Source organism: Micromonospora sp. NPDC050980, from assembly GCF_040653835.1.
Lineage (GTDB): Bacteria > Actinomycetota > Actinomycetes > Mycobacteriales > Micromonosporaceae > Micromonospora.
In genome coordinates this window covers 112,225-338,526 of sequence record NZ_JBFAGS010000001.1, presented here as the reverse complement: position 1 = coordinate 338,526, position 226,302 = coordinate 112,225, and the positions used below count along the sequence as shown (strand labels likewise).

Below are 226,302 nucleotides of genomic sequence, written 5' to 3'. Positions count from 1 at the left end.
AAGATGAAGCTCGCCGGGATGGGCCTGGGGCTGAAGGACTCGGCTCCGAACTTCGACCCGGCGCACGTCGTGGACGCCTTCGGCGAGGCCGACTACGACACCGACGACTACCGCGAGACCGAGCAGCTCTAGTCCGCGCTGCCGCCACACCTGAGGAGCACCAAGCATGCCCACGCCCACCAAGGGCCCCCGCCTCGGCGGCAGCCCCGCGCACGAGCGGCTGATGCTGGCCAACCTGGCCACCGCGCTGTTCCAGCACGGCAAGATCCAGACCACCGAGACGAAGGCCCGGCGGCTCCGTCCGCTGGCCGAGCAGCTCATCACCAAGGCCAAGCGGGGCGACCTCGCCTCGCGCCGGCGGGTGCTGGGCGTCGTCAAGGACAAGGACGTGGTCTACTCCCTGTTCGACCAGATCGCGCCCCGGTACGCCAACCGCAACGGTGGCTACACCCGGATCGTGAAGACCGGTCCGCGCAAGGGTGACGCCGCTCCGATGGCGATCATCGAGCTGGTGGAGGAGCTTGCCGTCGCCGAGCCGAAGGCGAACCGGAAGACCGCCGCCCGCAAGGCCGCCCAGCAGGACAAGGTCGAGGCGCTGGCCCCGGCCGAGGAGGCCCCGAAGGCGACCGCCGGTGACCAGGACGCGGAGGCTCCGGTCTCCGCCTCCGGCGACACCGCCGCCGCCCGTGAGGACAGCGACGAGGCCACCGAGAACGACAAGGCCTGATCACACAGGCAGCATCGTCGGGCCCGGCATCCCCTCGCGGGGTGCCGGGCCCGACGCCGTCGACGGGAGGTACGAGGTGGACGACGAGCGGACCCGGCTACGGCTGGACGTCTCGTACGACGGCACCGACTTCTCCGGATGGGCCCCCCAGCCCACCCGGCGCACGGTGGCCGGGGTGCTCATGCAGGCTCTGGACCTGGTCCTCGGTGCGGGCACGGTCACCGGCCTGACCGTGGCCGGTCGTACCGACGCCGGGGTGCACGCCACCGGGCAGGTCTGCCACCTCGACCTGCCGACCGCTGTGTGGCGCGGGCACGAGGGGCGGCTGCTGCGTCGGCTGGCCCGGCTGCTGCCGGCGGACGCCCGGATACGCGCGATGACCGAGGTCCCGGCCGACTTCGACGCCCGGTTCTCGGCCACGTTCCGCCGCTACGAGTACCGGGTCACCGACGCGCCCTGGGGCGCCGAGCCGCTGCGCCGGCGGGACACCCTGGCCTGGCCGAAGCCGCTGGATCTGGCGGCGTTGAACGAGGCCGCGGCGGGTCTGGTCGGCGAGCACGACTTCGCCGCGTACTGCCGGCGCAAGGAGAACGCCACCACGCTGCGCGAGGTGACCCGGCTGGACTGGCGGCGCGACGCGGACGGGATCCTGGTCGCCACCGTGCAGGCCGACGCGTTCTGCCAGAACATGGTGCGCAGCCTGGTCGGCGCGATGCTGGTGGCCGGCGACGGTCGACGGCCGGTGGGCTGGCCGGCCGGGTTGCTGACCCGGCGGGAGCGGTCCAGTGAGGTGACCGTCGCACCCGCGCACGGACTCGCCCTGGTCGAGGTCGGCTACCCGGCCGACCCGGCCGGTTACGCCCGCCGCGCCGAGTTGACCCGCCGGCTGCGGGTGCCGGTCGCCGAGGGCTGAGCGGGCGCGCGCCGGTCGTGGCTCTGGCGCCTGCGCGGTTCCCGGCCCGTGACGTGGAACGGCCCGCCCTCCGGCGTCGTCGGGGGCGGGCCGTCGTCGCGCGGCTCAGTCGTCGGTGCCCTGCTGGCCGGCGCTGTCGTCGGTCGGGCCGTCGGTGGGTTGTCCGGCCGTCCCGCCGGCGGCCCGGTGGTCCAGCACCCCCCGGTTCAGGTGCAGCTCGACCAGGTCGTACATGATCTCGCGGGCGCGTGCGTCGTCGGTCGGGATGCGTTCCCCGTCCGCCCGGGTGACCAGGCAGAAGGCGAGGTAGTGCCCGCGTACCTGCCAGCCCACCCGGGCGGCGGCTTTCTCCACCGTCTCGGTGTCGTCGCCCGCGGGCATGCCCCGGAACCGCCCCTGCCGGTCGTCCAGTAGCGGTCGGATCCGGTCGCGTACCCGTTGGACGCTCGCCACGTCGGTCAGGTTGAACAGGCCGGCGGTGAGCAGGTGGTCGCCGTCGGGGGAGCGGAGCGTGCCCCGGACGACCTGGTTGCAGCCGAGCCGGACCAGCAGGTCGGCGATCTCCCCGGTGGCCGCGACGGCGCAGTTGGCACTCGCCTGGGTCTTCAGCACCCGGTAGGCGGGTTTTCCGTCGGTGATCACCAGTTGCTTGCCGGGGAAGACTTCCTTGACGGTGAGGGGTGCCTGGTCGGTGTCCCGGGAGTCCAGGTCGGAGCGGCCCGGCGGGTCCGCCTGCGGCGCGGTCGCCTGTGCTGTCGGTTCGCTGGCAGGGGGATTGGCGGCCCGCTCGTCGAGCAGCGCCGCGACCGCGAGGCCGGTGAGGGACAGCAGGAGCAGCACGGCGGCACCCCCGATCAGCGTCTGCCAGACCCGGCCGCCGCCGCGACGGTCGCCGTGCCGGGCGCGGGGCAGCTCGGACACGTCGGTGGCGCGGAAGGTCGGGCTGGCCGGGATCGGCACGGTGGGCCGGGTCGTCGCGTCGGGCGGCGGCGTGGGCGTCGCGGCGGGCACCGGCTGTGGTACCGGCGGCAGCGGCTGTGGCACGGGGTTGGGCTCCCCGGGCGGTGCGGGTCGACCCGGCGTCGGTGCGGGGGCGGGCGGCGCGGGGGCCGGTGCGCGGGCGTCGTCGAGGGCCGGCCGGGTGACCCGGGCCGGCGGCAGCGACGGCGTGGGGAAGCGGGAGGGCGACGGACCTGCCGGAGGCGGCGTCGCGGCCGGCCCGGGCTCCGGGTACTCCAGGAAGGCGTCCTCATCGGACTCGTACCGGTACACCATGTGGGATAGAGTAAGACCGATTGTCCCTTTCGGGGGCAATATCGGGAAATTCCGGCGGAGTGGCGTCCGCCGTCGGCCGCCGTACCGTCGCCCGGCCCGCCAAGCGCCGGTGCGAGAATGCCGGCGTGACCGGCGACCACTACTTCACCGCTGAACCCGCGACCCCGGCCCGTCCGCGCGAGGTCGAGTTCACCGTCGCCGGGCGCGACTACGCCCTCGCCTCCGCGAGCGGCGTGTTCTCCGCCGACCGGCTCGACCCCGGCACCGCGGTGCTGCTGCGCAAGGCCGACCTGCCGGGCGCCGACGTCGCCGGTCCGCTGCTCGACATCGGCTGCGGCTTCGGCCCGATCACCTGCGTGCTGGCCACCGTCGCGCCCGCCGCCACCGTCTGGGCGGTCGACGTCAACGAACGGGCCCGCGCCCTCACCACCGCCAACGCCGCCCGGATCGGCGCCGCCGACCGGGTCCGGGCCGTCGCACCGGACGACCTGCCGGCGGGCGTCACGTTCGCCCAGATCTGGTCGAACCCGCCGATCCACATCGGCAAGGCCGAGCTGCACGAGCTGCTGCTGCGCTGGCTGCCCCGGCTCACCCCGGACGGCGTGGCCTGGCTCGTCGTCGCCCGCCACCTCGGCGGCGACTCGCTGCACCGCTGGCTCGTCGAGCAGGGTTGGCAGGTCGAGCGACACGCCAGCCAGAAGGGCTACCGGGTGCTGCGGGTCACCCGGTAAACCGGTGTCGTCCGCGCCACCCGCTCGGGCAGGATGCCGGCGTGGGATACGTGGACGTGGCAGGGCTCGGGCACATCCTCCCGGACGGGCGGGAACTGTTCGGCGAGGTGTCGTTCCGGGTCGGTGAGGGCGCCAAGGTCGCGCTCGTCGGCCCCAACGGCGCCGGCAAGACGACAGTGCTCCGGATGGTCGCCGGCGACCTGCCGGTGCGCACCGGCGCGATCGCCCGCTCCGGCGGCCTGGGCGTGATGCGGCAGTTCATCGGCATGATCGGCGACGAGTCGACGCTCGCCGACCTGGCGCTGTCGCTCGCCCCGCCGGCGTTGCGCGCCGCCGGGCGTCGGCTCGTCGAAACCGAGGCGGCGATGCGGACCGCCGAGATCCGCGGCAAGTACAGCTCCGCCGCCGGCAAGGCCCAGCTCGCGTACGCGGACGCGCTGGCCGCCTGGGGCGAGAGCGGCGGGTACGACGCCGAGGTGCTCTTCGACACCGTCGCCACCATCGTGCTGGACCTGCCGTGGGACACCGCCCGGGACCGGCCGGTGCGCACCCTCTCCGGCGGCCAGCAGAAGCGCTTCGCGTTGGAACTGCTGCTCCGCGGCCCGGACGAGGTGCTGCTGCTCGACGAGCCGGACAACTTCCTCGACGTGCCCGGCAAGCGCTGGCTGGAGGCGCGGCTGCGCGAGTCCGGCAAGTCGGTGCTCTACGTCTCGCACGACCGGGAGCTGCTGGCCCAGACCGCCGACCGGGTGGTGGCCGTGGAAGGCGGCAGCGCGTGGGTGCACCCGGGCGGCTTCGCGAGCTGGCACGAGGCGCGGGTGGCCCGGCACGCCCGCCTCGACGAGCTGCGCCGGCGCTGGGACGAGGAACACCAGAAGCTGCGCGAGCTGATGCTGATGTACAAGCAGAAGGCCGCGTACAACGACGGGCTGGCCTCCCGCTACCAGGCCGCGCAGACCCGGCTGCGCAAGTTCGAGGAGGCCGGGCCGCCGCCCGTACCCCCGAAGGACCAGGACATCCGGATGCGCCTGACCGGCGGGCGGACCGGCAAGCGCGCGGTGATCGCCGAGCAGCTCGAGCTGGACGGCCTGACCTACCCCTTCGACCTGGAGATCTGGTACGGCGACCGGGTCGCGGTGCTCGGCGCGAACGGCACCGGCAAATCCCACTTCCTGCGCCTGCTGGCGCGCGGCGGCACCGACCCGGAACCGGGCAACACCCCGGTCGACGGCGTCGCCGCGCTCACCCCGGTCGCGCACGCCGGTGTGGTCCGGCTCGGCGCCCGGGTCCGGCCCGGGCACTTCTCGCAGACCCACGACCGGCCGGAGCTGACGGAGCGGACGCTCGTCGAGATCCTGTGGCGGGGCGACGAGCACCGGGCCGGCATGGACCGGCACGCGGCCATGGGGGTGCTGTCCCGCTACGAGCTGGCCGGCCAGGGCGACCAGCGGTTCGGCACGCTCTCCGGCGGCCAGCAGGCGCGCTTCCTGGTGCTGCTGCTGGAGCTGTCCGGGGCCACGCTGCTGCTGCTCGACGAACCGACCGACAACCTCGACCTGGCCTCCGCCGAGGCGCTTGAAGCCGGCCTGGGGGCGTTCGACGGCACGGTGATCGCGGTCACCCACGACCGGTGGTTCACCCGCACCTTCGACCGGTTCGTTCTGTTCCGGAGTGACGGGGAGGTGGTGGAGACGCCGCAGCCGGTGTGGGACGTCGGGTGATCGACGAGGAGGTGGCCACATGGGGCTCTGCGCGTCGGCGGGGTAATGGTGGACTGGATCCACCGGGACGTGGACCGGGTGCACCGGGTCTGGGCGGAGTGCCGGGCCGGCCGCTACACCGTGACGGTGCAGGCCGGGCACCCGCTCGGGTGCTACTTGCACGCGTACGCCGGGGAGGAGGCGCTCGGCTGAGCCGCCGGTGGTGGTTGCCCGGCGCTCGCCCGGTGGCGGCACGGCGGCGGGCATAGGGTGGATCTCGTGAGTGAGATGACCTATCGCCGGCTGGGCGACTCCGGGCTCGTGGTGTCCGTGGTCGGCATCGGCTGCAACAACTTCGGCCGCAAACTCGACAGCGACGGCACCCGCGCGGTGGTGGACGCCGCGCTGGACGCCGGGATCAACTTCTTCGACACCGCCGACATCTACGGCGAACCCCAGGGCGGCTCCGAGGAACTGCTCGGTCAGGCGCTCAAGGGCCGCCGCGAGGACGTGGTGGTCGCCACGAAGTTCGGCATGGACATGAACGGCGCGAACGGGCCGGACCACGGTGCCCGGGGCGCCCGGCGCTACATCGCCCGCGCCGTCGAGGCGTCGCTGCGCCGGCTCGACACCGACCACATCGACCTCTACCAGATGCACGAGCCCGACCCCGGCACCCCGATCGACGAGACGCTCGCCGCGCTCGACGACCTGGTGACCGCCGGCAAGGTGCGCTACCTCGGCAACTCCAACTTCGCCGGCTGGCAGATCGCCGACGCCGACTGGACAGCGTCGTCGCAGGGCCGCACCCGGTTCATCTCCGCGCAGAACCACTACTCGCTGCTGGAACGCGGCGTGGAGGACGAGGTGATCCCCGCCTGCGAGCGGTTCGGCCTCGGCATGCTGCCGTTCTTCCCGCTCGCCAACGGGCTGCTCACCGGCAAGTACAAGCGCGGGCAGCAGCCACCGGCGGGCAGCCGGCTCGCCGGCGGCGGCCGGTACGCCGAGCGGCTGGCCGCGGCGCGCTGGGACACCATCGAAGCGATCGAGGCGTACGCGGCCGAGCGCGGGGTGACCCTGCTCCAGGTGGCCATCGGCGGACTCGCCGCCCGGCCCGCGGTGACCTCGGTGATCGCCGGGGCGACCACGCCCGAGCAGGTACGCGCCAACGCCGAGGCCGGCACCTGGCAGCCCACCGACGAGGACCAGGACGCCCTCGACGCCATCCTCTAGCCGCCCCCGCCGCCCGCCTACGCCCTCTGCCGGTTGCCCGGCCGCGCGTTGCCGCGCGCGGTGCGCTGCTACGCGCTCAGGTGGGCGTGGACGTTGGTTGCGTCACTCGCGTGCCGCGCGTTGGCGGGTGCTGTGCGTCGCCGTGTGCCGCGCTGCTCGCCTTCGTCGTGCCGTGCCTCGCGCTGCTCGCCGTGGTGCTGCTCGCCCTCGCCCTCGCCTGACCGCCCTCAGGCCCATCCGCACCCGAGACACCCATACCGTTCCACCCGCAGACAGCACTCGCGACGAGTGGAACGCTGTGGGTGTCAAAAGGGCGGTGAGACACCCACAGCGTTCCACTCCACGTCGATGGCGTCGATGAGTGGAACGGTATGGGTGTCTGCGGGCGGGTTTGACACCCGTGGCGTTCCAGGGGGCACCTGGGCGCGGCGGCACGCCCGGTCCGTCGCATCCGGGGCGTGCAGCGCGCGCCTGAGCGGTGTGCCGGCCTGAGCGGCGTGCCGGCCTGAGCGGTGTGCCGGCCTGAGCGGCGTGCCCGCCTCAGCGCGGAGTGCCAGCCTGAGCGGCGTGCGCGCCTCAGCGCGGCGTGCCGGCCTGAGCGGTGTGCCGGCCTGAGCGGTGTGCCCGGCTCAGCGCGGCGGGTGCGCGTGAGCGGCACGCGCGTCAGCGGGGCGGAGCAGGACGAGGCGTGCGTCAGCGTGACCGGTATGCGTCAGCGCGTCGGGGTGGCGGCGTGGCGTTCCGCGAGGGCCTGGCGGACCAACGCGACCGTCGCCTCCGGATGGCGCAGCACGTCGGCGGCGGTGAACCGGAGGACGATCCAGCCGGCCGAGCGGAGCGCGTTGAGCCGGGCCACGTCCCGCCGGAAGTGTGCCCGCTCCCGATGGTGGTCTCCGTCGTACTCGACCGCGATGCGCAGCGCCGGCCAGGCCAGGTCGACCCGGGCCACGAAGCGCCCGCCGTGGCGCACCTCGTGCTGGGCGGTCAGCGGGCCGAGACCGGCGTCGAGGAGGAGCAGTCGGAGCCTCGTCTCCATCGGGGACTCGCTCAGTGGCTCGGCGAGCGCCAGCACCTCGCGTATCAGGGGCGAGCCCGGCCAGCGGGCGCGTGCCGCGGCGTAGTCGCGCAGGGCGGGCAGCTCCACCACCCGGCGGCGCAGCAGCGCGTCCACGGCGACCAGGGCCTCGACGCGGGAGCCGTGCCGACCCAGGTCGAACGCGGTACGCAGCGCGGTGGTGACCGGCAGCCCGGCGAAGCGGGTGCGATCCTCCTCGGGCAGCGGTGACCGCACGAGCGACATCCGGGGATGCGGGCGCAGACGGGAGGTGGTGGGCAGGAGCGCGGTCACCGGGTCGCCCGGGGTGAGCAGGTCGACACCGAACAGCCAGGCCGCGCTGCGGCCGGCCAGCGTCGCGTCCGGCGGCAACCGCAACGCGACCGCTTCGCACCATGTCCGGTGGTCGTCGGCGCGGTGCGCGTCCCGGTGCACGTACACGTCAGGTAGCAGCCGCAGCCACGTGGGACCGCGCAGCATCGTGCGGGTCAGGAGCCCGGCGGCGACCGCGCGGCTGCCCCGGAACGGCAGGTGGGAAAGGCGCTGCGGGACACGAGCGGAGATGGCCACCCGGACAGCGTGTCGTGATGCGACGCCCACCCGCCGCCCCGATCCGCCGGGTGGCGTGGTCCTGGGAAAAACGTCACCTGGTCTTCCGTACGGCCGGGGGCGCGTCGTACGGTAGGCCGCAAGTGACCCACGGGAGCCCGGTGCGGACCGGGCTGAGAGGGGGGCTGACAGCCCCCGACCGTCGAACCTGATCCGGGTAATGCCGGCGCAGGGAGGAGCGTTGCCGTGCCGTCCCTGGGACGACTGCATCTCATCACCGACACCCGGCCGGGGCGGGACCCGCTCGGCGTGCTGCGTGCCGCGCTGCCGGTGGCCCGCGCCGAACTCGTCGTGCAGGTGCGGGTGGCCGACGACGCCACCGACCGGCAGGCGTACGAGCTGGCCCGGCGGGTGGTCGAGGCGTGCCGGCCGTACGGGGCGCGCTGCCTGGTCAACGACCGGCTGCACGTGGCGCTCGCGGTGGGCGCGGCCGGTGGGCACGTCGGGGCGGACGACCTGCCGGTGGCCGCCGCGCGGCGGGTGCTCGGCGCCGCCGCGGTGCTCGGTGCGACCGCCCGGGAGCCGGGCACCGCTCGCGCGGCGGTCGCCGCCGGGGCGACCTACCTGGGCGTGGGCCCGTGCCACGCCACCACCACGAAGTCCGGCCTGCCCGCGCCGATCGGCCCGGCGGGGGTACGCGCCGTCGCCGGGGCGGTGAGCGTGCCGGTGATCGCCATCGGCGGGGTGACCGCCGGGTCGGTGCCGGCGCTGCGGGCCGCCGGGGCGTACGGGGTGGCGGTGGTCGGCGCGCTCAGCGGTGCGGCCGATCCCGCACACGCCACCGCCGAGCTGCTCGGTGCGCTGACGTGTTAACAGGGGGCCCCTCCTCTACCGGAGGCGTTAACAGGGGGCCCCTCCTTACCGAGGTGGGGGTGGTGGGGGCGGGGCCGGTGGGGCTGGCCATCGCGTGGCGGTGCGCGCAGCGCGGGCTGCGCGTGGCGGTGCACGACGACCGGCCCGGGTCGGGGGCGTCGCAGGTCGCCGCCGGCATGCTCGCCCCGGTCGCCGAGGCGTACTTCGGTGAGCGGGAACTGACCGCGCTGCTCGTCGACTCCGCCGCCCGCTGGCCCGGCTTCGCCGCCGAGCTGGCCGGGGCGAGCGGCGTCGACCTGGGCTATCGCACCGAGGGCACGCTCGTGGTCGGGCTCACCGCCGACGACCTGGCCGAGGCGGGGCGGCTGTGGTCGTACCAGCGGGGGTTGGGGCTGCCGATCACGCCGCTGCGCCCGTCGGCGCTGCGCGACCGCGAGCCGGCGCTGGCGACCCGGGTGCGCGGCGGCGCGGTCGCGCCCGGCGACCACCAGGTCGACCCGCGCCGGCTGGTCACCGCGCTGCGCGTCGCGGCCGAGCGGGCCGGCGTGGTGTTCCGGCCGGCGCGGGTCGGCGCGCTGTCCGAGGTGGACGCCCGGGTCATGGTGGTCGCGGCCGGCTGCGGCGCGGCGGCGCTGACCGGGCTGCCGGTGCGGCCGGTGAAGGGGCAGGTGCTCCGGCTCCGCGCGCCCGGTGGCGGCCCGCCGGGCTTCCGGCACGTGATCCGGGGGTACGCCGACGGCGAGCCGGTCTACCTGGTGCCCCGGGACAGCGGCGAGGTGGTCGTCGGGGCGACCGTCGAGGAACGCGCGGACACCGAGGTCACCGCCGACGGCGTGCTGCGGCTGCTCCGCGCCGCCGTGGAGCTGGTGCCGGAGCTGACCGAGTACGAACTCGTCGAGGCGGCGGCCGGGCTGCGCCCGGGCACCCCCGACAACGCGCCGGTCCTCGGGGCGCTGCCCGGCCGGCCCGGCGTGCTCGCCGCCACCGGGCACCACCGGCACGGCATCGTGCTGACCCCGGTCACCGCCGACCTGCTCACCGATCTGATCGTCACCGGCGAGCCGGACCCGGCGCTCGCCCCCTTCACCCCGGACCGGTTTCCGAAGGAGCCCCTGTGGAACTGATCGTCAACGGCACGGGACGGACGCTGCCCGACGGCGCCACGGTGGCCGACGTGGTCCGCGCGGTCACCGGGCAGCGGCGCGGCCTCGCGGTCGCGGTCAACGGCGAGGTGGTGCCGCGCGGCGGCTGGTCGGCAGGCGTGCTGCGCGACGGCGACCGCGTCGAGGTGCTCAGCGCGGCGCAGGGCGGGTGAGCGGGATGACCTTGGAGATCGGCGGGGTCGCGTTCGGCTCCCGGCTCGTCCTCGGCACCGGCGGCGCGGCCAACCTGCACGTGCTGGAGGCGGCGATCCGTGCCTCCGGCACCGAGCTGGTGACCCTGGCGCTGCGCCGGGTGGACACCGCCCCGGGCGGCACGGGTGGGCTGCTCGACCTGCTGGAGCGCTGCGGGGTGCGGCTGTTGCCGAACACGGCCGGCTGCCGGACCGCGGTGGAGGCGGTGAAGACGGCGCACCTGGCCCGGGAGGCGTTCGACACCGACTGGGTGAAGCTGGAGGTGATCGGCGACGAGCGCACGCTGCTGCCCGACGGGGTGGAGCTGCTGCGCGCCGCCGAGGACCTGGTCGCCGACGGGTTCACCGTGCTGCCGTACACCTCGGACGATCCGGTGCTGGCCCGGCGACTGGCCGACGTGGGCTGCGCGGCGGTGATGCCGGCCGGTTCGCCGATCGGCTCCGGCCTGGGCATCGGCAACCCGCACCACATCCGGCTGATCCGGCAGGCGGTGGACGTGCCGGTGATCCTCGACGCCGGCGTCGGCACCGCCTCCGACGCCGCGCTCGCGATGGAGCTGGGCTGCGACGCGGTGCTGCTGGCCAGCGCCGTGACCCGGGCCGCCGACCCGGTGGCGATGGCCACCGCCATGCGGCACGCGGTCGAGGCCGGCCGCCTTGCCCACGGCGCGGGCCGCATCCCCCGCCGTGACCACGCCCTCCCGTCCACCCCCGACGAAGGCCGACCGGCCCTGTGACCGCCGCCGGTGTCACCGCTCCCGGCGATCGTGGTACGGGGGCGCCCTCCGAGCAGCGGCCACGTACCAAGGTCTACGCCGGCCCGACCGGGGTCGTGGTGCTCACCGACCGACGCGCTGTCCAGGGGGCGCTCGTCGAGGTGGTGGCGGGTGCCGTCGGTGGGGGAGTGCGGTGGGTGGTGCTGCGGGAGAAGGACCTGCCCCGCGCCGAGCGCCTCGCGCTCGCCGTCGAGTTGCGCGCGATCCTCGCCGACGTGGACGGCACGCTCGTCGTGGCCGGGCCCGATCCGCTCGACGGGGACGCGGTGCACCTGCCCGCCGCCGGACCGTACCCGCCACCCGCCGCCGGACTGGTCGGTCGCTCCTGCCACGACACCGCCGAGCTGGCCCGGCTCACGACCGAGCACTACGTGACGCTGTCGCCGGTCTACGAGACCCGCACAAAGCCCGGCTACGGCCCGGCGCTACGGCCGGCCGGACTCGCCGCCCTGGCGAAGGCCAGCCCCGTGCCGGTGCTCGCCCTCGGCGGCATCGCGACCCCGGCCCACATCAGCGCATGCGTGAGGGCGGGCGCCAGCGGAGTAGCAGTGCTGGGCGCGATCATGCGTGCCGGCGACCCGAAGGAAGCCGCCGCCACGCTGGGCAGCGCCTTTCAGGAGGCGGCCACCGCAACCAGGAGAGAAGAGCAGTGACGCCGACGACAGTCCTCACCATCGCCGGCTCCGACTCGGGGGCGGGCGCCGGCATCCAGGCCGACCTCAAGACGTTCGCCGCGCTCGGGGCGTACGGGACCAGCGTGCTCACGGCCGTCACCGCACAGAACACCCGGGGGGTGGACGCGGTCCTGCCGTTACCCCCGCAGACCGTCCGCGACCAGCTCGACAGCGTGCTCGGCGACTTCGACGTCCGAGCCGTGAAGACCGGGATGCTGGGCACCCCGGCGGTCGCCGACGCGGTGGCCGAGGCGGCCCGCGGCGGCCGGCTGCCCCACCTGGTCGTCGACCCGGTGCTGGTCGCCACCAGCGGGCACCGGCTCGGCGTGGTCGACGCGGTCGAGCGGCTGCTGCCGTACGCCGAGGTGGCGACGCCGAACTGCGCGGAGGCCGCGGCCCTCACCGGACGCCGGGTGGGCACCGTCGAGGAGATGGTCGCCGCGGCCGAGGCGCTGGCCGCGCGCGGCCCGGCGTTCGTGGTGGTGACCGGCGGCGACGTGGACGCGGCCGGCGAGTCGGTGGACGTGCTGACCGGCGGCGGGACGACGCGGCTGCTGCGCGCGCCCCGGGTCGCGACGCGACACCACCACGGCACCGGCTGTTCGTTCGCGGCGGCCGTCGCGGTCCGGCTGGCCGCCGGTGACGCCGCGCCGGTCGCGGTGGCCGCCGCCAAGGAGTACGTGACCCGCGCGCTCACCGGCGCGCGGAGTTGGGCGTTGGGCGCGGGACACGGCCCGCTGGACCACTTCGGCTGGTCCGCTTGACCGACAGGGAGGCTGTCATGCAGGCACGTCGCAAGGTGTACGTGGAAGGGGCCCGGCCGGACGTCCGGGTGCCGTTCGCCGAGGTGACGCTGACCGGGGACAACCCGCCGGTGCGGCTCTACGACACCTCCGGTCCCGGCTCCGACCCGCAGGTGGGGCTGCCCGCGCTGCGCGGGCCGTGGATCGCCGAGCGGGGTGACGTCGCGCCGGTCCGGGGCGCCGGCACGCCGCTGGCCGGGGCGGACGGCAAGCGGCCGACCCAGCTCGCGTACGCGCGGGCCGGGACCGTCACGCCGGAGATGGAGTTCGTGGCGATCCGGGAGGGGGTGACGCCGGAGTTCGTCCGGGACGAGATCGCGGCCGGGCGGGCGGTGCTGCCGCTCAACGTCAACCATCCGGAGTGCGAACCGGCGATCATCGGCAAGGCGTTCCTGGTCAAGGTCAACGCCAACATCGGCACCTCGGCGGTGACGTCGTCGGTGGCCGACGAGGTGGAGAAGCTGACCTGGGCCACCCGGTGGGGCGCGGACACCGTGATGGACCTGTCCACCGGGAAGCGGATCCACGAGACCCGCGAGGCGATCGTGCGCAACGCGCCGGTGCCGATCGGCACCGTGCCGATCTACCAGGCGTTGGAGTCCGTCGGCGGCGACCCGGTGAAGTTGAGCTGGGAGGTGTTCCGCGAGACGGTGATCGAGCAGGCGGAGCAGGGCGTCGACTACATGACGGTGCACGCCGGCGTGCTGCTGCCGTACGTGCCGCTGGCGGTGGACCGGGTGACCGGCATCGTCTCCCGGGGCGGTTCGATCATGGCGGCCTGGTGCCTGGCGCACCACGAGGAGAACTTCCTCTACACCCACTTCGCCGAGCTGTGTTCGCTGCTCGCGAAGTACGACGTGACGTTCTCCCTCGGTGACGGGCTGCGCCCCGGCTCGATCGCGGACGCCAACGACGAGGCGCAGTTCGCCGAGCTGCGCACGCTCGGCGAGCTGACCAGGATCGCCTGGGAGTACGACGTGCAGGTGATGATCGAGGGTCCGGGGCACGTGCCGATGCACAAGATCAAGGAGAACGTCGACCGCCAGCAGGAGTGGTGCCACGAGGCGCCGTTCTACACCCTCGGGCCGCTGACCACCGACATCGCGCCCGCCTACGACCACATCACCTCCGCGATCGGGGCCGCCATGATCGGCATGTTCGGCACCGCGATGCTCTGCTACGTCACCCCGAAGGAGCACCTCGGGCTGCCCAACCGGGACGACGTCAAGGCCGGCGTGATCGCCTACAAGATCGCCGCGCACGCCGCCGACCTGGCCAAGGGCCACCCGGGCGCGCAGGCGTGGGACGACGCGCTGTCCAAGGCCCGGTTCGAGTTCCGCTGGGAAGACCAGTTCAACCTGGCGCTGGACCCGGAGACGGCGCGGGCGTACCACGACGCGACGCTGCCGGCCGAGCCGGCGAAGACCGCGCACTTCTGCTCGATGTGCGGGCCGAAGTTCTGCTCCATGAAGATCACCCAGGAGCTGAAGGACTATGCGGCGCGGGGCATGCGCGGCAAGTCCGAGGAGTTCGTCGCCGCCGGCTCCCGGGTCTACCTGCCGCTGGCCTGAGCTGCCCCGGGGCCGGGCCGTCGACCGGCTCGACCCCGGGCCGGTCAGTCGCGGTGATGCCGGCCGGTGCGCAGCGACCGGGCGTCGTCGGCGTTGTCGTCCGCGGCGAGACCGGCGACCCAGTCGACGTACTCGTCGTCGCCGGTGGCGGTCGGCCCGGCCGTCTCCTCGGCCGGTGCCGGCTCGTCCTTGGCCCGGTTGCGCCGGAACAGGCCACGCCGGGCCTTCGACTTCCCGGCGGCTGGCTCGGCGTCGTCCGCTCCGGCGTGCCGCCCCCGGGCCGTCTCCGGGTCGATTCCCGCAGCGCCCGGTGCGGCCTGGGCCGGTGCGCCCGCGCCCGGCCCGGCGTCGGTGGCCCGGTCCGGCCCGGGCACCCGGGATGCCGCCAGCCCGGCGGGGCGGGCGTTGGTGGCGAGCGCGTCCCACCCGGCGCTCCGGCCGGGTTCGGGCAGGCCCTGGTGCCGGGGGCGGGGCGTCGGTTCGGCCCGGGCGGACGGGTCGTCGCCGCCCCGACCGGTGGCCGGCTGGCCCGGCGCGGCGGCGTCACGCGGTCGCGTCGGCAGGCCCGGCGCCGGCGTGATCGGCCAGGCCGGTCGCACGTCGCCCGGCCGTTCGGTGACGTCGTCGAAGATGGGGAATCGCGGCCGGGGCGACGTGGCGGGCCGGTCGGCCGGCTCCGGGTCGAAGAAGAAGCTCCGCCGGCCACCGGCGGGCCGCCCGGTCCGTGGCCCGGCCGGATCGTCGGTGCCGTCCGGATCGTCGGTGCCGTCCGGGTCGGAGGCGGAGGCGCCGCCCGGGGCGGACGCGCCGGAATCGGTGGCCTCGGCGGGCGCCGGGGCGGTGTCGCGCCGGGGCGCGGGCGTCGGGTCGGCGTCGGTCCGGGCGGGGCGCGGGGCGACGGTGCGCCCGGAGCGGCCGGTTCCGGTCGGCTCGCCGGCCGCGGCGTCCGTCGCCGCCGCCGCGTGAGGCGGCGAGTCGCCGGTGACGTGGTCTCCCGCGTGCGGCAGCCGCCCGGTGTCGTCGAGTTCCCTGCCCGGCCCGGTGGTGGCACCCACCGGCCCGGCGGCATCGGTGGCCGGTGCGACGGCGTCGCCGGTCGACCCTGCGGTGCCCGGCGCCGCCTCGACGGCGTCGCCCGTCGACCCTGCGGTGCTGGTCGCCGCCATGACGGCGTCGGTCGCCGGCGGGGCGGCGTCGACCGGCGGTTCGGCGCCGGCTGCCGCCGGCCCGGCGGCGATCCCCGGGCCGGGCGTGTCGTGGCCGGGTGGAACCGCGCCGGCCCTTGGCCGCGGGTCCGGGCGACCGGCGGCGAGGACGTCGATGGCGGAGGTCCGCCGGCCCGGCGGCAGCAGACCGGGCATCGGTGAGCCGTGCGCCGGAGCCTCGCCGTCCCACGCCACCGCCGGACGCGCGGGCGGGTCGGCCGGTCCCGGGCCGACGTGCGGGGCGCCGGCGGACCCCCCGGCCTCCGGCCAGTCCCAGTGCGCGGGGGCCGGAGCGCCGGCCGTCGCCGGCGTCGTCGTGGCCGGGGCGGGCGTGCCGGCCGGCGGCGGCGCGCTGGCCGGCAGCGGCACGTCGGTCGGCAGCGGCGCGAGGATGTCGGTGGGGTCGACGGCCTCGGCTGCGGTGGCGGGCCGGGGGAGCACCGTGGTGGCGGTCGAGCCGAGCGCCCCGGCGACGATCGCGATCAAAGCGCCGTAGTAGGGCGCCAACTGGTAGCGGTCGCTCGACGTGCCCGGACCCGCGGTCAGGTAGGCGAAGGCCACCAGCACCGGCCCGGCCGCGCCGGTCGCGCCGCCGACCAGCGGCGGGTGCCCGGCCCGGCGGGCCAGCACGCCGAGCGCGCCACCCGCGAGCAGCGCCAGCGTGGGCAGCAGCAGCATGGCCAGGCGTTGCGCCGCCCCGGCGTCGAGCCAGGACGGTTCGAGGACGCCGAGCCGCACGGTGGCCAGCGGTCGGTTGGCGACGATCCCGGGGGCGACGGAGAGCAGCGCCAACAGCCAGACGATCGCGGCGGTGAGCGCGACGCCCCAGCCGAACGGTGGCTTGAGCAGCACGGCGATCGCCGCGCCCGCCCCCACCACCGCGCCCAGCACGGCGCAGATGCCGGCCGCCCACACCGGGTCGGCGGAGCCACCCAGCTCGGCGGCGCGGGCCGGTTGCATGCAGAGCGGGGCGACCACGACCGCGCCCAGCGCGCTGACGCCGGCGATGGAGAGCAGCTCCGTGGTGCCGCCGGGACGGTCGTCGCGGCGGGCGAAGCGTTCGGTGAGGACGGCCCCGGCGACGGTGGCGACCGCGGCGAACCAGGCGACCCAGCCGAGCTGGGCGGGCCACCGGTTGACCGAACCGTCGACGAACGCGCCGTCGAGGCGGACGACGCCGAAGCCGTACGCGATGCCCAACTGGCCGGCACCGGCCAGCACACTCACCCCGAGCGCCGTGAGCAGCAGCCTGCCCCACGTCCGAAAGGCCATGTCGGGCACGTTACGGCCCGGTGGGGTGGTTCGCCACCTTGCCACCGCGCGGCGCGGCGAACCGCGCCGGCGTGGCTACTTCAACTCGACCAGACGGGCGAGGTATGTGGTGTCGCCGACGTTGGTCAGCATGTGCACCGCGCCCGGGTCGCGGTAGACCACCCCGCCGGTGGGCTCGTCGGCGTCGATCGTGGTGCCGTCGATCGTCTGCACCACGTTCTTCGCGCCCTGGACCGCCACCACCAGATACGGGTGGTCGTGCCGGTGCAGCGGCTGCCGTTCACCCGGCTCCAGCCGGATGTGCCAGACCCGGACCCGGTCGTTCTCGTAGACGATCTCCTGGCCCACCGGGCCGAGTTCGAGTTCGGTGGAGAGTTCGCTCATCGCGTTCCGTCCAGTTGGGGGAGCACCTCGGCGGCGATCAGCTCCACGTGGTCGAGGTCGTCGAAGTCGATCAGCCGCAGGTGCACCCGGGTCGTCCCGACCGCGGCGAACTCACCGAGCCGGTCGACGAGCTGGGCGGGGGAACCGACCACCGGGTCCTCCGGCGGGAGCGCGCTGGTGACGTGCAACGGGGCGGCCCGCCGGTGCGCCTCGGCGTCGGTGCGGCCGATCGCCACCACGATCCCGGCGGAGAGGGTCAGCGGCGCGCGCCCGGAGGCGTCCCGCCCGGTGCGGTCACACGCCTCGCGGACCCGCTCGTACGCGGCGGCCGTCTCGGCGACGCTCTTGAACGGCATGTTGAACTCGTCGGCGTACCGGGCGGCCAGTTCGGGGGTGCGCTTCGGGCCCCGTCCGCCGACGATCACCGGCGGGCCGGGCTGCTGCACCGGCTTGGGCAACGCGGGCGCGTCGACCAGCCGGTAGTGCTCTCCGCTGTAGCTGTACGTCTCCCCGTCCGGGGTGCGCCAGAGCCCGGTGGCGATCTCCAACTGCTCGGCCAGCCGGTCGAACCGCTCGCTGACCGGCGGGAACGGGATGCCGTACGCGGTGTGCTCGCGTTCGAACCAGCCGGCGCCGATGCCCAGCTCCACCCGGCCGCCGCTCATCCGGTCGACCTGGGCGACCATGACGGCCAGCGGCCCGGGGAGCCGGAACGTGGCGGAGGTGACGAGCGTGCCGAGCCGGATCCGGGACGTCTCCCGGGCCAGCGCGGCGAGCGTCAACCAGGCGTCGGTCGGCCCGGGCAGCGCCGGCTCGTCCCCCATCGCCCGGTAGTGGTCGGCGCGGAAGAAGCCCTCGAAGCCGGTCTCCTCGACCAGCCGGGCGAACCGGAGCTGGTCGTCGTAGTCCGCGCCGCGGTGGGGTTCGGTGAAGACCGAGACCCGCATGCTCACCGTCCTCCCGCCGCCGCGGCCCGCGGCGTCGTCTCGTCCGGCGCGGGCACGCCCGGGGCGCCCCGCTCCATCAGCAGTTCGTGCAGCTCGGCGCTGATCCGGGCGACGTCGGCCAGGTGCGCGTGCCGGCCCAGGGTGCGGGGCCGGGGCACGGCCACCTCGACCACCTCACGGATCCGGCCGGGGCGGGGGCTGAGCACGACCACCCGGTCGGCCAGCAGCACCGCCTCGTCGATCGAGTGGGTGACGAAGACGATCGTGGCCTTCGTGTCCATGTGCACCCGCTGCAACTCGCCGGAGAGTTCCTCGCGGGTGAGCGCGTCGAGCGCGGAGAACGGCTCGTCCATGAGCATCACCCGGGGCGAGCCGATCAGTGAGCGGCACAGCGAGACCCGCTGCTGCATGCCGCCGGACAGCTCGTGCGGGAGGCGCTTCTCGAAGCCGCCGAGCCCGGTCATCTCCAACAGTTCGCGGGCGCGGTCGCGGTGCTTCGCCCGGCGCCAGCCGAAGATCTCCACCGGGAGCAGGACGTTGTCGAGGACCGAACGCCAGGGCAGCAGCGCCGGGCGCTGGAACAGCATCGCGACGTCCTGGCGCGGCCTGGTGATCGGCGTGCCGGCGACGGTGATCTCGCCGGCGGTGGCCGGCAGCAGGCCGGCGATCATGCGCAGCAGGGTGGACTTGCCGCAGCCGGATCGGCCGAGGACGGCGACGAACTCGCCCTCGGCGACGTCGAGGTCGATGCCGCGCAGCGCCTCCACCCGCCCCGAGCGGCCGTCGAAGGTGCGGGACACCCCGGACAGTCGGATCATCTCCCCGCCGGCTCCCTTCCCACGTCGCCTCGAATGCGAGCCGGGCTAGCGTAGCGGGGATGCTGCTTATAGCACCGTCCGGGGTGGACGTCAGTCCGCTACCCGTCACCCCACTTCGTTTCCGTTCCGCAACCCGTACGGTTGCGGCGCGTCATCAGCCTTCTCGTACTCTGTTGCGCGCGAAGAGTCCCCTCACGACGGTCCAGTCGGCCGACCCTCCTGCCGACCCCGTCGGACCCCACGACCCGACCGGCGAAGATCTCCTGGTCGGAAAGGACATGGTGCACTGATGAGAAGGTTGACCCGCACGGTCGCCGCCGCGGCGCTGGCGACCGCCCTCGCCCTCGTGGGCGGCTGCAGCAGCGACTCGGACAAGTCCGAGAGCGGCAGTGGCGGCAGCGGAGCGGCGCTGGAGAAGGTGACCTACCTCACCTCGTTCGGCAACTTCGGCCGCGACTCCTACGCCTGGGTGGCGAAGGACAAGGGCTTCTTCAAGGAGGCCGGCTTCGACGTCGACATCAAGCCCGGCCAGGGCACCGGCTCCGTGATCCAGACCGTCACCGGAGGCCAGGCCGACTTCGGCCCGATCGACCTGACCGGCGGCATCCTGCAGCTCGGCAACGGCCAGGCAAAGGACTTCGTCGCGGTGGCCGCGATCCAGCAGCGCACCATGGCCGCCATCGTCTCGGTCGAGGGCAAGAACATCGCCACCCCGAAGGACCTTGAGGGCAAGAAGCTCGCGGACACCCCGACCTCCGTCGTGCGCAACCTCTTCCCCACGTACGCCCGGCTGGCCGGCATCGACGAGAAGAAGGTGACCTGGGTCAACGGTGAGGCACAGGGCCTGATGGGCATGCTCGGCTCGGGTTCGGTGGACGGCATCGGCCAGTTCGTGGTCGGTCAGCCCACGGTCGAGGTGGTGACCAAGAAGAAGCCTGTCGTGTTGCCCTACAGCAACGTGATGCAGGACCTCTACGGCAACGCGCTGATCACCTCCAGCAAGATCGCCAAGGAGAAGCCGGAGATGGTGAAGAAGTTCACCGCCGCGCTGCTCAAGGGCCTGGAGTATGCGCTGGAGCACCCGGACGAGGCCGGCGAGATCCTGAAGAAGAACGTGCCGGCCGCCAACCCGGCCGCGTCCGCCGCCGAGCTGCAGCTCATGGCCGCGTACGTCCGTTCGAGCAACTCGGGCACCGCGATCGGCACGCTGGACAGCGGCCGGGTGGCCAAGAGCATCGCGCTGCTGCAGGGCGCGGGCGCGCTCAAGCAGAACCTCACCCCGGACCAGATCATCGACTTCGACCTGGCGCCGAAGGCCTGACGGTCGGCTCGGGCCACGGGGGGTGCGACCCGCCGGACATCCGGTGGGTCGCACCCCTGCGCGTGACGGTCGTGACGACCGGCCGGAGAAGGAGGACACTTGACGCAGTTGACCGAGGTCCGGCCGGGGGCGCCGGAGGAGCCGACCCGGGCGGCATCCGCCCGGCGCGACCGGGCCGTACGCCCCGCCGTGGTCGGGCTGCCGGCGCTCGGCCTGGTCCTCGCGGTGGCCGCCTGGTGGCTGGTCACGTCGGGGCTGCACCTGGTGCACCCGGTCGCGATGCCGCCGCCGCAGGCGGTGGCCCGCGCGATGGCCGCCACCACCGACGTGCTGCTGCCCGCGCTGGGGATCACCACCTGGATGACCCTCTCCGGCTTCCTGGTCTCGGCGGCCGTCGGCGTGCTGATCGGGATGGCGCTGGCCGCCTCCGCCCGGGTGGAGCGGATGTTCGCGCCGCTGCTGGTGGCGGTGAACGCGGTTCCGAAGATCGCTTTCGGTCCGCTGCTCGTGGTGGCCGTGGGCTTCGGCCAGAAGCCCATCCTGACCATGGTGTTCCTGCTCTGCTTCTTTCCGATCGTGCTGTCCACCGCCACCGGGCTGACCACCACCCCGGCCGACCTGGCGGAGCTGGGCCGCTCGCTCAACGCCTCCTGGTGGCAGTCGTTCCGCAAGGTGCGCCTGCCGGCCGCGCTGCCGCAGATCTTCGTCGGCCTCAAGGTGGCCATGCCGCTGGCCGCGATCGGCGCGGTGATCGGGGAGTTCTATTCGGACCGGCCCGGCCTGGGTTACCAGATTCTGCAGTACAATGGCGTCGGCGACACGGCGACCGCCTGGGCGGCGATCGTGTTGGTGGCGCTGATGAGCATCGTGCTCTACGCGGCGCTCAGCGCGATCGAGCGGGTCGCCCTGCCCTGGGTCCGAGCCACCACCTCCGCCCGCTGACCCGGCCCCGAGAACCCGTCCCCGACCGAGACAGGCCAACCCGCCCCGACGACCGGGAACCCCATGTCGACCGAGGCAGCTCGACCCACCCCGTCGACCGAGAGCATCAGGTCGACCGGGTCGCATCCAAGATCAAAGCAGTGACGGCCGGATGACGGCCGACCACGACGGTGTGGGCCCCGGCGCAACCGGCGGAGGGATCAAGCCTGACCGCCCGGAGCCGGTTGTGCCGGGGCCCACACTCCCACGGTGATTACCCAGCGAGACGCCAGCGCCCACCCCGCGCGACGAGCGTCGTCAAAGCCTGCGGCATCAACCCCGAGTGGTTGTCCGGTGTCATCCGGATCGGCCCGGAGAGGCCGTCGAGCTGCGACGTCTCCAGGACCTCGCGCAGGGCGTCCCGGTCGATCTCGCCCGGCTTGCCGCCGGTGCGCTGCTCGGCGTCGGCGATGAGCTGGACCGCGTCCGCCGCGAACGAGGAGAAGCCGTTGTAGCCGCCCCACCGGGCCGTGTAGTCCTGGAACCACTGCCGCCGGGCGGCCTTGGCCGGGGTGGTGGCGATCACGTCGTCGATCACCATGGTCTGGGTGAAGATCAGCGTGGCCTCCTCGGTGGAGCGGGCCGACGGGCCGAGGAACAGGTCACCGGCCGCCGAGGCGTCGAAGAAGAACGACCCGCCGAACTTGCTCTGCCGGGCGGTGGTGGCGGCCAGCGTCGCCTGCTCCGGGGGGGTCCACAGGATCAGTGCCTGCGGCTTCTTGCCGATCAGGTTGCCGATCTGCGCGCTCACCTCGGTGTCCGTGGTGCGCACCGATTCGTCGGCGACCAGCCGCAGCGAGGTCTTGTCGAATTCCCGGCGCAGCGCGGCGAGCCCTTCCTGGCCGTACCCGTCGGCGCTGTGCAGCACCGCCACCTTGCGGATGCCGCGTCGGGTGAGTTCGGTGGTGAGTGCCGCCGCGTTGTCGGCCGCATTCGGGGCGACCTTGAAGACGTATCGACGCTGGTCAACCGGCTCGGTGACCGCGCCGGCGGAAGCGAGCGCGATGGTCGGAATGCGCTTGTCGTTGATCGTGCGGGCCGCGCCGACGGCGCATTCGTTGCAGCTGCCCATGATGACGGCGCCCACCTGCGAGTCGGCGCTGAAATCGTTGATGTTGCGCAAGGACTCGGCGGCGTCGGAGCGGTTGTCCTTGATCCTCAGCTCGATCCTCCGGCCGCCCAGCGCGCCGGAGGCGTTCATCTGGTCGACCTTCAGTTCCAGGGCCCGTTGGTAGACCTTGCCGATGGGTGCGGAGGCGCCGGACAGTTCGAGGTCGGCGGCGATCACGATCGGGCTGGTGTCCTGCGGTTCCCCGCCGATCCCGCAGCCGGTGAGCGTGGTGGCCAGCACGGCCGTTGCGAGCGCCGCGATGCGCGCGGAGCGGATGGGGCTCAACTCAGTCCTCCATGGTGCGGCGTGGGCCGGCGCCCGGCCACCGCCGCTCGTCCGTCCTCAGTGGAGGATCGGGATAGGTGTGCCGTACGGTGTGCGCGAAGCCTGCAAAACCTTGCCAATGCCGGGCCCTGCGGTCAAGCGCGGCGGCGGGATGCCGTTTCGGGACGCTCATCCCACATGTTGGGGACACGAAACGTTAACTGACAATTACTGCCCAGATGCGCGCGACCACTCTGGAGTGACATCCCCAGTTCAGGGCGCTGGAGAAAAGAAGGTATTAGGTGACCGGATCGCGGCTTGCGTCGACACCGACCGTTTCCTGCCTCACCGCGGCTTCCCAAAAAGGATCACGTCTGATGAAATCGCGGCCGTGCCGCGCGTGGCGCTGGCCGCTGCACCAGGCACGGGTCAGCGGGTCGCGCGTGGAAGAAACGACGGAGGCGATGTCGTGAGCACCGGACCTACGACCCTGCCCGGGAGCCCCAACGCCGATCAGCGGAACCGGCGACGGCGCCTGCCCCGGCTGCGCGACGCGCGGATCCGTTCCAAGCTGGCCCTCATCCTGGTCGTTCCGGTGGCCGCTGTCATTGCACTGGCAACTATCCGACTCATTTCGGTGGGTCAGGGCGCGTACCAGGCGGACCAGGTCCGCGCCCTCACCGCGATCTCGGTCGACGTCTCGGCGCTCCGCCAGGACCTGCACAAGGAGCGGATGGCGGCGGCCGTCTTCCTGTCCGACCCGGCGCAGGAGCCGGACGCCTACAACCTGCGGGTGCGCCGGACCGACGAGCGGATCGCCGCGTACAAGCAGGAGCGCGACGCGCTCGGCGACGCGCCGGCGGCGGTCCGGGACCGGCTCCAGGTGATCGACGACCACCTGGAGACGCTGAACGGCACCCGCCAGGAGGTGCTCGACCGCACGCAGATGCCGGTGTCCGAGGCGAGCCTGCGCTACGGCATCGTCCTCGGCGACCTGGTCGCCTACGGCGACGCGCTGGCCCAGCAGCCCGGCGCGGAGAGCCTCGCCGACGCCCGCCGCGCGGTGGCCGCGTTCGCTCACGCCAAGGCCGAGGTGGCGGAGGAGGAGGCGGTCGCCTTCACCGCGCTCGCCGGCGGCGGTCGCATCGACGAGGAGCAGTTCTCCTCCTTCGTGGCCACGCTGACCGGCCAGCAGGAGGCGCTGCTGTCCTTCTCCCGGGCCGCCACCCCGCAGCAGCGCGCCCTGGTGGACCGCACCGTCTCCGGTGACGCCGTCCAGCTCGCCGACCGGGTCGCCAACGACCTGTCCCGGTCGGTCGGCAAGCCCGCGCTGGTGACCGCCAAGCAGACCTCCGACGCCGTCGGCGCCGTCGACGACCTGATGCGGTGGGCGGAGGTCCAGCTCCTGGACGAGCTGCTCGCCGACGCCGACGCGGTGCGCAGCGACGTGATCCGGCAGGCCATCGTGGAGAGCCTGCTCGTGCTGCTCACCCTGGCCGTCGCCGTGACGCTCGCCGTGGTGCTCGCCCGCTCGCTCAACGACTCGCTGCGGCGGCTGCGCGAGGGCGCGCTCTCGGTGGCCAACCACGACCTGCCGGACGCGGTGAGCCGGCTGCAGAACGTGAACGCCATCGGCGACGGCGGCGTGGACGAGATCGTCCAGCAGGTGCGCGACCCGATCAAGCTGACCAACCGCGACGAGGTCGGCCAGGTGGCGGTGGCGTTCAACGTGGTCCACCGGGAGGCGGTCCGGGTCGCGGCCGAGCAGGCCGCGCTGCGGACCAGCGTCTCGGCGATGTTCCTCAACCTGGCCCGCCGATCGCAGAACCTGGTCGATCGCATGATCGGCGAGCTGGACGCGATCGAGCGCGGCGAGGAGGACCCGAAGCGCCTCGCGCAGCTCTTCGAGCTGGACCACCTGGCCACCCGGATGCGCCGTAACGACGAGAACCTGCTGGTCCTGGCCGGCGCCGACTCGGCCGTGCCGCGCCGCGACGACGCGCTCCTCGTCGACGTGCTGCGCGCCGCCCAGTCCGAGGTCGAGCTCTACAACCGGATCGAGTTCGGCACCGTGGACACCGACATCTCGGTCGCCGCGCACGCCGTCAACGACGTGGTCCGGCTGGTCGCGGAGCTGCTCGACAACGCCACCCGGTTCTCGCCGCCGAACACCGTGGTGGTGGCCGACGGCCGGCGGATCCGGGACTACGTGCTGATCCAGGTCGAGGACCGCGGCCTCGGCCTCACCGACGACCAGCTCGACTCGCTCAACCGGCGTCTGGCCGCGCCGCCGACCGTCGACGTGGCCGCGTTCCGGCTGATGGGTCTGGCCGTGGTCAGCCGGCTCGCCTCCCGCTACGGGATCCGGGTCGAGCTGCGCCGCAACGTCGAGGGCGGCACTGTCGCCCAGGTCACCCTGCCGAACTCCACGGTGGTGCTGCCGGCCAACCGGGGCCAGGCGCCGCTGGCCCGGCCGCGCCAGCCGCTGGCCGTGGAGCCCTCGCCGCTCAGCCAGGTCGGCGCGGCCGACGCGCTGGCCGGCGCCGGCCGGGGCGGCACCGCAACCCTGGCCGAGCAGTGGCGCAACACGACCACGCCACCGCCCGCGCGCTGGCAGGCGCCCGCCGAGGTGCGGGACAACACCCCGGCCGTGCAGCTCGGCGGGGCGCCCGCGGCTCCGTTCGCCGCCCCGGTCGCCGCCGCCCCGGCGCCGGCCGCCGCCCCGGCGCCGGCCGCCGTCCCGGCCTCGGGGGCGGGCTGGTCGGCCGGGGGGCCGACGGTCGCGTACCCCGCTCTCGACCCGCTGCCCAAGCGGACGCCGGGCGGTGAGAACGAACCGGCCGCCCCGCCGGCCTACCAGTCGCTCGCCGCCGCGCCGACGGTCGAGGCCACCCCGGTCGCGCCGGTGGTGGCCCGACCGGACCGCCCGGCCGAGGCGCCGATATTCCGGGAGATGGAGGCGGTCTGGTTCCGCTCGCACGGAGAGGACGAGACCACCATCTTCACCCGGCCCCGGTTCGACGAGCCGCCACCCGCCCCGGCGCAACCCGCCGCGGCCGTGCGGCCACCGCTGCCGACCCGCACCCCGGGTGCCCAGGCGTCCGGGCTGACCACCCCGCCCGCGTACAGCCCACCGGCGGTCCCGGCCACCCCGCCCGCCGCGGCGGCGCCGGTGACCCCGGCGCCGTCCGCACCCGCGCCGGAGCCCGCCCCGGCCCCGGCGATCGACCCGGACGCCTGGCGGACCGCGGCCGACGACGGGTGGAGCCGGGCCAGCCAGGCCGCCGAGCCCACCACCGGCGGCACCACCCGCTCCGGCCTGCCCAAGCGGGTGCCGCAGGCGCAGCTCGTGCCCGGCGGGATCGAACCGAAGAGCGGTCGGGACCGCAGCCGGCGCACCCCCGACGAAGTACGGGGTCTGCTCTCCGCCTACCACCGTGGCGTCCAGCGGGGCCGTACGGCCGGCACCGACCTGAACAGCACCTCGAACAAGGAGACGAACCGATGAACAGGCCTGCGGCCATGCAGGACATGGGTTGGTTGCTCACCAACTTCGCCGACAGCGTGGCGGGTATCGCCCACGTGGTGGCGGTGTCCGCGGACGGGCTGCTGCTCGCCTCCTCCCGGGACCTGCCCGGCGACCGGGCCGACCAGCTCGCCGCGATCACCTCGGGCGTGGTCAGCCTCACCGAGGGCGCGGCGCGGATGTTCAGCGCCGGCGGGGTGTTGCAGACGGTGATCGAGATGGACAGCGGATACCTCTTCCTGATGTCCATCAGCGACGGGTCCTCGATGGCCGTGCTCGCGGCGCGTAGCTGCGACGTCGGCCAGGTCGGCTATGAGATGGCGCTGCTGGTGGAGCGCGTCGGCCAGGCGCTGGTGCCGCTGCCGAGGGATGCCGTCCGGTCCTGACCGGCTGATCGAACCGGTGATCCGGGGCCGGCCCGGCTCCGTACGAGGGGAGGTGATCGCGAGATGGAACCGCGACGTGATCCGCGTGGCGCGTTGGTGCGACCGTACGCGGTCACCCGCGGCCGCACCGAGCCGTTGCAGAACATCGCGCTCGAGGCGGTGCTGTCGAGCACGGCCACCCAGACCGCCGAGGCGCGCTTCGCCGGGCACGACAAGTACCGCATCTCCTCGGTCTGTGAAGGCCGGGCACAGTCGCTGGCGGAAATCGCCGCTTACACCCGGATGCCGCTGGGCGTCACCCGGGTGCTGGTCGCCGACATGGTGGCCGAGGGCCTGCTGACGCTACACAGTGCCGCTCCCGCGACGGGTTTCGCGGCGCGGATGAACCTGCTTGGAAGGGTGCTAAGTGGACTTCGCGAACTATGACCCCGACGGGGCGAACCGCGGCCGGGAGATCATCTCCGCGAAGATCGTGATCGCGGGTGGCTTCGGGGTGGGCAAGACCACCCTGGTCGGGGCGATCTCCGAGATCCAGCCGCTGACCACCGAGGCGTTGATGACCGCGGCCGGCGTGGGCATCGACGACCCGTCGAAGGTGCCGGGCAAGGAGACCACCACGGTCGCCATGGACTTCGGCCGGATCACCATGGCCGAGGACCTGATCCTCTATCTGTTCGGCACCCCGGGGCAGACCCGCTTCTGGTTCATGTGGGACGAGATCATCCGCGGTGCGGTGGGCGCGGCGGTGCTGGTGGACACGCGCCGGATCACCGACGCGTTCGCGCCGCTGGATTACTTCGAGAACCGCAAGCTGCCGTACGTGGTGGCGTTGAACCGGTTCGACGACGCGCCGCACTACGAGCTGGAGGAGGTCCGGGAGGCGCTCGCCATCTCGCCGGACGTGCCGCTGGTGATGTGCGACGCCCGGCGGCGGGACTCGGTCAAGCAGGTGCTGGTGACCGTGGTGGAGCACGCCATGCTCCGGCTCCAGGCCGAGCACGGCTACCCGGCCTCGGTGGGCTGAGCCGGCTCAGTCCACCCGCAGGCGGTAGCCGCGCTTCACCACGGTCTGCACCACCCGGGGCGCCTTCAGCCCCACCCGCAGCCGGGCCACCGCCATCTCCACGGCGTGCTCGTCCGCCCCGCGCGGCAGCGTCCGCAGCAGCGCGGTGCGGGAGAACACCTTCCCCGGCGACGTCGCCAGCGCCCGCAGCACGGCCATCGGAGCCGGCGCGAGCTGGCGCAGTTCCCCGTCCACCACCGCGGCGTGGCCCCGCAACGTGAGCAGGTGCCCGGCCGCCTTCACCGAGACCGTGCGGCGGGGCAGCTCCTCGACGATGGTGCGGACCAGCGCGCCGAGCCGGGCCCGGCTCGGCGCGCTCACCGGCACCCCGCGCCGCACCAGCGGCTCGGCGGTGACCGTGCCCACGCACCCGGCCAGCACGTCGCCACGCAGCGCCTGAAGCACCGTCTCGGTCCGGTCCCCGGCGGCCCGCAGCAGCGCCTCGGCGGCGGGGGCGGAGGTGAACGTGACCGCGTCGACCAGCCGCCCGGCGACCAGGTCGATGAGCCGGTGCAGCGGCGCCGGGTCGGCCGGTGGCGCCCAGCGGTAGACCGGCACCTCGATCACCGTGGCCCCGGCAGCGACCAGCGCCTCGGTGCACTCCGGCTGCCGGTCGCCGTGCAGCTGCAACGCCACCACCTGGCCGGCCACCCCGCGCCGGACCAGGTGCTCGACCACCTCGTCGCAGCTCTCCGAGGCGGGCGACCAGTGCTCGCGCAACCCGGCCGCGCGGATCGCCCCGGTCGCCTTCGGGCCGCGGGACACCACGTACGCGCGGGCAAGCGTGGCGTGCAGCGGTTCGGCCAGCCCCCAGCCCTCGGCCGCCTCCAGCCAGCCCCGCATCCCGATGCCGGTGTTGGCCATCAGCACGTCCGGCGGGTGCTCCAGGCAGGCTCGGGTGGCCTCACGCAGGTCACTGTCGTCGGCCAGCGGCACGATCCGCAGCGCCGGGGCGAGCACCACCCGGGCGCCGCGGCGCTGGAACAGCGCGGCCAGTTCGTCGCGCCGCCGGTCCGCGGTGACCCCGATGGTGAAGCCCGCCAGTTCGTCCCGCATTCACTCCTCCTGCCGCAGCCGCACCTCGACCAGGCCGTCCCGGCAGCGTGCCCGGTGCCGCCGCAGCGCCACCCCCGGCAGGTCCAGGCAACGTCCGGTGGTGAGGTCGTAGACCTGCTTGTGCAGGGGAGAGGCGAGCGTCGGCACCCCGCCGCGACTGCCCACCAGGCCCCGCGACATCACGTACGCGCCGCCGACCGGGTCGAGGTTGTCCACCGCGAACAGCCCGGCGGCGGTCCGGAAGAGGGCCACCTGCACGCCGTCGACCAGGGCGGCGACGCCGCGATCCGCGTCGAGGCGGTCCAGCGGGCACACCGGCGTCCAGTCGAGCGTCGTCGTGGCCGGGCTCATCGCCGTACCTCCGGCAGGCCCAGCACGACGGGCTGGCGGCGGCGGTCGGGGCCCGGCGGCGCGTCGTGGGCCGGCACCGGCTGGCCCCGCTGGACCGCGAAGGTGATGGACGGGTCGGGCACGTCCGGCGCGTTGACGAACGAGGTGAAGCGGCGCAGCCGCGCCGGGTCCTCCAGCACGTCCCGCCACTCGTCGGAGTAGGTGGCGACGTGCCGGGCCATGGCCGCGTCGAGGTCGGCGCAGAGCCCCAGCGTGTCGTCCACCAGCACCGACCGGAGGTGGTCGAGCCCGCCGTCCATGGCCTCGATCCAGGCGGCGGTGCGCTGCAACCGGTCGGCGGTGCGGATGTAGTACATCAAGAATCTGTCGATGAGCGTGATCAGCGCTTCGGTCGACAGGTCGGTGGCGAACAGGTCGGCGTGCCGGGGCCGGAAGCCGCCGTTGCCGCCGACGTACAGGTTCCACCCGGTCTCGGTGGCGATCACGCCGAAGTCCTTGCTCCGCGCCTCGGCGCACTCCCGGGCGCAGCCGGAGACCGCCGACTTCAGCTTGTGCGGCGCGCGCAGCCCCCGGTAGCGCAGCTCCAGCGCGATCGCCAGCCCGACCGAGTCCTGCACCCCGTACCGGCACCAGGTGTCACCGACGCAGGACTTCACCGTGCGCAGCGCCTTGCCGTACGCGTGGCCGGACTCGAAGCCGGCGTCGACCAGCCGCCGCCAGATCTGCGGGAGCTGGTCGACCCGCGCGCCGAACAGGTCGATCCGCTGCCCACCGGTGATCTTGGTGTAGAGCTGGAAGTCGCGGGCCACCTCGCCGATCGCGATCAGCTTCTCCGGGGTGATCTCCCCGCCGGGGATCCGGGGCACCACCGAGTAGCTGCCGTCGCGTTGCAGGTTGGCCAGGAAGTGGTCGTTGGTGTCCTGGAGGGAGGCCGCCTCCCCGTCGAGCACGTGGCCGGTGCCGAGCGATGCGAGGATCGAGGCCACCACCGGCTTGCAGATGTCGCAGCCGCTGCCCCGCCCGTGCTCGGCGACGAGCCGGGAGAACGTGCGGATGCCGCGCACCCGGATCAGGTCGAACAGCTCCTGCCGGCTCAGGTCGAAGTGCTCGCAGAGCGCGGTGGACTGCCGCACCCCGGCGGCGTCCAGGAGCTGCTTCAGCATCGGCACGCAGGAGCCGCAGCTCGTGCCGGCCCGGGTGCACGCCTTCAGGGCCGGCACGTCGGTCGCCCCGCCGGCGATCGCCACGTCCACCTCGGCCCGGGTCACCGCGTTGCAGGAGCAGACCTGCGCGGCGGCCGGCAACGCGCCGGCCCCGGCCCCCGGGCCGCCGGTCGGGGCGAGCAGCGCCAGCGGGGGAGCGGGCAGCGGCCCGCCGACGCTGGCCCGCAGCGTCGGGTAGGCGCTCGCGTCCCCGACCAGCACGCCGCCGAGCAGCGTCCGCGCGTCGTCGGAGAGGACCAGCTTCGCGTACGACCGGGTGGCCGGGTCGGTGTAGGTCACGTCGAGGCTGCCGGCGGTGCTCCCGTGCGCGTCGCCGAACGAGGCCACGTCGACGCCGAGCAGCTTGAGCTTGGTCGCGCTGTCCGCGCCGGGGAACGTGGCCGCCCCACCGAGCAGCCGGTCGGCGACCACCTCGGCGGTCGCGTACCCGGGCGCGACCAGCCCGTGGCAGACGCCGTCCACCGCCGCGCACTCGCCGACCGCCCAGATCCGCTCGTCGGCGCTCCGGCAGGCCGCGTCCACCAGCACCCCGCCGCGCGGACCCAACGGCAGCCCGGCCGCGCGGGCCAGCTCGTCCCGGGGCCGGATCCCGGCCGCCACCACGACCAGGTCCGCGTCCACCGTGCGGCCGTCGGCGAGGGCGAGCGCGGCCACCGTGCCGTCCGGCCCGGCCCGCAGTGCCGTGGTGGCCACCCCGAGGTACGCGGTGACACCCAACTCCTCCACGTACCGGCGGAGCATCGCCCCACCCGCCTCGTCCACCTGCACCGGCATCAGCCGGGGCGCGAACTCGACCACACTTGTCGCGAGCCCGAGCAGGCGCAGCGCGTTCGCCGCCTCCAGGCCGAGCAGCCCGCCGCCGATCACCGCGCCGGTGCGCCGGCCCCGGGCGCGTTCCCGGATCGCGGTCAGGTCGTCGAGCGTCCGGTAGACGAAGACCCCCGGCAGGTCGGTGCCCTCGACCGGCGGCACGAACGCGGACGAGCCGGTGGCCAGCACCAGCGCGTCGTACGGGTGCTCGCCGGTCGCCGTGGTGACCACCCGCCGTGCCCGGTCGATGCCGGTGACCGGCTCGCCCAGCCGCAGCTCCACCCCGCCGTCGGGGGCGTGCAGGCTCAACTCGTCCGCGTCGACCCCGTCGAACACTGCGGACAGCCGCACCCGGTCGTACGCCGGGCGCCGCTCCTCGGCGAGCACGGTGACCCGCCAGCGCCCCTCGCCGTCGCGGGCCCGCAGCGCCTCCACGAAGCGTTGCCCGACCATCCCGTTGCCGACCACCACCAGCCGGCCGCCCCGCTCGCTCATCGCGTCACCTCCGCCATCGCGCGGTCCGCGCCCGCGCCTCGTTCCGCCCCGCCTCGTTCCGCCCCGCCCCGGTCCGTGCCGACTGGGGAGGTCCCGTTCCGGTCCTGCGGGTCGGTGGGTGGGTCGACCCCGGCGAGCCAGCCGGCGATGCCGGCCACCGCGTCCCGGCAGCCACCGCAGCCGGTGCCGGCCCGGGTCGCCGCCGACAACGCCGCGACCGTCCGCGCGCCGGTCCGCCAGCACGCCACCAGCGCGCCCTTGGTCACGTCGTTGCACCGGCAGACGGTGGCGGCGTCCGGCATCAGCGCCGGTGTGACGGCCGGCTCGGGTGGCGCGACGCCGAACGCCCGGCCGAGCAGCAGCGAACGCCGGTCCGCCGGCACCGGGGCGCCCCGATCGAACAGCTGCACCACGGCGCCGACCGCCGGGTTGTCGCCGAGCAGGATCGCCCCGGTCAACCGCTCGTCGCGGATCCGCAGCCGGGCGTAGGTGCCCCGGGCCGGGTCGGCGAACGTCAACTCCTCCACAGCGACCGGCGTGCCGGTCACGTCACCCGCGCCGGTCACGTCGCCCATCGCGGCCAGGTCGATGCCGGCCGCCTTGAGCCGGGTCACCACCGGCCGTGGCCGGTAACGGACCAGCGGGTCGGCTCCGGTGAGCACGTCCGCCACCACCCGGGCCTGCGCCCAGGCCGGCGCGACCAGGCCGGTCAACGTGCCGTCGTGCTGGGCGCAGTCGCCGATCGCCGAGATCCGTGGGTCGCTGGTGCGCATCCGGTCGTCCACCACCACGCCCCGGTCGACGGTGAGCCCGGCGGCGGCGGCCAGCGCGGTGTCGGGGCGTACGCCGCAGCAGAGGACCAGCAGGTCGGCCGCGAGCGGCTCGCCGTCGGCCAGGCGCAGCCGGACGCCGCAGGCGTCGACGGTCACCCCGGTCGCCGGCACGCCGAGCCGCACCCGCACGCCCAGTCCGGCGAGCGTGCCGGCGAGGACCGTGCCGGCGACCGGGTCGAGCTGCCGGTCCATCAGGTGCCCGAGCGGGTGCACCACCGTCACGTCGAGGCCCCGGGTGGCGAGGCCGCGGGCCGCCTCCAGCCCGAGCAGCCCGCCGCCGAGCACCAGGGCCCGGCGCGCCCCCCGGGCGGCGGCGAGGATCCGCCGGCAGTCGGCAAGCGTGCGGAACGGGACCACCCGGTCGGGCAGCGGGTCGAGCCCGGGCAGCGGCGGCACCACGGCCCGGCTGCCGGTGGCCAGCACCAGATGGTCGTACCCGTGCGTGCCGCCGTCGCCGGTGCGTACCTCCCGGGCGGCCCGGTCGATCGCGACGACCGGCGTGCCGGTCCGGACGTCCACGCCCGGCCCGACGGCCTCGACCAGCTCCACGTCCGCCTCGTCGACCTTCCCGGCCAGCAGCGTGGCGAGCATAATCCGGTTGTACGCCCGGTGCGGCTCGGCCCCGAGCACGGTGATCCGCCGGTCGCCGCCGCGCGCGTGCAGCTCGGCGACGAGCCGCGCTCCGGCCATGCCGTACCCGACGACGACGACGCGCCCGGTCATGCCGCCTCCACCCGGACCGCGCAGACCTTGAACTCCGGCATCCCGGAGACCGGGTCGAGCGCGTCGTTGGTGACCGAGTTGGCCCGGGCCGCGCCGGGCCAGTGGAACGGCGCGAACACGGTGTCCGGCCGGATCGCCGGGCTGAGCCGGGCCGGCGCGCGCAGCTCACCCCGGCGGGAGACCACCCGCACCGGCGTCCCCTCGGTCACGCCGAGCCGGGCGGCCAGGTCGGGGTGCAGCTCGACGAACCCGCCGGGCGCGGCCCGGCGCAGCGCCGCCACCCGCCGGGTCTGGGCGCCCGACTGGTAGTGCGCGAGCACCCGGCCGGTGGTGAAGTGCAGCGGGTACTCGGCGCAGACCGGTTCGGCGGCCGGACGGTGGGTGACCGGGTGGAACCGGGCCCGGCCGTCCGGGGTGGGGAACCGGTCGGCGAAGAGACGGGGGCGGTCCGGCCCGTCCGGGTCCGGGCACGGCCAGAAGACGCCGGTGTCGGCGTCGATCCGGTCCCAGGTGACGCCGGCGTAGTCGGCCGGTCCGCCGGCCGAGGCCCGCCGCAGTTCCTCGAACACCGCGCGCGGGTCGGTCGGCAACGGTTCGCCACCGGTGAGGCGGGCGGCGAGCGCGGCGAGGACCTCCAGATCGGTACGGACGCCGGCGGGCGGTTCGCGCAGCGCGCGCCGGCGCAGCACCCGGCCCTCCAGGTTGGTCATCGTGCCGTCCTCCTCGGCCCACTGCGCCACCGGCAGCACCACGTCGGCCAGTTCGGCGGTCTCCGAGCGGAGGAAGTCGGCGACGACGAGCAGGTCCAGGTCGCGCAGCCGGGACTCGACCCGGGCCGCGCGGGGCGCGGAGACCACCGGGTTCGAGCCGAACACCAGCAGCGCCCGCGCCCCGGACGGGGTGCCGAGCGCGTCGAGCAGTTGGTAGGCCGGCACCCCGGGCCCGGGCAGCGTCGCCGGGTCGACCCCCCACACCCGGGCCACGTGCTCCCGGGCCGCCGGGTCGTCGATCCGCCGGTACCCGGGGAGCTGGTCGGCCTTCTGCCCGTGTTCCCGGCCGCCCTGCCCGTTGCCCTGGCCGGTCAGGCAGCCGTAGCCGGAGCCGGGACGACCGGGCAGACCCAGGGCGAGCGCCAGGTTGACGAAGGCGGTGACCGTGTCGACGCCCTTGGCGTGCTGCTCGGCGCCCCGCGCGGTGAGGATGATCGCCCGGTCCGCGCCGGCCAGGGCCCGGGCGGCGGCCTCCAGGTCGGCCACCGGCACCCCGGAGAGGCGTTCCACATCCGCCGGCCAGTAGCCGGCCACCGTCCGCCGGACCTCGTCGAAGCCGGTGGTCCGCGCCGCCACGTACGCGCGGTCGACGAGGCCCTCGGTGAGCGCGACGTGCAGCAGCGCGTTGGCCACCGCCAGGTCGGTGCCGGGCAGCGGTTGCAGGTGGAGGTCGGCCTGACGGGCGGTGGCGGTGGCCCGGGGGTCGACCACGATCAGCCGGCCGCCGTGTGCGCGCTGGTCGGTGACGTGGCGCATGAGCGGCGGCATGGTCTCGGCCGGGTTCGCGCCGACCAGCATCAGCGTGTCCGCCCGGCCCAGGTCGGTGAGCGGGAACGGGAGCCCGCGGTCGACGCCGAACGCGCGGTTCCCGGCCGCCGCGGCCGACGACATGCACCAGCGTCCGTTGTAGTCGATGTGTCGGGTGCGCAGCGTCACCCGGGCGAACCGGCCCAGCGCGTACGCCTTCTCGTTGGTCAGCCCGCCGCCGCCGAAGACCGCGACCGCGTCCGGGCCGTGCCGGTCGGCGACCGTGCGGAGCCCGGCGGCGACCCGGTCGAGCGCCTCGACCCAGCCGGCCGGGCGCAACTCTCCGCCGGGCCGGTCGCGCAGCAGCGGCGCGGTCAGCCGCTCTGGGTGGTCGAGCAGTTCGGCGGCGGTCCAACCCTTCTGGCACAGCCCGCCCCGGTTGGTCGGGAAGTCCCGGGGCGCGACCTCGACGCCGGCGGAGGAGTCGCGCAGCACCATGCCGCACTGGAGCGCGCAGTAGGGGCAGTGCGTCGCCGCCTCCCGGGGGCGCGCCCCCGGTTGTGTCGCCACGCGTGCACCGTCTGTCATGTCGGAAAAGCGTGCCGCCGGGCGGTTTCCGGTCCGGGTCCCTTCTGTTTCGGTCCTGTCAAGAGCGCCTCACACCGCACGGGCGTGACGAGACGGGCGGTGGGGTCTAGAATATGAGAAGGCTGTCTCATTATTCGGGAGGCAAGTATGAGCGTGACGGATGCCTTCGACGCCGTGGCTGGCCGCTACGACGAGGCCCGGCGGCGGCTGGTGCCCTGCTTCGACGCCTTCTACGGCACCGCGATCGAGGTGGCCGCGCCGCCGTTGCGGGCGGCGCTCGCCGCCGGGCGTACCCCCGAGGTGCTGGACCTGGGTGCGGGCACCGGCCTGCTCTCCCTGCTGCTGTCCGCGGCCGTCCCGGGCGTGCGGCTGACGCTCGTCGACGGCGCGCCCGGCATGCTCGCGGTGGCCGCCGGCCACCTGGCCGCCCGGGGGGTGCCGCACCGCACGGTCCACGCCGACCTGACCGATCCGCTGCCCGCCGGCCGCTACCACGCGGTGGTCTCCGCGCTGGCCGTCCACCACCTGGACGACGACGGCAAGCGGGCGCTCTACCGGCGGGCGGCGGACGCGCTGACGCCCGGTGGGGTGTTCGTCAACGCCGAGCAGGTGGCCGGGCCGACCCCGGCGTTGGACCGGCGCTACGACGAGGTGTGGACGGCCCGCATCGCCGAACTCGGCTCCGACACCGACGAGGTCGCCGCCGCCCGCGAGCGGATGCGGTACGACCGGCCGGCCACGGTGGCCGACCAGTGCCGCTGGCTCGTCGAGGCCGGGTTGGCCGACGTGGACTGCTTCTTCAAGGACTGGCGCTTCGCCGTCTTCGGCGGTCGCCGTCCCCGGTGACCGGCGGTCCGGTTGCCCGACCGGCGCGAACCGGGATGACTGGTGGTCATACCATTGGGTAGTCTGCTCGGCATGACCGCCAAGGTGACACTGTCGTTCTCCGACGAGACGATCGAGGAAGCCCGCCGGTTCGCCAAACGGGAGGGTCTCTCGCTCTCCGCCTGGATGAACCAGGCCGCCCGGGAGAAGGCGCTGCGCGAGGTGTTCACCGCGCACGCCGCCGCGGTCGGCCGCGCCGGCCTGGACCTGGAGTCCGCCGCGCTGGCCGACGCCCGGGAGGCCGGCATGGTCGACGACGCCCTGTTCGGCGGGCGTCCGCGTGCCGCGTAGGGGAGAGATCTGGCGCATCTCCGGCGCCCGGGAACGGTACGGCCTGGTCATCAGCTCCGACGTCTACAACTTCACCGCGGTGCCGATCCTGATCGTGGCCGAGGTGGTCGAGGAGTCGCTGTTGCGCGACTCGCCGCTTGCGGTGCGCATGGGCGGCTACGTGGTGATGCCCGACCGGCTCTCCTCGCCGATGAAAAAGTGGTTCACCGAGTGCGTGGACGTGGCGGACACCGAGACCATGCAGCGGGTCGGCCGCGCGCTGCGGATCCTCCAGGAACTGTGACCGCCTCACCGCCGCCGCGCGGCGGACGTGCGATCTCCGTATCCGCGCCGACGCGCGCGGGGCACCGCTCGGAAACCGCGCCCTCCTAGCGTCCTCCTCGTCATCGACGAGGAGGAGACGCCGTGAGCACGCTCGCACCAGCCATCACCCCGGCACCGGCCGCCATCGCCCGGCCGGGAAGGATCACCGAATGGCGTCCGGAGGACCCGGCGTTCTGGGCCGCCGGCGGCGCCCGCATCGCCCGGCGCAACCTGTGGGTGTCGATCTTCGTCGAGCACGTCGGCTTCTCGGTGTGGAGCCTCTGGTCGGTGACCGTGCTCTTCCTCGGCCCGGAGTACGGCATCGACCCGGCCGGGAAGTTCCTGCTCACCGCCGTGCCGGCCGCGTTGGGCGCGGTGCTGCGGCTGCCGTACACGCTGGCCGTGGCCCGGTTCGGCGGCCGGAACTGGACCATCGTCAGCGCGTTGCTGCTGCTGGTGCCGGCGGTGCCGATGGCGCTGCTGATCTCCCCCGGCGTGTCGTACGCCACCCTGATGCTGTTGGCCTGCCTGTCCGGTGTGGGCGGCGGCAACTTCGCCTCCTCGATGGCGAACATCAACCTGTTCTTCCCGGACCGGCTCAAGGGCCGGGCGCTGGGGCTCAACGCCGGCGGCGGTAACCTCGGCGTGCCGGCGGTGCAGCTCGTCGGCCTGGCGGTGCTGGCCACCGCCGGGGCCGCGTACCCCCGGCTGGTGCCGGCCGTCTACCTGCCGCTGATCGTGCTCGCCGCGCTGGCCGCGGCGCGCGGGTTAAACAACGTGCCGGGGGCGCGCAACGAGCCGGGCGCGTTGCGCGCGGCGGCCCGCGACCCGCACACCTGGGTGATGTCGCTGCTCTACGTCGGCACGTTCGGCTCGTTCATCGGCTTCGGTTTCGCCTTCGGCCAGGTGCTCCAGCTCCAGTTCCACGACCGGTTCCCGACCCCCGTCGACGCGGCCTGGCTGACCTTCCTCGGGCCGCTGGTCGGCTCGCTGGTCCGGCCGCTCGGCGGTCAGCTCGCCGACCGGCTCGGCGGGGCCCGGGTCACGTTCTGGAACTTCGTGGCGATGGCCGCCGGGGCCGCGCTGGTGCTGTCCGCCGCCCGGGACCGGTCCTTCCCGCTCTACCTGGCCGGGTTCCTGGCGCTGTTCGTCTTCTCCGGGATCGGCAACGGCTCCACCTACAAGATGATCCCGGCGATCTTCCGGGCGCGGGCCCTCGCCGAGGCGGAGCTGACCGGCGACGCGGAGGCGGCGCAGCGTCGGGCCCGGCGGCTGTCCGGCGCGCTGATCGGCATCGCCGGTGCGGTCGGCGCGTCCGGCGGGGTGCTGGTGAACGTGGCGTTCCGGCAGTCGTTCCTGACCTCGGGCACCGCCGACGCCGCCTATCTGGCCTTCATCGGGTGGTATGCGCTGTGCTTCCTGGTGACCTGGGCGGTCTATCTGCGGCCGGGGCCGGGTAGGCTGGCCGGCGTGTGACAGACGCCATGCGAAGGCGCAGGTCGCGCGCGGGGTGACCCCGTTTTGACCTGCCGCCGGGCGGCCGGGTATCGTTGCCTGCTGTTGTACGACATTCTTAGGCGTGCCGCATCAGGTACGCTTGGTCGTTCGTGCGCGCTGGTTCGACTGGAAGCCCCGGTTACCTCGGCGCGCGACCCCAGACCGACGACGAGACAAGGTAGACCTGTGCGTACGTACAGCCCGAAGCCGGGTGAGATCGAGCGTCAGTGGCACGTCATCGACGCCTCTGACGTCGTGCTGGGCCGCCTCGCGACCCACGCCGCCACGCTGCTGCGTGGCAAGCACAAGCCGACTTTCGCGCCGCACGTCGACACGGGCGACTTCGTCGTCATCGTGAACGCGGGCAAGGTCGCGCTGACCGGCAACAAGCGGCAGACCAAGGTCGCTTACCGCCACTCCGGCTACCCGGGTGGCCTGAAGCGGGTCGGCTACGACGAGCTGCTCACCAAGCGGCCCGAGCGGGCCGTCGAGCTGGCCGTGAAGGGCATGCTCCCGCACAACAAGCTGGGCCGTCAGATTCTCAAGAAGCTGAAGGTCTACGCCGGTGCCGAGCACCCGCACGGCGCGCAGCAGCCGGCGCCGTTCGAGATCAAGCAGATCGCGCAGTGAGCGCGGGCGAAGGAAGCAGCATGACCGACATCACCGAGACCGAGGTCGCCCCCGAGGCCACCGAGGCGCCGGCGCCCGTCGCGCGCGCGCCCCGCGGTGACCGCCCGATCCAGACCGTGGGCCGTCGCAAGGAGGCCATCGTCCGGGTCCGGATCATCCCCGGCAGCGGCAAGATCACCTGCAACGGCCGCGACCTCGAGGCCTACTTCCCGAGCAAGGTGCACCAGCAGCTCATCAAGGACCCACTGGTCACCGCCGAGAAGCCCGAGTCCTTCGACGTGATCGCCAACCTGCGCGGCGGCGGCACCACCGGCCAGGCCGGCGCGCTGCGCCTCGCCATCGCCCGGGCGCTGATCGTCAACGAGCCCGACGACCGCCCGGCCCTGAAGAAGGCCGGCTTCCTGACCCGCGACGCCCGGGTCAAGGAGAGCAAGAAGTACGGCCTCAAGAAGGCCCGTAAGGCTCCCCAGTACTCGAAGCGCTGATCACCGACAGCGTCTTGTACTTCTGACGGACGGCCGGGTCCGCCTCCCTTCTGCGGGGGCGGCCCGGCCGTTCCGCGTTTCTCTCCTCAACGGCAGTTCCACGGAGGTTGGCGGGTATGGGCCGGTTGTTCGGCACGGACGGCGTACGCGGGCGGGCGAACGCGGATCTCACCCCGGAGTTGGCGCTCGCGGTCGCGGTCGCCGCGGCCCACACCCTGGCCGAGACGGACCGGAGCCATCCGCCGCTCGCCGTGGTCGGCCGGGACACCCGGGCCAGCGGCGAGATGCTGGAGGCGGCCGTCGTGGCCGGCCTGACCAGCGCGGGCGCCAACGTGGTCCGGGTCGGCGTGCTGCCCACCCCGGCGGTGGCGTTCCTCACCGCCGAGATCAAGGCCGACCTCGGCGTCATGCTCTCCGCCTCGCACAACCCGATGCCGGACAACGGCATCAAGCTCTTCGCCGCCGGCGGGCACAAGCTGCCCGACGAGATCGAGACGCGGATCGAGGCGGCCGTCGAGGCGAACGCCACCACCGCCTGGAAGCGGCCGACCGGCGCCGGCGTGGGCCGGGTCAACGACCTGCTCGACGGCGCCGACCACTACGTCCAGCACCTGGTCGGCACCGTGCCGCACCGCCTCGACGGGATAAAGGTCGTGGTCGACTGCGCCAACGGCGCCGCCGCCGACGTCGCCCCGGTGGCCTACCGGGAGGCCGGCGCCGAGGTGATCGCCATCCACGCCGAGCCGGACGGGCTCAACATCAACGACGAGTGCGGCTCCAACCACATCGAGGCGCTGCGCGCCGCGGTGGTCGAGCACGGCGCCCACCTCGGCCTCGCCCACGACGGCGACGCCGACCGGTGCGTCGCGGTCACCGCCGACGGCGAGGAGGTCGACGGCGACCAGGTCATGGCGATCCTCGCCCTGGCCATGCGCGACGCCGGCGAACTCACCCAGGACACCCTGGTCGCCACCGTGATGAGCAACCTCGGCCTGCGGCTGGCCATGTCCGCGCAGGGCATCCGGCTGGTCGAGACGAAGGTCGGCGACCGGTACGTGCTGGAGGAACTGCGTGCCTCCGGGCTGGCCCTGGGCGGCGAGCAGAGCGGCCACATCGTGCTGCCCGCGTACGCCACCACCGGCGACGGCGTGCTCACCGGCCTGCACCTGATGGCCCGGATGGCCGCCACCGGCACGTCCCTGGCCGAGCTGGCCGCCGTGGTCACCAAGTTGCCCCAGGTGCTGATCAACGTGCCGGTCGGCGACCGCACCGTCGGGGCCGCCGCGCCAGCCGTCCGGGCCGAGGTCGAGCGGGCCGAGGCCGAGCTGGGCGAGACCGGCCGGGTGCTGCTCCGCCCGTCCGGCACCGAGCCGCTGGTGCGGGTCATGGTGGAGGCGGCCACCGAGGCCACCGCGCGCGAGGTCGCCGAGCGCATCGCCGGGCACGTCCGGACCGCCAGCCCGGTCGCCTGACCGGGCCGGCCGGCCGCGCGCGTGGTCAGAGCCGCAGTCGGGAGGCCCGGTCGAACGTGTCGGCCGGGTCCTCACCGTCGGTGAGGTCGACGTCCTCGACGATCCGGCCGTCGCCCAGCCGGATCAACCGGTCGCAGCGGGCGGCGATGGCCCGTTCGTGGGTGGCCAGCAGGATCGTCATGCCGTGCCGTTCGCGCAGCTCCAGCAGCAGGTCGAGGATCTGCGCCCCGGTGGTGGAGTCCAGGTTGCCGGTGGGTTCGTCGGCCAGCAGCAGCCGGGGCCGGCCCATCAGGGCTCGGGCGATGGCCACCCGCTGCTGCTGGCCGCCGGAGAGCTGAGCGGGCAGGGCCCGCTCGCGTCCGGCCAGGCCGACGGCGGCCAGCAGCTCGCGGGCCCGGGTCGGATGATCGGCGCGGCCGGGGCGCGGCAGCACCGGCGCGATCACGTTGTCCAGCACGGTCAGCGCCGGCAGCAGGTGGTAGCGCTGGAAGACGAAGCCGACCCGTTGCCGGTAACGGGCCAGCGCCGCCCGGCGCAGCGCGGTGACCTCCACGTCGTCCACGGTGAGGCCGCCCCGGTCGGCCCGTTCGATCGCGCCGATCAGGTGCAGCAGCGTCGACTTGCCCGAGCCGCTCGGCCCGGTCAGCGCCGTCACCGAACCGCCCGGGATCTCCAGCGACACCCCGTCGACGGCGGTGAGCCGTTCGGCGCCGGACCGGAACTCGCGGACCAGCCCTTCGGCGCGCACGGTGCTTCCAGTGGTCGGATCCATTTCACTCCTCGGCCAGTAGACGAGCGGTGGGGAGGCGGCGGAGCAGGCCGGCCGGCACGAGCGCCGCGAGGCAGGTGACCAGCACTCCGGCCACGGCGACCACGGTCGCCACGGCGACCAGGGCGGGCGGCACGTCACCGACCAGCCAGGCCGCGCCACCGAGGCCGAGCCCGGCGCCGGTGAGCGCGCCGAGCCCGCCGAGGCACAGGGCCTGGTAGCCGATCAGGCGGGCCAGCGCGCCATCGGTCCATCCGGTGGCGCGCAGCGTGGCCAGCTCGGTGGCCCGGTCGCGGACGTCGAGGTAGACGACGTCGGCGACGGCGGCGGCGCCGAGCAGCACGGTGGCCACGGCGGCGAGGGTGTCCGCGCCGCGCACGCTCAGCGACACGGTGTCGCCGAGCAGGCTGCCGACGACGGCGCCGCGGAAGGCGACGGTGACGGCGCCGACCACTGTGAGCGCGGCCACGCCGATGGCGAGCGCGGCGGCGCCGAGCAGCGTGCGCCCGGGGACGCGGACCAGGTTGACCACTGCCATCCCGGCGACGCTCCGCGTGCGGCGGGCCCGGAAGGCGCCGGCCACCGGCGGGCGCAGGGCGGCGGCCGGGTGGGCGCGCGCCGCCCGCAGCGCCGGCGCCAGGCCCGCGACCAGCGCCAGGACCAGGGCCACCGGGACGGCGAGCAGCGCCCGCCGCCAGTCGACGCCGATGCCGATGCCGTGGCCGAGCGGGACGGCCAGGCCGACGGCGAGCAGCCCGGCGACCAGGCCGAGCGTGGCGACCTCGCCGAGCACGAGCGCGCCGATGCGGCGGGCCGGCCAGCCGAGGCAGGCCAGGACGGCCAGCTCGGCGCGCCGGTCCCGGACGGCGGCGGTGACCGCGTTGCCGAGGAAGAGCGCACAGACCACAAGCACCAGCGCGAACAGCACGGCGCTCTTGCGGTCGACCGCCCGGGTGATGACCGAGGCCACGCCGAGGGCCGACCAGTTCTCGGTCAACCGCAGGTCGGGGCGGCCGAACGCGCCGGCCGGCAGCTCGACGGTCTGCGGGGCGGGCGAGGAGCCGAGCGTGATGTCCACGTCGAGGCCGGTGGTGGTGGCGATGCGTTCGGCGATCAGCCGGACCCGCTCGGCGGAGCGTTCGCTCCAGCCGTCCACGTCGGCGACCCGGACCCGGATCGCGCTGATCGGCGCGGCCCGCTGCGGGCTGCTGCCGCCCTTGAGGAGTTCGGGCACGGCGGCCAGCGTGGTCAGCAACAGTGGCGGGGCGGTGAGATAGCCGGCCGGATTGCCGCTGGGCTCCAGCGGCTCTCCGCCCAGTGCGGCAACGCTGGCGTCGTCGGCGCCCTCGGCGCGCGGTGGCTCGTACGTCTCCAGCGGCACCCTGCCCAGGTCACTGAACCCGGCCAGCTTCTCCGGGTCGAAGGAACCCACGGAGCGCCAGCCCCGCATGTCGGTGAGGGACCGTCCGGACGACGGCAACGCGAGCGCCGACAGTGGCCGGAACGGGGTGTCGGCGGTGAGCCAGGGGCGGGGGATGGCGATGGCGTGGTCGTTGCCGACGTACACCCGGGGGTTCGCCGCCGCCGGGCGGGCCCGCAGGCTGCCGTCCGGTTGCCGGTCGTAGCCGGTCTGGCCGGGCTGCACCACGCGGGAGAGCTGGCCCGCGCAGCAGTCCGCGTCGCCGGCGAGCTGTGCCTGGTACGCGGTCGCGATCTTCTGCTCGGCCCCGCCCACCGGCACCGTCGGCGCGCCCCGCAGCACCTGGTCGAGGTCCTCCGGCGAGACGTCGCCGAGGCTGCCCCGCGGGGTGATCCGGTGCCAGGTGGTGCGGACCGTGCCGTTCAGGTAGGGCCGCGCGCTGATCAGCACCGGAACGGTGTGTATGCGGGTGCCCGCGGTCCGCCTCGTCCGCACGGTGTCGGCCGCCTCCAGCGGCCGACCGGCCACGACCGCGCCGGCCAGGCCGACCAGTCGCTGTTCGGCGTCCGGGTCGACGGCCGCGAGTAGGAACGGCACGGTGACCTTCGGCCGGACGACGAGGCGATCCGACCGCTGGTACGGCGGTGCGCCGGGAGCGCGGCCCTCGAACCGTCCGTCGGGCAGCAGCCGGAACGCCTCGACCGACCAGACCTGCCGGTCGGTGAGGGTGTTCATCGACGGGGCGAGGTACCAGCGCGGATCGCACACGGGCGCGCTGCGCCCGGGTGACAGGACCTCCCGGGGCACGTCGCCGCAGAGTTGGGAGTCGTAGCTGCGCCCGTCGCTGTACGGGATCGCGTCGGCGCGGAAGCCGATGTCGGTGCGCGAGTAGAGCAGCGGGTGCGTGGTGACGTAGACGTAGAGCGGCTGCGCGACGGCGTGGCTCAACCCGCGTTCGGCGAGGAACGTGCGGTCGACCCGGATCACCTGGCGCTCCAGCGAGCGGTCCACCGCGTCGGTCAGGTCCAAGGGCAGCTCGACCTCGGTGGTGGAGTGGCCGAGCATGGCGATCGGGGCGGCGACGTCCACCCCGTCGACGGCTCTGACCTGGTCGTACTGCGCGGTGGTGATGCCGCCGTAGGTGCCGGAGAGGTAGTTGGGCCGGACCAGCCCGCGTTCGGCCTCCAGCGGGGTGCGCGTTCCCTTCGGCCGGACCAGGATGTCGTAGGCGGCGCGGGTGTTCCGCTCGACGGTGCCGGTGACCTGGAGCCGGGACGTGGTGGTGGCCCCGGTGAGGACGACGAAGCCGGTGGTGGCCACCAGCACCCCCAGCAGCAGCGCCACTGACCGCCCGGCGCGACCGCGAAGCTGACCCCAGATGAACCCGACCATGGCGCCTCCCCGTGTACTGAGCACACTGTGCGCGATACATTGTGACAATGCAAGGCCCCGCCCGGGTGCCTGCCCGGAAAGCGGATCGGAGAAGACGGTGGCGATCCAGCACGCGGTCCTGGCCCTGCTCGCCCGCGGGCCCAGCTACGGCTACGAGTTGAAGAGCGCGTTCGAGACGGCGGTCGGGCCGCAGTGGGGCCCGCTCAACATCGGCCATCTCTACCAGATCCTCGACCGCCTCTCCCGCGACGGCCTGGTCATCGCCGAGCGGCAGCCCCAACCGGTCAAGCCCGACCGGGTGGTCTACGAGATCACCGACGACGGCCGCGCCGAACTCGACCGCTGGCTGACCGCGCCCAGCCCGCGCAGCGGCGGCTTCCGGGACGACTTCTTCCTCAAGGTCACCGCCGCCGCCCGGTCCGGTGCGGCCGACACCGTCCGGACGGTGCTGGCCAACCAGCGCGGCCACCTCATGCGGGAGCTGCGCAACCTCGACGGGCTGCGCCGCGGCGCCGACGACCCGGTGGTCCGGCTGCTGCTCTCGGCCGCCGGCCGGCACGTCGAGGCCGACCTGGCCTTCGTCGACGACGCCGAGGCGGCGCTGCTCGCCGACGGCGGCGTCACGCTCGCCGGCCTCGCCGCCGGCCGGCCCTCGGTTGCCGGATCCGCCGACGACGCCGGCGAGGCGCGGGCCGCCGGCTGAGCCGCCGTCCCGCGCCGACGGTGGAGGCGCGGCGCGCTCGGGCGGTCGGCCGCCGTTCCGGTCAGGCGTCGGGCAGGCGGCGCAGGAAACGGGCGGCCAGCTCGCGGACGCCGTCGACGTCCAGCTCCAGCGCCGGCCCGGCGACCGTCACCTCCGCCAGCGCCAGCCCCGGCACCTCGCTGTCCCGCCAACCGCCGACGAACCAGGCCCGCTCCTCCTCGGCGAGCGCGAGGTTCGCCGCGTCGAGCACCGCCGCCGGGTACGGCAGCCAGAACCGGAACTGGTGGGTGTGCGGCGGCGTCGGGTGGACCAGGGCGCCGGGCAGGCCCGCCAGTGCCTCGGCCACCACCTTCGCGTGCCCCACGTAGCCGGCCAGCCGGGGCAGTTCCCGCTCCAGCCCGGCCAGCGCGGCGAGCGCCACCGGCCACTGCTGGAACAGCGTGCCGCCGTGCCGGTGCCGCCAGGCGCGGGCGTACCGGACCAGCTCCGCGTCGCCGGCCAGCACCGCGCCGGCGTGGCCGCCGAGAGACTTGTAGAGCGAGACGTACGTGCTGTCGGCCAACGCCGCGATCTCGGCCGTCGAGTAGCCGAGGTGGACCGTCGACTCCCAGAGCCGGGCTCCGTCGAGATGAACCCGGGCGCCCCGGGCCCGCGCCGCCGCGACGACCGCTACCAACTCGTCCCAGGTCGGCAGCACGAAGCCGGCGTCGCGCAGCGGCAGCTCCAGGCAGAGCGTGCCGATCGGCTCGTCGAGCGCGGCCACCTCGTCGGCCGTCGGGTTGCGCGGCGCGGTCGTGGTACGCACCGCCCGGACGCCGGCGAGCAGCGCGTACGCGTCGCGTTCGTGCAGCAGCGGGTGGCTGAGCGGGTGCAGCCCGACGCCCGGCCGGCCGGTCAGCTCCGCGCCGTAGCGCACGGCGACCTGCTGCGCCATGGTGCCGGACGGAAACAGCGCCGCCGCCTCCGCGCCGAGCAAACCGGCGACCCGCTCCTCCAGCTCCGTCACCGCGCCGCCCTCACCGTAGAAGTCGGGCAGGTCGTCGCCGGCCAGCGCGTCGAGCGCGGCCAACTGCTCCCGCGCCGTCGCCGGGCGGACGCCGGAGAGCATCGTGTCGCAGCCGCGCTGGGCGGCGAGCCGGCGCAGCCGCTCGGCGTACCCGTCGCTCATCCGTCCTCCCGCAGCCGGCCCAGCCGGGTCACCGCCTCGGCGAGCACCTCCGGCCGCTTGCAGAACGCGAACCGGACCAGCCGGCGGCCCGCCGCCACGTCGTCGTAGAAGACCTGCGTCGGCACCGCCACCACCCCGCACCGCTCCGGCAGGGCCCGGCAGAACTCCACCCCGTCCCGGCCGCCGAGCGGGGAGATGTCGGCGGTGACGAAGTAGGTCCCCTCCGGCGCGAGCACGCCGAACCCGGCGGCGGCGAGCCCGGCCACCAACTGGTCCCGCCGGCGTTGCAGGTCGTCGACGAAGCCGGCGAAGTAGGCGTCCGGCAACCCGAGCGCCACCGCCACCGCCGGTTGCAGCGGGCCAGCGTTGACGAACGTGAGGAACTGCTTCACCCGCAGCACCGCGGCGACCAGGGGCGCCGGGCCGCTCACCCAACCGACCTTCCAGCCGGTGCAGGAGAACGTCTTGCCGGCCGAGGAGACACGCAGGGTCCGCTCCCGCATCCCGGGCAGCGTGGCCAGCGGCACGTGCGGCGTGGCGGCGTCGCCGAAGACGAGGTGCTCGTAGACCTCGTCGGTGACCGCGTACGCGCCGTGCTCCTGACACAGCTCGGCGACCAGCGCCAACTCGCCGGCGGTGAACACCTTGCCGGTCGGGTTGTGCGGCGAGTTCAGCAGCACCAGCCGGGTCCGCGGCCCGAACGCCGCGCGCAGCTCGGCCGGGTCGAAGGCGTACCGGCCGTCGGCGCCCGGGCGCAGCGTCACCGGTCGCCGCACCGCGCCGGCCAACGCGATCGAGGCGGCGTACGAGTCGTAGTACGGCTCGAAGCAGACCACCTCGTCACCCGGCTCGCAGAGGGCGAGGATGCTCGCCGCGATCGCCTCGGTCGCGCCGGCCGTCACCACGATCTCGCCGTCCGGGTCGTACTCCAGCTCCCAGAACCGGCGTTGGTGGGCCGCCACGGCCGCGCGCAACGCGGGAATTCCCGGGCCCGGCGGGTACTGGTTGTGGCCGGTGCGCAGCGCCTCGGCGGCGGCGGCCAGCATCTCCGGCGGGCCGTCCGTGTCGGGGAAGCCCTGGCCCAGGTTGACCGCGCCGGTGCGCACGGCCAGCGCCGACATCTCGGCGAAGATGGTGGTGCCGAACGGCCGCATCCGGGCCACCAGCGGATCGGTCGTCGTCACGGCGGCCAGCCTACGGCCCATCTCCGGGCCCTCACCAGCCAAAGCAGGCCACGCCCCATCCCCCGGAGTTGCGCGACACCACCTTGCCGTTGATGGTGATCCGGCAGCTCGCCCCACCGTCGCTCTCGGTTGCGCCGACGACGATCTGCACCTTCTGCCGGTCGTTCGCGGTGAACCGCAGCCGCCAGGGCGCGGCCACGGCGTCGAGCTGGTGGAAGTCGCCGTCCGCGTCGTAGAACTGCACGGAAACGTCGTCGGTCCCGGTCACCTCGTAGACGACGGTGTACCGGCCGGGTCCGCCGGAGGGGGTGGTGGCCGGGGTGACCGGCGCCGCCGTGGTCGGCTCGTCCGGCTCGTCCGGTCCGTAGACGTAGGGCTCGTCGTAGGGCTCACCGGACGAGGTCATCCCGTCGACGAAGCCACCGAGCACGCCCAGGCCGACGCAGCCGCAGGCGGCCAGCACCACCGCGGCGACCAAGGTGATCACCAGCCCGATCACCCAGCGCCCGCTCGACGGGCGCGGCGGGGTGCCGGGATACACGTACGGCGGCGGATACGGCCCCGGCGGGTACGGCCCAGGTAAATACGAACCGGGTGGATACGGCCCAGGTGGATGCGGCCCGGCCGGATGCGGCCCGGGTGGGTACGGCGGTGGGTACGGTCCGGCCGGCGGCGCAGCCGCGCCCGGACCGGCGGACTCGCCGGACCGGCCAGCGGCTTCGGTCGGGCCCAGGGCGTCGGACGGGCTGGTATCGCCCGTCCGGTCGGCGCCACCGGGCCGGCCGGGAGAGGCGGTCCAGTCGGCCGTGCCTGCCGTCGCTGCCGGGCCCGGCATGCCGGCCGAGCCGGGCGCGGTGGAGCTGTCGGTCGGGCCGTCGCCGGGCGATGCCCAGGGGCTGGGTGCCGAGGACGACCAGGGCGCCGGCGGTGTCCAGGGCTGCGGCGCGGCCAGCGGGTCGGGCGGTGTCCAGGCAGCGGGCTCCCCGGCGGGCGGCGCCGCTGTCGGGTCCGTCGGGCCGGGCGGCGGCTCGGGGGAGGGGGTCGTCTCGGACATCGGTTCAGCTCACAGGGGGTACGGCGCGGACGACCGCGGAGCGGTGGAGCGGGGCCCTCAATGTAGGGGGTGGCGGCCATCCGCGCGGACCCGCCCGCTCCTCTGGGAGCGTGCGAGACCTCGGCTCGGTCGAGATCTTGGTGCGGGGCGGCCCCGGAAGGGGCGCATTCCTTCCAAGATCTACGGCGTTCTCGCCATGTGGATGGCTGATCCCGGTCAGCGGCACGGGTGGTTGAGGTCCCGGAGATGTGCGGTGGGCGGTGAGGGTGCGGGGAGCGTGCGCGTGGGCTGCGCGTTTTGTCCGGTGGGTGAGTCGCAGCGCCCGATTCGCTCATGGCCAGTGTTCGTAAACCGGCCTTCCGCGCACGCGCGGTGAGCGAAGCTGGGTTAGGCTGCGGACCATGTGTGGAATCGTGGGTTACGCCGGTGCGCGCCCGGCGCTCGGCATCGTTCTCGACGGACTTCGGCGGCTGGAATACCGCGGCTACGACTCAGCCGGCGTCGCCGTCGTCTGCGACGACGAGCTGCTGACCGAGAAGAAGGCCGGCAAGCTGGCGAACCTGGAGAAGGTGCTCTCCGAGCGGGCCGCCGCCAACCCCGCGGACTGCGCCGCCAGCCCGATCGGCATCGGCGACGGCACCACCGGCATCGGCCACACCCGGTGGGCCACGCACGGCGGGCCGACCGACCGCAACGCCCACCCGCACCTCTCCCCGGACGGCCGGGTCGCGGTGATCCACAACGGCATCATCGAGAACTTCGCGAAGCTGCGCACCGAGCTGGAGGACGAGGGCGTCGAGTTCGCCAGCGACACCGACACCGAGTGCGCCGCGCACCTGATCGCCCGCGCGCTGACCGACCTGCGCTCCGCCGGCGAGGTCGACGGCCCGCAGCTGCTGGCCTCGGCCATGCGGGTCGTCTGCGAGCGACTCGAAGGGGCGTTCACGCTGCTCGCCGTGGACGCCGCCATCCCCGGCGCGGTGGTCGGCGCCCGGCGCAACTCGCCGCTCGTGGTGGGCCGGGGCGACGGCGAGAACTACCTCGCCAGCGACGTGGCCGCGTTCATCGAGCACACCCGGGACGCGGTCGAGCTGGGGCAGGACCAGATCGTCCTGATCACCGGCGACAGCATCGAGATCACCGACTTCGCCGGCCGGCCCGCGACCGGCAAGGACTTCCACATCGACTGGGACTCGTCCGCCGCCGAGAAGGGCGGCTACGACTGGTTCATGCTCAAGGAGATCGAGGAGCAGCCGCAGGCCATCGCCGACACGCTGCTCGGCCGGCTCACCGAGAGCGGCGAGATCGCGCTCGACGAGGTCCGCCTCAGCGAGCAGGACCTGCGCGACGTCGACAAGATCTTCATCGTCGCCTGCGGCACCTCCTACCACGCCGGCCTGGTCGCCAAGTATGCCATCGAGCACTGGACCCGGATCCCCTGCGAGGTGGAGCTGGCCAGCGAGTTCCGCTACCGCGACCCGGTGCTCGACCGGTCCACGCTGATCGTGGTGATCTCGCAGTCCGGCGAGACCATGGACACGCTGATGGCGCTGCGCCACGCCAAGGAGCAGAAGGCCCGGGTGCTGGCCGTCTGCAACACCAACGGCTCGACCATCCCGCGCGAGTCCGACGCGGTGCTCTACACCCATGGCGGCCCGGAGATCGCGGTCGCCTCCACCAAGGCGTTCCTCACCCAGGTCGTCGCGTGCTATCTGATCGGGCTGCACCTGGCCCAGGTGCGCGGCATCAAGTTCGCCGACGAGGTGGGCGCGGTGGTGTCCCAGCTCCAGGAGATGCCGGCCAAGCTGCGCGAGCTGCTGGACCGGATCGAGCCGGTCCGCGAGCTGGGCCGCGAGCTGAAGTCCGAGCCGACGGTGCTGTTCATCGGCCGGCACGTGGGCTACCCGGTGGCTCTGGAGGGCGCGCTGAAGCTCAAGGAGCTGGCGTACATGCACGCCGAGGGCTTCGCCGCCGGCGAGCTGAAGCACGGCCCGATCTCGCTCATCGACGAGGGCACGCCGGTGATCTGCATCGTGCCGTCGCCGGTCGGCCGGGGCATGTTGCACGACAAGGTCGTCTCCAACATCCAGGAGGTGCGCGCACGGGGCGCCCGCACCATCGTGATCGCGGAGGAGGGCGACCAGGCGGTGGTCCGCTACGCCGACCACCTGATCTACGTGCCGCGTACGCCGACGCTGTTGGCGCCGCTGGTGACCACCGTGCCGCTCCAGGTGCTCGCCGCCGAGATCGCGGCGGCCCGCGGGCACGACGTCGACCAGCCGCGGAACCTCGCCAAGTCGGTCACGGTCGAATAGCTCGGATCGACCGCCCGGCCCTCTGCCCACGACGGAGGGGGCCGGGACCGGTTCCCGGCGGCTCACCGGCCCAGCACGATCCGGGCCATCCCGTCCAGCGCCGGGTTGTCGGCGTCCCAGTAGCCGGTGTGGCCGTGCGGCGCGCTCGGGAAGCGCCGGCCGCCGAAGCCCGGCGCGCTCGGGTCGGTGCCGAACCAGAGCCGCTCGGCGTGCGGGTCCAGCACGGCCAGGGCCGGGCCGAGCGGCGTACCGGCAAGCACGGCGCGGCGGGCCAGCTCGTTCGGCTCGCGGGCCAGCCGGATCACGTCGTCGGACGCGGTCGACGCCCAGACCTGCCCGGCCGGCATCCGCAGCTCGCCGGCGTGGTCGACACCGACTCCGGGCGAGCCGACGAAGACCAGCGCGTCGGCGCCCAGCCCGTGGTCGCGGGCGGTGGCGCCGACGACCAGCGAGCCGTAACTGTGCCCGAGCACCGTCTGCCGGGCCGGCGGCCCCTCGTGCGTGGCCCGTAGCCCCTCCTGGAACCGGTGCAGCGCCGGCCCGGCGTCCTCGGCCTGCCGCGCGCCGGCCGCTTCGGGGAGGAAGTCCGGCGCGTCGTAGTCGAGCCAGAGCACCGCCGCCGTCTCCTCGCCCGGCCCGAGCGCCGCGCACCGCTCCAGCACCCGGGCGGCCCGGCCCAGCTCGGCGGGCGCGTCGGCGAGATCGGCGGTCATACCGGGGACGTAGGTCAGCACCGCACCGGCCCGGTCCGGGTTGCCCAGCGCCACCACCGCCCGCCCGTCCCCGGCCGGGTCGAACCCCAGCAGGTACGCCCGTGGCGCCCCCGGCGTCGCCAACCGCTCGCTGAGCCCGTCCAGGCCGCGCAGCGCCGCCTGCACCCCGGCGAGCCGGGCGCGGCGGGTCACCTCCAGCGGACCGGCCGGCAGCGGACGCAGCAGCGCGAGGCGGCGGGCGAGCAGCTCCTCCCGCCGGTCGGTGAGCAGCAACCGGTTCGCCTGGTCGCGGGCACCCGCCGGCACCCCGTCGAGTCGGGCGATCCGGCTCGGCTCGCGGCCGACCAGCCACCGCCGCTCTGCCGGGCTCAGGCCGGCCCACCAGCGGCTCACCTCGGCCGGGCCGGCGCCGGGCCCCGGCCGCCGGGCGGGCGGGACACTGACCCAGCCGGTCACCGCCGCAGTGGTCAGCTCGCCCAGCCGGCCGGCTGCCTCGCGGTCCGCCGCGTCGGCCAGCGCCAGCGCGCCACGGAGCCCGGCCCGGGCCCCGACCACGGCCGGCCCGGCCCGGTCGAGGGGCCGCGCCGGGTCGGCCCGCACCGCGCCGCTGCGGTCCACCGCCAGGCCACCGCTCTCGGCCCGCGCCACCTCGGCGCCGAGCCGGGCCTTCGCCGCGCTCACCCGGGCGGCGAACTCGGCGAGTGCCTGATCGACCTCGAACAGGGCGGGCAGCACGTCGGTGAGCGTGGTGCGCAGCTCGCCGATCCGCCGCCGCGCCGCCGTCGAGGCGGTGCCGGACCAGGCCGGCCGCAGGGCGTCGGCGTGGGCGGCCAGCCCGGCGGCCCGCCGACGTACCGGGTCGGCGAGCCCGCGCCAGGCCGCGCCGGTGGCGAGCCAGGCGCCCGGATCGGCCCGCCAGAGCTGTGCGTAGCCGACCGGGCCCGGATCAACCCGCCGGGATCGTGCCGGGCCGGTCGGGTGTGGAGTGGTCGGCCCGACCGGTGCTCGGCCGCTCCCCGCCGGGCCGGGTGCCGCCGCACGCGGGCCGACCCGCATCCGGTCGCCGCTCACCGGACGGTCCCGGTGAGGCGCCGGGCGGCCCGGTCGTCCGCCGCCTCGTAGCCGTCCGCACCGCCGCGCAGCGCGTCGGCGGTGGCCGCCGTCCGGGCCGCGAGCGTGCCGGACCAGCGGCGCACCGCGGCCTCCAACTCGTCCAGCGCCGCACCGGTGCGCCACCCGTCCGGCGGCGGAGCCACCGGTGCCGCGGCCCCGCCCGGCCCGTGGGCCAGCCGGTACGCGTCGTCGGTCAGCCCTCGGGCCACCGCGCGCAGCAGCTCCGGATCGACGGTGAACGGCTCCTCGACCACGACGACCTCCCCACTCCACCGACCCCACCGGCCGGGCCCGGACAGCGGGGACGCTAGGGCCGGCGGCACCACCCGCGCCGGCCCTGTGGACATGTCGGCCGGTTTTCCACAGGCCCGCTTCGGCACCCGGCCCGGGTGCCGCAGCGCCGGTAGGGTGGGTCGTGATCGTGGCCGGTCCGGCCGGCGGGAACGAACGGGACGGGATGGCATGAGACCGGTGTGGCGGGTCGCGGACGTTCGCGCGGCGGAGGCGGGGCTGATGGCCACCCTGCCGGCCGGGGCGTTGATGCAACGCGCCGCGGCCGGGCTGGCCCGTCGCTGCGCGCTGCTGCTGGCCGACCGGGGCGGGGTCTACGGCGCCCGGGTGCTGGTGCTTGTCGGCTCCGGTGACAACGGCGGCGACGCCCTCTACGCGGCGGCTCGCCTGGCCGGCCGGGGCGCGGCGGTCGAGGCGCTGCTCCTCACCCCCGGGCGGGCGCACGCCGAGGGCCTGGCCGCGCTGCGCGCCGCCGGTGGGCGGGTGGTCGACCGGCCGGCCGGCGTGGTCGACCTGGTGCTCGACGGCATCGTGGGCATCGGCGGCACCGGCGGGCTGCGGGAGACCGCCGACCAGCTCGCCGCCAGCCTGACCGAACGCCTCGGCCGGGACGGCGCCCGGGCCACGGTGGTCGCGGTGGACGTGCCGAGCGGCGTCGCGGTGGACACCGGTCACGTCCCGCTGACCGCCGCCGGGCGGCCCGGCGCGGTCCGGGCCGACGTGACAGTCGCTTTCGGTGCGCTCAAGCCCGCCCTGGTGGTCGGTCCGGCCGCCGCGCTGGCCGGCCAGGTCGATCTGGTCGACATCGGGCTCGCGCCGTGGCTGCGCGGTGCGCCGGCGCTGCGGGTGACCGAGTGGTCCGATCTGGTCGACTGGTGGCCCACGCTGGGTGCGTCGGCGGAGAAATATTCCCGGGGCGTGGTCGGGGTGGCGACCGGTTCGGCCACCTACCCGGGTGCCGCGGTGCTCTCGGTCGGCGGCGCGCTGGCCGGCCCGACCGGCCTGGTCCGCTACGCCGGCGGCGCCCGGGCCGAGGTGGTGCACCAGCACCCGTCGGTGATCGCCACCGGCCGGGTCGCGGATGCCGGCCGGGTGCAGGCCTGGGTCTGCGGTTCGGGTCTCGGCACCGGCGAGGAGTCCGCCGCCGAGCTGCGCGCGGTGCTGGCCGCGCCGGTGCCGGTGGTGCTGGACGCGGACGCGCTGACGCTGCTCGTCGACGGCAAGCTCGCCGACCGGCTGCGCGGGCGGGACGCTCCGATCGTGGTGACACCGCACGACCGGGAGTTCGCCCGGCTCTGCGGCGAGATGCCGGGCGAGGACCGCGCTGCCGCGGCGCTGCGGCTGGCCGCCTGGATGAACGCGGTGGTGCTGCTCAAGGGCGACCGGACGATCATCGCCACGCCCGACGGCCGGGCGTACGTCAACCCGACCGGCACCCCGGCGTTGGCCACCGGTGGCACCGGAGACGTGCTGGCCGGGCTGCTCGGTTCGCTGCTCGCCGCCGGGCTGGCCGCCGAGCGGGCCGCCGCCGCGGCGGCCTACCTGCACGGGCTGGCCGGCCGGGAGGCGGCCCGGGGCGGCCCGGTGACCGCGCCCGACGTGGCCGCCGCGTTGCGTCCGGTGGTGGCCCGGCTGGGCTGATCCCGGACGGCGATCGTCGGTGGCGACGGGTGCCGGCCACCGGGCACGGCCAGGATGATCTCTGACGGAAGTAGGCTGGGGGTATGTGGCAGTCGGAGGTGCGCGTCGACCTGGACGCGATCCGGGAGAACGTGGCCCGGCTCAAGGCCGGGACCAGCGCCGAGCTGATGGCGGTGGTCAAGGCCGACGGTTACGGCCACGGGATGCTGCCGGCCGCCCGCGCGGCGCTCGACGCCGGCGCGGACCAGCTCGGTGTCTGCACCCTCGACGAGGCGCTGCGGCTGCGTCAGGAGGGGATCACCGCGCCGGTGCTGGCCTGGCTGCTCGACCCGGGCCTGCCGCTGCACGACGGCGTCGCGGTCGGAGTCGACCTCGGCTGCGCCAGCCTGACCCAGCTCGACGAGATGATCGAGGCGAGTCGCCGGGCGGGCCGCCCGGCCCGGCTGCACCTCAAGATCGACACCGGTCTGTCCCGGGGCGGCGCCACGGTCGCCGACTGGCCGGCCCTGCTGGAGGCCGCCGCCAAGGCGCAGGCCGACGGCCTGGTCGAGGTGGTCGGCGTGTGGAGCCACTTCGTCTACGCGGACTCACCCGGCCACCCCACCACGGACCGTCAGCTCGCGGTCTTCCACGAGGGGCTGGAGATGGCGACGCGGGCCGGCCTGCGGCCCCGCTACCGGCACCTGGCCAACTCGGCGGCCACGCTGACCCGGCCGGACACCCACTTCGACCTGGTCCGTCCCGGCATCGCCGTCTACGGTCTGTCGCCGATCGCGGGCGACCGGTTCGGGCTGCGCCCGGCGATGACGGCCCGGGCCCGGGTGATGCTGACCAAGCGGGTCCCGGCCGGCACCGGCATCTCCTACGGCCACACCTACCTCACCGACAACGACAGCAACCTAGCAGTGGTGCCGCTCGGCTACGCCGACGGGGTGCCCCGGCACGCCTCGAACACCGGGCCGGTGCTGCTCGGTGGTGAGCGGCGGACCATCTCCGGCCGGGTCTGCATGGACCAGTTCGTGGTCGACTGCGGCGACGACGAGGTGGCCGCCGGCGACGTGGTGACGCTGTTCGGCAGCGGCGCGGACGGCGAACCCACGGCCGACGACTGGGCCGAGGCGGTCGGCACCATCAACTACGAGATCGTCACAAGGTTCGGCGGGGTCCGGGTGCCCCGCGTCTACGACGGCGAGAAGCCGTGAGGGTGCCACGTCCGCGCGGCGCCGCCGGCAAGGTCGCCGGGCTGGTCGGCGCCGCCGTCGGGGTGGCCGCGGCCGGGCTCGCGGCGGGCGTGGTCAGCGAGCGGGTGCTGGTCCGCCGGCTTAAGAACGACCCCGCCGACCGGTACGCCCACGAGGTCTTCGGGCAGCAGCGCCACGACGAGGCGTACCGGCTGGAGATGCCGGACGGCACCGACATCCACGTGGAGGTGGTCGAACCGACCCGGCCGGTCGCCGGGCATCCGACGGTGGTGCTGGTGCACGGCTTCTGCCTGGACATGGGGACGTTCCACTTCCAGCGCAAGATGCTCGCCGAGCGGGGCGACTACCGCGTGGTCGCCTACGACCAGCCGGGGCACGGCCGGTCCGGGCGGCTGGAGAGCGGCGAGTACGACCTGACCGCGCTGGGCCGCACGTTGCGCCGGGTGCTCGACGAGGTCGCCCCGGAAGGGCCGCTGGTGCTGGTCGGGCACTCGATGGGCGGTATGACGATCATGGCGCTGGCCGAGCTCTACCCGGAGCTGTTCGGCGACCGGGTGGTCGGCACCGTGCTGATGGCCACCTCGGGCGGCCTGGCGGCGGAGACCAAGCTGGTCGCGCCCGCGCTGCTCGGCCGGGCCGGCGCGCCGGTGCTCTACATGATGAGCAACGCCACCCGGTACGGCGGCACGGTGATCGACCGGGCCCGCAGGTCGACCTCGAACGTGGCCTGGCTGCTCACCCGCAGGTACGGCTTCGGCACCCCGAGGCCCAGCCCGGCCCTGGTGTCGTACGTGGAGGCGATGAACTCCCGCACCTCGGCCGACACGGTCACCCGCTACCTGCGGACGCTTGCCACCCACTCGCGTTTCCCGGCGCTGGCCGCGCTGGCCGGCACGCCGGTGCTGGTGATCGTGGGGGACAAGGACATGATCACTCCGGTGACCCACTCGGAGGAGATCGTCCGGCGGCTCCCGGAGGCCGAGTTCGTGAAGATCCCCGACAGCGGGCACGTGCTGATGCTGGAGCACGCCGACGAGGTCAACGCGGCGCTGGAGCGGTTCCTGGAAGCGGTTTGCCGGTGACCGTGGTGGTGGAGCTGAGGACTGTCGACGACACCCACGGGTTCGGCCGGCGGCTGGCCGGGGTGCTGCGCGCCGGGGATCTGCTGTTGCTCAGCGGTCCGCTGGGGGCCGGCAAGACCGCGCTGACCCAGGGCCTCGGCGCCGGCCTGGGCGTACGCGGCGACGTCACCTCGCCGACCTTCGTCATCGCCCGGGTGCACCGGCCGGACCCGGCGCGCGGCGGCCGGGTGACGCTTGTGCACGCCGACGCGTACCGCCTGGGTGAGGCCGCCGACCCGCGGGCCGAGATCGACGACCTCGACCTGGACGCCTCGGTGGACGAGGCGGTCACCGTGGTGGAGTGGGGCGAGGGGATGGTCGAGCAGTTGGTCGACGCGCACCTGCGGGTACGCATCGCCCGACGTGACGACGACACCCGGGTGGTCACGTTGGAGCCGGTCGGCGGCGACTGGGCGGCCCGGTTGGCGACCCTCGACTGAGCGCTGTCACACCCGCTGCCTAGAGTCCCGGGGACGACTGCGAAAGGTTGCCGATGCCCGACGACGTCCCCGCCCTCGACCTGCTGGCGCTCCTGCCCGAGCCGTGGCGGGAGGCGCTCACCCCGCACCTCGACCCGGCCCGCACCGCGGCGTTGGCCGAGTTCGTCGCCGGGGAATACGCGACCGCTACGGTCTTTCCGCCGCTGGCGGACCTGTTCTCCGCCTACCGCCGGTGCGGCCCGACCGAGACCCGGGTGCTCATCCTCGGTCAGGATCCCTATCACCGTGCCGGGCAGGCGCACGGGTTGAGCTTCAGCGTGCGCGAGGGCGTGCCGGTGCCGCCGTCGCTGCGTAACGTCTTCAAGGAACTGGAGGCGGATCTGGGCGTGCCGAAGCCGCGCAGCGGCAACCTGGACGGCTGGGCCGCCCAGGGGGTGCTGCTGCTCAACTCGGTGCTGACGGTCCGGCAGGCCAGCCCCGGCTCGCACGCCAACCGGGGCTGGGAGGAGTTCACCGACGCCACCATCCGGGCGCTCGACGCGCTCGACCAGCGGGTGGTCTTCCTGCTCTGGGGCGGCTACGCGCGCAAGAAGGCGGCGCTGGTCACCAATCCGCGGCACGTGGTGCTGGAGGCCGGTCACCCCAGCCCGATGAACCCGAAGGGTTTCCTCGGCAGCCGGCCGTTCAGCACGGCCGACAAGGCGCTGGCCGACGCGGGTCTGCCCACTGTCGACTGGGCCCGCTCAGCCGGCTGACCCGCCCGCTCGGCCGGCTGTGTCGCCCGTCGCGCGTGTCGCCTCGTCGGTGCCGGCGGCCAGGCGTTGGCGGTGCCGGCGCAGCAGCTCGGCCGCGCGCCGGTCGGTCACCTCCACCTGCACCAGCGGCTCGACCGGGTAGGTCCGCCCGCCGTGTCGCACCTCGATCGGCTCGGGCAACTCGTCGACCATCCTGGCCCGCAGCTCGCCGTGTCGGGTCAGCCATCGGTGCTCGCCGCGCTCCTCGGGCTCGTGGCGCACGCCGCCCCACTCCTCCCAGCGGGCGTTCCACCGCTGCGCGTAGGTCCGCTCCAGGAACGCGGTGAACGTCGAAGAGTCCCGCCAGCGCACCGCGATTTCGACCGCCGCCACCGGTATCGGCGCGCCCTGAAGCAGTGCCGCGGTGCTGCCGGCGAGCACGTAGGGCAGGTCGCCCAGGGCGTCGACCAGGCGGTCCAGCTTGAAATTCGTGAGCCGTTCGTTCAGGTCGGCCGTGGCCGCCTCGTCGAGCGCCGCGTCCAGGTGGCTGTCCAGCGGCTCGACCTCGATCCGCAACTGCCGGCCGAGCGCGGTGAGCAGGCGTTCCGTGGTGGTCAGGCTGGGCAGCCGGTCGCCTCGTTCGATCCGGGCGATGGCGGCCTGGCTGAGCCCGGCCCGGTCGGCCAGCGCCTGCTGGGTCAGTCCGGCCCGTTCGCGTTCGTGCCGCAGGGCGTGGGCGATCTGCCGGACCAGGCGACTCTCCGTCATGCCCGCAGAATGGCAGTTCACTCGCAAGCGATATACCTCACGGTCATATTTATGACTGAGAGGTATACCGCTCAAAAGTGAGGTCATCGATCGGGGCGCTACGCAGGGTGACGGCATGGGGTGGGAGGGGCCCGTCGGGAGGCGGCTAGGCTGGTTCACCGTGCTCGTACTGGTGGTGGACTCCTCGACGCCCGCGGTGACCGCGGCGCTGGTCGAGGTCTCGGCGGAGGGCGTGGCGCTCCGCGCATCCCGGTGCACGGTCGACGCCCGGGCCCACGGCGAGCTGCTCGCGCCGCAGGTCGAGGCCGTGCTCGCCGATGCCGGCGCGCGCCCGGCCGACCTGGCCGCCATCGTCGCCGGGCTCGGCCCCGGGCCGTTCACCGGGCTGCGGGTCGGCCTGGTCACCGCCGCGACCATGGGCCAGGTGCTCGGCCTCCCGACGTACGGCGTCTGCTCGCTGGACGGCCTCGGCCAGCCAGCGTCGCCGGGCCAGCCAGCGTCGCCGGGCCAGCCAGCGTCGCCGGGCCAGTCGGCGGGCGCGGGTGAGACCGTGCTGGTGGCGAGCGACGCGCGGCGCCGCGAGGTCTACTGGGCCGTGTACGACGGCGCCGGCCGGCGCGTCGCCGGGCCGGAGGTGGCCGCCCCGGCGGTCGTCGCCGAGCGGGCCCGCGAGCTGGCGGTCACCGTCGCGGTCGGCGACGGCGCGCACCGGTACGCCGACGTGCTCGGGCTGCCGGTGCGGGACGAGCCGCGCTATCCGGACCCGCTGGCGCTGGCCGGTCTCGCCGCGGCGCGGATCCGCGCGGGCGGACCCGGCGAGGCACTGACCCCGCTCTACCTGCGCCGCCCGGACGCGGTGGCGGCCACCGGCCACAAGCCGGTCCTGCGATGAGGTTGAGCCGGTTCCGCTGGTGGCACGTCGACGAGATGCTGCCCATCGAGGCGGACCTGTTCGGCGCCGAGCAGTGGACCCCGGGGATGTTCTGGAACGAACTCGCCAACGGGCACTTCTACCTGGTCGCCACCGACGACGACGGAAGCGTCGCCGGCTACGCCGGGCTGGCCGTCGCCCCGCCCGACGAGGCGTGGGTGCAGAACATCGCGGTCCGCCGGGACGCCCAGCGCCGGGGCGTCGGCCGGCTGCTGCTGGAGGCGCTGCTCGCCGAGGCGGCCCGGCGGGGGGTCCGCAGCACGCTGCTGGAGGTCGCCGCGGACAACGCCCCGGCGCAGCGGCTCTACGCCGGCTACGGCTTCGAGCCGATCGGCGTGCGGCGCGGCTACTACCAACCGAGCAACACCGACGCGCTGGTCATGCAGCGCAACGAGGACTGACGGGCATGGCTGACGAACCACTGATCCTCGGCATCGAGACCTCCTGCGACGAGACCGGCGTGGGCATCGTGCGCGGGCACACGCTGCTCGCCGACGCGCTGGCCTCCAGCGTCGAGGAACACGCCCGGTTCGGCGGGGTGGTGCCCGAGGTGGCCAGCCGGGCCCACCTGGAGGCGATCGTGCCGACCATGGACCGGGCGCTGCGGGAAGCCGGCGTCACCATCGCCGACGTCGACGCCATCGCGGTGACCTCCGGGCCCGGCCTGGCCGGCGCGCTGCTCGTCGGGGTCGCCGCCGCCAAGGGGTACGCGGTGGCCGCCGAGAAACCGGTGTACGGGGTGAACCACCTGGCCGCGCACGTGGCAGTGGACACACTGGAACACGGGCCACTGCCCGAGCCGGCGATCGCGCTGCTGGTCTCCGGCGGCCACTCCTCGCTGCTGCGCGTCGACGACCTGGCCCGGGGTGTCGTCCCGCTCGGCGCCACCATCGACGACGCGGCCGGCGAGGCGTTCGACAAGGTGGCCCGGCTGCTCGGGCTGCCGTTCCCCGGCGGGCCGTACATCGACCGGGAGGCCCGGGCCGGCGACCCGGCGTCGATCGCGTTCCCGCGCGGGCTGACCGCCGCGAAGGACCTGGCCGCGCACCGGTACGACTTCTCCTTCTCCGGCCTGAAGACGGCGGTGGCCCGCTGGGTGGAGGCGCGGCAGCGGGCCGGCGAGCCGGTGCCGGTGGCCGACGTGGCGGCGTCCTTCCAGGAGGCGGTCTGCGACGTGCTGGTCGGCAAGGCGCTGGACGCCTGCCGCACCAGCGGGATCGACACGCTGGTCATCGGCGGCGGGGTGGCGGCCAACTCCCGACTGCGGACGATGGCCGAGCAGCGGGCCGCCAGGCACGGCGTCCGGGTGCGTACGCCCCGGCCGAAGCTCTGCACGGACAACGGCGCGATGGTGGCGGCGCTCGGCTCGCACCTGGTCGCCGCGGGCGTCGCCCCGAGCCGGCTGGACCTGCCCGCCGACTCGGCGATGCCGCTGACCGTGGTCAGCGTCTGACCGGGGAGGAATTGACATGATCGTCCGGATGTGGGAGGCGAAGGCCGAGCCGTACGGCTTCGCCGACCTGATCACCTGGGTCTGCGAGACCGCGCTGCCCGAGTTCGAGCACGACCCGATGCACGTGGCCAGCGAGGTGTTCTCCTCCACCGACCACCGGCTGGTGGTCATCTCCAAGTGGCGGAACAACCCGCGCGACCTGCCCGAGCCGCCCCTGCGGCTGGTCGCCCGCCCGCCGCACAGCTGGGACTTCACCGAGGTCGACCGCTAGGCCGGAATTGGATGGCGTCCCGGCGGGGCCGCCGCCTAGCGTCGGTGGGTCATGCGCTTCTCACCGGCCGGCGATCCCGGCACCCCCGACGCGCGGTCCGCCACCCGCTACCTGGTGTGGCTCGCCGGGCGGCATCCCGTCTACTTCGGCGGCGGCCTCACCCTCGGCGTGATCTGGATGCTGGCCCAGGCGTTGGTGCCGGCCGCGATCGGCCGGGCGGTGCAGGCCGGGCTGGCCCAACGCGACCCGGACGCGCTGTTGCGCTGGGCCCTCGCCCTGCTCGGGTTGGGCCTGGTCCAGGCCGGCGCCGGCATCCTGCGGCACCGCTGCGCGGTGCACAACTGGCTCGGCGCCGCGTACCGCACGGTGCAGGTCACCGTCGACGCCACCAACCGGCTCGGCGCCGCGTTGCCCCGCCGGGTCGCCGCCGGCGAGGTGGTGAGCATCGGCACGTCCGACATCGAGCACATCGGCAGCGCGGTGGACATCACCGCCCGGGGTGCCGGGGCGGTGGTCGGCATCGTCGCGGTCGCGGTGATCCTGCTCGACGCCTCCGTGCCGCTCGGCCTGGTGGTGGTGCTCGGGGTGCCGCTGCTGATGGCGCTCGTCGCACTGCTGATCCGGCCGCTACACCGCCAACAGGCGGCCTACCGCGAGTCGACCGGCCGGCTCACCGCCCGGGCCGCCGACATCGTCTCCGGCCTGCGGGTGCTGCGCGGCGTGGGCGGGGAGCCGGTGCTGGCGGCCCGCTACCGGGAACGGTCGCAGGCGTTGCGCGCCGACGGCCTGCGGGTGGCCCGGGTGGAGTCGCTGCTCCAAGCCGCGCAGATCCTGCTGCCCGGCGTCTTCGTGGTGCTGGTGACCTGGCTCGGCGCCCGGTTCGCCCTACGCGGCGAGATCACCGCCGGTCAGCTCGTCTCCTTCTACGGCTACACCGCGTTCCTGGTCAGCCCGCTGCGCAACCTCACCGAGGCGGCCGACAAGCTGACTCGGGGGCACGTCGCGGCCCGCCGGGTCGTCCGGCTGCTGCGGCTCGCACCGGAGTTCACCGACCCGGCCCGCCCGGTGCCGGTGCCGGCCGGTCCGGGTGAGCTGGTGGACGTGCGTTCCGGGCTGGTGCTGCGGCCGGGCCGGCTCACCGCGCTGGCCGCCACCGCGCCGCAGGACGCCGCCGAGATCGCCGACCGGCTCGGGCGCTACGTCGACGGGGACGTGACGCTGCACGGCGTACCGCTGCGGGACGTGGCGCTGGCGACGGTGCGCGAGCGGATCCTGGTGGCCGACAACGACGCGCAGCTGTTCAGCGGGGTGCTCCGCGCGGAGCTGGACCCGCACGACCGGGCCGACCCGGCGGCGGTCCGGGCGGCGCTGGCCGCGGCGAGCGCGACGGACGTCGTCGAGGCGCTGCCCGGCGGTCTGGACGGCGCGGTCGCCGAGCGCGGCCGGGAGTTCTCCGGCGGGCAGCGGCAGCGGTTGCGGCTGGCCCGCGCGCTGGTCGCCGACCCGGAGACGCTGATCCTCATCGAGCCGACGAGCGCGGTTGACGCGCACACCGAGGCGCAGATCGCCGACCGGCTCGGCGCGGCCCGGCGCGGTCGCACCACGCTGGTCTGCACCACCAGCCCGCTGCTGCTCGGCCGGGCCGAGCACGTGGTCTTCGTGGAGGACGGCAAGGTCGTCGCCGAGGGCCGGCACGAGGAACTGCTCGCCGCCGAGCCCCGGTACGCGGCCACGGTGAGCCGGGAGGAGGACCGATGAGCAACGCGCTGCCCGTCGCCGACGGCGCGCGGGTCCGCCGGTACGTGCGGGAGCTGGTCCGCCGGCATCCGCGCGGCCTGGCCGCGGTGCTCGGCCTGCACGCGCTGGCCGCGGCGGCCGGGCTGGTCACCCCGCGACTCCTCGGCGACCTGGTCGAAGGCATCTCCCGGGGCGTCGGCGCGACGACCGTGGACCGGGTGGTCGCGGTGATCGCCGCGTTCGTGGTGGTGCAGTCGGTGCTGGTCCGTTTCGCGCACCTGGCCTCGGCCCGGCTCGGCGAGCGGGTCCTCGCCGAGCTGCGCGAGGAGTTCGTCGACCGGGTGCTCGCGCTGCCGCTGTCCACCGTGGAGCGGGCCGGCACCGGTGACCTGCTCACCCGCACCTCGCGGGACGTCTCCGCGCTGTCCCGGACGGTCCGCTTCGCCGGGCCGGAGACGCTGATCGCGGCGCTGACCGTGCTGCTGATCCTCGGCGCGCTGGTGCTGACCGGTCCGCTGCTGGTGCTGCCCAGCCTGCTCGCGGTGCCGGTGCTCTGGGCCGGCACCCGCTGGTACCTGCGCCGCGCGCCGGCGGGCTACCTGCGGGAGAACGCCGCCTACTCGGACATCACCGACGGGATCAGCGAGACGGTCGAGGGCGCGCGGACCACCGAGGCGCTGCGCCAGGCGGCCCGCCGCCGGGCCCGCGGCGACGCGGACATCGAGCGGTCGTACGCGGCCGAGCGTTACACGCTGCACCTGCGCACCGTGTTCTGGCCGGTGGCCGAGTTCGGCTACCTGGTGCCGATGGTGGCCACCCTGCTCATCGGCGGCTGGTTCCACCTGAAGGGCTGGGCCAGCCTCGGCCAGGTCACCGCCGCCACCCTCTATGCCCAGCAGCTCACCGACCCGATCGAGCGGCTGCTCGGCTGGCTGGACGAGTTCCAGGTGGGCGGCGCCTCGCTGGCCCGGCTGCTCGGCGTCGCCGTCGAGCCGGACGACAGTTCCCCGGCGCCGACCGGCGCGGGCCGCCGCGACGCCGACGGCCGGCTGGCCGCGCACGACGTCCGGTACGCCTACCGGCCCGGCCACGACGTGCTGCACGGCGTGACGCTGGTGCCCCGACCGGGGGAACGCCTGGCCATGGTGGGTCCGTCCGGGGCGGGCAAGTCCACGCTGGGCCGGCTGCTGGCCGGGGTGCACACCCCGACCGCCGGTGCGGTGACGGTTGACGGCCGGCCGCTCGACGGGCTGCCCCTGGACGAGTTGCGCACCCACGTCGCGCTGGTCAGTCAGGAACACCACGTGTTCATCGGCACGCTCGCCGACAACGTGGCGATGGTCCGGCCGGCCGCCGGGCCCGACGAGGTGCGCGCCGCGCTGGCCGCGGTCGACGCGCTGGACTGGGCGCGGGCGCTGCCGGCGGGCCTGGACACGGTCGTGGGCGCGGGCGGGCACCCGCTCACCCCGGCGCAGGCGCAGCAGCTCGCGCTGGCCCGGCTGGTGCTGGCCGACCCGCACACGCTGGTGCTGGACGAGGCCACCTCGCTGATCGACCCCCGGGCGGCCCGGGCGCTGGAGCGCTCACTGGCCGGGGTGCTGCACGGGCGGACCGTCATCGCCATCGCGCACCGGCTGTTCTCCGCGCACGACGCCGACCGGGTGGCGGTGGTGTCCGACGGCCGGATCACCGAGTTGGGGACGCACGACGAGTTGGTCGCCGCCAACGGCTCCTACGCCGCCCTCTGGCGTTCCTGGCACGGCTGAGAGGTAAGGAGGGGGCCCCGGTTAACGCCTGGCGTTGTACCGGGGCCCCTTCTTAACAGCCGTCACGCGCGGCGCATCAGCCGCCAGGTCGCGTAGCCGCCGGTGCCCAGCGCGATCAGGAACACCGCCCACACCACGCCGGTGCCGACCTGGAGCCCGCCGCCGGTGCCCACGTTGGCCTGGGCCGCGTCGACCAGCCGGTCGCTCGGCCCGGCCGGGAGCGCGGCCGGCGGCAACTGCTGCCAGCGGACCAGCCCGGTGCTCTCCAGCATGGTCATGTGATCGTTGACGAACCTGTTCGCGTCCTCGGCGAGCTTGCGCACGATCGGGTCCCGGGTGCTGGACCGCACCGCCCCGATCACCGGGAAGATCTTGCCGTGGGCGACCCGGAGCCGGGTGACGAAGATCTGGTCGAACTGGGCGCCGGTGGCGTTCTGCATCTCGGTCAGCCACCCCTTCTGCTGCGTCGTCGGGTCCGTCGGCAGGGTCGCGCCGAGCCGGTTGGCCGCCTCCACCACCAACTGGTCCAGCACCGCGTGCTGCCGGGCGATCTCCGCCCCGATCTCCCGTACCCGGGGGGACCGGCCCTTCTCGGCGGCCATCTGCCCGGCCGGCATCTCCCACAGCCCGGCCAGCCGGACGCCGTTGAGCAGCGTCATGTCGGCGGCGTTCATCTGCACGCCGGGGTTGGGTGCGGCCTGTGCCGCGCCGGGAAGGACGCCGATCCCCGCGCCGATCGCGACGAGCAGCAGGGTCACCCGGTGCGCCAGCCGGCGACGTGCGGATTCCAGCGATGCCATGGTTGGGTTGCCTCCTCGATCCGGACCGCTGTGCGGGGTCGTGGACGGCCGCGCCCGCCGGCCGTCCGCACACTGGTACGGATCGCCGGGCCGATCAGTTCAGCGGGTCGGCCAGGAGGCGCTCGAAGGCCAGCTCGGCCGCGCCGATCAGCGCCGCGTCGTCGCCGAGTTCCGGGGTACGCAGCCGCACGTGCTCCAGGCAGGCGGGCAGCCCGTTACGGTTGAGCCGACTGCGCACCTGGGCGGCGGCGGCCAGGTAGAGGTCACGCATGGTGCCGCCGAAGATGACCATCTCCGGGTTGAAGATGTTGACCAGGTTGGCCACGCCGAAGCCGAGCCAGTCGCCGGCCTGCCGGAGCGCGCTCTGCGCGCGGGCGTCCCCCCGGTCGGCGGCGTCGAAGACGCTGAGCAGGGCCTCCCGCCCGCGTGCCTCGGCGTGACCGGCGGCGCGCAGCAGCCCGTACTCGCCGATCTCGGTTTCCCAGCAGCCGCGCCGGCCGCAGTCGCAGCGCGCGCCGTCGCGGACCACCACCATGTGGCCGACCTCACCGCCGTAGCCGCCGTGTCCGGTCAGCCGCCGGCCGCCGGCGATGATGCCGGCGCCCACGCCGACGTCGCCGTACAGGTAGATGACGTTGTCGCAGCCGGTGGCCGCGCCGCGGGCGTGCTCGGCGTAGGCGGCCACGTCGGCGACGTTGCCCACCGTGATCGGCACGTCGATGCCCAGCTCGGCGGCGAGCGCCGCGCCGATCGGCTCGTCCACCCAGCCGGTGGTGGGGCTGAGCCGCACCAGCCCGTCGTCGCGGCGGACCATGCCGCAGACCGCGACCCCGGCGCCGACGCAGACCGACTCCGCCGGCACCGCCTGGTGCATCTCCTTGACCGCGGCGGCCAGCAGCGGGGCGGCCTCCCCGGCGACCAGATTGCGCGGCCGGTCCAGTTCGCGGCGGTCGAGCACCTCGCCGCCGAGCCCGACCCGCGCGGCCCGCAGCCGGTCCACCTCGACGCTGTACGCGTAGGCGTAGACCCGCCCCGACTCGGGCCGGACGACGAGTGACGGTCGTCCGGCCCGGCCGGTTTCCTTCGGCGTCCCCTCGCTGACCAGACCGGCGCCGGCCAGGTCCGCGGTCAGCGCGCCGATGGTGCTGCGGTTGAGCCCGAGCGCGGTGGTCAGCTCCGCGCGGGTGGTGGCGCCGTGCACGTGCACGTAGCGGAGCAATGCGCCCAGGTTCTGCCGGCGGATCTCGTCCTGACTGGGACCCGCGCGCATTGCCACTGCCATTGGGTGTCCGTGCCCGGGGTCAGCGCGTGCCGGTCGAGGCGGCTCGCCGCCTCGACAGCGCGTCGATGGTTGCCGCGGCGAGCAGGACCACGCCGGTCACCACGAACTTGACGCCCGAGCTGTATCCCATCAGTCCCATGCCGTTGTCGATCACCGCGACCACCGCGCCGCCGAGCACGGCGTCCAGGACCCGGCCCTTGCCGCCGAAGAGGCTGGTGCCGCCGATGACGGCCGCGCCGACGGCGTAGAGCAGCACGTTGCTGCCACCGGTGTTGGGGTCGACCGAGTTGGCCCGGCTGGCCGCCACGATGCCGCCGATGGCGGCCATCCCGGAGCAGATGACGAAGACCGAGATGCGGATCTTGTCCACGTTGATGCCGGCGCGGCGGGCCGCCTCGGCGTTGCCGCCGACCGCGTAGATGTGCCGGCCGTAGCTGGTGCGGTGCAGCACGAACGTCCAGATCACCAGCAGCAGCGCGATGATCGGCACCACGATCGGCACGCCCTTGAGCGAGACCACCAGGACGTTGCGGCTGCGCTCCAGGTTGAGCACGTAGACCGCGACGCCGAGGATCACGGCGAGGCCGCCGATCCGCGCGGCCACCACCGCGATCGGGTCGGTGAGCAGGCCGCGGGCGGACCGGTTGCGGTGCCGCAGGAGCTGCACGGCGGCGTACCCGGCGACGGCCGCCACGGCCAGCGTCCAGCCCAGCACGGGCGGGAGGTTGCGGTTGGCGATCGCCACCAGCACCTGGTCCCGGACGGCGATGTTGGCGCCCTCGTCCATCAGCGTCAGCACCACGCCCTGGAAGGCGAGGAAGCCGGCGAGGGTGACCACGAAGGACGGGATGCCGACCTTCGCCACCAGCAGGCCGAGCACGAGGCCGATCACCACGCCGGTGCTGACGGCGGCGAGCACCGCCACGTACCACGGGTAACCGAGCACGGTGACCACGTTGGCCAGGATCGCCGCGCAGACGCCGCTGGCGAAGCCGGCGGAGAGGTCGATCTCGCCGAGCAGCAGGACGAAGACCAGGCCCATCGCGATGAGCGTGACCGCGGCGCCCTGGGTGAACAAATTGGCGAGGTTGCCGGCGGTGAAGAACGACGGGCGGGCGATCGAGAAGCCCACGGCGAGCACCAGCAGCATGACCACCGCGGGCAGTGCGCCGATGTCGCCGCCGCGTACCCGGCGCCAGTAGTTGTACACGTGGTTGCCCACGGTCGGCGCCGGCGCCAGGCCGGCCGGGCGTTCCTTCTTCACGGCGGTGGCGGTCATCGGACGGCTCCTGGGGTGGTGTCGGCGGGCGCGGCGCCGGCGCCGTTGCTGCCCGGTTCGCCGGCGAGGCCGAGGTCGCCGGAGCGGCCGGCGGTGATCAGCTCGACCACCTGCGAGTGGGTGATGTCGGTGGTCTTCACCTGGGCGACCATCTGGCCGAGGTAGAGCGCGGCGATCCGGTCGGAGACGGCGAAGACGTCGTTCATGTTGTGCGAGATGAGCACCACGGCCAGGCCGTTGTCGGCCAGCCGGCGGACCAGCTCCAGCACCTGGGCGGTCTGCGCGACGCCGAGCGCGGCGGTCGGCTCGTCCAGGATGACCAGCTTGCTGTTCCAGAGCACCGCCTTGGCGATGGCCACCGTCTGCCGCTGCCCACCGGAGAGGCTGGACACGTGCTGGCGCAACGACTTCACGGTGCGGACGCTGAGGCCGTCCAGGGTCTCGGCGGCCATTTGTTCCATGGTCGGCTCGTCGAGCACGATGCCGCTGCGCTTCTCCCGGCCGAGGAACATGTTCTGCACGATGTCGAGGTTGTCGCAGAGCGCCAGGTCCTGGTAGACGACCTCGATCCCGAGCGCGGCGGCGTCCCGGGGGCTGCTGATGCTCACCTGCCGGCCGTCGAAGAGGAACTTGCCGGCGTCGGTGGGGTAGATGCCGCTGATGCACTTGACCAGGGTCGACTTGCCGGCGCCGTTGTCGCCGACAAGTGCGGTCACCTCGCCGGGGTGCGCGGCGAAGGTGACGTCACGCAGCACCTGGACGGGACCGAAGCTCTTGTCGATCCCGCGTAGCTCCAGCAGGGGGGTTGCGGACACGGGGGTCTCCTTTGGGCGGAGGGAGGTCTCGGAGCCCGTCCGGCGTGGGCGCCGCCCGGCACGGGAGTGGTCCCGTGCCGGGCGGCGCCGCCTGAGGCGGGAAGGGGTCAGCTCACGCCGGCGTCGGTGCAGAGCTTGGCGAACGCACCGGTGCAGAGCTCTTCCTTGGTGACGTAACCGTCGGCCACGACGTCGTTGACGTTCTCCTTGTAGATGGCCTTCGGCTCCAGCAGCACGGCCGGCACGTCCCGGTTGCCCTCCGGGTCCTTGACGGTCTGGCCGGTGTCCTTCTTCTCGCCCTTGGCGAGCGCGATGGCCAGCTCGGAGGCGGCGTCCGCCTCCTTCTTGACCGCCTTGTAGACGGTCATGCACTGGTCGCCGGCGAGGATGTTCTGCAGGCCCTCCTTTGTGGCGTCCTGACCGGTCACCGGGACCTTGCCGTTGAGCTTGTTCTTCTTCAGCACCGAGATGGCCGCGTTGCCGAGACCGTCGTTGGCGGCGAGCACACCGTCGATCTTGCCACGGGCCTTGGTGAGCTGCTGCTCGAAGATGGTGGCGGCCTGCGCGTTGTCCCACGCCGGCACCGAGTCGTCGGCCACCTTGGTGTATTCGTTCGCGTCGAACTTCGGCTTGAGCACCGAGTCGTAGCCGTTCTTGAACAGGGTGGCGTTGTTGTCGGTCGGCGAGCCGTTCAGGTAGGAGATCGCCGGGTTCTTGACGCCCTTGTCGGTCAGGCACTTGACCAGGCCCTCGCCCTGGAGCTTGCCGACCGCCTCGTTGTCGAAGCTGACGTAGTACTGGGCGGAGCCGCCCAGGGTCAGCCGGTCGTAGTCGATGGTGGCGACGCCCTGCGACTTGGCCTTGTCAAGCACGGCCTTGCCGGTGCCGGAGTCCAGGTTGACGATCATCAGCACGTTGACGCCGCTGGTGATCATCTGGTCGGCGATGGTCTGGAACGCGGTCTTGTCGTTCTGCGCGTTCTGGATGTCGGACTCGACCCCGGCGGCGTCGAACGCCGCCTTGAGGTACTTGCGGTCCGCCCCCTCCCAGCGGGCGGAGGACTTGCTGTCCGGCAGGATCACGCCGATCTTCGGCTTCTTGTCGTTCGAACCGCCGGCCTGGTCGGAACCGCCGTCGTCACCGCAGGCGGTCAGGCCGCCGGTCGCGAGGAGGCCGACGGCCGCGAAGGTGAGGAAGCCCTTGCGCATGTGCACGGGTCCTTTCGGGGGGTGGGGGAGTTGCGAATCGGTGTTTTGTTGTGCCCGGCAACGTATTCCGCCCTTCCCGCCCTTCGCAAGACTGCCGAGGTCAGAAGTTTGTTGGCGGCGGTAACAATTCAGCAACGCGGTTGTCACCCGACCGTCACCGGCTGCGGAAACGCTCCCACGGGTCCGGTTCAGCCCGCGGCGATCGGGGCGGACACGGCCCGGTCAGCGCCTTCAGGTCGTCGGCGAGCCGGAACGGGCACCGTCGGGGACGGCGGTCAGCGGGCGGTCGGCACCGGGCGGCAGATCAGCACGGTGGGCGCCCCGGCCACCCGGGTCAGCACCAGGCTGGCCGCCTCGTCGCCGGCCAACCGCAGGTCGCGGCGCAGCCGCTCCGGCTCCAGCGCCGACCCGCGCTTGAGGATCTCCACCCGGCCGACCCGGCGCTCCCGGAGCAGGGCGCGCAGCCGCTTCAGCGAGAACGGCAGCACGTCGGTGACCTCCAGGCAGCGGGCGAACGGGGTGGGCCGCGCCGCGTCCGCGTAGAGGTAGGCGATCGACGGGTCGGCGAGCGTGGCGTCGAGCTCGGCGGCCAGCTCGGCGACGAGGTGCGCGCGCACCACCGCCGGGTCCGGGTCGTACAGGAACCGCCGCACCGCATCCACCTCCGCCTCGTCCGCGCCGCTGCCGGTGAGGTGGTGAGAGGGGGCCCCTTCTCTACCGGAGGCGTTAACCGGGGGCCCCTCCTTGCACCGCAGGACTGTGGCGCGGCGGGGGACGTCTGCGAGGGGGCCGCACCAGAGGGCGGCCTCGACCAGGTCGCCGTCGACGCTCACCCACTCGGCCTCGGCGCCGGCCGGGATCAGCGCGTGGTCCAGGCCGGGCGCCACCTTGACCACGGTGCGCGGCACCCGCGCGGCCAGCCCGGTGACGAAGTCCCACGGCGGCGAGTAGGCGTTCGGGTCGAAGATGCGCCGTCCGGTGCCGGCCCGCCGCCGCGCCGGGTCGCAGAACGCGCCGTCGATCCGGCGCACGTCGAACGCGGTGGCGTCGCCGCACTCGATCGTGACCAGCGCGGCCAGCCCGGCCGCCTCGGCGTTCGCGGCGGCCATCGCGGCGGTCGTCGGGTCGGCCTCCACCCCGTACACCCGGATGCCGGCGCGGGCCGCGGCGAGCGCGTCGGCGCCCAGGCCGCAGCCGAGGTCGGCGAGGCTGGTCACGCCCGCGGCGCGCAGCCGGGCGGCCCGCCGGTCCGCGACCACCCGGCGGGTGGCCTGCTCCAGCCCGGCCCGGGTGAGGAACATCCCGGCCGCCGCCGGGCCGAACTTGCCGGCCGCCCGGCGGCGCAGCTCCGCCTGGGTCAGTGCCGCCGCCGCGAGCCCGCCGGGGATGCCGGCCGAGCGCAGCGCCGCCGCCGCGACCAGGGGGTCGCCGCCGGCCACCTCCGCCGCCGCGGCGAGCGCGGCCGACCCCGCGGGGGTACGCAGCGCGGTGAGCTGGTCGAGTTCCACCCGTCCATTCTCCCGACCCCTTCCCGGGGCGACACGTTGGGCGAGCCGCTGGCACTCTCCTTGACGGAGTGCTAGCCGAGGAATAACCTGCGATTAGCACTCTCACCCTGAGGGTGCCAACCTTCGGGCCCTGGTGTCCGGGGGTTGAACGCCAGGCGGACCGGCACCCGCGACGACGGCCCCGCCCGGTGGCATGTGGCAGATTGACGCTGGTCGGCATGCCGACCGGTAACGACACCAAGTACCCCAGGAGGGTATGCCCGTGACTACCGCGACCAAGGTTGCGATCAAGCCGCTCGAGGACCGCATCGTGGTGCAGGCGAACGAGGCCGAGACCACCACCGCCTCGGGCATCGTGATCCCCGACACCGCCAAGGAGAAGCCGCAGGAGGGCACCGTCCTCGCTGTCGGCCCGGGCCGGATCGACGACAAGGGCAACCGCGTGCCGGTCGACGTGAAGGTCGGCGACACCGTTCTCTACTCGAAGTACGGCGGCACCGAGGTCAAGTACGCCGGCGAGGAGTACCTGGTGCTCTCCGCCCGCGACGTCCTCGCGGTCATCGAGAAGTAAGCAACCGATCAGTGTCGTTGCCCCGGTCCGGCTCGCCGGGCCGGGGCAACGTCGCTTCGAAGGGATACTGATGGCAAAGATCCTGAGCTTCTCGGATGACGCCCGGCACCGGCTCGAGCACGGTGTCAACGCCCTCGCGGACGCGGTCAAGGTCACCCTCGGCCCCCGCGGGCGCAACGTCGTCCTGGACAAGAAGTTCGGTGTGCCCACGATCACCAACGACGGCGTGACCATCGCCAAGGAGATCGAGCTCACCAACCCCTACGAGAACCTCGGCGCGCAGCTGGTCAAGGAGGTGGCGACCAAGACCAACGACGTCGCCGGCGACGGGACCACCACCGCGACCGTGCTGGCCCAGGCCATGGTCCGCGAGGGCCTGCGCAACGTGGCCGCCGGCACCAACCCGACCGGCCTGAAGCGGGGCATCGACGCTGCCGCCGCGAAGGTTTCCGAGGCGCTGCTCGGCAAGGCCGTCGAGGTCGCCAGCAAGGAGTCGATCGCGCACGTGGCGACCGTCTCCGCGCAGGACGCCACGATCGGCGAGCTGATCGCCGAGGCGATGGAGCGGGTCGGCCGCGACGGTGTGATCACCGTCGAGGAGGGCTCCGCGCTCACCACCGAGCTGGAGGTGACCGAGGGGCTCCAGTTCGACAAGGGCTTCATCTCGCCCAACTTCGTCACCGACGCGGAGGGGCAGGAGTCGGTCCTGGAGGACCCGTACATCCTGATCACCACGCAGAAGATCTCGGCGATCGAGGAGCTGCTGCCGCTGCTGGAGAAGGTCCTCCAGAACAACAAGCCGCTGCTCATCATCGCCGAGGACGTCGAGGGCCAGGCCCTGTCCACGCTGGTCGTCAACGCCATCCGCAAGACCGTCAAGGTCTGCGCGGTGAAGGCCCCTGGCTTCGGCGACCGTCGCAAGGCGATGCTGCAGGACATGGCGATCCTGACCGGCGCCGAGTTGGTCGCCCCGGAACTGGGCTACAAGCTCGACCAGGTCGGCCTGGAGGTGCTCGGCACCGCCCGGCGCGTCGTGGTCGACAAGGAGAACACCACCGTCGTCGACGGTGGCGGCAAGTCCACCGAGGTCGCCGACCGGGTCGCCCAGATCCGCAAGGAGATCGAGGCGTCGGACTCCGAGTGGGACCGGGAGAAGCTGTCCGAGCGGCTGGCGAAGCTCTCCGGTGGCATCGCGGTGATCAAGGTCGGCGCGGCCACCGAGGTCGAGATGAAGGAGCGCAAGCACCGCATCGAGGACGCCATCGCCGCGACCAAGGCCGCGGTCGAGGAGGGTACGGTCCCGGGCGGCGGCGCCGCGCTGGCCCAGATCCTGCCGGTGCTCGACGACGACCTGGGCTTCACCGGTGAGGAGAAGGTCGGTGTCTCGATCGTGCGCAAGGCGCTGGTCGAGCCGCTGCGCTGGATCGCCCAGAACGCCGGCCACGACGGCTACGTGGTGGTGCAGAAGGTCGTCGACCAGCAGTGGGGCACCGGCCTCGACGCCGCCACCGGCGAATACGTCGACCTGGCCAAGGCCGGCATCATCGACCCGGTGAAGGTGACCCGCAACGCGGTCTCCAACGCCGCGTCGATCGCCGGCCTGCTGCTCACCACCGAGAGCCTCGTGGTGGAGAAGCCGGCCGAGCCGGAGCCGGCCGCCGGTGGGCACGGCCACTCGCACGGCCACGGCCACCAGCACGGCCACGGCCACCAGCACGGCCCGGGTTTCTGACCCGAGGAGCACGGCCCGACGTCAGGGCGCATCGCCGAGCCGGCGGTGTGCCCTGACGCGGATCCGATTACGGAACGCTGACAAGATTGGCGGCCGGCCCGACCGGTCGACCACACTGGGCCGGGTGAGCACGATCTCCCGCCGCCACGCGGCCCTGTCCGGTGTCGTCGCCGCCGTGGTGGCGCTCGGCGCCGCCGAGCCGGTGGCCGTCCTGACCGGCCCCCGGTCCGCCCCGCTGATCGCCGTCGGCGGCCTCGTGGTCGACTTGGTGCCGGAGCCGCTCAAGCAGTTCGCCATCGACGTGTTCGGCACGTCCGACAAGATCGCCCTGCTGGTCGGCACGGCACTGCTGCTGGCCGGCTTCGCGGCGCTGCTCGGCCTGGCCGCGGCCCGCCGGCTGGCGATCGGCCTGGCCGGCATCGCCGTGTTCGCCGCGCTCGGGGTGACCGCTGCGCTGACCCGGCCCTACGCGGACGGCTTCGACGCCCTGCCCTCGCTGATCGGCGCCGGCCTCGGCGGGTTGACGCTCTGGGCGTTCGTGGCCGGCCCGCTGCGCGCCGACCGCGACCCCGCCGCCCCGGCGACGTCCGGTCGCGCCGCCGCGACCGCCACCCGGCCCGAGCCCTCCTCGCCTCCGGCGGTGACCGGTCCGGCGTCGCGGCCCCGGCCCGCGCCGCCGCCGGTCGCCGCGTTCGCGCGGGAGGAGGAGAACCCGGGTGGTTGGGAGCCGTTGGAGGGCGGTGACCAGGAGTCACGACGCCGGTTCCTGCGCGGCGCCGGCCTGCTGACCGGCGCCGCGGCGGTGGCCGGTCTGGGTGGGCACTGGCTCGCCGGGCGGCGCGGCGTCACGGCGGCCCGGCAGGCGGTGACGTTGCCGGCGCCGGCGACGCCCGCACCGCCGGTGCCGGCCGGCGCGGACCTGTCCCTGCCCCGGCTCGCCCCCTACGTCACGCCGAACCGGGAGTTCTATCGGATCGACACCGCGCTCGTGGTGCCGCAGGTGGATCCGGTGACCTGGAAGCTGCGCATCCACGGGCGGGTCCGCAACCCGATCGAACTGAGCTTCGACGACCTGCTTTCCCGGCGCATGGTGGAGCGCTACGTGACGTTGGCCTGCGTCTCCAACGAGGTGGGCGGTGACCTGATCGGCAACGCCCGTTGGCTCGGCGTACCGATCAAGGAACTGCTCGACGAGGCCGACCCGGAGCCGGGCGCGGACCAGGTGGTCGGGCGCTCGGCCGACGGCTGGACCTGCGGCACTCCCACGTCGCTGCTGCGCGACGGGCGCGACGCGCTGCTCGCGGTGGGGATGAACGGCGAGCCGCTGCCGGTCGAGCACGGCTTCCCGGTGCGGATGGTGGTGCCCGGCCTCTACGGGTACGTCTCGGCGTGCAAGTGGCTGACCGAGCTGGAACTGACCAGCTTCGCCGACTTCGACGCGTACTGGGTGCCGCGCGGCTGGTCCGCCCAGGGCCCGGTCAAGACGCAGTCCCGGATCGACACGCCCCGCGCCCGCAGTCGCCCGACCGCCGGGCCGGTGACGGTCGCCGGCGTGGCGTGGGCGCAGCATCGCGGCGTCCGCCGCGTCGAGGTGCGCGTCGACGACGGCCCCTGGCGGGAGGCGACGCTCGCTGCGGCGGTGTCGACGGACACCTGGGTCCAGTGGTCGTGGCGCTGGGCCGCCACCTCCGGCGAGCACCGCCTCCAGGTGCGCGCCACCGACGCGGCCGGGGAGACGCAGCCGGAGCGGCGCAGCCCGGTCGCTCCGGACGGCGCGACCGGCTGGCACACCGTCACGGTGACCGTCGGCTGACCGCCTCTGATCAACGCGCGGTGCCGTGACGATCGGACAGGTACGGGCGCGTGGGCGGTGTGCGGGCACGGGTGGCGTGCGGCAGTGTCCGGGGCGAAGTGCCTTTCGAGCTGATGTCGGCAACGACTCAGCCGCCGCCGGCGGCAGGCCCCCGGCCGCCGGCACCGTCACCGGGCCGTTCCTGCTGCTGCTGGCCGGCGCGGGCCTGGCCTGGGCCAGGTGAGCATGTCGAGCGCTTCGGCCCGGCTGCGGGCTCTCCTCCCGGCGGCAGCCGGTCTCGGAGACGACGCCGCGCCCCCGGGGCCGGGAGCGCGGCGTCGGGACGTGCGACTGGTCAGGCGACCTTGCGCTGGTCGGGGACGGCGGTCTTGTGCGGCCGGCCGAGGCGCGCCTCCAGCCGGGCGACGTCCACCCGGGACTGGCGGCGGTCGGCCAGGTCCTCCCAGCCGAGGGCGAGCAGCCGCAGCCGCTCGGACTCGCTGAACCCGCCCCAGACGCCGTAGGGCTCGCGGACGGCGAGGGCGTGTGCGGCGCACTCGGCGCGTACCGGGCAGGTGCGGCAGACCGTCTTCGCGCCGGTCTCGCGGCGCAGCCGGGACGAGCCGCGCTCGCCGTCCGGGTGGAAGAACTGGGCGCTGTCGCGGCCCCGGCAAGCGCCGAGCCGCTGCCAGTCCCAGAGGTCGACGATGGGTCCAGGCAGCCTACGTACGTTCGACATCAGCACCCCTCCTCCCGCGCGGCACCGCGGAGAATGTTCGTGGCCAGCTACCGGGCGGCGGTCCGCGCGGGATGCCGGTTCCGGATGAACGACTCGGTACCCGAGCCATCCCCGGCTCACACATCTGTGATCGAAAACCTCGGACAGTCGACGGCATATGCCCCATCTGTCGGAAAAGTTCGGATGATTGCTCGGAACCCCCACCCGACCCCACCCGCGCGTGGTCTGCTCTGAGTCGGAGAGGAGACCACAGTGCGTAGCGTTCTGATATGCGTACGGACACCATTGGCGGCCCAGCATCTGACCTCCGCGGCGGCGCGGCTCGGGCTGTCCGGCGTCGTCCGGACGGCCGTCTCCGATCCCGAGGTGATGTTGCGGCTCGCCGAGCGTCCGGTCGACGTGGTGCTGGCCGACACCGCCCTCACCCGACCGGACAGCGCCGGTTTCGTGCGCCGGGTGCTCGCCCGGGCGCCGCAGGCCGCGGTGCTGCTGCTCGGCGCCGAGGAGTCGGAGTCGGCGGCGGCCACCATCAGCGCCGGGGCACGCGGTCTGATCCAGAACGCCGACCACGACCTGACCAGCGCGGTCGCGAAGGCGCTGCTGCTGCTCTCCGCCCCCGGGCGGGCCAACCGGCACCGGGTGGCCGACACCGCCCGGGACGCGGCGGCGGTCGGCGGGCCCACCCGGGCGGCGGCGCCCGGGCGTACCCCGGGCGGGCCGAACTGGCCGGCGGCGCCGGTGGACGCGGCGGGCCTGCCCACGGTGGTGCCGGTGCAGCGGGGCGAGGATGCCAACGACCCGGCGGCGGAGGGGGCGGAGCCGCCCCAGCCGGGCCAGCGCCCGGCGCGGACGCCGCGCAGCGCGATCGGGCTCACCGAGCGTGAGCTTCAGGTGCTGCTCGGCATGGCGGAGGGCAAGAGCAACGCGGAGATCGGGCGCGAGTTGTTCGTCTCCGAGGACACCGTCAAGACGCACGCCCGGCGGCTGTTCCGCAAGCTCGGCGCGCGCGACCGGGCGCACGCGGTGGCCGCCGGCTTCCGGGCCGGCCTGGTCGCCTGAGCGGCGGCGGCTCAGGTCTGCGCGGCGTCGTCGTCCGTGCCCTCGGTGAGCGTGTCGTGCACACCGTCCGCGTAGCCGCGGGCGTAGTCCCAGCTCACGTAGTGGTCGGGGTCGGGATCATAGGCCGGCTCGTGCACCCGGGGGCGCCCCGAGTTGAGCAGGTGGCGCAGGTTGCCCCGCAGCAGGTCCCAGTCGAAGTAGTGCGGCTCGCGGCAGTCCTCGCACTCGATCACCAGGCCACGCACCCCGATCGGCTGGAGCAGGGCCTGGTAGATCTCCAGGTCGGCGAGATCCTCCAGGACGTCCTGTCGCTCGACCTCGGTCAGCGGGTCGAGTGTCTCCTCCTCGCCGGAATCGTGCAGGCCGGCAGCCGGATCGGCCGGGTCGCCGTTGAACGGGTCGATGGGCTCGTCGTGCACCCCCTCACCGTAGACCCCGCGCCGCCGGAAAGCCCGCCCCCGGCCGCGCTGTGGCCCGGCCTACGCCGGGCCCGCCACTGCCCGGGACCGGTCGGGCCAGTGGGTACGATGAGGCGACGCGCCGTCACCTAGGGGAGCAATCGTGGAGAATTCGCCCAGCACCGAGATTCCGGCCGGCCCCGACGGCGGCGAGCTGGGTGGCCATCTGCCCGAGCTGCCGGCCGGTTCCGCCCGGGTGGTGCCGCTCGGGCTGACCTTCGACGACGTGCTCCTGCAGCCCGGCGAGTCGGACGTGGTGCCCAGCCGGGTGAACACCCGCACCCGGCTGACCCGCACCATCGAGCTGACCGTGCCGCTGCTGTCCAGCGCGATGGACACCGTCACCGAGGGGCGGATGGCGATCGCCATGGCCCGCCAGGGCGGCATCGGCGTGCTGCACCGCAATCTGTCCGTCGAGGATCAGGCGCTCCAGGTCGACCTGGTCAAGCGTTCCGAGTCCGGCATGATCACGAATCCGGTGACCGCCAGCCCGGACGACACGCTGCGCGACGTGGACGCGCTCTGCGGTCGCTACCGCATCTCCGGCGTGCCGGTGGTCGACGGGCAGGGCCAGTTGGTCGGCATCGTGACCAACCGCGACATGCGCTTCGTCTCCGACCCGGCCACGCCGGTGCGCGACATCATGACCCGGACCCCGCTGATCACCGCACCGGTCGGGGTGAGCAAGGACGACGCGCTCGACCTGCTGCGCCGCCACAAGGTCGAGAAGCTGCCGATCGTCGACGGATCCGGCAAACTGCGCGGCCTGATCACGGTCAAGGACTTCACCAAGAGCGAGCAGTACCCGGACGCCACCAAGGACGAGGCGGGCCGGCTCCGGGTCGCCGCCGCGATCGGCGTGGGCGAGGACTCCTACAAGCGGGCGCGCACGCTCGTCGACGCGGGCGTCGACGTGTTGATCGTGGACACCGCGCACGGCCACCAGCGGGCCGTGCTGGAGATGGTCGCCCGACTCAAGCGGGACGTGACCATCGACATCGTGGGCGGTAACGTCGCCACCTACGCGGGCGCGAAAGCGCTCGTCGAGGCCGGCGCCGACGGGGTCAAGGTGGGCGTCGGCCCGGGCGCCATCTGCACCACCCGGATCGTGGCCGGGGTGGGCGTGCCGCAGATCACCGCGATCATGGAGGCGGCCCGGGCCGCCCGCCCGGCCGGTGTGCCGGTGATCGGCGACGGCGGCATCCAATACTCCGGCGACATCGCGAAGGCCCTCGTCGCCGGCGCCGACACGGTGATGCTCGGCAGCCTGCTGGCCGGCTGCGAGGAGAGCCCCGGCGAGCTGATCTTCATCAACGGCAAGCAGTACAAGGCGTACCGGGGGATGGGCTCGCTCGGCGCGATGCAGTCGCGCGGCCAGGCCAAGTCGTACTCCAAGGACCGCTACTTCCAGCAGGACGTGACAAACGACGAGAAGCTGGTCCCCGAGGGTGTCGAGGGGCAGGTGCCCTACCGGGGCCCGCTCGCCCAGGTCGCGCACCAGCTCACCGGCGGTCTGCGGCTCGCCATGGGCTATGCGGGCGCGGAGAGCATCGCCGAGCTGCACCAGCGTGGCCAGCTCATCCGGATCACCGCGGCCGGGCTCAAGGAGAGCCACCCGCACGACATCCAGATGACCGTCGAGGCGCCCAACTACCACTCCCGCTGACCTCTCCCTCCACCCCCGAACACACCTGGAGTCCCCATGCGTGACGTGGTCGAGATCGGGCTGGGCAAGACCGCGCAGCGCGGTTACCACCTGGACGACATCGCCATCGTGCCGAGCCGCCGCACCCGGGACGTCGACGACGTCTCCACCGCGTGGCAGCTCGACGCCTACCCGTTCGGCATCCCCTGCGTCGCGCACCCCTCGGACGCCACCATGAGCCCCGCCTCCGCGGTGCGCCTCGGCGAGCTGGGCGGCCTCGGCGTGCTCAACGTCGAGGGTCTCTGGACCCGCTACGAGAACCCGACCAAGGTGCTGGAGGAGTTGGCCAGCCTCGGCGAGGACGCCCGGGCCACCAAGCGGCTCCAGGAGGTCTACGCCGAGCCGATCCGGCCCGACCTGATCGCCGAGCGGGTCCGCGAGCTGCGCGCCGGCGGCGGCACGGTGGCCGTCCGGGTCTCGCCGCAGCACACCCTGGCGCTGGCCCCGGTGATCCTGGACGCCGGCGTGGACATCCTGGTCATCCAGGGCACGCTCGTCTCCGCCGAGCACGTCTCCACCACCGACGAGCCGTTGAACCTCAAGGAGTTCATCGCCGACCTCGACCTGCCGGTCGTCGTCGGCGGCTGCACCGACTACAAGACCGCGCTGCACCTGATGCGCACCGGAGCGGCCGGCGTGATCGTGGGCATCGGCGGCGACGACTGGTCGACCACCGAGTCGGTGCTCGGCATCCGGGTGCCGATGGCCACCGCCATCGCCGACGCCGCCGCGGCCCGCCGCGACTACCTCGACGAGACCGGCGGCCGGTACGTGCACCTGATCGCCGACGGCGACATGCAGACCTCCGGCGACATCGCCAAGGCGCTCGGCTGCGGCGCGGACGCGGTGATGCTCGGCGAGCCGCTCTCGCTCTGCGAGGAGGCCCCGGCCGGCGGCGCCTGGTGGCACTCCGCCGCCAGCCACCCGTCGCTGCCCCGGGGCGCGTTCGAGGTGGCCGGCGAGCCGATCGGCTCGATGGAGCGGTTGCTGTTCGGCCCCGCCGACGAGCCGGACGGCCAGCTCAACCTGTTCGGCGGCCTGCGCCGCGCGATGGCCAAGTGCGGCTACCGCGACCTCAAGGAGTTCCAGAAGGTCGGCCTGGTCCTGGACCGCTGACCGGCCGGCCCGCACCGGGTCGACCACGCTGGTCGGAGCAACCGTTTCCACCGCAACCGGTGTGGTCGACGCCGTTCGACGCCTAGGGTCGATGGATGGCGCGCAGAGGGCTCTGGGCGGCGGGCGTGCTGGCGGTGGCGCTCGCGGCCGGCGGCTGCACCGGCGGGCACGGCGACGGTTTCCGGCCCGGGGCGGCGGACGCCGGTGATCCGTACGTGCCGGGCGCCGGCAACGGCGGCTACGACGTCGACCACTACGCGCTGGACGTCCGCTACGAGCCGGCAGACGACCGGCTCACCGGCACCGCCACGTTGACCGTCACCGCCACCCGGGCGCTGTCGGCGTTCCAGCTCGACCTGGCCGGGCTCGAAGTCGACCGGGTCCGGGTCGACGGCGAGCCGGCGAAGCACCGGCACGACGCCGCGGAGCTGATCGTCACGCCCGCGCGCGGGTTGCCGGCCGGGAAGCGGTTCACCGTCGAGGTGGCGTACGGCGGGGTGCCGAAGCCACTGCCCGTCCCCGAGCTGGGCGACGGCGGGTTCCACCACACGCCGGACGGGGCGATCGCGCTCGGCCAGCCCGAGTCGGCCAGCACCTGGTTCCCGGTCAACGACCACCCGTCGGACAAGGCCACCTACGACGTCGCGGTCACCGTGCCGGACGGGCTCGCCGCGCTCTCCAACGGCGTCCCGGCGGGCCGGACGAGCAGCGGCGGCCGGACCACCTGGCGCTGGTCGGAGCGCTCGCCGATGGCCAGCTACCTGACCACCCTGGTGATCGGCGACTACCGGGTGACCACCGGCACGCACGCCGGCAAGCCGCTGGTCACCGCCGTCGCCGCGGCGCTGCCCGCGGACGGGCCGGCCGCCGCGTCGGTGGCCCGCACCGGCGAGGTCGCCGACTTCCTGGCCGCCCGCTTCGGGCCGTACCCGTTCGACGCGTACGGCGGGGTGGCGGTCGCCGACGACCGGATCCGGTACGCGCTGGAGACCCAGACCCGCCCGGTCTACGGGCCGGGCTTCTTCGCCGGCGGCCGGCCGAACACCGAGGTGGTCGCGCACGAGCTGGCCCACCAGTGGTTCGGCGACAGCGTGTCGGTGGCCCGGTGGAGCGACATCTGGCTGAACGAGGGCTTCGCGACGTACGCCGAATGGCTCTGGGCCGAACACGACGGCGGCCGGACCGTGGCGCGGACCGTCGCCGACCGCTACGCCGCCACCGACTGGTCTAAGCCGACGGTGGACCCGGGCCGGGCGGGGATGTTCGGCGACGCGGTCTACCAGCGCGGCGCGCTCGCGGTGCACGCGCTGCGCCGGGCGCTCGGCGACGAGACGTTCTTCCGCGTCCTGCGCGGGTGGCTGGCGCGGCACCGCGACGGCAACGTCAGCACCGCGGACTTCGTCGGGTACGCGGAGCGGTCCGCCGGCCGGCCGGTGCGGGCGCTCCTGGACGCCTGGCTGACCGGCGCGACGCCGCCGGCCCTGCCGTGACGCGGGCGTGATCGGTGCTCGGTAGGCTGCCGCGGGCGGAACGGCCCGCGGGCAGGGGTCGCCGTTCGGGGGCCCGGGAGGGATCGAGGCGATGGCGCGGCGCGGCGGACGACGATGGCTCGGGCTGCTGGCCTGCGGGACGCTGCTGCTGGCCGGCTGCGGATCGGCCGAGCCGGACCGGAGCGCGGCGGCGCCCAGCGAACCCGGCCCGACCGCCACCCGCAGCTTCGCGCCCGGCGCGGCCGGCGTCGGTGACAGCTACTTCCCGACCTACGGCAACGGCGGCTACGACGTCGCCAACTACACCATCAAGGTGCGCTACGACCCGGACACCGACAAACTGACCGGCACCACCACGGTGCGGGCCACCGCCACCGCCGACCTGTCCGCGTTCAACCTGGACCTGGCCGGGCTGACGGTCCGCTCGGTCACCGTGGACGGCGTCGCCGCCCGGCACGCCCGCACCGACGACGAGCTGGTCGTCACGCCCGCCACCGGCCTCACCTCCGGCAACGGCTTCGTCACCGAGGTCCGGTACGACGGCCGGCCGGCGGCCCTGCGCACCGAGGCGCTCGGCGAGGGCGGCTGGCTGCACACCGCCGACGGGGCCGTCGCGCTCGGCCAGCCGGAGTCGGCGAGCACCTGGTTCCCGGTGAACGACCACCCGTCGGACAAGGCCACCTACGACGTCGAGATCACCGTGCCGAAGGGGCTCACGGCGGTCGGCAACGGCGTGCCGAAGGGCGAGACGACGGCCGGTGACTGGACCACCTGGCGCTGGTCGGAGGACTCGCCGATGGCCAGCTACCTGAGCATGGTGGCGATCGGGAAGTTCCGCGTCACCACCGACCGGCACCGGGGCCGACCGGTCTTCAACGCGGTGACCGCCCAGTTGCCCGAGGGCGCGCCGGACCGGTCGATCGCCCGCACCGTCGAGGTCGCGGACTACCTGGAGAGCATCTTCGGGCCGTACCCGTTCGCCGCGTACGGCGGCGTGGTGGTCGCCGACGACCGGATCCGGTACGCGCTGGAGACGCAGAGCCGGCCGGTCTACGGCGCCAGCTTCTTCCGCCGCGGCGACAACACCGGCGTGGTGGCGCACGAGCTGGCCCACCAGTGGTACGGCGACAGCGTCTCGATCCAGCGCTGGCAGGACATCTGGCTCAACGAAGGGCTGGCCACCTACGCGGAGTGGCTCTGGGCCGAGCACAGCGGATCCTCGACCGTCCAGCGCACCTTCGAGCAGACGTACGCGGCGGCCCCCGGCCCGGTGTGGCGGACGCCGCCGGGCAAGCCGGGGGTGGAGAACCTGTTCGGCCGGTCGGTCTACGAGCGCGGCGCGATGACCGTGCACGCGTTGCGGATGGCGGTGGGCGACACCGCGTTCTTCGCCATCCTGAAGACCTGGGCGGCGGAGCGGAAGAACGGCAACGCCACCACCGCGGACTTCGTGGCGCTGGCGGAGCGGGTGTCCGGCAGGAAGCTGGACAAGCTCTTCGACGCCTGGCTGTTCGGCACCGAACGTCCCGCCCTGCCGAAGGCGAGGTAAGGCCGGGCCCCTTGTTAACGCATTCTGCATAACAGGGGGCCCCTCCTAACACCTCAGCTTGTGACGCGCAGGGACGGATGCGCGGTGAGGAACGTCTCGGCGCGGCCGGCGCGCAGGGCGGTGAGGAAGTCGCGGCCCGGCTTCTGCAGCTGCTCGCCGCGGTAGGATCCGCCGCTGCCCACCCCGGTGCCGGGCAGCCCGACCAGGGTGATCCGGCCCGCCGGCAGGCCGCCCAGGGCGTACGAGAAGTCGATCAGTTTCCGCCCGCCGCCGACGTATACCAGGGTCCTGCCGAGCGCGGCGACCACCTGCTCGACCCGCTGCGGGTCGCGGGGGGTGCCCTGGGCGAGGAGCTTGCCGGCGAGCGCGCGGACGAGCTGCTGCTGGTGCCGCTGCCGGGTGTAGTCGCCGCCGGCGGTGTAGCGCTGCCGGGCGTAGTCGAGCGCCTGCCAGCCGACCAGGTGCCGGTCGCCTTCCTGGTAGACCATCTGCGGCCCGGTGTAGCCGCCGCGGCCCAGCGGGCGCATCTTCCCGTCCGGCCGGCGGTGCCGGGAGGCGACCCTCTGGTCGACGTGCAGGTCGACGCCGCCGAGCGTGTCCACCAGCCTGTCGAACCCGCCGAAGGTGATCACCGCGCCGGCGTCGATGCGCAGCCCGGTGTAGCGGGAGACCGTGGCGCGCAGCAGCTCGTAGCCCTGGGCGGTGCTGGGGTGGGCCTTGTCGCCCGGCACCCGGCTGCCGTAGCTCATCGCGTGGGTGAGCTTGGTCTTCCCGCCCGGGTAGCGGGCCTTCGGGTAGGCGGGGATGTCGACCACCAGGTCGCGGGGGAGGGAGAAGAGGTACGCCCGGTCCAGCCCGGCGGGCACGTGCAGCAGCAGGACGGCGTCGGCGTGCGGCTCCCACCCGGGGATGCTGACCCGGGTGTCGACGCCGACGAGCATCAGGTTGAGCGGGCCGGTCAGGTCGGCGCCGGGCGGCGGGGTCGGGCTGGCGGTGGTCGGCGCCGGCGTCGGCGAGACCGGTGACGAGGTGGCCGGCGTGGCGGCCCGGGTCGGCGTGGGGTGCCCGGCGAGCCGGGTGGTCACCACCGTGCCGCCGGCGACCAGCAGTGCCGCCACCAGGGCGGCCAGGCCGAGCAGGCGTCGTGTCGTCACGCGTTCTTTCCTCTCCCCGTGCCTTCGACGCGTCCGGGGACGCCGAAGGTTGCCCCGGCGGCCGGAGCGCTCTGCATGATCTGCGAAAAACTCGCGCTGGCGCCATAGCTACCCGTCGGTAATGATGCGTTCATGCGCTACGACGTGGTCGTCATCGGTTCGGGCTTCGGCGGCAGCGTCACCGCGCTGCGGCTGGCCGAGAAGGGCTACTCGGTGGGCGTCCTGGAGGCCGGCCGGCGCTTCGCCGACGAGGAGTTCCCGAAGACGTCCTGGCAGGCACGGCGCTTCCTGTGGGCGCCCCGGCTCGGCTGCTTCGGGCTGCAACGGATCACCCTGCTCCGCTCCGCCGACCGCCGGGCCGGCGGCGGCGTGCTGGTGCTCTCCGGCGCCGGGGTGGGCGGCGGGTCGCTGGTCTACGCGAACACGCTCTACGAGCCGCTGGACGCGTTCTACGCCGACCCGCAGTGGCGGGACGTCACCGACTGGCGCGACGAGTTGGCCCGCCACTACGACCAGGCCAAGCGGATGCTCGGCGTCACCACGTACCCGGTGGACACCGGCGCGGACCGGGCGATGCGGGCGGTGGCCGAGCGGATGGGGGTGGCGCACACCTTCCGTCCGACGCCGGTCGGCGTGCACATCGGACGGCCGGGGCAGCGGGTGCCGGACCCGTACTTCGGCGGCGTCGGGCCCGATCGCACCGGGTGCAGCCACTGCGGCTCGTGCATGACGGGCTGCCGGCACGGCGCGAAGAACACGCTTGTCAAGAACTACCTGTGGCTGGCCGAGCGGCTCGGCGCGCGGGTGCACCCGCTGACCACGGTGACCGCCGTACGCCCCGACGGGGCGGGCGGCTACGCGGTGCACACCGAGCGCACCGGGGCCTGGCTGCGCAAGCGGCGCGCGGTGATCCATGCCGATCAGGTGGTCTTCGCGGCCGGCGCGCTCGGCACCCAGCGGCTGCTGCACGAGATGAAGGCGACCGGCGCGCTGCCGGCGCTCTCGCCCCGGCTGGGCGAGCTGACCCGGACCAACTCGGAGGCGATCCTCGGCGCCTCGGTGGGGGCGGGCGCGGCACGGCGGCGCGGCCTGGACTTCTCCGCGGGGGTGGCGATCACCAGCTCGTTCCACCCCGACCCGCAGACCCACATCGAGCCGGTCCGCTACGGCAAGGGCTCCAACGCGATGGGTCTGCTCCAGTCGCTGCTTGTCGACGGCGGGCCGCACCGGCTCCGGCGCTGGCTGGGCAGCATCGTCCGGCAGCCGGGGCTGGCCGCGCGGATGCTGTCCGTCCGCGGGTGGTCCGAGCGCACCGTCATCGCCCTGGTCATGCAGTCGGTCGACAACTCGCTGACCACCCGCTGGCGGGGTCGCCGGCTGGTCTCCGGGCCCGGGCACGGCGCGTCCAACCCGACCTGGATCCCGGCCGGCAACGAGGCGGTCCGGATGCTCGCCGAGGAGATCGACGGCACGCCGGGCGGCGCGGTGACCGAGCCGTTCAACATCCCGGTGACCGCGCACATCCTCGGCGGCGCGGTGATCGGCGCCACCCCGGCCGACGGCGTCGTGGACCCCTGGCACCGGGTGTACGGACATCCGGGCCTGCACGTGGTGGACGGCGCGGCGGTCTCGGCGAACCTGGGTGTCAACCCGTCGCTGACGATCACCGCGCAGGCCGAGCGCGCCATGTCGTTCTGGCCGAACAAGGGCGAGGCGGATCCGCGCCCGGCGCCCGGCTCCGCGTACACCCGGGTGGCGCCCGTGCCGCCGCGCAACCCGGCGGTGCCCGCCCACGCCCCCGCGGCGCTGCGCTGAGCCGGTCAGCCGGCCGGCGGACCGCACCGGTCCAGCCAGGTGACCACGGCGACGTGCGGCACGGTCAGGGCGGCCAGGGCGGCGACGGTCACGGCTAGTGGCTCGAACGGGCGTCCCGGCCATCCCGCCAGCGTCACCGGCACGGCGGCGGCGACGAGGGTGGGCAGTAGGGCGGCTCGGGCGAAGCGGCCCAACGGCGCCGCCCACCGGCCGGCGGCCAGGTCGGACCGGTTGTCGGGGTGCGCGCGCAGCAACCGGGACACGTGCCGGGCGGCGTGCCAGGTGGCGAAGTACGCCCCGACGGCCAGCGCCGGCGGCACGGTGGCGAAGAGGGCGACGAGCAGGGCCGGTTCGGCGGCGTCGAGGTGACGCCCGTGGCGTAGGTCACGCACGGCGGTCCACGCGCCGGCGGCCACCAGGCATCCGAGGGCCAGCAGCCGCAGCCCGGGATCGAGCGCCGCGGGCGCGCCGGGGGCGACCGCCCCCAGCAACGGGTCCACCGTCGCGGGCCAGGCCAGCAGCGGGACGATTACCGGTGGGCCGCCTCGGGCGAGCACTCCGGCCGGACGGTAGCGGACCGGCCGCCCGTCCCGTTCGGCGTGGAACGCCTCGTCCGCGGCACCGAAGTGGATCACCGACAGGGCGAGGAAGGCCAGCAGCGCCGGTGTCGGCGCGGCCTGGAACGCGACGAGGACCACGGCGGCGACGGCCGCGTAGCCGAGCGCGACGGCCAGCCGGGCGGCCGGTGACCGGGCCCGCGCGGACGACCAACCGGGCACCAGGTGGTCCACCGCGCCGTGTGGCAGGCCGGCGAGCAGCCCGACCAGGAGATACCCGGGGGAGGTCCCGATCCCGGTGTGGCGGATGACCGGCGCCAGGGCGAGCAGGCCGGCGACGGTCACGACGGAGGCGAGTCCCGACCCGGTCGCCGTCCGGCCCGGCGCGACGGCTGGGTGCTGCCGCGCCGGGGGGCGCGGGGTGCCGGTGGGGGTGGTCACGGCCGTCCCGCGACCGCGAGTTCGCGGCGTCGGGCCAGGCTGCGCAGCCGGGCCAGGTCGAACGCGCCCCAGCCCACCTTCGACGCGACGGAGAGCAGCACGAACAGGGCGGTGTCCGCGGTCGGGCCGAGCAGCCCGACGCCGGAGGGTCCGGCGAGCCAGATCAGCGGGTACCCGATCCAGAGGACGGTGAGCAGTGCCGCCGCCTCCAGGTAGGCGTGGTGCAGCCCGCGGGGTTGGCGACGCGCGACGGACCGCAGCGGCCCCCAGATCACCGCGAAGATGCCCGACAGCGCCACGGCGCCGAGGGCGAAGTAGAGGTATCGGCCCCACGGGCCGGCGGCGAGGTCGGCGAGGAGGCCGGCGGCGATCATGGCGAGGTTCAGGCCGACGAGTGCGGTCAGCAGCTTGGGGTGCCGCTCGGGCAGGGCGTGGGTGGCGGTGAGCGCGAGCGCGACGAGCAGGAGCGAGGCGCTGACCGCCCAGTCCGCGTAGCGGGCCCAGGAGACGGACGGGCCGCCGGCGTCGGTCACCCGACCGTGGCCGAGGGCGAGGGCGGCGTACCAGAGACCGGACCAGACCGGAACCGCGACGGCGACCTGGTATTCGACCGCCGGGACGCCGCAGGGTCGGGCCCACCACGCGAGGAAGAGCAGCGTCCCGCCCGCCATCGCGGTGACGTAGAGCCACAGCCACCAGGTGGTCACGCCGCACTCCGGATCGAAGATCGGCCGATTCCCGTCGGCGCCGCGCTCACCGACCTACGGTAACGGGTGATAGCGGATTTATCTGCCAATCTGGACAGCGGAAGCGGGGCCTGCGGAGGAACTTCGAGAACACCTTCTCCTACAACGTGGACCAGTTCACCCTGATCTCCCACGTGCTCAGCCTGGGCTTCGCGGTGATGGCGGCCGGGCTGGTCTACTTCCTGGTGACCCGGAGTTCGGTCGCGCCGCGCTACCAGTTCTCGTCGGTGCTCTCGGCCGTGGTGATGGTGTCGGCCTTCTTCGAGCTGTTCCTGCTCTACCAGCGGTGGGTCGGCGCCTTCCGCTGGGACGGCACGGCCTTCGTCCAGTCCGGCATCCCCTTCTCCAACGGCTACCGCTATGTCAACTGGTCGATCGACGTCCCGGTGCTGTTGATCCAGTTGCTCGTGGTCATGGGGGTGACCGGCCGCCGGTTCCACCTGGCCTGGGTCGCGTTCGTCACCGGCGGGCTCGCCATGATCTACACCGGCTACGCGGGTCAGTTCCACGAGGTGCAGCGCTCGGCGCCGTTCTGGGTGTGGGGGCTGGTCAGCACCGTCTTCTTCCTGCTCCTGCTGGGTCTCGTCGCCCGGATCATCTTCGGCAACCTGGACCGGCTACCCCCGACCGCGCGACCGCTGGCCCGCGGCGTGTGGTGGCTGGTGCTGGTGTCCTGGCTGCTGTACCCCGGCGCGTACCTCATGCCGGCCCTCTGGGACTCGGCCGACGGCGTGGTGGCTCGGCAGATCACCTACACGATCGCGGACATCACCTCGAAGGTCGTCTACGGCGTCCTGCTCGGGATCATCGCCCGCCGGATCAGCGTGGCCGAGGGGTACTCGCCGGCCCTGGCCGACGAGGTCTCCCTGCCGCGCGGGGGGATGACCGGCGGGGCCGGTCCCGGTCGGTAGGATCGTCGACCATGAGCACGCCTCGCCCCGTCCTCGTGGTGGACTTCGGAGCCCAGTACGCCCAGCTCATCGCGCGCCGCGTCCGCGAGGCGAAGGTCTACTCGGAGATCGTCCCGCACTCCATGCCGGTGTCCGAGATGCTCGCGAAGAACCCGGCCGCGATCATCCTGTCCGGCGGCCCCGCCAGCGTCTACGCGCCGGACGCGCCGCGGATCGACGCCGGCGTGTTCGACGCCGACGTCCCGGTCTTGGGCATCTGCTACGGCTTCCAGGCGATGGCCCAGGCGCTCGGCGGCACGGTGACGCGCACCGGAAACCGGGAGTACGGCGGCACCCCGTTGCGCCCGCGCCTCACCGAGCCCGGGGTGCTGCTGCGTGACCTGCCGGCCGACCTGCCGGTCTGGATGAGCCACGGCGACTGCGTGACGGAGGCGCCGGCCGGCTTCACGGTGACCGCCGAGTCGGCGGGCGCGCCGGTCGCCGCGTTCGAGGACCTGGTCGGCCGGCGGGCCGGTGTGCAGTTCCACCCCGAGGTGGGGCACACCGCGCACGGGCAGGAGATGCTGACCCGTTTCCTCTACGACATCGCCGGCGTCGCGCCGACCTGGACGCCCGAGGGCATCATCGACGAGCAGGTCGCCCGCATCCGCGAGCAGGTCGGCGACAAGGAGGTCATCTGCGGCCTCTCCGGCGGCGTCGACTCGGCGGTCGCGGCGGCGCTCGTGCACCGGGCGGTGGGTGATCAGCTCACCTGCGTCTTCGTCGACCACGGGCTGTTGCGGGCCGGCGAGGCCGAGCAGGTGGAGAAGGACTACGTGGCGGCGACCGGCATCAAGCTCAAGGTGGTGGACGCCCGGGAGCGGTTCCTCGGCGCGCTCGCCGGGGTGACCGATCCGGAACAGAAGCGCAAGATCATCGGCCGCGAGTTCATCCGGGTCTTCGAGGCCGCCGCCCGGGAGGTCGCCGCACACGGCGACGTGGAGTTCCTGGTGCAGGGCACGCTCTACCCGGACGTGGTGGAGTCCGGTGGCGGCACCGGCACCGCCAACATCAAGAGCCACCACAACGTCGGGGGCCTGCCCGAGGATCTGAAGTTCGCCCTGGTCGAGCCGTTGCGCACGCTGTTCAAGGACGAGGTTCGCACGATCGGTCTGGAGCTGGGGCTGCCCGAGGCGATGGTGTGGCGGCACCCGTTCCCCGGCCCGGGCCTGGCCATCCGGATCATCGGCGCGGTCGACGAGGAGCGCCTCGCCGTGCTCCGCCGGGCCGACCTGATCGCCCGGCAGGAGCTGACCGCGGCCGGCCTGGACCGGGGGGTCTGGCAGTTCCCGGTGGTGCTGCTGGCCGACGTCCGCAGCGTCGGTGTGCAGGGCGACGGGCGCACCTACGGGCACCCCGTGGTGCTGCGCCCGGTCTCCAGCGAGGACGCGATGACCGCCGACTGGTCCCGGCTGCCCTACGAGGTGGTGGCCCGGATCTCCACCCGGATCACCAACGAGGTCGCCGAGGTCAACCGCGTGGTCCTGGACGTGACCAGCAAGCCGCCGGGCACCATCGAGTGGGAGTGACGCCGGCTCAGGCGGCCGGCGGCGGCCCGCTCTGCGGCCCCGGCGGCGGGACCGGCGGCCAGCCGGGCGCGGTGCCCGGCGGGTGCGGCCAGGCGGGCGCGCCGGCGGGCTCCTCGGGCATCAGGAACCACATGATCGGGTACGCGAGCGCGGCCACCCCGCCGGTGAGGACCGTGGCGGTGGCGAAGACCACCCGGACCAGCGTGGGGTCGAGGGCGAAGTAGCGGCCGAGTCCGCTCGCCACCCCGGCGACCATGCGGTCGCTGACCGGGCGGCGGAGCTGCTTGTACGGTGCCTGGGAGGGGTTCGTGGAGGTCATGTGTCCACGGTCCCGCGCCGGTCGGCGGGCGACCTCGGTGACCGCCCGGACGCCTACCCTGAGCTGTCCCTGAGGCGCCAGCGAAGAGTCAGGAATCTGACTCTTCTCGATGGAGGTAACCTGTCCCGGGGAGAATTTGCTCCCGTGACCACCTCGCTGGAGCCGCTGCGCAGGATCGCGGCATACGCAGTTTGTGCTGATTCAAACGGCCGAGTGTTGCTGGTCCGCGCATCGGAGCGCTCCGGCACCCCCGGCACCTGGTCCCTCCCCGGAGGGGCGGTCGACCACGGTGAGGACCCCAAGCACACAGTCGTCCGGGAGACCGCGACCGAGACCGGGCTCTCGGTCGCCGTCGCCGGCCTGCACGACGTGCTCGCCGACATGCGGGCGCTGCCCGAGCGGCGCATCACCATCCACACCGACCGCCTGCTCTACACCGTGTCGGTGCGCGGCGGGACGCTCACCGAGCGGGTCGACCGCCCTACCGACCTGGCTCGCTGGATCACCCTCGACGAGGCCCGGCGGCTGCCGCTGCGGTCGTTCACCGCGCGCGCCCTGGGCCTGCCCACCTCCACCGACGACGTCGTGCCGGCGGAGGTCCCCGAGTTCCCGTCGTTCTACGCCGTGCCCGGCCCGGACGGGCTGCACCGGGCGCAGCGCTTCGCCGCCTACGCGGTGGTGACCGACCCTGAGGAGCGGGTGCTGCTGACCCGGGTCTCCGACGGCTACCCGGGCGCCGGTTGCTGGCACCTGCCCGGCGGCGGCACCGACTACGGCGAGCAGCCCGCCGCGGCGCTGATCCGGGAGCTGGTCGAGGAGACCGGGCAGACCGGCCGCCTGGTCGAGCTGCTGGGGGTGGCCAGCCACCGTGACGCCGCCTCGCTCGGCCCGGAGGGCTACCCGATCGACTGGCACGGCGTACGCGCCTTCTACCGGGTGGTCGTCGACCAGCCCGCCCCGCCCACCGTGGCGGACGTGGGCGGCTCCACCTGCGAGGCCCGTTGGTTCCGTCGCGAGGAACTCGGCGCCCTCCCGACCGACCGTCTGACCGAGGTGACCGCCGAGGCCGTCCAGGCCGCCCACCTCCTCTGAACCCGGCCAGCCGCTGCTCCGGCGGTCATGAGGTCGGCGGGCGCTGCCGCTAACCTCATGATCGACGCAGGAGCGGACGGAAGGGCGCGGGGTGGAGCAGCGGCGGCGGGTGGGGGCGTACGGGGTTCTGCGGGACGCGCGGGGACGGGTGCTGCTGGCGCGCGGGAGCGTCAGGTGCCCGTGCCCGGGGGTGTGGCAGCTTCCGGGCGGCGGGGTCGAGCACGCCGAGCACCCGGCCGACGCCGTGGTCCGCGAGTTCGCCGAGGAGACCGGGCTGACCGTGGCGGTCGGCGCGGTCCGGGACGCGGTCGCCGACGTGGCGATCTTCCGCGCCGAGGGTGTCGCGATGCACACCGATCGGTTGATCTTCGAGGTCGAGGCCCGGGGTGGGCGGCTGCGACCCGAGCCGGCCGGTGGCACCGACGAGGTGGGCTGGTTCACCCCCGACGAGGCCGCCACCCGGCCGCTGATGCCGTTCACCGCCGAACTGCTCGGCCTGCCGGCGTCGCCCCTCCCGGCCGACCTGCCCCGGGCGCTGCCTGCCGCCCCGGCCGGCCCGGCCGCCGACCGCCGGCAGCGCTTCGCCGCGTACGGGCTGGTCACCGACCCGGACGACCGGGTGCTGCTCACGATGATCGCGCCGGGCTATCCGGGTGCCGGCAGGTGGCACCTGCCCGGCGGCGGCACCGACCACGGCGAGCAGCCGGCCGCCGGGCTGCTCCGCGAGCTGGTCGAGGAGGCCGGCCAACTGGGCCGGGTGGTCGGCCTGCTGGCCGTGGACAACCTGCACAACCCGGCCGCGCTCGGGCCGGAGGGGCGCCCGCTGGACTGGCACGGCGTCCGGGTGATCTACCGGGTCCGGGTGGATTCGCCGACCGACGCGGTGGTGACCGAACTGGCCGGCGGTTCCACCGCCCGGGCCGCCTGGTTCACCGCCGATCAGGTGGCAGACCTGTCGATGACCGACGTGGCGCTGGTGGCGACCCGGCGGCAAGTGAGCTGAACCGCTCACCGAGCCGCTCTGGGCCACCTCCGGTACAGTCGGGAGTTGGGACCGGAAGAGAAAATGGGGCGTTGAGGCCCGAGATGGGAATGATTGAGCGGTTCGCGCGGTTAAGCGAGTTATAAGTACCGCCGGCAGCTATACCCAAGCCCTTGTCCCCTGTGCAATGGTGTACTCCGCAAATGGGCTGCCGGGCCCGAAAGGTCCGGCACGAGACAGCCGGACACCCGCCCCGACGTGGGCGGCCAGTCGATCCGGTGATGGAGGAAACGTGCCGAGAGCCCCATGGCGCCGGCGTCGTACGACTGACAGTCCGCGCCCCGCAGGGCGTCGCTGGGCGGGCCGGTTGCGCCGCAGCAGCACGTTCGCCCGCCAGGTGCTGCTGGTCCGGGTGGGTCGTCGAGACGGCCCGGCCGGTGTCAGGACCGACCTGGTCACCCCCGACCACCGCTACGCCGACCGCCAGCGCATCCGCTACGGCCGGCTCGACGCCGATGTCGAGACGCTACGCCCGATCAGCCCGGCGCTCCCGGTGACCGCCCCGGTCGACGAGTCCCCGGCGATGTCGATCCCGCTCCTGCCGGGCGAGCGCACCGCCAGCCGGCGCGCCAGGTTCGCGCTGGTCAACGCATGCACACTGAGCAGCCTCATGCTCGGCATGCTGGCCATCTTCCTGGCCATGCAGGGCGAGGTGCGGCTGGCCGCGGTCTGCCTGATCGCGTGCGTCGCGTTCGACGGCCTCGACGGCGCGCTGGCCCGCAAGCTCGGCGTCGCCAGCCCGTTCGGCGCGCAGATGGACTCGCTGGCCGACATGTGCTCGTTCGGCCTCGCCGCGCCGGTGGTGGTCTACGCCTCACTGGCCGGCTCGGTGCCGCCGGCGGCCGCCGCGGTCGCCTGCGCCCTGGTCGCGGCGTGCGCGGCCATCCGGCTCGCCCGGTTCAACGTCTCGCCGAAGGACGGCCGCTTCTTCTGCGGCGTGCCGACCACCATGGCGGCTGCGGTGCTCGCCCTGACCGTGGCGATCGGCGTGCCGGTCCCCGGCCTGGTCATGGTCGCCGGCGTGGCGCTGCTCGCCTTCGCCATGGTGTCGAGCTTCCCCTACGCCAAGCTCGCCCGGCTGCTGAAGCTGCCGCCGTGGGTCTGGTTCGTCCCGGTGGTCGGCGCGCTCGTCGACATCCGGCTCACCTTCGCCCTCGTGGTGATGGGCTACCTGGTCAGCGGCCCGCTGCTCTGGCTGCACCAGCGCCGCGCCGCCTGACACCACGGCACGGACCACGAGGGGGCGCCGCGCGGTAGCGCGGCGCCCCCTCGCACGTTCTCCAATCAGCGCCAGCGGGCGATGACCGTGGCCCCGCCGACCACCTTGTCGCCGGGGCCGACCAGCGGATCCGCGGCGTCGGCCGGCAGGTAGACGTCGGTGCGCGAGCCGAACCGGATCAGGCCGAACCGCTCGCCCCGAGCCAGCAGCGAGCCGACCGGCGCCCGCTGCACGATCCGGCGGGCGATCAGCCCGGTGCGCTGGGCCACGACCACGGTGCCGCGGTCGGTGTCCAACACCGTGTACGCCGCCACGTTGTGCTCGGCGTCCGGCTTCATGGCGTTGACGAACCCGCCGTCGGCGACGAAGTAGTCGACCACCTTGCCGGCCACCGGCGCGCGGTTGACGTGCACGTCCAGCACGGACAGGAAGACCGCGATCCGCAGCCACTCGCCGTCGCCGAAACGCTCGTCCGACAACCGCTGGACGGACAGCACCTGGCCGTCCGCCGAGGCGACCACCGCCGACGGATCCTCCGGCACGTCCCGCTCCGGGTCCCGGAAGAACGCGGCCACCGGGCCGGCCGCCAGCGCCGGCAGCAGCCACAGCTTGGACTTCGGCCGGGCGACCCGGGCCAACGCGGCCAGACCGAGCGTGATGCCGGCGGCGGCAACCCCGTTGGAGTCGATGTGCATCTGCCGGCTGAGCGGCACGCTCGACGGCCGGTACGCGGGCGACAGCGAGGCGGCGAGCGCGGCCGGCGCCGGGGTGAAACGCAGGTGGTGCACCCGCACCGGTGGAGAGTTACGCAGCACCACGTCGGTGCGCACACCGTGCAGCACGCCCTGCCGGTCCAACTCGGCGCCGGCGCCCTCGGTGCGGAACACCGGCGCGGCGACGCTCAGCACCGCGCCCTCGGCGAGGTACTTGGACAGCCCGTCCACCGCGGCGCGGGCCTCGTCGGCGGTGCCGGTGAACGGCTCGGCCACGATCACCGCGGCGGCGGCGTCCGCCTCGGCGAGCGTGTCGAGCACGCGGACCCGGTCGTCCACCCAGCGCCCCTGGGCGCCCACGTGCTCACGCAGTGCCGCCGCCGAGGCGCCCTCCGCCGGCACGACGACCAGCCGGTCGCCCGGGAGCAGCGCCTCGATCGCCGCGGCCAGCACCGCGGACTCCGGGGCCGCGCCGACCAGCAGGCCGGCCTTCGAGTCGTTACGCCGGGCGAACTCGGCGACGAGCGTCCGGGCGGCGCGCTCGCCGAGGCGGACCGCACCGGACGGACCGGTGACGCGCACGGCGGGGGACTGGGTCATGTCGGATGAACTCCTGACGAGGTAGAGACGGACGGGGACCGCTGGCGGTGTCGCGACCGACCGGCCGGATCGGACGGACCCCGTCGCGCCCGGGTTGGTCGGGACGGCACGGACCGGACGGCAGCGGCGAGATCTCCCACGACCAGCATAGGCCGCGCCGCCGAACCGGCGCACCGGCGTGGTCAGGCCGGCGGCTCCCCGGCGGTACGCCGCCCGGTGGGCGGTTCGCCGGCTTCCGGGTCCAGCGGTGGCAGTTCGCGGGTGACCTGGGCGGAGAAGTCCCCGGGTTCGCGGACGGACGGGTCGCCGGCCGGCGACCAGCGCGGCTCCCCGTCGGCGGGCGGGTCCTCCCGGGCCGGGACCGGCACGTCCTCCACCGCGGCGACGGGCCACTCGTCGGCCCCGGTGGGAGCCGCGACGGCACCCCGCGGGCTGCCGTCGCGCCAGGGCGCCGCCACGGTCGCCTCCGGCTGGCCCGGCTGGCCCGCCTGGCCCTGACGGCGGACCGAGCTCAGCGCGCCGACCAGCCCGAGCAGGCCGATCACGACCAGCCCGCCGGCCAGGAACCAGCCGACCGGGGGCACGGCCAACCCGAGGATACGGGCCAGCAGCCACCAGAGCGCGAGCCCCAGGAAGACGAGACCGAACGCGAACGACACGATGTCGGTGCGGTGGGCCCTCACCGGGTCACCTCCAGGTTTCCGGCGTTCAGGTGGACGTAGAGGCGCAGGGTGCCGCCGCCGGGACCGTCCGCACCGGCGTCGGTGGTCTCCCATCGGCGTCCGCCGAGCCCGCCGGTGCGCCGGCCGAACACGGTCGCCTCACCGGCGTTCACGTCGGCCACCGTGGTCACGTCCAGGTTCGGCGGCACGACAACTGTCGCGTTGCCGAGGTTCACGTCGACGGTCACCTGGACGTCCTGCTCGTCGAAGTCGACCCCGCGCAGGTCGAGCACCGCGTCACCGAAGTTGTTCTCGTACCGGTCGGCCAGGTCGCGGAGGTCGGTCGGGGCCCAGGTGACGTCGCCGTCGATGCCCCGGACCCGGTCGTAGGACTCGGCGACCGTGGCCACACCGAGCGCCGCCGCGGTCACCAGACCGAGAGCGATCAGCCAGCGCGCCCGGCCGAACCAGGTGCCCGCGAGCAGCCCGAGGCCGATGGTGGCCAGCGCGGCGGCGAAGTAGCCGCCGACGCCCACGGTGAACACGTCCAGCAGGTCGAGCATCGCCACCAGGCCCAGCGCCAGGAAGATCAGCGAGAACGTGATCGCGCCGAGTGAGGAGCGCTCCTTCGGCCGCTTCGGCGGTCGGGGCGGCCGGGCCGGCACGGGGGCCGGCGGCGACCCGGCGTACGGCCCGTGCGGGGCGAACGGCGGGCGGTAACCGCCCGGCGGCAGCGGGGCGCCGACCGGCGCGGACGGCGGCCCGGCACCGGGCTCGCCGACCGGGGTGCCGGTGGTCGGCGCGGCGGGCCAGGCCGGGGCCGTGCCCGAGGTCGGCCATCCCGCCGGGTCACCGGCCGGTGCGGCCATCCCGGGCATCGCGAGGGTCGTCGGCTCGGACCGGACCGGCCGGGTGGCCGCTGCGGCGGGCCACCCGGGGGCGGGCAGCGGCGAGGCCGGGTAGCCGGGCTCGGACCCAGCGGCGGGTGTGGCCGGGTGGCCCGGTTCGAACCCGCCGGGCGGTGTGGCCGGGTAGCCGGGCTCGGACGGCACCGCGGCCGTGGGTGGGTGACCGGACTCAGGAGACTCAGGACGCACGGGTGACGTGGGCTCTCCCGGCGCGGGCCGGGGACCGGACGGTGAACCGCCGGCGGACCACTCCGGCGGCGTGACCCCGACCGGTACGCCGGGGCGGGGGGAGGCGGCGGCCCCGGCCGGTGCCGGCTGTCCGGCCGGCCCGCCGGACCAGGGCGTCCCGGGCGTGACCGGCCCGCCCCAGGGCGCGCCCGGCGGCACCGAGCCGGCGCGGGACGCGAGACCACGCTGCTCCCGGTTGAGCATCAACGCGCCGCCGATCAGGATCACCGCGCCCAGCAGGATGGCCCGGAAGCCGTCGGTGACGACGTACGCGAAGCCGACCGCGACCACGATGCCGAGCACGATGACGGTGATCGGGGACATGCTGGATCGGCCCCGGCCGAGCATCGACTCCACCGGCGAGGCGGTGTCCCCCTCGCCCGGGATGATCAGCCACGCGGCCACGTAGACGAGCAGTCCGATGCCGCCGAAGAAACCGAGCACGGCCAGCAGGACGCGCCAGAGCACCGGGTCGGTGTTCGTGGCCCGGCCGATGGCGGCGCACACCCCGGCGAGGTAGCGGCCCTCTCGGGGACGGACCAGCCCGTAGCGGGTGGTGAAGCCGGCGGCGCCGGGCGGTGGAGCGTACCCACCGGGTGGCGGGCCGGCGAACGGCGCGCCACCGGGCGGCGGGAACGTGTCGTCGGCGGCGGGTGCCGGCCCCGGCGGGGGCGGCGGCGGGTCGTCAGGTGCTGCCGCCCAGGGGCGGGGCGGACGGGCAGCGTCGTCGGTCATGCCTCCGATACTGCTGCCCCGGCCGCCCGGACGACCTCAGGAACCGACCCTGACCCCACCCTGAGATCGGAGGTCGGCGAATGTCCGGGGCGTCCGGCGTGGTCCGGGGCGTTCCCGCGTGTGACGATCGGAGCGTCGGCCGTCGCCGGCACCTCCGCGCCGAACCGGGAGCCCCGACATCAGCAGCACCGTCACGCCGCACCCCCCGCGTCTCTACCGGGCCACCGAGCACCGGTTGGCCGCCGGGGTGGCCGCCGGCATCGCCGAGCACCTGGGCATCCCGGTGCTCCGGGTCCGGGTGGCGTTCATGGTGCTGCTCGGGCTGAGCGGGCTCGGCCTGCTGCTCTACGCCGCCTTCTGGGCGGTGGTCCCGCCCCGGCCCGGTGACACCGCCGCCCCACCCCGCCGCGACCTCGCCCAGCTTCTGCCGTTCGTGGCGATCGGGCTGGGTGTGCTGCTGCTCCAGGTGGTCGCGTTCGACTCGGTCGGCGCGGCCGGCACCGCCGGCTGGCTGGTTGCGATCATCGCGGTCGGCGCCGGCGTCATCTGGCACCAGTCCGGGCCGGAACGGCGCCGGCAGTGGGGCGACTCCGCGGTGCCCTGGCTGGGCGCGGTGGTGGAGGAGAGTGACCGGCGGGCGTTCGTGCTCCGCTTCATCGGCGGCGGGGTGCTGGTCGCGGTCGGCATCATCGGCGTGGCCGCCGTCTACTCGCCGGCGCAGAACTTTGACGCGGTGCTCAACGGCGTCATCTTCGCGCTGGTCGGGCTGGCCGGCGTGGGCGTGGTGACCGGGCCGGTGCTCTGGCGCACCTGGAACCAGCTCCGCTCCGAGCGGGAGGGGCGGATCCGTGAGCAGGAGCGCGCCGAACTGGCCGCCATGGTGCACGACCAGGTGCTGCACACGCTCGCCCTGATCCAGCGCAACGCCAGCGACGTCAAGACGGTGCAGCGGCTGGCCCGGGGGCAGGAGCGCTCGCTGCGCAACTGGCTCTACAAGCCGACCGCCTCGCCGTCCGAGCGCTTCGCGGCGGCCCTGGAACAGGCCGCCGCCGAGGTGGAGGACACGTTCGCGATCACCGTCGAGGCGGTGGTGGTGGGCGACCGGGAGACCGACGAACGGGTCGGCGCGCTCGTCGCCGCCGCCCGCGAGGCGCTCGTCAACGCGGCCCGGCACGCCGGGGTGCAGACCGTGTCGCTCTACGCGGAGGTGGAGCCGGAGCAGGTGAGCGTCTTCGTCCGGGACCGGGGCAAGGGATTCGACCCGGATACGGTGGAGAATCACCGGCACGGCGTCCGGGGCTCGATCGTCGGACGGATGAAACGGCACGGCGGCCGGGCGGAGATCCGGTCCGGGCCGGGAGAGGGGACCGAGGTCCGGCTGATCCTGCCGATCAGCGGCTCCGGCTCCACGGCGGAAAGGGACAGATGACCATGTCCGAGCAGGAACCGGTCGAGGGCGCGGCGCCGCGAGGGCCGCTGCGGGTGTTCCTCGTCGACGACCACGCCATGTTCCGGGCCGGCGTTCGCGCCGAGCTGGGCACCCGGGTCGAGGTGGTGGGTGAGGCCAGCTCGGTGGCCGAGGCGGTGACCCGGATCGCGGTCACCGAGCCGGACGTGGTGCTGCTCGACGTGCACATGCCGGACGGTGGTGGTCGCGCCGTGCTGGAGGCGATGCGGCGGACCCACCCGCAGGTGAAGTTCCTGGCGTTGAGCGTGTCCGACGCCGCCGAGGACGTGATCGGGCTGATCCGGGCGGGCGCCAGGGGTTACGTCACCAAGACCATCTCGCCGGAGGAGCTGACCGACGCGATCCGCCGGGTGGCCGACGGGGACGCCGTGTTCAGCCCGCGGCTGGCCGGTTTCGTGCTGGACGCGTTCGCGTCCCGGCCGGACGCGCCGGTCGCCGACCCGGAGCTGGACCAGCTCACCAACCGGGAGCGCGAGGTGCTCCGGCTGCTCGCCCGGGGGTACGCGTACAAGGAGATCGCCAAGGAGCTGTTCATTTCGATCAAGACGGTCGAGACGCACGTCTCCAACGTGCTGCGCAAGCTCCAGATGTCGAACCGCTACGAGTTGTCCCGCTGGGCCGCCGACCGCCGGCTGGTCTGAGCCCGCAGGCGCCGGCCCCTCGACCCCTCGTCCGCCCGGGCGGTGGCGGTGTCCGCACAGCCGAAGGTGCCATCGGCCGGACGGGTGGAACTGGGCCGCGTCGGTGGTCGAGGGCGAGGTGCCGCCGCCCGCCCGGGCGCGCTCACCGCGTGTCAGCGGTCGGGTGGTCTCGATCGGTGTGGGCACGTCTTACCTGTTCAGAGACGTGCGGCGAGGGCCGTTTGTGATCTTCTCTCAAGTATCGGCAACGTGGCGGGCAACTAACGGCTTGATAACGGCACCTTCACGGAAAGGGCCGGTTGGTGTCACAGTGGCAGCACCTCACCCCCCGGTGTGAGGCACCTTGTCGGGCCCGCCGACCACGTGACGCCGCTACCCGCGTCGCCCCGTGGCTGTCGACCCTGCGGGTGTCCTCGTCGAAGGGTGTGGCGCCCGGCGGATCGGTACCCCTGGGGTGTCCCGATTTCCTCTGCGGTAAACCGGCGCCCGGTGGTTCGGGCCGTCGGCGGTGTCACCCCCCACACGTGCGTGAAACCCACGACGGAACCAGGTTAAGAAAGAGGAGGCCCCTCGGAATGAGAGTCTCGAAGCGGGCGAGCGGCGCGCTCGCGGTGGGCGCGGCATTCGCGCTCATCGCGTCCGGCTGCTCCAGCGGCGACAACGACGGTGGCGAGACCGGCGCCAGCTCGGACGGCGCGATCGTCATCGACGGCACCCAGCCGGAGAACCCCCTGGTTCCGGCGAACACCACCGAGACCGGTGGCGGCAAGATCATTGACTGGATGTGGAGCGGTCTGATCGAGTACCCCAACAACGGTGGGGCGCCGCAGAACCTGCTCGCCGAGTCGATCGACACGAGCGACTCGAAGGTCTTCAAGATCAAGATCAAGCAGAACACCAAGTTCCACGACGGCACCACCGTCAAGGCCGAGAGCTTCGTGAAGGCCTGGAACTGGGCGGCGTACGGGCCGAACGGCGCGCAGAACGCCTCCTTCTTCTCCGACATCCAGGGCTTCAACGACGTCTACACCGAGGACCCGGACGGCCCGGACGGCCCGAAGAAGGCCCCGGAGCCGAAGGCCAAGGAGATGTCCGGCCTCAAGGTCGTCGACGACTGGAACTTCGAGGTCACGCTCGCCGCGCCGACCGCCGTGTTCCCGGTGAAGCTCGGCTACAGCGCCTTCATGCCGCTGCCGGACGCGTTCTTCTCCACCACCCCGGCGGAGTTCGGCAAGAAGCCGATCGGCAACGGCCCGGTCAAGCTCGTCTCCTGGCAGGACGACGTCGAGATCAAGCTCACCCGCTTCGACGACTACAGCCTGCGCGACAAGATGAAGATCAAGGACGTCACCGTCAAGATCTACCAGGACGACACGGCGGCCTACAACGACCTGGTCTCCGGCAACCTGGACTTCCAGCAGCAGGTCCCGGTGTCGTCGCTGGCCGGTGAGAAGTGGAAGACCGACCTGGGCGAGCGGGCTGTGGCGACGACCACCCCGTCGACCGGCATCATCGCCTTCCCGATCTACGACAAGCGCTTCACCAACCCGAAGCTGCGCAAGGCGATCTCGCTCTCCATCGACCGGCAGGCCATCACCGACAAGATCTTCTTCGGTAACCGCAAGCCGGCCGACAGCTGGGCCAACCCGCTGACCCCGGGTGCCGAGCCGGGCAACTGCACCGCCTGCAAGTTCGACGTGGCGCAGGCCAAGCAGCTCCTCCAGGAGGCCGGTGGCTTCCAGGGCAAGCTGACCCTGTCCTACAACGCGGACGCCAGCCACAAGGAGTGGATGGAGGCCGTCGCCCAGCAGATCAAGACCAACCTGGGCATCGACGCCGTCGCCGTCGGCGTGCCGACCTTCGCGGTCTTCCGGGCCAACATCAACAACTACAAGATGACCGGCGCGTACCGGGCCGGCTGGCAGCAGGACTACCCGGACGTGGAGAACTGGGTCAACCCGCTCTACGTGACCGGCGGTTCCTCGAACGACGGCAAGTACAGCAACCCGCAGGTGGACGCCCTCGCCAAGGAGGCCTCCGCGGCCCCCAGCCTCGAGGAGGCCCACCAGAAGTTCGGCGAGGCCGTCAAGCTGATCGACCAGGACGTGCCCACGATGCCGATCTACTTCGGTGGCCAGCAGTCCGGCTACTCGGAGAAGATCAAGAAGATGGAGCTGACCAACGTCGGCGAACTCGACATCACCTCGGTCGAGCTCTGATCCGAACGGTCTGACCCCGGGTCGGGCTCGCCTCACCGGTGAGCCCGACCCGGGGCCGTTCCGCGAGGGGGTGTACAACGAACCCCTCGCACGTTGTCGTCACCGCGTCGGGTGCCCGGCGCTCCCTGTCTGGAGGACCACCCCATGGGCCGTTATCTCGTGAGACGGCTGCTGCAACTCGTGCCGGTGTTCATCGGCACGACGTTCCTGATCTATTGGCTCGTCTGGTCGGTGCCCGGCGACCCCTTCGCCGGCAAGTGCGGCGACCGTGGCTGCCCGCCGAACTACCGGGCCATGATGACCGAGAAATACCATCTCGACGACTCGATCTGGGTGCAGTACGCCAGCTACATGAAGAACCTTTTCCAGGGTGACTTCGGTATCACGTTCGGCGGTCGCGAGATCAGCGACATCATCGCCACCTCCTATCCGAACACCCTGAAGCTGGCGGTGGTCGCCCTGGCCATCGAGGCCGTGATCGGTCTCGGCGCGGGCGTCCTGACCGGGCTGCGACGCAACGGCTTCCTGGACAACCTGGTCCTGATCTCCACCCTCTTCCTGATCGCCCTGCCGGTCTTCGTCATCGGCTTCGTGCTCCAGTGGGTGCTGGGCGTCAAGTGGGGCATCATCACCCCGACGGTCTCCAACGAGATGCGGTTCAGTGAGCTGATCGTGCCCGGCTTCGTGCTCGGCAGCGTCTCGATGGCCTACATCGCCCGGGTGGCGCGCACGAGCATCGCCGAGAACCGGCGGGCCGACTACGTGCGTACCGCGATCGCCAAGGGGCTGCCCATGCGCCGGGTGGTCGGCGTGCACCTGCTGCGCAACTCGCTCATCCCGGTGGTCACGCTGCTCGGCACCGACCTCGGCGCGTTGATGGGTGGCGCGATCGTGACCGAGGGCATCTTCGGCATCAACGGCATCGGCCGGCAGGTGCTCCGCTCGATCGTCACCAAGGAGAGCGCTACCGTTGTCGGCATCGTGGTGGTGCTGGTGCTCGTCTACCTCGTGATGAACCTGCTGGTCGACCTGCTCTACGCCGCCCTCGACCCGAGGATCCGCTATGAGTGACCGCCACAGCGTACGAATCTTCCCAGCAGGCTGCGCGGGCAACCACGCCCGCGCCGAGCGCAGCGAGGTGCGGGCATGAGTGAACCGAATACCGCGTCGATCGTGACGACGCCGCCTGCGACCATGCCCACCGAGGCCGGGTCCGGCGCGCCCACCGACGCCGGCCTGCCGAAGAACGCCAAACAGCAGAAGCCCCGCGGCCTGCTCGGCGACGCCTGGCTCGACCTGCGCCGCAAGCCGCTGTTCTGGATCTCCGCCACGTTCATCGTGATCTTCCTGGTGATGGCCGCGTTCCCGTCGCTGTTCACCAGCGGCGACGCGGTCAACGGCGCGCTGGAGCGCAGCCGGGTCGAGCCCTCGTCCGACGCCTGGTTCGGCTACGACGTGCAGGGCCGCGACGTCTACGCCCGGGTCATCTACGGCGCCCGCGCCTCGATCGTGGTGGCTGTCGTCTCCACCACCCTGACGCTGCTGTTCGGCGGCGCGATGGGCATCATCGCCGGCTACCGCGGCGGCTGGGTGGACGCGCTGCTGTCCCGCATCGCGGACATCTTCTTCGGTCTGCCGTTCGTGCTCGGCGCGATCGTCATCCTGACCACGTTCAACGGCTCCGGCACCGACAACGGCGAGTGGACGATCATGGGGCTGGTCATCCTGTCCCTGAGCGTGCTGAGCTGGCCGGTGGTGATGCGGCTGATGCGTTCCTCGGTGCTGGCCACCAAGGAGGCCGACTACATCGTCGCCGCCCGCGCCCTGGGCGCCGGCACCGGCCGGATCATCCTGAAGCACCTGCTGCCGAACTGCCTGGCGCCGCTGCTGGTCTACGGCACGATCATGGTCGGCTCGTTCATCGGCGCCGAGGCCACGCTGTCGTTCCTGGGCATCGGTCTGAAGAACCCGGTGGTCTCCTGGGGCATCATGATCAGCGAGGCGCAGAACTACATCCGGGTCTCGCCGTACCTGCTGTTCTTCCCCGCCGCGTTCCTCGTCACCGCCGTGCTGAGCTTCGTCATGCTCGGCGAGGCGGTCCGCGAGGCCCTCGACCCGAAGCTCCGATAGGGGAACTGAGTTGTCCGACATTCTCGTGTCCGAGCAGTCCGCGGCCGGCGCCGACGGATCCGGCCGCCCCTCGGGCCGCCTGCTCGAGGTCGACGACCTGTGGGTGGAGTTCCGCACCCGGGACGGCGTCGCCAAGGTCATCAACGGTGTCACATACCACGTCGACGCGGGGGAGACCCTCGCCGTGCTCGGCGAGTCCGGCTCCGGCAAGAGCGTCACCGCGCAGACCGTGATGGGCATCCTGGACACCCCGCCCGGGTTCGTCACCGGCGGCCAGGTGCGCTTCCACGGCAAGGACATGCTCACCATGTCCGCCGAGCAGCGGCGACGGATCCGTGGCGAGGGCATCGCCATGATCTTCCAGGACTCGCTCTCCGCCCTCAACCCGGTTTTCACCGTCGGCTTCCAGATCGCCGAGCAGTTCCGCATCCGGCGCGGCCTCAGCCGCGCGGACGCCAAGAAGCGCGCGATCGAGATGCTCGACCAGGTCAAGATCCCCAACGCCAAGGGGCGGTTCAGCAACTACCCGCACCAGTTCTCCGGTGGTATGCGGCAGCGGGCCATGATCGCTATGTCGCTGGCGCTGGACCCCGAGGTGCTGATCGCCGACGAGCCGACCACCGCGCTGGACGTGACCGTGCAGGCCCAGATCATGGACCTGCTCGGCGAGCTCCAGCGGGAGCGGCACATGGGCATGATCCTGATCACCCACGACCTCGGCGTGGTCGCCGACGTCGCGGACCGGATCGCGGTCATGTACGCCGGCCGGATCGTCGAGGAAGCCAGCGTCTACGAGCTGTACGCCAAGCCGGCGCACCCCTACACGCTCGGCCTGCTCAACTCGATCCCGCGGATGGACGAGAAGGGCCACGAGCTCCGGACCATCAAGGGGCTCCCGCCGAACCTGATGAACATCCCGCCGGGCTGCGCCTTCAACCCGCGCTGCCCGATGGCGCAGCCGGTGTGCCGGGAGAAGGTCCCGCCGTTGCTGCAGTTGGGCAACGGCCGGGCCAGCGCCTGCCACTTCGCCGAGGAGCTGGTGAACCGTGACTGAGAACATCATCGAGGTCCGCGACCTGGTCAAGCACTACCCGGTGACCCAGGGCATCGTGTTCAAGAAGACCATCGGCCAGGTCAAGGCGGTCGACGGCGTCTCCTTCGAACTCAGGGCCGGTGAGACGCTGGGCGTGGTCGGCGAGTCCGGCTGCGGCAAGTCGACGCTGGCCCGGGTCCTGATGAACCTGGAGAAGCCGACCGCGGGCCAGGTGCTCTACAAGGGTCAGGACATCTCCAAGCTCTCCGGTGGCGCGCTGCGGCGGCTGCGCCGGCAGATCCAGCTGGTGATGCAGGACCCCTACACCTCGCTCAACCCGCGGATGACGGTCGGCGACCTGGTCGGCGAGCCCTTCGAGATCCACTCCGAGGTGGCGCCGCGTGGCAGCCGGCGCGGCAAGGTCAAGGAACTGCTCGACCTGGTCGGCCTCAACCCGGAGCACATCAACCGCTATCCGCACCAGTTCTCCGGCGGCCAGCGGCAGCGCATCGGCATCGCCCGGGCGCTGGCGCTGCGGCCCGAGGTGATCGTCTGCGACGAGCCGGTGTCGGCCCTGGACGTGTCCATCCAGGCCCAGGTGATGAACCTGCTGGAGAAGCTCCAGGCCGAGCTGGGCCTGTCGTACGTCTTCATCGCCCACGACCTGTCGGTCGTGCGCCATCTGTCCGACCGGGTCGCGGTGATGTACCTGGGCAAGATGGTGGAGATCGGCACCGAGGACGAGATCTACGAGCGGCCGACCCACCCGTACACCCAGGCGCTGCTGTCGGCGGTGCCGGTGCCGGACCCGACCCTCCGGGAGAGCAAGTCGATCATCCGGCTCCAGGGTGACGTCCCCTCGCCGATCAGCCCGCCCTCGGGCTGCCGGTTCCGCACCCGGTGCTGGAAGGCGCAGGACGTCTGCGCCCAGGAGGTGCCGCTGCTGGAGATCCGGCCGGGCTCGGACCACCCGAGCGCCTGCCACTTCGCCGAGAAGCGGAGCATGGTCGCCACCCGCGAGGTGGCCTGACCCGACCGACCGGACCGCCTGCCGCCGTCACCTCGACGCCGGCAGGCGGTCCGTCGTCTGCGGCGGCCCGCAGGCCGTCCGTGTCTGGAGCGGGCGGGTCACAGCGGGCCGCGGCCGGCGCGCAGCAGCAGCAGCGCGAGCTGGGTGCCGTCGACACCCAGCTCCGCCCGGAACCGCTCCAGGATCTCGCGTTCCCGCGACAGCACCAGCCGGGTCCCGCCGGATGCCATCCGGGTCGCGCCGACCTCCTGGGACAGCGCGGCCCGTTCCTGCCAGAGCGTGATCAGGGTGCGGTCGATCTCGTCGATCCGCCGCCGGATCTCACCGATCCGCTCCGCCGCCGCCGAATCGTCGGTGCCGGTTCGCGCCGCCGCGGCGCCGGTCGGGTCGCCGCCGGCCGGCCGGTCGTGCCGCGCCAGGCTGCCGCTGGGCTCCACCACGTCAGTCATCATCGCCGTCCCCCTCAGGGCTCGGGCCCGGTACCCGGATCCCGGGACGAAGAAGCCCCGGGCTCACCGAGCCCGGGGCTTCTTCGTAGGTCTGACGATCAGGCGCGACCCACGGCTGCCGGACTCCCGGAGCCGTAGGAAAAGAAGCGCTGATCGAACACGCCGTCGAGTATGCCGATCTGCCGGGCGGGCGCGCAAGGAAACTGGCCAACAGGTGGGACGCGCCGCCGTCCGCGGGCCGGCGGCGCGGGCGGGGAAGTGTCCGGCCGGCGGCATAGACTCGGACCGCGATGCATCCTCTCTTCGACATTCCCGCGTCCCCGCCCGCGCCGGAGTCCCGGCCGACCCCGCCGCGCCGCTCCGGCGGCGCGCGGTCGGATCCGCAGGCCCTCCTCGCCGGCCTGAACGGCCCGCAACGCGACGCGGTGACCCACGCCGGCTCCCCGCTGCTGATCGTGGCCGGCGCCGGCTCGGGTAAGACCCGGGTGCTGACCAACCGGATCGCCTACCTGCTCGGCGCCCGGGACGTGCACCCCGGCGAGATCATCGCGATCACCTTCACCAACAAGGCCGCCGGCGAGATGAAGGAACGGGTCGCCGCGCTGGTCGGCCCACGCGCCCGGATGATGTGGGTGTCGACGTTCCACTCGGCCTGCGTGCGCATCCTGCGCGCCGAGCACGAGCATGCCGGCCTCAAGTCGACCTTCTCGATCTACGACGCCGACGACTCCCGCCGCCTGATGCAGTTGGTCGCCCGCGAGCTCGATCTGGACCCGAAGCGCTACCCGGCCCGGGGGCTCGCCGCCCAGGTCTCCAACCTGAAGAACGAGCTGACCGACCCGGAGGCCTTCGCCGCGGGCGCCAAGGGCCCCAACGAGCGGGCCCTGGCCGAGGCGTACGCGCTCTACCAGCGGCGGCTGCGCGAGGCGCACGCGCTCGACTTCGACGACCTGATCATGACAACGGTGCACCTGCTCCAGTCGCACCCGCACGTGGCGGAGAGCTACCGGCGCCGGTTCCGGCACGTCCTGGTGGACGAATACCAGGACACCAATCACGCCCAGTACGTTTTGATCAAGGAGCTGGTCTCCGGCACCGAGGGGATCCCGCCGGCCGAGCTGTGCGTGGTGGGCGACGCCGACCAGTCCATCTACGCCTTCCGCGGCGCGACCATCCGCAACATCCTGGAGTTCGAGCGGGACTTCACCGACGCCCGCACGATCCTGCTGGAGCAGAACTACCGCTCGACCCAGACCATCCTCAACGCGGCCAACGCGGTCATCGACCGCAACACCTCCCGCAAGCCCAAGCGGCTGTGGAGCGACGCCGGCGCGGGCGAGCAGATCGTCGGCTACGTGGCCGACACCGAGCACGCCGAGGCGGACTGGGTGGCTCGGGAGATCGACCGGCTGGTCGACGCCGGTGACACCCGGCCGGGCGACGTGGCCGTCTTCTACCGCACGAACGCCATGTCCCGGGTGTTCGAGGAGGTGTTCATCCGGGTCGGCCTGCCCTACAAGGTGGTCGGCGGGGTGCGCTTCTACGAGCGCAAGGAGGTTCGCGACGCGCTGGCCTACCTGCGTGCCGTGGTCAACGACGACGACACGGTCAGCCTGCGTCGCGTGCTCAACACGCCGCGCCGGGGCATCGGCGAGCGGGCCGAGGCCTGCGTCGAGGCGCTGTCCGCACGGGATCGTGTCTCGTTCGGTGCCGCGTTGCGCCGGGCCCGGGAGGCGCCGGGCATCTCCACCCGCGCGGCCAACGGCATCGCCGAGTTCGTCGCGCTGCTCGACTCGGCACGTGAGCTGGCCGCCACCGGCACCCCGGAGGAGGTGCTGGAGGCGGTGCTGACCCGCTCGGGCTACCTGGCCGAGCTGGAGGAGAGCCTCGACCCGCAGGACGCCGGCCGGGTGGACAACCTCCAGGAGCTGGTAAGCGTCGCGCGGGAATACACCGAGCGGATCGAGGCGCTGGGGGCCGACGACGAACGGGCCACCCTGGCCGGCTTCCTGGAGCAGGTGGCGTTGGTCGCCGACGCCGACCAGATCCCCTCCGACGATCCCGACCACCAGGGCGTGGTCACCCTCATGACGCTGCACACCGCCAAGGGGCTGGAGTTCCCGGTGGTCTTCCTCAGCGGGCTGGAGGACGGCGTCTTCCCGCACCTGCGCTCGCTCGGCGACACCCGTGAGCTGGAGGAGGAGCGCCGCCTCGCATACGTCGGCATCACCCGTGCCCGGCAGCGGCTCTATCTGTCCCGGGCGGTCACCCGGTCGGCCTGGGGGGCGCCGGCCTACAATCCGCCGTCGCGGTTCCTGGAGGAGCTGCCGCCGGAGCTGGTGCGGTGGGAGCGCACCGAGGGGTCGTACACCTCGTGGGGTGGCGGCGGGGGTGGCGTCGGCGGCCGGGCGGACCGGTTGTCGGGCGGCTTCACCGGCGGCACCCCCAAGGCGACGCAGCTCGCCAAGCGACTCGGCGTGGACGCCAGCCGGTTGTCCACCGCGAGTGAGCTGAAGCAGGCGCCCAAGGTCTCCGCAGGTGACCGGGTCAACCACCAACGCTACGGCCTGGGCCGGGTGCTGGCGGTCGAGGGCGCCGGCCCGGGCGCCCGGGCGCAGATCGACTTCGGCGACCAGACCATGTGGCTGGTGCTGCGGCACGCCCCGATCGAGAAGCTCTGAGCGCCGGGGCCCCCACCCGTCGGGGGCGGCGCGGGGCCGGCAACCGTGCTAGTTTTCCGGCAGGCCGTGCGAGAGACTGAGGAGGTGGTACCCGTGAACGTTTCGACATGGGTGCTCCCCCGCGGGGTCACGGTCGGGCGATAGGTCGTCCGGGAGCGCCGTTCGCGAGCACTCCCGAAAGGCACGACGATGCGCTTCACCGCCGAACGACGCCTCGATGGCGGCGTCCTCGAACGCGAATTCGCCCTCGGCGAGATCCCCGGCTTCCTGTGGACGCCGGCATCCGCCCCCGCACCGGTTCCGCTGATCCTGCTCGGCCACCCCCCGCTCGGACTGCCCAAGATGTATCCCCGGCTGGTGGCCCGGGCCCGGCATGCCGCCGCGGACGGCTTCGCCGCGGCCACCATCGAGCTTCCCGGTAGCGGCGACCGGCCCCGGTGGGCTGCCATCGAGCAGGCCCGCGTCGACCTGCGCCGGGCCGTGACGGCCGGCGAGCCGGTCAGCGACGAGATCGTCGACGCCCTCGTCCTGCCGCTCGTCGACCGGGCGGTCCCGGAGTGGCAGGCCGCCCTGGACGCCCTGCTGTCGCTGCCTGAGATCGGCGGCCCGGTCGGATACTCCGGGGGCGTGATCTCCGTCGGCATCCGGTTGGCGGTGGTCGAGCCGCGGATCGTGGCCGCCGGCCTCTTCGCCGGCAGTTTCGTGCCCCGCGCCATGTTCGAGGAGGCCCGGCGGGTGACGATTCCGCTGCACGTCCTGCTGCAGTGGGACGACGAGGGAAACGACCGGCAGGCGGCCCTGGACCTGTTCGACGCCTTCGGCTCGACGGAGAAGTCGCTGCACGCCAACATGGGCGGACACACGGGCGTCCCGCAGTTCGCCGGGGAGGGTGTGGCCGGGTTCTTCGCCCGGCATCTGCGCTAGCCGCGGGGACTCGCCGTCAGCAGGCGACGTCGACGCCCCGGGCGCGCAGGAACGGCGCCGGGTCGATCTGGTTCCACATGGCGCCCTCGTGCACCTCGAAGTGCAGGTGCGGGCCGGTGGCGTCGCCGGTGGCACCCTCGTACCCGATGACCTGACCGGCCTGCACCCGGTCGCCGACGTCGACGAGGAGCCGGCTCTGGTGGGCGTAGTGGGTCAGGTAGCCGTCGTGGTGGTCGACGAAGACGGAGTTGCCGTAGCCGTCGCCCACGTCGCCGGCCTTGACCACGGTGCCGGCCGCGGCGGCCCGGATCGGGGTGCCGGCGGGCATTGCGAAGTCGATACCGGCGTGCAGGGTGCCCCACCGCTGTCCGTAGCAGGAGGTGATGCCCGCGCCCTGCATCGGGATGACCCAGCTCGGCTTCGGCGCGGCCTTCGGCTTCGGCTTCGCCGTCTTCCTCGGCTTCGGGCTGGTCGCGCTCGGGCTCGGCTTCGGGCTGGCCGGCGCGGCGGACGGGGTGACGGGGCTGACCGGGCTGACCGGCTCGCGGGCCGAGCGGTCGGCCCGGTCGGCCGCCTCGGCACGCGCGCGGGCGTCGGTGTCGACCGTGGCGGCGACCGGGGCCGGTTCGTCGCCGGAGACGACCACGACGCCGCCGATGCCGAGGCCGAGCAGGGCGACCGCGCCGGTGACCAGGTATGCGGCGCGCCGACCGGTGCGGCGGTGTCGGGCGGGAGCGTGGTTCGGGGTGGGACTGCTGGGTGGCACGAGAACCTTCACCGGTCGAGGGGCACACGGACCTGGAAATACTGGTGTCGGTCCTCGGCGCGGCCGGTCGCGGGTACGCGCTGCGCGTGCCGGCCCCGCCCGTGGGGTGTCCGGCTTCGCATCAACTGGGGGTTTCCCGAGAAGCGTCGATCACGAGGCGGTGTGGACACGCTCACATTCAACGGTGTGACGCGCCACACTTGACCGCACGCGAAACCGCCCGGATCGCAGGATCCGGGCGGTTGTCGGGCGGTACGGAGGGTCAGGAGGCGGCTACGTCGCCATAAACTGCCTCGATTTCGAGCTTGATGTCCACTCCGCGGTCGAAGAGCCACGGCACCGGGTCCAGCGGCTGGCCGTTGACATGCACCTCAAGGTGCAGGTGGGAGCCGTAGGAGTGGCCGGTGTTGCCGACCAGACCGAGCTGGTCGCCGGCCTTCACCTCCTGGCCCTCCTTGACCGTGACCGCGGAGGAGTGGCCGTAGATGGCCTCGCTGCCGTCGGCGTGCTTGACGATCACCGCGTAGCCGTAGCCGCCGAACCACCCGGCCTTGGTGACCGTGCCGGCGTGGATGGCCTGGTAGGGGGTGCCCTCCGGGGCGACCAGGTCGACGCCGGTGTGCAACTTGCCGAAACGCACGCCGTAGGGCGACTTGAAGTCGTAGCCGTGCAGGGGGAGGAGCCAGGTGTCCTGCTGCGTGGCGTCCAAGCCGGTCGAACGCGCGTCGCGGTCGGCGCGGTCGAACGTCTCCGCCCGGTCGGCGGCGTCCTGGCTGGCGACCGACGCCTGCCGGAGCTCGTCGAGGACGGAGGGGCTGACGCTCTTGGCGTCGGGCAGGGCGTTCGCGCCGAGGGCGACGATGCCGGCGCCGACGAAGGCGGTGGTGACGACCGCCGCGTAGCGGCTCCGCGGGGGGGTGGGCACGCGGCGACGGCCGCGATATCTATCGGGCTCAGACGACAGGCGCTGGCGCACGCACACCCTCCGTTGTCGGGGATCCGATGCGACCTCGGACCGTTCGGTGAAGCTCGGTTGAACCTCCGGTGTCGCGTCGTCACCCGTCCGTGGACTCGATGACAACCGTGGACACGTTAGCCAACCGCCACTCCTGTCACAAGCTGAAGCGCCGAATCGGCGATTCGTTATGTCCGCTTCCGTCCGGCATTGTAGTAGCTCGTGCCCCCGGATGGATGGCCGGCCGACCGGCCATTCGTCGCGGACGGTGACCATTCGGCGGAGGTGTCCGGCTTCCGGCGCACGCGATCGGGCGGTAGGGGTCGGCCCGGCTACCGGCCCGCCGCCCGGTCGGGTTACCGTTCGTTCAGGTCAGGAGTGCCGGTGCCGGTGAAAGGTGTACGCGAATGAGCTCTCGTATCCGGGTCGTCGTCGCGAAGCCCGGCCTGGACGGCCACGACCGGGGCGCGAAGGTCGTCGCCCGGGCCCTGCGGGACGCCGGCATGGAGGTCATCTACACCGGCCTGCACCAGACCCCCGAGCAGATCGTCGAGACGGCGATCCAGGAGGACGCGGACGCCGTCGGCCTCTCGGTGCTCTCCGGCGCGCACATGACCCTCTTCAAGCGGGTCCTCGAACTGCTCGCCGAGCGCGAGGCGGCCGACATCGTGGTCTTCGGCGGCGGCATCATCCCCGAGGCCGACATCCCGGAGCTGGAACAGCTCGGCGTCGCGAAGATCTTCACCCCGGGCGCCACCACCGGCTCGATCGTCGACTGGGTGCGGGAGAACGTGGCCCAGCCGGTCGGCTGAGCGCCGCGACCGGATCGCGGGCAGGGGGAGGGGCCGGACGCACCCCTCACACGCCCGGCCCCTCTATGCACGATGCCCCGCCGCCACCCCTCGACCGACAGGGCATCGGCCGCTCCCGTCATCGCGCTTGACCAGCGCTCCGACATCACACCTAACGACGCCCCCGACCGGCGGTTACGCCCCGGTGCGGAGATCCCCCGGACGGCTGACGGGCCGACCCGCCGGGGCCCGGCCTCCGTCGACGGCTGTGCATTACCGCACACCACGCACCCGCTCGGTTGCCGCCGGTTCCCGTCTCGTTAGGCTGCGGCAAATGGCCTGTCTGTTCTGATGATAGGCGTCAAACTGATTTTCCAACGCTGGTGGCGGCGCGACGGCGCGCCGCGGAGACGGGACGGGACGCGCAATCGTGGACCTGTACGAGTACCAGGGGCGGGACCTGTTCGAGCGGCACGGCTTGCCCGTGCTCGCCGGCGGCGTCGCCACTACCCCGGAGGAGGCCCGCGCGATCGCCGAACGCCTCGGCGGCCGGGTGGTCGTCAAGGCGCAGGTGAAGGTCGGCGGCCGCGGTAAGGCGGGCGGCGTGAAGCTGGCCGAGGGCGCGGAGGAGACGGTGGCCCGGGCCACCGACATCCTCGGCATGGACATCAAGGGTCACACGGTCCACAAGGTCATGATCACGGTGACCGCGGACGTGGCCGAGGAGTACTACTTCTCCTACCTGCTCGACCGGGCGAACCGCACCTTCCTCTGCATCGCCAGCGTCGCCGGCGGCATGGACATCGAGGCGGTCGCCGCCGAGACCCCGGAGAAGGTCGTCAAGGCCCCGATCGACGCCAACACCGGCGTGGACGAGGCCAAGGCGCGCGAGATCGTCGGCGCGGCCGGCTTCCCGGCCGAGGTCGCCGACCAGGTCGTCGACGTCGCGGTCGGGCTGTGGCAGGCGTTCGTCGCCGAGGACGCCACCCTGGTCGAGGTGAACCCGCTGGCCACCACCAAGGACGGCAAGCTGCTGCTCCTGGACGCCAAGGTGACCCTGGACGAGAACGGCGGGTTCCGGCACCCGGACCACGAGGCCCTGGTCGACCAGGCGTCGGTGGACCCGCTGGAGCAGGCCGCCAAGTCCAAGGACCTCAACTACGTCAAGCTCGACGGCGAGGTCGGCATCATCGGCAACGGCGCGGGCCTGGTCATGTCCACGCTCGACGTGGTCGCGTACGCGGGCGAGCGGCACGGCGGCGTCAAGCCGGCCAACTTCCTCGACATCGGCGGCGGCGCGAGCGCCGAGGTGATGGCGAACGGCCTGGAGATCGTCCTGTCCGACCCGTCGGTGAAGAGCGTGTTCGTCAACGTCTTCGGCGGCATCACCGCCTGTGACGCGGTCGCCAACGGCATCGTGCAGGCGCTGGCACTGCTGGAGCAGCGCGGCGAGAAGGCCACCAAGCCGCTCGTGGTCCGCCTCGACGGCAACAACGCCGAGGCCGGTCGGGCCATCCTCGACGGCGCGGCCAACCCGCTCATCCAGCGGGTCGACACCATGGACGGCGCGGCCGAGCGAGCCGCCGAGCTGGCAGCTGCGGGGGTGTAGGCAATGGCTATCTGGTTGACCAAGGACTCCAAGGTCATCGTGCAGGGCATGACCGGCTCCGAGGGTTCGAAGCACACCCGGCGGATGCTCGCCGCCGGCACCAACGTCGTCGGTGGCGTGAACCCGCGCAAGGCCGGCACCACAGTCGACTTCGACGGCACCGAGTTGCCGGTCTTCGCCTCCGTGGCGGACGCGATGAAGGACACCGGCGCCGACGTCACGGTCATCTTCGTACCGCCGCAGTTCACCAAGGCCGCGGTGGTCGAGGCGATCGACGCCGGCATCGACCTCGCCGTGGTGATCACCGAGGGCGTGCCGGTGCACGACACCGCCGCGTTCTGGGCGTACAACGTGGCCAAGGGCGAGCGGACCCGGATCATCGGCCCGAACTGCCCGGGCATCGCCTTGCCGGGCGCGTCGAACGCCGGCATCATCCCGGCCGACATCACCGGCGCCGGCCGGATCGGCCTGGTCAGCAAGAGCGGCACGCTTACCTACCAGATGATGTACGAGCTGCGCGACATCGGCTTCTCCACCTGCGTCGGCATCGGCGGTGACCCGATCATCGGCACCACCCACATCGACGCGCTGGCCGCGTTCGAGGCGGATCCGGAGACCGAGGCCATCGTCATGATCGGTGAGATCGGCGGCGACGCCGAGGAGCGGGCGGCCGAGTTCATCAAGGCCAACGTCACCAAGCCGGTGGTCGGCTACATCGCCGGCTTCACCGCCCCGCCCGGCAAGACCATGGGGCACGCCGGCGCGATCATCTCCGGCTCGGCGGGCACCGCCGACGCGAAGAAGGCGGCGCTGGAGGCGGTCGGCGTCAAGGTCGGCAAGACCCCGACCGAGACCGCCGAACTGATGCGGGAGCTCATGTCCGGCCGCTGAGCGGTCACGGGACGTGCCGAGGGGGTCGACCGGAACCGGTCGACCCCCTCGTCGCTCAGCGGTACCAGTAGGGGTAGTAGTAGCTGCCCCGGGCCCGGACGATGGCGCTTGCCACGATGTTGACCACGCCGAACGCGACGGCCAGCCAGCCGAGCACCTGTGACCTGCCGTTGCGCCGCGCGTCCCGGATCGACAACCAGCCGAAGACGATCCCCAGGATGCCGCAGCAGAACAGGCCGAACACGATGCCGAGGACGCCCCACAGCGTGGTCCGGTCCCGGCCGACGGCCGGCGGCGGCGGGGGCGGCGGATACGGAGCGTTCACGGCTTCCTCCGAGCGGTCGATGCCGCGACAGGAACGGTCGCGCCTCAAGCCGAGGCTAGACCGGATCACCGGGGCCGATCATCAGGTTCGGCGAACTCGCCACCCGCGCGGCCCGGTATCGGACTGCCGTCCTCAGCGCGGCGTGCCAGAGTAGACGGCGATGTCACGTGTCCCCCCTGACCAGCCCCGCCACGCGCCGGCCGGCCCGACCGCCGGCGCCCGGCCGCGCGACCGTGCCCGCCCGGCCGCGCGCGTGCCCGCGCCCCGGCCGGGAGAGCAACCGCGCAGCCGGGCCCCGCTGCCCGTCGCCGCCGGGGTGGCCGCGCTCTGGGCCGCGGTGACCTCCTGGCTGCCGGTCACCGTGGTGCTCGGTCTCGCCCAGCTCACCGAGGACGCCGGCTCGCTCGCCGGCGCGCTGCGCGCCGGGCTCGTCGGCTGGCTGCTCGGGCACGGGGTGCCACTGGAGACCACCGCCGGGCCGCTCGGCCTGGCGCCGCTCGCGCTGAGCGCGCTCGTCGTCTGGCGGCTCACCCGCGCCGGGGTGCACGTCAGCCGGGCCGTGGGCGCCCGCGGCGGCGGCTCGCCCCGGCAGGCGCTCACCGTCGCGGTCGCGGTCGGCACCGGGTACGCGCTGCTCGGCGCGCTCGCCGCGCTGACCGTCGGCACCGGCGGGGTGCGGGTCTCCCCGGTCACCGCCGCGCTCACGTTCGCCGCGCTCGGTGCCCCGGCCGCGCTTGTCGGCGCGCTGAACACCACCGGGGTCTGGGCGCTGCTCGCGCGGCGCTGCCCCCCGCCGGTGCGCGACGGACTGCGCGCCGGGCTGGTCGCCGCGCTGCTGCTGTTCGGCGCGAGCGCCGGCGCGGCCGGGCTGGCGGTGGCCACCGGCGGCGGGGACGCGGCCGACATGATCGGCGCCTACCGCACCGGCGTGGCCGGTCAGGCGGGCATCACCCTGGTCAGCCTCGCCTACGCGCCGAACGCCACCGCCTGGTCCGCCAGCTATCTGCTCGGTCCCGGGTTCGCCATCGGCACGGACACCGCGGTGCGCACCAGCGAGGTGTCGGTCGGCGCGCTGCCGGCCGTACCCCTGTTGGCCGGCCTGCCGCCCGGCCCGGTGGACGGGCTCGGCGCCGGGCTGCTCGCGGTGCCGGTGCTGGTCGCGATGGCGGCCGGCTGGCTGCTGGCCCGGCGGTTGCTGCGCGCGGCGGCCGAGGAGCGCGCCGAGGTCGGCTGGCGGGCGCTCCTGGTCCCGGCCGTTCTCGCCGGGCCGGTCGCCGGTGCGCTGCTGGGACTGGTCGCGGCGGCCTCCGGCGGGCCGCTCGGCGGTGGCCGGCTGGCCGAGATCGGCCCCCCACCCTGGCCGGTGTTCGGGGTGGCCACGTCGGTGATCGCGGTCGGCGCGGTGCTCGGCGCCGCCGCCACCCGCACCCTCACCCGCCCCACCCCCAACCCCCCGAATTCCGCGCGCTGATTCACGGAAAGAGTGGCCATTCCGCGCGGAATGGCCACTCTTTCCGTGAACGAGGCCCCCGTTGCGGGGGAGGGGGTCAGGAACCGAGGTTGCCCACGTTGATCAACGCGCCGGCGATGGCGCTGACGATGCCGAGGACCACGCCGACCGCACCGCAGATCAGGGCGGCCTTGGCCTGGCCGGGGTTGCTGGCCTCGCCGGCCTGGACCTTCTTCTGGCCGAGCACGCCGAGCACCACGCCGGCGATGCCTGCCGGGACGCCCAGCAGCGGGCAGCAGAGGCCGAGCACGATCGACGCGATGCCGACGATCATGCCGATCAGGCCCAGCGTGTTGTTCTGGCCCTGACCCGCGCCCGGGCCGGCCGGGTAGCCCGCGGCCGGGTACTGCGGCGCGGCGCCGTACGGTTGCTGCTGCGCGTACGGGTCCTGGCCGTAGGGCTGGCCGGAGGTGGGCTGACCGTAGGGCTGGCCCGAGGTCGGCTCGCCGTAGGGCTGGCCGGAGGTCGGCTGCTGCCCGTACTGCGGGGGCTGCGGCTGCTGGCCGTACGGATCCTGCGGCTGGGCGGTCGGGTCCTGGTTCGGCTGCTGGCCGTACGGGTCCTGTCCGGGGTAACCGGGCTGCATGTCTGGGAACTCCTCAGGTTGGGTCGGCTGTCGGTCAGTTCGTGCCGGTGCTGCCGCCGACGAAACTCGCCAGGCCACCGAACAGGCAACACACCACAATGATGCCAATCCAGACCAAGCCGACGATCAGGGCCCACTTGGACCACTTCTTGGACTCGGCGGCGGCGGCCTGGGCGCCCGCGTAGTCGCCCTGCTGAATCAGCGGGTTGACCTTGGACGCGTTGATGATCGCCGGGATCGCGAGCGGCCAGAACAGGAAGATCGCGACGATGGACATCGTCATGTTGTTGTCGATCTGCTGCGGCGGCTGCTGCTGGGGGTGACCGGGCTGCATGGGGGTGACTCCTAGGTCCGGCGGCACGGCGACGTGCCGGGTTCTCTTCGGGAAGCGGGTCGGGCGTACGCCGGACACCGGGCGACCGGCAGCGTACCGCGACGAGGCCACCGGGGAGATCATCCGACAGGCCGCCGCCCGGCGACCGGACCGGCCGGCCAGCCCGATAGGGTTTGCCGCGTGACCGAGCCCGCGTCCGTCGCCCGCCTCGTCGTCCTCGTCTCCGGTTCCGGCAGCAACCTCCAGGCGCTGCTGGACGCCGCCGCCGACCCCGGCTACGGGGCGCGGGTGGTGGCCGTGGGCGCCGACCGGGACGGGATCGCCGGCCTGGACCGGGCCGCCGCCGCCGGCGTGCCGTCCTTCGTCGAACGGGTCGCCGACCACCCGACCCGCGCCGACTGGGACAAGGCGCTCACCGCCCGGGTCGCCGAGCACCGGCCCGACCTGGTGGTCAGCGCGGGGTTCCTCAAGCTGGTCGGGCCGGAGTTCCTGACCGCGTTCGGCGACCGCTACCTCAACACGCACAACACGCTGCTGCCGGCGTTCCCCGGCATCCACGGACCCCGCGACGCGCTGGCGTACGGCGTGAAGGTCACCGGGGCCACCCTGTTCTTCGTCGACGCCGGGATGGACACCGGCCCGATCGTCGCCCAGGTCGCCGTTCCGGTGCGTGACGACGACGACGTGGAGACGCTCACCGAGCGCATCAAGTCCGCCGAGCGGCGCCAGCTCGTCGAGCAGGTCGGCCGCCTGGTCCGTGAAGGTTGGACGATCACCGGCAGAAAGGTCACGGTTCCGTGAGCACCACTGAGGAAGGCCGCCGCCCGATCCGGCGCGCGCTGGTCAGCGTCTACGACAAGACCGGCCTGGCCGAGCTGGCCCGCGCCCTGCACGAGGCGGGCGTGGAGATCGTGTCGACCGGCAGCACCGCGTCGACAATCGCCGGGGCCGGCGTGCCGGTCACGCCGGTCGAGCAGGTCACCGGCTTTCCGGAGATCCTCGACGGCCGGGTGAAGACCCTGCACCCGAAGATCCATGGTGGTCTCCTGGCCGACCTGCGCAAGGACGCGCACGCCACCCAGCTCGACGAGCACGGCATCGCGGGGATCGATCTGCTGGTCTCCAACCTCTACCCGTTCCAGGCCACCGTCGCCTCCGGCGCGGACGCCGACGAGTGCGTCGAGCAGATCGACATCGGCGGGCCGGCGATGGTGCGGGCGGCGGCGAAGAACCACGCCTCGGTGGCGGTGGTGACCGACCCGGCCGCGTACCCGGCGGTGCTGGCCGCGCTCGCCGACGGCGGCTTCACCCTGGCCCGGCGGCGGGCGCTCGCGGCCCGGGCGTTCGCCGACATCGCCGACTACGACGTGGCGGTGGCCGACTGGTTCGCCGGCACGGTGTCTCCGGCCGAGGACGGCTTCGCGGAGTTCGCCGGGCTGGCGCTGCGCCGCCAGGCGGTGCTGCGCTACGGCGAGAACCCGCACCAGGCGGCGGCGCTCTACACCGACCCGGGCGCGCCGGCCGGGCTGGCCCAGGCCGAGCAGTTGCACGGCAAGGAGATGTCCTACAACAACTACGTCGACGCGGACGCCGCCTGGCGGGCCGCGCACGACTTCCCGGACCAGCCCGCGGTGGCGGTGATCAAGCACGCGAACCCGTGCGGCATCGCGGTCGGCGCGGACGTGGCCGAGGCGCACCGCAAGGCGCACGCCTGCGACCCGGTCTCCGCGTTCGGCGGCGTGATCGCGGTCAACCGTCCGGTCAGCGTGGAACTGGCCGGGCAGGTGGCGGAGATCTTCACCGAGGTGCTGGTGGCGCCCGGCTTCGACGACGGCGCGCTGGAGCTGCTGCGGGCCAAGAAGAACATCCGGCTGCTGCGGGCCCCCGCGTTCGCGCCGCGCCCGGCGGAGTGGCGCCAGGTCAGCGGCGGCGTGTTGGTGCAGGCGCGGGACGCGGTGGACGCCCCCGGCGACGACCCGTCGGGCTGGACGCTCGCCACCGGCGACCCGGCCGACGAGTCGATGCTGCGCGACCTAGCGTTCGCCTGGCGGGCGGTGCGCGCGGTGAAGAGCAACGCGATCCTGCTGGCCCGCGACGGCGCCACGGTCGGCGTCGGGATGGGCCAGGTCAACCGGGTCGACTCGGCGCGGCTCGCGGCCAGCCGGGCCGGCGACGAGCGGGCCCGCGGCTCGGTCTGCGCCTCGGACGCCTTCTTCCCGTTCGCCGACGGCCCGCAGATCCTCATCGACGCCGGCGTGCGGGCGATCGTGCAGCCCGGTGGCTCGATCCGCGACGAGGAGACCATCGCGGCCTGCAAGGAGGCCGGTGTGACCATGTACCTCACCGGCACCCGGCACTTCTTCCACTGACCGCGCCGGGCGGACGCCCGGACGTCCGGGCGCCCGCCCCTGCTTCCCGGGGGTGCCGTGCGTCGGGCAGGTCGTTGCCCGACGCCGGAGGCGGTTGCTAGCGTGTGCCCGGCAGCAGCCGATCGATCTGCTCCGTTGTCTGCGAACCCGGCCGACGCGGCTTTCCCCAGGCAGGTGTGCCGATGCGCTCACGCGACTGGCGGGCGCTGACCGTCGCGGTCGCGTCGGCCCTCCTCCTGGCCGGCCCGGCCGTGCCGCCCCACGGGTCACCGCCCGCGACCGGGTCCACGCCGGTCGCACCCCTCGCCGCCGGTCCGGCATCGGCCCCGGCCCCGGCCGGCTTGGCCCCGGCCAAGCTCGCGGCTGGGCCCGGCGGGGAGGGCGGGCCGGACGGGGTGGCCGGTTGCGCGTACCCCGGACAGGTGGCACCGGTCCCGGACGTCGCCGTCGGGCTGGCGGGCGAGCAGTGCGGCGGCCCCACCTACGGCGACGGGCCGGACGATCTCCTTCCGGTGGCCCCGTCGCGGGCCGGCCGGCGCACGCCGACGCCGGTCGTCGCCGGTCGCCGGCCGCTTGTCGCACCGTCGTCGATGCGCGGCGCGTTGGCCGCGCGGGCGCCACCGGCCGCCTGAACCGCGCCGGCGCCGCCGAGTCGACCCGGCGGTCCCGCCCGGTCCCCGGCCCCGAAGGGTGGCGCGCCCCACGCCGCCCGTCGTCGCGCCGGCCCCGAGCCGCGGACACCCATCGTGGGTCTCGCCCCTCTTCCTCCGGGGACGAGACCTCCCGTGCGGCCGGCTATCCGTCGGCCCGCACCTCGGCGAAGTGGCACGCGCTGGGGTGCGGGTCGGCCGCGCGGGGCACCGTCTGCGGGTCCTGGACGGCGCAGACCTCCTCCGCCTTCCAGCACCGGGTGCGGAACCGGCAGCCCGATGGCGGCTCGGCCGGGCTGGGCACGTCGCCGGTGAGCCGGATGACGGTCCGCCGGTCCCGGGCCTCCGGGTCGGGCACCGGCACCGCGGAGAGCAACGCCTGGGTGTACGGGTGGGTGGCGCGCTGGTAGATCTGCTCCTCGGTGCCGATCTCCACGATCCGGCCCAGGTACATCACCGCCACCCGGTCGCAGATGTGCCGAACCACCGACAGGTCGTGCGCGATGAAGATGTACGAGAGCCCGAACTCGTCCTGGAGCTGCTCCAACAGGTTGATCACCTGGGCCTGGATGGAGACGTCCAGGGCCGACACCGGCTCGTCGCAGACGATGATCTCGGGCCGCAGCGCGAGCGCCCGGGCGATGCCGATGCGCTGCCGCTGGCCGCCGGAGAACTGGTGCGGGTAGCGGTTGATGTGCTCCGGGTTGAGCCCGACCACGTCCAGCAGTTCCCGCACCCGCTGCCGCCGGCTGCCCTTCGGCGCGGCGTCCGGGTGGATCGCGAACGGCTCGCCGACGATGTCGCCCACCGTCATCCGCGGGTTCAGCGAGGTGTACGGGTCCTGCATCACCATCTGCATGTTCCGCCGCAGCCGGCGCAGTTCCGAACCCGTGGCCGCGAACAGGTCGCGCCCCTCCAGCGTGGCCCGCCCGGCGGTCGGCGTCTCCAGCCGCATGAGCAGCCGGGCCAGCGTGGACTTGCCGCAGCCGGACTCGCCGACCACGCCGAGCGTCTCGCCGCGGCGCAGCTCGAAGCTCACCCCGTCCACCGCCCGCACGGCGCCGATCTGCCGTTTGAACAGCACGCCCTGGGTGATCGGAAAGTGCTTGACCAGTTCGTCGACCGCGAGGACGGTCTCGCCCCGGACCTTGGCGGGGCTAGCGGGCGCGGTCATCGTGGACCTCCTGCGCGAAGTGGCACGCGCTGGTCCGACCGTCGCCGAGGACCAGGTCGTGCGGCACCTCGTCCACGCAGACCTGCCGCGCGTAGGGGCAACGGGGGTGGAACGGGCAGCCGGGTGGGATCCGCATCAGGTTCGGCGGCAGCCCTCGGATGGTCGACAGCGCCTGGCCGCGCACGTCGAGCCGGGGGATCGACTCCAGCAACCCCTTGGTGTACGGGTGGGCGGGCGCCCGGTAGAGCGGGCGCACGTCGGCGTGCTCGATGATCCGGCCGGCGTACATGACCGCGATCCGGTCTGCCACGCCGGCCACCACCCCGAGGTCGTGGGTGATCAGGATCAGTGCCATACCGAGGTCCCGGCGCAGGTCGGCCAGGAGGTCCATGATCTGGGCCTGCACGGTGACGTCGAGCGCCGTGGTGGGTTCGTCGGCGATCAGCACCTTCGGATCCAGCGCCAGCGCCATGGCGATCATGACGCGTTGCCGCATCCCGCCGGAGAACTGGTGCGGATAGTCACCGAGCCGCTTCGCCGCGGCCGGGATGCGGACCAGGTCCATCAGTTCGGTGGTGCGCCGGCGGGCGTCGGCCCGGGACAGTCCGGCCCGTCGCCGCAGCGACTCGCCGATCTGCCAGCCAACCGGGAACACCGGGTTCAACGCCGACAGCGCGTCCTGGAAGATCATCGCGATCTCCGCGCCGCGGATCCGCCGGCGCTCCTCCTCCGGCCGGGTGAGCAGGTCCCGCCCCTGGTAGAGAATCTCGCCGGAGCGGATGTACGCGGGCGGGGTGTCCAGGATGCCCATGATCGCCTGAGCGGTGACCGACTTGCCGGAGCCCGACTCGCCGAGCACGGCGAGGGTCTCGCCGGCGTCCAGGTGGTAGGTCACCCCGTTGATCACTCGGGCCACGCCCTCGGCGGTGCGGAACTCGACGTGCAGGTCCCGCACGTGGAGCAGGTGCCCGCCCGGCGGGGTGGGGGAGGCAGGTGTCGGCATGGGTCTCACCGCAGCTTCGGGTCGAAGGCGTCGCGGATCGCGTCGCCGAGCATGATGAAGGCGAGCACGGTCAGCGCGAGGAACGTCGACGGCACGATCAGCGGAGTGGCCGACTCGCGCATGTGCACCCGGCCGGCGTCGATGTCGATGCCCCAGGAGATGGTCGGCGCCTTCAGGCCGATGCCGAGGAAACTCAGGGTGGCCTCGGCCGCGATGAACGATCCGAGTGCGATGGTGAGCACCACGATGGCCGGGGCGAGCGCGTTCGGCAGGATGTGCCGCCACATGATCCGGCCGTTGCCGGCGCCGAGCATCCGGGCGGCGGCCACGTAGTCCTGCTCCCGGGCGGTGATGACCGACGAGCGCACCACCCGGGCGGCGGTGGTCCAGCCGAGCAGCGCCAGCACCAGGATGACCGCGAACAGGCGTACCGTCTCGCCGCTGGTGCTCACCCGCTTGAGCAGCACGATCGCGGCCAGCAGCAGCGGGATGCCGAGCACGATGTCGATCACCCGGGAGAGCACCGCGTCGGTCCAACCGCCGAAGTAGCCGGCGAGCATCCCGACCACCAGCGCGATCACACCGGTGAGCAGCGCCGAGAACGCGCCGACCAGCAGCGAGGCACGGGCGCCGTAGACCGAGCGGGCGAACGTGTCGCAGCCCTGGAAGTCGTACCCGAAGATCGCCCCGCCGGACGGTCCGGCGTGCTGCCGGGAGAGCACGCAGTCGCGCGGATCGTTGGCGGTGAACAGCCCGGGCGCCACGGCCATCGCGGCGACCAGCAGGACCAGCAGGAGGCTGAGCCAGAAGACCGGCTTGCGGCGCAGGTCCCGCCAGGCGTCGCCGGCGAGACTGCGCGGTCGGCGCGGTTCGCCGGCCCGGTCCGGGGTGCCGGGCTCGCCGGAGACGCCCCGCCGCGCCGACTGGTCCTCGGTCGCCGCCACCGTCTCGAAGTCACTCATGCCCGCGCCTCGTGCGCTCACTCATATCTGATCCTCGGGTCGAGTACGGCGTAGAGCACGTCCACCACCAGGTTCGACAGCAGGTAGACCACGACCAGCACGCTGACGATGCCCACCACCAGCGGGCCGTCCTCGGTGCGGATGCCGCGAAACAGGTTGAAGCCGACACCGGGGATGTTGAACACGCCCTCGGTGATGATCGCGCCGCTCATCAGGTTGCCGAGTTCGACGCCGAGGAAGGTGACCACCGGGATGAGCGAGTTGCGCAGCACGTGCACCCCGACGATGCGGCGTCGGGCCAGGCCCTTCGCGCGGGCGGTCCGCACGTAGTCGGCGCGCAGGTTCTCCGACACCGACGTCCGGGTCAGCCGCAGCGCGGTGGCCAGCGACAGTGAGCCGAGCACGATGCCGGGCAGCAGCAGCGCCCAGAGCGACGGCTGCGCGCCGGCGGTGGGCGGGAAGATCGGCCAGCGTACGCCGAGGAGGTACTGGGCCAGCGGGGCCAGCACGATGGTCGGGATGCCGAGCACCAGCAGGGTGAGCACGAGCGTCGCGTGGTCGAAGACGCCGGCGCGCCGGATGCCGGCGATCACCCCGGCGGTGACCCCGACCCCGATGGTGACGGCCATCGCGATCAGGGCCAGCTTGACGGTGACCGGCCAGGCGGCGGCGAGGATGTCGCCGATCTGCCGGCCGGTGAGCGACTCGCCGAGGTCACCCCGGAGCAGGCCGCCCAGATAGTTGAGGTAGCGGTAGAAGAATCCGCCGATCCCGGTCGCGTCCAGGTGGTACTTCTCGGTCAGGTAGGCGCGCTGGGCCGCGGTGACGGGTCGTTCCCCGGCGAGCGCCTGGATCGGGTCGCCCTGCCCGGCGAACATCAGCGCGTAGACGATCAGCGTGGTCCCGAAGAAGGCGAGGACCATCTGGAGCAGTCGCCGCAGGATGAAGCGGAGCATGCTGGCAAGTCTGCCGAAAGCAGACCAAATGCGGGCCAATGCCAGGGCCGGGCCACCCGGTGGGGGTGGCCCGGCCCGTGGTCGGTGCGGTCAGACGACTTCGATCTTCAGCAGGTCCACCCGGTCGAAGAGGTCCACGTGGACGTTCTTGACCTTGGTCGAGTGGCCGAAGTTGTTCTGCCCGTACCGCAGCGGGATCACCGGCAGGTCCTGCGCGAGCAGGTCCTCCGCCGCCTGGTACTTCTCGATCGCCTCGTCCTCGGTCGCCGCGCGGGCGCCCTCGGCGAGCAGCTTGTCGAATTCCGGGTTGGCGTAGCCGTAGTAGTTCGACGAACCGTTGGTGCTGTAGAGCGGGCCCAGGTAGTTCTCCATGGACGGGTAGTCCATCACCCAGCCCATCCGGAACAGGCCGACCGACTGCTTCTGCTTGAGCTTGGTCAGCAGGTCCGCGAACTTCGGCTCGGCGTTGCCGACGCACTCCACGCCCAGGTTGGCCTTGAGCTGGTTGCAGGTGGCGTCGATCCAGTCCTTGTGGCCGCCGTCGCCGTTGTAGGACAGTTCGATCTTCTTCGGGCCGCCCGCGGCCTCGTACATGGCCTTGGCCTTGACCGGGTCGAACGCGCCGGCGGTGCCGATGGTGTTCTCCCGGTAGCCCGCGACCACCGGCGAGACGAACGAGCGCGCCGGCTGCTGCGAGTCCTTGAAGATCGACCTGGTGATCTCGTCCCGGTCGATCGCCATCGAGATGGCCTTGCGCACCTCGGGCTTGCTGAACTCCTTCTGGAACGTCGGGAACGCCAGCACCTGGAGTGACGAGGCCGGGCTCTGCTGGAACCGGTCGCCGAGGTCGGTGGCGGCGGTGGACAGGTTCTCGGTCGGGATCGTCTTGATCACGTCGAGGTTGTCCGACAACACGTCCGCGTACGCGGCGGTCGGCTGCTGGTAGATCCGGAACTCGACGCCGCCGACCTTGGGCTGCTGGCCCGGGAACGCGTCGTACTTCTCCACCTCGACCTTGGCGTCGTGCTGCCAGTTGCCCTTCATCTTGAACGGGCCCTGGCCGATCGGCGCCTGCTCGTAGCCCTCGGCGAGCACGCCCGGGGCGGAGAAGGCCGCCTTGGGCAGCGGGTAGAACGCGGTGTAACCGAGCATGGTCTTGAAGTCCACGTACGGCTCGGTGAGCGTCACCGTGAACGTCAGGTCGTCGACCTTCGTCAGGCCGCTCAGCGTCTCGGCCTTCGGCTTCTCGCCCTGAAGGTCGTCGTAGCCGGCGATCTTCTCGAAGAAGTAGCTCGAGTTCTGGCCGTTCGGCGCGTACGCGCCGTAGTTCCAGGCGTCGAGGTAGTTGTCGGCGGTGACCTTCTCGCCGTTGTGGAACGTGTAGCCGGGCTTCAGCTTGATCGTCCAGACCTTGTTGTCGGACGAGGTCACCGACTCGGCGGCCACCTCGTGCGGCTTGTTCGCCTCGTCGTAGTCGACAAGCGGGCTGAACAGGGCCGACAGCACCTGCGAGCCACTCGTCTCGTTGGTGTTTGTCGGCACCAGGTGCTGCGGCTCGGCGATCTCGATCCGCACGGCCGCGTCGGGGTCGCTTGCGCCGCCGCTGCCGCCGCCCGTGCCGCAGGCCGCCAGGCCCAGGGTCACCGCGAGCGGGAGAGCGGTCCAGGCCGCGAGCCTACGAACACGCATGGACTCTCCTCATCTCCTCACGCTGCGCGGTCGGCCCGACGCTGGGTGACGCTGCGCAACGAGCCGTAACGGTAGGTCGCGGTGCGACGGATCGACAACGGATGGGTAACGAATCGGTGACTCCGTGTGCCCGAATGTGCCGTTTCGAACGCTCTCTGATGACTCTCGGTGACGAAGGCCACGTCTCGGCGCAACCTCGCCGGGCGTCGCGGGTCGAAGCCGCGGACATGAGACGATCACGGGGTGACGGCGACGATCCTGGACGGCAAGGCGACGGCGGCGGAGATCAAGGACGAGCTGCGGGCGCGGGTTAAGGCGCTCGCGGAACGCGGCATCACCCCAGGTCTCGGCACTGTCCTGGTCGGCGCGGACCCGGGCTCTGAGGCGTACGTCAACGGCAAGCACCGCGACTGCGCCGAGGTCGGCATCGCCTCGCTGCGGGTGACGCTGCCCGCCGACGCGAGCCAGGAGCAGCTCGACGCGGCGCTCGCCGAGCTGAACGCCGACCCGGCCTGCCACGGCTACATCGTCCAGCTTCCGCTCCCGGCCCACCTGGACACGCAGCGGGCGCTGGAGTCCATCGACCCGGACAAGGACGCCGACGGCCTGCATCCGGTCAACCTGGGCCGGCTCGTGCTCGGCTACGACGCCCCGCTGCCTTGCACCCCGCGCGGCGTGGTCGAGTTGTTGCGCCGGCACGACGTGCCGCTGCGCGGCGCGAACGTCGCGGTGGTCGGCCGCGGCAACACCGTCGGCCGGCCGCTCGGCCTGCTGCTCACCCGGCGCAGCGAGAACGCCACCGTCACGCTCTGCCACACCGGCACCCTCGACCTCGCCGCACACACCCGCGCCGCCGAGATCGTCGTCGTCGCCGCCGGGGTGCCGGGGCTGCTCACCGCCGACATGGTCGCCCCCGGCGCGACGGTGGTGGACGTCGGCATCACCCGCGTGATCGGCGACGACGGCAAGGGGCGCTACACCGGCGACGTCGACCCGGAGGTGTTCGAGGTGGCCGGCAAGGTGGTGCCGATGCCCGGCGGCGTCGGGCCGATGACCCGGGCCATGCTGCTGACCAACGTGGTGGAGCGGGCCGAGCGGGGCCACTGACCACCCAGACAGGTCATAACCGTCCGCCCCTGGCCCGTTCGGTGCCAGGATGGCTGATACGGTCCGGGAAACCGACTGGTATCAGGGAGTGGGACGACCATGGGTAAGAAGGTCACTGTCGTCGGAGCCGGCTTCTACGGCTCCACCACCGCACAGCGTCTGGCCGAGTACGACATCTTCGACACCGTCGTGATCACCGACATCGTGGAGGGCAAGCCGGCGGGCCTCGCGCTGGACCTCAACCAGTCGCGCGCGGTCGAGGGCTTCGAGACCACCGTCGTCGGCGTCACCACCGGCCCGAACGGCGAGGGCTACGAGGCCATCGAGGGCTCGGACGTCGTCGTCATCACCGCCGGTCTGCCCCGCAAGCCGGGCATGAGCCGGATGGACCTGCTGGAGACCAACGCCAAGATCGTCCGTCAGGTCGCCGAGAACGTCGCCAAGTACGCCCCGAACGCCGTCGTCATCGTGGTGTCGAACCCGCTCGACGAGATGACCGCGCTGGCCCAGCTCGCCACGCAGTTCCCGAAGAACCGGGTGCTCGGCCAGGCCGGCATGCTCGACACCGCCCGGTTCACCAACTTCGTCGCCGAGGCGCTGAGCGTACCGGTGAAGTCGGTGCGGACGCTGACCCTCGGCTCGCACGGCGACACCATGGTCCCGGTCCCGTCCCAGAGCACGGTGAACGGCAAGCCGCTGCGCGACGTCATGCCGGCCGAGCAGATCGAGGAGCTGGTCGTCAAGACCCGCAACGGTGGCGCCGAGGTGGTGGCGCTGCTGAAGACCGGTTCCGCATACTACGCCCCGTCCGCCGCCGCGGCCCGGATGGCGAAGGCTGTGGCCGAGGACTCCGGTGACGTCATGCCGGTGTGCGCGTGGGTCGACGGCGAGTACGGCATCTCCGGCGTCTACCTGGGCGTCGAGGCCGAGATCGGCGCCCAGGGCGTCAAGCGGGTCGTCGAGACCGACCTGGACGCCGACGAGCGAGCCGCCCTCAAGGAGGCCGCCGAAGCCGTCCGCGCCAAGCAGAACGACATCTCCTCCCTCTGAGCCGGCCCGCGCGTTGATCATGAAGTTGGCGGTGTTTTCGATCTCTGCAACTGCCGCTAACTTCATGATCAACAGGGTGGGGTGGGGTGGGGGTGGGTGCGGTCCGGTCGGTTTGCAGTACGCTCGTACTGCTTGAGCACGTGTCCCCCGAGAGGAGCGCCGGCCGATGGCGAAGATCAAGGTAAACAACCCGATCGTGGAGATCGACGGCGACGAGATGACCCGGATCATCTGGAAGCAGATCCGGGAGCAGCTGATCCTGCCCTACCTCGACGTCGACCTGCACTACTACGACCTGTCGATCCAATACCGCGACGAGACCGAAGACCAGGTCACCGTCGACGCCGCCAACGCCATCAAGGAGCACGGCGTCGGCGTCAAGTGCGCCACCATCACCCCGGACGAGGCCCGGGTGGAGGAGTTCGGCCTGAAGAAGATGTGGCGGTCGCCGAACGGCACCATCCGCAACATCCTCGGCGGCGTGGTCTTCCGCGAGCCGATCATCATGTCGAACGTGCCGCGGCTCGTCCCGGGCTGGACCAAGCCGATCATCATCGGCCGGCACGCGCACGGCGACCAGTACAAGGCCACCGACTTCGTCGTCCCCGGCCCGGGCAAGGTCACCATCACCTATGCCCCGGCCGACGGCTCCGCGCCGATGGAGATGGAGGTCGCCAACTTCCCCGGCGGCGGCATCGCCATGGGCATGTACAACTTCGACGAGTCGATCCGGGACTTCGCCCGCGCCTCGTTCCGCTACGGCCTGGACCGCAACTACCCGGTCTACATGTCGACCAAGAACACCATCCTCAAGGCGTACGACGGCCGCTTCAAGGACATCTTCGCCGAGGTGTTCGAGGCCGAGTTCAAGGCCGAGTTCGACGCCGCCGGCCTCACCTACGAGCACCGGCTGATCGACGACATGGTCGCCGCCGCGCTCAAGTGGGAGGGCGGTTACGTCTGGGCCTGCAAGAACTACGACGGTGACGTGCAGTCCGACACCGTCGCGCAGGGCTTCGGCTCGCTCGGTCTGATGACCTCGGTGCTGCTCTCCCCGGACGGCCGCACCGTCGAGGCCGAGGCGGCGCACGGCACGGTGACCCGGCACTACCGGCAGTACCAGAAGGGCGAGAAGACCTCGACCAACCCGATCGCGTCGATCTACGCCTGGACCCGGGGCCTGGCCCACCGGGGCAAGCTGGACGGCACCCCGGCGGTCACCGAGTTCGCCGACACGCTGGAGAAGGTCATCGTGGAGACCGTCGAGGGCGGCCAGATGACCAAGGACCTCGCGCTGCTCATCTCGCGGGACGCCCCGTGGCTGACCACCGACGAGTTCATGAACGCGCTCGACGAGAACCTGGCCCGCAGGCTCGCGGCCTGACGGGTAAGGAAGGGCCCCTTCTTAACGCCTGGCGTTGTAGAAGGGGCCCTTCTTAACACCTCAGGGCCGGCCCGGGCGAGACCCGACCGGCGTGACTTCGGCCGGTGCGCCCTCGTTGACGCTGGTGGACGAGATGCCAGTCGCGTCCAGAGGAAGGTTGGCCGCCGTCGCGCGCCGACCAGTCAACCTTCGTGGCTGCTGAGCGCAGCCAGCCGTCCCTTCCCTGCGGGGGGCCCTGTCCCGGGCCCCCCGCGCCCCATGCGCCCGGCACCGATGTTAATAAGGGCCCCCTCCGCTACCGCAGGCGTTAATAGGGGGCCCTGCTTTCACGCGGCGCGGAGGAGCTCGGCGGCGCGCTCCGGGGCGATGTCGTTGATGAACACGCCCATCCCGGACTCCGAACCGGCCAGGTACTTCAGCTTGTCCGTCGCGCGCCGGATGCTGAACAACTGCAGGTGCAGGTGGCCCAGCTCCCGGTCGACGTGCACCGGCGCCTGGTGCCAGGCCGCGATGTAGGGCATCGGCAGGTCGAACAGGCCGTCGAAGCGGCGCAGCAGGTCGAGGTAGAGCGGGCCGAAGGCGTCCCGCTCGGCGTCGTCGAGCGCCGGGATGTCCGGCACCGGGCGGTGCGGGGCCACGTGCACCTCGAACGGCCAGCGGGCCGCCGCCGGCACGTAGGCGGTCCAGTGCTCGTTGCTCGCCACCACCCGGTCACCGGTGGCCCGCTCGGCGGCCAGCACGTCGGCGTAGAGATTGCCCCCGGTGCGCTCGGCGTGCCGCCGGGCGGCGGCCAGCATGCCGCGGGTCCGCGGCGTCACGAACGGGTACGCGTAGAGCTGGCCGTGCGGGTGGTGCAGCGTCACCCCGATCTCCACCCCCCGGTTCTCGAAGGGGAACACCTGCTCCACTCCGGGTAGCTCACTCAGCGCGGCGGTGCGGTCGGCGAGCGCGTCCAGCACGGTCCGCACCCGCACCGGGGAGAGGCGCGCGAACGAGGCGTTGTGGTCGTCGGTGAAGCAGACCACCTCGCACCGGCCGCGCCCGGGGCGGACCGGGGTGAACGGCGTGATCTCGGCCGGTTCCTCGGCCACCCGCTGGCTCAGCGACGGGAAGCGGTTCTCGAAGACGACCACGTCGTAGTCCGGCGCCGGGATCTCGCTGTGCCGGTCGCCGCGCGACGGGCACAGCGGGCACTGGTCGGCCGGGGGCAGGAAGGTGCGGGTCTGCCGGTGCACGGCCACCGCCACCCACTCGTCGGTCAGTGGGTCGTGGCGCAGTTGGGAGGCGGGCGGCGGCGGGGGGAGGTCCCGCCGGTCCGGCTGGTCCCGCACCGCGTCGTCCCGCTCGTCGAAGTAGATCAGCTCGCGGCCGTCGGCCAGCTCGATCTGCGTACGTTTCACTCCGCCCCCCTCGTCGCCGGCACCGTCACCAGCTCACCCACCCTGTCGTCGAGTACCCGCCGCGCGTCGGGCGGCAACCGGTCGTCGGTGACCAGCACGTCCGCCGCGTCCAAGGCGACGATGGAGGAGATGCCGACGGTGCCCCACTTGGTGTGGTCGGCGAGCACCACGAGCGCGTCGGCGGCGGCCACCAGCGCCCGGTTGGTGTCCGCCTCCATCAGGTTCGGCGTGGTGAAACCGGCCCGCTCACTGATGCCGTGCACGCCGAGGAAGAGCAGGTCCAGGTGGAGCGCGGCGATCGCGGCCACGGCCAGCGGCCCGACCAGCGCGTCCGACGGGGTGCGGACCCCGCCGGTGAGCACCACGGTCTGGTCGGGTCGGCCGCCGACGTGCAGGATCTCGGCCACCGGCAGCGAGTTGGTGACCACTGTCAGGTCGGGCACCTCCACCAGCCGGCGGGCCAGCTCGGCCGTGGTGGTGCCGGCGGAGAGCGCGATCGCGGCGCCGGGGCGGACGAGCCGGGCGGCGTACGCGGCGATGGCCGACTTCTCGGTGGACTGGCGGACGGACTTGGCCCGGAAGCCGGGCTCGTCGGTCGAGCCGGGCCCGGCCAGCGTCGCCCCGCCGTGCACCTTGGCGAGCAGGCCCTGCTCGTGCAGCGTCTCCAGGTCCCGCCGGATGGTCATGTCGGACACGCCGAACTCGGCGGCCAGTTCGCTGACCCGGACCCCACCGGCGGCGCGGACCCGTTCCAGGATGGTCGTCTGTCGCTGTCGCGCCAGCATCCCGCCTCGCCTCCGGGAAGTCGGCGACCGCGCGAACGCAGTCGAACGTGTTCCAACAAAGACGAACAGTACCGTTCGGCGTGGGCGAACGCGACACCGCCGCCGCCCCACAGGGACGACGGCGGTGTCGGGGAATCCGTGCCGGTCAGGCCGGTTGCAGGCGGGGCTCCACCCAGCCGGTCTCGCCCAGGTGCTCCATCACCCGCTGCACCGCCTCGTCGACGGTCAGGTCCGAGGTGTCCACCACCAGGTCGGCGTCGGTGGGCTCCTCGTACGGGTCGTCGATGCCGGTCATCCCGGTGATCAGGCCAGCCCGGGCCCGGGCGTAGAGGCCCTTGCGGTCGCGCTGCTCGCAGACCGCGAGCGGGGTCGCCACGTGCACCAGCAGGAAGCCCGCCCCGGCCGCCCGGGCCATCTCCCGGGCGGTGGCCCGGGCGGCGGCGTACGGCGCGATCGGGCAGCAGATGCCGACGCCCCGGTGCCGGGCGATCTCGGCGGCCACCCAGCCGATCCGGCGCACGTTGAGGTCGCGGTCGGCCTTGCTGAAGCCCAACCCGGCCGACAGCTCCCGCCGCACCACGTCGCCGTCGAGCAGCGTGATGCTCCGGTCGCCCTGCTCCCGCAGCACGTCCGCGAGGCCCCGGGCGATCGTCGACTTGCCCGAGCCGGACAGGCCGGTCAGGAAGATCACCAGGCCGCGGTGCCGCCGGGGCGGGCGGGCCCGGGTCAGTTCCCGGGCCACCGCGGGCGGGGTGTGCCACTCGGGCAGCGGGAACCCGCGGTCGAGCAGGTCGTCGACCTCCTCCTGGCTGAGCGCCAGCCGGCGGTTGCGGGGCGGGATGTCCTCCCGCCAGCGCCACTGCCCGTCCCGGTTGTCGTACGCCAACTCCCGGGGCACCAGCACCCGCAGGCCGGCGCCGGAGAGCATGCCCTCGGTGGAGAGCAGGTGGGTCACGCCGTAGGCGGCGGCGACCCGCGCCCGCAGCAACGCGTCGCTGATCTCGTCGGGCCGGCGGGCCAGCGGCACCGCCACCAGCGTCGCCGGCGGCATCCGGTCGCGGCCGGCGAACACGGTGCGCACCAGCGCCTCGGCCGGCAGCCCGCCGGTCGACTCCTCGCCCACCGGGATCAGCACCAGCAGGTGCGCGCCGAGGGTGCGTGCCGCGTGCGCGATCTGGGCCAACTGCGGGCGGTGCAGCGGCCGGTCGGCGAAGACCCCGAGCACCCGGCCCGGCGGCAGCAGCCCCCGCACCTCGTCCGGGCTGCGCCGCAGGCGCTGGAACGGCCCGTGGCCGCCGTCGCCCAGCCGGCGTACCGCGCCGCCCACGCCCACCGTGCCCTCGCGGGCCGGCCACATGTCGGTCACGTCCATGGCCGCCACCGGGGCGCCCTCGCCGTCGGTGAGCACCAACGCCCGGCGGGCCGGGTCGGCCAGTTCCAGGCCGTCGGCGAGCGCGGCCGGCACCTGGAGCGTCACCGGCACCGGCCACGGCGTGCCGTCGGCGAGCCGGCCACGCCGGCCGAGCGAGGCCAGGTCCGCCCGGCTCATGAAGCCGGTCAGCGGCGCGTACGCCCCGGTGAGCAACAACTCGAGGTCGGCCAGCTCAGCGGGCCTTGGCGCGTACGACGGCGCATCCCGCAGCACATCCTCGGGCAGGATCCACCCGTTGCTCATCGAACCCCCAACTCGCCGGCCGGCACACAGTTTCGCAGCCCACCGGCGATCGGTCGAGAGCGCCACTCCACCTCCCGGCCACCCGGCGGTCCGCCGGGCGTCGATCGTCGCTCAGCCGGTGGCCGCCAGCGCCGCTGCGCCGAACGAGACGGCGAACCGTTCGCACCAGATCGAGACGCTGGTCAACCCGGTGAGATCGGTTCCGGCGGGAATCGCGTACGCCTGGTCGCCGCGGTTGCCCTTGAGCGGGCCGAGCGCCACGTGCCGTCCGTCGTCGAACACATGCCACCCGGACGGACCGGTCCGAACCGGCTGGTCGGTCAGCCAGACCTGAAGATCCGGACCGTTCGAGGTGTCCAGCCCGACCAGCTCCAGCCGGTGCCGTCCGTCGGCGGTGCGGACGATCCGGGCGACGCCGCGGGTCTCGTGCTCGTGGCTGACGAACTCGCCGCTGCCCAGCAGCACCGGGCCGGCGGGCGTCGCCGCGGGCGCGGCAGACGACGAGGAGGAGGCCGGCGCGGACGGCACCGCCACCAGTTCCTCGTGCACCTCGGTGTCGGTGACCAGCTTCCAGGGCTGGAACCAGTAGAGCGCGGTCGCCGCGCCGAGCGCGAGGACGGCGACGGCGACCCAGGTCAGCGGGGCGCGCAGGAGACGCTTCGGCATGTGTCGAGTCTCCCCGGCGGCGGTCCCGCCGGCACCGCTCCGGCCGCTTACGGAAGCCTTACCGGCGGCGTCCGGGCGGAATCAGGGACATCCCCGAGCGTTTCCCGGTGCACCGGCGGGCCCGCGCTTCCTAGGCTGGCAGCGTGACACTGCTCGCGACCGAGTCGCTGACCAAGACGTACGGAGGCCGGGTCACCGCGTTGGCCGACCTCACCGTGTCGGTCGAGCCGGGGATCATCGGGCTGGTCGGCGCCAACGGCGCCGGCAAGTCCACCCTGATCAAGATCCTGTTGGGTCTGCTCCCGCCGACCGCCGGCCGGGTGCAGGTGCTCGGCCTCGACCCCACCACCGATCCGGCCGCGGTCCGCGCCCGGGTCGGCTACATGCCGGAGCACGACGCCCTCCCGCCCGACCTGTCCGCCGCCGAGCTGGTCACCCACCTGGGCCGGATGAGCGGGCTGCCGCGCACCGTCGCCCGGGAGCGGGCCTCCGAGGCGCTGCGCCACGTCGGCCTGCACGAGGAGCGGCACCGGGCCGTCGGTGGCTACTCCACCGGCATGAAGCAGCGGGTGAAACTCGCCCAGGCGCTGGTGCACGACCCCGACCTGCTGCTGCTCGACGAGCCCACCAACGGCCTCGACCCGGCCGGCCGGGACGCCATGCTCGCCCTGGTCCACCGGATCGGCACCGAGTTCGGCATCTCCGTGGTGGTCTGCTCGCACCTGCTCGGCGAGGTGGAGCGGATCTGCGACACGCTCGTCGCGATCGACGGCGGCCGGCTGCTGCGCGCCGACCGGGTCGCCGCCATGACCACCGCCACCGACGTGCTCGCCGTCGAGGTGAGCGAGGGTACGGAGGAACTCGCCGCCCGCCTCGCCGCGCTCGACCTGCCGGTGTCCCGCGACGGGCGGCTGCTGCTCGTCCCGCTCGCCGATGACCACACCTACGACCTGATCCTCGGCGCGGTCGCCGAGCTGGACCTGCCGCTGCACCGGTTGGACCAGCGGCGGCACCGGGTGGCCGAACTCTTCGCCCCGAGGGAGCCCAGCCATGCCTGAAGCCACCGGCGTCATCCACGACATCGGCTACCAGCGCTACACCGGCCCGCGGCTGGGCCGCCGGCAGGTGTTCGGCGCGCTCTACGCCCACGGTGTGCGTACCGTCTTCGGGTTGGGCCGCAGCGCCAAGGCGAAGATCTTCCCCTGGTTGGTGGTCGCCGTGGTCACCGTGGTGGCCGCCGGGCTGACCGCGGTGCGCAGCCAGATCGGCCAGGTGGTGATGACGTACGCGCAGTTCGCCGACGCGATGAGCTGGCTGGTCATCTTCTTCGTCGCGGTGGCCGCCCCCGAGCTGGTCTCCCGCGACCTGCGCAGCGGCGTGCTGCCGCTCTACTTCTCCCGGCCGCTGCCGCGCGGCGACTACGCGCTGGCCAAGCTGCTGTCCCTGGGCACCGCGCTCTGGCTGCTGCTCGGCGGCCCGCAACTGGTGATGTTCCTCGGCGCCGCGTTCACCACCTCGCGGGGCCTGCGCGGGGTGTGGGACGAGCTGCTCGACCTGCTGCCCGGCCTGCTCTACGCCGGGCTGTGGGCGGTGGTCTTCGCCTCGATCGGCCTGCTGGTGGCGTCGCTCACCGGCAAGCGCGCGTTCGCCGCCGGCGGCATCGTGGCGGTCTTCCTGATGACCACGCCGGTGGTCGGCGTGCTCTCCATCATGCCCTCCCGGACGGTCAACGAGTTGGCCTTCCTCGCCTCCCCGTCGTCGCTCGTCAGTGGCGTGGGCACCTGGGCGCTCGGCGACCTGCTGACCCAGGGACAGGAGGGGGGCATCCCGATCGGCGACTTCGGGCCGGTCTACGCGGTGGTCGCCGTGCTGCTGGTCGCCGCCTGCGTCAGCCTGCTGCTCCTGCGATACCGGAAGGTGGCCGCCCGATGACGGCGATCAGCACCCAGCCGGCGGCCGACGTGCCCGCCGCCGTGACCAGCACCCTCGACCTGGCCGGCGTCTCCCGCTGGTACGGCAACGTGGTGGCGGTCAACGACGTGACCATGCGACTCGGCCCCGGGGTGACCGGCCTGCTCGGCCCGAACGGGGCCGGCAAGACCACGCTGCTGCACATGATGGCCGGGTTCCTCGCCCCGTCCCGGGGCACGGTGACGCTGGACGGGGAGCCGACCTGGCGCAACCCGGGCGTCTACCGGCGACTCGGCCTGGTCAGCGAGCGGGAGGCGGTGCACACGTTCCTCAGCGCGTACGAGTTCGTGCTGGCCAGCGCGAAGCTGCACCGGTTGCCCGACCCGGAGGCGGCGGCCCGGCGGGCGATCGAGCTGGTCGAGATGGAGAGCGCGCAGGGCCGGCGGATCGGCACCTACTCCAAGGGCATGCGGCAGCGCACCCGGGTGGCCGCCGCGCTGGTGCACGACCCGCAGGTGCTGCTGCTCGACGAGCCGTTCAACGGCATGGACCCGCGGCAGCGGCTGCACATGATGGCGCTGCTGCACCGCCTCGGCGACGCCGGCCGGACCATCCTGTTCAGCTCGCACATCCTGGAGGAGGTCGAGCAGGTCTCCGGCACCGTCCAGGTGATGGTCGCCGGCCGGCTGGCCGCGTCCGGCGACTACCGCACCATCCGCCGGTTGATGACCAACCGGCCGCACGTCTTCGCGGTGCGCTCCACCGACGACCGGGCCCTGGCGGTGGCGCTGATGGCGGAGACCTCGGTCACCGGCGTCGAGCTGGGCCGCGCCGGGCTGACCGTGCAGGCCGGTGACTACGGCGCGTTCACCCGGGCGCTGCCCCGCATCGCACTCCGCCACGGCATCCGGGTCCGGCAGTTGCTGCCGGAGGACGAGTCGCTGGAGAGCGTCTTCTCATATCTGGTGGAGGCCTGATGTCGACAGTCACCTGGATCACCGCGCGCGGCCTGTTCGGCCGGAGTCGGTTCCTCATGCTGCTGCCGTTGCCGCTGGTCCTGATCGGCCTGGCGGTGCTCTGCCGGTCGCTCGGCGTGGACCCGGGCCAGTGGGGCTCGCCGGTGCTCGTCGGCCTCGGCCTCGCCGTGGTGCTGCCGGTGGTCGCGCTGATCGTGGGCACCGGGGTGCTCGGCGCGGAGATCGACGACGGCACGGTGGTGCACATCCTCACCAAGCCGCTGCCCCGCTGGCAGATCGTGTTGCCGAAGCTCGCGGTGGCGGTCGGGGTGACCGCGGTGACCGTCGGCGTGCCGCTCTACGTGGCGGGCGTGTTGGCCGACTCGGTACGCCTCGGGCTGGCCCTGGTCGCCGCGTCGGCGGCGGGCGCGCTGGCCTACTCGGCGCTGTTCGTGGCGCTGAGCCTGGTGAGCCGGCGGCCGGTGCTGCTCGGCCTGGTCTACGTGCTGATCTGGGAGGGGCTGCTCGGCAACTTCGTCAAGGGCACGAAGGTGCTCTCGATCCAGCAGTGGGTGATCGCGCTGGCCGACCGGATGGCGCCCACCCCGCTGCTCGGCACCACCGTCTCGGTGCCGGTCGCGGCCGTGTTGACCGCGCTGGTGGCGGTCGGTTTCACGGTGCTGGCGATCGACCGCCTGCGGTCGTTCAGCGTGGCCGGCGAGACGAGCTGAGCCGGCGGGGCCCCGCTCCGGCGTCCGCCGGCGCCGGAAAGGGGCCCCGCCGCGACCGCCCCGTTCTGCTAGGTTGCGGCGTCGACGACACCAGACACGGGGAGAACACTGTGCGTTCCGCTCGACCCGCCCTGCTGGCTCCGGCCGCGGCGGCGCTGATCATCATGTCCGGCTGCACCTCCGGCGGCGACGACACCTCCGCCGCCGGGGCCGACAAATCGACGGCACCGACGCCGGCCCCGGCCACGCCGTCGGTGCCGTCGGTGTCACCCGCCCCGGTGGGCCTGGACGAGGCCACCAGGACCACCTGCACGGCCGCCGAGAAGGACATCACCACCGCGCTCAAGGAGGCGGCCGAGGCGGAGAAGATCGGCCCGCCGGCCGGGCACTCCGCGGTGAGCGCGCAATACTCCGCCGGTGCGGCGACGCTCTACACGCACGCGTTCACCAGCAGCGACGACGTCAACGCCGCGGTGAAGGCGGTGGCGGCCGAGATGGGTGATCTCGCCGACACCTGGGCCGGGGCGCCGAAGAAGGCGCCCAGCAAGGCGAAGCTCACCGCCGCCCGGGCGAAGCTCAGCACGGCCTGCGCGGCCGGCTGACGTCGAGAAAAGGGGCGGTCCGGAGTCGGCCCGCCCCTTCCGACCTCAGAACGCGCAGGCGACGACCAGTTCGGAGGTGCGGTCGGGGAGCAGGTCGAGCTTCGCGATCCGACCCGCCGCCCGCAGGTCGTCGGCCACGGTGGTGAGCTGGTCGAGCAGCGCCGCCGGCCCGAGCGCCTCGGCCAGCGGCACGTCTGCCCGCATCGACAGCTTCCGCTCCGACTTGGCCCGCCGGACCTGCCCCAGCGCGTCCGCGGCCAGCCGCAGCAACTCGGCGTCGCCGGGCGCGGCCATCGCGCGGGCCACCTCGTAGGTGGTCGGCCAGGTCGAGCGGTGCACCGAGCCGTACCGCCACCACGACCAGACCTCCTCGGTGACGAACGGCAGCACCGGGGCGAACAGCCGGAGCTGCACCGACAGCGCGGTGGCCAGCGCCGCCCGCGCCGAGTCGGCCGCCGGCCCGCAGCCGTAGGCGCGTTCCTTCACCAGCTCGATGTAGTCGTCGCAGAACCGCCAGAAGAACGACTCCGTGGCCATCAGGGCGGCGGTGTGGTCGTACCCGTCGAAGGCGGTGGTCGCGGTGGCGACCACGCCGGACAACTCGGCGAGCATCGCGGTGTCCAGCGGTGCCGTGGCGGTGGCCCGCAGCGCGTCGGCGGCGCCCAGGCCGAGGACGAACCGGGACGCGTTGAGCAGCTTGGTGGCCAGCCGGCGACCCACCTTGACCTGGGCCGGGTCGAAGGCCAGGTCCGTGCCCGGCTTGCCGTTGGCGGCCCAGTAGCGCACCGCGTCGGAGCCGTGCTGCTCCAGCAGGCCCATCGGCGTGACCACGTTGCCCTTGGACTTGGACATCTTCTTCCGGTCCGGGTCGAGGATCCAGCCGGAGAGCACCGCCGTCCGCCAGGGCAACACGCCGTGCTCCAGGTGGGATCGGACCACTGTGGCGAACAGCCAGGTGCGGATGATGTCGTGCCCCTGCGGGCGCAGGTCCATCGGGAACACCCGACCGAACAGGTCCGGGTCGGTCTCCCAGCCGCCCACGATCTGCGGGGTCAGCGACGAGGTGGCCCAGGTGTCCAGCACGTCCTCCTCCCCGGTGAAACCGCCCGGGACATCGCGCTGCGCCTCCGGGTAGCCGGGCGGCGGCTCACTGGTCGGATCGATCGGCAGCGCCGCCTCGTCCGGTGTGAGAGGGTGGGCGAAGTCCGGTTCGCCAGCGTCGTCGAGCCGGTACCACACCGGCACCGGCACGCCGAAGAACCGCTGCCGGCTGACCAGCCAGTCGCCGGTGAGACCACCCACCCAGTGCTCGTAGCGGTGCCGCATGTGCTCCGGCACCCAGCGCAGCTCACGCCCCCGGGCCAGCAGCCCGTCGCGCAGGTCGGCGTCCCGCCCGCCGTTGCGCAGATACCACTGCCGGGTCGACACGATCTCCAACGGCCGGTCGCCGCGCTCGTAGAACTTCACCGGATGGGTGATCGGGCGCGGCTCACCGACGAGGTCACCGGCGTCGCCCAGCAGCTCCACGAGCGTCCGCCGGGCGCCGTTGACCGTCTGCCCGGCCAGCGCCGCGTACGGCTCCGCCGGCACGCCGGCCGGCGGCTCCGGCAGCAGCCGGCCGTCCCGGCCGACCACCACCCGGGTGTCCAGCCGCAGCTCCCGCCACCAGGTCACGTCCGCCAGGTCGCCGAACGTGCAGACCATCGCGACGCCCGTGCCCTTGGCCGGGTCCGCCAGCGGGTGCGCGCGCACCGGCACCTGGACCCCGAAGACCGGGGTACGCGCCGACGCGCCGACCAGGTCGGCGTACCGCTCGTCGTCCGGGTGGCAGACCAGCGCCACGCAGGCCGGCAGCAACTCCGGCCGGGTGGTGTCGATCAGCACCTCGCGCCCGCCCGGACCGGTGAACCGCAGCCGGTGGTAGGCGCCCGGCCGGTCCCGGTCCTCCAGTTCCGCCTGCGCCACCGCGGTGCCGAACCCGACGTCCCAGAGCGTCGGGGCCTCCGCCTGGTAGGCCTCGCCCCGGGCCAGGTTGCGCAGGAACGCGCGCTGGCTGGCCGCGCGGGCCGCCCGCCCGATCGTGGTGTAGGCCAACGACCAGTCCACCGACAGGCCGAGCCGCCGCCACAGCGCCTCGAAGACCTTCTCGTCCTGCCCGGTCAGCGTCTCGCACAACTCGATGAAGTTGCGCCGGGAGATCGCGGTCGGGTTCTTCCGGGCGTCGTCGCCCACCGGGGCGGCCGGCGCTCGCCAGCCCGGGTCGTACGGCAGCGCCGGGTCGGGGCGCACCCCGTAGACGTTCTGCACCCGGCGCTCGGTGGGCAGCCCGTTGTCGTCCCAGCCCATCGGATAGAACACGGTCCGCCCGCGCATCCGCTGGAACCGGGCCACCGTGTCGGTGTGCGTGTAGGAGAAGACGTGCCCCATGTGCAGCTCGCCCGACACGGTCGGCGGCGGGGTGTCGATCGAGAAGACGTCCGCGCGTTCCTTCGAGCGGTCGAACGCGTACGTGCCGTCGGACTGCCAGCGACGGGCCCAGGTCTCCTCGAGGCCGTCCAGGCTCGGCCGCTCCGGGACGCCGGCGCGGGCCGTCCTCGTCGTGTCGGTCATCCGCCGATGGTAGGCACCCGCACCCGGCCACTCCACGGCTTTCGCAGGCCAGCCGATGAACCGGGCGAACAACGCCTGCGGTGACGGCTGCTCGTCCGGGTTGAGGTGGTGGAGATCGGTCACCGCTTCGCAGAGCTGCTCGCACAGGTAGACCGACGGGCCCACCCGATCGCCCGCGTACCCGGCGACCAGGGCCAGGCGGGCAACCCCGCACGGCCATGGTTGGGCGCACCGCCCGCAGAGCCAGATCGGGCGTACGGGTAGATGCCGGCAGTTGGCGCTGCCCATGCCGACCCCGACGCCCTCGCCCGGGACGGGCGCCGCCTGGCGGGTGCCTTCGGAGTGGGGGCGCAGTGCCGGTCGGTGATTTCTCGAATGACGCGGATGATGATCGGGCGAACGAACTGCACGCTCGCGGAGTGGGTCAGGCGCAGGACGTCGCGCTCACCCCGGCGGAGGTGGACGACCTGGTCGCCTCCCGTATCGAGCGGCAAGCCATCCTGCGCCGGGAGCGCCCACCCCTGTTCGTCGCCGTCATCTTCGAGGGAGTGTTGTACCAGTCGGCGTATGGCGACCGTGAGCTGATGCGCGAGCAGGTCGAGCACCTTGCCCGGTGTGCGGCCCTCCCCACAGTGCAGGTGCACACCGTGCCCAGGGACATAGGCATGTATCCGGGGCTCGGCGGCGGCTTCATCATCGCCGAACTGCCCGGCGGTGAGCACGTCGCGCATGTCGACAGTCAGGGGCCGGCGCAGATCGTGAATGAGGCTGCGCCCGTTGCTACGCTCAGTCGTAGGTGGGAGCGCATCAGGGGTGAAGCCCTCTCCCGCAACCAGTCCCTAGACCTGATCAGAGAAGCGGCAGGATCATGGACATGACCGGCGCGCAGTGGCGCAAGAGCACGAAGAGCGGCAACAACGGCGGCTCATGTGTCGAGGTCGCCGACAGCCTCCCGGGCATCGTCCTGGTCCGGGACACCAAGGACCGTGACGGCGGAACGCTGACCTTCGGGCCGGCATCCTGGCAGGGCTTCGTCAGCTTGGCCAAGGAGATCGGCCCCATGGGCTGACCGAGCCTTCGCTCGCTCAGCAACTCCGCCTCGGAGCGGCAAGGGCGGAACTTCTTATCCACCTCTTGAGATCCGCAGAGATCTTGGTGGGAAAGCGCCCCTATGGGGGCCATTTCGTACCAAGATCTACTCGCGCCTCGCGCCTCGCGCCTCGCGCCTCGCGCCTCGCGCCTCGCGCCTCGCGCCTCGCGCCTCGCGCCTCGCGCCTCGCGCCTCGCGCTCAGAGCAGGGAGTCGCGCCACTGGCGGTGCAGGGCGGCGTAGCGGCCGTCGGCGGCGGCCAGCTCGGCGGGGGAGCCGTCCTCGACGATGCCGCCGGCGTCCAGCACCAGCACCCGGTCAGCGATCTCCACGGTGGAGAGCCGGTGCGCGATCACCAGCGCGGTCCGGTCGCACAGCACGTTCCGCAACGCCCGCTGCACCAGCCGTTCGGTCGGCACGTCCAGTGAGGAGGTGGCCTCGTCGAGGATCAGCACCCGGGGGTCGGCCAGGAACGCCCGCGCGAACGCGACAAGTTGCCGCTGCCCGGCGGAGAGCCGGCCGCCGCGCCGGTGCACGTCGGTGGCGTACCCGTCGGGTAGCGCGGCGATGAACTCGTGCGCGCCGATGGCCCGGGCGGCGGCGACCACGGCGGCGTCGTCGGCGTCCGGGCGGCCGAACCGGATGTTCTCCGCGACGGTGCCGCTGAACAGGTGGGTCTCCTGGGTGACGAGCACCACCGCCCGGCGCAGCTCGGCGTCGGCGAGGTCGCGCAGGTCGATCCCGTCCAGGCGGACCGCCCCGGCGTCCGGGTCGTGGAAGCGGGCCAGCAGCTTGGCGACCGTGGACTTGCCGGCGCCGGTGGGCCCGATCATCGCGACGGTCTGCCCGGCCGGCACGGTCAGTTCCAGGCCGGACAGGATCGGCGTGTCCGGCCGGTAGCCGAAGGAGACCGAGCGGAAGTCGACCGCGCCGCGCGGCGGCCCGGCGGGCAGTGGCACCGGCCGCGTCGGTTCGGCCACCGCCGGGCGTTCGTCGAGCACCCCGGCCAGCTTCTCCAGCGCTGCGGTCGCCGACTGGAGCGAGTTGTAGAACTGGCTCAGTTCATCCATCGGCTCGAAGAAGCGGCGCAGGTAGAGCAGGAACGCGGCGAGCACGCCGACCTCGGTGTGGCCGCCCAGCACCCGCCAGCCCCCGTACGCGAGCACCGTCGCGGCGGTGAGGTTGCCGATCAGCCGGATGCCGGGGGAGTAGACCGCGATGAGCCGGAACGCACGCAGGCTGGCCCGCCGGTAGTCGTCGTTGACCGTGTCGAAGATGCGTTGGTTGCGGGACTCGCGGCGGAACGCCTGCACCGCCCGGATCCCGCGCAGCGACTCGACGAAGTGCACGATGACCAGCGCCACCGCCTCCCGGGTGCGCCGGTACGCCCCGGCGGAGGCCCGGGCGAACCAGCGGGACAGCCAGTACAGGAACGGGAAGGCGAGCAGGGTGACCGAGGCCAGCGGCAGGTCCAGCCAGAGCAGGATGCCCGCCACCGACAGCACCGACAGCACGGCCATGACCAGCCGGTCGATCCCCCCGTCGACCAGTTCGCCGATCGATTCCAGGTCACTGGTCAGCCGGGACACCATCCGGCCCGAGGTGTAACGCTCGTGGAATCCGACGTCGAGACGGAGGAAGTGTGCGTACACCCGGCGGCGCAGGTCGAGCAGGACGGCCTGGCCGATCCGGGCGGCGAGGGCGAGGAACGCCCGCCGGGCCGCGTACTCGGCGGTGGTGGCCACGACGAACGCGGCGGCCACCGCGATCAACGGGCCGGCGTCGCCGGTCCGCAGCGGCCCGATGCCCCGGTCGATGCCGAGCATGACCAGGTAGGGGCCGGCCATCGCGGCGGCGTTCTGGGCCAGCAGCAACGTCACGGCCACGCCCAGCCGGCGACGGTGCGGGCGGAGCAGTTGCCGCAGCAGGAGCCGACTGCGGGCGCGGAGCCGGGTGACCGCCGCCGGGGAGGAGTCCTCGGCGCGGCTGCGGTCGGCGTCCGGGTCGGTGGCCCGCCCCCGCCACCGGGACAGGTCGCCGTCCGGGCCGGCGGCGGAGCCGGGGCCGCCGGCGTCGCGGGCGGTGCCGGTGCCGGGCGTGGCGGCGGTGTCGCGTGTGGTGGCACCATGTCGGGCGGGCGAGCCGCGGGACGGTGGGACCCGCGCGGCACGCCAGGTCACGAGCGGACCAGACCGACGCCGCCGGTCCGGCGCGCCGGACCGGCGGAGAGCAGCGCCCGGTAGGCCGGCACCCCGGCCAGCATCTCGGAGTGGGTGCCCACGGCGACGATCCGGCCGCCTTCCATCAGCGCCACCCGGTCGGCCAGCGCCACCGTCGAGGGCCGGTGCACCACCAGCAGCGCGGTGGTGTTCCGCAGCACCCGCCGCAGTGCCGCCTCGACAAGCGCCTCGGTGTGCACGTCGAGCGCGGAGAGCGGGTCGTCGAGGACCAGTAGCGCGGGCCGGCCGAGCACCGCCCGGGCCAGCGCCAACCGCTGCCGCTGCCCGCCGGAGAGCGACAGCCCCTGCTCGCCGATCCGGGTGGCCAGCCCCCACGGCAGCTCGTAGGCGAAATCGCCCTGCGCCAGCGTCAGCGCGGCCCGGATCTGCTCGTCGTCGGCGTCCGGCCGCCCCAGGGTGAGATTCTCCCGGACCGACATGGAGAACAGGGTGGGCTCCTCGAAGGCCACCCCGACGAGCCCGCGCAGCGTGCCGAGCCGCAGGTCGCGAACGTCGTGCCCGTCGAGCGTGATCCGGCCGCCGGTCACCTCGTGCAGGCGGGGGACCAGCGAGAGCAGCGTGCTCTTGCCGCAGCCGGTGGCGCCGACCAGCGCGAGCGTCTCGCCGGGTTCGACGGTGAGATCCAGCTCGTGCAGCACCGGGTCGGGCACGCCCGGGTAGCGGAAGCTCACCCGCTCGAACCGGAGCCGGCCGCAGACCTCGGCGCGGCGCAACGACCTGGCGTGCGGAGCATCCACGATGGTCGGCGGGGTGTCGAGCACCTCCTGGATCCGGTCGGCGGCGGTGGCGGCCTCCTGGCCGTTCGCGATGATCCAGCCGAGCGACTGCACCGGCCAGATCAACATGAGCTGGAGGCTGACGAAGGCCACCAGCTGCCCGATGGTGAGCGCGCCGCCGGCCACGGCGGCGGCGCCGGCCACCAGGACCGCGCCGAGCGTCAGGTTGGGCACCAGGTCGAACAGCGCCGACGTGCGCGCCAGCAGTCGGGCCTTGCCGACCCCGGTGTCGTGCAGCCGGCGGGCGCCGGCGGCGAAGCGGGCGGCCAGCTCCGGGCCGCGCCCGTACGCCCGCATCGTGCGCAGCCCCTGCGCCGTCTCCTCGACCAGCGTGGCGACGTCGCCCTGCTGGTCCTGCATGCGGCGGGAGGCCGCGTGGTAGTGCCGGGCGAACCGGCGGCTGATCAGGAACAGCGGCACGGCGCTGGCCGCGACCAGCAACCCGAGCCACGGGTGCAGCCGGACCAGCAGCACCACCACGGCGGCGTAGGTGATCAGGTTGAGCACCAGGAAGAGCAGGCCGAAGGAGAGGAACCGGCGGATCACCGAGAGATCACTGGTGATCCGGGAGAGCAGTTGACCGGACTGCCAGCGGTCGTGGAAGCCGGCCGGGAGTCGTTGCAGGTGGGCGTAGATGTCGGCCCGAATGGCCGCCTCCATGCCCACGGAGGAGGACGACTGCGTCCACCGCCGGATGAAGATCAGCACCGCCTCGGCCGTGCCGAGCAGCAACGCGAGCGCGCCGAGGCGGAGCAAACCGGCCTCGTCGTGCCGGGCCACCGGCCCGTCCACCACCCGCTGCACCACCAGCGGGACGGCCAGGCTCGCCGCGGTCGCGGCCAACGCCGCGACCAGCAGCCAGGCGAACTCCGGCGCATACGGGCGCAGATAGGGGCGCAGCCGCCAGAGGTTGCGCAGCGGCTGGGACCGGGCCTCGGGATGCGCTGCGGGGTTGCCGTCGCTGGGCGCGGGCACCAGCCGACGGTAGCGGCCGGGTCCGACGGTGTGGGGTCAGCTAGCCGTCACCCGTCCCTCATGCCCGAGAAGCCACTTCTTCACGTCCAGCCCCCAGCGGTAGCCACCGAGCGCGCCGTTGGTGCGCAGGACGCGGTGGCAGGGCACGAAGAGCGCGGCGGCGTTGCGGGCGCAGGCCGCCGCGGCGGCGCGTACGGCGGCGGGCCGTCCGGCCAGCGCGGCGAAACCGGTGTAGGTCACCGGCTCGCCGGGCTTGACCTCACGCAGCACGTGCCAGGCGTGCGCCAGGAAGAGCCCGTCGGTGTGCTGTTCCACCTCGACCGCGTCGATCGCGGCCAGGTCGCCGTCGAGGTAGGCCCGGACCGCGGCGGACACCGGACCGAGGTCGGCCCGCTCCCGCAGGTCGCCGCGCAGGCTGGGGTGCGTCAACGGCGACAGCGTCGCCGGGTCGGCGGTGAAGCCCGCCGCGCGCACCGCCCCGCCGGGACCGGCGAGCACGCTCAGCGGGCCGGCGGGGGTGTCGATGACGGTGCAGTCCACAAGGGTCATGCCGCTCTCCAGAGTCGGATCGTCGCGTAGGACCGCCAGGGGCGCCAGCGGTCGGCGTGGGCGTGCAGGGTCTTCGGGTCCTCGGGCAGGCCGAGCGCGGCTGCGCCGCGGCGAACGCCCAGGTCGGTGGCGAGCATGACGTCGGGATCGCCGAGCACCCGCATGGCCAGGTAGCCGGCGGTCCACGGGCCGATGCCGGGCAGCGCGGCCAGGTGCCGTACCGCCTCCTCCCGGTCGCCGCCCGGCTCCAGGTCCAGCTCGCCGTCGGCGACCGACCGGGCCAACGCCCGGATCGTCTCCCGCCGGGCCCCCGGCATCCGGAACGCCGGGTCCGGCGCGGCGAGCACCTCGGCCGGGCTCGGGAACGCCAGCAGCCCGTCATCGCCGACCGGCGTGTCGGTGCGCCGGACGGCGTTGACCAGGTGGGTGAGCGTGGTCCGCGCCGAGCGGAGCGAGACCTGCTGGGTGGTGACGGCGCGGACGGCCGTCTCGAATCCGTCCACGGCGTGCGGGAGCCGGACCCCGGGCTCGGCGGCGACCGCCGGGGCCAGGGCCGGGTCGCCGGCCAGGGCGGCATCCACCGCCTCCGGATCCGCGTCGAGGTCGAGCAGGCGGCGGCACCGGGCCACCGCGGGGGCCAGGTCGCGCATGTCGGCCAGGCGCAGCGTGGCGGTCACGTGCCCGTCGGCCGGGGTCAGCGCCACCGCGCCGGGCCCGTGCGGCAGGCGCAGGCCCCGGTGGTACGCCCCGTCGCGTACCTCCTCGACGCCGGGCAGCGCGCGCAGCGCGAGGAAGTCCAGCAGTGCGCCCACGTGCAGCGGCGGCCGGTGGGCCAGGCGCAGCGTGACGGTGCCCGCCCCGCCGGCCGCCCGTCGGCTGCTCCGGCCGGCCCGCAGCTCGGACGGGGTGATGCCGTAGACCTCGCGGACCGTGTCGTTGAACTGCCGCACGCTGCCGAACCCGGCGGCGAAGGCCACCTCGGCGAGGCCGAGCCCGGTGGTCTCGACCAGGATCCGGGCGGTCTGCGCGCGTTGCGCCCGGGCCAGCGCGAGCGGACCGGCGCCCAGCTCGGCCCGGAGCATCCGGTGCAGGTGCCGCTCGGTGTAGCCGAGCCGGGTGGCCAGGCCGGGCACGCCGTCCCGGTCGACCACGCCGTCGGCGATCAGCCGCATCGCCCGGCCCACCAGATCGGCCCGGACGTCCCACTGGGGTGAGCCCGGCGCGGCGTCCGGCCGGCAGCGGCGGCAGGCGCGCAGCCCGGCGCCCTGCGCGGCGGCGGCGGAGGGGAAGAACCGGACATTCTGTCGCTTCGGCGTCATTGCCGGACAGGACGGCCGGCAGTAGATCCCGGTCGAGGTGACGCCGGTGTAGAACCAGCCGTCGAACCGCGGGTCGCGGCTGTCGACGGCCCGGTAGCACCGCTCGAAGTCCAGCTCCATGACACCGATCCTGCCTCGCAGGTCGGCCGCCCGGCTGGCGGGATTCGGACGTCACGTGCGCCAGTCACGCCAGTACGGAGAGGTGGTGGTTTCCCGGGCCCTCGGACACCACCACCCCGGCGAGGTGGCGTGGATCTTGCCGGCGGGCCGGTGAGACTGTCGTAAGTGGTCGGTATCGTCCCGCCACCAACTCAAGAGAAGGTGGGGGCGTCCGCTGATGCGATCGGGGCGAGCACGAATCGACGCCGCGGTGGTGTAGGGCTTCTACGACCGGATGCGGGCCGTGGCGCCGGCCGCCTACGGCGCGATCGAGCGGGACCGGGCCGGCGACCCGGGGCGGCCCTTCGTCGACACCGCCTGCGGTCGGCTGGTCGCTTCGCTCGACCCGGCCGGGCTGCGGGCGCTCGGCATGTGGGCGCACCACTGGTGCATGCGCTTCTACGACGACGACACCCGGGTCGGGGTGCGGCTGGTCCGGGAGATCGCCGCCCGGTCCGGCCTCGGCTGGACCGCCGACGAGGTGCGCTGGCTGCTCGACCGCTCCGACGAGGCCGGGCCCGCCGCCGCGCACCGGTTCACCCTGCCGCTCGCCGCGGCGGCCGAGCTGCCGCTCGGCGCGCTGCCCGACAACGTGTCCGACGACGCCCGGCCGGACGAGTGGCGCCGGCTGCGGGCCGGTTGAGCGAGCCGCGCGCGGACCGGTCGGGGTGAGCTTGGCGAGCCGTGCGCCGGCCGGCGTCGGGGTGAGCTGAGCGGGCGGCGCGCCGGCCGGGGGTGGGCTGAGCTGGGTGAGCCGCAGGTGGTCGAGGAGTCGGCGGAGGCCGGCCTGGAGGCGCAGCGCCAGATCCCCGGACGAGGCACAATGATCTCCATCGCCGCCGGCCGGAAGGAACGTCATGCCCGCCTCTGAACCGACGATCGTCGCCACCAGCATGGGCTACTTCAGCCGGCGCCGCGGCCCGTGGGACGCCCGGCCCAGCCAGCTCTTCGACCACATGTCCGAGCTGGCGCACGCCGGCGACGCGCCGAAGGTCTGCTATCTCGGCCAGGCCGTCGGCGACCAGCCCACCGGCCTCACCGTGTTCTACGGCGCGTTCGCGAACACCCGGTACCGCGCGTCGCACCTGGCGCTGTTCCCGATGCCGAACGTCGACGACGTCCGCGCCCACCTGCTCGCCCAGGACATCGTCTGGGTCGGCGGCGGCAGCGTGGCCAACCTCTGCGCGGTGTGGCGGGTGCACGGCCTGCCGGAGATCCTGCACGAGTGCTGGCAGGCGGGCGTGGTGCTGGGCGGGGTCTCCGCCGGCTCGATCTGCTGGCACACCGGCGGCGCGACCGACAGCTACGGCCCCGACCTGCGAGCCTTCACCGACGGGCTGGGCTGGCTCCCCTACGGCAACGGCGTGCACTACGACAGCGAGGAGCAGCGCCGGCCGCTGATGCACCGGCTGGTCGCCGACGGCGCGCTGCCGACCAGCCACTGCACCGACGACGGCGTCGGGCTGGTCTACCGGGGCACCCGGCTGGCCGAGGCGGTGGCCGACCGGCCGGACGTGGCCGCGTACGAGCTGGTGCGCGCCGAGGACGGCACGGTGCGGGAGACCCGGATCGAGCCCCGGCTGCTGCCCGCCGGGCCGGACGACCGGTAGACCGCGTAAGCTGGCTCGTCGTGAGTCTCACCATCGGCATCGTCGGCCTGCCCAACGTGGGCAAGAGCACCCTGTTCAACGCGCTGACCAAGAACGACGTGCTCGCCGCGAACTACCCGTTCGCCACCATCGAGCCGAACGTCGGCGTGGTCGGGCTCCCCGACGAGCGGCTGGGCACGCTGGCCGAGATCTTCTCCTCGCAGAAGGTGCTGCCCGCGCCGGTCTCGTTCGTCGACATCGCCGGCCTGGTCCGGGGCGCCTCCAAGGGGCAGGGTCGGGGCAACGCGTTCCTGGCGAACATCCGCGACGCCTCGGCGATCTGCCAGGTGGTGCGCGCCTTCTCCGACCCGAACGTGGTGCACGTCGACGGCAAGGTCTCCCCGGCCGACGACATCGAGACGATCAACACCGAGCTGATCCTGGCCGACCTCCAGACGCTGGAGAAGGCGTTGCCCCGGCTGGAGAAGGAGGCCAAGCTCCGCAAGGACCGGGCCGCCGCGGTCGAGGCCGCGAAGAAGGCCGCCGATCTTCTCGACCAGGGCATCACGCTGTACGCGGGCGCCGCCGCCGCCAAAATCGAGCTGGAACACCTGCGTGAGCTGCACCTGCTCACCACCAAGCCGTTCCTCTACGTCTTCAACGTCGACGAGGCCGAGCTGGGCAACGCCGAGTTCCTCGACGAGCTGCGCGCCCTGGTCGCGCCCGCCGAGGCGGTGTTCATGGACGCCAAGATCGAGTCGGAGTTGGTGGACCTGCCCGAGGACGAGGCGCGCGAGCTGCTGGAGTCGATCGGGCAGTCCGAGCCGGGGCTGGACCAGTTGGTCCGGGTGGGCTTCCGGACGCTCGGGCTCCAGACGTACCTCACCGCCGGGCCCAAGGAGGCGCGGGCCTGGACCGTCCCGGTCGGCGCGACCGCGCCGGAGGCCGCCGGGGTGATCCACAGCGACTTCCAGCGCGGCTTCATCAAGGCCGAGGTGGTCTCCTACGGCGACCTGGTCGCGGCCGGATCGATGGCGGCGGCGAAGGCCGCCGGCAAGGTCCGGATCGAGGGCAAGGAGTACGTCATGCAGGACGGCGACGTGGTCGAGTTCCGCTTCAACGTCTGACAGCCCGGCGGCCGTCAGCCGGCGGCCAGGTGCTGCTGGTGGTGCCAGGAGGTCCTCGGCGGATGATCGTCCGGAGCAGCGACCAACGGCGGCCGTACCTGCGACGCGTCATCGCGCGCCGCAACGCTCCTCTCGCCGCCACCCTGGCAGGATTCCCTCCGCGAGGTGGTGGGGAGGCGGGACCACCGGACTGACGGGCTCGCGGCCTTCCCTCCGGTGCTCGTTACTTCTGGTGTTCGGATCAGGTGAACCTCGGTGAGGAAACCCGGGCGTTTCCGGGCCGACGCCCGGCAGTACCCCCTGCCCGCCGCCTTTCGAGCTGATAGCAGCAACGACTCAGGCCGGTCGGCCGGGGCCCCGGGATCTCGATGGTTCCGGGAGGTCCGAGGTCCGTTGGCTGAGTCGTTGGTGATGTCAGCTCCAAAGGGGGCACGGACATGACACCCACTCCGGGTCTGCGGCCTGGCGACGGCCCCATGGCAGCACGGTGACGCCATCCTGAAGCACCTGTTGAACAGGGGTTATGCAGAAATGCGTTCAGGTGGGTGCCAAAGTGATGCCACGGAGGCTTGCGATGGTGCCATAGCGTGTGCCACAGTAGTGCCATGGACTTGACCTCGTATGTGAGCAACCTCGGGCGGGAGTTCGCCGCCCTCGCCGAAGCCGGCGGTGAAGAATCGCGTGCGCTGGTCGAGCGCCTGACCGGGCCGCTGGAATCAGCGATCCGGATGACGCTGCTGGACGCCCTGTCGGCCGCCGCCGACGAGATCACCCGGGAGTTGGCCCCCGGCTCGGTGGAGTTGCGCCTGCGCGGGCGCGACCCGGACTTCGTCGTGACGGTGCCGTCCGCCGAGCCGCCGCCCACCGCGCCCGAGGTGGGCGCGACGCCGGACACCGACCCGCCGGTCACCGAGGACGGCCCGGTCGCCCGGATCAACGTACGGATGCCCGAGCAGCTCAAGGCCGCGGTCGAGGAGGCCGCGGCCACCGAGGGGCGTTCGGTGAACGCCTGGCTGGTCCGGGCCGCCGCCGCCGGCCTGCGCGGCGGCGGCCGGGAGCCGCGTCCCGAGTCGCCCCACGTCGGCAAGCGGTCCCAACAGCGGTTCACCGGCTGGGTGCACTGACCGCACCGCACCGCGCCGCAGCACTTCTCCTCTCCCGTCCCCCTGACCTGCGGGGACGACCCACCCACCCGAGATGCGGGGACAACCATGCCTGTTTTCGACACGCCCGAATCGATCTCCGTCACGATGGATCTCGGCGTCGCCTCCGTGCGGATCGCCGCGAGCGACCGCGCCGACACCTCGGTCGAGGTACGCCCGAGCAACGGCGACGACGAGTCCGACGTGCAGGCCGTCGCGCAGGTGCGCGTCGACTACGCCAACGGCACGCTTCAGGTCACCGGCCCGAGGCGCGCCTTCGACTTCTCGAAGAAGAGCAGGTCGGTGGACGTCTGCATCGAACTGCCGAGCGACTCCCGGTTCTCCGCGCACCTGCTGATGGGCGACGTCGTCGCCGCCGGCCGGCTCGGCGAGACCCGCGTCAAGACCACCGGCCACGTCCGGCTGGAGCAGACCGGGCCACTGCGCCTGCACACCGGCGCCGGCCGGGTCAGCGTCGACGGCGTCACCGGCGACGCGGAGATCTCCACCGGCTCCGGCACCGTCCAGGTCGGCCGGGTCGAGGGCACCGTGGCGGTCAAGAACTCCAACGGCGACACCACGATCGACGCGGCCACCGGCGACGTGCGGGTGCGCAACGCCAACGGCGCCGTCGAGGTCACCCGCGCCGGCGCGGGCGTCGACGCGAAAACCTCCAACGGCGGTATCCGCGTCGGCGAGGTGGTGCGCGGTTCGGTGGTGCTCGGCACCGCCATGGGCGACCTGGACGTCGGCGTCGCGCCGGGCACCGCCGCGTGGCTCGAGGTGAACACCGGCTTCGGCCAGGTGCACAACCTGCTGGAGAGCACCGCCCGGCCGGGTGGCGCCGAGCAGACCGTCGAGGTGCGCGGCCGCACCTCCTACGGCGACATCACCATCCGCCGGTCCTGAAGGAGAACGACCATGACCACGAATCAGATCGCCGTCATCGGGCTCCGGAAGTCGTTCGGCGACCACGTCGTGCTCGACGGCATCGACCTGCGCGTACCCGAGGGAACGGTCTTCTCGCTGCTCGGCGCGAACGGCGCGGGGAAGACCACGACGGTGCGGATCCTGTCCACCCTGCTCGCCGCCGACGGCGGCGAGGCGCGGGTCGCCGGGCACGACGTGACCCGCGAGCCGGACCCGGTACGCGCCGCGATCGGCGTCACCGGGCAGTTCTCCGCGGTGGACAAGCTGCTCACCGGCGCGGAGAACCTGCGGCTGATGGCGGACCTGCACCACCTGCCCCGGGTGGAGGGCCGGCGGCGCGCGACCGCGCTGCTCGACCGGTTCGGCCTGACCGAGGCGGCCGGGAAGTTGGCATCGACCTACTCCGGCGGCATGACGCGGCGGCTCGACCTGGCGATGACGCTGGTCGGTGACCCGCGCGTGATCTTCCTGGACGAGCCGACCACCGGGCTGGACCCGCGCAGCCGCCGCGACATGTGGCAGATCGTCCGCGACCTGGTGGCCGGTGGCGTCACCATCTTCCTCACCACGCAATACCTGGAGGAGGCGGACGAACTGGCCGACCGGATCGCGGTCCTGGACCACGGCCGGGTGGTCGCCGAGGGCACGCCCGACGAGCTGAAGCGCCGCATCCCGGGCGGGCACGTCCGCCTGCGGTTCGCCGACCCGCAGGCCCTGGACGCCGCCGTACGGGTGCTCGACCGGGCCACGCGCGACGGCGACGCGCTCGCCCTGCGGGTGCCCGGCGACGGCAGCCTGCGCTCGCTGAAGGCGCTCATCGGCCGGCTCGACGACCGGGGCGTCGAGGTCGACGAACTGTCCGTGCACACCCCCGACCTCGACGACGTCTTCCTCGCCCTCACCGGCAACCCCACCGACGAGAAGGTGACCGCGCCATGAGCATCCCCATCCAGGCCGACCTGCGTTTCCACCCGCTGCGTGACTCGGTGACCATGCTGCGCCGCAACCTCCGGCGGATGCTGCGCTACCCGTCGATGACCGTGATGCTGGTCGGGATGCCAGTGGTGTTCCTGCTGCTCTTCGTCTACGTGCTCGGCGGCACGCTGGGCGCCGGGCTCGGCGGCGGTGGCGTGGCCGGCGCGGATTCGCGCGCCGCGTACGCCAACTACGTGGCACCGGCGATCATCCTGATGACGGTGGCGGCCACGGTGCAGGGCACCGCGATCTCGATCGCCATGGACATGACCGAGGGCATCATCGCCCGGTTCCGCACCATGCACATCGCCCGCGTCTCGGTGCTGACCGGGCACGTGCTCGGCAGCATGATCCAGGCGTCGATCAGCCTGGCCGTGGTGATCGGTGTGGCGCTGCTGGTCGGCTTCCGGCCCACCGCCGGCCCGGCCGGCTGGCTGGGCGCGGTCGGCCTGCTCGCGGCGGTCACGTTCGCGCTGGTCTGGCTGGCCGTCGCGCTGGGCCAGGTGAGCGAGAGTGTGGAGACCGCGAGCAACCTGCCGATGCCGCTGATCCTGTTGCCGTTCCTCGGCAGCGGGTTCGTGCCCACCGACTCGATGCCGGCCGGCCTGCGGTGGTTCGCCGAGTACCAGCCGTTCACGCCGATCATCGAGAGCCTGCGCGCCCTGCTGATGGCGGAGCCGCTCGGCAACGACGGCTGGGTCGCGCTCGGATGGTGCGCCGCCATCGCGCTCGGCGGGTATCTCTGGTCCCGGCGGCTGTTCCACCGCGAGGCGCGCTGAACCGGCGCGATGCCCTCGGTCCGCGTCAGCGGATCCGGGGGCTGCGCCGTTCGATGAGCGTGACGTCCCGCCAGACGCCGTGGTGCCGCCCGATCCGCTCCCTGGTGCCGACGATCCGGAACCCGCGGGCCGCGTGCAGGGCCAGGCTGGCGGTGTTCTCCGGGAACACGCCGGACTGGACGGTCCAGACGCCGGCCGCCTCGGTCGAGGCGATCAGCGCGTCCAGCAGGGCCCCGCCGACGCCGCGCCCGCGCGCCTCGGGGTGCACGTAGACGGAGTGCTCCACCACCCCGGCGTAGACGCAACGGTCGGAGACCGCCGAGCAGGCCACCCAGCCGCGCACCCGCCGCGCCGGGTCGAGCGCCACCCACCGGTGCCCGGGCAGGCGGCCGGCGGTGAACCGGCCCCAGTCGGGAGGCTCGGTCTCGAACGTGGCGTTCCCCTCGGCGATGCCGAGGCGATAGATCTCCAGCACGGCGTCGGCGTGCGAGTCGTCCATCGCGGCGACGGTGACGGTCATCGACCCCTCCCGCGACTCAGCCGGCCCGCAGGGCGTCGTCCACTCCGGTTTCCCGGCGGCCGAGGTGCACCGGGTCACGGCGGGACAGCACGTCCACCGCGGCCTTCACGCCGGCGCCGAGCACCAGCGCCACCGGCGCGTCCGGCACGTCGGTGGCGGTGAACACGTGCCCGGCGGCTTCGCCGCGGATCCACACCGCGCTCGCCACGGTCGCCACGGCCAGCAGCACCACGCCGGCCGCGGCGACCAGGACGAGCCGGCGGGCCAGGCGCACGGCCCGCCGGTGGGTGGCGCGCCAGGCGCGCCAGTGTGCGATCAGCCCCCGCATGGCGGCGATTGTGCCAGGCCGCTCAGGAGATGTGGTGCAGGATCACGTTGTGCACGTGGTGGGCCTTGTCCGCGCCCCGGAACTCCACCTCGTAGGAGTGCGTGCCCACGTGCACGGCGATCGCCCCGGTGGAGAAGAACGAGCCGCCCCAGGACTTGTTGCTCACCACGCTCACGCTGGTGACCTTCGAGTACGGGATGCTCGTGATGGCGAACTTCTTGCCGACGAACGAGCGGTCCTGGATGATCACCCGCCGGTCGGTCAGGCCGATGAAGCCGGTGCCGGCGCCGATCGCGTCGTAGACGGCGATGATCTGTTCACCGGGCAGCAGGCCGCTCTGGATCTGCTGGAACTGTTCCTTGCGGTCGTACGTCGGGCCAGACATGTCCTCGACGGTAGGGCAGCCGCGCCAGCGCTCAGTGCTCGGTGACCGCCCGGACCGCGTCTTCGATGCGTGCCGCGAGCAGCACCTCACCCTCGGTGAGCGGTTCGCCGTCGTCGTGGCCCAGCCGGATCTGGGTCCGGTCGGCCCGTCGGCTGATCTCGGGGCGCAGCCGAAGCGCGTCGGCCACCACGGCCACCCGCTCGGTGAGTGCGGCGTGTTGGGTGTCGTCGAGGACCAGCGTGCGGCGGAGCTGCTCACCCTCGCGCGTCCACCCGGACAGCAGAGCGAGCGCGTCACTGAGATAGTCGTGCTTCGCCCGGCTGCTGAACAGCACGCGCATCACCGCACCTCCCAGGCGTCGTTGCCGGCTTGTGGCCAAATCGTCGCCATCCCGTGTCCCAGTCGACGCTCTCTAGTCTGTCGTCGCACAGATGGTGTGTCCACGCCCACACTTCCGTGTTCTGCTGGCCTGATGGCCGACTCAGCTACCCAAACCGCCGATTGATCTGGCACGCTGGTGGCCCGTGCGGACCGAACGGTTTAGCGAGGGTGGGCAGGCCGACCGGCGGGAGCCGAGGGTGGTCGTCGGAGCGGCGATCATCGTGGCCGGCCGGGTCCTTGCCTGCGAACGCTCGGCGCCCCCGGAGGTGGCGGGGCGTTGGGAATTTCCCGGCGGCAAGGTCGAGCCGGGGGAGGCCGAGACCGACGCGCTGGCCCGGGAGTGCGCCGAGGAGTTGGGCGTCCGGGTGGCGGTCGGCGCGCGGGTCGGCCGGGACGTCCGCATGGCGCACGGCCGGTCCGTCCTGCGGGTCTACGCGGCCCGCCTGCTCCACGGCGACCAGCCGACCGCCCTGGAGCACGCGGACCTGCGCTGGCTCTCCGCCGCCGAGCTGGACAGCGTCGACTGGCTGCCGGCCGACGTGCCGATCGTGCCCGCCCTGCGCCCGCTGCTCGCCAGCCCCTGAGCCGCGCCGGTCGGGGCCGCCGGCCTTTGCGCCGGGCCGGGCCGAGCCGCCGAACCGGCCAGCCGGGCGGAGACGGGACGGGGGCCGGCGGCGTGTGCCGCTGGCCCCCGTCATCGTCGCGTCGCCGCTCAGTGCTTCGGCTCGTCCTGCTGCGGGTGGGCGAAGTTGAGGTGCTCGGCCGGCAGCGGGAACTCCACGTCGTCGCCGAACGGCGACGGCGCGGCGGCCCGGTCGAAGGTCAGCTCGGTAAGCGGCAGCTTGCCGCTGGAGTCGACCGCGGGCGCCGTCGGGTGCGGCACCTCGCGCTGCCAGTTGACGCCCTGCTGGGCCTGACGCTCGGCGCCGCTGTCGTGCGAGCCGCCGGCGTGCGAGTGCACCCCGCCGTGGGTCGCGCCGCTGGTCACCGCACCGCTGGAATGCCCGCTGGTCACGCTGGTCTGAGGCACCTGACCCCTCCGGAAGATCTTGTTACCGAGCCACACAAGGGGATCGTACCTGCGGTCGACGACCCGTTCCTTCATGGGGATGATCCCGTTGTCGGTGATCTTGATGTGCTCGGGGCAGACCTCGGTGCAGCACTTGGTGATGTTGCAGAAGCCGAGGCCCATCTCGGACTGCGCGTACTCCTTGCGGTCGGTGCGCGCGTCGAGCGGGTGCATGTCCAGCTCGGCGGCCCGGATGAAGAACCGGGGGCCGGAGAACGCCGGCTTGTTCTCGTCGTGGTCACGGATCACGTGACAGACGTTCTGGCACAGGAAGCACTCGATGCACTTGCGGAACTCCTGCGACCGCTCCACGTCGATCTGCTGCATCCGGTAGTCGCCGGGCGCCACGTCGGCCGGGGGCGCGAACGCCGGGGTCTCCCGCGCCTTCTCGTAGTTGAACGAGACGTCGGTGACCAGATCCCGGATCACCGGGAAGGTGCGCAGCGGGGTGACGGTGACGGTTTCCGTCTCCTCGAACGTCGACATCCGCGTCATGCAGCCCAGCCGCGGCTTGCCGTTGATCTCCATCGAGCAGGAGCCGCACTTGCCGGCCTTGCAGTTCCACCGGCACGCCAGATCCGGCGCCTCGGTGGCCTGAAGCCGGTGGATGACGTCGAGGACGACCTCGCCCTCGTTCACCTCGACCGCGTAGTCCTGCAGGTCACCACCGGTCTCGTCGCCCCGCCAGATGCGGAACTGCCGCTTACTTCCCATCAGTTGTTCGCCTCCTCGGAGCGGGCGTCGAACTCGGCGAGTTCCTCGTCGGTCAGGTACTTGGCCAGCTCGGCCCGGTCGAAGAGCCCGATCAGCTCCGGTCGCATCGTCGGCAGCGGCTTGTGGGTCAGCCGGACCGCGTCGCCGTCCAGCGAGCAGACCAGGTTGACCCGACGCCACGCCGGGTCCATCGCCGGGAAGTCCTCCCGGGTGTGCCCGCCGCGCGACTCCTGCCGCTCCAGCGCCGCCTTCGCGGTGCACTCCGAGACCACGAGCATGTTGCGCAGGTCGAGCGCCAGGTGCCAGCCCGGGTTGTAGCGGCGACCGCCGACCGCGCTCACCTTCGCCACCCGCTCCCGCAGCTCGGCCAGCCGGCCGAGCGCGTCGGCCAGTTCGCCCTCGCGCCGGATGATGCCGACCAGATCGCCCATCACCACCTGGAGGTCCTGCTGGAGCTGGTAGGGGCTCTCGCCGGTGTCGCGCTGCAACGGCGCCAGCGCCGTCTCCACCGCGGCCTCCACCGCCGCCACCGACACCGCCGGGCGGGCACCGAGCTGATCGGCGTACGTCGCGGCGTGTCCGCCCGCCCGCTTGCCGAAGACCAGCAGGTCGGACAGGGAGTTGCCGCCGAGCCGGTTGGAGCCGTGCATGCCGCCGGACACCTCACCGGCGGCGAAGAGCCCGCGTACCGTGCCCGCCGCCGCGCCGGAGTCGGGGTCCACCTCGACGCCGCCCATCACGTAGTGACAGGTCGGGCCGACCTCCATCGGCTCCTTGGTGATGTCGACGTCGGCCAGCTCCTTGAACTGGTGGTACATCGACGGCAACCGGCGGCGGATCTCCTCCGCCGACCGGCGGGACGCGATGTCCAGGTAGACGCCGCCGGCCGGCGTACCCCGACCGGCCTTGACCTCGCTGTTGATCGCGCGGGCGACCTCGTCGCGGGGCAGCAGCTCCGGCGGACGCCTGTTGTTGTCCGGGTCGGTGTACCAGCGGTCCGCCTCCTCCTCCGTCTCCGCGTACTGCTTGCGGAAGACGTCGGGGACGTAGTCGAACATGAATCGCTTGCCGTCGGAGTTCTTCAGCACACCGCCGTCGCCGCGCACCGACTCGGTGACCAGGATGCCCTTCACCGAGGGCGGCCAGACCATGCCGGTCGGGTGGAACTGGAGGAACTCCATGTTGATCAGCGTGGCCCCGGCGCGCAGCGCCAGCGCGTGACCGTCCCCGGTGTACTCCCAGGAGTTCGAGGTGACCTTGTAGGACCGGCCGACCCCGCCCGTGGCCAGCACCACGGCCGGCGCTTCGAACAGGATGAACTCGCCGGACTCGCGGTAGTAGCCGAACGCGCCGGCCACCCGGTCGCCGTCGAGCAGCAGCTCGGTGATCGTGGTCTCGGAGAAGACCCGGATTCGGGCGTCGTAGTTGCCGAACTCGCGCTTGTCCTCCTGCTGGAGCGAGACGATCTTCTGCTGGAGCGTGCGGATCAGCTCCAGGCCGGTCCGGTCGCCGACGTGCGCCAGACGCGGGTACTCGTGGCCGCCGAAGTTGCGCTGCGAGATCTTGCCCTCGGCGGTCCGGTCGAAGAGCGCGCCGTACGTCTCCAGCTCCCAGATCCGCTGCGGTGACTCCTTCGCGTGCAGCTCGGCCATCCGGAAGTTGTTCAGGAACTTGCCACCGCGCATGGTGTCCCGGAAGTGCACCTGCCAGTTGTCCCGCGAGTTCACGTTGCCCATCGCGGCCGCCGCGCCGCCCTCGGCCATCACGGTGTGCGCCTTGCCGAACAGCGACTTCGAGATGATCGCGGTCTTCTTGCCGGCCAGCCGGGCCTCGATCGCCGCGCGCAGGCCGGCGCCGCCGGCCCCGATCACGACGACGTCGTAGTGGTGTCGTTCGATTCGCGTCTCAGTCATGTCAGGGGCCCTCAGTTGATGAACCGCAGGTCGTTGAACCAGCCGGCGGCGATCGCCATCACGTAGAAGTCGGTCAGCGCCAGGGTGCCCAGGGTGATCCAGGCGAGTTGCATGTGCCGGACGTTGAGCCAGGACACCCCGGTCCACGCCTTGTAGCGCACCGGGTGCTTGGAGAAGTGCTTGAGCCGGCCGCCGATGATGTGCCGGCAGGAGTGGCAGGAGATCGTGTACGCCCAGAGCATCACCACGTTGACCAGCAGGACGATGTTGCCCAGGCCGAAGCCGAAGCCCTCCGGAGAGTGGAAGGCGTAGATCGCGTCCCAGGTGTTGATCAGCGAGATGATCGCGGCGGCGTAGAAGAAATAGCGGTGCAGGTTCTGCCCGAGCAGCGGGAACCGCGTCTCGCCGCTGTAGCTCTGGTGCCCGTCCGGCACCGCGCAGGCCGGCGGCGACAGCCAGAACGACCGGTAGTAGGCCTTGCGGTAGTAGTAGCAGGTGAGCCGGAACAGCAGCAGGAACGGCAGGGTCAGCGCCGCGTCCGGGATGATCCACCAGCCGGGCAGGAAGCTGCCGAAGTGCGAGGAGCCCTCGACGCACCGCTCGGTCACGCAGGGGGAGTAGAACGGCGTCAGGTAGTGATATTGATCGACCCAATACCACTTGTGCATGAAGATCCGGACGGTTGCGTAGATGACCCAGGCGCTGAGCCCGACCACCGTGACCAGCGGCGCGAGCCACCAGCGGTCGGTCCGCAACGTCTTCGCCGTGATGGCGGCACGCGCCCGCGCTCCCCGCGGCCTCGTCGCCGTAGATGTCATTGCTGTCTCCCTGACGTCACAACCCCGTCTTTTGCGCACGCATGATCCCGCCGCGAACCGGCGCGGCTAAGTGACACACGTTACGCCGATCTTCACGGCCCGGCCGCGCAACGCAGTGTCCCGTGTGTCCCGCTGGTTGGAAAGACCCGGCTCATGATCAATATGCGTGACCCGGCGAGCGGCGCGCCGACCGGTCGCCGCACCGCGCCGACCGGTCAGCCGGACGCGCCGCCGGTGAAGTTCCACGAGGACAGCCGCACCGCCGGCGCCTCCCACCAGGAACCGTCGACCCGGTCCGGCTGGCGGACCGGACGCCGGCCGAGGTCGAGCACCCGCCCCGGCCCCAGCGCCCGCGGGTAGGACTCGGTGAACCGGAAGTCACGCACCGCCCGGGTGGGCACGCCGTCCTCGACCAGCCAGACGCCGTTGCGGGTCAGCCCGGTGACCACCAACTGCTTCGGATCCAGCACCCGCGTGTACCAGAAGTCGCTGACCAGCAGCCCACGCCGCACCCCGGCCACCAGCGCCCCGGTGTCCGGGTCGCCCACCGCCCCGGTCACCCCCGCCCCCGTCGCGCCGGACGGAGCGACGCCGGTCGGGCCCGCCGGCAGCAGGCGAACGTTGCGCGGGATCGGGCCGAAGGTCGACCCGCCGGGCATGCCGTGTCCGGTGGACCCGGAGCCCACCTCCGCGCCGCTGCGCCGGTCGTGCGCCACCGCCCCGGTCGTGCCCGCCCGCACCAGGGGCAGCGCCCGCCGGACCGTGCCCTCCAGGTCGAACGGCAGCGCCGAGGCGTGCAACGGGTCGTCGACAAGCGTCACCGTCGGGTCGAACTGCGCCGCGCCCGGCTCGGCGAACGACTGGCGCTCGGCGTACCGCTTGCCGTTGAAGCCGTACCAGGCGAGGTTCTGCAGCAGATCGGCCACCGCGGCCGGCTCCAGCACCACCTCGTAACGCCCCGGCGGCAGCTCGACCGGATCGGCCGCCGCCCGCGCCTTGGCCGCCGCGCGGGCGCCGAGCGCCGCGCCGTCCAGGTCGCCGAGCCGGTCGGCGCAGTGCCGGGCCACGCCGTCCGCGCCGCCGGTGCGGGCGATGCCGTCCATCGCCGCCTCCGCGGCCCGCCCCACCGCCGAGTGCCCGGCCGAGTTGGCGAACGCCCCGGACCGGTAGGACGTGCGGCAGTAGCCGGCCGCCGCCAACCCTTCGACCGCGTCCACGAACGCGCGTACCCGGGACGCCCGCTCGTCGGGCGAGGCGAACGCGGTCGCCTCGTCCACGGCCGGACCGGACGGCACCGGGGTCGGCGCGGTCAGCCCCGGCCAGGCCGGATCCGGCGGGACGAGCCGGGCCGCCGCGCGGGTCCGCTCGACAAGCGCGGCCAGCCCCTCCGCGTCGACCCGGCTGCCGACGCCGGCGGCGGTCCGGCCGTCGACGTGCAGCCGGAGCTGCACGGTGGTGCCGGTCTCGGCCACGTTCTGGTGGATGAACGAGTTGGCGAACCGGGTCAGGGCCAGGTCGGCGCGGGTCACCAGCACCTCCGCCTCGGCGCCCGGCCCGGCCGCGCGCCGGACCAGCTCCACCACCCGGGCCGCGAGATCCCGCTCGTCGCCGGTGCCGGCACTGCGCGTCATGCGCGCACCCCCACCCGGACGCCGCGGAACCGGGCCGGCGCGGCCGGGTGACCGGTGTGCCCGATCTGGCCGGGCTGTCCCTTGCCGCAGTTGGGCGTGCCCCAGGCGACCGTCTCCCCGGAGAGCATGTCCATCGAGCGCCAGAAGACCGGCCCGATGCCGGTGTAGGTCGGGTTGCGCAGCATCCGCCCCCGGCGGCCGTTGCGCACCTCCCAACCGACCTCGCAGCCGAACTGGAAGTTGAGCCGCTTGTCGTCGATCGACCAGGAGCGGTTGATGTCCATCAGCACCCCCTCGTCGGTGGCCGCGACGATCTCGTCGAGCGTGTGCGGGCCCGGTTCCAGGCCCACGTTCGTCATCCGCACCATCGGCAGCCGGGCCCAGCCGTCGGCGCGTACGCTGCCGCCGTGTGCCAGGCCGGCGACGGCGGCCGAGTCCCGGCCGGCGAGCACGCCGACCCACCGCCCCTCGCGGACCGCGTCCCGGGCGACCGCCGGGGAGCCCTCGTCGTCGAAGCCGAAGCTGCCCAGCGCGCCGGGGATGGTCGGGTCGATGGTCACGTTCATCAGCTCGGAGCCGTAGCGCAGCGAGCCGAGGCGGCTCAGGTCGAGCCAGGAGGTGCCGGCGAAGGCCGCCTCCCAGCCGAGGATGCGGTCCAGCTCGATGGCGTGCCCGACCGACTCGTGGATCTGCAGCGCGAGTTGCTCGCCGCCGAGGATCAGGTCGGTCTCGCCGGCCGGGCACTCCGGCGCGGTGAGCAGCTCGCGGGACTCCTCGGCGACCCGGGCGGCGTGCGCGGCCAGGTCGAGCGAGGTGACCAGCTCCCAGCCGGTGGTGCCGTACTGCCCGCGGTAGCTCGGGTAGGACCGGCGCTGCGTCTCGCCGTCGCCGATCGAGGTGGCCGAGATGCCGCCGCCACACTCCCGGATGTGCTGGTCGATCCGGTGGCCCTCGCTGGAGACGAACCACTTCGTGGTGTCCCAGATCTGGTAGAGCCCCTCGGCCAGGTCGGCCCCGTGCTCGCGCATCGTGGCCGTGGCGCCGACCAGCAGGTCGCCCTTGTCGGACAGCGGCACCCCGAGCGGATCGACCGCGCAGTCGGAGGCCCAGCTCGCCACCGCCGCGTCGACCGGCACGAGGTCGATCGGCGGCCCCGGAACCCGCGCGCTCGCGGCGGCGACCGCCGCGGCGCGCCGACCGGCGTCGCGGGCCGCGGCGTCGGACAGCTCGGGTACGGCGTGGAAGCCCCACCCGGAGCCGACCAGGGCGCGCACGCCCAGCCCGATGCTCTCGTGCTGGGTCAGCTCCTCGACATCGCCGTTGCGCGCCGACATCGACTCGTAGCGACGGTGCATCACCCGGGCGTCCGCGTAGCGGGCCCCCGCGTCGAGGGCGGCCTGCACGGCGGCGCTCGCCGCATCGAATCCCATGCGCCCGACCCTAGGCGAGCGCACCGACATCCGTCAGGCGAGCAGGTCCGCCGGGCGGATCAGGACGTGGACGGGTCCGGTGCGTCGTCAGCGACTCCTGATCGACAGGCAGGTACCACTCGATCCCGGCAGCCGCGTGGTAATGCGTCTTGAGCACCTTGTCGGTGGCGGCGTTGCTCGGCGAAATGATCTCGCAGATGAGGCGGACGTCGGCGCACGCAGCTCCCCGGAGATGTTCCGGTGAAGCGGGGTGGGACCTGGGGTCCGGTGCGGCGACGCGGCGACCGCGTGCAGTTGCGATGGTGAATGTCCCAGGTGAGGGCTGTTCAGGTCGGAATCCCAGTCGTTACGCTCTGACCACTGACAGACCGGGCTCTGTAGCTTATTTTCGCCTCCAGAAGTTTCCTGTAGGTTCTCTTCGTCACCGAGGAGGAGGCGGCCATGGGCAGGTCGGAGGCGGTGCCGTCCGGGGAGCCGGACCGCGCCGAGGTGCCGGAACAGCGCGCCGGCGAAGCGCCCTACCTCCAGGTCAGAGACCTGCGGGTGCGGTTCGACACCGAGGACGGCGTGGTCCGGGCCGTGGACGGGGTCTCGTTCGCCGTCCAGCGGGGTCGCACGCTGGGCATCGTGGGTGAGTCGGGCTCCGGTAAGAGCGTCACGTCGCTGGCCGTCCTGGGTCTGCACAACACCAGGCGGGCCACCATCACCGGGGAGATCACGGTCGGTGGCCGCCAACTCGTCGGGCTGGCCGAGGAGGAGGTGCGGCGGCTGCGGGGTCGGGACATGGCGATGGTGTTCCAGGATCCGCTGTCGGCCCTGCACCCCTACTACAGCGTCGGCAGGCAGATCGCCGAGGCGTATCGGGTGCACCACCCGAAGGCCGGCCGGCGGGAGGCCCGTGCGCGGGCGGTGGACATGTTGGGCCGGGTGGGGATTCCGCAGCCGGGTCGGCGGTTCGATCAGTTCCCGCACGAGTTCTCCGGTGGGATGCGGCAGCGGGCGATGATCGCGATGGCGTTGGTGAACGATCCGGATCTGTTGATCGCCGACGAGCCGACCACGGCGTTGGACGTGACGGTGCAGGCGCAGATCCTGGACCTGCTCGCCGATCTGCAGCAGGAGTTCCGCTCGGCGATCGTGTTGATCACCCACGACCTGGGTGTGGTCAGTCAGGTGGCCGACGACGTGCTGGTCATGTACGGGGGCCGGGCCGTCGAGCAGGGCAGCGCGGAACGGGTGTTGCGGTCGCCGCAGCATCCGTACACCTGGGGGCTGCTCTCCAGCGTGCCGTCGTTGCACGGTGACGCGGACGCGGACCTGGTGCCGATCCCGGGCAACCCGCCGTCGCTGATCAACCTGCCGTCGGGGTGCGCGTTCCACCCGCGCTGCCGCTACGCCGACGTCAACGGCGACCGGTCCCGCACCGAGGTTCCCGAGCTGCGCGACGCCGGCCACCCCGGGCACCGGGTGGCCTGCCACCTGTCGGCCGAGGACCGCACGCGCATCTACCGGCAGGACGTCGCCCGGACGGGAGTGGCGCGATGAACCCCGAGCAGAGTGCGGGCGCGGCGGCCGTGACCGCGCCCGCCGCGGCGCCGGCGACGGCGGTCGAGCCGCTGCTGTCGGTACGCGGACTGACCAAGCACTTCCCGGTGCGCGACGGCCTGCGGGGCAGGGCCGCGGTGCGGGCGGTCGACGGACTCGACTTCGACGTCCGGCCGGGGGAGACGCTCGGCCTGGTGGGGGAGTCCGGGTGTGGCAAGACCACGACCGGGCGGATGCTGGTGCGGCTGCTGGAACCGACCGGCGGCACGATCACGTTCGCCGGGCGGGACATCACCCACGCCGGCCGGCGTGACCTGCGCGGGCTGCGTCAGGACCTGCAGATCATCTTCCAGGACCCGTACGCGTCGTTGAACCCCCGCCACACGGTCGGGCGGATCGTGGCCATGCCGTTGCAGGTCAACCGGATCAACCCGCCCGGCGGGGTGCGCAAGCGGGTCCAGGAGCTGCTGGAACTGGTCGGGCTCAACCCCGAGCACTACAACCGCTACCCGCACGAGTTCTCCGGCGGGCAGCGCCAACGCATCGGCATCGCCCGCGCCCTGGCGCTGAGACCGAAACTCATCGTCGCCGACGAACCCGTCTCCGCCCTCGACGTGTCCATCCAGGCGCAGGTCATCAACCTGCTGCGCGACCTGCAACGCGACCTCGACCTGGCATTCGTGTTCATCGCCCACGACCTCGCCGTGATCCGCCACTTCTGCCACCGCGTCGCCGTCATGTACCTCGGCAAGATCGTCGAGATCGGTGACCGGGACGACATCTACGAGCGCCCGCAACACCCCTACACCAGGGCGCTGCTGTCGGCCATCCCCGACGTCGCGGCGCTCGGCCCCGCCGGCCGCATCCGCCTGACCGGCGACGTGCCCACCCCGCTCAACCCGCCCTCGGGCTGCCGCTTCCGCACCCGCTGCTGGAAGGCCACCGACCACTGCGCCACCGAGGAGCCGGCGCTGGTCACCCGAGACGGCGGCGCCCAACACACCGCCTGCCACCACCCGGAGAGCGGGCCGGCGGCGGTCGGCGTCGCCGCAGACGTGCAGGAGGTGACGGAATGAGCCTGTCCCCGGTCGAGGGCGCGGCGCTCGCGGAGATCGAGTCGCCCGACGACGGCGATGTGCGCCGGGACGAGGAGTTCGTCGGCCGGTCACCCGGCCAACTCGCCCTGGCGCGGCTGCGGCGTGACCGCACCGCGGTGCTCAGCGGCGCGCTGCTCATCGTGTTCGTCCTGGTCGCGCTGGCCGTGCCGCTGATCGAGGCGCTGTACGGGGTGGGGCCGAAGGAGCAGTTCCAGAGCCGCCTCGACGGCTACGGCATGCCGCTGGGTTACGCCGGCGGCGTCACCGGCGAGCACTGGTTCGGGCTGGAGCCCGGACTGGGCCGGGACATCTTCATCCGCATGGTGCACGGGCTGCGCACGTCGCTGTTCATCGCGTTCGCCGCCGCCGTGCTGACCGCCGTCATCGGCGTGACGCTGGGTACGCTCGCCGGCTACCTCGGCGGCTGGCTGGACTCGGTGCTCAACTGGATCACGGACCTGACCCTGGCGATGCCGTTCCTGATCATTGCGCTGGCGCTGATGCCCACCGTCGCGCTGCGCTTCTACGGGCAGCGGGAGGCAGTTCCGGCGTACTTCCAGATCGGCGTGCTCATCGCGATCTTCGCGTTGTTCGGCTGGACCAGCACCGCCCGCCTGGTGCGGGGCCAGATCATCGCGCTGCGCGAGCGTGAGTTCGTGGAAGCGGCCCGGGCCAGCGGGGCCGGGCTCGGGCACATGCTGTTCCGCCAGTTGCTGCCGAACGTGTGGGCGCCGATCCTGGTCGCCTTCTCGCTGGCGGTGCCGCAATACATCACCAGCGAGGCGGCGCTGTCGTTCATCGGCGTCGGCCTCACCGACGAGACGCCGAGCTTCGGGCGGATGATCTACCGGAGTCTCGACTACCTGCAGACCGACCCGGCGTACGTCTTCTTCCCCGGCATCACGATCTTCGCGCTCGTGTTCGCCTTCAACCTCTTCGGCGACGCGCTGCGCGACGCGCTCGACCCGAAGTCGTCCCGGTAGGAGGCCGACCCATGACGCGTTTCCTCGTCCGCCGGCTGCTCTCGGCCGCGCTCACGCTCTTCGCGGTCAGTGTGCTCAGCTTCCTGATGTTCTTCGCCCTGCCGCGCGACCCGGTCACCGGCATGTGCCCGAAGAACTGCAACCCCGAGCGGCTGGAGCGGGTGCGCCAGGAGCTGGGCCTGCGCGACCCGCTGATCAGCCAGTACGCCGGCTACATGAAGGGCATCGTCACCGGGCGGGACCTGGGCAGCGCCCAGGGCGGTCGCTGCGACGCGCCGTGCCTCGGCTGGTCGTACGTCTCCAACGAGGCGGTCTCGGACACCATCGCCCGGGTGCTGCCGGTGACGCTGAGCATCGTCATCCCGGCGGCGGTCCTGTGGCTGCTGCTCGGGGTCGGTCTGGGCATGCTCTCGGCGCTGCGCCGGGGGAGCTGGTTGGACCGGGCGGCGATCGGCTTCTCGCTGACCGGCGCGTCGTTGCAGCTCTACTTCGTCGGCGCGGTGCTGCTCATCGTCTTCGTCTACAACCTGCGCCTGCTGCCGGTGCCGAGCTACACCTCGCTCTTCGACAACCCCCTGAAATGGAGCAGTGGGTTGGTGCTGGCCTGGTTGGCGCTGGCCTTCCTGTTCTCCGCCATCTACGCCCGGCTGTCCCGCGCGCAGATGCTGGAGACGCTGTCGGAGGACTTCGTCCGTACCGCCCGGGCGAAGGGCCTGGCCAAACGCACGGTCTACGGCCGGCACGCGCTGCGGGCCGCGATCACTCCGGTGGTCACCATCGCCGGCCTGGACGTGGGCGGGGCGCTGGGCGGGACGGTGATCACCGAGACGACGTTCGGCCTGAACGGGATGGGCCGGACCGCGGTGGACGCGGTCCGCTCCGGTGACCTGCCGACCATCATGGCGACCGTGCTGATCGCGGCGGTCTTCGTGGTGCTGGCGAACATGGTGGTGGACCTGCTCTACGCGGTCATCGATCCCCGGGTGCGGCTGGGCTGAGCCGGCCCGGGCTGACGAAATTTATCGAGAACTGTTACACAACTTGTAGCTTTTCTTCTTTACGATCCTCGGGACGTCGGCGGATGCGCCCGGCGTACGGGTGGAGGAGGTAGGACATGCGACCACGCGCAGCGGCCGCCGTCGGCGGCGCCATCGCACTGGTGGTGGGGTTGGGCGCCTGCTCGGAGAACACGGGCGAGGGCACCAAGGTGGACGGCAACCGGCAGCAGACCGGGGTCATCGCCAGCGACCCCAAGGACTCGCAGGGGCCGGCGGCCGAGGTGGAGGGCGCGGCCAAGGGCGGCACGTTCACCATCATCCGGGAGACCCCCATCTCCCACCTGGACCCGCAGCGGACGTACTCGTTCGCCGGGCTGATGGCCAGCCCGCTCTTCGCCCGCTACCTGACCACGTGGAAGGACGACGGCAAGGGCGGCCTCGTCCTGGTGGGCGACCTGGCCGAGACCCCGGGCAAGAACGTCGACAACGACTGCAAGGTCTGGGAATTCACCATCAAGGACGGGGTGAAGTTCGAGGACGGCAGCCCGATCACCGCCAAGGAGATCGCGTACGGCATCGCCCGCTCCTTCGACCCGGACCTCACCAGCGGCCCGACCTACATCCAGGAGTGGCTGGCCGACACCCCGCAGTACGACACCAAGTGGGACTTCAAGAAGAACAAGACGTCGCTGCCGCCGGGCCTGAGCACGCCGGACGACAAGACGCTCCGGTTCGAGTTCGCCAAGCCGCGATGCGATCTGCCGTTCGCGGTCTCGCTGCCCACCACCGCGCCGCTGAAGCCGGAGAAGGACACCGGGGTCAACCTCGACCAGCGGCCGTTCTCGTCCGGGCCCTACAAGATCGCCAAGAACCAGGTGGGCGTCCAGCTCACGCTGGACCGCAACCCGAACTGGGACGCGAAGACCGACCCGGTGCGCCACCAGTACCCGGACCAGTTCGTCTGGACCTTCGGCCCGACCGCCGACGCCGCCAACAACCGGGTGATCGCCGACAACGGCGCCGACCAGGGCGCGCTCGCCTTCAACTCGGTGCCGGCCTCGCTGGTCGCCAAGGTGGCCGGTGACCCGGCGCTGAAGTCCCGCACCCTGCTCTCCCCGACCCCGAGCGCCAACCAGCTCGTGATCAACACGCAGCGGGTCAAGGACCTGAAGATCCGCCAGGCGCTCAACTACGCGATCGACCGGGAGGGCCTGGTCAAGGCGCTCGGCGGGCAGACCGTCGCCCAGCCGATCACCACGCTGATGCCGCCGTCGACAATCGGCTACAAGGCGTACGACGCCTACCCGGCCGGTGCCAACGGCAACCCGGAGAAGACGAAGGAACTGCTCGGCGGCCAGACGCCGGAACTGGTCCTCGGCGTCGCCGACAACACCAACGAGCAGGTGCAGGCGGTCCAGCTCAAGGGCAACCTGGAGCGCGCCGGCTTCAAGATCACGGTGCGGAACATCCCGGACGACGCGAAGCTGGACGAGGTCAAGAAGAAGGACAACCCCTGGGACCTCTACATCGGCAACTGGGCCGCGGACTGGCCCAGCGGGGCCTCGATCCTGCCGGTGCTCTACGACGGCCGCACCATCAAGGCCGAGGGCAACAGCAACCAGTCCTACTTCAACGATGACGCGATCAACGCCGAGATGGACCGGATCCTGGCCATGCCCCCGGCCGACCAGGGTCCGGAGTGGGGCAAGCTCGACGAGCGGATCATGAAGGAGTTCGCGCCGGTGGTGCCGCTCTACGTCGACGTGGCCTACAACGTGCACGGCTCGAAGGCCGGTGGCGTCTTCATCTCGTCCGTGTTCGGCTACCCGAACTTCGTCAACGCCTACGTCAAGCAGTAACCCCGGTCCGCTCGTAAGGAGGGGCCCCCTCTCAACGCCTGGTGTTGAGAGGGGGCCCCTCCTTACATGTGGCGGCGGAGGAAGTCCAGTTCCAGGCGGAGCAGGCGCTCGGAGACGCCGCCGGCGGCGAGGTGGCTCGCGCCGGGCAGCGGCAGCACCGCGTGCGGGCGGCCGGTGGACAGCAGCGCGGCGGAGAGCCGCAACGTGTGCGCGGCCAGCACGTTGTCGTCGACCAGACCGTGCACCAGCAGCATCGGCCGGGCCTCGGCCGGGTCGCCGACCGGTTCGGCGGCCAGCTCGACGAGCGAGTGGTGGGCGTAGACGTCCATGCCGTCCTCCGGCAGCCCCAGGTAGCGCTCGCTGTAGGCGGTGTCGTACAGGGCCCAGTCGGTGACCGGCGCGCCCACGATCGCGCAGGCGAACAGCTCCGGGTGGCGCAGCACCGCCAGGCCGGCCAGCCAGCCGCCGAACGACCAGCCGCGCACCGCCACCCGGTCCAGGTCCAGGTCGGGGTGCTTGCCGGCGAGCGCGGTCAGCGCGTCCACCTGGTCGGCCAGGATCACGTCCGCGACCCGGCGGTGGATCGCCTTCTCGAACGAGGGCGCGATGCCCGGCGTGCCCCGGTTGTCCACGGTCACCACCGCGAAGCCCTGGTCGGCCCACCACTGCCGCTCCAGCCAGGCGCCGCGGGCCGCGATCACCTCCTGGTGGCCGGGGCCCCCGTAGACGTCCACCAGCACCGGCAGCCGGGTGCCCTTGACGTGCTCGGTGGGGTAGAGCACCGCGCTGGGCAGCCGCCGGTCGGTCACCCGCACCAGCGTCGGTCGCGGGGCGTACGAGCTGGTGGCGGCCAGCGAACGAAGCTCGCCCACCTCGCGGTCGCCGTGCCACACCCGCCAGCGGACCCCGGCGTGCTCCAGCGAGGCGACGCCCACCGCCAGCGTGGACCCGCCGATGGCGGCGGTGTGCCAGCCCGGGTCGCTGCCCATCCGGCGGGCGTCCATCCCGCCGCCGACGGCGGTCCGCACCCGATAGAGGTGGCGCTGGCTGGGTTCGCCCTCGCTCGCCTCGACCAGCAGGTCGGCCGCCGTGCCCGGGCCGGCCGGCAGCCGCCCGACCACCCGCCGCACGTACAGCGAGGGTGGGGTGAGCAGCGTGCCGTCGGCGAACAGGCAGCGCGCGTCGTACCCGTCGTGGGCCAACTCGCCGCCGACCAGCACCCGCCCGTCGGGCAGGTGCGCCGGGGTGCCCGGGATCGGTTCCACCCAGCGCGGGTCGGCCAGCTCGGCGTGCACCTGCGTCTCCCCGGTCCGCGGGTCCACCGCGAGCACCAGGCCGTGCTGCTGGGAGCGGCGCAGCACCGTGATCAGCGGGCCGCCGTCGGCCCACTCGACGGAGCTGAGGTAGGGGTAGGTCTCCCGGTCCCAGTGCACGTCGACCCAGCCGTCGTCGAGGTCGAGCAGGTGCAGGCTCACTTCCGCGTTCGGGCCGCCCGCCACCGGGTACGCCAGCGACGTCGGCGGGTCCGCCGGCTCGGCCGGGTCGTGCAGGTACCAGCGGGGCAGGCGGGACTCGTCCACCCGGGCGGCCAGCACCGACCGCCCGTCCGGGGCCCACCAGTAGCCCCGGTGGCGGTGGAACTCCTCCGCCGCGACGTGTTCGGCCAATCCCCAGGTCACGCCGCTGTCCTCGCCGGCGAGCAGGTGGTCCGTGCCGTCCGGCTCGACCACCCGGAGCTGACCCCGGCGGACGCCCTCCGCCGTGTCGGTGACGTAGGCCAGCCGCTCGCCGGTCGGGTCGGGGCGGGGGTCGATCACCGGCCCGACGGCGACCACCTCGATCACGTCGCCGTGCACCAGGTCGGCCCGGAACAGTCGCCCGGCCAGCGCGAACGCGGCCACCCGCCCGGCGGCGTCCAGCGCGTACGAGCCGATGCCGCCGGAGCTGAGCCGTAGCCGCTCGCGCAGCGCCCGCTCGCCCGGCGCGAGGCGGGCCGGCTCGGCGTCCGTGCCCAGCAGCACCGCCGGGTCGGCGACCAGCCGCTCCGCGCCGCTGTCGACGTCGAGCAGCCAGAGCGCGTCGGCCGGGTCCTCCGGCCCCGCGGAGCGCAGGAAGAGCACCCGGGAGCCGTCCCCGGCGACGGTCACGGCGCGCGGCGCCCCGTGGCTGAACCGACGGGTACGGGCGGCCAGCTCGGGAAAGTCCACGCCTGCAGATCGTAGGCGGGTGCCGGGCGTGATGTGGCCGACCTGGGCGGACGCATGGCCGCCGGAGGGCAGGACCGCCGGTTAGAGTGACGGGCGTGACGACGCTGCCCGACCGACGCCTCCTGCTGGTCCACGCGCATCCCGACGACGAGTCGATCGGCACCGGCGCGACGATGGCGCACTACGCCGCCGCCGGCGCCCACGTCACGTTGGTGACCTGCACGCTGGGCGAGGAGGGCGAGATCCACGTGCCGGCGCTGGCCGGTCTCGCCGCGGCCGAGGCGGACCAGCTCGGCGGCTACCGGATCGGGGAGCTGGCCGCCGCCTGCGCCGCGCTCGGGGTCACCGACCACCGGTTCCTCGGCGGCGCGGGCCGCTACCGCGACTCCGGGATGATGGGGCTGGCCACCAACGACCACCCGCGGGCGTTCTGGCGGGCCGACCTCGACTCCGCGGCCGGGCACCTGCTGGAGGTCATCCGCGAGGTGCGCCCGCAGGTCGTGGTCACGTACGACCCGAACGGCTTCTACGGCCACCCCGACCACATCCAGGCGCACCGGGTGGCGATGCGCGGGGTGGAGTTGGCCGCGGCCGAGGGGATCGCCCCGGCTAAGGTCTACTGGACGGCCATGCCGCGCAGCGTGCTGGACGCCGGCCTGGAGTCGTTCACCGGGTCGTCGGACAACCCCTTCGCCGGCATCGAGGACGTGGCGGACCTGCCGTTCGGCACGCCGGACGCGCAGATCGCGGCGCGGGTCGACGCCACCGACCGGCACGCGGCCAAGGAGGCGGCGATGCGCGCCCACGCCACCCAGATCCCGGCCGACTCCTGGCTCTACTCGATCGCCGGCAACTTCGGCGCCGAGTTCATGGGGGTGGAGTTCTTCACGCTCGCGGTCGGTGCGAAGGGGCCGGGCAGCGGCCCGTACGGCTGGGAGGACGACCTCTTCGCTGGGGTGGCCCCGGACGAGCCGGACCGCACTCCGGTCGCGGCGGCCGGTCTCCGGTGACGTCGCCCGCCGTCGGAGTGTCGGTCCTGCCCGAGTCGCCGCCGCCCGCCCCGCCGAGCCGGGCGGAGCGGGCGCTGGACCGCGTGTTGCGGGTGGTCGGCGGCCTGGTGGCGGTCTGGGCCGGGGTGCTGGCCGCGCTGCTCGATCTGATCTTCGCCAGCTGGGCCTGGGAGACGGCGCAGGGCCGCGCCGGCGGGGCGCAGGCGCTGGTCGGCATCGGCCTGGCGGTCGCCGGGGTCGCCGCGGTGGCGGCTTCGACGGTGCTGCTGGGCTGGTTCGCGCACTCCTCGACCGGCACCCGGTGGGCGGTGGCGCTGGCCGCGCTGCCGTGGTTCCTGGTGATCGTGGTGGGCGGGTTCCGCACCACCGAGGGCGATCTCGCGCTGGCCGGCGACAACGTGCTGGGTCTCGCGCTGATCGTGACCGGCGCGGTCACCTTCGCGGTGCTCGGCTTCCGGCACCTCGTGGCGCCGCCGCCCGCGCACCGGTGAGGTGCTGACGCCGCACGGGTGGCGGTGGTAGACATTCCTGCCAGAGGCCCGCCGCGGGGGCGGGCGGTACGGCGGGAGGCGTGTGATGGGTCAGCGGTGGCGTGCGGCGGGTGTTCTGGCGGCGGCGTTGTTCGCGGTCAACGTGGTGGCCCGGCTGGTCATCACATTCGCCTTTCCGGACGACGACACCGCCGCCAGCCGGGTTTCGCTGGTGATGTTCCTGGCCATCGGTCTGATCCTGGCCGGCACCGCGTTCCGTTGGGGCGCCGCCCGGCCGCTCGGGCACTGGGCCGGTGACCTGGCCCTGGCGGTGGTCGTGGCGCTGGCGCTCACCGTCTTCGTCGGCCCGCTGCTGGTCGGCGAGAATCCGTTCGGCGGCGGCGCCGGCCTCTTCTTCGCCCAGATCTGGCTCTACCTCGCGGCCACCGCGGCCGGTGTGCTGGTCGGCTACCTGACCCTCACCGCGCTCGGCCGCGACTTCCGCTCCCGCCAGCTCAAGCGGTACGCCGAGCTGAAGCGTTCCCGGCCGCGCCGGATCGTGCGCCGCTGAGGTCAGGGCGCCACCCGGGTGAGGTAGGTGTGGTGGGTGGTGAAGCCGAGCCGGCGGTAGAGCGCGACCGCGCCGACGTTGTGCTGTTCGACCTGGAGGAACGCGTGGGTGGCGCCCTCGGCCGCGCCCCAGCCGGCCAGGGCGCGCACGACCGCGCCGGCGTATCCGCGCCGCCGCGCCTCGGGCAGCACCTCCAGCAGGCTCACGCCGAGCCACCGCCCGTCGCCGGTGACCGTGCCGCGGCCCACCGCGAGCAGCCGGCCGTCGACCCGCAGTTCGGCGAAGCGGATCCGGTCCACCGCGGTGAGCACGTGCCGGGCGGCCGCCGGTAGCCCGCCCTTGCGGTCGGCGGCGACCGCCAGCCAGTCGTCGGCGGGCGCGCCGGGCAGCGCCACCGGCGGCCGGTCGGCGGCGGGTCGGTCCGGCGGGCCGGTCAGGGTGCCGAGCGGGACGGTCTGGACCAGCACCGGCGGGCGCGAGGTCCAGCCGCGTGCGTCCAGTTCCGCGCCGACCGGCGCGGCCAGCGGCAGCGGCGTGTTCACCAGGGCGGGCTGGCCGTGGTCGGCGTACCAGCGTTGCACCGCGTCCAGCGCCTCGGGCAGCGGGCGGTCCGGGTCGCCGATCGGCAGGGCGCTGTTCGCCCGGCCGGTCCAGCCGGCGGCGGCGCGTAGCCGCCAGTCGCCGAGCCGCCCGCGTACCGGGGCGGGCCACGCCTCGTCCGCGGCGGTCTCCAGGGCGATCACCGCGGCGGCGGTCGGCCGGCGCGCCGGCGGCACCCGCTTGGCCCGGTGCACCTCGCCGACCGGTACGCGCAGCGGACCGCCGTCGGTGGCCAGGGTGATGTGGGTCTCGCTCAGCTCGACCAGCTCGCCGAGCGCGTCGGAGAACAGCGGCCGGCCCTCGCGAACCCCCACAATCCGGCGAATCACGATCCGGTGTCCCACGTCCTGCTGTCGGAGCACGATCGACCCCCTCCCCGGCGAGATACTAGGCTCTTACCGTTGCGGATGATCGCGACGAGTCTTGCGGAGGAGAAGACCGGTGACCTACATCATCGCCGAGCCGTGCGTGGATGTGCTCGACAAGGCATGCATCGAGGAGTGCCCGGTCGACTGCATCTACGAGGGCAACCGGATGCTCTACATCCACCCCGACGAGTGCGTCGACTGTGGTGCCTGCGAGCCGGTCTGCCCGGTGGAAGCGATCTTCTATGAGGACGACGTGCCGGAGCAGTGGAAGGACTACACCGGCGCGAACTACGAGTTCTTCGAGGACCTGGGCTCGCCCGGGGGCGCCTCGAAGATCGGCAAGGTGGAGAAGGACGCCACCTTCGTCGCCGCGCAGCCCCCGCGCGGCGAGGGCCACTGAGCCGGCCCACGCCGGTCTCGGCGCGGCTGCCCGAGTTCACCTGGGACACCCTGGACGCCGCGGCCGTCACGGCCGCGGCGCACCCGGGCGGTCTCATCAACCTCTCCATGGGTACGCCGGTCGACCCGGTGCCGCCGCTGATCCGGCAGGCGCTCGCCGAGGCGTCGGACGCGCCGGGCTATCCGCTGACCGCGGGCACGCCCGCCCTGCGGGACGCCGTCGCGGCCTGGGTGGCCCGTGCCTGCGGCGCGGGCGTCGACGGGCTGGGTGTGCTGCCCACGATCGGCTCGAAGGAGCTGGTGGCCTGGCTGCCCACGTTGCTCGGGCTCGGTCCGGGTGACGTGGTGGTGGTGCCGTCGATCGCCTATCCGACGTACGAGGACGGGGCCCGGTTGGCCGGTGCCACAGTCGTGCGCGGCGACTCGCTGACCGCGCTCGGCCCCGACCCCCGGGTCCGACTGGTGTGGGTCAACTCGCCGGGCAACCCGACCGGTCGGGTGCTGCCCGCCGCGCATCTGCGCAAGGTGGTCGAGTGGGCCCGCGAGCGCGGCGCGGTGGTCGCCAGCGACGAGTGCTACCTGCCGCTGGGCTGGGACGCCGAACCCGTCTCGGTGCTCTCCCCGCAGGTGTGCGGCGGGTCCTACGCGGGCGTGCTGGCGGTGCACTCGCTCTCCAAGCGTTCCAACCTGGCCGGCTACCGGGCCGGCTTCGTGGCCGGCGACCCGGCGTTGACGGCGGAGCTGCTCAAGGTCCGCAAGCACGCCGGGATGATCGTGCCGGCGCCGGTGCAGGCCGCCATGGTGGCCGCGCTCGCCGACCAGGCGCACGCCGACGCCCAGCGGGAGCGCTACCGCGCCCGGCGGGAGACGCTGCGCGCCGCGTTCACCGGGGCCGGGTTCACCGTCGAGCACTCCGAGGCCGGGCTCTATCTCTGGCTGACCCGCGACGAGGACTGCTGGGACACCGTCGACTGGCTGGCCCGCCGGGGCATCCTGGTCGCCGCCGGCGTCTTCTACGGCCCGGCCGGCGCCCGGCACGTGCGGGTGGCGCTCACCGAGTCCGACGCGCACGTCGACGCGGTGGCCGGCCGGCTCGCCGACGGGTGAGGCGGGGCCCCTTCTTGACGCCAGGCGTCAAGAAGGGGCCCCGCCTTGCACCCGGTCCTCGGCGTCGCGTCGGGCGATATCCTCGGCGGGACTTCCCGCGGGGCCGCCCGGGCTTCGCCGACGACGTGGACGCCGAGGTGGACCGATGGTGGGCGAGGCCGGCGGACTGGCACGCGCGGCGGTGGTCGGCACCGGGCTGATCGGTGGTTCGGTGCTGCTCCGGCTCCGCGACGCCGGGCTCGACGTCGCCGGCTGGGATCCGGATCCGGCGGCCCGGCGGCGGGTGCGCGAGCGGAGCGTCGCGGCTCCCGGCGAGGTCGAGGAGGCGGTCGCCGGTCGGGACGTGGTGTTCGTCTGCGGTCCGCTGCCGACGCTGCCCGCCATGCTGGCCCGGGTGGCCGCCGCCACCGACGACAGGTGTGTGCTCACGGACGTGGGCAGCGTCAAGGCGGAGGTGAGCACCGCCGCGACGGTGCAGGGGCTCGGGCACCGGTTCGTGCCGGGCCATCCGATGGCCGGCGCGGACCGGGCGGGGCTGGACGCGGCCCGCCCGGAGCTGCTCGACGGCGCGGCGTGGGTGCTCTGCCCGGGGCCGGCCGGGGTGGGTGCGTTCCGTCGGCTCGCCGCGCTGCTGGTCGACGTCTTCCACGCGCGGGTGGTGCCGATGTCGGCCCCGGAGCACGACGCCGCCGCCGCACTCGCCTCGCACCTGCCGCACCTGCTGGCCGGCGCGCTGGCCGGCGCGGTGCAGCGCTCGGCGTTGCGGGACGCGGTGCTGGCGCTGGCCGCCGGGAGCTTCTCCGACGGCACCCGGGTCGCCGGGGGCCCGCCCGAGCGGACCGCGAACATGCTGCTCGGCAACCGGGACCGGGTGCTGGCCGCGCTGACCGAGGTGGCCGGCCTGCTGGACGAGTTGACCGGCGCGCTGCGCGCCGGTGACGCCGCGGCGCTGGCCGGCCGGCTGGCCGAGGCCCGGACGGCGCGGGCCGCGCTGCGGGGTCGGGTGTTCACCGCGCACCGGCGGGAGTTCCCGGCCGGCGCGGACCACGCGGTCGAGCTGGCCTACCTGCGCGAGCTGGGTGCGGCGGGCGGTCACCTGACCGGCTGCCGGGTGGCCGCCGGGGCGGTGGCGTACACGGCGCACCTGCCGGCCACCGCGCCGTTAGGCTGAGCGGCATGGCGGACGCACCGGTGGTGGCGGTACGCGGCGATGCCTACCGGGAGGTCGCTCCCGAGCTGGCGCGGTTCACGGTGACCGCGGTCGCCCGGGACCGGGATCGGGAGACCACACTCACCCGGCTGGCCGAACGGGCCGCCGCGGTGCGGGCGCTGCTGGACGCGGCCGAGCCGCCGGTGGACCGGCGGGAGGCCGGCCAGGTCAACGTCTGGCCGGTGACGAGGCGCGCGGGTGACCGCGTGGTGGCCTGGCAGGGCAGCGTCGGCACGACGGTCACGGTCACCGACTTCACCTCGCTCGGCGAGCTGATGCTCCGGCTGGCCGAGCACGAGCAGGTCGAGGTGGCCGGTCCGGTGTGGTCGCTGCGGCCGGACAGCCCCGCCTACCGGGAGGCGCGGCACGCTGCGATCGCCGACGCCCTGGCGCGGGCGCGGGAATACGCCGAGGCGCTCGGCGCGCGCGTCACCGCGCTGCGCGAGCTGGCCGACACCGGTCTGACCGCGGCCCCGCCGATGCTGGCCAAGGCGGCGTACGCCCGGTCCGGCGAGTCCGTGCCGGAGCTGGAGCTGGACCCGGCGCCGCAGCCGGTGCACGCGGCGGTCGAGGCGCGGTTCACCATCAGCGAGCCGGTGCTCGGCTGATGCCGCCGGCCCAGGTGCTCGCGGTCGACGAGTTGGTCGCCCGGGCGCGGGCGCTCGCCGAGGACGGCCCGCGGCAGCTGCTCGGCATCGCCGGCGCGCCCGGCGTGGGCAAGTCCACCCTGGCGGAGCGGGTCGTGGCGGAGGTCGGCCGGGCCGCCCGGCTGGTGCCGATGGACGGCTTCCACCTGGCCTCCTCGGCGCTGGTCCGGTTGGGTCGGGTGGCGCGCAAGGGCGCGCCGGACACGTTCGACGTGAACGGCTTCGTCGCCATGCTGCGTCGGCTGCGGCGGCTGGAGCCGACCTCGGTGTGGGTCCCGGAGTTCCGCCGCGACCTGGAGGAGCCGGTCGCCGGCGCGATCGAGGTGCCGCCCGAGGTGCGGCTGGTGGTCACCGAGGGCAACTACCTGCTGCTGCGCGACGATCCGTGGGAGGAGGTGCGCTCGTTGCTGCACCAGGCGTGGTTCCTCGACCTGGACGCGGAGCTGCGGCTGCGCCGCCTCATCGCCCGGCACGAGACCTACGGGAAGTCGCCGGAGCAGGCTCGCGCCTGGGCGCTCGGCAGCGACGAGGAGAACGCCCGGCTGGTGGCCGGCACGGCCGCGTACGCCGATCTGGTGGTCCGGCTCGCCGACCGGCCGCCGGGCTGACGCCGGCCGGGGTGGCAATCACCCGGCCCTCGGCCGCGGTGACGGCACGCTCCGGCGCAGCAGGCGGGCCACCACGGCCCGCTCCCGGGCGAACTCCACCGCGTCCGGATAGCCGCTGTGGCTGCGGATGGGCGGGTCGGCCACCTCCCCGCCGGACGGGTGCAGCGCCTCCGGGTCGGTCACCGGCACGTCTCGCTGCCCGGCGCTGACCTGCCAGCCGAGCGGGTCGGTGTCGCGCCAGAAGTTGGTCCACGCGACGTGCCCGCCGGGCCAGGTGACCGCCCGGGCCAGGGTCCGCAGCCGCTCCGGCCCGAAGTAGGACGGGAAGACCCGGCCGTAGAGGCGGGTGAGCTGGCAGCCGTAGGAGAAGAACCAGGTCCGCCGCCGCCACCGGCGGGGCAGTTGCAGCAGCACCGCCGCGCAGATGACGGCGCCCTGGCTGTGCCCGGAGAGGATCACCCCGTCCATCCGGTCGGGGTGCTGCGGCGGCAGCGCCAGCAGCCCGGCCACCCGGGTCTGGAGTTCCGGCACGGCGCGCTCGGCGTAGCTGGGCGGGGCGAGCGGGTGCGCGGAGCGCGGCCAGAACGTGCACACGTCCCAGATCACGCCGACCGAGCGGCGCACCGAGTCGGTGCGGTAGATGAGCAGTCCGAGCGCGCTCGTCACCACCGGCAGCCAGCCGAGCACGGCGTCACCGAGTTCGGCGGTCCAGTGGATCAGGGCCGGCCACCCGGCGGGGGAGAGCGGGTCGGGCCGGTGGCCGGAGAGCGCGGCGGCGCAGCAGAGGGTGATCAGGACCGCGGACCCGGCCGCGTAGCAGCCGATCAGCCGGACCGCGTGCTCGCCGACCAGCCGGTGCAGGGCGCGGTAGGTGCTGACGTCGCGGCAGCGGCGCCTGTCGTGCGCGGAGAGACCGCCGGCGGAGGTCAGCCGGGCATACTCCGCGCGGCGCAGGCCGTGCAGCAGGACCGCGACCCGAACCAGCAGCCCGAGCAGGGCGATCAGCCCGACCACGCAGGCCAGCCCGGCCCAGAAGACGGCGAGCGGTGGGACCGTGAGGCTCGGGTCGCGCGGCTCGCCCGGGCCGGCCAGCCGCTCGCTGACCCAGTAGAGCAGCCCGGCGCAGTAGGCGACGGCCATCATCCAGCCGAAACCGGCGATGACCGCCGGCGCGCAACCGTGCCAGGCCAGACCGGTGTACGCGCCGAGCGGCTGGGTCGGCACGGCGGGCCGGAGCCGGGGCAGCAGCAGTCCGGCGACGGCCACCGCGATGGCCGGGCCGACGAGCATCCAGGTGTGCAGTCCGGCTGGCGCGGCGGGCAGGCCGGGCAGGCCGCGTTCGACCCAGGCCACCGCGAGCGGCAGCAGCCCGGCGGCGGCGACCGGTCCGACCAGCGCCCGACGGCCGGAGCGGTTCGCCGCGCCGATGGCCACCAGCAGCAGTACCTGGTAGGTGACGAGCCAGGCGAGCGCGGTCTGGTAGCCGGGCAGTGGCCGGGCGGCGGCACAGCCGGTGAGGTCCGGGGTGCTCGCGCAGGCGACCGGTGGCCGGTAGGTGGTCAGCGGGGTGCCGGCGGGACCGTCGGGGAGCAGCAGGAGGACGAAGGTGCCGATCAGCCCGACGCCGGTGAGCGCCGCCACCGCGACGCTCCACCGGCCGAGCGGGGTGGCGCCCTGGCGGCGGCTGAGCCAGGGGCGGCCGACCGCGATCACGGCGATGGTGACCACGGTGGCGAACAGCAGCACGGTCGGCCAGGCGACCGCGGCGCGCAGGCCGCGCGGCGGGTCCATGATCAGCACTGACGCGACCGGCACGGCGGCGGCGGCCACCGCCGCCGTGCACAGGTGCAGCACCGCGGCCCGGCGCAGCTGGCCCTCCCCGTTCCAGAACGTCGGGTCCTGCAGCGGGTTCTCCAGCGGCTCGGCCGGCCCGTCGTCGTGGCCGGGCGGCCGGTGGCGCGGCTCGGCCGGCATCTCCGCCTCGTACTGGTAGGTGCGCCAGGCGAGCACCCCGATGGCGCTCAGCACGAGCAGCGGCAGCAGCAGCCCGAAGGCCAGCGCGCGGGTGTCCTGACGCCACCAGGGGTCGGCGAGGAACTCCCACGGCCCGGGGATGCGGCCGAGGCATTCGCGGCTCACGCACTGCCAGCCGACGAGGTCCACCCCGATGCCGGTCACGGTGACGATCAGGGTGCAGGTCAGGCTCAGGCAGAACAGCCGGATGAGCCAGGCGGTGATGCCGGAGCGGCTGGCCCAGCGCTCCCGGTCCGGGTCCGCCGGGATGTCGGCCCGGGCGTGCAGCGCGACGTTGGCCAGGGCGAACGGCAGCAGCAGCGTCCAGAGGGCGCGTTCGACGTCGCGGCGGGTCCGCGCGCCGGAGGTCAGCTTCCCCCAGCTGTACGCCTCGACGCCTATCGGGTCGTCCGCCACGGCGGCGGCGGAGCGGTAGAAGCCGGTCACCGGGCCGCCGGCCACCTGCTCCGGTGGTGCGCCGCCGGCCCCCGCCCGGGGGCCGAGACCGAGCAGCTGATCCGGTGGGGTGTTCGACACCCCGTGGACCCGTAGTTCCAGCACGCGCTCCATCGCGGTCCCCCCAGCGTGAGCAGCTCACTACCCAGAGTGCGTGCTGATGTCGGAATCCGCATCCCCCCGAAGGGGTGTTTCCGCAGCTCAGGCGGTCAATCGAGGGTTCGGGTCGGACGGGCGGGGTTGCCCACCGCCACGACGTTCGCCGGCAGGTCCCGGGTCACCACCGCGCCGGCGCCGACGACCGTGTTGTCGCCGATGCTCACCCCGGCGAGCACGATCACGCCGCCGCCGAGCCAGACGTTGTCGCCGATGGTGATCGGCTGGGCCGCCTCCCACTTGGCTCGGCGGGCCTCGGGCTCGACCGGGTGGGTGGCGGTGAGCAGTTGCACGTTCGGTCCGATCTGGACGTCCGCGCCGACGGTGATCCGTGCGACGTCGAGGAAGACCGCGTTGAAGTTGACGAAGCTGCGCGCTCCGATGTGGGTCTGGTAGCCGTGGTCGCAGTGGAACGGCGGCCGTATCCAGGCGTCCTCGCCGAGGGAGCCGAGCAGTTCGCGCAGGACGGCGACGCGGCCCTGCGGGTCCTCGGCGCAGCCGCGGTTGAAGCGTTCGGTGAGTCGGGCGGCGCGGTCCAGGTCGGCGACGATCGCGGGGTCGTCGGCGAGGTAGGGCTCGCCGGCCAGCATCCGGTCCTTCATGGAGGTCATCGGGGGATCATCCCGGGTCCGCCGGTCGGGCGGGACGGAATGAGTCGGAATGATGACTTCCAGTTACATACCCGGTATGCAAGTCTGAGAACTCGCGTCGATGTTTCCCCATCGACGATGACGTCTCACCGAGGAGGAAAGGTTGCCCCCGAACCGCAGAAAACTGGCCGCGCTCGGCCTCACCCTGGGCCTGGCGCTCGGCCTGCCGGTGCCCGCACACGCCGCCGCCCCGGCGGCCCCGACCGGCACGCCCACCCGCACCGGGTCGGCCGACCGTCCGGTCACCGTCACCCTGATCACCGGCGACCGGGTCACCGTCGCCGGCGGCGGCCACGCGGCGGTACGTCCCGGCGCCGGCCGCGCCAAGCTCCAGTTCCTGGTCCGCCGCGAGCGGACCGGCCTCAGCGTGGTGCCGCAGGATGCGCTGGCGCTGGTCCGCTCCGGCCGGCTGGACGCGCGCCTGTTCGACGTCACCGGGCTGATCGCGGCCGGCTACGACGACGCGCACCGCGACAGCACACCGCTGCTGGTGTCGTACCGTCCGGGGGTGGCCCGGCGGGCGGCGGCCCCGCTCGCCGGCACCCGGGTGACCCGCGACCTGCCGGCGATCGGCGGCGCGGCGCTCGCCGCGACCAAGGCCGACGCCGGCGCGCTCTGGCGTGCCGTCGCCGCGGACCGCTCCGGCGCCCGGCTCGACGCGGCGGGGGGTGTCGACCGGATCTGGCTGGACGGCCGACGGCGGCTGACGCTGGACCACAGCGTGCCGCAGATCGGCGCACCGGCGGCCTGGGCCGCCGGATGGACCGGCAAGGGGGTCAAGGTCGCGGTGCTCGACACCGGCGTCGACCTCACCCACCCGGACCTGGCCGGCCGGGTCGCCCAGTCGCGCAACTTCAGCGAGGAGGCGAACCCGGACGACATCGTCGGGCACGGCACCCACGTCGCCTCCATCATCGCCGGCAGCGGGGCCGCCTCCGGCGGGAAGTACTGGGGTGTGGCCCCGGACGCGACGCTGCTGTCGGAAAGGTCTGCGAGGAGTTCGGCTGCACCGAGTCGGCGATCCTCGCCGGCATGCAGTGGGCCGCCGCCGAGCAGCACGCCACAGTGGTCAACATGAGCCTCAGCGGCTGGGACACCCCCGAGGTCGACCCGCTGGAACAGGCCGTCGAGTCGCTGACCGCGCAGACCGGCACGCTCTTCGTGGCCGCCGCCGGCAACGACGGCCTCGACGGCTCGGTCGGCTCGCCGGCCAGCGCGGACGCCGCGCTGGCGGTCGGCGCGGTGGACCGGAACGACGAACTGGCCGACTTCTCCAGTCGCGGGCCCCGCACCGGCGACGGCGCCATCAAACCGGACATCACCGCGCCGGGCGTGGACATCGTGGCCGCCCGCGCCGCCAACGGCCAGATCGGCGACCCGGTGGGGGAGAAGTACGTCGCCCTCTCCGGCACCTCGATGGCGACCCCGCACGTGGTCGGCGCGGTGGCGCTGATCGCGCAGCAGCACCCCGGCTGGAACGCCGGCCACTACAAGGCGACCCTGATGGCCGCCGCCCGGCCGCACCCCGGGCAGACCGCCTTCCAGCAGGGCGCCGGCCGGGTCGACGTGGCCCACGCCATCACCGAGCGGGTGACGAGCGAACCGCCGTCGGTCTCCTTCGGCGTCGCGCTCTGGCCGCACGGCGACGACAAGCCGATCAGCCGGACCGTCACCTACCGCAACAGCGGCGCCGACGCGGTCACGCTCGACCTGGCCGCCGAGTTCACCGGCCCGGGCGGGCGGTCCGCGCCGGCCGGCATGATCACCGTCAGCGCGACCCGGCTCACCGTCCCGGCCGGCGGCGCCGCCCGGGTCACCGTCGTCGTGGACACCCGGCTCGGCGTCGACGGCACCTGGACCGGCCGGCTGACCGCCCGCTCCGGCGACACCGTCGCGGTGACCCCGCTGGCGGTCAACCGGGAGGTGGAAAGCTACGACCTGACCCTGACCCACCGCAACCGGGCCGGCGCCCTGACCGGCGACTTCTACACCACCCTGCTCGGGCTCGGCGACGGCGCTTTCCGGGACGTGTACGACGCCGACGGCCAGGCCACCGTCCGGGTGCCCAAGGGCCGCTACGGGGTGCAGAGCCTGCTCTTCGTCGACGGCGACCAGGGCTGGTCGGAGATCTCCATGCTGACCCAGCCGGAGCTGGTGGTGACCGGCGACCAGCGGCTCGACCTCGACGCGCGACGGGCCAGGCCGGTGCGGAGCACCGTGCCCCAGCGCGGCGCCGCCCCGCTGCTGATCGACTTCGGGGCCACCTGGTTCAGCGACGAGTTCCAGGCCGGCTTCGGGCTCTGGACGGACACCTTCGAGGGCCTCTACTCGGCCCAGCTCGGGCGCAACGTCTCCGACAAGGTCTTCGTCGGCTCGCTGGCCAGCCAGTGGGCCGACGCGAAGGCACCGGAACGCAGCCCGTACTTCTACGGCCTGAACGAGCTGTTCCCCGGCCGGTTCCCGACCGGACTCGTCCGGCACTACCGGCCGGCCGACCTGGCCCACGTGACGAACCGGTTCGCGAACGGCTACCCGGGCCTGGAGAACGAGCGGGTCGTCTACCCGGAGTCCGACTACAACCTGGGCGCCTCGGCGATCGTCCTGCCGGTCCAGGTGCCGGGTAAGCGGATCGAGCACCTCAGTACCGTCCGCACCCGCTGGAACACCGAGCTGGACTTCGGCAAGCGGGCCGAGGAGGGCTGGCTCGACGTGCAGGCGGTGCTGGAGTCCGTGCCCACCCGCTACCGGGCCGGCCGCACCTGCGCCGAGCACTGGAACGACGCGCCGTTCGGCCCGTCCTTCCCCCAGCCGCGCTGGCCCGAGCAGGGCATCACCCGCAGCGGGAACACGGTCGTGGTCTCGCTGCCGCTGCACAGCGACGCGGCCGGGCACCCGGGCGGTTCACGCAACGACACCGAGCGCACCGCGCTCTACCGCAACGGCAAGCTGGTCGGCGAGTCGCCGTACGCGGGCTACGGCGAGTTCGAGGTGCCGCCGGGCGTCGCGAACTACCGGGTCGACGCAATTGCCACGCGCGGCTTCACCGACCTGAGCACCGAGGTCTCGGCGAGCTGGACGTTCCGCTCGAAGCGGGTGCCGGGTGACGAGCCGGCGCGGCTGCCGGCGACGGCGGTCCGGTTCACCCCGGCGCTCTCGCCGGACGGCACCGCGCCGGCCGGCCGGCCGTTCACCGTCCCGGTGGCGGTGCAACGCCAGCCCGGCGCGCCGGCCGGCCGGGTGGCGGCGCTCACCGTCGACGTCTCCTACGACGGCGGGAAGACGTGGCGCAAGGCGACCCTGCGGAAGCGGGGCGCCGGCTGGACCGCCACCGTCCGGCACCCGGCCGGGCCCGGCTACGTGTCGCTGCGGGCCTGGGCCCGCGACGACGCCGGCAACACGGTGACCCAGCGGATCATCCAGGCGTACCGCCTGCGGTGAGACCGGCCCTCCGGGTCCGTGGCGGTTCCGTCACGGACCCGGAGCGGGGCCTCAGTCGTTGGCGTGCAGGGCGGCGTTCAGCTCGATGCCCCGGCCGGTGCGCGGCCTCGCCTCCAACGCGCCGGTCACCGAGTTGCGCCAGAACAGCAGCCCGTCCACGCCGGACAGCTCCCGGCCCTTGACCACCCGGCCGTCCGGCAGGGTGATCTTCGAGGCGGCGGTGACGTAGCAGCCCGCCTCCACCACGCAGTCGTCGCCGAGCGTGATGCCGACACCCGCGTTCGCGCCGACCAGGCTGCGCTCACCGATCCGCACCCGCTCCGTGCCGCCGCCGGAGAGCGTGCCCATGATCGAGGCGCCGCCACCGATGTCGGAGCCGTCGCCGACCACCACGCCCTGCACGATCCGGCCCTCCACCATCGACGTGCCCAGCGTGCCGGCGTTGTAGTTGACGAAGCCCTCGTGCATCACGGTGGTGCCGGCGGCCAGGTGCGCGCCGAGCCGGACCCGGTCCGCGTCGGCGATCCGCACCCCGGCCGGGACCACGTAGTCGGTCATCCGGGGGAACTTGTCCACCCCGTACACGGCCAGGTGGCGGCCGGCGGACCGTTCGATGACGCGCAGCTCGTCCACCCGCTCCGGCGGGCACGGGCCGGCCGAGGTCCAGGCCACGTTGGCGAGCTTGCCGAAGATGCCGTCGAGGTTCAGCTCGTTGGGCCGCACCAGGCGGTGGGAGAGCAGGTGCAACCGCAGGTACGCGTCGGCCGCGTCCTTGATCGGGTCGTCCAGCGAGCCGATCACCGTGGTCACCTCGACGGTGCGCAGGCCGGGCAGCGCCCGCTCGCCGATCGCGCCCGGCGGCAGGTCCAGCACGTCGGCCTGATCCTCCCCGGGCACCAGGGGCAGCTCGCCGAGACCCAGCTTGCCGGTCGGGTACCAGGTGTCCAGCACCTGGTCCTCGGCGGTCACGGTGGCCAGGCCGATGCCCCAGGCGGATGGTGCGGACGTCACGATGTCACCCCTCGTTTCCGGCGGCGGCGTCCGCCGCTGCTCGCGGGCCGCGGGCGCGCAACGCTCGCCGCGCACCCACCGGAGATGACGGTACCGTGCGAGGCATGCAGAACCCGTTGACCCCCGAGGTCCTGGCCGATCCGGTGGGGCTGACCCGTGCCCTGGTCGACATCGAGTCGGTGTCCCTCAACGAGAAGGCGATCACCGACTGTGTCGAGGAGGTGCTGCGCGGCGTACCGCACCTGCGCACCTACCGGCACTCCAACACCGTGATGGCCCGCACCGAGCTGGGTCGGGCGCAGCGGGTGGTGCTCGCCGGCCACCTCGACACCGTCCCGCTCAACGGCAACTTCCCGTCCACCATGCGCGGCGACCTGATGTACGGCTGCGGCACCTCGGACATGAAGTCCGGGGTGGCGTTCGCGCTGCACCTGGCGGTGACGCTGCCCGACCCGCGCTTCGACGTCACCTACTTCTTCTACGAGGCCGAGGAGATCGAGTCGCGCTACAACGGCCTCACCCTGGTCGGCCAGAGCCACCCCGAGTGGCTCCAGGCCGACTTCGCGGTGCTGCTGGAACCCACCTACGGCATCGTCGAGGCGGGCTGCCAGGGCACCATGCGGGCGGTCGTCACCACGCACGGCGAGCGGGCGCACGCGGCCCGGTCCTGGCACGGCGTCAACGCCATCCACGGCGCCGGGGAGGTGCTGCGCCGTCTCGGCGCGTACGAGGCGCGACGGGTGACCATCGAGGGTTGCGACTACCGGGAGGGCCTGAACGCGACCCGGATCACCGGCGGGGTCGCCGGCAACGTCGTCCCCGACCGCTGCGAGATCGAGATCAACTACCGGTACGCCCCGGACCGTGACCCGGCGGCGGCCGAGGCCCACCTGCGCGAGGTCTTCGCCGGCTTCGACCTGACGGTCACCGACGCGGCGGCCGGCGCGACCCCGGGGCTGGACAACCCGGCCGCGCAGGAGTTCCTCGCCGCGGTCGGCGCCGCGCCGATCGGCAAGCTCGGCTGGACGGACGTGGCCCGGTTCGCCGCCATGGGCATCCCGGCGCTGAACTTCGGACCCGGCGACCCGAACCTGGCCCACCACAAGGACGAGCACGTCGAGCTGACCAAGATCCGTGACGGTGCGGCCACCCTGCATCGCTGGCTCGCCCCGGCCTGACATGTCCCGGATCCGGGGCCCGCGCCCGGCGTCGCGGACCCCGCATCGTCAGACGCTCGTGGTCAGTGGCGTCTCCGCCTCGTCGGTCCCGGCGGCCGGCTCGGCGTGGCGGGCCTCCGCGATCCGGGCGCGGCGGCGCTCGGCCACCACGTCGTGGATCCGCCGCTGCATCTGCCGGCGGATCCGGATCATCTCGCTGTTGCTGATCAAAACGCTGGCTCCTCCCCCGAAGGCGCGTCGCCCGGGCATACCGGGTATGTGAATAGTAAGACGTGCGGGCGAGCGAATTAGTTGCCTTGATCGCAAAGATTTTCTTCGGCTCGCCCGCCTGCGCGCCGCGCCGCCGCCGCTCCACTACGGTGACCCCATGAGCGAGAGCAGCGGGAGGCCGGGTGAGCAGGGGCCGCGGCTGGAGCGGCACCGAGGAGCGGTCACCCTGCGCAACCGGGCGATCCCGAGCAGCACCGCGGACCAGCGGCTGCTCGACTCCCGGGGCCGCGGCGACTGGAAGACCAAGGACGCCTGGCGGGCCCTGCGGATCCTGTCCGAGTTCGTCGAGGGGTTCGACACGCTCGCCGACCTGCCGCCCGCGGTCAGCGTCTTCGGCTCGGCCCGTAGCAAGCCGGACAGCCCGGAGTGCCGGCTGGCCGAGGAGTTGGGCGGCGCGCTGGCCCGGGCCGGCTACGCGGTGATCACCGGTGGTGGGCCGGGCGTGATGGAGGCCGCGAACCGGGGCGCCGGCGAGGCCGGTGGCCTCTCCGTCGGGCTCGGCATCGAGCTGCCGTTCGAGCAGGGCCTCAACGACTGGGTCGACCTCGCCATCGACTTCCGCTACTTCTTCGCCCGCAAGACCATGTTCGTCAAGTACGCCCAGGCGTTCGTGGTGCTGCCCGGCGGGTTCGGCACCATGGACGAGCTCTTCGAGGCGCTCACCCTCGTGCAGACCGGCAAGGTGACCCGGTTCCCGGTCGTGCTGATGGGCGTCGACTACTGGCGCGGCCTGCTCGACTGGCTGGGCGACAGCATGGCCGCCGAGGGCAAGATCGGGCCGGGCGACCTCGACCTGATCTGCGTCACCGACGACGTCAACGAGGCGGTCCGGCACATCGTGGAGGCCGAGGCGGTGCTCTCCGCCGAGCAGGAGGCGGTCCGCGAGGAGGCGGTCGCCCGGGTCGCCGCCGACCAGCAGGCTGCCGCCGAGGCCGCCCCCGAGGGCCCGGCCGGGTCGCGCTGACATGGCAAACGTCTGCGTGTTCTGCGCGTCCTCCCGCACCCTCGACGCCCGCTGGCTGGCGCTGGCCACCGAGACCGGCACCGAGCTCGCCCGGCGCGGACACACCCTGGTCAGCGGCGGCGGCTGCGTCGGGATGATGGGCGCGGTGGCGGACGGCGCGCGGGCCGCCGGGGGTCGCACCATCGGTGTCATCCCACAGCCCCTGGTCGACCTGGAGGTGGCCGACCTGGCCGCCGACGAGCTGCTGGTCACCGACGGGATGGCCAGCCGCAAGACGCTGATGATCGACAAGTCGGACGCCTTCGTCACGCTGCCCGGCGGACTGGGCACGCTCGACGAGCTGTTCGAGGTCTGGACCACCGCCACCCTCACCCTGCACGCCAAGCCGATGGTGCTGGTCGACGCCGACGGGTTCTACCGGCCGCTGCTCGACTGGCTCGGCACCCTGGCCGGCCACCACTTCCTCAAGCCGGCCGGCCTCGACCTGCTGATGGTCGCCGACAACGTGCCCGCCGCCCTCGACCTCATCGACGCCCGCCTGACCTGATCCCCCCCCCTCGCGGCAGGGGCGGGGTGAGCTGCGGCGCGCGGAGCGTCGTCGGTTTCCGGGTGTCGTACCGGCATGGTGGGATGTCCGTGATGCAGGCGTACCGGTTGGTGCGCCGGCCCGGCGGCGCGGGGGCGGGGGTCACCCACGAGGCCGGGGCGGGGCAGGGGGTGGGCCGGTCCGACGGGCCGGCCGTGACGGAGCCGCGATCCGGGGGGTCGACGGGCGATGCCGCGCACCCATCGACCGACGACCGCACGTCGCTTGGGTCCCGCGCGTCGGGCGAGGGCCGCGCGTCGGGCGGAGCCCAGCCGGGGCCCGAAGCGCATCCCGACCAGCGGGGGCGCGGCGGCGCGCAGGAGCAGCGAGCCGCGTCCACCTCGGACGGGGGCGCTCCCGCCGCACCACGTCGGGTCGACCCGGTGCAGGCCGTGGTGATCGCGCACACCGACGGGCCGATGCTGGTCGTGGGCGGCCCCGGCACCGGGAAGACCGCCACCCTCATCGAGGCGGTCGCCGCGCGGGTGGCCGAGGGCGTCGACCCGGAGCGGGTCCTGGTGCTCACCTTCGGTCGGCGCGGCGCCGCCGAGCTACGCCGCCGAATCGAGGCCCGGATCGCCGGGAACGGGCACCGCGTGGTCCGCGAGCCGCTGGTCCGCACGTTCCCGGCGTACGCCTTCGGGCTGCTCCGCCGCGCCGCCGCCGAGCGGGGTGAGCCCTCGCCGCGACTGCTCACCGGTCCGGAGCAGGATCTGATCATCCGCGAGCTGCTCGACGTGGTCGGCGAGGAGCCCGGCGACGACCCGGTCGGCTGGCCGGAGGACCTGCTTCCCGCGCTGCGTACCCGGGCGTTCGCCCAACAACTTCGCGACCTGCTGATGCGCGCCGCCGAGCGGGGGGTCGGCCCGGTCGAGCTGGCCCGGCTGGGCGAGAAGCTGGGCCGCGCCGACTGGCCGGCCGCCGCCCGCTTCCTCCGGGAGTACGTGGCCGTGCTCGCGCTGCGCGACGTCAGCAACCGGGGCTCGGTCGCGTACGACCCGGCGGAGCTGGTGCGGGCCGCCACCGGCATGCTGCTCGACGACCCGGAGCTGCTCGCCGCCGAGCGCCGCCGCCTGACCCACGTCTACGTCGACGAGCTGGCCGACACGGACCCGGCGCAGGTGGACCTGCTCGCCGTGGTGGCCGGCGGCGGCAAGTCGCTGGTCGCGTTCGCCGACCCCGACTCCTCCACCTACGCCTTCCGGGGCGCCGACCGGGCCGTGGTCGGCACGTTCGGTCACCGGTTCCGAACCGCCTCCGGCGCGCCGGCCGCCCAGGTCGTGCTCACCACCTCCTACCGGGCCGGGCCGGAGCTGCTGGCGGCGACCGCCCGGCTGGCCCGCCGGCTCCGCGGCCCGGCGGCGCACCGGCGGCTGCGCCCGCTCCCGGACGCGCCGGCCGGCGCGGTGGAGGTCCGCACCTTCCGCTCGGCCACCAGTGAGTCGGCCTGGCTGGCGCATGCGCTGCGGGAGGCGCACCTGCTCGACCGGGTGCCCTGGTCCCGGATGGCGGTGCTGGTCCGGTCCACCGGGCGGCAGCTCCCGTCGCTGCGGCGCGCCCTGCACACCGCCGGCGTGCCGACCGTGGTGCACGGCGAGGACCTGCCGCTGCACCTGCAGCCGGCGGTGGCTCCGCTGCTGCTCCTGCTCCGCTGCGCGCTCGACCCCGACCGGCTGGACGAGGAGGCGGCGGTCGCGCTGCTGCACTCGCCGCTGGGCGGCGCCGATCCGCTGGCCGAGCGGCGGCTGCGGCAGGGGCTGCGGGCGCTCGCGTTGGCCGGCGGCGACCGCCGCCCCTCCGGCGAGTTGCTGGTGGAGGCGCTGCGCGACCCGGCCGAGCTGGCCACCATCGAGCGGCGGTGGGCGGCGCCCGCGCAGGCCGTGGCGCAGCTGCTGGCGACCGCCCGGCAGGCCGCCGGCACGCCCGGCGCCACCGCGGAGGACGTGCTCTGGGCGGTGTGGCGGGAGAGCGGGCTGGCCGAGCGCTGGGCCGGGGCGATCACCCGGGGGCGGGAGGCCACCGGCGAGCACGAGACGGCCCAGCGCTGGCGGGCCGAGGCCGCCGACCGCGACCTGGACGCCGTGCTGGTGCTGTTCGACGCGGCGGCCCGGTTCACCGACCGGCTGCCGGGGGCGCGCACCGAGGTCTTCCTCGACCACGTGCTCGGCCAGGAGTTGCCCGCCGACACGCTCGCCGCCGCCGCCGACCGGGGCGAGGCGGTACGTGTGCTCACCGCGCACGCCGGCAAGGGGCTGGAGTGGGACCTGGTGGCCGTCGCCGGGGTGCAGGAAGGCGTCTGGCCGGACCTGCGGCTGCGCGGCAGTCTGCTCGGCTCCGAGCGGCTGGTCGACGTGCTCGCCGGTCGGGCGGACGGGGCCGGGTTGCGGGCCAGCCTGGTCGGGCAGACGTCGGCGTTGCTGGACGAGGAACGTCGGCTGTTCCACGTTGCGGTCAGCCGGGCCCGACGTCGGCTGCTGGTCACCGCGGTCGCCTCCGCGGCGGTCGGCGGGGACGACCACGAGGAGCAGCCGAGCCGTTTCCTGCACGAACTCGCCGCGACCGACCCGGTGCCGCACGGCGACGACGATCCGCAGGACGGGCCGCCGGGTGTGCTCCCGGTGACCCTGCCGCCGCGCGGGCTCACCCTGTCCGCGCTGGTGGCGGAGCTGCGTACCGCGGTCACCGACCCGGCGGCGCCGATCAGCCGGCGGCACGCGGCGGCGGGCGAGCTGGCCCGGCTGGCCGCCGCCGGGGTGCCCGGCGCGCACCCGGACGACTGGTGGGGGTTGCGCGGCCTCTCCGACGACCGGCCGCTCGTCGACGACGGCACGGCGGTCCGGGTCACGCCGTCGGCGATGGAGAGCGCGTTGCGGTGCAGCCTGCGCTGGCTGCTGGAACGGCACGGCGGCAGCGGGCCGGCCAGCGCGGCGCAGGGCGTGGGCAACCTGGTGCACGCCGCCGCGATGCTGGCCGAGGACGCCAGCGTCGACCGGGAGGCGCTGCTGGAGTACGTGGCCGCCCGGTTCGACGCGATCGAGTTGGCCGCCCGCTGGATGGTCGGCCCGGAACGGCAGCGGGCCGAGGCGATGGTCGACAAGCTGCTGCGGTGGCTGGCCGGCAACCCGCGCCGGCTGCTCGCCATCGAGCACGAGTTCGCGGTCCGCCTGGACGACCCGACCCGGCCGATCGAGCTGACCGGCCGGGTCGACCGGCTGGAGGTCGACGCCGAGGGTCGACTCGTGGTGATCGACCTGAAGACCGGCAAGTCGACAGCGGTCACCGAACGCGAGGTCGCCGAGCATCCGCAGCTCGGCGCCTACCAGGCGGCGGTCGAGGCGGGCGGGTTCGCGGAGTTCGGCGCGGAGTCCGGCGGCGCGGCGCTGGTGCAACTCGGCACCGGCGCCAAGGACGCCCGGGAGCAGGCCCAGGCCGCGGCCGGCGAGGGCCCGGAAGCCGGCTGGGCCACCGCGCTGGTCCGCCGGACCGCCGAGACGATGGCGGCCTCCACCTTCGCCGCCGTGGCCAACTCGAAGTGCCGGGTCTGCCCGGTACGCACCAGCTGCCCGGTCTCCGGCCAGGGCCGCCAGGTGGTCGAACCGCCACCGGAGAGCCAGCCATGAGCGCCCGACGTCGCACGGGGGCCGGAGCATGACGACGCAGCCGGCGCTGTTCGGCGACGCCGGTGCGCCCGCGCCCCGGGCCGCCGACGCGGGACCCCGCTACACGCCGGTCGAGCTGGCCCGGCTGCTGCGGCTGCCGGCGCCCACCCGGGAGCAGGCCGCGATCATCGCGTCGCCGGTGGAACCGCTGTTGGTGGTCGCGGGCGCCGGCTCGGGCAAGACCGAGACCATGGCCGCCCGGGTGGTCTGGCTGGTGGCCAACGCGTACGTGCGCCCCGAGCACATCCTCGGGCTCACCTTCACCCGCAAGGCGGCCGGCGAGCTGGCGCACCGGGTGCGGACCCGCCTCGACCAGCTCGTCCGCCGGCTGGGCCGGCCCCGCCGGGACCCGCGCGACGACCCGTTCGCGGGGGAGCCGACGGTGTCCACCTACCACTCGTACGCCGGGCGGATCGTCACCGAGCACGGGCTGCGCGCCGGCTACGAGCCGACCACCCGGTTGCTCACCGAGGCGTCCCGCTGGCAGTTGGTCGACCTGCTGGTCCGCAACTATGACGGGGACATGTCGGAGGTGGACCGGATGCCGTCCACCGTCACCGACGCGGTGCTGGCCCTCGCCGGCGAGCTGGACGAGCACCTGGTCGACCCGGACGAACTGGCCGGCTGGACCGGCCGCTTCTTCGCCGAGGTGCAGTCGCGCCCCGGCCGGGTCTACGCCGACGTGCGCAGGGCGCTCCAGCTCCAGCGGACCCGGTTGAAGCTGCTGCCGCTGGTCCGGGCGTACGGCCGGCGCAAGGACGACTTCGAGGCGATGGACTTCGCCGACCAACTCGCCCGCGCGGCGCGGGTGGCCCGGGACCATCCGGGCGTCGGGGTGATCGAGCGGGACCGCTACCGGGTGGTGCTGCTCGACGAGTACCAGGACACCAGCCACGCCCAGGTGGTGTTGCTCAACGCGCTGTTCGGCGGCGGTCACCCGGTCACCGCGGTCGGCGACCCCTGCCAGTCGATCTACGGCTGGCGGGGGGCGAGCGCCGGCACGCTCGACCGCTTCCCGAGCGAGTTCGCCCGCACCGACGGCACCCCCGCCGAGGTGCTCGGTCTGACCACAAGCTGGCGCAACCGGCCGGAGATCCTCAGCGTCGCGAACGCGCTGTCGGTGCCGCTGCGGGCGGCCGGCGCCCGGGTGCCCGAGCTGCACGCCGCGCTCAGCGTCCGCGACCCGATCCCGCACCGCACGCCCGGCGGGCGGGCCGCCGGCACCGTGCACTGCGCGCTGCTGGCGACGTACGTCGACGAGGCCGACTGGATCGCGGACAGCGTGTTGGCGGCCTGGCGGGGCGCGGCCGGGCTGCCGGGCGCGTTGCCCGAGCACATCCCGGCCGACCGCCGCCCCACCACCGCGGTGCTGGTGCGGCTGCGCAGCCAGATCCCGGCGATCGAGGCGGCGCTGCGGGCCCGGGGGCTGCCGGTGGACGTGGTCGGGCTCGGCGGCCTGCTGGACACCCCGGAGGTCCGGGACGTGGTCTGCACCCTGCGGGTGCTGGCCGACCCGACCGACGGGGCGGCGCTGTTGCGGCTGCTGACCGGCGCGCGTTGGCGGATCGGCCCGCGTGACCTGGTCGCCCTGCACCGGCGGGCCCGGGCCATCGCCCGCAGCCGACGGGAGTTGGCCGGGGACGACGGCCCGGAGATCGTGGTGGACACGCTGGACGAGGCGTCCCTGGTGGAGGCGCTTGCCGATCTCGGGCCGGCGCAGTCCTACTCGGCGGAGGGGTTCGCCCGGCTGCGGTCGTACGGGATGGAGCTGGCGCTGCTGCGCTACCGGCTGGACCAGTCGCTGCCGGAGCTGATCGCGGACATCGAGCGGAGCATCGGGCTGGATGTGGAGGTGGCGGTCCGGGCCGGGCGGGACGGTGCCGGGGACGCCGGGCTGGCCCGCGCCCACCTGGACGCGCTCGGCGACGTCGCGGCCCGGTTCGGTGGCGAGACGCCCGGCGCGACGCTTGCCGGCTTCCTCGCCTACCTGGCCGCCGCCGAGGACGAGGAGCGCGGGCTGGCCCCGGGCGAGGTCGAGGTGGTGGCCGGCGCGGTGCAGGTGCTCACCGCGCACGCGGCGAAGGGCCTGGAGTGGGACGTGGTGGCGGTGGCCGGGCTGACCCGGGGCGTGTGGCCGGGGCCGGTGCGCAACTCCGACCACTGGCTGGGCGGGCTCGGCGTGTTGCCGTTCCCGCTGCGCGGCGACGCGGACGGGCTGCCCGAGCTGGCCGTGGCGGAGGCGGCGGACCAGCGTGGGGTGGCCCGCGCGCTGGCCGAGTTCACCGACGCCTGGCGGGCGCACGACGAGCGGGAGGAGCGCCGACTGGCGTACGTGGCGGTGACCCGGCCCCGCCGGCTGCTGCTCTGCTCCGGCTACTGGTGGGGGGAGGGGACGAAGCGGTTCCGCGGGCCGTCGGTGTTCCTGCGCGAGGTGCACGACGCCGGCCTGTCCGCCGGGGCCGGGCACGTGGTCGACGCCTGGGCGCCGGAGCCGGCGGGGGACGCGGTGAACCCGACCACCGAGACGGTGTTGCGCGCGGAGTGGCCGGCCGACCCGCTCGGCGGTCGCCGGTCGGCGTTGACCGAGGCGGCGGCGCTGGTGCGCCGGCACCTGGCCGACCCGGACGCGGCCCGCCGCGAGGCGGCCCTGCTGGACACCGTCGCCGGGGCGGCCGTCCCGGTGGCTGGCGCCGGTCCGACCGGGACCGGTGCGGTCGGGACCGGGGCCGGCGGGTCGGTGACCGGGATCGAGGCTCCGGTGGACCCGGAGGTGGCCCGGTGGCGGCGGGAGGCCGACCTGCTGCTCGCCGAGCGGGCGGAGCTGGCCCGGCGGGCCGAGGCGGTCGAGGTGGAACTGCCCGCGCAGCTTTCGGTGACCCAACTGGTGGCGTTGCGCCGCGACCCCGGGGCGCTGGCCCGTGCGCTGCGCCGCCCGATGCCGAACCGGCCCAGCCCGTACGCGCGGCGGGGCACCGCCTTCCACGCCTGGCTGGAGCAGCGCTTCGGCGCCGACCGGCTGCTGGACGTGGACGAGTTGCCCGGCGCGGCCGACGACGGCGCGGCGCCGGACGACGCGCTTACCGAGCTTCAGGAGCGTTTCCTGGCCAGCGAGTGGGCCGACCGGGTGCCGGTGGAGGTGGAGGTGCCGTTCGCCACGGTGCTCGCCGGTGTGGTGGTCCGGGGCCGGATGGACGCGGTCTTCACCCGCCCGGGTGGACGCTTCGACGTGGTCGACTGGAAGACCGGCCGGCAGCCCACCGGTCGGGAGGCCGAGGCGGCGGCGGTGCAACTGGCGGTCTACCGGTTGGCCTGGGCGGAGCTGGCGGGCGTGCCGGTGGACCGGGTCGGCGCGGCGTTCCACTACGTCCGGGACGGGGTGACGGTCCGCCCGGCCGACCTGCTCGACGCCGAGGGTCTCGCCGGGCTGGTGACCGCCGTGCCGGAATTTTCGACGTGACCTCCCAACAGGGTGAGATCCGTGGTACGTTGATCGCGTTGCAGTTTTGGTTTCCAGAGACTCTGTGTGCGCCTGGCGGATTGTGGCCCCAGGCGCTCTTTGTTGTGTCCGGAGTTCTCCGGGCGGGGCGACCAGCAGCGACAGGCACCTCGCGCAGCAAGCGCGTGGGGTGCTCCTCTCCGGCCCGCAACACGTGCGGGCCGACCGTTCCGTCAAGGAGACGAAACACATGGCAATTGGCACCGTCAAGTGGTTCAACGCTGACAAGGGCTTCGGCTTCATCACCCCGGACGACGGCGGCGCCGACGTCTTCGCCCACTTCTCGGCGATCCAGACCTCCGGCTACCGGAGCCTGGACGAGAACCAGCGGGTCGAGTTCGAGGTGACCCAGGGCCAGAAGGGCCCGCAGGCGGAGAACATCCGTCCGCTCTGATCTTCAGGATCAACCGGCACCACCATCACGCCCCGCCGGGCGTGGTGCACGGGCCGGCCCGCCGCGCCGCCCTCCCGCACGGGACGTGGCGCGCCGAGGCGGGCCGGCCCGTACCTTTCGGTTCGTGCTTGTGATCACCGGCCACGCCGGTGACGCGCCGCTGGTCGGCGCCCTTCCTCGACACGTGCCGCCTCGAGGAAGGCTTTCCGCATGACCACGACCCTGCCCACCTTCGCCGCTACCGGCCTGGCCCCGGCGCTCGTCGCCGAACTGGCCGCGCAGGGCATCACCGCGCCGTTCCCGATCCAGTCGGCCACCCTGCCCGACTCGCTGGCCGGCCGGGACGTGCTCGGTCGCGGCCGGACCGGCTCCGGCAAGACGCTCGCGTTCGGGCTGCCGCTGCTGCACCGCACGGCCGGCCGCCGGGCCCGCCCGGGCCGCCCGCTCGCCCTGGTGCTGGTGCCCACCCGTGAACTGGCCCAGCAGGTGACCGCCGCGCTCAACCCGTACGCCGCCGCGCTCGGGCTGCGCTGCGCCACAGTGGTCGGCGGGCTGTCGCTGGCCCGGCAGGCGGACGCGCTGCGGGCCGGCGCCGAGGTGCTGGTGGCCACGCCGGGCCGGTTGCACGACCTGATCGACAGGGGTTCCGCCCGGCTGGACCAGGTGACCATCACCGTGCTGGACGAGGCGGACCAGATGGCCGACATGGGCTTCCTGCCGCAGGTGACGAAGCTGCTGGAGCAGGTCGCCCCGGGCGGGCAGCGGATGCTCTTCTCGGCCACCCTGGACCGGGGCGTGGACCGGCTGGTCCGGCGGTTCCTGGCCGACCCGGTCACGCACTCGGTCGACCCGGGCACCGCGACGGTGACCGCGATGACCCACCATGTGCTGCATCTGGAGCCGGAGGACAAGCCGGGCGCGCTGGCCAACATCGCCGCCCGGGAGGGCCGCACCATCGTCTTCATCGCCACCAAGCACCGCGCCGACCGGGTGGCCCGCCAGTTGCTTGCCAAGGGCGTCCGTGCCGCCGCGCTGCACGGCGGCAAGTCGCAGCCGCAGCGCACCCGGATCCTGGAGCAGTTCCGCACCGGCCAGGTCACCGCGCTGGTGGCGACCGACGTGGCGGCCCGTGGCATCCACGTCGACGGGTTGGACCTGGTGGTCAACGCCGACCCGCCCACGGAGGCGAAGGACTACCTGCACCGTGGCGGCCGGACCGCGCGGGCGGGCGAGTCGGGCACCGTGGTCACCCTGGTCCTGCCGGAGCAGCGTCGCGACGTGGCCCGGCTGATGAGCACCGCGGGGATCACCCCGAAGACCACCCGGGTACGCCCCGGGGACGCGGAGCTGGGTCGGCTGACCGGGGCGCGTGAGCCGTCCGGCACGCCGGTGACCATCACGCCGCCGGCCGCCGCGCGCCCGGCCCCGGGAACGCGTCCGCGCCGGCGCCCGCGCCGCCGCTGACCGGTCGGTCCGGGCCGCTCGCTGAGTCTGAGATCAGCGGATGTTCAGTCGGGTGGCCGACTGTCGGCTGTCGTCGGGGCGACGATGCTGGGTCCGGGCGGTCCGCGGGGATCGGCCGGATGCGGAGGGTCGACCATGGCGGGTGGCGCCGGCCCGGGCGGGGCCCGGGAGGTCCTGCTGGTGCTCGCGGTGGCGGGCGCCGGTCTGGCGCTCGCCGTGGTGGCCGCCTTCGGCCCCTGGCATCCGGCGGTGGACGGTCCGCAGGACCGTGGCGCGGCCCGCACCTTCAACCCCGGCTGACCGGCCGGATCCACGGGGCCGGGTACGACAACCTCGTCGTGGCCGCCGGGTGCGTCGCCGGTGGAGCCGGCGTCGGCAACGGCGAGCATGGCCCGGGGCGCGTAGTCGGCCCGCGCGGAGACGTACCCGACGTCAGCTGCCGGCCTGGTCCAACACGCCCCAACGGCGGCGGATCGCCTTGTCGGCCGCGCCGAACGCGGAGTCCACCAACAGGCCGACCACCAGGATGACGATCATGATGGCCATCAGCCGGGGCGCCTCGCTCAGCTCCCGGGCGTAGGTGAGCTGCGCGCCGATCGACGTGCGGGTGGCGATGACCACCAGCAGCTCGCCGGCCATCAGGCTGCGCCAGGCGAACGCCCAGCCCTGTTTGAGCCCGGCCACGATGGCGGGCAGGGCGGCCGGCGCGATCACGTACCGGTAGAGGTCGAGCCCGCGGGCGCCGAGGTTGCGACCGGCCCGGACCAGCAGCGGCGGCACGTAGTCCACGCCGTGGATGACACCGTTGGCGACCGACGGCGCGGCGCCGAGCACCACCACGAAGAAGATCGCCTGCTCGCTGAGCTGGAACAGCAGGATGGCCAGCGGGAACCAGGCGATCGACGGCATGGTCTGCAACGCGGTGATCATCGAGCCGAGCGCGGCCCGCAGCACCCTGACCCGGGCCACCCCGAGGCCGAGCAGCAGGCCGACCGCGACCGCGGCGGAGAACCCGACCATCGCGCGGCGGGCGGTGGTGGCCAGCCCTTCCCAGAGCGCGGAGCTGACCAGATAGTGACCGAGGTCGGCGAAGATTACGCCGGGGCCGGGCAGCGCCCAGGGCTCCTTCCAGCCGCTGAGGACGACGGCCTGCCAGATGGCGATCGCCAGCGCCAGGGCGGCGAACTTGGGCCAGGTGGCCGACCAGAGCCGGCGTACCCGGGAGGGGCCCTTCTCCCGGCCGGCGATCTCCAGCGCGTCGAGCCCGGAGATCTCCGCGTCGCTCCGCGTCGGGTTCGCGAGGGTGTCACTGGCCATGCCGGCCCACCTCCTTGCGCAGCCGGTCGGTGACCTCGGCGGCGATGGCCGACACCTCCGGCGAGTCGATCCGCCGGGGCCGCGGCACGCCGACCCGGGTGGCGTAGATGATCCGGCCGGGCCGGCTGGAGAGCAGCACGATCCGGTCCGCGAGCCGGGCCGCCTCACGCACGTTGTGCGTGACGAACAGGACGGTGAGCTTGCGCTCGCCCCAGATCCGCTCCAGCTCGTCGTGCAGGATGTCCCGGGTCATCGCGTCCAGCGCGCCGAACGGCTCGTCCATCAGCAGCACCGGAGTGTCCAGCGCGAGCGTGCGGGCCAGCGCGACCCGCTGCCGCATGCCGCCGGAGAGCTGGTGCGGGCGCTTGCCACCGAACTCGGACAGGTGGACGGTGCGCAGCAGCTCGGCTACCCGCGCCCGGCGCTGGTCACGGGGGAGCCCGCGCAGCTTCAGCGGCACCTCGACGTTGCCCTCGACCGTCGACCAGGGGAACAGCGCCGGCTCCTGGAACATCAGCCCCGGGTCGACGCCATCACCCAGCTCGATCGTGCCGCCGCTGACCCGATCCAGGCCGGCGACGAGGTTGAGCAGCGTGCTCTTGCCGCAGCCGGACGCGCCGACCAGGCAGACGAACTCACCCGGCGCGACGTCCAGCGACAGCCCGTCCAGTGCCAGGACGGCGTGCTCGCCCTGGCCGTACACCTTTGTCACGCCGCGCAACGCGACCGAGCCGGCCGCGTTGCGCGGGGTCGTCGTGGTCGACGTCACGGCTGGGTTACCTCGGGCTTGCCCTCGGCCTTGAGCACCTCGTTGAGGTACGTCAGGTCGTAGAGGCCCGCCAGGTCGACCGGCCGGGTGAGCTCGACCGCGACGGCGTGGTCCAGGCCGGTCTTCAGCGAGGACGCGATCGGGTCGTTGGTGAACTGCAACGTCGGCCAGGCCTGCTTGATCAGCGTGACGTCGAGCGGCTTGCCGGTGATCTTGCCGATGTGGTCGGAGATGGCCTGCTGCGCCTCGTCCGGCTTGGTGTTGACGAACTCGTTCGCCGCCACCTGCCCCTCGACCAGCTTCTTCACCACGTCCGGGTGTGCCTTGAGGAACGTGGTGCTGACCAGCAGATTGGTGATGACGAACTTCCGGTCCGGCCAGAGGTCCCGCTCGTCGACGAGCACCTTGCCGCCGGCGTTGACCAGCCGGGAGACGAACGGCTCCGGCACCCAGGCGCCGTCGATGGCGCCGCTGCCGAAGGTCTCGATCGTCTGGGCGTTCTCCTGCGGCACGACCCTGACGTCGCCACCACCCTCCTTGGTGGTCGCCAGTCCCTTCTCCTTGAGCCAGTAGCGCAGCGCCACATCCTGGGTGTTGCCCAGCTGCGGGGTGGCGATCTTCTTGCCGCGCAACTGCTCCACCGAGGTGATGCCCGGTTTGACCACGAGCGCGACGCCGCCGGACGCGGCGCCGGAGACCACCCGGACCGCCTCGCCCTTCGACTTCGAGAAGGCGTTCACGGTCGGGTTCGGACCGATGTACGTGGCGTCCAGCGCGCCGGAGAAGACCGCCTCGACGGCCGCCGGGCCGGCGTTGAAGGTCTTCGTCTCCAGCGTGACGTCACTGCCCAGCTTCTCCTTGAAGATCCCCTTCTCGACGCCGACCACGGCCGGCGCGTGGGTGATGTTGGGGAAGTAGCCCAGGCGCAGCGTCACCGGGCCGGAGCCGCCCGCGTCGCTGTCGTCGCCGCAGGCGGCGGTGGTGCCGAGCGTGGCCGTGCCGACCGCGGCCAGGGTGGCCAGCGTGACCAGGCGGCGCAGGGGAAGCCGTCTCATCGGATTGTCCAATCCACAGTATTCCTACTTACTTGATAGGAAGACTGGGCCAAGTGTCGGGTCGGCGTCAAGACCCGTCCCGCATCTGTCCGCCGTTCGGCCACGGCACACCGCCGGTGCGGCCGGAACGGAGGCGCTAGTGTCGATCGCGTGCCGACCCGGAGAGCCAGGATTCCCGCGACCAAGTACCCCGTCGAGCGGTTCGCCCTCGACAACGGCCTGCGAGTGGTGCTCACGCCCGACCGCAGCGCCCCGGTGATCGGGGTGGCGGTGGTCTACGACGTCGGCATCCGATCCGAGCCGCAGGGGCGCAGTGGTTTCGCCCACCTCTTCGAGCACCTGATGTTCCAGGGCTCGGAGAACCTGGAGAAGCTGGCCCACTTCCGGCACGTGCAGGGTGCCGGCGGCACCTTCAACGGCTCCACCCACCTCGACTACACCGACTACTTCGAGACGCTGCCGAGCAACGCCCTGGAACGGGCGCTGTTCCTGGAGGCCGACCGGATGCGCGGGCCCCGGCTGACCGAGGAGAACCTGCGCAACCAGGTCGACGTGGTCAAGGAGGAGATCCGGGTCAACGTGCTCAACCGGCCGTACGGCGGATTCCCCTGGCTGACGCTGCCGCCGGTGATGTTCGACACCTTCCCCAACGCGCACGACGGCTACGGCTCCTTCGACGACCTGGAATCGGCGACGGTCGCCGACGCCGCCGACTTCTTCCGCCGCTACTACGCCAGCGGCAACGCGGTGCTCGCGGTCAGCGGCGACATCGACGTGGCCGGGGCGACCGCGCTTATCGAACGGCACTTCGGCGACGTGCCGGCCCGCCCCGCCCCGCAGCGGCCCGACTTCACCGAGCCGGACCTGACCGGCGAGCGGCGCAGCACCTACACCGACGCGCTGGCCCCGCTCCCGGCCGTCGCCGGCGCCTGGCGGGTGCCCGACCCGGTGACCGACTTCGCCGGTTACCTGCCCTACGTTGTCCTGGCCGAGGTGCTCACCGACGGCGACGCGTCCCGGCTGGTCGAGCGGCTGGTGCAGCGCGACCGTACGGTCACCAGCGTCGGCGGTTACCTCGGATTCATGGGCGACCCGTTCGACGTGCGCGATCCCACCGCGCTGCTGCTGCAGGCGCACCTGCCGCCCGGCGGCGACGTGGAGAAGGTGCTGCGCACCGTCGACGAGGAACTGGACCGGTTGGCCACCGACGGGCTGGTCGAGGGCGAGCTGGCGCGCACCCAGGCCCGGATGGCCACCCACCTGCTGCGCGACACCGACGCGGTGCTCGGCCGGGCGCTGCGGATGGCGGTGCTGGAACAGCAACGCGCCGAACCGGGGCTGCTCAACGAACTGCCCCGGCTGGTCGGCGCGGTCACCGAGGAGCAGGTCCGGGCCGCCGCCGCCACGCTGCGGCCCGAGCGCCGCGCGTCCGTCGAGGTCGTCGCCGGCGGAGGTGCCCGATGAGCGCTGCCACCACCGTCCGGCCGCTGCCGGCCCTCGGCCCCAACCGGCGGCTCACCGTGCCGAAGCAGGCCGAGCGCACGCTCGGCAACGGCCTCACCGTGATCGTGGTACGCCGCCCCGCCGTACCCCTGTTCGAACTGCGGCTCTGGATGCCGTTCGGGCGGGCCCACCTGGCCCGCGGCGCGATGCTGGCGCAGACCATGCTGGCCGGCACCGAGGCGCACACCGCCAACGAGATCGCCGCCGAGTTGCAGAAGGTCGGCGGCGGGCTCTCCGCCGGCCTCGACCCGGACCGGCTGATGCTCTCCGGCGCGGGCCTGGTGACCGGCCTGGACCGGATGTTGGCACTGCTCGCCGAGGTGCTCACCGGCGCCAGCTATCCGGCCGACTGGGTGGCGACCGAGCGGGACCGGCTGGTCGACCGGATCCAGGTCGCCCAGAGCCAGCCCGCCCACCTGGCCCGGACCGCGCTGCTCAAGCGGGTCTACGGCCGGCACCCGTACGCGGTGCAGACGCCCGAGCCCGACCAGGTCCGGGCGGTCCGGCCGGCCGCGCTGCGCCGCCTGCACGCCCAGCGGGTGCACCCGGCCGGCGCGGTGCTGGTGCTCGTCGGCGACGTGCGGCCGGAGCAGGCGCTGGACGCGGCCGAGGCGGCGCTCGCCGGCTGGCGGGGGGACGGTCACGTCGCCGAGCTGCCGCCCGCCCCGCCGCTGGAGCCGGGGCCGCTGCTGCTGATCGACCGGCCCGGCTCGGTGCAGTCCTCGCTGCGCCTGGCGCTACCCGCGGTGCCCCGTACCCACTCCGACCACGCGGCGCTGCAACTGGCGAACCTGATCTTCGGCGGCTATTTCTCCTCCCGCTGGGTGGAGAACATCCGCGAGGACAAGGGCTACACCTACGGGCCGCACTCGCTGGTCGAGCACTCGGTGGCCGGTTCGGTGCTGGTCGCCGGCGCCGAGGTGGCGACCGAGGTGACCGCGCCGGCACTGCTGGAGACCACCTACGAGCTGGGCCGGCTGGCCACCGTGCCGCCGAAGCCGGAGGAGCTGGAGCAGGCCCGCCGGTATGCGCTCGGCACGCTCCAGCTCGGCATGTCCACCCAGGCCGGCCTCGCGTCGCTGACCAGCGCGTACGCCGGCAACGGGCTGCGGCTGGACTTCCTGACCGAGCACGCCGCGCGGCTGGCCGCCGCGACCGTGGACGACGTCGCCGAGGTGGCCGCCCGCTACCTCGCCCCGGCGCAGGCGGTCACCGTGGTGCTCGGTGACGCGGCCCGGGTCGCCGACTCGCTCGCCGCGCTGGCGCCGGTCCGCACGGAGGCGGTTGGGTGAGCGCGAGGAGTGAGCCGGGTTTGCGAGCCCCGCAGTCGCGAGCGGGAGGCGGTGCCTCGTGAGTGGCGAGGTCGCGCCACCGCTGGCCCGCTCCACGCTGGACCGGGCCGCGCATCGGCGTACCGACCCGGCCTGGCTGGCCGAGGCGTGGGAGCAGGCACGGGTGCTGGTGCTGGACTCGGCCGACGAGGGCCGGGCCCTGGTCCGCGGCGACGGGGTGCCCCCCGAGCTGGTGTTGCTCGGCGCCGGTGAGCTGCCCGAGGTGCCCCGCTCGGTGCCGATGTTCCTCGGCGTGGAGCCGGACGGGGTGCCGGTGTTCGCCGTGGACGGGCCGCTGCCTACGGTGCCGGATGCCCGCCGGGCCCACCTGCGGGAGGTCGGTCACCTGATGACGGACCGGGACGCCGGCCTGTTCACGACCGCGTTGGCGCTGCTCAACTGGCACCTCCGGCACGGCTACTCGGCGGCCACCGGGCAGCCGACCCGGGTCGACGAGGCCGGCTGGTCCCGGAGCGATCCGGGCGGCCACCGGACCTGGCCGCGTACCGACCCGGCGATGATCGTGCTGGTGCACGACGGCGTGGACGGGCCGGCGGGTCGCTGCCTGCTGGGCAACAACGCCGCCTGGCCGAGCAGCCCGGGCGTGCGCCGCTACTCCTGCCTGGCCGGCTACGTCGAGCCCGGCGAGTCGGCCGAGGCCGCCGTGCTGCGCGAGGTCCGCGAGGAGGTCGGCGTGGCGGTCGACGACATCGCGTACGTGTCCAGCCAGGCCTGGCCCTTCCCGGGCTCGCTGATGCTCGGCTTCCTCGCGCGGGCCGACGCCGACGAGGAGATCCGGGTCGACCCGACCGAGATCGCGCACGCGCGGTGGTTCAGCCGGCGGGAGGTCGGCGCGGCGCTGGCCGGCGAGCCGGTGTCGGTGGACGGCGGGGACCGCCTGCTCCTGCCCCCGCCCTCGTCGATCGCGCTCTTCCTGGTGCACCGCTGGCTCGACGGTCACTGCTGACCCCGCCCGGTGTGGCCCGCCGACGTCACCCGTCGGTCCGTCGCCATGTCGCCAAAGTGGCGGGGGCCGGGCGGAGGTGATGTCGCCACTTCGCCGAACTGGCTCGGCCGACCGCTTCGCGCACCTCCAGCAGGGGTGATTCGCCCGACTTGCCGCTCGGTTGGCTGGGGCGCCTCCCTCATCCTGGCGGAACGCGGTCCCGGCCCGGAACCGTCGTTGCCGCGGCGGTCGCGGGCCGGGAACACGTGCCGTCGTGGCCGGGTGAGGCGTGGAGCACGGCGGGGGAGCCGGTCCCCGGCCACGACGGACGTTCAGCGGCCGGTCATCAGCCGTCCCAGCGGTAGGGGCGACCGGGTGCGGGCTCCTCGACGGGCAGCACCTTGACCCGGTGTCGGCCGGCGCGTACCGCGCCGACGGCGGAGAGCGCCCGGGCGAGCAGGAGGGCGGCGTCCCGGTCCTCGGCGTGCACGACCTGGCGGCGGGGTTCGGGGGCGCGGGTCTCGTCCCGCAGGCGCCCCCCGTCGGCCCAGGCGGCGGCGATGTCGGCGTCGGCGGCGCTACGGATCTCGGTGCGGACGATCAGGAACCGCATGGTGTCCCCCGGAGACGGACGGGTGAGCGGTGGAACTTCCACATCACTCCAGGCGTCATCGTACGCCCGCGTGTCGTCCCAGCAAGTGAAACGGGCCGGCTCGACCGTTCGGGGGACCCCAGGTCAGGACGGTTGTCGAGGGTGGACAGGCGAGGGGCCGCCGGCGTGACGCCGACGGCCCCCGGGCACTCGCCGGATCAGTTCAGGTCGAACTGGCCGTTCTTCGCTCCGGCGATGAAGCCGAGCCAGCCAGCCCGGTTGAACAGCAGCACCGGCCCGCTCGGGTCCTTGCTGTCGCGCAGCGCCATGGTGGCCGGACCGGTGCCGAGCGGCGCGACCTCGACGCAGTTCGAGGTCTGGCTGCGGCTGCTCTTGCGCCAGGCGGCGCCGGCGAGCTGCCGCGACCGGGCGGACGTGCTGTTGCGGATCTCGTTCATGGTGTCCTGCTCCTGATCAGGTGCTCCGATGGGAACGAGCGACGCCGGCGGCGGACGGTGTCCGCCGGGGATCACCGTTCCGTCGTGAGGCGCCCCGAGCCCCGGCGGCGCTGGGTCGGCGCCGTTGCCGGCCCGTGCGCCACGGTGGACTCGACTGCCGTGCCGGTCGGCCGTCCCGTCGCCTCGATCAACCAGGTGAGGGTGTCCGATGCGGAGAGTGCCGACGAGCATAACCACTCGAACACCACTTTATAGCGATTTAGGGTGTTTACCTCGGTTGACATGACGTCGGTGAACCCACTTTCGATCGCCAACGTCTCCGGATCGAGGGGATCGGCGAACCGATAGACCGAGAACGCGGTCGGCGGAAGGTACCAGTCGCCCACCCGCGTGTCCCGCAGCAGCAGCCGCAGCTCCACGTTCGGCAGCAGAGCCAGTTCACACAGGTGGACGAGCTGCTCGTGCAGCACCTCCGGCGGCCCGGTCCGGCGGCCGAGCGCGGCCTCCTCCAGCACCGCGGTGTACTTGGGCACGTGGGTCAACAGGGACTGCCGGGCCTGCCGCGCGGCCACCCCGGTCTTCGGGTCCTCCGGATCCGGGTCGCCGGCCTCCTCGGCCACCCGGGCCGAGGACAGGATCCGGTGCCGGGCGTACCCGGGCGTCTGCAGCAGCCCCGGGACCAGCACCGGGTTGTATTCGGAGATCTCCGCGCAGCCCGCCTCCAGCTCGGCGAAGGCGCGCTGCTGCTGGGTCATCACCGGAAAGTTGCGCAGCCAGCCCCGCATGTCGCCGGCCTCGTGGGTGATCCCGGTCAGCTCGGCGCGCAACTCCTCGTCGGCGCCGTAGAGCGTCAGCAGCACGTCGACGTCGTCCGGGTCGGGTCGGCTGCGGCCGTTCTCCAACCGGGACAGCTTGGATGCGGAAGCCCAACCGATCCGCTCGATGACCTGGTCACCGGTGAGACCGGCCTGTTCGCGCAGCCGGCGCAGCTCGGTGCCGAGGCGGCGACGGCGCAGAAACGGACCTGGTGCGGCAGGAGGCACGGCGTCCTCATTTCCCGTCGACCGTCGCAGGACGCGACGGTAACTGTATGGAATTCGCCCCCCACGGCCAGTATGGACGGCGCGACCGGTGTCGGTGGGTCCGGCGAGGGCGTGTCACGAGACAAAAAGAGGACTGTGGAGAGCGCCTTCATCCGGCGCCCGCCCCCGACGCGCCCGCGGGCGCACCCGCCGGAGGGAACCGATGCGCACCGTCCTGCGCCGCCCCGACTTCCGCCTGCTCTTCGCCGCGATGGTGGCGAGCATGGCGGCGGAGTCGATCCTGCTGCTCGCCCTGGCCGTCTGGGTCAAGGACCTGACCGGCTCGGACAGCATGGCCGGGGCGACCGTCTTCGCCGTCATCGCGCCGATGGCGTTCGCCCCGCTGATGGGCTGGGTGGTGGACCGCTACCGCCGCCGGCCCTTCTTCACCGCCGCCAACCTGGCCGCCGCCGCGCTGCTCGGCCCGCTGCTCACGGTGCGGGACCGATCCGACGTGTGGATCATCTACCTGGTGGCGGCGCTCTACGGCCTCTCCTCGATCACCGTGGCCGCCGTGCTCAACGGGCTGATCCGGCACCTCGTGCCGGCCGACCTGCTGGCCGACGCGAACGGGGCGCTGCAGACCGTCCGCCAGGGGTTACGGCTGGTCGGGCCGCTCGCCGGGGCCGGCATCTATGCCGCGGTCGGGGGTTGGCTGCTGGTGACCCTGGCCATGGGCGGGTTCCTGGCCGCCGCCGCGGTGGTGGGCCTGCTGCCGGCGGACGAGAGCACGCCGCCGGAACCCGGCCGCCGCTGGCCGGCCGGCGTGGGGGCCGGGCTGCGACACCTGGTCCGCGAGGCGGCGCTGCGCCGGGCGCTGGTCGGCTACGGGCTCGGCTCGCTGGTGATGGGCTTCACCGAGTCGCTGATCTTCGCGTACGTCGATCTGGGCCTGCACCGGGACGCCGCGTTCGTCGGCGTGCTGGTCATGGTGCAGGGGATCGGCGGCCTGATCGGCGGCGTGCTCTCCGCCGCCGTGGTCCGCCGGCTCGGTGAACTCGGCACACTGGCCGCCGGGGTGACGTTCTTCGGCCCGGCCGCGCTGGCACTGGCGTACCCCCGGCTCTGGCTCGGGGTGGTGGCGCTGCTGCTGGCCGGCGTCTCGCTGCCGCTGACCATGGTGGGGTTGCACACGCTGGTCCAGCGCTGGTCGCCGCCGGCGCTGCTGGGCCGGGTCACCGCCGCGTCGAAGGCGGTGATCAGCGGACCGCAGGCGGTGTCCATCGGCGCCGGGGCGCTGCTCGTCGGCGTCTTCGACTACCGGCTGCTGTTCGCGCTGGTCGGCGTGGTCACCACGGCCGCCGGCCTCTATCTCTGGCGGGGCCGTGGGCTCACCCCGCCGGGGGCCGGCCCGACCCGCGTCCCGCGCCCGCGCCGGCCGCTCGACGGCGAACGGCCGCACCCGGTGCGGGTGCGACCGCTCGACAGGTTCGGGCAGGTCAGCCGGGGAGCGCGGCGAGGTGCTGCTTGACCTGGTTGATCGAGGGGTTGGTCAGGGCGCTGCCGTCGGCGAAACGCAGCGTCGGGACGGTCTGGTTGCCGCCGTTGACACCCATCACGAACTCCGCAGCCGCGGTGTCCTGCTCGATGTCGACCACCTCGTACGCGATGCCCTCCCGGTCGAGCTGCGACTTCAGCCGGTGGCAGTAGCCGCACCACGGGGTGGAATACATCGTCAGCATGGTCTGGTCCTCCAACTGTGGCTCGCGCCCGGTCCGATCAGGCCAGGCTAACCGCTGCAACGTCGCACGGGGCTGGGATGATTCCCTGCTGTGGGGGTTCACTCAGCGGCGGAACGGGTGCTGGCCGGGCTGGATCCGGAGCAGCGCTCCGCGGTCACCGCCCCGGCCGGCCCGGTCTGCATCCTGGCCGGGGCCGGGACCGGCAAGACCCGGGCGGTCACCGCGCGGATCGCCTACCGGGCGCTGTCCGGCGACATCGCGGCCCGACACGTGCTGGCGGTCACGTTCACCGCCCGCGCCGCGGCCGAGATGCGCAGCCGGCTCACCGTGATCGGGGTGGGTGGGGTGCAGGCGCGGACGTTCCACGCGGCGGCGCTGCGCCAGGTCCGCTACTTCGCCCCCCGGCTGCTGGCCGGGCGGGCCATGCCGGAGCTGCTGGACAGCAAGGTGCGGGTGGTCACGCTGGCCGCCGCCAAGGTGGGCCTGCGCGCCGACCGGGCCGCCGCCCGCGACCTCGCCGCCGAGATCGAGTGGGCGAAGTCCTCCCTGGTCGAGCCGGACGAGTACGCGGTGGCCGCGGCCAAGGCGCTGCGCGAGACGCCGTACGAGCCGGCCCGGGTGGCCGAGGTGTTCAGCGCGTACGAGCGGCTCAAGCGCGGCAACGGGGTGATCGACTTCGAGGACATGCTGCGTGCCGCGGTGTGGGGGATCGAGGAGCACCCGGACGTGGCCGAGCAGGTGCGCAACCAGTACCGGCACTTCGTGGTCGACGAATATCAGGACGTCAACCCGCTCCAGCAGCGGCTGCTGGATGTCTGGCTCGGCGGGCGCGACGACCTCACCGTGGTCGGCGACGCCAGTCAGACCATCTACTCGTTCACCGGGGCGACCTCGTCCTACCTGGTCGACTTCCCGCGCCAGCACCGCGGCGCGACAGTGGTCCGGCTGGTCCGCGACTACCGCTCCACCCCGCAGGTGGTCGGCCTGGCCAACGCGGTCATCTCGGCGGCCCGGGGCGCGGAGGCGCGGCTGCGGCTGGAACTGCACGGCCAGCGGCGACCCGGCCCCGAACCGGAGCTGCGGATCTTCACCGACGAGCCGGCCGAGGCCAACGCCGTCGCCGCCCGGTGCCGGGTGCTGCTGGTCGCCGGCACGCCGGCGCGGGAGATCGCGGTGCTGTTCCGCACCAACGCGCAGTCCGAGGCGTACGAGAAGGCGCTGTCCGAGGCCGAGGTGCCGTACGTGCTCCAGGGCGCGGAGCGGTTCTTCGAGCGGCCCGAGGTGCGCCAGGCGATGATCGCGCTGCGCGCCGCCACCCGTTCCGTCCCCGACGGGACGCCGCTGAGGGCGGCCGTGGTGGAGGGGCTCACCGCGGTCGGCTGGGCGCCGGACGCGCCCCCGCCCGGCGGCGCCGCCCGGGAACGCTGGGAGGCGCTCGCCGCGCTGGTCCAGCTCGCCGAGGAGTACTCGGCGAACGCGAGCAGCGAGCTTGCCGGCCCCGCGGTCGCGGGCGAGAGCCAAGCCCTACCGGTGCCGATCGGGGCGGCGGCCGAGGTGGAGCACCCGGTGACGCTTGTCGGCTTCACCGAGGAGCTGGCCCGCCGGGCCGCCCAGCAGCACGTGCCCACCGTGGAGGGGGTGACGCTGGCCTCGCTGCACTCGGCGAAGGGCCTGGAGTGGGACGCGGTGTTCCTGGTCGGGCTGGCCGAGGGCACGCTGCCCACCACCTACGCGAAGACACCGGAGCAGGTCGAGGAGGAGCGGCGGCTGCTCTACGTGGGGATCACCCGGGCCCGGGAGTGGCTCTGGCTGTCGTACGCGACGGCGCGTTCGCCCGGCGGCCGGGCCCGGCGCCCGTCCCGCTTCCTGCCCCAGCTCGACCGCTCGGGCGGCGGCGAGCGGGCCGGCCCCGGGCCGGCCCGGCGGGCCGAACGGCGGCGGCCCCAGGTGGTCTCCTGCCGGATCTGCGGCGCCACGCTGCTCGCCGGCGCGGACCGGAAGCTGGGCCGCTGCCCCACCTGCCCGTCCGACCTGGACGAGGCGTTGTACGAGCGGTTGCGCGAGTGGCGGCAGCGGGTGGCCGGCGCGCAGAAGGTGCCGGCGTACGTGGTGTTCACCGACGCCACGCTCACCGCGCTGGCCGAGCGGAAGCCGGCCCGCACCGAGGACCTGGTCGCGATCGCCGGGATCGGGCCCCGAAAAGTGGGGCTTTACGGGGATACGGTGCTGGCCCTGGTGGCGGGCGCGGCGGTCGACGACGTCTGCCCGCAGAAAACTTTCGAAATCTAGCCGTAAATCGTTTGCCCTCGCCCGACGGCGAGGAATAGCCTCAGGACACACCTCGCGAGCAGCGCTGTTCTGGCTGCTCAGGGGGGATGAGTCCATGGTCGGCACGAGGAAGGTCAGGGAGGTGGCACCAATGGAGATCTACACCTATGAGCGTCCGGCGATGCCGGCTGCCGGCGTTCCGCTGTCGGCCGTGCGGGTGGCCCCTGCCGCCCGACCGTCGGCTCCGCAGGCGCACCAGGTCCGGGTTCAGGCCGAGCTGAACCTGACCGTCGCGCCGATCACCGGAGTCGAGGGGACCAGTGGCTTCACGGGCATGGGCATCGATGGCGGCAAGAAGCGCACGGATGTCCGCGGCGTTCCACCTCGAGGTAGACCGGTCTGATCCACAGACCACCGGCTCACCTCGAGGCCGCGGAACCCGCACACCGGGATCCGCGGCCTCAGTTTTTTGTTCCACCGAAGTACCGAATGCGATCCACGAGATCGAAGTGAGAGAGAGGTGACCGGAGGATGAGTCTGGCGTTGGCCCCACTCGACGTGAGCGTCGAGGTGGAGGCGAACCTGCCCTGCCGGAAGTTCGACCCCGACCTGTGGTTCTCCGACCAGCCCGCCGAACTCGAACTGGCCAAGGCGCTCTGCGGGGACTGCCCGCTGCGCGTCGAGTGCCTGGCCGGGGCGGTGGATCGGGCCGAGCCGTGGGGCGTCTGGGGCGGCGAGATCTTCGAGCGTGGCGCGGTCGTCCCGCGCAAGCGGCCCCGTGGCCGTCCGCGCAAGGAGGACCTGGCCCGCGACGCCCAGCTCCGGGTCGAGGCGGAGGCGCGACTGGCGGCCAGTGGGCTGTCCGAGTCGCGTAGCGCCGTCCGGCTGGCAGCCTGACACACCTGCGTTCCGACGACCGACCGATGCCGGTGTCCCTCCACCGGCCGAGACGAGAGAGAAACCGATGCTGCACCTGCCGAACGGAACCGAGATGCAACTACTCCACGAAGCGTTGTCGAGGGCTCGAATGCCCCGGCCTCAGGCCGGTCGCACCACCACGAGCACTGAGGCAACCCGTTCCGCCCGTACCGTCGCCATGCGGAGCCGCGGCCAGTCGGCCCGCGACCTGGGCGTTCTCTAGTATCACCACGATTACGCAAGGGGCGGTGACCCGGCTGGGTCGCCGCCCCTTCGGCGTGCGGTGCGCTCAGGCCACCGGGGCGAAGCCGGGCAGCCAGCGCTCCAGGATCGCCCGGTAGGACGCCTTCGCCTCCAACTGGCAGAGCACCCCGATCGAACCCAGCGTCACCCGGTGGATCATCAGGTAGGACGGTGGCAGGTTGAGTTGCCGGCTGAGCTGGTAGGCGGCGGAGCGGGGGCTGGCCAGCCGGGCCGCCTCGGCCCGCAGCCAGGCCCGGGTGAAGCGGAACTCGTCGGCCGCGATCGGCTCCAGCATCGGCCGGAGGAAGTCGAGGACCGCGGGAGCGTCGATCGGCTCGTTCCGCCCGACGAAGCCCTCGTCGCGCAGCCCGTCCACCACCCCGTCGGCGTCGCCGCGCAGCGCGAGCGCGGCGATCCGGCCGATCGGCTCCGGCGTGCCCTCCGGCATCCGGGCCACCGCGCCGAAGTCGATCACACCGAGCCGGCCGTCGGGCAGCAGCCGGAAGTTGCCCGGGTGCGGGTCGGCGTGCAGCAGCCCGGCCCGCTCCGGCGCGGAGAGGTGCAGCTCGGCCATCAGCCGGCCGGCCTTGTTCCGCTGCTCGTCGGTGCCCTCCCGAATGATCTCGGAGAGCGGAATCCCCTCGACCCACTCGGTGATCAGCACCCGGGGCGCGGCGTCGAGCACCTCCGGGATGAAGATGTCCGGGTCGCCGGCGTACGCGGCGTGGAACGCCCGCTGCGACTCGGCCTCCAGCTCGTAGTCCAGCTCCTCGGTGATCCGCTCGCGCAGCTCGGCCAGCAGCGGTTTGACGTCCAGCCCCGGTTGGATCGCCCGGAACATGCCGCCCAGGCGGGAGAGCTGCTTGAGGTCGGCGAGCAGGGCGTCACCGGCCCCCGGATACTGGATCTTCACGGCCACGTCCCGGTGCCGGGGGCCACCGTTCGGCCCGTACCCCGGGTCGCGCCACACCGCCCGGTGCACCTGGCCGATGCTCGCCGCGGCGGCCGGGACGTCGTCGAAGGTGACGAACCGGTCCCGCCAGCCCGGCCCGAGCTGCTCGGCGAGCACCTTGTGCACGGTCGCCACGGGCAGCGGCGGGGCGGCCTCCTGGAGCTTGGTGAGCGCCTGCCGGTAGGGCGCGGCGACCTCCTCGGGCAGCGCCGCCTCGAAGACCGACAGGGCCTGGCCGAACTTCATCGCCCCGCCCTTGAGCTGCCCGAGGACGCTGAACAACTGCTCGGCCGTGCGCTGCTGGATCTCGGCGGAGATGACGTCGGACGCGAGCCCGGTGACCCGCTTGCCCATGCCGAGGACGGTTCGACCGGCGAATCCGAGCGGCAGGGCGGCGAGTTTGGCGGTGCGGGACACGGCCCGTCGCGGGATGTCGGTCACCCGACCATTGTTACCGACGCGAGGGGGCCGCTGCTGCCGTGCGGCCTTCAGCGGGCGGGGCCGACCGGATCGGGCGACGCCCGCAGCAGTCGCACGTGGGGTGCGGGGACCAGCGGCGACGCCGGAGGCGACCGGCGGCGTGGACCTCCACCGCCGACCCGAGCGTCTCGGGGGTGCCGCCGTCGAGGTGGGCGAGCGCCTCGGCCGTCGCGAAGGCCACCGCGGCGAGCCGGGTGGTGGTCGTGCAGGCCGGCTCACCGCCATCGGCCGCGAGCTGGGCGGCGAGCGCCGGCCAGTCCGGATCCCGGTCGCCGCGGTGCAGGTCGAGGCAGCGCAGGCAGGGGCCGGTGGGCGGGCGCACCAGCGGCCCGACCACGGGCACGCCGCCGCGCAGGTCGAGCAGGAGGTGGGGCTGCCGGCGGCGGGCGTAGCCGGCGGCGAGCAGCTCGGCCGGACGGCCGACGCCGAGCTGCACCACCAGGTCGGGCCGGGCGGTCCGCAGTGGGCCGGTGGCGGTGCCCGGAGCGCAGCGGGCCAGCGCCGCGCGTACCGCCGGGGCCAGCGGCCGGCCCAGCTCGGTGCCGGGCAGGCCGGTCCCGACCAGATCGCCGGCGCGCACCGGGCCGGACAGTTCGGGTGCGACGTGCCCGATCCCGGCCTGGGCCAGCGCCACGGCGACCGCCGCGCCGAGCCGGCCCGCACCGGTCACCAGCACCCGGGCGCCCCGGCGGCGGCGTAGCAGCCGGGCCGGCGTGCCGGGCAGGTGCGGCGTGGCCAGGGCCAGGGCGTCGGCCTCCGCGACCAGTCGGGCCCGGGGCGGTCCGGCGAGGTCGCGGGGGAGCAGCGTCTGCGCCGGTACGACGAGGCCAGCGGCCCGGAGCGCGTCGAGCAGGGCGCGTGCCTCGGCCGGCGGGACCCGGGCGGCGGTGGCCGCGGCCAGCACCGCGCGCTCGCTGCGGGTGCCGTCGAGCAGGTCGAGCACCTGGGTGGTGCCCGGGGTGGAGACCTCCAGCAGCACCGCCGGACCGGGTTCCACCCCGAGTTGGAGGGTGTGCCGGTCACGCCAGAGGCGGGTCAGGCCGGGCAGCAGGGTGGGGCGGATGAGCGGCGTCGGCTGGGTCACACCACGAATGGTGACCGTGCCCGAGCGCTCCGTCGTTCGTTGTCCACAGGCGCGGCGCGTCATCACCAGCCTTGTCCACAGGACATCGCCGGTTTTCCACAACCGGCGGGTAACCGTGTCGGATCACCGACCGACGGGGGAGGGGCGGCCGGGTGGCCGCCCCTCCCCCGAACGAACCCGGACGGGTCAGACCTTGGCCTTGCCCAGGATGCGGTTCACTGTTGTGCCGCACACCGGGCACTTGCCCTTGGCCATGTTCATGCCGGTCTTCGAGACCTCCACGTGCCCCTCGAAGTCCCGCTTCTCCTTGCACTTGACGCAGTAACCGTTGTAGGTCTGGGCCTGGTCGGCCACGGTAGCCTCCTCGTCTCGTCCGCCGGAGGTGTCCCGGCGGGTCTCCCTGCGGCGGGCCACGCGTGACGCCGGCGCCGGGTGTTTCCGCGATCAGTCTCCTGACCGCTGGTTGGCGGACCCTACCCAGGTCTGGGCGGTTCCATGTCAGCTGCACGTCGACTCTGTGAGCAAGTCGACGACGAGAGTGTGCCTGCCGATTAACGTCGGATAAGTGAGTTTCGCGAGGACACGCCGGTTAAATGCGTTCAGATCCTCTTGACGCGGCCCCCGCGCCGACCACCCGCCGTAGATCATCTAACGTGGCGGTCGGCCGGCAAGTGATGGTCAACTACCGTCGCAAAGAAATTTTTCGGGACTCCTGACCACCAACCGTCATTTTCCGGGCGCGTGTCGTCGTGTTGACTCTTGCGGACTCCTGGTCAGTACGCATTAGCTTTCCTTCGTGACAGTCAACCGAGGCTGCGCGGGGCGGTAATGGCCGTGGCGCGGAAGCCCGTCGTCGAGGTGCGGCGCAGTCAGCGCCGGCGACGCACGGTGTCCGCGTACCGGGACGGCGAGCGCGTCGTCGTGCTCATCCCGGACCAGTTCTCCCGCGCCGAGGAGAGCGAGTGGGTGGACCGGATGCTGGCTCGCCTGGCCGCCCGGGAGGGCCGCTTCGCCCGCTCGGACGCCGAACTGCTCGCCCGGGCCGGCCGCCTCATCGCGCTCTACCTGCCGGAGCACGGCTCGGCCGCCGAGCCGGCGAGCGTGCGCTGGGTGACCAACCAGAACGGCCGCTGGGGCTCCTGCACCCCGGCCGACCGCACCATCCGGATCTCCCACCGGATCCAGGACATGCCCGACTGGGTGATCGACTACGTCCTCCTGCACGAGCTTGCGCACCTGATCGTTCCCAGTCACAACGCCACCTTCTGGTCCCTGGTCGCCCGCTACCCCAAGGCCGAGCGGGCCCGCGGCTACCTGGAGGGCGTGGCCGCCACCGCCGGCATCTGACCCCACCCACCCCGCGCGCTCTGTCGTCGATCATGAAGTTGGCCGCTTGGTTCGTCCCTTTCGTCACGGCCAACTTCATGATCGACGAGACGGGGTGGGTGGGGCGGTGGCGGGTTAGGGTCGGCGGATGGCCGGACGTGTGGTGGTGGCGTTGCTCAACCCGGTGACCTGGTCGCCGCCGGGGATCGGGACGGCGCGGTGGCGGGCCGCCCTCGCCGAGGACGTGGTGGACCTGCTGGCCACCCTGAACGAGGTGGAGACCGCGGTGGCGGTCACGCCGGTCGACCGCTGGCTGGCCGACGCGGTGGTCTGGCCGGGCACCGCCGTGTACGAGGTGCCCGAACCCACCCCGAACGCGGTCTTCGCCGTCCTCGCCGGCTGTGACCAGGCGGCCGTGGTCGCCGCCGACGCGCCCGACGTGCCCGGACTGACGCTCGGCAAGCTGCTCCGGCCGCTGTCCAGCCGGCCGGTGGCGGTCGCCCCGGCGGAGGGGAGCGAGCCCGGCCTGCTCGGGGTGGCCGCGCGGCTACCCGCACCGCAGTGGTTGCCGGCGCTGGATCTCGACACGTCCGCGCCGGCCGAGGTCCGGGCCGCGGCGCCCCGGCCCGGCGAGGTGGCGGTCACCGCGGGTTGGCGTCGCCTGCGCGGCCCGGCCGACCTCGGCACCCTCGACCCGGCCTTCGAGGGCTGGGACGCCACCCGGGCGCTGCTCTCCGGCCGCCCCGGCTGAGCGACCGCCCCGGCTGACCGACCGCCCCGGCTGACCGGCCGCCCCGGCTGACCGGCCGCCCCGGCTGGCCGGCCCGGACGCGGTGACGCGGCTCCGGTCGGGCCAGGCCGACGCCCGCCGCGGCGGCCAGCCCGGCCCCGGTAGGCGACGGGGCCCGCACGGAGATCCGTGCGGGCCCCGACGCGCGTCCGAGAGTCAGGACCTGTCGTCGTCCTCGCCCGGGGTCGGCTCCGCCGGCCCACCGGGCGCGGAGAAGTCGAAGTTCGCCAGCTCGTCGTCCAGGTCGCTGCCGGTCGCCGCGAACGCCTCGGGGGCGGCGAAGTCGTCGTCCGACGGGAGCAGGTCGGGGTGGCCCCACACCGCGTCCCGGCCGGCGATGCCGCGCTGCTCGGTGAGCGCCGCCCAGAGCACTGTCGCCTCGCGCAGGCGGCGCGGCCGTAGTTCCAGGCCGACGAGCGCGGCGAACGTCTGCTCGGCCGGGCCACCTGCGGCCCGGCGGCGGCGGAACGCCTCGCCGAGGCTCACCACGTTGGGCAGGCGGTCGCCGGCGGCGTTGTCCACCACGTGGCACACCCAACCCTCGACCAGGGCGAGGACGGTCTCCAGCCGGGCCAGCGACGCCTTCTGCGCCGGAGTGTCCTCGGGGGTGAAGATGCCCTCCAGCGCGATCGCCTGCATCGACTCCGGGTCGGTCGGGTCGACCCGGCCCATCGCCTCCTCGATCGCCTCCCGGTTGACCCGGATGCCGGCGGCGTAGTTCTCCACCGCCGTGAGCACGTGCCCGCGCAGCCACGGCACGTGTTGGAACAGCCGCTGGTGGGCGGCCTCGCGCAGGGCGACGTAGAGGCGAACCTCGTCCTCCGGCAGCTCCAGGCCCGCGCCGTACGCCTTGATGTTGGCGGGGATGAGCGCGGCGGCGCCGGCGGGGCCGAGCGGCAGGCCGATGTCGCCGGCGGAGAGCACCTCGGCGGCGAGCGAGCCGAGCGCCTGGCCGAGCTGGCCGCCGAAGAGCGCGCCGCCCAGCGTGGCGACCATCGACTGCATCGGGCCGAGCTGGGCCCGCGCCTCCGGCGGCACCAGGTCGCCCATCGCGCCGACCATCCGACTCGCCACCGGGTCGCAGAGCTTGCGCCACACGTCGAGCGTTTTGAAGATCCACTCGTTGCGGTTCCAGGCGACCGAGGACCGGATGCCGGTGGGCCACGAGGTCGCCGGCTCCAGCCAGAGGTCGGCGATCCGGAGCGCCTCCTCCACCGCGTTGCGTTCGAACGGCGAGACCGCCGGGTCGCCGGCGGCGGCGAGCTGGCTCGCGGCCACCTGGCGGGCGAGGTCCCAGTTGACCGGCCCGCTGCCCGGCGCGGACAGCAGATGCTGCAACTGCGACATGAACTGCTGCATCTGCGCGGGATCATTGGGGTCTGGTGGTTGACCACCCGGGAGCGCGAAGCCGAACGGAATATCAGGCACGACATCTACGGTACGCGGGCCCCGCCGCAGGTCGTGCCCGTCGGCGTTGCGCTGAGGGCGAAGTCGCCCGGTCACCGCGCCGGACGACGCGGCCCGGATCGGTACGCTCTGGCGCATGAGACGTCGCGGCCTGACCGTCATGCTCGGTGCCCTGCTCACCGCCCTGCTCAGCGTCGGGGTGCTGAGCGTGCCCCTGCCGTACGTGGTGCTCGGCCCCGGCCCGACGGTCAACACGCTCGGCAGCGAGGACGGCAAGGAGATCATCCAGGTCAGCGGTCGCGCGACGTCGACCTCCGCCGGCCAGCTCCGGCTCACCACGGTCGGCGTGCAGCCCACCGTGCGGCTCCGGTCGGCGCTGGCTGGTTGGTTCTCCTCGGACGAGGCGGTGGTGCCGCGTGAACTGGTCTACCCGCCGGGCGAGTCGCAGGAGGAGGTCGAGAAGCGCAACGCGGAGGACTTCCAGAACTCGCAGACCAGCGCCGAGACGGCGGCCCTGCGCGAGCTGGGCTATCCGATCAAGGTGCTGGTCAAGGCGGTCACCCCGGGCGGGCCGTCGGCCGGCGCGCTCCGCGCGGACGACGTGCTCACCTCGGTCGACGGCACGCCGGTGACGAGCGCGGCCAAGCTCACCGAGCTGATCCGGGCCAGGCCGGCCGGCACCGCGTTGCGGATCGGCTACACCCGGGCCGGCGTCCCGGGCACCGCCACGGTGACCAGCCGCGAGCAGGACGGCCGGCCGCGCATCGGTGTCGAGATCGACCAGCAGCAACCACATCCGTTCACCCTCAAGATCGACCTTGGGGACATCGGCGGGCCGAGCGCGGGCCTGATGTTCACCCTGGGCATCATCGACAAGCTGGAGCCGGCGGACCTGACCGGTGGGAAGATCGTCGCCGGCACCGGGACCATCGACGACGAGGGCCGGGTCGGCCCGATCGGCGGCATCGCGCAGAAGCTGGTCGGCGCCAAGGACGCCGGCGCGAAGGTCTTCCTGGTCCCCGCGGACAACTGCGCCGAGGCGGTCCGTAACTCGCAGCCGGATCTGCCGTTGCTCCGGGTGGCGACGCTCGACGACGCGCTCAAGGCGCTGGAGACGCTGCGTGCCGGGGGGCAGCCGACGCGCTGCTGAGCAGGACCGGTCAACGGCCCCCGGGCGATCGTGACGTGACCTTGACCCGACGTGTTCAGGAACACCCCGTACTCTGGGGTGCCTGGTCGGAGCCGATCACCTCAAACGTGCGGAGCCAATAGTGGTCATGCGTAGCAGTCCCCTGCCGAGGATGAGCCGACGCGGACGCGTCACCATCGGGGTCCTGGTCGGGGTGTTCGTGCTGTTCACCCTGCTCGGCTGGGGGGTCAACGCCTGGACCGACTGGCTCTGGTTCGACGAGGTCCGCTACACCCAGGTCTTCACCGGCGTGCTCGCCACCCGGCTGCTGCTGTTCCTGGTGGTCGGTGTCGGTCTGGGGCTGATCGTCGGCGGCAACCTCTGGCTGGCCTACCGGCTGCGACCCCGGATGCGTCCGCACTCGGCCGAGCAGGCCACGCTGGAGCGCTACCGGATGCTGCTGAGTCCCCGGCTCGGCACCTGGATCGCCCTGGTCTCCGCCGTGGTCGGCCTGTTCGCCGGGCTCTCCGCGCAGACCCGCTGGGCGCAGTGGCTGCTGTTCCGCAACGGCGGCAACTTCGGGGTCAAGGACCCCGAGTTCGGCGTCGATGTCGGCTTCTACGTCTTCCAGCTCCCGTTCTGGCGCTACGTGCTCGGCGTGGGCTTCACCGCGGTGGTGCTGGCCCTGCTCGGCGCGTTGGCCGTGCACTACATCTTCGGCGGGGTGCGCCTGCAGGGCGTCGGCGACCGGATGACCAACGCCGCCCGCGCCCACCTCAGCACGCTGGTGGCCGTCTTCGTCCTGCTCAAGGCCGTCGCGTACGTGCTCGACCGGCGCGCCATGCTGCTGGAGTACAACGAGGGCGCCAAGCTCTACGGCGCCGGCTACGCCGACGTGAACGCGCTGCTCCCGGCGAAGGAGATCCTGGCCTGGATCTCCGTCCTGGTGGCGCTGGCGATCATCGTGTTCTCCAACGCGGTGATGCGGAACCTGGTCTGGCCGGGCATCTCGCTGGCCCTGCTGGGCGTCTCCGCGGTGGCGATCGGCGGCATCTACCCGTGGGCCGTGCAGACGTTCGAGGTGAAGCCGAGCGCCCGGGACAAGGAGGCGCCATACATCGAACGCAGCATCGACGCCACCCGGTCCGCGTTCGGCCTCGACGGCACCAAGAGCACCGGGTACGCGGCGAGCAACCTCGTGCCACCGGCCAGCCTGGCCACCGACACCTCGGTGGTGTCCAACATCCGGCTGCTCGACCCGCAACTGGTCTCCGAGACCTACACGCAGCTCCAGCAGGTGCGTGGCTTCTACGACTTCGGCTCGAAGCTGGACATCGACAGATACTCGGTCAAGGACAAGACCTCCGACTACGTGGTCGGCGTCCGCGAGATCAACTACGGCGAGCTGACCGACCAGCAGAGCAACTGGATCAACCGGCACACCGTCTACACCCACGGCTACGGCCTGGTCGCCGCGCCGGCGAACCAGGTGGTCTGCGGCGGTCAGCCGTACTTCGTCTCCGGCTTCCTCGGTGAGAAGGCCCAGGAGGCGTGCTCCGCGCCGACCGAGGAGATCCCGGCCCAGCAGCCGCGGATCTACTACGGCGAGCGGATGGAGGCCGACGACTACGCGATCGTGGGGCAGACCGGCGACCGCAACGTCGAGTTCGACCGGCCCACCCAGACCGGCGGCGAGCAGTACTACACCTACAGCGGCGAGGGCGGCGTCAAGGTCGGCTCGTTCGCCCGCCGGCTGCTCTACGCGATCAAGGAGCAGGAGTCGAACTTCCTGCTCTCCGAGGCGGTCAACGAGAACTCGAAGCTGCTCTACGTGCGCAACCCGCGCGACCGGGTGGAGAAGGTCGCGCCGTTCCTCACCCTCGACGGCGACCCTTACCCGGCGGTGGTGAACGGCCGCGTCCTGTGGATCATCGACGGCTACACCACGGCCGCCACCTACCCGTACGCCGAGCGGGTCAACCTCCAGGCGGAGACCACCGACGAACTGACCGGCCGGGGCACGTTCCAGCTCGCCCGGGAGAACGTCAACTACATCCGCAACTCGGTGAAGGCGACCGTCGACGCGTACGACGGCACGGTCAAGCTCTACTCGTACGACGACACCGACCCGGTGCTCAAGGCGTGGAACAAGGCGTTCGGCGGCGACCTCGTGCTGCCCAAGGGCGACATCCCGGCCGAACTGGCCGAGCACTTCCGCTACCCGGTCGACCTGTTCAAAGTGCAGCGCAACCTGCTCACCAAGTTCCACGTCACCGACCCCGGCGACTTCTACTCCGGCCAGGACTTCTGGCAGGTGCCGAACGTGCCGGACGCGCCGGACAGCGGGCAGAAGCAGCCGCCCTACTACCTGTTCACCCAGTTCCCCGGGCAGAGCGGGCCACGGTTCCAGTTGACCTCCGCGGTCACCCCGAACGGGCGGCAGAACCTGGCCGCGCTCGTCTCCGGCTCGTACGTGGACGGGCAGCCGCGGCTGGAGGTGCTGGAGCTGCCGGATCAGACCCGGATCTCCGGGCCGACGCAGGTGCACCAGCAGATGACCAACAACGGCGACATCCGCCAGCAGCTCAACCTGCTCTCCTCCAACCAGGCCCAGGTGCAGTACGGCAACCTGCTGTCGCTGCCGTTCGCCGACGGGATGCTCTACGTCGAGCCGGTCTACGTGAAGAGCAGCAGCCAGGACGCTTACCCGCTGCTGCAGAAGGTGCTGCTCTCGTACGGTGACGGTGGTTCGTACGTGGTGCTCGCCAACAACCTCAACGACGGCATCAAGCAGTTGGTCGAGCAGGGCAAGCGGGCCGGGGCGGGCAGTCCACCGCCGTCGACCGACGACGGTGGCACCCCGCCGCCGTCGGGGGGCGACAACAACAACCCGCCGCCGCTCACCGGCGAGCTGGCCGACGCGGCCGGCAGGGTGCAGAGCGCCATCGCCGAGGTCAAGGCCGCGCAGGCGTCCGGCGACTTCGAGCGGTACGGGCGGGCGTTGAAGGCGCTGGACGAGGCGATGACCGCGTTCCAGCAGGCTCAGGCGGCGGCGGGTGGGTCCGCCACGCCCTCGGGCAGCGCGTCGCCCTCGGCGTCGCCCTCGCCGTCGGCGAGCGGCTGACCCGTTTTGCGCCTCGTCGGGTCGGTGCGCTACGGTTAACGAGCCGACGCGGGGTGGAGCAGCTCGGTAGCTCGCTGGGCTCATAACCCAGAGGTCGCAGGTTCAAATCCTGTCCCCGCTACTCGTGACGAAGGCCCCGGAGTCCGCTCCGGGGCCTTCGCCGTGCCCGGGCACGCCAGTTCGGGGATGTGGTGGTGTCCGGCGGGTGGGGATGCCGCCACCTCGGGGAATCGGCGTGGGTCCGGTCCCGGTGGGGCGAGGTGGCGGCCCCGGACCGGCGGGATCGGGGACCCGGCTGATCTCCGCGATCCGGGTGCGATAGGCTGTTGCTACCGACGCGGGGTGGAGCAGCTCGGTAGCTCGCTGGGCTCATAACCCAGAGGTCGCAGGTTCAAATCCTGTCCCCGCTACGTGATCGCGAAGGGCCCCGGAGGGAACTCCGGGGCCCTTCGCCGTATCCGGATTCATCCCTGCCGTCCGGCGTGCCCCGGTTGCGCGTCTCGGCGAGGATGAGGGCATGGCTGGATGGAACAGATGGTGGGGCCGCCTGGGCGCGGTCATCGGTACGGTCGTGCTCGCGGTCTTCGTGCCGGTCGCGGCCTGGGCGTCGACGGGCACCGGCGAGCTGGTGGTCGAGGCCGCGCGCCGGCGCTCCCGGGGCGGCTTCGGCGTCCTCGGCCTGCTCTGCTGCCTCGTGGTGGTCGGCGGGATCGTGCTGCTGGTGCTGTTGTTCACGCGGGGCCGGCGCAACCGCCCGCCGCGCTGACGCGGGGGTCGGCGGCGCGCCGCGACGGCGTCAAGCGGGGGCCCCTCCTCTACCGGATGCGTTAAGAAGGGGCCCCGCCTCATCCCTTGGCGAGGGCGGCGTTCGCCCGGGCCATGAAACGTGAGGTTGCGGTGCGG

202 protein-coding genes, 2 tRNA genes, 2 pseudogenes and 1 riboswitch (2 of these 207 cut by a window edge) are annotated in these 226,302 nt (G+C 73.5%); of the genes and pseudogenes, 124 read left to right on the top strand and 82 right to left on the bottom strand.

Features of this window, described 5'->3' with window-relative positions; translation table 11 throughout:
* The 3 genes from AB0H28_RS01570 to truA form a co-directional block, all read left to right on the top strand.
* Positions 1-132 carry the final stretch of a DNA-directed RNA polymerase subunit alpha gene (locus AB0H28_RS01570; RefSeq protein ID WP_358032677.1) on the top strand. The gene continues 891 nt to the left of window position 1, outside the view, so the window shows 132 of its 1,023 coding nt (coding positions 892-1,023); its start codon lies beyond the left edge, outside the window; its stop codon occupies positions 130-132.
* Between the two features lie 34 nt (positions 133-166).
* Entirely contained in the window at positions 167-727 is a 561-nt protein-coding gene (rplQ, locus tag AB0H28_RS01565; RefSeq protein WP_358032675.1) for a 50S ribosomal protein L17, read from the top strand.
* A 76-nt stretch (positions 728-803) separates the two neighbouring features.
* The gene (truA, locus tag AB0H28_RS01560; protein WP_358032672.1) at positions 804-1,640 is read left to right on the top strand and encodes a tRNA pseudouridine(38-40) synthase TruA; all 837 of its coding nucleotides are present in this window, start codon (positions 804-806) and stop codon (positions 1,638-1,640) included.
* 105 nt (positions 1,641-1,745) lie between these two features.
* On the opposite strand, the gene AB0H28_RS01555 is transcribed toward truA, so the two are convergent.
* Positions 1,746-2,915, bottom strand: coding sequence for a hypothetical protein (locus AB0H28_RS01555; protein WP_358032669.1), 1,170 nt, complete (start codon positions 2,913-2,915; stop codon positions 1,746-1,748).
* Between the two features lie 125 nt (positions 2,916-3,040).
* Here AB0H28_RS01555 and AB0H28_RS01550 point away from each other — a divergent pair, with 125 nt between their 5' ends.
* From AB0H28_RS01550 to AB0H28_RS01535, 4 genes are read left to right on the top strand one after another with little or no spacing between them, the layout of a single operon-like run.
* The gene (locus AB0H28_RS01550; RefSeq protein ID WP_358032667.1) at positions 3,041-3,646 is read left to right on the top strand and encodes a methyltransferase; all 606 of its coding nucleotides are present in this window, start codon (positions 3,041-3,043) and stop codon (positions 3,644-3,646) included.
* 41 nt (positions 3,647-3,687) lie between these two features.
* Positions 3,688-5,367, top strand: a complete 1,680-nt coding sequence (locus AB0H28_RS01545) for an ATP-binding cassette domain-containing protein (protein ID WP_358032664.1) — start codon at positions 3,688-3,690, stop codon at positions 5,365-5,367.
* Between the two features lie 45 nt (positions 5,368-5,412).
* Positions 5,413-5,559, top strand: coding sequence for a hypothetical protein (locus tag AB0H28_RS01540; RefSeq protein ID WP_358032660.1), 147 nt, complete (start codon positions 5,413-5,415; stop codon positions 5,557-5,559).
* Positions 5,560-5,616: 57 nt separating this feature from the next.
* Positions 5,617-6,579 (top strand): aldo/keto reductase, encoded by a 963-nt coding sequence (locus AB0H28_RS01535; protein WP_358032657.1) that lies wholly within the window; start codon positions 5,617-5,619, stop codon positions 6,577-6,579.
* A gap of 712 nt (positions 6,580-7,291) precedes the next feature.
* Here AB0H28_RS01535 and AB0H28_RS01530 read toward each other — a convergent pair.
* Positions 7,292-8,203: a DUF559 domain-containing protein gene (locus AB0H28_RS01530; RefSeq protein ID WP_358032654.1), complete on the bottom strand. Its 912-nt coding sequence runs from the start codon at positions 8,201-8,203 to the stop codon at positions 7,292-7,294.
* Between the two features lie 119 nt (positions 8,204-8,322).
* Positions 8,323-8,434: riboswitch (TPP riboswitch) on the top strand.
* Here AB0H28_RS01530 and AB0H28_RS01525 point away from each other — a divergent pair.
* From AB0H28_RS01525 to thiC, 7 genes are all read left to right on the top strand, one after another.
* Positions 8,429-9,055, top strand: coding sequence for a thiamine phosphate synthase (locus tag AB0H28_RS01525; RefSeq protein WP_358032650.1), 627 nt, complete (start codon positions 8,429-8,431; stop codon positions 9,053-9,055). Its footprint overlaps the riboswitch before it by 6 nt.
* On the top strand, positions 9,049-10,179 hold the full coding sequence (thiO, locus tag AB0H28_RS01520) for a glycine oxidase ThiO (RefSeq protein ID WP_358032647.1): 1,131 nt from the start codon (positions 9,049-9,051) through the stop codon (positions 10,177-10,179). Before AB0H28_RS01525 ends, thiO begins: the two co-directional genes overlap by 7 nt.
* Complete coding sequence (thiS, locus tag AB0H28_RS01515; protein ID WP_358032644.1) at positions 10,170-10,370, top strand: sulfur carrier protein ThiS; 201 nt, start codon at positions 10,170-10,172, stop codon at positions 10,368-10,370. Before thiO ends, thiS begins: the two co-directional genes overlap by 10 nt.
* Positions 10,367-11,146 carry a thiazole synthase gene (locus AB0H28_RS01510; RefSeq protein WP_358032642.1) on the top strand — a complete coding sequence of 260 codons (780 nt, stop codon included), beginning with the start codon at positions 10,367-10,369 and terminating at the stop codon, positions 11,144-11,146. The genes thiS and AB0H28_RS01510 overlap by 4 nt, the downstream gene beginning before the upstream one ends.
* A 95-nt stretch (positions 11,147-11,241) precedes the next feature.
* The gene (locus tag AB0H28_RS01505; RefSeq protein WP_358033813.1) at positions 11,242-11,838 is read left to right on the top strand and encodes a thiamine phosphate synthase; all 597 of its coding nucleotides are present in this window, start codon (positions 11,242-11,244) and stop codon (positions 11,836-11,838) included.
* Positions 11,835-12,623, top strand: a complete 789-nt coding sequence (gene thiD / locus AB0H28_RS01500) for a bifunctional hydroxymethylpyrimidine kinase/phosphomethylpyrimidine kinase (RefSeq protein WP_358032638.1) — start codon at positions 11,835-11,837, stop codon at positions 12,621-12,623. The genes AB0H28_RS01505 and thiD overlap by 4 nt, the downstream gene beginning before the upstream one ends.
* Before the next feature lie 17 nt (positions 12,624-12,640).
* Entirely contained in the window at positions 12,641-14,233 is a 1,593-nt protein-coding gene (gene thiC, locus AB0H28_RS01495) for a phosphomethylpyrimidine synthase ThiC (protein ID WP_358032635.1), read from the top strand.
* 44 nt (positions 14,234-14,277) lie between these two features.
* Here thiC and AB0H28_RS01490 read toward each other — a convergent pair whose 3' ends face one another.
* The 4 genes from AB0H28_RS01490 to AB0H28_RS01475 form a co-directional block, all read right to left on the bottom strand.
* Complete coding sequence (locus AB0H28_RS01490; RefSeq protein WP_358032633.1) at positions 14,278-16,710, bottom strand: hypothetical protein; 2,433 nt, start codon at positions 16,708-16,710, stop codon at positions 14,278-14,280.
* A gap of 75 nt (positions 16,711-16,785) precedes the next feature.
* Positions 16,786-17,094, bottom strand: a complete 309-nt coding sequence (locus AB0H28_RS01485) for a cupin (protein WP_358032631.1) — start codon at positions 17,092-17,094, stop codon at positions 16,786-16,788.
* Positions 17,091-18,041 (bottom strand): LLM class F420-dependent oxidoreductase, encoded by a 951-nt coding sequence (locus AB0H28_RS01480; protein WP_358032629.1) that lies wholly within the window; start codon positions 18,039-18,041, stop codon positions 17,091-17,093. The genes AB0H28_RS01485 and AB0H28_RS01480 overlap by 4 nt, the downstream gene beginning before the upstream one ends.
* 2 nt (positions 18,042-18,043) lie before the next feature.
* Positions 18,044-18,859 (bottom strand): ABC transporter ATP-binding protein, encoded by an 816-nt coding sequence (locus AB0H28_RS01475; RefSeq protein ID WP_358032627.1) that lies wholly within the window; start codon positions 18,857-18,859, stop codon positions 18,044-18,046.
* A gap of 289 nt (positions 18,860-19,148) precedes the next feature.
* Between AB0H28_RS01475 and AB0H28_RS01470 the strand changes: the two genes are divergently transcribed.
* Complete coding sequence (locus AB0H28_RS01470) at positions 19,149-20,180, top strand: ABC transporter substrate-binding protein (protein WP_358032624.1); 1,032 nt, start codon at positions 19,149-19,151, stop codon at positions 20,178-20,180.
* 99 nt (positions 20,181-20,279) lie between these two features.
* On the top strand, positions 20,280-21,122 hold the full coding sequence (locus tag AB0H28_RS01465; protein WP_358032622.1) for an ABC transporter permease: 843 nt from the start codon (positions 20,280-20,282) through the stop codon (positions 21,120-21,122).
* Positions 21,123-21,375: 253 nt separating this feature from the next.
* Here AB0H28_RS01465 and AB0H28_RS01460 read toward each other — a convergent pair whose 3' ends face one another.
* Positions 21,376-22,557: an ABC transporter substrate-binding protein gene (locus AB0H28_RS01460; protein ID WP_358032620.1), complete on the bottom strand. Its 1,182-nt coding sequence runs from the start codon at positions 22,555-22,557 to the stop codon at positions 21,376-21,378.
* Positions 22,558-23,005: 448 nt separating this feature from the next.
* On the opposite strand from AB0H28_RS01460, the gene AB0H28_RS01455 reads away from it, so the two are divergent.
* The 4 genes from AB0H28_RS01455 to AB0H28_RS01440 all read left to right on the top strand — a co-directional run bounded on the left by AB0H28_RS01455 (position 23,006) and on the right by AB0H28_RS01440 (position 27,472).
* On the top strand, positions 23,006-26,044 hold the full coding sequence (locus AB0H28_RS01455) for a sensor histidine kinase (RefSeq protein WP_358032618.1): 3,039 nt from the start codon (positions 23,006-23,008) through the stop codon (positions 26,042-26,044).
* Positions 26,041-26,448, top strand: a complete 408-nt coding sequence (locus AB0H28_RS01450; RefSeq protein ID WP_013288588.1) for a roadblock/LC7 domain-containing protein — start codon at positions 26,041-26,043, stop codon at positions 26,446-26,448. The genes AB0H28_RS01455 and AB0H28_RS01450 overlap by 4 nt, the downstream gene beginning before the upstream one ends.
* A gap of 63 nt (positions 26,449-26,511) precedes the next feature.
* Positions 26,512-26,874, top strand: a complete 363-nt coding sequence (locus AB0H28_RS01445; protein ID WP_358032616.1) for a DUF742 domain-containing protein — start codon at positions 26,512-26,514, stop codon at positions 26,872-26,874.
* Entirely contained in the window at positions 26,855-27,472 is a 618-nt protein-coding gene (locus AB0H28_RS01440; protein WP_358032614.1) for an ATP/GTP-binding protein, read from the top strand. Before AB0H28_RS01445 ends, AB0H28_RS01440 begins: the two co-directional genes overlap by 20 nt.
* Positions 27,473-27,478: 6 nt before the next feature.
* Here the strand turns inward: AB0H28_RS01440 and AB0H28_RS01435 are convergent, their stop codons facing one another.
* Genes AB0H28_RS01435 through AB0H28_RS01415 form a run of 5 tightly spaced genes read right to left on the bottom strand, consistent with a single transcriptional unit; the run spans position 27,479 to position 35,107 of the window.
* The gene (locus tag AB0H28_RS01435; RefSeq protein ID WP_358032611.1) at positions 27,479-28,567 is read right to left on the bottom strand and encodes a uroporphyrinogen-III synthase; all 1,089 of its coding nucleotides are present in this window, start codon (positions 28,565-28,567) and stop codon (positions 27,479-27,481) included.
* Positions 28,568-28,918 (bottom strand): nitrite reductase small subunit NirD, encoded by a 351-nt coding sequence (gene nirD / locus AB0H28_RS01430; RefSeq protein ID WP_358032609.1) that lies wholly within the window; start codon positions 28,916-28,918, stop codon positions 28,568-28,570. It abuts the gene before it with no gap.
* Positions 28,915-31,446, bottom strand: a complete 2,532-nt coding sequence (nirB, locus tag AB0H28_RS01425; RefSeq protein ID WP_358032606.1) for a nitrite reductase large subunit NirB — start codon at positions 31,444-31,446, stop codon at positions 28,915-28,917. The genes nirD and nirB overlap by 4 nt, the downstream gene beginning before the upstream one ends.
* Complete coding sequence (locus AB0H28_RS01420) at positions 31,443-33,002, bottom strand: FAD-dependent oxidoreductase (RefSeq protein WP_358032603.1); 1,560 nt, start codon at positions 33,000-33,002, stop codon at positions 31,443-31,445. The genes nirB and AB0H28_RS01420 overlap by 4 nt, the downstream gene beginning before the upstream one ends.
* Entirely contained in the window at positions 32,999-35,107 is a 2,109-nt protein-coding gene (locus tag AB0H28_RS01415) for a molybdopterin oxidoreductase family protein (protein WP_358032600.1), read from the bottom strand. Before AB0H28_RS01415 ends, AB0H28_RS01420 begins: the two co-directional genes overlap by 4 nt.
* A gap of 147 nt (positions 35,108-35,254) precedes the next feature.
* Between AB0H28_RS01415 and AB0H28_RS01410 the strand changes: the two genes are divergently transcribed.
* The 7 genes from AB0H28_RS01410 (at position 35,255) to glmM (ending at position 40,670) form a co-directional block, all read left to right on the top strand.
* On the top strand, positions 35,255-35,953 hold the full coding sequence (locus tag AB0H28_RS01410; protein ID WP_358032597.1) for a class I SAM-dependent methyltransferase: 699 nt from the start codon (positions 35,255-35,257) through the stop codon (positions 35,951-35,953).
* Positions 35,954-36,025: 72 nt separating this feature from the next.
* Entirely contained in the window at positions 36,026-36,283 is a 258-nt protein-coding gene (locus AB0H28_RS01405; protein WP_358032594.1) for a DUF6364 family protein, read from the top strand.
* Positions 36,273-36,566 (top strand): hypothetical protein, encoded by a 294-nt coding sequence (locus AB0H28_RS01400; protein WP_358032592.1) that lies wholly within the window; start codon positions 36,273-36,275, stop codon positions 36,564-36,566. The genes AB0H28_RS01405 and AB0H28_RS01400 overlap by 11 nt, the downstream gene beginning before the upstream one ends.
* A gap of 122 nt (positions 36,567-36,688) precedes the next feature.
* A complete protein-coding gene (locus tag AB0H28_RS01395; protein ID WP_358032589.1) occupies positions 36,689-38,062 on the top strand; it encodes a nitrate/nitrite transporter in 1,374 nt (457 codons plus the stop codon).
* A gap of 207 nt (positions 38,063-38,269) precedes the next feature.
* A complete protein-coding gene (gene rplM / locus AB0H28_RS01390) occupies positions 38,270-38,713 on the top strand; it encodes a 50S ribosomal protein L13 (protein ID WP_091065920.1) in 444 nt (147 codons plus the stop codon).
* 20 nt (positions 38,714-38,733) lie between these two features.
* Positions 38,734-39,198: a 30S ribosomal protein S9 gene (gene rpsI, locus AB0H28_RS01385; protein WP_358032586.1), complete on the top strand. Its 465-nt coding sequence runs from the start codon at positions 38,734-38,736 to the stop codon at positions 39,196-39,198.
* Positions 39,199-39,314: 116 nt separating this feature from the next.
* Entirely contained in the window at positions 39,315-40,670 is a 1,356-nt protein-coding gene (glmM, locus tag AB0H28_RS01380; RefSeq protein WP_358032583.1) for a phosphoglucosamine mutase, read from the top strand.
* 25 nt (positions 40,671-40,695) lie between these two features.
* Here glmM and AB0H28_RS01375 read toward each other — a convergent pair whose 3' ends face one another.
* The gene (locus AB0H28_RS01375) at positions 40,696-41,442 is read right to left on the bottom strand and encodes an ABC transporter ATP-binding protein (RefSeq protein ID WP_358032580.1); all 747 of its coding nucleotides are present in this window, start codon (positions 41,440-41,442) and stop codon (positions 40,696-40,698) included.
* A gap of 1 nt (position 41,443) precedes the next feature.
* Positions 41,444-44,251, bottom strand: coding sequence for an ABC transporter permease (locus AB0H28_RS01370; protein ID WP_358032577.1), 2,808 nt, complete (start codon positions 44,249-44,251; stop codon positions 41,444-41,446).
* Positions 44,252-44,348: 97 nt separating this feature from the next.
* On the opposite strand from AB0H28_RS01370, the gene AB0H28_RS01365 reads away from it, so the two are divergent.
* Positions 44,349-44,954 (top strand): PadR family transcriptional regulator, encoded by a 606-nt coding sequence (locus AB0H28_RS01365; protein WP_358032574.1) that lies wholly within the window; start codon positions 44,349-44,351, stop codon positions 44,952-44,954.
* A 61-nt stretch (positions 44,955-45,015) separates the two neighbouring features.
* On the opposite strand, the gene AB0H28_RS01360 is transcribed toward AB0H28_RS01365, so the two are convergent.
* From AB0H28_RS01360 to AB0H28_RS01350, 3 genes are read right to left on the bottom strand one after another with little or no spacing between them, the layout of a single operon-like run.
* Positions 45,016-46,122 (bottom strand): beta-eliminating lyase-related protein, encoded by a 1,107-nt coding sequence (locus AB0H28_RS01360; RefSeq protein WP_358032572.1) that lies wholly within the window; start codon positions 46,120-46,122, stop codon positions 45,016-45,018.
* On the bottom strand, positions 46,119-47,306 hold the full coding sequence (locus AB0H28_RS01355) for a pyridoxal phosphate-dependent aminotransferase (RefSeq protein WP_358032570.1): 1,188 nt from the start codon (positions 47,304-47,306) through the stop codon (positions 46,119-46,121). The genes AB0H28_RS01360 and AB0H28_RS01355 overlap by 4 nt, the downstream gene beginning before the upstream one ends.
* A gap of 31 nt (positions 47,307-47,337) precedes the next feature.
* A complete protein-coding gene (locus tag AB0H28_RS01350) occupies positions 47,338-47,793 on the bottom strand; it encodes an MmpS family transport accessory protein (protein ID WP_358032567.1) in 456 nt (151 codons plus the stop codon).
* A gap of 968 nt (positions 47,794-48,761) precedes the next feature.
* On the opposite strand from AB0H28_RS01350, the gene glmS reads away from it, so the two are divergent.
* A complete protein-coding gene (gene glmS / locus AB0H28_RS01345; RefSeq protein ID WP_358032564.1) occupies positions 48,762-50,675 on the top strand; it encodes a glutamine--fructose-6-phosphate transaminase (isomerizing) in 1,914 nt (637 codons plus the stop codon).
* 62 nt (positions 50,676-50,737) lie between these two features.
* Here glmS and AB0H28_RS01340 read toward each other — a convergent pair whose 3' ends face one another.
* Both AB0H28_RS01340 and AB0H28_RS01335 read right to left on the bottom strand, forming a co-directional pair.
* Positions 50,738-52,459, bottom strand: a complete 1,722-nt coding sequence (locus AB0H28_RS01340) for an alpha/beta hydrolase (RefSeq protein ID WP_358032561.1) — start codon at positions 52,457-52,459, stop codon at positions 50,738-50,740.
* The gene (locus AB0H28_RS01335; RefSeq protein WP_358032559.1) at positions 52,456-52,755 is read right to left on the bottom strand and encodes a hypothetical protein; all 300 of its coding nucleotides are present in this window, start codon (positions 52,753-52,755) and stop codon (positions 52,456-52,458) included. Before AB0H28_RS01335 ends, AB0H28_RS01340 begins: the two co-directional genes overlap by 4 nt.
* A 208-nt stretch (positions 52,756-52,963) precedes the next feature.
* On the opposite strand from AB0H28_RS01335, the gene AB0H28_RS01330 reads away from it, so the two are divergent.
* The 5 genes from AB0H28_RS01330 to ung all read left to right on the top strand — a co-directional run bounded on the left by AB0H28_RS01330 (position 52,964) and on the right by ung (position 57,951).
* A complete protein-coding gene (locus AB0H28_RS01330) occupies positions 52,964-54,433 on the top strand; it encodes an NAD(P)H-hydrate dehydratase (protein WP_358032556.1) in 1,470 nt (489 codons plus the stop codon).
* Positions 54,434-54,516: 83 nt separating this feature from the next.
* The gene (alr, locus tag AB0H28_RS01325) at positions 54,517-55,635 is read left to right on the top strand and encodes an alanine racemase (protein WP_358032553.1); all 1,119 of its coding nucleotides are present in this window, start codon (positions 54,517-54,519) and stop codon (positions 55,633-55,635) included.
* Positions 55,632-56,717 carry an alpha/beta hydrolase gene (locus AB0H28_RS01320; RefSeq protein ID WP_358032549.1) on the top strand — a complete coding sequence of 362 codons (1,086 nt, stop codon included), beginning with the start codon at positions 55,632-55,634 and terminating at the stop codon, positions 56,715-56,717. The genes alr and AB0H28_RS01320 overlap by 4 nt, the downstream gene beginning before the upstream one ends.
* Entirely contained in the window at positions 56,714-57,196 is a 483-nt protein-coding gene (gene tsaE / locus AB0H28_RS01315; RefSeq protein ID WP_358032546.1) for a tRNA (adenosine(37)-N6)-threonylcarbamoyltransferase complex ATPase subunit type 1 TsaE, read from the top strand. Before AB0H28_RS01320 ends, tsaE begins: the two co-directional genes overlap by 4 nt.
* A gap of 53 nt (positions 57,197-57,249) precedes the next feature.
* Positions 57,250-57,951: a uracil-DNA glycosylase gene (gene ung, locus AB0H28_RS01310; protein WP_358032543.1), complete on the top strand. Its 702-nt coding sequence runs from the start codon at positions 57,250-57,252 to the stop codon at positions 57,949-57,951.
* Here ung and AB0H28_RS01305 read toward each other — a convergent pair.
* Positions 57,940-58,698, bottom strand: a complete 759-nt coding sequence (locus AB0H28_RS01305) for a helix-turn-helix transcriptional regulator (protein WP_358032540.1) — start codon at positions 58,696-58,698, stop codon at positions 57,940-57,942. The genes ung and AB0H28_RS01305 overlap by 12 nt on opposite strands.
* Positions 58,699-58,858: 160 nt before the next feature.
* Here AB0H28_RS01305 and tsaB point away from each other — a divergent pair, with 160 nt between their 5' ends.
* From tsaB to AB0H28_RS01275, 6 genes are read left to right on the top strand one after another with little or no spacing between them, the layout of a single operon-like run.
* Complete coding sequence (tsaB, locus tag AB0H28_RS01300) at positions 58,859-59,590, top strand: tRNA (adenosine(37)-N6)-threonylcarbamoyltransferase complex dimerization subunit type 1 TsaB (RefSeq protein WP_358032537.1); 732 nt, start codon at positions 58,859-58,861, stop codon at positions 59,588-59,590.
* A complete protein-coding gene (gene rimI / locus AB0H28_RS01295) occupies positions 59,587-60,030 on the top strand; it encodes a ribosomal protein S18-alanine N-acetyltransferase (protein ID WP_358032534.1) in 444 nt (147 codons plus the stop codon). Before tsaB ends, rimI begins: the two co-directional genes overlap by 4 nt.
* Positions 60,031-60,035: 5 nt before the next feature.
* Entirely contained in the window at positions 60,036-61,082 is a 1,047-nt protein-coding gene (gene tsaD / locus AB0H28_RS01290) for a tRNA (adenosine(37)-N6)-threonylcarbamoyltransferase complex transferase subunit TsaD (protein WP_358032532.1), read from the top strand.
* A 16-nt stretch (positions 61,083-61,098) separates the two neighbouring features.
* A complete protein-coding gene (locus tag AB0H28_RS01285) occupies positions 61,099-61,353 on the top strand; it encodes a hypothetical protein (protein WP_358032529.1) in 255 nt (84 codons plus the stop codon).
* A gap of 51 nt (positions 61,354-61,404) precedes the next feature.
* On the top strand, positions 61,405-63,111 hold the full coding sequence (locus AB0H28_RS01280) for an ABC transporter ATP-binding protein (protein WP_358032527.1): 1,707 nt from the start codon (positions 61,405-61,407) through the stop codon (positions 63,109-63,111).
* Complete coding sequence (locus AB0H28_RS01275; protein ID WP_358032523.1) at positions 63,108-64,856, top strand: ABC transporter ATP-binding protein; 1,749 nt, start codon at positions 63,108-63,110, stop codon at positions 64,854-64,856. The genes AB0H28_RS01280 and AB0H28_RS01275 overlap by 4 nt, the downstream gene beginning before the upstream one ends.
* 62 nt (positions 64,857-64,918) lie before the next feature.
* Here AB0H28_RS01275 and AB0H28_RS01270 read toward each other — a convergent pair whose 3' ends face one another.
* The 6 genes from AB0H28_RS01270 to AB0H28_RS01245 all read right to left on the bottom strand — a co-directional run bounded on the left by AB0H28_RS01270 (position 64,919) and on the right by AB0H28_RS01245 (position 71,748).
* Positions 64,919-65,656 carry a DUF4142 domain-containing protein gene (locus tag AB0H28_RS01270; protein WP_358032521.1) on the bottom strand — a complete coding sequence of 246 codons (738 nt, stop codon included), beginning with the start codon at positions 65,654-65,656 and terminating at the stop codon, positions 64,919-64,921.
* A 94-nt stretch (positions 65,657-65,750) separates the two neighbouring features.
* Positions 65,751-66,926 carry an ROK family protein gene (locus tag AB0H28_RS01265; protein WP_358032519.1) on the bottom strand — a complete coding sequence of 392 codons (1,176 nt, stop codon included), beginning with the start codon at positions 66,924-66,926 and terminating at the stop codon, positions 65,751-65,753.
* 31 nt (positions 66,927-66,957) lie between these two features.
* Positions 66,958-68,217 (bottom strand): ABC transporter permease, encoded by a 1,260-nt coding sequence (locus AB0H28_RS01260; protein WP_358032517.1) that lies wholly within the window; start codon positions 68,215-68,217, stop codon positions 66,958-66,960.
* Positions 68,214-69,032 (bottom strand): ATP-binding cassette domain-containing protein, encoded by an 819-nt coding sequence (locus AB0H28_RS01255; protein ID WP_358032514.1) that lies wholly within the window; start codon positions 69,030-69,032, stop codon positions 68,214-68,216. Before AB0H28_RS01255 ends, AB0H28_RS01260 begins: the two co-directional genes overlap by 4 nt.
* A 107-nt stretch (positions 69,033-69,139) precedes the next feature.
* Complete coding sequence (locus AB0H28_RS01250) at positions 69,140-70,240, bottom strand: substrate-binding domain-containing protein (protein WP_358032512.1); 1,101 nt, start codon at positions 70,238-70,240, stop codon at positions 69,140-69,142.
* 275 nt (positions 70,241-70,515) lie between these two features.
* On the bottom strand, positions 70,516-71,748 hold the full coding sequence (locus AB0H28_RS01245) for a methyltransferase domain-containing protein (protein WP_358032509.1): 1,233 nt from the start codon (positions 71,746-71,748) through the stop codon (positions 70,516-70,518).
* A gap of 256 nt (positions 71,749-72,004) precedes the next feature.
* On the opposite strand from AB0H28_RS01245, the gene groES reads away from it, so the two are divergent.
* The 3 genes from groES (at position 72,005) to AB0H28_RS01230 (ending at position 75,864) form a co-directional block, all read left to right on the top strand.
* Positions 72,005-72,319 carry a co-chaperone GroES gene (groES, locus tag AB0H28_RS01240; protein ID WP_088998427.1) on the top strand — a complete coding sequence of 105 codons (315 nt, stop codon included), beginning with the start codon at positions 72,005-72,007 and terminating at the stop codon, positions 72,317-72,319.
* Positions 72,320-72,389: 70 nt separating this feature from the next.
* Positions 72,390-74,051, top strand: coding sequence for a chaperonin GroEL (gene groL / locus AB0H28_RS01235; protein WP_358032506.1), 1,662 nt, complete (start codon positions 72,390-72,392; stop codon positions 74,049-74,051).
* 124 nt (positions 74,052-74,175) lie between these two features.
* Positions 74,176-75,864, top strand: coding sequence for a molybdopterin-dependent oxidoreductase (locus AB0H28_RS01230; RefSeq protein ID WP_358032504.1), 1,689 nt, complete (start codon positions 74,176-74,178; stop codon positions 75,862-75,864).
* Positions 75,865-76,198: 334 nt separating this feature from the next.
* Here the strand turns inward: AB0H28_RS01230 and AB0H28_RS01225 are convergent, their stop codons facing one another.
* Positions 76,199-76,582 carry a WhiB family transcriptional regulator gene (locus tag AB0H28_RS01225; protein ID WP_358032501.1) on the bottom strand — a complete coding sequence of 128 codons (384 nt, stop codon included), beginning with the start codon at positions 76,580-76,582 and terminating at the stop codon, positions 76,199-76,201.
* Between the two features lie 252 nt (positions 76,583-76,834).
* Here AB0H28_RS01225 and AB0H28_RS01220 point away from each other — a divergent pair, with 252 nt between their 5' ends.
* Positions 76,835-77,641 carry a response regulator transcription factor gene (locus AB0H28_RS01220; protein WP_358032499.1) on the top strand — a complete coding sequence of 269 codons (807 nt, stop codon included), beginning with the start codon at positions 76,835-76,837 and terminating at the stop codon, positions 77,639-77,641.
* Between the two features lie 11 nt (positions 77,642-77,652).
* Here the strand turns inward: AB0H28_RS01220 and AB0H28_RS01215 are convergent, their stop codons facing one another.
* Positions 77,653-78,060 carry a DUF5319 domain-containing protein gene (locus tag AB0H28_RS01215; protein WP_358032496.1) on the bottom strand — a complete coding sequence of 136 codons (408 nt, stop codon included), beginning with the start codon at positions 78,058-78,060 and terminating at the stop codon, positions 77,653-77,655.
* Between the two features lie 142 nt (positions 78,061-78,202).
* On the opposite strand from AB0H28_RS01215, the gene guaB reads away from it, so the two are divergent.
* The 4 genes from guaB (at position 78,203) to AB0H28_RS01195 (ending at position 83,959) form a co-directional block, all read left to right on the top strand.
* The gene (guaB, locus tag AB0H28_RS01210; protein WP_358032493.1) at positions 78,203-79,765 is read left to right on the top strand and encodes an IMP dehydrogenase; all 1,563 of its coding nucleotides are present in this window, start codon (positions 78,203-78,205) and stop codon (positions 79,763-79,765) included.
* 36 nt (positions 79,766-79,801) lie between these two features.
* Entirely contained in the window at positions 79,802-80,920 is a 1,119-nt protein-coding gene (locus tag AB0H28_RS01205; RefSeq protein ID WP_358032490.1) for a GuaB3 family IMP dehydrogenase-related protein, read from the top strand.
* Between the two features lie 95 nt (positions 80,921-81,015).
* Positions 81,016-82,410, top strand: coding sequence for a M1 family metallopeptidase (locus AB0H28_RS01200; protein ID WP_358032486.1), 1,395 nt, complete (start codon positions 81,016-81,018; stop codon positions 82,408-82,410).
* A gap of 91 nt (positions 82,411-82,501) precedes the next feature.
* The gene (locus AB0H28_RS01195; protein WP_358032484.1) at positions 82,502-83,959 is read left to right on the top strand and encodes a M1 family metallopeptidase; all 1,458 of its coding nucleotides are present in this window, start codon (positions 82,502-82,504) and stop codon (positions 83,957-83,959) included.
* Between the two features lie 53 nt (positions 83,960-84,012).
* Here the strand turns inward: AB0H28_RS01195 and AB0H28_RS01190 are convergent, their stop codons facing one another.
* Positions 84,013-85,113 (bottom strand): LCP family protein, encoded by a 1,101-nt coding sequence (locus AB0H28_RS01190; RefSeq protein WP_358032480.1) that lies wholly within the window; start codon positions 85,111-85,113, stop codon positions 84,013-84,015.
* A 132-nt stretch (positions 85,114-85,245) separates the two neighbouring features.
* On the opposite strand from AB0H28_RS01190, the gene AB0H28_RS01185 reads away from it, so the two are divergent.
* Complete coding sequence (locus tag AB0H28_RS01185) at positions 85,246-86,928, top strand: GMC family oxidoreductase (protein ID WP_358032477.1); 1,683 nt, start codon at positions 85,246-85,248, stop codon at positions 86,926-86,928.
* 5 nt (positions 86,929-86,933) lie between these two features.
* Here the strand turns inward: AB0H28_RS01185 and AB0H28_RS01180 are convergent, their stop codons facing one another.
* Entirely contained in the window at positions 86,934-87,830 is an 897-nt protein-coding gene (locus AB0H28_RS01180) for a Brp/Blh family beta-carotene 15,15'-dioxygenase (RefSeq protein ID WP_358032475.1), read from the bottom strand.
* A gap of 92 nt (positions 87,831-87,922) precedes the next feature.
* On the bottom strand, positions 87,923-88,633 hold the full coding sequence (locus AB0H28_RS01175; RefSeq protein WP_358032473.1) for a bacteriorhodopsin: 711 nt from the start codon (positions 88,631-88,633) through the stop codon (positions 87,923-87,925).
* Positions 88,634-88,779: 146 nt separating this feature from the next.
* Here AB0H28_RS01175 and AB0H28_RS01170 point away from each other — a divergent pair, with 146 nt between their 5' ends.
* Together AB0H28_RS01170 and guaA are read left to right on the top strand one after the other, a co-directional pair.
* Positions 88,780-89,583: a bacteriorhodopsin gene (locus AB0H28_RS01170; RefSeq protein WP_358032469.1), complete on the top strand. Its 804-nt coding sequence runs from the start codon at positions 88,780-88,782 to the stop codon at positions 89,581-89,583.
* An 11-nt stretch (positions 89,584-89,594) separates the two neighbouring features.
* Positions 89,595-91,151, top strand: coding sequence for a glutamine-hydrolyzing GMP synthase (guaA, locus tag AB0H28_RS01165; RefSeq protein ID WP_358032466.1), 1,557 nt, complete (start codon positions 89,595-89,597; stop codon positions 91,149-91,151).
* Positions 91,152-91,158: 7 nt separating this feature from the next.
* Here the strand turns inward: guaA and AB0H28_RS01160 are convergent, their stop codons facing one another.
* Positions 91,159-91,470, bottom strand: a complete 312-nt coding sequence (locus tag AB0H28_RS01160; RefSeq protein WP_358032463.1) for a PspC domain-containing protein — start codon at positions 91,468-91,470, stop codon at positions 91,159-91,161.
* A 144-nt stretch (positions 91,471-91,614) separates the two neighbouring features.
* Between AB0H28_RS01160 and AB0H28_RS01155 the strand changes: the two genes are divergently transcribed.
* The 3 genes from AB0H28_RS01155 (at position 91,615) to AB0H28_RS01145 (ending at position 94,823) form a co-directional block, all read left to right on the top strand.
* Positions 91,615-92,562, top strand: coding sequence for an NUDIX domain-containing protein (locus tag AB0H28_RS01155; RefSeq protein ID WP_358032460.1), 948 nt, complete (start codon positions 91,615-91,617; stop codon positions 92,560-92,562).
* 91 nt (positions 92,563-92,653) lie between these two features.
* Positions 92,654-93,565: an NUDIX hydrolase gene (locus AB0H28_RS01150; RefSeq protein WP_358032457.1), complete on the top strand. Its 912-nt coding sequence runs from the start codon at positions 92,654-92,656 to the stop codon at positions 93,563-93,565.
* Positions 93,566-93,911: 346 nt separating this feature from the next.
* On the top strand, positions 93,912-94,823 hold the full coding sequence (locus tag AB0H28_RS01145) for a CDP-alcohol phosphatidyltransferase family protein (protein WP_358032454.1): 912 nt from the start codon (positions 93,912-93,914) through the stop codon (positions 94,821-94,823).
* 65 nt (positions 94,824-94,888) lie between these two features.
* Here AB0H28_RS01145 and AB0H28_RS01140 read toward each other — a convergent pair whose 3' ends face one another.
* The 3 genes from AB0H28_RS01140 to AB0H28_RS01130 all read right to left on the bottom strand — a co-directional run bounded on the left by AB0H28_RS01140 (position 94,889) and on the right by AB0H28_RS01130 (position 98,669).
* A complete protein-coding gene (locus tag AB0H28_RS01140) occupies positions 94,889-96,136 on the bottom strand; it encodes a phosphatidylserine decarboxylase (protein ID WP_358032451.1) in 1,248 nt (415 codons plus the stop codon).
* 182 nt (positions 96,137-96,318) lie between these two features.
* Positions 96,319-96,819: a hypothetical protein gene (locus AB0H28_RS01135; RefSeq protein WP_358033892.1), complete on the bottom strand. Its 501-nt coding sequence runs from the start codon at positions 96,817-96,819 to the stop codon at positions 96,319-96,321.
* Positions 96,816-98,669: a PspC domain-containing protein gene (locus tag AB0H28_RS01130; protein ID WP_358032448.1), complete on the bottom strand. Its 1,854-nt coding sequence runs from the start codon at positions 98,667-98,669 to the stop codon at positions 96,816-96,818. The genes AB0H28_RS01135 and AB0H28_RS01130 overlap by 4 nt, the downstream gene beginning before the upstream one ends.
* A gap of 178 nt (positions 98,670-98,847) precedes the next feature.
* Between AB0H28_RS01130 and AB0H28_RS01125 the strand changes: the two genes are divergently transcribed.
* From AB0H28_RS01125 to AB0H28_RS01095, 7 genes are all read left to right on the top strand, one after another.
* A complete protein-coding gene (locus tag AB0H28_RS01125; RefSeq protein WP_358033812.1) occupies positions 98,848-100,098 on the top strand; it encodes a PspC domain-containing protein in 1,251 nt (416 codons plus the stop codon).
* Positions 100,099-100,100: 2 nt separating this feature from the next.
* Positions 100,101-100,778: a response regulator transcription factor gene (locus AB0H28_RS01120; RefSeq protein ID WP_358032445.1), complete on the top strand. Its 678-nt coding sequence runs from the start codon at positions 100,101-100,103 to the stop codon at positions 100,776-100,778.
* A 575-nt stretch (positions 100,779-101,353) separates the two neighbouring features.
* The gene (locus AB0H28_RS01115; protein WP_358032442.1) at positions 101,354-102,997 is read left to right on the top strand and encodes an ABC transporter substrate-binding protein; all 1,644 of its coding nucleotides are present in this window, start codon (positions 101,354-101,356) and stop codon (positions 102,995-102,997) included.
* A gap of 144 nt (positions 102,998-103,141) precedes the next feature.
* Entirely contained in the window at positions 103,142-104,068 is a 927-nt protein-coding gene (locus tag AB0H28_RS01110) for an ABC transporter permease (RefSeq protein WP_358032440.1), read from the top strand.
* Between the two features lie 75 nt (positions 104,069-104,143).
* Positions 104,144-105,127 (top strand): ABC transporter permease, encoded by a 984-nt coding sequence (locus AB0H28_RS01105; RefSeq protein WP_358032437.1) that lies wholly within the window; start codon positions 104,144-104,146, stop codon positions 105,125-105,127.
* Positions 105,128-105,152: 25 nt separating this feature from the next.
* On the top strand, positions 105,153-106,181 hold the full coding sequence (locus tag AB0H28_RS01100; protein ID WP_358033810.1) for an ABC transporter ATP-binding protein: 1,029 nt from the start codon (positions 105,153-105,155) through the stop codon (positions 106,179-106,181).
* Positions 106,174-107,190 (top strand): dipeptide ABC transporter ATP-binding protein, encoded by a 1,017-nt coding sequence (locus AB0H28_RS01095; RefSeq protein WP_358032434.1) that lies wholly within the window; start codon positions 106,174-106,176, stop codon positions 107,188-107,190. Before AB0H28_RS01100 ends, AB0H28_RS01095 begins: the two co-directional genes overlap by 8 nt.
* Before the next feature lie 98 nt (positions 107,191-107,288).
* Here the strand turns inward: AB0H28_RS01095 and AB0H28_RS01090 are convergent, their stop codons facing one another.
* A complete protein-coding gene (locus tag AB0H28_RS01090; RefSeq protein WP_358032432.1) occupies positions 107,289-107,642 on the bottom strand; it encodes a chorismate mutase in 354 nt (117 codons plus the stop codon).
* A 287-nt stretch (positions 107,643-107,929) separates the two neighbouring features.
* Between AB0H28_RS01090 and pcrA the strand changes: the two genes are divergently transcribed.
* Both pcrA and AB0H28_RS01080 read left to right on the top strand, forming a co-directional pair.
* Positions 107,930-110,320, top strand: coding sequence for a DNA helicase PcrA (pcrA, locus tag AB0H28_RS01085; protein WP_358032429.1), 2,391 nt, complete (start codon positions 107,930-107,932; stop codon positions 110,318-110,320).
* 189 nt (positions 110,321-110,509) lie between these two features.
* Positions 110,510-111,244 (top strand): alpha/beta hydrolase, encoded by a 735-nt coding sequence (locus AB0H28_RS01080; protein ID WP_358032426.1) that lies wholly within the window; start codon positions 110,510-110,512, stop codon positions 111,242-111,244.
* A gap of 16 nt (positions 111,245-111,260) precedes the next feature.
* Here AB0H28_RS01080 and AB0H28_RS01075 read toward each other — a convergent pair whose 3' ends face one another.
* Entirely contained in the window at positions 111,261-112,022 is a 762-nt protein-coding gene (locus AB0H28_RS01075; protein WP_358032423.1) for a M23 family metallopeptidase, read from the bottom strand.
* Positions 112,023-112,272: 250 nt separating this feature from the next.
* Complete coding sequence (locus AB0H28_RS01070) at positions 112,273-112,986, bottom strand: M23 family metallopeptidase (RefSeq protein WP_358032420.1); 714 nt, start codon at positions 112,984-112,986, stop codon at positions 112,273-112,275.
* A gap of 386 nt (positions 112,987-113,372) precedes the next feature.
* Between AB0H28_RS01070 and AB0H28_RS01065 the strand changes: the two genes are divergently transcribed.
* The 3 genes from AB0H28_RS01065 (at position 113,373) to sucD (ending at position 116,256) form a co-directional block, all read left to right on the top strand.
* Positions 113,373-113,777 carry a cobalamin B12-binding domain-containing protein gene (locus AB0H28_RS01065; RefSeq protein ID WP_358032417.1) on the top strand — a complete coding sequence of 135 codons (405 nt, stop codon included), beginning with the start codon at positions 113,373-113,375 and terminating at the stop codon, positions 113,775-113,777.
* A 409-nt stretch (positions 113,778-114,186) separates the two neighbouring features.
* On the top strand, positions 114,187-115,365 hold the full coding sequence (gene sucC / locus AB0H28_RS01060; RefSeq protein WP_358032414.1) for an ADP-forming succinate--CoA ligase subunit beta: 1,179 nt from the start codon (positions 114,187-114,189) through the stop codon (positions 115,363-115,365).
* Positions 115,366-115,368: 3 nt separating this feature from the next.
* Positions 115,369-116,256: a succinate--CoA ligase subunit alpha gene (sucD, locus tag AB0H28_RS01055; RefSeq protein ID WP_358032411.1), complete on the top strand. Its 888-nt coding sequence runs from the start codon at positions 115,369-115,371 to the stop codon at positions 116,254-116,256.
* 55 nt (positions 116,257-116,311) lie between these two features.
* On the opposite strand, the gene AB0H28_RS01050 is transcribed toward sucD, so the two are convergent.
* Positions 116,312-116,581, bottom strand: coding sequence for a DUF4190 domain-containing protein (locus AB0H28_RS01050; protein WP_358032409.1), 270 nt, complete (start codon positions 116,579-116,581; stop codon positions 116,312-116,314).
* Positions 116,582-116,741: 160 nt separating this feature from the next.
* Here AB0H28_RS01050 and AB0H28_RS01045 point away from each other — a divergent pair, with 160 nt between their 5' ends.
* On the top strand, positions 116,742-118,052 hold the full coding sequence (locus tag AB0H28_RS01045; RefSeq protein WP_358032406.1) for a DUF6350 family protein: 1,311 nt from the start codon (positions 116,742-116,744) through the stop codon (positions 118,050-118,052).
* Between the two features lie 76 nt (positions 118,053-118,128).
* Here AB0H28_RS01045 and AB0H28_RS01040 read toward each other — a convergent pair whose 3' ends face one another.
* Both AB0H28_RS01040 and AB0H28_RS01035 read right to left on the bottom strand, forming a co-directional pair.
* A complete protein-coding gene (locus tag AB0H28_RS01040) occupies positions 118,129-118,677 on the bottom strand; it encodes a DUF4190 domain-containing protein (RefSeq protein ID WP_358032403.1) in 549 nt (182 codons plus the stop codon).
* A gap of 34 nt (positions 118,678-118,711) precedes the next feature.
* The gene (locus AB0H28_RS01035; protein WP_358032401.1) at positions 118,712-119,011 is read right to left on the bottom strand and encodes a CD225/dispanin family protein; all 300 of its coding nucleotides are present in this window, start codon (positions 119,009-119,011) and stop codon (positions 118,712-118,714) included.
* Between the two features lie 180 nt (positions 119,012-119,191).
* Between AB0H28_RS01035 and purN the strand changes: the two genes are divergently transcribed.
* The 3 genes from purN to AB0H28_RS01020 all read left to right on the top strand — a co-directional run bounded on the left by purN (position 119,192) and on the right by AB0H28_RS01020 (position 122,012).
* Positions 119,192-119,812, top strand: a complete 621-nt coding sequence (gene purN, locus AB0H28_RS01030; RefSeq protein WP_358032399.1) for a phosphoribosylglycinamide formyltransferase — start codon at positions 119,192-119,194, stop codon at positions 119,810-119,812.
* Complete coding sequence (gene purH, locus AB0H28_RS01025) at positions 119,809-121,380, top strand: bifunctional phosphoribosylaminoimidazolecarboxamide formyltransferase/IMP cyclohydrolase (protein ID WP_358032396.1); 1,572 nt, start codon at positions 119,809-119,811, stop codon at positions 121,378-121,380. The genes purN and purH overlap by 4 nt, the downstream gene beginning before the upstream one ends.
* Before the next feature lie 182 nt (positions 121,381-121,562).
* Positions 121,563-122,012 carry a hypothetical protein gene (locus tag AB0H28_RS01020; RefSeq protein WP_358032393.1) on the top strand — a complete coding sequence of 150 codons (450 nt, stop codon included), beginning with the start codon at positions 121,563-121,565 and terminating at the stop codon, positions 122,010-122,012.
* Positions 122,013-122,175: 163 nt separating this feature from the next.
* On the opposite strand, the gene AB0H28_RS01015 is transcribed toward AB0H28_RS01020, so the two are convergent.
* The 5 genes from AB0H28_RS01015 to AB0H28_RS00995 form a co-directional block, all read right to left on the bottom strand.
* The gene (locus AB0H28_RS01015; protein WP_358032390.1) at positions 122,176-123,204 is read right to left on the bottom strand and encodes a dipeptide ABC transporter ATP-binding protein; all 1,029 of its coding nucleotides are present in this window, start codon (positions 123,202-123,204) and stop codon (positions 122,176-122,178) included.
* A complete protein-coding gene (locus tag AB0H28_RS01010; protein ID WP_358032388.1) occupies positions 123,188-124,207 on the bottom strand; it encodes an ABC transporter ATP-binding protein in 1,020 nt (339 codons plus the stop codon). The genes AB0H28_RS01015 and AB0H28_RS01010 overlap by 17 nt, the downstream gene beginning before the upstream one ends.
* Positions 124,208-124,212: 5 nt before the next feature.
* The gene (locus AB0H28_RS01005; RefSeq protein WP_358032386.1) at positions 124,213-125,169 is read right to left on the bottom strand and encodes an ABC transporter permease; all 957 of its coding nucleotides are present in this window, start codon (positions 125,167-125,169) and stop codon (positions 124,213-124,215) included.
* 17 nt (positions 125,170-125,186) lie between these two features.
* Positions 125,187-126,125: an ABC transporter permease gene (locus AB0H28_RS01000; protein ID WP_358032384.1), complete on the bottom strand. Its 939-nt coding sequence runs from the start codon at positions 126,123-126,125 to the stop codon at positions 125,187-125,189.
* A 90-nt stretch (positions 126,126-126,215) separates the two neighbouring features.
* Positions 126,216-127,814 carry an ABC transporter substrate-binding protein gene (locus AB0H28_RS00995; protein ID WP_358032382.1) on the bottom strand — a complete coding sequence of 533 codons (1,599 nt, stop codon included), beginning with the start codon at positions 127,812-127,814 and terminating at the stop codon, positions 126,216-126,218.
* 243 nt (positions 127,815-128,057) lie between these two features.
* Between AB0H28_RS00995 and AB0H28_RS00990 the strand changes: the two genes are divergently transcribed.
* From AB0H28_RS00990 to AB0H28_RS00980, 3 genes are all read left to right on the top strand, one after another.
* Positions 128,058-128,921: a bifunctional methylenetetrahydrofolate dehydrogenase/methenyltetrahydrofolate cyclohydrolase gene (locus tag AB0H28_RS00990; protein ID WP_358032380.1), complete on the top strand. Its 864-nt coding sequence runs from the start codon at positions 128,058-128,060 to the stop codon at positions 128,919-128,921.
* A gap of 99 nt (positions 128,922-129,020) precedes the next feature.
* Positions 129,021-129,971: a malate dehydrogenase gene (locus tag AB0H28_RS00985; protein ID WP_358032377.1), complete on the top strand. Its 951-nt coding sequence runs from the start codon at positions 129,021-129,023 to the stop codon at positions 129,969-129,971.
* Positions 129,972-130,137: 166 nt separating this feature from the next.
* Positions 130,138-131,355, top strand: coding sequence for an NADP-dependent isocitrate dehydrogenase (locus tag AB0H28_RS00980; RefSeq protein ID WP_358032374.1), 1,218 nt, complete (start codon positions 130,138-130,140; stop codon positions 131,353-131,355).
* 326 nt (positions 131,356-131,681) lie between these two features.
* Here the strand turns inward: AB0H28_RS00980 and galT are convergent, their stop codons facing one another.
* The 4 genes from galT to AB0H28_RS00960 form a co-directional block, all read right to left on the bottom strand.
* Entirely contained in the window at positions 131,682-132,755 is a 1,074-nt protein-coding gene (gene galT / locus AB0H28_RS00975) for a galactose-1-phosphate uridylyltransferase (RefSeq protein WP_358032371.1), read from the bottom strand.
* The gene (locus AB0H28_RS00970; protein WP_358032369.1) at positions 132,752-133,540 is read right to left on the bottom strand and encodes a DeoR/GlpR family DNA-binding transcription regulator; all 789 of its coding nucleotides are present in this window, start codon (positions 133,538-133,540) and stop codon (positions 132,752-132,754) included. Before AB0H28_RS00970 ends, galT begins: the two co-directional genes overlap by 4 nt.
* 145 nt (positions 133,541-133,685) lie before the next feature.
* The gene (gene cysC, locus AB0H28_RS00965; RefSeq protein WP_358032366.1) at positions 133,686-135,215 is read right to left on the bottom strand and encodes an adenylyl-sulfate kinase; all 1,530 of its coding nucleotides are present in this window, start codon (positions 135,213-135,215) and stop codon (positions 133,686-133,688) included.
* Positions 135,216-135,326: 111 nt separating this feature from the next.
* A complete protein-coding gene (locus AB0H28_RS00960; RefSeq protein ID WP_358032363.1) occupies positions 135,327-135,881 on the bottom strand; it encodes a DM13 domain-containing protein in 555 nt (184 codons plus the stop codon).
* A 143-nt stretch (positions 135,882-136,024) separates the two neighbouring features.
* Between AB0H28_RS00960 and AB0H28_RS00955 the strand changes: the two genes are divergently transcribed.
* The 5 genes from AB0H28_RS00955 to AB0H28_RS00935 all read left to right on the top strand — a co-directional run bounded on the left by AB0H28_RS00955 (position 136,025) and on the right by AB0H28_RS00935 (position 140,081).
* Positions 136,025-136,939: an ABC transporter ATP-binding protein gene (locus AB0H28_RS00955; RefSeq protein WP_358032361.1), complete on the top strand. Its 915-nt coding sequence runs from the start codon at positions 136,025-136,027 to the stop codon at positions 136,937-136,939.
* Complete coding sequence (locus AB0H28_RS00950; protein WP_358032358.1) at positions 136,932-137,813, top strand: ABC transporter permease; 882 nt, start codon at positions 136,932-136,934, stop codon at positions 137,811-137,813. Before AB0H28_RS00955 ends, AB0H28_RS00950 begins: the two co-directional genes overlap by 8 nt.
* Entirely contained in the window at positions 137,810-138,769 is a 960-nt protein-coding gene (locus AB0H28_RS00945; RefSeq protein WP_358032355.1) for an ABC transporter ATP-binding protein, read from the top strand. Before AB0H28_RS00950 ends, AB0H28_RS00945 begins: the two co-directional genes overlap by 4 nt.
* Positions 138,769-139,479, top strand: coding sequence for an ABC transporter permease subunit (locus AB0H28_RS00940; protein ID WP_358032353.1), 711 nt, complete (start codon positions 138,769-138,771; stop codon positions 139,477-139,479). Before AB0H28_RS00945 ends, AB0H28_RS00940 begins: the two co-directional genes overlap by 1 nt.
* A gap of 110 nt (positions 139,480-139,589) precedes the next feature.
* Positions 139,590-140,081 carry a hypothetical protein gene (locus AB0H28_RS00935; protein ID WP_358032351.1) on the top strand — a complete coding sequence of 164 codons (492 nt, stop codon included), beginning with the start codon at positions 139,590-139,592 and terminating at the stop codon, positions 140,079-140,081.
* Positions 140,082-140,126: 45 nt separating this feature from the next.
* Here AB0H28_RS00935 and valS read toward each other — a convergent pair whose 3' ends face one another.
* Positions 140,127-142,691, bottom strand: coding sequence for a valine--tRNA ligase (gene valS, locus AB0H28_RS00930; protein ID WP_358033807.1), 2,565 nt, complete (start codon positions 142,689-142,691; stop codon positions 140,127-140,129).
* Between the two features lie 440 nt (positions 142,692-143,131).
* Here valS and AB0H28_RS00925 point away from each other — a divergent pair.
* Together AB0H28_RS00925 and AB0H28_RS00920 are read left to right on the top strand one after the other, a co-directional pair.
* Positions 143,132-143,569: pseudogene (locus AB0H28_RS00925) on the top strand (DUF5753 domain-containing protein); the annotation flags it as partial.
* A complete protein-coding gene (locus AB0H28_RS00920; protein WP_358032348.1) occupies positions 143,566-143,760 on the top strand; it encodes a DUF397 domain-containing protein in 195 nt (64 codons plus the stop codon). The pseudogene AB0H28_RS00925 and the gene AB0H28_RS00920, both read left to right, overlap by 4 nt.
* Positions 143,761-143,980: 220 nt before the next feature.
* Here AB0H28_RS00920 and AB0H28_RS00915 read toward each other — a convergent pair whose 3' ends face one another.
* The 4 genes from AB0H28_RS00915 to AB0H28_RS00900 all read right to left on the bottom strand — a co-directional run bounded on the left by AB0H28_RS00915 (position 143,981) and on the right by AB0H28_RS00900 (position 149,759).
* Complete coding sequence (locus AB0H28_RS00915) at positions 143,981-145,813, bottom strand: ABC transporter ATP-binding protein (protein ID WP_358033805.1); 1,833 nt, start codon at positions 145,811-145,813, stop codon at positions 143,981-143,983.
* Between the two features lie 143 nt (positions 145,814-145,956).
* Positions 145,957-147,771, bottom strand: coding sequence for an ABC transporter ATP-binding protein (locus tag AB0H28_RS00910; RefSeq protein WP_358032346.1), 1,815 nt, complete (start codon positions 147,769-147,771; stop codon positions 145,957-145,959).
* Between the two features lie 36 nt (positions 147,772-147,807).
* Positions 147,808-148,320, bottom strand: a complete 513-nt coding sequence (locus AB0H28_RS00905; RefSeq protein ID WP_358032343.1) for a methylated-DNA--[protein]-cysteine S-methyltransferase — start codon at positions 148,318-148,320, stop codon at positions 147,808-147,810.
* A complete protein-coding gene (locus tag AB0H28_RS00900; RefSeq protein WP_358032340.1) occupies positions 148,317-149,759 on the bottom strand; it encodes a DNA-3-methyladenine glycosylase 2 family protein in 1,443 nt (480 codons plus the stop codon). Before AB0H28_RS00900 ends, AB0H28_RS00905 begins: the two co-directional genes overlap by 4 nt.
* Before the next feature lie 274 nt (positions 149,760-150,033).
* On the opposite strand from AB0H28_RS00900, the gene AB0H28_RS00895 reads away from it, so the two are divergent.
* The 7 genes from AB0H28_RS00895 (at position 150,034) to AB0H28_RS00865 (ending at position 156,340) form a co-directional block, all read left to right on the top strand.
* Positions 150,034-150,441, top strand: a complete 408-nt coding sequence (locus AB0H28_RS00895; protein WP_358032337.1) for a hypothetical protein — start codon at positions 150,034-150,036, stop codon at positions 150,439-150,441.
* A gap of 214 nt (positions 150,442-150,655) precedes the next feature.
* Positions 150,656-151,408 carry a peptidase E gene (locus AB0H28_RS00890; RefSeq protein ID WP_358032335.1) on the top strand — a complete coding sequence of 251 codons (753 nt, stop codon included), beginning with the start codon at positions 150,656-150,658 and terminating at the stop codon, positions 151,406-151,408.
* A gap of 20 nt (positions 151,409-151,428) precedes the next feature.
* On the top strand, positions 151,429-152,514 hold the full coding sequence (gene ychF, locus AB0H28_RS00885) for a redox-regulated ATPase YchF (protein WP_358032333.1): 1,086 nt from the start codon (positions 151,429-151,431) through the stop codon (positions 152,512-152,514).
* Between the two features lie 605 nt (positions 152,515-153,119).
* Complete coding sequence (locus tag AB0H28_RS00880) at positions 153,120-153,638, top strand: ribbon-helix-helix protein, CopG family (protein ID WP_358032330.1); 519 nt, start codon at positions 153,120-153,122, stop codon at positions 153,636-153,638.
* An 87-nt stretch (positions 153,639-153,725) separates the two neighbouring features.
* Positions 153,726-154,565 (top strand): DUF4097 family beta strand repeat-containing protein, encoded by an 840-nt coding sequence (locus AB0H28_RS00875; RefSeq protein WP_358032327.1) that lies wholly within the window; start codon positions 153,726-153,728, stop codon positions 154,563-154,565.
* 12 nt (positions 154,566-154,577) lie between these two features.
* Positions 154,578-155,525: an ATP-binding cassette domain-containing protein gene (locus tag AB0H28_RS00870; protein WP_358032324.1), complete on the top strand. Its 948-nt coding sequence runs from the start codon at positions 154,578-154,580 to the stop codon at positions 155,523-155,525.
* Complete coding sequence (locus AB0H28_RS00865; protein ID WP_358032321.1) at positions 155,522-156,340, top strand: ABC transporter permease; 819 nt, start codon at positions 155,522-155,524, stop codon at positions 156,338-156,340. Before AB0H28_RS00870 ends, AB0H28_RS00865 begins: the two co-directional genes overlap by 4 nt.
* Positions 156,341-156,365: 25 nt before the next feature.
* Here AB0H28_RS00865 and AB0H28_RS00860 read toward each other — a convergent pair whose 3' ends face one another.
* From AB0H28_RS00860 to AB0H28_RS00845, 4 genes are read right to left on the bottom strand one after another with little or no spacing between them, the layout of a single operon-like run.
* Positions 156,366-156,860, bottom strand: coding sequence for an N-acetyltransferase family protein (locus AB0H28_RS00860; protein WP_358032318.1), 495 nt, complete (start codon positions 156,858-156,860; stop codon positions 156,366-156,368).
* A 16-nt stretch (positions 156,861-156,876) separates the two neighbouring features.
* Entirely contained in the window at positions 156,877-157,188 is a 312-nt protein-coding gene (locus AB0H28_RS00855; protein ID WP_358032316.1) for a hypothetical protein, read from the bottom strand.
* A gap of 22 nt (positions 157,189-157,210) precedes the next feature.
* Positions 157,211-157,573 (bottom strand): PH domain-containing protein, encoded by a 363-nt coding sequence (locus tag AB0H28_RS00850; RefSeq protein ID WP_358032314.1) that lies wholly within the window; start codon positions 157,571-157,573, stop codon positions 157,211-157,213.
* A gap of 31 nt (positions 157,574-157,604) precedes the next feature.
* Positions 157,605-157,913 (bottom strand): 4a-hydroxytetrahydrobiopterin dehydratase, encoded by a 309-nt coding sequence (locus tag AB0H28_RS00845; RefSeq protein ID WP_358032311.1) that lies wholly within the window; start codon positions 157,911-157,913, stop codon positions 157,605-157,607.
* A 184-nt stretch (positions 157,914-158,097) separates the two neighbouring features.
* Between AB0H28_RS00845 and AB0H28_RS00840 the strand changes: the two genes are divergently transcribed.
* Entirely contained in the window at positions 158,098-158,538 is a 441-nt protein-coding gene (locus AB0H28_RS00840; RefSeq protein ID WP_358032309.1) for a (deoxy)nucleoside triphosphate pyrophosphohydrolase, read from the top strand.
* 128 nt (positions 158,539-158,666) lie between these two features.
* On the opposite strand, the gene AB0H28_RS00835 is transcribed toward AB0H28_RS00840, so the two are convergent.
* From AB0H28_RS00835 to AB0H28_RS00815, 5 genes are all read right to left on the bottom strand, one after another.
* A complete protein-coding gene (locus AB0H28_RS00835; RefSeq protein ID WP_358032305.1) occupies positions 158,667-159,737 on the bottom strand; it encodes a succinate dehydrogenase/fumarate reductase iron-sulfur subunit in 1,071 nt (356 codons plus the stop codon).
* Entirely contained in the window at positions 159,737-161,650 is a 1,914-nt protein-coding gene (locus AB0H28_RS00830; protein WP_358032302.1) for a fumarate reductase/succinate dehydrogenase flavoprotein subunit, read from the bottom strand. Before AB0H28_RS00830 ends, AB0H28_RS00835 begins: the two co-directional genes overlap by 1 nt.
* 11 nt (positions 161,651-161,661) lie before the next feature.
* Positions 161,662-162,468, bottom strand: a complete 807-nt coding sequence (locus tag AB0H28_RS00825) for a hypothetical protein (RefSeq protein ID WP_358032299.1) — start codon at positions 162,466-162,468, stop codon at positions 161,662-161,664.
* 215 nt (positions 162,469-162,683) lie between these two features.
* Positions 162,684-164,099: a metallopeptidase TldD-related protein gene (locus tag AB0H28_RS00820; RefSeq protein WP_358032296.1), complete on the bottom strand. Its 1,416-nt coding sequence runs from the start codon at positions 164,097-164,099 to the stop codon at positions 162,684-162,686.
* A complete protein-coding gene (locus AB0H28_RS00815; RefSeq protein ID WP_358032293.1) occupies positions 164,096-165,529 on the bottom strand; it encodes a TldD/PmbA family protein in 1,434 nt (477 codons plus the stop codon). The genes AB0H28_RS00820 and AB0H28_RS00815 overlap by 4 nt, the downstream gene beginning before the upstream one ends.
* Before the next feature lie 441 nt (positions 165,530-165,970).
* On the opposite strand from AB0H28_RS00815, the gene AB0H28_RS00810 reads away from it, so the two are divergent.
* From AB0H28_RS00810 to AB0H28_RS00790, 5 genes are all read left to right on the top strand, one after another.
* Positions 165,971-167,074, top strand: coding sequence for an ABC transporter ATP-binding protein (locus tag AB0H28_RS00810; protein ID WP_358032290.1), 1,104 nt, complete (start codon positions 165,971-165,973; stop codon positions 167,072-167,074).
* Positions 167,071-168,150 carry a dipeptide ABC transporter ATP-binding protein gene (locus AB0H28_RS00805; RefSeq protein WP_358032287.1) on the top strand — a complete coding sequence of 360 codons (1,080 nt, stop codon included), beginning with the start codon at positions 167,071-167,073 and terminating at the stop codon, positions 168,148-168,150. The genes AB0H28_RS00810 and AB0H28_RS00805 overlap by 4 nt, the downstream gene beginning before the upstream one ends.
* Entirely contained in the window at positions 168,147-169,154 is a 1,008-nt protein-coding gene (locus tag AB0H28_RS00800) for an ABC transporter permease (RefSeq protein WP_358032284.1), read from the top strand. Before AB0H28_RS00805 ends, AB0H28_RS00800 begins: the two co-directional genes overlap by 4 nt.
* Before the next feature lie 11 nt (positions 169,155-169,165).
* Positions 169,166-170,152: an ABC transporter permease gene (locus tag AB0H28_RS00795; protein WP_358032281.1), complete on the top strand. Its 987-nt coding sequence runs from the start codon at positions 169,166-169,168 to the stop codon at positions 170,150-170,152.
* Between the two features lie 116 nt (positions 170,153-170,268).
* Positions 170,269-172,011 carry an ABC transporter substrate-binding protein gene (locus AB0H28_RS00790; RefSeq protein WP_358032278.1) on the top strand — a complete coding sequence of 581 codons (1,743 nt, stop codon included), beginning with the start codon at positions 170,269-170,271 and terminating at the stop codon, positions 172,009-172,011.
* A 62-nt stretch (positions 172,012-172,073) separates the two neighbouring features.
* On the opposite strand, the gene AB0H28_RS00785 is transcribed toward AB0H28_RS00790, so the two are convergent.
* Positions 172,074-174,218 (bottom strand): prolyl oligopeptidase family serine peptidase, encoded by a 2,145-nt coding sequence (locus AB0H28_RS00785; RefSeq protein ID WP_358032275.1) that lies wholly within the window; start codon positions 174,216-174,218, stop codon positions 172,074-172,076.
* An 86-nt stretch (positions 174,219-174,304) separates the two neighbouring features.
* Here AB0H28_RS00785 and mshB point away from each other — a divergent pair, with 86 nt between their 5' ends.
* The 3 genes from mshB to AB0H28_RS00770 all read left to right on the top strand — a co-directional run bounded on the left by mshB (position 174,305) and on the right by AB0H28_RS00770 (position 176,269).
* Entirely contained in the window at positions 174,305-175,228 is a 924-nt protein-coding gene (mshB, locus tag AB0H28_RS00780; RefSeq protein ID WP_358032273.1) for an N-acetyl-1-D-myo-inositol-2-amino-2-deoxy-alpha-D-glucopyranoside deacetylase, read from the top strand.
* On the top strand, positions 175,225-175,719 hold the full coding sequence (locus tag AB0H28_RS00775) for a hypothetical protein (protein ID WP_358032270.1): 495 nt from the start codon (positions 175,225-175,227) through the stop codon (positions 175,717-175,719). The genes mshB and AB0H28_RS00775 overlap by 4 nt, the downstream gene beginning before the upstream one ends.
* A gap of 85 nt (positions 175,720-175,804) precedes the next feature.
* Positions 175,805-176,269: a hypothetical protein gene (locus tag AB0H28_RS00770; RefSeq protein ID WP_358032267.1), complete on the top strand. Its 465-nt coding sequence runs from the start codon at positions 175,805-175,807 to the stop codon at positions 176,267-176,269.
* A 2-nt stretch (positions 176,270-176,271) separates the two neighbouring features.
* Here the strand turns inward: AB0H28_RS00770 and AB0H28_RS00765 are convergent, their stop codons facing one another.
* Entirely contained in the window at positions 176,272-177,231 is a 960-nt protein-coding gene (locus AB0H28_RS00765) for a GNAT family N-acetyltransferase (RefSeq protein WP_358032265.1), read from the bottom strand.
* A gap of 79 nt (positions 177,232-177,310) precedes the next feature.
* Between AB0H28_RS00765 and fdxA the strand changes: the two genes are divergently transcribed.
* The 5 genes from fdxA to AB0H28_RS00740 all read left to right on the top strand — a co-directional run bounded on the left by fdxA (position 177,311) and on the right by AB0H28_RS00740 (position 181,208).
* The gene (fdxA, locus tag AB0H28_RS00760) at positions 177,311-177,637 is read left to right on the top strand and encodes a ferredoxin (RefSeq protein WP_007464872.1); all 327 of its coding nucleotides are present in this window, start codon (positions 177,311-177,313) and stop codon (positions 177,635-177,637) included.
* On the top strand, positions 177,634-178,743 hold the full coding sequence (gene dapC, locus AB0H28_RS00755; RefSeq protein WP_358033802.1) for a succinyldiaminopimelate transaminase: 1,110 nt from the start codon (positions 177,634-177,636) through the stop codon (positions 178,741-178,743). The genes fdxA and dapC overlap by 4 nt, the downstream gene beginning before the upstream one ends.
* A gap of 145 nt (positions 178,744-178,888) precedes the next feature.
* Positions 178,889-179,914 carry a prephenate dehydrogenase/arogenate dehydrogenase family protein gene (locus AB0H28_RS00750; RefSeq protein WP_358032262.1) on the top strand — a complete coding sequence of 342 codons (1,026 nt, stop codon included), beginning with the start codon at positions 178,889-178,891 and terminating at the stop codon, positions 179,912-179,914.
* Between the two features lie 5 nt (positions 179,915-179,919).
* Positions 179,920-180,561, top strand: coding sequence for an SIMPL domain-containing protein (locus AB0H28_RS00745; RefSeq protein ID WP_358032259.1), 642 nt, complete (start codon positions 179,920-179,922; stop codon positions 180,559-180,561).
* Complete coding sequence (locus tag AB0H28_RS00740) at positions 180,561-181,208, top strand: nucleoside/nucleotide kinase family protein (protein WP_358032256.1); 648 nt, start codon at positions 180,561-180,563, stop codon at positions 181,206-181,208. Before AB0H28_RS00745 ends, AB0H28_RS00740 begins: the two co-directional genes overlap by 1 nt.
* 18 nt (positions 181,209-181,226) lie before the next feature.
* Here the strand turns inward: AB0H28_RS00740 and AB0H28_RS00735 are convergent, their stop codons facing one another.
* Both AB0H28_RS00735 and AB0H28_RS00730 read right to left on the bottom strand, forming a co-directional pair.
* Positions 181,227-183,791: a hypothetical protein gene (locus AB0H28_RS00735; RefSeq protein WP_358032253.1), complete on the bottom strand. Its 2,565-nt coding sequence runs from the start codon at positions 183,789-183,791 to the stop codon at positions 181,227-181,229.
* A 95-nt stretch (positions 183,792-183,886) separates the two neighbouring features.
* Positions 183,887-184,444 (bottom strand): sugar O-acetyltransferase, encoded by a 558-nt coding sequence (locus AB0H28_RS00730; protein ID WP_358032250.1) that lies wholly within the window; start codon positions 184,442-184,444, stop codon positions 183,887-183,889.
* Between the two features lie 208 nt (positions 184,445-184,652).
* Between AB0H28_RS00730 and AB0H28_RS00725 the strand changes: the two are divergent.
* A pseudogene (locus tag AB0H28_RS00725) lies at positions 184,653-187,921 on the top strand (S8 family serine peptidase).
* 51 nt (positions 187,922-187,972) lie between these two features.
* On the opposite strand, the gene dapD reads toward AB0H28_RS00725, so the two are convergent.
* The gene (gene dapD, locus AB0H28_RS00720; RefSeq protein WP_358032248.1) at positions 187,973-188,932 is read right to left on the bottom strand and encodes a 2,3,4,5-tetrahydropyridine-2,6-dicarboxylate N-succinyltransferase; all 960 of its coding nucleotides are present in this window, start codon (positions 188,930-188,932) and stop codon (positions 187,973-187,975) included.
* 104 nt (positions 188,933-189,036) lie between these two features.
* Between dapD and dapE the strand changes: the two genes are divergently transcribed.
* Positions 189,037-190,110: a succinyl-diaminopimelate desuccinylase gene (gene dapE, locus AB0H28_RS00715; RefSeq protein ID WP_358032246.1), complete on the top strand. Its 1,074-nt coding sequence runs from the start codon at positions 189,037-189,039 to the stop codon at positions 190,108-190,110.
* Positions 190,111-190,158: 48 nt separating this feature from the next.
* Here the strand turns inward: dapE and AB0H28_RS00710 are convergent, their stop codons facing one another.
* Positions 190,159-190,320: a hypothetical protein gene (locus tag AB0H28_RS00710; protein WP_358032244.1), complete on the bottom strand. Its 162-nt coding sequence runs from the start codon at positions 190,318-190,320 to the stop codon at positions 190,159-190,161.
* A 157-nt stretch (positions 190,321-190,477) separates the two neighbouring features.
* On the opposite strand from AB0H28_RS00710, the gene AB0H28_RS00705 reads away from it, so the two are divergent.
* The 7 genes from AB0H28_RS00705 (at position 190,478) to AB0H28_RS00675 (ending at position 201,243) form a co-directional block, all read left to right on the top strand.
* Positions 190,478-191,344, top strand: coding sequence for a TIGR00730 family Rossman fold protein (locus AB0H28_RS00705; RefSeq protein WP_358032242.1), 867 nt, complete (start codon positions 190,478-190,480; stop codon positions 191,342-191,344).
* Position 191,345: 1 nt separating this feature from the next.
* On the top strand, positions 191,346-191,891 hold the full coding sequence (locus tag AB0H28_RS00700; protein ID WP_358032240.1) for a TIGR00730 family Rossman fold protein: 546 nt from the start codon (positions 191,346-191,348) through the stop codon (positions 191,889-191,891).
* A gap of 92 nt (positions 191,892-191,983) precedes the next feature.
* The gene (locus AB0H28_RS00695) at positions 191,984-195,550 is read left to right on the top strand and encodes an ATP-dependent DNA helicase (protein ID WP_358033799.1); all 3,567 of its coding nucleotides are present in this window, start codon (positions 191,984-191,986) and stop codon (positions 195,548-195,550) included.
* A gap of 28 nt (positions 195,551-195,578) precedes the next feature.
* On the top strand, positions 195,579-199,046 hold the full coding sequence (locus tag AB0H28_RS00690; protein WP_358032237.1) for an ATP-dependent DNA helicase: 3,468 nt from the start codon (positions 195,579-195,581) through the stop codon (positions 199,044-199,046).
* Between the two features lie 229 nt (positions 199,047-199,275).
* Complete coding sequence (locus AB0H28_RS00685) at positions 199,276-199,479, top strand: cold-shock protein (RefSeq protein WP_013288421.1); 204 nt, start codon at positions 199,276-199,278, stop codon at positions 199,477-199,479.
* Between the two features lie 210 nt (positions 199,480-199,689).
* Positions 199,690-200,943 (top strand): DEAD/DEAH box helicase, encoded by a 1,254-nt coding sequence (locus AB0H28_RS00680; protein WP_358032235.1) that lies wholly within the window; start codon positions 199,690-199,692, stop codon positions 200,941-200,943.
* A 135-nt stretch (positions 200,944-201,078) separates the two neighbouring features.
* Positions 201,079-201,243 (top strand): hypothetical protein, encoded by a 165-nt coding sequence (locus tag AB0H28_RS00675; RefSeq protein ID WP_358032233.1) that lies wholly within the window; start codon positions 201,079-201,081, stop codon positions 201,241-201,243.
* Between the two features lie 132 nt (positions 201,244-201,375).
* Here AB0H28_RS00675 and AB0H28_RS00670 read toward each other — a convergent pair whose 3' ends face one another.
* From AB0H28_RS00670 to AB0H28_RS00660, 3 genes are read right to left on the bottom strand one after another with little or no spacing between them, the layout of a single operon-like run.
* Positions 201,376-202,260, bottom strand: a complete 885-nt coding sequence (locus tag AB0H28_RS00670) for an ABC transporter permease (protein ID WP_358032231.1) — start codon at positions 202,258-202,260, stop codon at positions 201,376-201,378.
* The gene (locus AB0H28_RS00665) at positions 202,250-203,029 is read right to left on the bottom strand and encodes an ABC transporter ATP-binding protein (protein ID WP_358032228.1); all 780 of its coding nucleotides are present in this window, start codon (positions 203,027-203,029) and stop codon (positions 202,250-202,252) included. The genes AB0H28_RS00670 and AB0H28_RS00665 overlap by 11 nt, the downstream gene beginning before the upstream one ends.
* Positions 203,026-204,084 carry an ABC transporter substrate-binding protein gene (locus AB0H28_RS00660; RefSeq protein WP_358032225.1) on the bottom strand — a complete coding sequence of 353 codons (1,059 nt, stop codon included), beginning with the start codon at positions 204,082-204,084 and terminating at the stop codon, positions 203,026-203,028. Before AB0H28_RS00660 ends, AB0H28_RS00665 begins: the two co-directional genes overlap by 4 nt.
* A 150-nt stretch (positions 204,085-204,234) precedes the next feature.
* Here AB0H28_RS00660 and AB0H28_RS00655 point away from each other — a divergent pair, with 150 nt between their 5' ends.
* Genes AB0H28_RS00655 through nudC form a run of 3 tightly spaced genes read left to right on the top strand, consistent with a single transcriptional unit; the run spans position 204,235 to position 207,885 of the window.
* Positions 204,235-205,548 carry a pitrilysin family protein gene (locus tag AB0H28_RS00655; protein WP_358032223.1) on the top strand — a complete coding sequence of 438 codons (1,314 nt, stop codon included), beginning with the start codon at positions 204,235-204,237 and terminating at the stop codon, positions 205,546-205,548.
* Positions 205,545-206,879: a pitrilysin family protein gene (locus AB0H28_RS00650; protein ID WP_358032220.1), complete on the top strand. Its 1,335-nt coding sequence runs from the start codon at positions 205,545-205,547 to the stop codon at positions 206,877-206,879. The genes AB0H28_RS00655 and AB0H28_RS00650 overlap by 4 nt, the downstream gene beginning before the upstream one ends.
* 58 nt (positions 206,880-206,937) lie before the next feature.
* Positions 206,938-207,885: an NAD(+) diphosphatase gene (nudC, locus tag AB0H28_RS00645; RefSeq protein ID WP_358032217.1), complete on the top strand. Its 948-nt coding sequence runs from the start codon at positions 206,938-206,940 to the stop codon at positions 207,883-207,885.
* 325 nt (positions 207,886-208,210) lie between these two features.
* Here the strand turns inward: nudC and AB0H28_RS00640 are convergent, their stop codons facing one another.
* From AB0H28_RS00640 to AB0H28_RS00630, 3 genes are all read right to left on the bottom strand, one after another.
* Positions 208,211-208,477, bottom strand: coding sequence for a hypothetical protein (locus tag AB0H28_RS00640; protein ID WP_358032215.1), 267 nt, complete (start codon positions 208,475-208,477; stop codon positions 208,211-208,213).
* 197 nt (positions 208,478-208,674) lie between these two features.
* Positions 208,675-208,914: a DUF397 domain-containing protein gene (locus AB0H28_RS00635; RefSeq protein WP_358032212.1), complete on the bottom strand. Its 240-nt coding sequence runs from the start codon at positions 208,912-208,914 to the stop codon at positions 208,675-208,677.
* 71 nt (positions 208,915-208,985) lie between these two features.
* Entirely contained in the window at positions 208,986-209,957 is a 972-nt protein-coding gene (locus AB0H28_RS00630) for a helix-turn-helix transcriptional regulator (RefSeq protein WP_358032210.1), read from the bottom strand.
* Between the two features lie 202 nt (positions 209,958-210,159).
* Here AB0H28_RS00630 and AB0H28_RS00625 point away from each other — a divergent pair, with 202 nt between their 5' ends.
* On the top strand, positions 210,160-211,467 hold the full coding sequence (locus tag AB0H28_RS00625) for an MFS transporter (protein ID WP_358032207.1): 1,308 nt from the start codon (positions 210,160-210,162) through the stop codon (positions 211,465-211,467).
* Here AB0H28_RS00625 and AB0H28_RS00620 read toward each other — a convergent pair.
* Positions 211,436-211,678, bottom strand: a complete 243-nt coding sequence (locus AB0H28_RS00620) for a mycoredoxin (RefSeq protein ID WP_091068606.1) — start codon at positions 211,676-211,678, stop codon at positions 211,436-211,438. The two genes, AB0H28_RS00625 and AB0H28_RS00620, sit on opposite strands and share 32 nt — an antisense overlap.
* Positions 211,679-211,768: 90 nt before the next feature.
* On the opposite strand from AB0H28_RS00620, the gene AB0H28_RS00615 reads away from it, so the two are divergent.
* From AB0H28_RS00615 to AB0H28_RS00605, 3 genes are all read left to right on the top strand, one after another.
* Positions 211,769-213,967, top strand: a complete 2,199-nt coding sequence (locus tag AB0H28_RS00615; protein ID WP_358032204.1) for an ATP-dependent DNA helicase UvrD2 — start codon at positions 211,769-211,771, stop codon at positions 213,965-213,967.
* A 130-nt stretch (positions 213,968-214,097) separates the two neighbouring features.
* Positions 214,098-214,349, top strand: coding sequence for a hypothetical protein (locus AB0H28_RS00610; RefSeq protein ID WP_358032201.1), 252 nt, complete (start codon positions 214,098-214,100; stop codon positions 214,347-214,349).
* Between the two features lie 128 nt (positions 214,350-214,477).
* Complete coding sequence (locus tag AB0H28_RS00605; RefSeq protein WP_358032198.1) at positions 214,478-214,843, top strand: WhiB family transcriptional regulator; 366 nt, start codon at positions 214,478-214,480, stop codon at positions 214,841-214,843.
* 310 nt (positions 214,844-215,153) lie between these two features.
* Here AB0H28_RS00605 and AB0H28_RS00600 read toward each other — a convergent pair whose 3' ends face one another.
* From AB0H28_RS00600 to AB0H28_RS00590, 3 genes are all read right to left on the bottom strand, one after another.
* Positions 215,154-216,500 (bottom strand): AarF/ABC1/UbiB kinase family protein, encoded by a 1,347-nt coding sequence (locus tag AB0H28_RS00600; RefSeq protein ID WP_358032195.1) that lies wholly within the window; start codon positions 216,498-216,500, stop codon positions 215,154-215,156.
* Positions 216,501-216,510: 10 nt separating this feature from the next.
* On the bottom strand, positions 216,511-217,623 hold the full coding sequence (locus AB0H28_RS00595) for a TOMM precursor leader peptide-binding protein (protein ID WP_358032192.1): 1,113 nt from the start codon (positions 217,621-217,623) through the stop codon (positions 216,511-216,513).
* A 186-nt stretch (positions 217,624-217,809) separates the two neighbouring features.
* On the bottom strand, positions 217,810-217,977 hold the full coding sequence (locus tag AB0H28_RS00590; protein WP_007464795.1) for a DUF5679 domain-containing protein: 168 nt from the start codon (positions 217,975-217,977) through the stop codon (positions 217,810-217,812).
* Positions 217,978-218,451: 474 nt separating this feature from the next.
* On the opposite strand from AB0H28_RS00590, the gene AB0H28_RS00585 reads away from it, so the two are divergent.
* Together AB0H28_RS00585 and AB0H28_RS00580 are read left to right on the top strand one after the other, a co-directional pair.
* On the top strand, positions 218,452-218,970 hold the full coding sequence (locus AB0H28_RS00585; RefSeq protein WP_358032189.1) for a M48 family metallopeptidase: 519 nt from the start codon (positions 218,452-218,454) through the stop codon (positions 218,968-218,970).
* Between the two features lie 127 nt (positions 218,971-219,097).
* Entirely contained in the window at positions 219,098-219,700 is a 603-nt protein-coding gene (locus AB0H28_RS00580) for a hypothetical protein (protein WP_358032186.1), read from the top strand.
* A gap of 195 nt (positions 219,701-219,895) precedes the next feature.
* Here the strand turns inward: AB0H28_RS00580 and AB0H28_RS00575 are convergent, their stop codons facing one another.
* Positions 219,896-221,167 (bottom strand): zinc-dependent metalloprotease, encoded by a 1,272-nt coding sequence (locus tag AB0H28_RS00575; protein ID WP_358032184.1) that lies wholly within the window; start codon positions 221,165-221,167, stop codon positions 219,896-219,898.
* Between the two features lie 115 nt (positions 221,168-221,282).
* Here AB0H28_RS00575 and AB0H28_RS00570 point away from each other — a divergent pair, with 115 nt between their 5' ends.
* The 5 genes from AB0H28_RS00570 (at position 221,283) to AB0H28_RS00550 (ending at position 226,165) form a co-directional block, all read left to right on the top strand.
* Positions 221,283-222,296 carry a PDZ domain-containing protein gene (locus tag AB0H28_RS00570; RefSeq protein ID WP_358032182.1) on the top strand — a complete coding sequence of 338 codons (1,014 nt, stop codon included), beginning with the start codon at positions 221,283-221,285 and terminating at the stop codon, positions 222,294-222,296.
* Between the two features lie 127 nt (positions 222,297-222,423).
* Positions 222,424-225,399, top strand: a complete 2,976-nt coding sequence (locus tag AB0H28_RS00565; RefSeq protein ID WP_358032180.1) for a UPF0182 family protein — start codon at positions 222,424-222,426, stop codon at positions 225,397-225,399.
* 47 nt (positions 225,400-225,446) lie between these two features.
* Positions 225,447-225,520 (top strand) — tRNA-Met (locus AB0H28_RS00560).
* Between the two features lie 215 nt (positions 225,521-225,735).
* Positions 225,736-225,809: transfer RNA gene (locus tag AB0H28_RS00555), tRNA-Met, on the top strand.
* A 107-nt stretch (positions 225,810-225,916) separates the two neighbouring features.
* On the top strand, positions 225,917-226,165 hold the full coding sequence (locus AB0H28_RS00550) for a hypothetical protein (protein ID WP_358032178.1): 249 nt from the start codon (positions 225,917-225,919) through the stop codon (positions 226,163-226,165).
* Positions 226,166-226,244: 79 nt separating this feature from the next.
* On the opposite strand, the gene AB0H28_RS00545 is transcribed toward AB0H28_RS00550, so the two are convergent.
* On the bottom strand, positions 226,245-226,302 hold the 3' portion of the coding sequence (locus tag AB0H28_RS00545) for an extracellular solute-binding protein (protein WP_358032176.1). Its footprint extends 1,268 nt past the window's final position; 58 of the gene's 1,326 nt are visible here — the last part of the coding sequence; its start codon lies beyond the right edge, outside the window — the gene reads right to left on this strand; its stop codon occupies positions 226,245-226,247.

Bases quoted from the DNA above. Each gene is read 5' to 3' on its own strand.
- rplQ (WP_358032675.1), top strand. From the start codon at position 167: ATGCCCACGCCCACCAAGGGCCCCCGCCTCGGCGGCAGCCCCGCGCAC.
- AB0H28_RS01555 (WP_358032669.1), bottom strand. From the start codon at position 2,915: ATGGTGTACCGGTACGAGTCCGATGAGGACGCCTTCCTGGAGTACCCG.
- AB0H28_RS01540 (WP_358032660.1), top strand. From the start codon at position 5,413: ATGGTGGACTGGATCCACCGGGACGTGGACCGGGTGCACCGGGTCTGG.
- thiC (WP_358032635.1), top strand. From the start codon at position 12,641: ATGCAGGCACGTCGCAAGGTGTACGTGGAAGGGGCCCGGCCGGACGTC.
- AB0H28_RS01490 (WP_358032633.1), bottom strand. From the start codon at position 16,710: ATGGCCTTTCGGACGTGGGGCAGGCTGCTGCTCACGGCGCTCGGGGTG.
- AB0H28_RS01485 (WP_358032631.1), bottom strand. From the start codon at position 17,094: ATGAGCGAACTCTCCACCGAACTCGAACTCGGCCCGGTGGGCCAGGAG.
- AB0H28_RS01480 (WP_358032629.1), bottom strand. From the start codon at position 18,041: ATGCGGGTCTCGGTCTTCACCGAACCCCACCGCGGCGCGGACTACGAC.
- AB0H28_RS01475 (WP_358032627.1), bottom strand. From the start codon at position 18,859: ATGATCCGACTGTCCGGGGTGTCCCGCACCTTCGACGGCCGCTCGGGG.
- AB0H28_RS01470 (WP_358032624.1), top strand. From the start codon at position 19,149: ATGAGAAGGTTGACCCGCACGGTCGCCGCCGCGGCGCTGGCGACCGCC.
- AB0H28_RS01450 (WP_013288588.1), top strand. From the start codon at position 26,041: ATGAACAGGCCTGCGGCCATGCAGGACATGGGTTGGTTGCTCACCAAC.
- AB0H28_RS01445 (WP_358032616.1), top strand. From the start codon at position 26,512: ATGGAACCGCGACGTGATCCGCGTGGCGCGTTGGTGCGACCGTACGCG.
- AB0H28_RS01435 (WP_358032611.1), bottom strand. From the start codon at position 28,567: ATGCGGGACGAACTGGCGGGCTTCACCATCGGGGTCACCGCGGACCGG.
- nirD (WP_358032609.1), bottom strand. From the start codon at position 28,918: ATGAGCCCGGCCACGACGACGCTCGACTGGACGCCGGTGTGCCCGCTG.
- nirB (WP_358032606.1), bottom strand. From the start codon at position 31,446: ATGAGCGAGCGGGGCGGCCGGCTGGTGGTGGTCGGCAACGGGATGGTC.
- AB0H28_RS01420 (WP_358032603.1), bottom strand. From the start codon at position 33,002: ATGACCGGGCGCGTCGTCGTCGTCGGGTACGGCATGGCCGGAGCGCGG.
- AB0H28_RS01415 (WP_358032600.1), bottom strand. From the start codon at position 35,107: ATGACAGACGGTGCACGCGTGGCGACACAACCGGGGGCGCGCCCCCGG.
- AB0H28_RS01410 (WP_358032597.1), top strand. From the start codon at position 35,255: ATGAGCGTGACGGATGCCTTCGACGCCGTGGCTGGCCGCTACGACGAG.
- AB0H28_RS01405 (WP_358032594.1), top strand. From the start codon at position 36,026: ATGACCGCCAAGGTGACACTGTCGTTCTCCGACGAGACGATCGAGGAA.
- rpsI (WP_358032586.1), top strand. From the start codon at position 38,734: ATGACCGACATCACCGAGACCGAGGTCGCCCCCGAGGCCACCGAGGCG.
- glmM (WP_358032583.1), top strand. From the start codon at position 39,315: ATGGGCCGGTTGTTCGGCACGGACGGCGTACGCGGGCGGGCGAACGCG.
- AB0H28_RS01375 (WP_358032580.1), bottom strand. From the start codon at position 41,442: ATGGATCCGACCACTGGAAGCACCGTGCGCGCCGAAGGGCTGGTCCGC.
- AB0H28_RS01370 (WP_358032577.1), bottom strand. From the start codon at position 44,251: ATGGTCGGGTTCATCTGGGGTCAGCTTCGCGGTCGCGCCGGGCGGTCA.
- AB0H28_RS01360 (WP_358032572.1), bottom strand. From the start codon at position 46,122: ATGAGCGACGGGTACGCCGAGCGGCTGCGCCGGCTCGCCGCCCAGCGC.
- glmS (WP_358032564.1), top strand. From the start codon at position 48,762: ATGTGTGGAATCGTGGGTTACGCCGGTGCGCGCCCGGCGCTCGGCATC.
- AB0H28_RS01330 (WP_358032556.1), top strand. From the start codon at position 52,964: ATGAGACCGGTGTGGCGGGTCGCGGACGTTCGCGCGGCGGAGGCGGGG.
- alr (WP_358032553.1), top strand. From the start codon at position 54,517: ATGTGGCAGTCGGAGGTGCGCGTCGACCTGGACGCGATCCGGGAGAAC.
- ung (WP_358032543.1), top strand. From the start codon at position 57,250: ATGCCCGACGACGTCCCCGCCCTCGACCTGCTGGCGCTCCTGCCCGAG.
- AB0H28_RS01305 (WP_358032540.1), bottom strand. From the start codon at position 58,698: ATGACGGAGAGTCGCCTGGTCCGGCAGATCGCCCACGCCCTGCGGCAC.
- rimI (WP_358032534.1), top strand. From the start codon at position 59,587: ATGAGGTTGAGCCGGTTCCGCTGGTGGCACGTCGACGAGATGCTGCCC.
- tsaD (WP_358032532.1), top strand. From the start codon at position 60,036: ATGGCTGACGAACCACTGATCCTCGGCATCGAGACCTCCTGCGACGAG.
- AB0H28_RS01285 (WP_358032529.1), top strand. From the start codon at position 61,099: ATGATCGTCCGGATGTGGGAGGCGAAGGCCGAGCCGTACGGCTTCGCC.
- AB0H28_RS01280 (WP_358032527.1), top strand. From the start codon at position 61,405: ATGCGCTTCTCACCGGCCGGCGATCCCGGCACCCCCGACGCGCGGTCC.
- AB0H28_RS01275 (WP_358032523.1), top strand. From the start codon at position 63,108: ATGAGCAACGCGCTGCCCGTCGCCGACGGCGCGCGGGTCCGCCGGTAC.
- AB0H28_RS01270 (WP_358032521.1), bottom strand. From the start codon at position 65,656: ATGGCATCGCTGGAATCCGCACGTCGCCGGCTGGCGCACCGGGTGACC.
- AB0H28_RS01265 (WP_358032519.1), bottom strand. From the start codon at position 66,926: ATGCGCGCGGGTCCCAGTCAGGACGAGATCCGCCGGCAGAACCTGGGC.
- AB0H28_RS01260 (WP_358032517.1), bottom strand. From the start codon at position 68,217: ATGACCGCCACCGCCGTGAAGAAGGAACGCCCGGCCGGCCTGGCGCCG.
- AB0H28_RS01250 (WP_358032512.1), bottom strand. From the start codon at position 70,240: ATGCGCAAGGGCTTCCTCACCTTCGCGGCCGTCGGCCTCCTCGCGACC.
- groES (WP_088998427.1), top strand. From the start codon at position 72,005: ATGCCCGTGACTACCGCGACCAAGGTTGCGATCAAGCCGCTCGAGGAC.
- groL (WP_358032506.1), top strand. From the start codon at position 72,390: ATGGCAAAGATCCTGAGCTTCTCGGATGACGCCCGGCACCGGCTCGAG.
- AB0H28_RS01225 (WP_358032501.1), bottom strand. From the start codon at position 76,582: ATGTCGAACGTACGTAGGCTGCCTGGACCCATCGTCGACCTCTGGGAC.
- AB0H28_RS01205 (WP_358032490.1), top strand. From the start codon at position 79,802: ATGCGTGACGTGGTCGAGATCGGGCTGGGCAAGACCGCGCAGCGCGGT.
- AB0H28_RS01200 (WP_358032486.1), top strand. From the start codon at position 81,016: ATGGCGCGCAGAGGGCTCTGGGCGGCGGGCGTGCTGGCGGTGGCGCTC.
- AB0H28_RS01195 (WP_358032484.1), top strand. From the start codon at position 82,502: ATGGCGCGGCGCGGCGGACGACGATGGCTCGGGCTGCTGGCCTGCGGG.
- AB0H28_RS01185 (WP_358032477.1), top strand. From the start codon at position 85,246: ATGCGCTACGACGTGGTCGTCATCGGTTCGGGCTTCGGCGGCAGCGTC.
- guaA (WP_358032466.1), top strand. From the start codon at position 89,595: ATGAGCACGCCTCGCCCCGTCCTCGTGGTGGACTTCGGAGCCCAGTAC.
- AB0H28_RS01160 (WP_358032463.1), bottom strand. From the start codon at position 91,470: ATGACCTCCACGAACCCCTCCCAGGCACCGTACAAGCAGCTCCGCCGC.
- AB0H28_RS01140 (WP_358032451.1), bottom strand. From the start codon at position 96,136: ATGACCCAGTCCCCCGCCGTGCGCGTCACCGGTCCGTCCGGTGCGGTC.
- AB0H28_RS01130 (WP_358032448.1), bottom strand. From the start codon at position 98,669: ATGACCGACGACGCTGCCCGTCCGCCCCGCCCCTGGGCGGCAGCACCT.
- AB0H28_RS01120 (WP_358032445.1), top strand. From the start codon at position 100,101: ATGTCCGAGCAGGAACCGGTCGAGGGCGCGGCGCCGCGAGGGCCGCTG.
- AB0H28_RS01115 (WP_358032442.1), top strand. From the start codon at position 101,354: ATGAGAGTCTCGAAGCGGGCGAGCGGCGCGCTCGCGGTGGGCGCGGCA.
- AB0H28_RS01110 (WP_358032440.1), top strand. From the start codon at position 103,142: ATGGGCCGTTATCTCGTGAGACGGCTGCTGCAACTCGTGCCGGTGTTC.
- AB0H28_RS01105 (WP_358032437.1), top strand. From the start codon at position 104,144: ATGAGTGAACCGAATACCGCGTCGATCGTGACGACGCCGCCTGCGACC.
- AB0H28_RS01090 (WP_358032432.1), bottom strand. From the start codon at position 107,642: ATGATGACTGACGTGGTGGAGCCCAGCGGCAGCCTGGCGCGGCACGAC.
- pcrA (WP_358032429.1), top strand. From the start codon at position 107,930: ATGCATCCTCTCTTCGACATTCCCGCGTCCCCGCCCGCGCCGGAGTCC.
- AB0H28_RS01080 (WP_358032426.1), top strand. From the start codon at position 110,510: ATGCGCTTCACCGCCGAACGACGCCTCGATGGCGGCGTCCTCGAACGC.
- AB0H28_RS01065 (WP_358032417.1), top strand. From the start codon at position 113,373: ATGAGCTCTCGTATCCGGGTCGTCGTCGCGAAGCCCGGCCTGGACGGC.
- sucD (WP_358032411.1), top strand. From the start codon at position 115,369: ATGGCTATCTGGTTGACCAAGGACTCCAAGGTCATCGTGCAGGGCATG.
- AB0H28_RS01045 (WP_358032406.1), top strand. From the start codon at position 116,742: ATGTCACGTGTCCCCCCTGACCAGCCCCGCCACGCGCCGGCCGGCCCG.
- AB0H28_RS01040 (WP_358032403.1), bottom strand. From the start codon at position 118,677: ATGCAGCCCGGTTACCCCGGACAGGACCCGTACGGCCAGCAGCCGAAC.
- AB0H28_RS01035 (WP_358032401.1), bottom strand. From the start codon at position 119,011: ATGCAGCCCGGTCACCCCCAGCAGCAGCCGCCGCAGCAGATCGACAAC.
- AB0H28_RS01020 (WP_358032393.1), top strand. From the start codon at position 121,563: ATGCGCTCACGCGACTGGCGGGCGCTGACCGTCGCGGTCGCGTCGGCC.
- AB0H28_RS01015 (WP_358032390.1), bottom strand. From the start codon at position 123,204: ATGACCGCGCCCGCTAGCCCCGCCAAGGTCCGGGGCGAGACCGTCCTC.
- AB0H28_RS01010 (WP_358032388.1), bottom strand. From the start codon at position 124,207: ATGCCGACACCTGCCTCCCCCACCCCGCCGGGCGGGCACCTGCTCCAC.
- AB0H28_RS01005 (WP_358032386.1), bottom strand. From the start codon at position 125,169: ATGAGTGACTTCGAGACGGTGGCGGCGACCGAGGACCAGTCGGCGCGG.
- AB0H28_RS01000 (WP_358032384.1), bottom strand. From the start codon at position 126,125: ATGCTCCGCTTCATCCTGCGGCGACTGCTCCAGATGGTCCTCGCCTTC.
- AB0H28_RS00995 (WP_358032382.1), bottom strand. From the start codon at position 127,814: ATGCGTGTTCGTAGGCTCGCGGCCTGGACCGCTCTCCCGCTCGCGGTG.
- AB0H28_RS00985 (WP_358032377.1), top strand. From the start codon at position 129,021: ATGGGTAAGAAGGTCACTGTCGTCGGAGCCGGCTTCTACGGCTCCACC.
- AB0H28_RS00980 (WP_358032374.1), top strand. From the start codon at position 130,138: ATGGCGAAGATCAAGGTAAACAACCCGATCGTGGAGATCGACGGCGAC.
- AB0H28_RS00970 (WP_358032369.1), bottom strand. From the start codon at position 133,540: ATGCTGGCGCGACAGCGACAGACGACCATCCTGGAACGGGTCCGCGCC.
- cysC (WP_358032366.1), bottom strand. From the start codon at position 135,215: ATGAGCAACGGGTGGATCCTGCCCGAGGATGTGCTGCGGGATGCGCCG.
- AB0H28_RS00960 (WP_358032363.1), bottom strand. From the start codon at position 135,881: ATGCCGAAGCGTCTCCTGCGCGCCCCGCTGACCTGGGTCGCCGTCGCC.
- AB0H28_RS00950 (WP_358032358.1), top strand. From the start codon at position 136,932: ATGCCTGAAGCCACCGGCGTCATCCACGACATCGGCTACCAGCGCTAC.
- AB0H28_RS00945 (WP_358032355.1), top strand. From the start codon at position 137,810: ATGACGGCGATCAGCACCCAGCCGGCGGCCGACGTGCCCGCCGCCGTG.
- AB0H28_RS00940 (WP_358032353.1), top strand. From the start codon at position 138,769: ATGTCGACAGTCACCTGGATCACCGCGCGCGGCCTGTTCGGCCGGAGT.
- valS (WP_358033807.1), bottom strand. From the start codon at position 142,691: ATGACCGACACGACGAGGACGGCCCGCGCCGGCGTCCCGGAGCGGCCG.
- AB0H28_RS00920 (WP_358032348.1), top strand. From the start codon at position 143,566: ATGACCGGCGCGCAGTGGCGCAAGAGCACGAAGAGCGGCAACAACGGC.
- AB0H28_RS00905 (WP_358032343.1), bottom strand. From the start codon at position 148,320: ATGACCCTTGTGGACTGCACCGTCATCGACACCCCCGCCGGCCCGCTG.
- AB0H28_RS00900 (WP_358032340.1), bottom strand. From the start codon at position 149,759: ATGGAGCTGGACTTCGAGCGGTGCTACCGGGCCGTCGACAGCCGCGAC.
- AB0H28_RS00895 (WP_358032337.1), top strand. From the start codon at position 150,034: ATGCGGGCCGTGGCGCCGGCCGCCTACGGCGCGATCGAGCGGGACCGG.
- AB0H28_RS00890 (WP_358032335.1), top strand. From the start codon at position 150,656: ATGCCCGCCTCTGAACCGACGATCGTCGCCACCAGCATGGGCTACTTC.
- AB0H28_RS00880 (WP_358032330.1), top strand. From the start codon at position 153,120: ATGGACTTGACCTCGTATGTGAGCAACCTCGGGCGGGAGTTCGCCGCC.
- AB0H28_RS00875 (WP_358032327.1), top strand. From the start codon at position 153,726: ATGCCTGTTTTCGACACGCCCGAATCGATCTCCGTCACGATGGATCTC.
- AB0H28_RS00870 (WP_358032324.1), top strand. From the start codon at position 154,578: ATGACCACGAATCAGATCGCCGTCATCGGGCTCCGGAAGTCGTTCGGC.
- AB0H28_RS00865 (WP_358032321.1), top strand. From the start codon at position 155,522: ATGAGCATCCCCATCCAGGCCGACCTGCGTTTCCACCCGCTGCGTGAC.
- AB0H28_RS00860 (WP_358032318.1), bottom strand. From the start codon at position 156,860: ATGACCGTCACCGTCGCCGCGATGGACGACTCGCACGCCGACGCCGTG.
- AB0H28_RS00855 (WP_358032316.1), bottom strand. From the start codon at position 157,188: ATGCGGGGGCTGATCGCACACTGGCGCGCCTGGCGCGCCACCCACCGG.
- AB0H28_RS00850 (WP_358032314.1), bottom strand. From the start codon at position 157,573: ATGTCTGGCCCGACGTACGACCGCAAGGAACAGTTCCAGCAGATCCAG.
- AB0H28_RS00845 (WP_358032311.1), bottom strand. From the start codon at position 157,913: ATGCGCGTGCTGTTCAGCAGCCGGGCGAAGCACGACTATCTCAGTGAC.
- AB0H28_RS00835 (WP_358032305.1), bottom strand. From the start codon at position 159,737: ATGGGAAGTAAGCGGCAGTTCCGCATCTGGCGGGGCGACGAGACCGGT.
- AB0H28_RS00830 (WP_358032302.1), bottom strand. From the start codon at position 161,650: ATGACTGAGACGCGAATCGAACGACACCACTACGACGTCGTCGTGATC.
- AB0H28_RS00825 (WP_358032299.1), bottom strand. From the start codon at position 162,468: ATGACATCTACGGCGACGAGGCCGCGGGGAGCGCGGGCGCGTGCCGCC.
- AB0H28_RS00820 (WP_358032296.1), bottom strand. From the start codon at position 164,099: ATGACGCGCAGTGCCGGCACCGGCGACGAGCGGGATCTCGCGGCCCGG.
- AB0H28_RS00815 (WP_358032293.1), bottom strand. From the start codon at position 165,529: ATGGGATTCGATGCGGCGAGCGCCGCCGTGCAGGCCGCCCTCGACGCG.
- AB0H28_RS00810 (WP_358032290.1), top strand. From the start codon at position 165,971: ATGGGCAGGTCGGAGGCGGTGCCGTCCGGGGAGCCGGACCGCGCCGAG.
- AB0H28_RS00805 (WP_358032287.1), top strand. From the start codon at position 167,071: ATGAACCCCGAGCAGAGTGCGGGCGCGGCGGCCGTGACCGCGCCCGCC.
- AB0H28_RS00800 (WP_358032284.1), top strand. From the start codon at position 168,147: ATGAGCCTGTCCCCGGTCGAGGGCGCGGCGCTCGCGGAGATCGAGTCG.
- AB0H28_RS00795 (WP_358032281.1), top strand. From the start codon at position 169,166: ATGACGCGTTTCCTCGTCCGCCGGCTGCTCTCGGCCGCGCTCACGCTC.
- AB0H28_RS00790 (WP_358032278.1), top strand. From the start codon at position 170,269: ATGCGACCACGCGCAGCGGCCGCCGTCGGCGGCGCCATCGCACTGGTG.
- AB0H28_RS00770 (WP_358032267.1), top strand. From the start codon at position 175,805: ATGGGTCAGCGGTGGCGTGCGGCGGGTGTTCTGGCGGCGGCGTTGTTC.
- AB0H28_RS00750 (WP_358032262.1), top strand. From the start codon at position 178,889: ATGGTGGGCGAGGCCGGCGGACTGGCACGCGCGGCGGTGGTCGGCACC.
- AB0H28_RS00745 (WP_358032259.1), top strand. From the start codon at position 179,920: ATGGCGGACGCACCGGTGGTGGCGGTACGCGGCGATGCCTACCGGGAG.
- AB0H28_RS00740 (WP_358032256.1), top strand. From the start codon at position 180,561: ATGCCGCCGGCCCAGGTGCTCGCGGTCGACGAGTTGGTCGCCCGGGCG.
- AB0H28_RS00735 (WP_358032253.1), bottom strand. From the start codon at position 183,791: ATGGAGCGCGTGCTGGAACTACGGGTCCACGGGGTGTCGAACACCCCA.
- AB0H28_RS00730 (WP_358032250.1), bottom strand. From the start codon at position 184,444: ATGACCTCCATGAAGGACCGGATGCTGGCCGGCGAGCCCTACCTCGCC.
- dapE (WP_358032246.1), top strand. From the start codon at position 189,037: ATGCAGAACCCGTTGACCCCCGAGGTCCTGGCCGATCCGGTGGGGCTG.
- AB0H28_RS00705 (WP_358032242.1), top strand. From the start codon at position 190,478: ATGAGCGAGAGCAGCGGGAGGCCGGGTGAGCAGGGGCCGCGGCTGGAG.
- AB0H28_RS00700 (WP_358032240.1), top strand. From the start codon at position 191,346: ATGGCAAACGTCTGCGTGTTCTGCGCGTCCTCCCGCACCCTCGACGCC.
- AB0H28_RS00695 (WP_358033799.1), top strand. From the start codon at position 191,984: ATGCAGGCGTACCGGTTGGTGCGCCGGCCCGGCGGCGCGGGGGCGGGG.
- AB0H28_RS00690 (WP_358032237.1), top strand. From the start codon at position 195,579: ATGACGACGCAGCCGGCGCTGTTCGGCGACGCCGGTGCGCCCGCGCCC.
- AB0H28_RS00685 (WP_013288421.1), top strand. From the start codon at position 199,276: ATGGCAATTGGCACCGTCAAGTGGTTCAACGCTGACAAGGGCTTCGGC.
- AB0H28_RS00680 (WP_358032235.1), top strand. From the start codon at position 199,690: ATGACCACGACCCTGCCCACCTTCGCCGCTACCGGCCTGGCCCCGGCG.
- AB0H28_RS00675 (WP_358032233.1), top strand. From the start codon at position 201,079: ATGGCGGGTGGCGCCGGCCCGGGCGGGGCCCGGGAGGTCCTGCTGGTG.
- AB0H28_RS00670 (WP_358032231.1), bottom strand. From the start codon at position 202,260: ATGGCCAGTGACACCCTCGCGAACCCGACGCGGAGCGACGCGGAGATC.
- AB0H28_RS00660 (WP_358032225.1), bottom strand. From the start codon at position 204,084: ATGAGACGGCTTCCCCTGCGCCGCCTGGTCACGCTGGCCACCCTGGCC.
- AB0H28_RS00650 (WP_358032220.1), top strand. From the start codon at position 205,545: ATGAGCGCTGCCACCACCGTCCGGCCGCTGCCGGCCCTCGGCCCCAAC.
- AB0H28_RS00640 (WP_358032215.1), bottom strand. From the start codon at position 208,477: ATGCGGTTCCTGATCGTCCGCACCGAGATCCGTAGCGCCGCCGACGCC.
- AB0H28_RS00635 (WP_358032212.1), bottom strand. From the start codon at position 208,914: ATGAACGAGATCCGCAACAGCACGTCCGCCCGGTCGCGGCAGCTCGCC.
- AB0H28_RS00625 (WP_358032207.1), top strand. From the start codon at position 210,160: ATGCGCACCGTCCTGCGCCGCCCCGACTTCCGCCTGCTCTTCGCCGCG.
- AB0H28_RS00620 (WP_091068606.1), bottom strand. From the start codon at position 211,678: ATGCTGACGATGTATTCCACCCCGTGGTGCGGCTACTGCCACCGGCTG.
- AB0H28_RS00610 (WP_358032201.1), top strand. From the start codon at position 214,098: ATGGAGATCTACACCTATGAGCGTCCGGCGATGCCGGCTGCCGGCGTT.
- AB0H28_RS00605 (WP_358032198.1), top strand. From the start codon at position 214,478: ATGAGTCTGGCGTTGGCCCCACTCGACGTGAGCGTCGAGGTGGAGGCG.
- AB0H28_RS00585 (WP_358032189.1), top strand. From the start codon at position 218,452: ATGGCCGTGGCGCGGAAGCCCGTCGTCGAGGTGCGGCGCAGTCAGCGC.
- AB0H28_RS00580 (WP_358032186.1), top strand. From the start codon at position 219,098: ATGGCCGGACGTGTGGTGGTGGCGTTGCTCAACCCGGTGACCTGGTCG.
- AB0H28_RS00570 (WP_358032182.1), top strand. From the start codon at position 221,283: ATGAGACGTCGCGGCCTGACCGTCATGCTCGGTGCCCTGCTCACCGCC.
- AB0H28_RS00565 (WP_358032180.1), top strand. From the start codon at position 222,424: ATGCGTAGCAGTCCCCTGCCGAGGATGAGCCGACGCGGACGCGTCACC.
- AB0H28_RS00550 (WP_358032178.1), top strand. From the start codon at position 225,917: ATGGCTGGATGGAACAGATGGTGGGGCCGCCTGGGCGCGGTCATCGGT.